General features: G+C 44.0%; 228 protein-coding genes, 2 tRNA genes and 1 pseudogene (1 of these 231 running past the window's edge). 170 read left to right on the top strand and 61 right to left on the bottom strand.

Features of this window, described 5'->3' with window-relative positions:
• A protein-coding gene (bepA, locus tag HKI82_RS09615) for a beta-barrel assembly-enhancing protease (protein ID WP_171137861.1) crosses the window boundary here: on the bottom strand, nucleotides 1-1,174 show its 5' portion. It extends 287 nt beyond the left edge of the window; only the first 1,174 of its 1,461 coding nucleotides appear in the window; it begins with the start codon at nucleotides 1,172-1,174; its stop codon lies beyond the left edge, outside the window.
• Nucleotides 1,175-1,407: 233 nt separating this feature from the next.
• Between bepA and HKI82_RS09610 the strand changes: the two genes are divergently transcribed.
• The 3 genes from HKI82_RS09610 (at nucleotide 1,408) to HKI82_RS09600 (ending at nucleotide 4,774) form a co-directional block, all read left to right on the top strand.
• Nucleotides 1,408-1,653, top strand: a complete 246-nt coding sequence (locus HKI82_RS09610) for a sulfurtransferase TusA family protein (protein ID WP_102940893.1) — start codon at nucleotides 1,408-1,410, stop codon at nucleotides 1,651-1,653.
• Nucleotides 1,637-2,710: an AI-2E family transporter gene (locus HKI82_RS09605; protein ID WP_102940892.1), complete on the top strand. Its 1,074-nt coding sequence runs from the start codon at nucleotides 1,637-1,639 to the stop codon at nucleotides 2,708-2,710. The genes HKI82_RS09610 and HKI82_RS09605 overlap by 17 nt, the downstream gene beginning before the upstream one ends.
• Before the next feature lie 192 nt (nucleotides 2,711-2,902).
• Complete coding sequence (locus HKI82_RS09600) at nucleotides 2,903-4,774, top strand: methyl-accepting chemotaxis protein (RefSeq protein ID WP_171137851.1); 1,872 nt, start codon at nucleotides 2,903-2,905, stop codon at nucleotides 4,772-4,774.
• Between the two features lie 80 nt (nucleotides 4,775-4,854).
• Here HKI82_RS09600 and bcp read toward each other — a convergent pair whose 3' ends face one another.
• Together bcp and HKI82_RS09590 are read right to left on the bottom strand one after the other, a co-directional pair.
• On the bottom strand, nucleotides 4,855-5,328 hold the full coding sequence (gene bcp / locus HKI82_RS09595) for a thioredoxin-dependent thiol peroxidase (protein ID WP_102963087.1): 474 nt from the start codon (nucleotides 5,326-5,328) through the stop codon (nucleotides 4,855-4,857).
• A 9-nt stretch (nucleotides 5,329-5,337) separates the two neighbouring features.
• Entirely contained in the window at nucleotides 5,338-5,880 is a 543-nt protein-coding gene (locus tag HKI82_RS09590) for a glycine cleavage system transcriptional repressor (protein ID WP_102940873.1), read from the bottom strand.
• Nucleotides 5,881-6,319: 439 nt separating this feature from the next.
• Here HKI82_RS09590 and dapA point away from each other — a divergent pair, with 439 nt between their 5' ends.
• Complete coding sequence (gene dapA / locus HKI82_RS09585) at nucleotides 6,320-7,198, top strand: 4-hydroxy-tetrahydrodipicolinate synthase (RefSeq protein ID WP_042484069.1); 879 nt, start codon at nucleotides 6,320-6,322, stop codon at nucleotides 7,196-7,198.
• A 58-nt stretch (nucleotides 7,199-7,256) separates the two neighbouring features.
• Nucleotides 7,257-8,273 (top strand): outer membrane protein assembly factor BamC, encoded by a 1,017-nt coding sequence (bamC, locus tag HKI82_RS09580; RefSeq protein ID WP_102940872.1) that lies wholly within the window; start codon nucleotides 7,257-7,259, stop codon nucleotides 8,271-8,273.
• A gap of 44 nt (nucleotides 8,274-8,317) precedes the next feature.
• Here the strand turns inward: bamC and HKI82_RS09575 are convergent, their stop codons facing one another.
• The 4 genes from HKI82_RS09575 to HKI82_RS09560 are packed head-to-tail and all read right to left on the bottom strand — an operon-like array spanning nucleotide 8,318 to nucleotide 10,743.
• Nucleotides 8,318-8,506 carry a DUF2897 family protein gene (locus HKI82_RS09575; RefSeq protein WP_042484063.1) on the bottom strand — a complete coding sequence of 63 codons (189 nt, stop codon included), beginning with the start codon at nucleotides 8,504-8,506 and terminating at the stop codon, nucleotides 8,318-8,320.
• Between the two features lie 11 nt (nucleotides 8,507-8,517).
• On the bottom strand, nucleotides 8,518-9,195 hold the full coding sequence (locus tag HKI82_RS09570; protein WP_102940871.1) for a M15 family metallopeptidase: 678 nt from the start codon (nucleotides 9,193-9,195) through the stop codon (nucleotides 8,518-8,520).
• A gap of 22 nt (nucleotides 9,196-9,217) precedes the next feature.
• Nucleotides 9,218-10,351, bottom strand: coding sequence for a succinyl-diaminopimelate desuccinylase (gene dapE / locus HKI82_RS09565; RefSeq protein WP_102940870.1), 1,134 nt, complete (start codon nucleotides 10,349-10,351; stop codon nucleotides 9,218-9,220).
• Between the two features lie 44 nt (nucleotides 10,352-10,395).
• On the bottom strand, nucleotides 10,396-10,743 hold the full coding sequence (locus tag HKI82_RS09560; RefSeq protein WP_102940869.1) for an ArsC family reductase: 348 nt from the start codon (nucleotides 10,741-10,743) through the stop codon (nucleotides 10,396-10,398).
• Nucleotides 10,744-10,990: 247 nt separating this feature from the next.
• Here HKI82_RS09560 and HKI82_RS09555 point away from each other — a divergent pair, with 247 nt between their 5' ends.
• Entirely contained in the window at nucleotides 10,991-11,272 is a 282-nt protein-coding gene (locus HKI82_RS09555) for a winged helix-turn-helix domain-containing protein (RefSeq protein WP_042484051.1), read from the top strand.
• 24 nt (nucleotides 11,273-11,296) lie between these two features.
• On the opposite strand, the gene HKI82_RS09550 is transcribed toward HKI82_RS09555, so the two are convergent.
• Entirely contained in the window at nucleotides 11,297-11,644 is a 348-nt protein-coding gene (locus HKI82_RS09550) for a DUF2956 domain-containing protein (protein WP_112404834.1), read from the bottom strand.
• Between the two features lie 289 nt (nucleotides 11,645-11,933).
• Here HKI82_RS09550 and HKI82_RS09545 point away from each other — a divergent pair, with 289 nt between their 5' ends.
• The 27 genes from HKI82_RS09545 to flhB all read left to right on the top strand — a co-directional run bounded on the left by HKI82_RS09545 (nucleotide 11,934) and on the right by flhB (nucleotide 38,494).
• A complete protein-coding gene (locus tag HKI82_RS09545; RefSeq protein ID WP_102940867.1) occupies nucleotides 11,934-12,398 on the top strand; it encodes a DUF2919 domain-containing protein in 465 nt (154 codons plus the stop codon).
• Nucleotides 12,399-12,495: 97 nt separating this feature from the next.
• A complete protein-coding gene (locus HKI82_RS09540; protein WP_102940866.1) occupies nucleotides 12,496-13,401 on the top strand; it encodes a Dyp-type peroxidase in 906 nt (301 codons plus the stop codon).
• Nucleotides 13,402-13,544: 143 nt separating this feature from the next.
• Nucleotides 13,545-14,678 (top strand): flagellin, encoded by a 1,134-nt coding sequence (locus HKI82_RS09535; protein WP_171137850.1) that lies wholly within the window; start codon nucleotides 13,545-13,547, stop codon nucleotides 14,676-14,678.
• 263 nt (nucleotides 14,679-14,941) lie between these two features.
• A complete protein-coding gene (locus HKI82_RS09530; RefSeq protein WP_102940864.1) occupies nucleotides 14,942-16,078 on the top strand; it encodes a flagellin in 1,137 nt (378 codons plus the stop codon).
• A gap of 226 nt (nucleotides 16,079-16,304) precedes the next feature.
• Nucleotides 16,305-17,435 (top strand): flagellin, encoded by a 1,131-nt coding sequence (locus HKI82_RS09525; RefSeq protein WP_102940863.1) that lies wholly within the window; start codon nucleotides 16,305-16,307, stop codon nucleotides 17,433-17,435.
• A 73-nt stretch (nucleotides 17,436-17,508) separates the two neighbouring features.
• Nucleotides 17,509-17,970, top strand: a complete 462-nt coding sequence (gene flaG, locus HKI82_RS09520) for a flagellar protein FlaG (protein ID WP_102940862.1) — start codon at nucleotides 17,509-17,511, stop codon at nucleotides 17,968-17,970.
• Between the two features lie 21 nt (nucleotides 17,971-17,991).
• Complete coding sequence (fliD, locus tag HKI82_RS09515) at nucleotides 17,992-19,980, top strand: flagellar filament capping protein FliD (RefSeq protein WP_102940861.1); 1,989 nt, start codon at nucleotides 17,992-17,994, stop codon at nucleotides 19,978-19,980.
• Nucleotides 19,981-19,984: 4 nt separating this feature from the next.
• Complete coding sequence (gene fliT, locus HKI82_RS09510) at nucleotides 19,985-20,290, top strand: flagellar protein FliT (protein ID WP_102940860.1); 306 nt, start codon at nucleotides 19,985-19,987, stop codon at nucleotides 20,288-20,290.
• 11 nt (nucleotides 20,291-20,301) lie between these two features.
• Nucleotides 20,302-20,712 carry a flagellar export chaperone FliS gene (fliS, locus tag HKI82_RS09505; RefSeq protein ID WP_042484026.1) on the top strand — a complete coding sequence of 137 codons (411 nt, stop codon included), beginning with the start codon at nucleotides 20,302-20,304 and terminating at the stop codon, nucleotides 20,710-20,712.
• A 233-nt stretch (nucleotides 20,713-20,945) separates the two neighbouring features.
• A complete protein-coding gene (locus HKI82_RS09500) occupies nucleotides 20,946-22,409 on the top strand; it encodes a sigma-54 dependent transcriptional regulator (RefSeq protein WP_102940859.1) in 1,464 nt (487 codons plus the stop codon).
• 123 nt (nucleotides 22,410-22,532) lie between these two features.
• Nucleotides 22,533-23,585, top strand: a complete 1,053-nt coding sequence (locus HKI82_RS09495) for a sensor histidine kinase (protein WP_042484020.1) — start codon at nucleotides 22,533-22,535, stop codon at nucleotides 23,583-23,585.
• 2 nt (nucleotides 23,586-23,587) lie between these two features.
• The gene (locus tag HKI82_RS09490) at nucleotides 23,588-24,997 is read left to right on the top strand and encodes a sigma-54-dependent transcriptional regulator (RefSeq protein WP_171137849.1); all 1,410 of its coding nucleotides are present in this window, start codon (nucleotides 23,588-23,590) and stop codon (nucleotides 24,995-24,997) included.
• 87 nt (nucleotides 24,998-25,084) lie between these two features.
• Complete coding sequence (gene fliE / locus HKI82_RS09485; RefSeq protein WP_102940857.1) at nucleotides 25,085-25,396, top strand: flagellar hook-basal body complex protein FliE; 312 nt, start codon at nucleotides 25,085-25,087, stop codon at nucleotides 25,394-25,396.
• 14 nt (nucleotides 25,397-25,410) lie between these two features.
• Complete coding sequence (fliF, locus tag HKI82_RS09480; protein WP_171137848.1) at nucleotides 25,411-27,159, top strand: flagellar basal-body MS-ring/collar protein FliF; 1,749 nt, start codon at nucleotides 25,411-25,413, stop codon at nucleotides 27,157-27,159.
• Nucleotides 27,152-28,204, top strand: coding sequence for a flagellar motor switch protein FliG (gene fliG / locus HKI82_RS09475; protein ID WP_102940855.1), 1,053 nt, complete (start codon nucleotides 27,152-27,154; stop codon nucleotides 28,202-28,204). Before fliF ends, fliG begins: the two co-directional genes overlap by 8 nt.
• A 163-nt stretch (nucleotides 28,205-28,367) precedes the next feature.
• Nucleotides 28,368-29,171, top strand: a complete 804-nt coding sequence (gene fliH, locus HKI82_RS09470; RefSeq protein ID WP_102940854.1) for a flagellar assembly protein FliH — start codon at nucleotides 28,368-28,370, stop codon at nucleotides 29,169-29,171.
• Entirely contained in the window at nucleotides 29,171-30,493 is a 1,323-nt protein-coding gene (fliI, locus tag HKI82_RS09465; RefSeq protein ID WP_171137847.1) for a flagellar protein export ATPase FliI, read from the top strand. The genes fliH and fliI overlap by 1 nt, the downstream gene beginning before the upstream one ends.
• A 7-nt stretch (nucleotides 30,494-30,500) precedes the next feature.
• Entirely contained in the window at nucleotides 30,501-30,947 is a 447-nt protein-coding gene (gene fliJ / locus HKI82_RS09460; protein WP_102940852.1) for a flagellar export protein FliJ, read from the top strand.
• 156 nt (nucleotides 30,948-31,103) lie between these two features.
• A complete protein-coding gene (locus HKI82_RS09455) occupies nucleotides 31,104-32,969 on the top strand; it encodes a flagellar hook-length control protein FliK (protein WP_171137846.1) in 1,866 nt (621 codons plus the stop codon).
• A gap of 43 nt (nucleotides 32,970-33,012) precedes the next feature.
• Nucleotides 33,013-33,507, top strand: coding sequence for a flagellar basal body-associated protein FliL (gene fliL, locus HKI82_RS09450; RefSeq protein ID WP_102940850.1), 495 nt, complete (start codon nucleotides 33,013-33,015; stop codon nucleotides 33,505-33,507).
• A 7-nt stretch (nucleotides 33,508-33,514) separates the two neighbouring features.
• A complete protein-coding gene (fliM, locus tag HKI82_RS09445) occupies nucleotides 33,515-34,576 on the top strand; it encodes a flagellar motor switch protein FliM (protein WP_102940849.1) in 1,062 nt (353 codons plus the stop codon).
• A gap of 17 nt (nucleotides 34,577-34,593) precedes the next feature.
• Nucleotides 34,594-35,004, top strand: a complete 411-nt coding sequence (gene fliN / locus HKI82_RS09440; protein ID WP_102940848.1) for a flagellar motor switch protein FliN — start codon at nucleotides 34,594-34,596, stop codon at nucleotides 35,002-35,004.
• A gap of 4 nt (nucleotides 35,005-35,008) precedes the next feature.
• Entirely contained in the window at nucleotides 35,009-35,398 is a 390-nt protein-coding gene (fliO, locus tag HKI82_RS09435; protein ID WP_102940847.1) for a flagellar biosynthetic protein FliO, read from the top strand.
• Nucleotides 35,376-36,275: a flagellar type III secretion system pore protein FliP gene (gene fliP / locus HKI82_RS09430; RefSeq protein WP_102940846.1), complete on the top strand. Its 900-nt coding sequence runs from the start codon at nucleotides 35,376-35,378 to the stop codon at nucleotides 36,273-36,275. Before fliO ends, fliP begins: the two co-directional genes overlap by 23 nt.
• Nucleotides 36,276-36,287: 12 nt before the next feature.
• Nucleotides 36,288-36,557 (top strand): flagellar biosynthesis protein FliQ, encoded by a 270-nt coding sequence (gene fliQ, locus HKI82_RS09425; protein WP_042483989.1) that lies wholly within the window; start codon nucleotides 36,288-36,290, stop codon nucleotides 36,555-36,557.
• Nucleotides 36,558-36,565: 8 nt separating this feature from the next.
• Entirely contained in the window at nucleotides 36,566-37,348 is a 783-nt protein-coding gene (gene fliR / locus HKI82_RS09420; RefSeq protein ID WP_102940845.1) for a flagellar biosynthetic protein FliR, read from the top strand.
• A gap of 15 nt (nucleotides 37,349-37,363) precedes the next feature.
• Nucleotides 37,364-38,494, top strand: a complete 1,131-nt coding sequence (flhB, locus tag HKI82_RS09415) for a flagellar biosynthesis protein FlhB (RefSeq protein WP_171137845.1) — start codon at nucleotides 37,364-37,366, stop codon at nucleotides 38,492-38,494.
• 150 nt (nucleotides 38,495-38,644) lie between these two features.
• On the opposite strand, the gene smrB is transcribed toward flhB, so the two are convergent.
• Nucleotides 38,645-39,199 carry an endonuclease SmrB gene (smrB, locus tag HKI82_RS09410; protein ID WP_171137844.1) on the bottom strand — a complete coding sequence of 185 codons (555 nt, stop codon included), beginning with the start codon at nucleotides 39,197-39,199 and terminating at the stop codon, nucleotides 38,645-38,647.
• A 63-nt stretch (nucleotides 39,200-39,262) separates the two neighbouring features.
• Between smrB and prmB the strand changes: the two genes are divergently transcribed.
• Both prmB and aroC read left to right on the top strand, forming a co-directional pair.
• A complete protein-coding gene (gene prmB, locus HKI82_RS09405; protein ID WP_102940842.1) occupies nucleotides 39,263-40,195 on the top strand; it encodes a 50S ribosomal protein L3 N(5)-glutamine methyltransferase in 933 nt (310 codons plus the stop codon).
• A gap of 192 nt (nucleotides 40,196-40,387) precedes the next feature.
• Nucleotides 40,388-41,473, top strand: a complete 1,086-nt coding sequence (aroC, locus tag HKI82_RS09400; RefSeq protein WP_102952720.1) for a chorismate synthase — start codon at nucleotides 40,388-40,390, stop codon at nucleotides 41,471-41,473.
• Nucleotides 41,474-41,567: 94 nt separating this feature from the next.
• Here the strand turns inward: aroC and HKI82_RS09395 are convergent, their stop codons facing one another.
• Nucleotides 41,568-42,191: a trimeric intracellular cation channel family protein gene (locus tag HKI82_RS09395; RefSeq protein ID WP_102940840.1), complete on the bottom strand. Its 624-nt coding sequence runs from the start codon at nucleotides 42,189-42,191 to the stop codon at nucleotides 41,568-41,570.
• A gap of 236 nt (nucleotides 42,192-42,427) precedes the next feature.
• Between HKI82_RS09395 and HKI82_RS09390 the strand changes: the two genes are divergently transcribed.
• The 3 genes from HKI82_RS09390 (at nucleotide 42,428) to HKI82_RS09380 (ending at nucleotide 44,016) form a co-directional block, all read left to right on the top strand.
• Nucleotides 42,428-42,958: an elongation factor P hydroxylase gene (locus HKI82_RS09390; RefSeq protein WP_171137843.1), complete on the top strand. Its 531-nt coding sequence runs from the start codon at nucleotides 42,428-42,430 to the stop codon at nucleotides 42,956-42,958.
• Between the two features lie 47 nt (nucleotides 42,959-43,005).
• Nucleotides 43,006-43,269, top strand: a complete 264-nt coding sequence (locus tag HKI82_RS09385) for a YfcL family protein (RefSeq protein WP_042483970.1) — start codon at nucleotides 43,006-43,008, stop codon at nucleotides 43,267-43,269.
• A 219-nt stretch (nucleotides 43,270-43,488) separates the two neighbouring features.
• Nucleotides 43,489-44,016: an NADPH-dependent FMN reductase gene (locus HKI82_RS09380; protein WP_171137842.1), complete on the top strand. Its 528-nt coding sequence runs from the start codon at nucleotides 43,489-43,491 to the stop codon at nucleotides 44,014-44,016.
• Nucleotides 44,017-44,081: 65 nt separating this feature from the next.
• Here HKI82_RS09380 and mnmC read toward each other — a convergent pair whose 3' ends face one another.
• The gene (mnmC, locus tag HKI82_RS09375) at nucleotides 44,082-46,100 is read right to left on the bottom strand and encodes a bifunctional tRNA (5-methylaminomethyl-2-thiouridine)(34)-methyltransferase MnmC2/FAD-dependent 5-carboxymethylaminomethyl-2-thiouridine(34) oxidoreductase MnmC1 (RefSeq protein WP_171137841.1); all 2,019 of its coding nucleotides are present in this window, start codon (nucleotides 46,098-46,100) and stop codon (nucleotides 44,082-44,084) included.
• A 126-nt stretch (nucleotides 46,101-46,226) separates the two neighbouring features.
• Between mnmC and fabB the strand changes: the two genes are divergently transcribed.
• From fabB to HKI82_RS09360, 3 genes are all read left to right on the top strand, one after another.
• Nucleotides 46,227-47,438 carry a beta-ketoacyl-ACP synthase I gene (gene fabB, locus HKI82_RS09370; protein WP_102940836.1) on the top strand — a complete coding sequence of 404 codons (1,212 nt, stop codon included), beginning with the start codon at nucleotides 46,227-46,229 and terminating at the stop codon, nucleotides 47,436-47,438.
• A gap of 295 nt (nucleotides 47,439-47,733) precedes the next feature.
• Nucleotides 47,734-48,879, top strand: a complete 1,146-nt coding sequence (locus tag HKI82_RS09365; RefSeq protein WP_171137840.1) for a 4-phosphoerythronate dehydrogenase — start codon at nucleotides 47,734-47,736, stop codon at nucleotides 48,877-48,879.
• Entirely contained in the window at nucleotides 48,863-49,876 is a 1,014-nt protein-coding gene (locus HKI82_RS09360) for an aspartate-semialdehyde dehydrogenase (protein ID WP_112403866.1), read from the top strand. The genes HKI82_RS09365 and HKI82_RS09360 overlap by 17 nt, the downstream gene beginning before the upstream one ends.
• A gap of 115 nt (nucleotides 49,877-49,991) precedes the next feature.
• Here the strand turns inward: HKI82_RS09360 and fcrX are convergent, their stop codons facing one another.
• Nucleotides 49,992-50,441 (bottom strand): ferric iron uptake transcriptional regulator FcrX, encoded by a 450-nt coding sequence (gene fcrX / locus HKI82_RS09355; RefSeq protein ID WP_042483943.1) that lies wholly within the window; start codon nucleotides 50,439-50,441, stop codon nucleotides 49,992-49,994.
• A 256-nt stretch (nucleotides 50,442-50,697) separates the two neighbouring features.
• On the opposite strand from fcrX, the gene HKI82_RS09350 reads away from it, so the two are divergent.
• The gene (locus HKI82_RS09350) at nucleotides 50,698-51,210 is read left to right on the top strand and encodes a DUF4442 domain-containing protein (protein WP_171137839.1); all 513 of its coding nucleotides are present in this window, start codon (nucleotides 50,698-50,700) and stop codon (nucleotides 51,208-51,210) included.
• 103 nt (nucleotides 51,211-51,313) lie between these two features.
• On the opposite strand, the gene fldA is transcribed toward HKI82_RS09350, so the two are convergent.
• From fldA to HKI82_RS09335, 3 genes are all read right to left on the bottom strand, one after another.
• Entirely contained in the window at nucleotides 51,314-51,841 is a 528-nt protein-coding gene (gene fldA, locus HKI82_RS09345) for a flavodoxin FldA (RefSeq protein WP_042483937.1), read from the bottom strand.
• A 56-nt stretch (nucleotides 51,842-51,897) separates the two neighbouring features.
• Nucleotides 51,898-52,119, bottom strand: a complete 222-nt coding sequence (locus HKI82_RS09340) for a DUF2788 domain-containing protein (RefSeq protein ID WP_039424790.1) — start codon at nucleotides 52,117-52,119, stop codon at nucleotides 51,898-51,900.
• A gap of 116 nt (nucleotides 52,120-52,235) precedes the next feature.
• On the bottom strand, nucleotides 52,236-53,000 hold the full coding sequence (locus HKI82_RS09335; RefSeq protein ID WP_102940832.1) for an alpha/beta fold hydrolase: 765 nt from the start codon (nucleotides 52,998-53,000) through the stop codon (nucleotides 52,236-52,238).
• 92 nt (nucleotides 53,001-53,092) lie between these two features.
• On the opposite strand from HKI82_RS09335, the gene seqA reads away from it, so the two are divergent.
• Nucleotides 53,093-53,662, top strand: coding sequence for a replication initiation negative regulator SeqA (seqA, locus tag HKI82_RS09330; protein WP_102940831.1), 570 nt, complete (start codon nucleotides 53,093-53,095; stop codon nucleotides 53,660-53,662).
• Nucleotides 53,663-53,820: 158 nt separating this feature from the next.
• On the top strand, nucleotides 53,821-55,467 hold the full coding sequence (gene pgm / locus HKI82_RS09325; RefSeq protein ID WP_102940830.1) for a phosphoglucomutase (alpha-D-glucose-1,6-bisphosphate-dependent): 1,647 nt from the start codon (nucleotides 53,821-53,823) through the stop codon (nucleotides 55,465-55,467).
• 73 nt (nucleotides 55,468-55,540) lie between these two features.
• Here pgm and HKI82_RS09320 read toward each other — a convergent pair whose 3' ends face one another.
• Nucleotides 55,541-56,302, bottom strand: coding sequence for a DUF1853 family protein (locus HKI82_RS09320; RefSeq protein WP_102940829.1), 762 nt, complete (start codon nucleotides 56,300-56,302; stop codon nucleotides 55,541-55,543).
• 80 nt (nucleotides 56,303-56,382) lie between these two features.
• Between HKI82_RS09320 and HKI82_RS09315 the strand changes: the two genes are divergently transcribed.
• The gene (locus HKI82_RS09315; protein ID WP_171137838.1) at nucleotides 56,383-57,141 is read left to right on the top strand and encodes a Nif3-like dinuclear metal center hexameric protein; all 759 of its coding nucleotides are present in this window, start codon (nucleotides 56,383-56,385) and stop codon (nucleotides 57,139-57,141) included.
• Between the two features lie 66 nt (nucleotides 57,142-57,207).
• Here the strand turns inward: HKI82_RS09315 and HKI82_RS09310 are convergent, their stop codons facing one another.
• Entirely contained in the window at nucleotides 57,208-58,497 is a 1,290-nt protein-coding gene (locus tag HKI82_RS09310; RefSeq protein WP_102940827.1) for a citrate synthase, read from the bottom strand.
• A 394-nt stretch (nucleotides 58,498-58,891) separates the two neighbouring features.
• Between HKI82_RS09310 and sdhC the strand changes: the two genes are divergently transcribed.
• The 8 genes from sdhC to sucD all read left to right on the top strand — a co-directional run bounded on the left by sdhC (nucleotide 58,892) and on the right by sucD (nucleotide 68,481).
• Nucleotides 58,892-59,284: a succinate dehydrogenase cytochrome b556 subunit gene (gene sdhC, locus HKI82_RS09305; protein WP_042483914.1), complete on the top strand. Its 393-nt coding sequence runs from the start codon at nucleotides 58,892-58,894 to the stop codon at nucleotides 59,282-59,284.
• Nucleotides 59,278-59,622, top strand: coding sequence for a succinate dehydrogenase, hydrophobic membrane anchor protein (gene sdhD / locus HKI82_RS09300; RefSeq protein ID WP_042483912.1), 345 nt, complete (start codon nucleotides 59,278-59,280; stop codon nucleotides 59,620-59,622). The genes sdhC and sdhD overlap by 7 nt, the downstream gene beginning before the upstream one ends.
• On the top strand, nucleotides 59,623-61,389 hold the full coding sequence (sdhA, locus tag HKI82_RS09295) for a succinate dehydrogenase flavoprotein subunit (protein WP_102940826.1): 1,767 nt from the start codon (nucleotides 59,623-59,625) through the stop codon (nucleotides 61,387-61,389). It begins immediately after the preceding gene.
• 14 nt (nucleotides 61,390-61,403) lie between these two features.
• The gene (locus HKI82_RS09290) at nucleotides 61,404-62,114 is read left to right on the top strand and encodes a succinate dehydrogenase iron-sulfur subunit (RefSeq protein ID WP_102940825.1); all 711 of its coding nucleotides are present in this window, start codon (nucleotides 61,404-61,406) and stop codon (nucleotides 62,112-62,114) included.
• Between the two features lie 89 nt (nucleotides 62,115-62,203).
• The gene (gene sucA, locus HKI82_RS09285) at nucleotides 62,204-65,014 is read left to right on the top strand and encodes a 2-oxoglutarate dehydrogenase E1 component (RefSeq protein WP_102940824.1); all 2,811 of its coding nucleotides are present in this window, start codon (nucleotides 62,204-62,206) and stop codon (nucleotides 65,012-65,014) included.
• Between the two features lie 28 nt (nucleotides 65,015-65,042).
• The gene (gene odhB, locus HKI82_RS09280) at nucleotides 65,043-66,251 is read left to right on the top strand and encodes a 2-oxoglutarate dehydrogenase complex dihydrolipoyllysine-residue succinyltransferase (protein WP_102940823.1); all 1,209 of its coding nucleotides are present in this window, start codon (nucleotides 65,043-65,045) and stop codon (nucleotides 66,249-66,251) included.
• Between the two features lie 191 nt (nucleotides 66,252-66,442).
• Entirely contained in the window at nucleotides 66,443-67,609 is a 1,167-nt protein-coding gene (gene sucC / locus HKI82_RS09275; protein ID WP_102940822.1) for an ADP-forming succinate--CoA ligase subunit beta, read from the top strand.
• Nucleotides 67,609-68,481: a succinate--CoA ligase subunit alpha gene (gene sucD / locus HKI82_RS09270; RefSeq protein WP_102940821.1), complete on the top strand. Its 873-nt coding sequence runs from the start codon at nucleotides 67,609-67,611 to the stop codon at nucleotides 68,479-68,481. Before sucC ends, sucD begins: the two co-directional genes overlap by 1 nt.
• A gap of 73 nt (nucleotides 68,482-68,554) precedes the next feature.
• Here sucD and znuB read toward each other — a convergent pair whose 3' ends face one another.
• Together znuB and znuC are read right to left on the bottom strand one after the other, a co-directional pair.
• Nucleotides 68,555-69,337 carry a zinc ABC transporter permease subunit ZnuB gene (gene znuB / locus HKI82_RS09265; RefSeq protein WP_102940913.1) on the bottom strand — a complete coding sequence of 261 codons (783 nt, stop codon included), beginning with the start codon at nucleotides 69,335-69,337 and terminating at the stop codon, nucleotides 68,555-68,557.
• Nucleotides 69,330-70,118, bottom strand: coding sequence for a zinc ABC transporter ATP-binding protein ZnuC (gene znuC, locus HKI82_RS09260; RefSeq protein ID WP_102940820.1), 789 nt, complete (start codon nucleotides 70,116-70,118; stop codon nucleotides 69,330-69,332). Before znuC ends, znuB begins: the two co-directional genes overlap by 8 nt.
• A gap of 80 nt (nucleotides 70,119-70,198) precedes the next feature.
• Here znuC and znuA point away from each other — a divergent pair, with 80 nt between their 5' ends.
• From znuA to HKI82_RS09235, 5 genes are all read left to right on the top strand, one after another.
• Entirely contained in the window at nucleotides 70,199-71,083 is an 885-nt protein-coding gene (gene znuA, locus HKI82_RS09255) for a zinc ABC transporter substrate-binding protein ZnuA (RefSeq protein WP_171137837.1), read from the top strand.
• 212 nt (nucleotides 71,084-71,295) lie between these two features.
• Entirely contained in the window at nucleotides 71,296-74,646 is a 3,351-nt protein-coding gene (locus tag HKI82_RS09250; RefSeq protein ID WP_171137836.1) for a helix-turn-helix domain-containing protein, read from the top strand.
• Nucleotides 74,647-75,380: 734 nt separating this feature from the next.
• On the top strand, nucleotides 75,381-75,608 hold the full coding sequence (locus tag HKI82_RS09245; protein WP_171137835.1) for a FeoA family protein: 228 nt from the start codon (nucleotides 75,381-75,383) through the stop codon (nucleotides 75,606-75,608).
• Entirely contained in the window at nucleotides 75,608-77,881 is a 2,274-nt protein-coding gene (gene feoB / locus HKI82_RS09240; RefSeq protein WP_171137834.1) for a Fe(2+) transporter permease subunit FeoB, read from the top strand. The genes HKI82_RS09245 and feoB overlap by 1 nt, the downstream gene beginning before the upstream one ends.
• Nucleotides 77,878-78,108 carry a FeoC-like transcriptional regulator gene (locus HKI82_RS09235; RefSeq protein WP_171137833.1) on the top strand — a complete coding sequence of 77 codons (231 nt, stop codon included), beginning with the start codon at nucleotides 77,878-77,880 and terminating at the stop codon, nucleotides 78,106-78,108. Before feoB ends, HKI82_RS09235 begins: the two co-directional genes overlap by 4 nt.
• A 103-nt stretch (nucleotides 78,109-78,211) precedes the next feature.
• Here HKI82_RS09235 and HKI82_RS09230 read toward each other — a convergent pair whose 3' ends face one another.
• Together HKI82_RS09230 and argS are read right to left on the bottom strand one after the other, a co-directional pair.
• Nucleotides 78,212-78,640 carry an HIT domain-containing protein gene (locus HKI82_RS09230; protein ID WP_102940815.1) on the bottom strand — a complete coding sequence of 143 codons (429 nt, stop codon included), beginning with the start codon at nucleotides 78,638-78,640 and terminating at the stop codon, nucleotides 78,212-78,214.
• A 202-nt stretch (nucleotides 78,641-78,842) separates the two neighbouring features.
• The gene (gene argS, locus HKI82_RS09225) at nucleotides 78,843-80,576 is read right to left on the bottom strand and encodes an arginine--tRNA ligase (protein WP_171137832.1); all 1,734 of its coding nucleotides are present in this window, start codon (nucleotides 80,574-80,576) and stop codon (nucleotides 78,843-78,845) included.
• Nucleotides 80,577-80,800: 224 nt separating this feature from the next.
• Between argS and HKI82_RS09220 the strand changes: the two genes are divergently transcribed.
• Nucleotides 80,801-81,394: a VOC family protein gene (locus tag HKI82_RS09220; RefSeq protein ID WP_102940813.1), complete on the top strand. Its 594-nt coding sequence runs from the start codon at nucleotides 80,801-80,803 to the stop codon at nucleotides 81,392-81,394.
• A gap of 66 nt (nucleotides 81,395-81,460) precedes the next feature.
• On the opposite strand, the gene HKI82_RS09215 is transcribed toward HKI82_RS09220, so the two are convergent.
• Entirely contained in the window at nucleotides 81,461-84,238 is a 2,778-nt protein-coding gene (locus tag HKI82_RS09215; protein ID WP_171137831.1) for an insulinase family protein, read from the bottom strand.
• 376 nt (nucleotides 84,239-84,614) lie between these two features.
• Between HKI82_RS09215 and sixA the strand changes: the two genes are divergently transcribed.
• The 24 genes and pseudogenes from sixA (at nucleotide 84,615) to HKI82_RS09100 (ending at nucleotide 106,113) form a co-directional block, all read left to right on the top strand.
• A complete protein-coding gene (sixA, locus tag HKI82_RS09210) occupies nucleotides 84,615-85,082 on the top strand; it encodes a phosphohistidine phosphatase SixA (RefSeq protein ID WP_171137830.1) in 468 nt (155 codons plus the stop codon).
• Nucleotides 85,083-85,348: 266 nt separating this feature from the next.
• Nucleotides 85,349-87,445 carry a flagellar biosynthesis protein FlhA gene (gene flhA, locus HKI82_RS09205; protein WP_102940810.1) on the top strand — a complete coding sequence of 699 codons (2,097 nt, stop codon included), beginning with the start codon at nucleotides 85,349-85,351 and terminating at the stop codon, nucleotides 87,443-87,445.
• A 48-nt stretch (nucleotides 87,446-87,493) separates the two neighbouring features.
• Nucleotides 87,494-87,925: pseudogene (locus HKI82_RS20685) on the top strand (flagellar biosynthesis protein FlhF); the annotation flags it as partial.
• Entirely contained in the window at nucleotides 87,902-88,987 is a 1,086-nt protein-coding gene (gene flhF, locus HKI82_RS09200) for a flagellar biosynthesis GTPase FlhF (protein WP_373863243.1), read from the top strand. The pseudogene HKI82_RS20685 and the gene flhF, both read left to right, overlap by 24 nt.
• 13 nt (nucleotides 88,988-89,000) lie before the next feature.
• Nucleotides 89,001-89,888 (top strand): MinD/ParA family protein, encoded by an 888-nt coding sequence (locus tag HKI82_RS09195; protein WP_042483851.1) that lies wholly within the window; start codon nucleotides 89,001-89,003, stop codon nucleotides 89,886-89,888.
• A complete protein-coding gene (locus HKI82_RS09190; RefSeq protein WP_042483847.1) occupies nucleotides 89,881-90,615 on the top strand; it encodes an RNA polymerase sigma factor FliA in 735 nt (244 codons plus the stop codon). Before HKI82_RS09195 ends, HKI82_RS09190 begins: the two co-directional genes overlap by 8 nt.
• 45 nt (nucleotides 90,616-90,660) lie before the next feature.
• Entirely contained in the window at nucleotides 90,661-91,029 is a 369-nt protein-coding gene (gene cheY, locus HKI82_RS09185) for a chemotaxis response regulator CheY (protein ID WP_042483844.1), read from the top strand.
• Between the two features lie 56 nt (nucleotides 91,030-91,085).
• Complete coding sequence (locus HKI82_RS09180; RefSeq protein WP_102940806.1) at nucleotides 91,086-91,811, top strand: protein phosphatase CheZ; 726 nt, start codon at nucleotides 91,086-91,088, stop codon at nucleotides 91,809-91,811.
• Nucleotides 91,812-91,820: 9 nt separating this feature from the next.
• Entirely contained in the window at nucleotides 91,821-94,067 is a 2,247-nt protein-coding gene (locus HKI82_RS09175; RefSeq protein ID WP_171137828.1) for a chemotaxis protein CheA, read from the top strand.
• A gap of 26 nt (nucleotides 94,068-94,093) precedes the next feature.
• Nucleotides 94,094-95,233: a protein-glutamate methylesterase/protein-glutamine glutaminase gene (locus tag HKI82_RS09170; RefSeq protein ID WP_112403884.1), complete on the top strand. Its 1,140-nt coding sequence runs from the start codon at nucleotides 94,094-94,096 to the stop codon at nucleotides 95,231-95,233.
• Between the two features lie 9 nt (nucleotides 95,234-95,242).
• Entirely contained in the window at nucleotides 95,243-96,022 is a 780-nt protein-coding gene (locus tag HKI82_RS09165; RefSeq protein WP_102940803.1) for a ParA family protein, read from the top strand.
• Nucleotides 96,012-97,007 carry a chemotaxis protein CheW gene (locus tag HKI82_RS09160; protein WP_171137827.1) on the top strand — a complete coding sequence of 332 codons (996 nt, stop codon included), beginning with the start codon at nucleotides 96,012-96,014 and terminating at the stop codon, nucleotides 97,005-97,007. Before HKI82_RS09165 ends, HKI82_RS09160 begins: the two co-directional genes overlap by 11 nt.
• A gap of 50 nt (nucleotides 97,008-97,057) precedes the next feature.
• Nucleotides 97,058-97,552, top strand: a complete 495-nt coding sequence (locus HKI82_RS09155) for a chemotaxis protein CheW (RefSeq protein WP_042483825.1) — start codon at nucleotides 97,058-97,060, stop codon at nucleotides 97,550-97,552.
• On the top strand, nucleotides 97,552-98,058 hold the full coding sequence (locus HKI82_RS09150) for a DUF2802 domain-containing protein (protein WP_102940801.1): 507 nt from the start codon (nucleotides 97,552-97,554) through the stop codon (nucleotides 98,056-98,058). Before HKI82_RS09155 ends, HKI82_RS09150 begins: the two co-directional genes overlap by 1 nt.
• Before the next feature lie 210 nt (nucleotides 98,059-98,268).
• Complete coding sequence (ccmA, locus tag HKI82_RS09145) at nucleotides 98,269-98,889, top strand: cytochrome c biogenesis heme-transporting ATPase CcmA (protein WP_171137826.1); 621 nt, start codon at nucleotides 98,269-98,271, stop codon at nucleotides 98,887-98,889.
• Nucleotides 98,889-99,557: a heme exporter protein CcmB gene (ccmB, locus tag HKI82_RS09140; RefSeq protein WP_042483816.1), complete on the top strand. Its 669-nt coding sequence runs from the start codon at nucleotides 98,889-98,891 to the stop codon at nucleotides 99,555-99,557. The genes ccmA and ccmB overlap by 1 nt, the downstream gene beginning before the upstream one ends.
• Nucleotides 99,558-99,646: 89 nt before the next feature.
• On the top strand, nucleotides 99,647-100,393 hold the full coding sequence (locus HKI82_RS09135) for a heme ABC transporter permease (RefSeq protein WP_102940798.1): 747 nt from the start codon (nucleotides 99,647-99,649) through the stop codon (nucleotides 100,391-100,393).
• A 2-nt stretch (nucleotides 100,394-100,395) separates the two neighbouring features.
• On the top strand, nucleotides 100,396-100,602 hold the full coding sequence (ccmD, locus tag HKI82_RS09130; RefSeq protein ID WP_171137825.1) for a heme exporter protein CcmD: 207 nt from the start codon (nucleotides 100,396-100,398) through the stop codon (nucleotides 100,600-100,602).
• Nucleotides 100,599-101,081, top strand: a complete 483-nt coding sequence (gene ccmE / locus HKI82_RS09125) for a cytochrome c maturation protein CcmE (protein WP_042483810.1) — start codon at nucleotides 100,599-100,601, stop codon at nucleotides 101,079-101,081. Before ccmD ends, ccmE begins: the two co-directional genes overlap by 4 nt.
• Nucleotides 101,078-103,033, top strand: coding sequence for a heme lyase CcmF/NrfE family subunit (locus HKI82_RS09120; protein ID WP_171137824.1), 1,956 nt, complete (start codon nucleotides 101,078-101,080; stop codon nucleotides 103,031-103,033). The genes ccmE and HKI82_RS09120 overlap by 4 nt, the downstream gene beginning before the upstream one ends.
• The gene (locus HKI82_RS09115) at nucleotides 103,034-103,588 is read left to right on the top strand and encodes a DsbE family thiol:disulfide interchange protein (RefSeq protein WP_102952749.1); all 555 of its coding nucleotides are present in this window, start codon (nucleotides 103,034-103,036) and stop codon (nucleotides 103,586-103,588) included.
• Nucleotides 103,585-104,061 (top strand): cytochrome c-type biogenesis protein, encoded by a 477-nt coding sequence (locus HKI82_RS09110; protein WP_112403888.1) that lies wholly within the window; start codon nucleotides 103,585-103,587, stop codon nucleotides 104,059-104,061. Before HKI82_RS09115 ends, HKI82_RS09110 begins: the two co-directional genes overlap by 4 nt.
• Entirely contained in the window at nucleotides 104,061-105,278 is a 1,218-nt protein-coding gene (gene ccmI / locus HKI82_RS09105) for a c-type cytochrome biogenesis protein CcmI (RefSeq protein ID WP_171137823.1), read from the top strand. Before HKI82_RS09110 ends, ccmI begins: the two co-directional genes overlap by 1 nt.
• A gap of 76 nt (nucleotides 105,279-105,354) precedes the next feature.
• Nucleotides 105,355-106,113: an MlaA family lipoprotein gene (locus tag HKI82_RS09100; protein WP_171137822.1), complete on the top strand. Its 759-nt coding sequence runs from the start codon at nucleotides 105,355-105,357 to the stop codon at nucleotides 106,111-106,113.
• A gap of 41 nt (nucleotides 106,114-106,154) precedes the next feature.
• On the opposite strand, the gene HKI82_RS09095 is transcribed toward HKI82_RS09100, so the two are convergent.
• The 3 genes from HKI82_RS09095 to sodB form a co-directional block, all read right to left on the bottom strand.
• Nucleotides 106,155-106,823: an SDR family oxidoreductase gene (locus HKI82_RS09095; protein WP_102940791.1), complete on the bottom strand. Its 669-nt coding sequence runs from the start codon at nucleotides 106,821-106,823 to the stop codon at nucleotides 106,155-106,157.
• Between the two features lie 198 nt (nucleotides 106,824-107,021).
• Nucleotides 107,022-107,525, bottom strand: a complete 504-nt coding sequence (locus HKI82_RS09090; RefSeq protein WP_102940790.1) for a VC2046/SO_2500 family protein — start codon at nucleotides 107,523-107,525, stop codon at nucleotides 107,022-107,024.
• Nucleotides 107,526-107,665: 140 nt separating this feature from the next.
• Complete coding sequence (gene sodB / locus HKI82_RS09085) at nucleotides 107,666-108,250, bottom strand: superoxide dismutase [Fe] (RefSeq protein WP_042483784.1); 585 nt, start codon at nucleotides 108,248-108,250, stop codon at nucleotides 107,666-107,668.
• Between the two features lie 361 nt (nucleotides 108,251-108,611).
• Between sodB and HKI82_RS09080 the strand changes: the two genes are divergently transcribed.
• The 3 genes from HKI82_RS09080 (at nucleotide 108,612) to HKI82_RS09070 (ending at nucleotide 111,976) form a co-directional block, all read left to right on the top strand.
• Nucleotides 108,612-108,947, top strand: coding sequence for a Grx4 family monothiol glutaredoxin (locus tag HKI82_RS09080; protein ID WP_102940789.1), 336 nt, complete (start codon nucleotides 108,612-108,614; stop codon nucleotides 108,945-108,947).
• An 88-nt stretch (nucleotides 108,948-109,035) separates the two neighbouring features.
• Nucleotides 109,036-110,985, top strand: a complete 1,950-nt coding sequence (locus tag HKI82_RS09075; protein ID WP_171137821.1) for a DNA topoisomerase III — start codon at nucleotides 109,036-109,038, stop codon at nucleotides 110,983-110,985.
• 70 nt (nucleotides 110,986-111,055) lie between these two features.
• Complete coding sequence (locus tag HKI82_RS09070) at nucleotides 111,056-111,976, top strand: histone deacetylase family protein (protein ID WP_171137820.1); 921 nt, start codon at nucleotides 111,056-111,058, stop codon at nucleotides 111,974-111,976.
• A gap of 62 nt (nucleotides 111,977-112,038) precedes the next feature.
• On the opposite strand, the gene HKI82_RS09065 is transcribed toward HKI82_RS09070, so the two are convergent.
• Complete coding sequence (locus tag HKI82_RS09065; protein WP_171137819.1) at nucleotides 112,039-113,232, bottom strand: amino acid aminotransferase; 1,194 nt, start codon at nucleotides 113,230-113,232, stop codon at nucleotides 112,039-112,041.
• A gap of 454 nt (nucleotides 113,233-113,686) precedes the next feature.
• Between HKI82_RS09065 and HKI82_RS09060 the strand changes: the two genes are divergently transcribed.
• Nucleotides 113,687-115,327: a response regulator gene (locus tag HKI82_RS09060; RefSeq protein WP_171137818.1), complete on the top strand. Its 1,641-nt coding sequence runs from the start codon at nucleotides 113,687-113,689 to the stop codon at nucleotides 115,325-115,327.
• Nucleotides 115,328-115,790: 463 nt separating this feature from the next.
• Here the strand turns inward: HKI82_RS09060 and HKI82_RS09055 are convergent, their stop codons facing one another.
• From HKI82_RS09055 to HKI82_RS09035, 5 genes are all read right to left on the bottom strand, one after another.
• Nucleotides 115,791-116,303 (bottom strand): hypothetical protein, encoded by a 513-nt coding sequence (locus tag HKI82_RS09055; RefSeq protein WP_171137817.1) that lies wholly within the window; start codon nucleotides 116,301-116,303, stop codon nucleotides 115,791-115,793.
• A gap of 32 nt (nucleotides 116,304-116,335) precedes the next feature.
• Nucleotides 116,336-116,989 (bottom strand): hypothetical protein, encoded by a 654-nt coding sequence (locus tag HKI82_RS09050; RefSeq protein WP_171137816.1) that lies wholly within the window; start codon nucleotides 116,987-116,989, stop codon nucleotides 116,336-116,338.
• A 123-nt stretch (nucleotides 116,990-117,112) separates the two neighbouring features.
• Nucleotides 117,113-118,111, bottom strand: a complete 999-nt coding sequence (locus HKI82_RS09045) for a hypothetical protein (protein ID WP_171137815.1) — start codon at nucleotides 118,109-118,111, stop codon at nucleotides 117,113-117,115.
• A 266-nt stretch (nucleotides 118,112-118,377) separates the two neighbouring features.
• Entirely contained in the window at nucleotides 118,378-118,848 is a 471-nt protein-coding gene (locus tag HKI82_RS09040) for a hypothetical protein (RefSeq protein ID WP_171137814.1), read from the bottom strand.
• 320 nt (nucleotides 118,849-119,168) lie between these two features.
• On the bottom strand, nucleotides 119,169-120,275 hold the full coding sequence (locus HKI82_RS09035) for a tyrosine-type recombinase/integrase (protein ID WP_171137813.1): 1,107 nt from the start codon (nucleotides 120,273-120,275) through the stop codon (nucleotides 119,169-119,171).
• 472 nt (nucleotides 120,276-120,747) lie between these two features.
• Between HKI82_RS09035 and HKI82_RS09030 the strand changes: the two genes are divergently transcribed.
• From HKI82_RS09030 to HKI82_RS09015, 4 genes are all read left to right on the top strand, one after another.
• Nucleotides 120,748-121,539, top strand: coding sequence for an OmpH/Skp family outer membrane protein (locus tag HKI82_RS09030; protein ID WP_171137812.1), 792 nt, complete (start codon nucleotides 120,748-120,750; stop codon nucleotides 121,537-121,539).
• 265 nt (nucleotides 121,540-121,804) lie between these two features.
• The gene (locus HKI82_RS09025) at nucleotides 121,805-123,457 is read left to right on the top strand and encodes a hypothetical protein (RefSeq protein WP_171137811.1); all 1,653 of its coding nucleotides are present in this window, start codon (nucleotides 121,805-121,807) and stop codon (nucleotides 123,455-123,457) included.
• Between the two features lie 299 nt (nucleotides 123,458-123,756).
• Nucleotides 123,757-124,020: a hypothetical protein gene (locus HKI82_RS09020; RefSeq protein ID WP_171137810.1), complete on the top strand. Its 264-nt coding sequence runs from the start codon at nucleotides 123,757-123,759 to the stop codon at nucleotides 124,018-124,020.
• Nucleotides 124,021-124,064: 44 nt separating this feature from the next.
• Nucleotides 124,065-124,583, top strand: a complete 519-nt coding sequence (locus tag HKI82_RS09015; RefSeq protein WP_171137809.1) for a DUF3800 domain-containing protein — start codon at nucleotides 124,065-124,067, stop codon at nucleotides 124,581-124,583.
• A 271-nt stretch (nucleotides 124,584-124,854) separates the two neighbouring features.
• On the opposite strand, the gene HKI82_RS09010 is transcribed toward HKI82_RS09015, so the two are convergent.
• The 4 genes from HKI82_RS09010 to HKI82_RS08995 form a co-directional block, all read right to left on the bottom strand.
• Entirely contained in the window at nucleotides 124,855-125,487 is a 633-nt protein-coding gene (locus tag HKI82_RS09010; protein ID WP_171137808.1) for a hypothetical protein, read from the bottom strand.
• 55 nt (nucleotides 125,488-125,542) lie between these two features.
• Nucleotides 125,543-126,292, bottom strand: coding sequence for a hypothetical protein (locus HKI82_RS09005; RefSeq protein WP_171137807.1), 750 nt, complete (start codon nucleotides 126,290-126,292; stop codon nucleotides 125,543-125,545).
• The gene (locus HKI82_RS09000; protein WP_171137806.1) at nucleotides 126,286-127,599 is read right to left on the bottom strand and encodes a tyrosine-type recombinase/integrase; all 1,314 of its coding nucleotides are present in this window, start codon (nucleotides 127,597-127,599) and stop codon (nucleotides 126,286-126,288) included. Before HKI82_RS09000 ends, HKI82_RS09005 begins: the two co-directional genes overlap by 7 nt.
• An 84-nt stretch (nucleotides 127,600-127,683) precedes the next feature.
• A tRNA-Ser gene (locus tag HKI82_RS08995) sits at nucleotides 127,684-127,774 on the bottom strand.
• A 532-nt stretch (nucleotides 127,775-128,306) separates the two neighbouring features.
• Here HKI82_RS08995 and HKI82_RS08990 point away from each other — a divergent pair.
• Nucleotides 128,307-129,230, top strand: coding sequence for an STM4504/CBY_0614 family protein (locus HKI82_RS08990; RefSeq protein WP_171137805.1), 924 nt, complete (start codon nucleotides 128,307-128,309; stop codon nucleotides 129,228-129,230).
• A gap of 41 nt (nucleotides 129,231-129,271) precedes the next feature.
• On the opposite strand, the gene HKI82_RS08985 is transcribed toward HKI82_RS08990, so the two are convergent.
• Nucleotides 129,272-129,832: a glycoside hydrolase family 108 protein gene (locus HKI82_RS08985; protein WP_171137804.1), complete on the bottom strand. Its 561-nt coding sequence runs from the start codon at nucleotides 129,830-129,832 to the stop codon at nucleotides 129,272-129,274.
• A gap of 639 nt (nucleotides 129,833-130,471) precedes the next feature.
• Between HKI82_RS08985 and HKI82_RS08980 the strand changes: the two genes are divergently transcribed.
• Complete coding sequence (locus HKI82_RS08980) at nucleotides 130,472-131,518, top strand: tyrosine-type recombinase/integrase (protein WP_020432452.1); 1,047 nt, start codon at nucleotides 130,472-130,474, stop codon at nucleotides 131,516-131,518.
• Nucleotides 131,515-131,766 (top strand): co-chaperone GroES, encoded by a 252-nt coding sequence (locus tag HKI82_RS08975; protein ID WP_171137803.1) that lies wholly within the window; start codon nucleotides 131,515-131,517, stop codon nucleotides 131,764-131,766. The genes HKI82_RS08980 and HKI82_RS08975 overlap by 4 nt, the downstream gene beginning before the upstream one ends.
• Nucleotides 131,767-131,785: 19 nt before the next feature.
• Here HKI82_RS08975 and HKI82_RS08970 read toward each other — a convergent pair whose 3' ends face one another.
• Nucleotides 131,786-131,938, bottom strand: coding sequence for a hypothetical protein (locus HKI82_RS08970; RefSeq protein ID WP_171137802.1), 153 nt, complete (start codon nucleotides 131,936-131,938; stop codon nucleotides 131,786-131,788).
• A 328-nt stretch (nucleotides 131,939-132,266) separates the two neighbouring features.
• Between HKI82_RS08970 and HKI82_RS08965 the strand changes: the two genes are divergently transcribed.
• The 6 genes from HKI82_RS08965 (at nucleotide 132,267) to HKI82_RS08940 (ending at nucleotide 138,270) form a co-directional block, all read left to right on the top strand.
• Nucleotides 132,267-132,959, top strand: a complete 693-nt coding sequence (locus tag HKI82_RS08965; protein WP_171137801.1) for a hypothetical protein — start codon at nucleotides 132,267-132,269, stop codon at nucleotides 132,957-132,959.
• Nucleotides 132,959-133,924: a hypothetical protein gene (locus HKI82_RS08960; protein ID WP_171137800.1), complete on the top strand. Its 966-nt coding sequence runs from the start codon at nucleotides 132,959-132,961 to the stop codon at nucleotides 133,922-133,924. The genes HKI82_RS08965 and HKI82_RS08960 overlap by 1 nt, the downstream gene beginning before the upstream one ends.
• Nucleotides 133,917-135,515, top strand: a complete 1,599-nt coding sequence (locus tag HKI82_RS08955) for a hypothetical protein (RefSeq protein WP_171137799.1) — start codon at nucleotides 133,917-133,919, stop codon at nucleotides 135,513-135,515. Before HKI82_RS08960 ends, HKI82_RS08955 begins: the two co-directional genes overlap by 8 nt.
• Nucleotides 135,512-136,888 (top strand): hypothetical protein, encoded by a 1,377-nt coding sequence (locus HKI82_RS08950; RefSeq protein ID WP_171137798.1) that lies wholly within the window; start codon nucleotides 135,512-135,514, stop codon nucleotides 136,886-136,888. Before HKI82_RS08955 ends, HKI82_RS08950 begins: the two co-directional genes overlap by 4 nt.
• A gap of 5 nt (nucleotides 136,889-136,893) precedes the next feature.
• Nucleotides 136,894-137,982, top strand: coding sequence for a hypothetical protein (locus tag HKI82_RS08945; RefSeq protein ID WP_171137797.1), 1,089 nt, complete (start codon nucleotides 136,894-136,896; stop codon nucleotides 137,980-137,982).
• A gap of 93 nt (nucleotides 137,983-138,075) precedes the next feature.
• Nucleotides 138,076-138,270, top strand: a complete 195-nt coding sequence (locus HKI82_RS08940) for a hypothetical protein (RefSeq protein ID WP_171137796.1) — start codon at nucleotides 138,076-138,078, stop codon at nucleotides 138,268-138,270.
• A gap of 30 nt (nucleotides 138,271-138,300) precedes the next feature.
• Here the strand turns inward: HKI82_RS08940 and HKI82_RS08935 are convergent, their stop codons facing one another.
• Nucleotides 138,301-139,647, bottom strand: coding sequence for an SNIPE associated domain-containing protein (locus HKI82_RS08935; protein ID WP_171137795.1), 1,347 nt, complete (start codon nucleotides 139,645-139,647; stop codon nucleotides 138,301-138,303).
• A gap of 211 nt (nucleotides 139,648-139,858) precedes the next feature.
• Between HKI82_RS08935 and HKI82_RS08930 the strand changes: the two genes are divergently transcribed.
• From HKI82_RS08930 to HKI82_RS08830, 21 genes are all read left to right on the top strand, one after another.
• The gene (locus HKI82_RS08930; protein WP_171137794.1) at nucleotides 139,859-142,432 is read left to right on the top strand and encodes a hypothetical protein; all 2,574 of its coding nucleotides are present in this window, start codon (nucleotides 139,859-139,861) and stop codon (nucleotides 142,430-142,432) included.
• Between the two features lie 72 nt (nucleotides 142,433-142,504).
• Complete coding sequence (locus HKI82_RS08925) at nucleotides 142,505-143,089, top strand: ABC transporter ATPase (RefSeq protein WP_171137793.1); 585 nt, start codon at nucleotides 142,505-142,507, stop codon at nucleotides 143,087-143,089.
• Between the two features lie 53 nt (nucleotides 143,090-143,142).
• Nucleotides 143,143-143,739 carry a 3TM-type holin gene (locus tag HKI82_RS08920; RefSeq protein ID WP_020432434.1) on the top strand — a complete coding sequence of 199 codons (597 nt, stop codon included), beginning with the start codon at nucleotides 143,143-143,145 and terminating at the stop codon, nucleotides 143,737-143,739.
• Nucleotides 143,729-144,034 (top strand): chromosome partitioning protein ParA, encoded by a 306-nt coding sequence (locus HKI82_RS08915; protein ID WP_171137792.1) that lies wholly within the window; start codon nucleotides 143,729-143,731, stop codon nucleotides 144,032-144,034. Before HKI82_RS08920 ends, HKI82_RS08915 begins: the two co-directional genes overlap by 11 nt.
• A 2-nt stretch (nucleotides 144,035-144,036) precedes the next feature.
• Entirely contained in the window at nucleotides 144,037-144,642 is a 606-nt protein-coding gene (locus tag HKI82_RS08910; RefSeq protein ID WP_171137791.1) for a hypothetical protein, read from the top strand.
• Nucleotides 144,635-145,132: a hypothetical protein gene (locus HKI82_RS08905; protein ID WP_171137790.1), complete on the top strand. Its 498-nt coding sequence runs from the start codon at nucleotides 144,635-144,637 to the stop codon at nucleotides 145,130-145,132. Before HKI82_RS08910 ends, HKI82_RS08905 begins: the two co-directional genes overlap by 8 nt.
• A 9-nt stretch (nucleotides 145,133-145,141) precedes the next feature.
• Nucleotides 145,142-145,681 carry a hypothetical protein gene (locus HKI82_RS08900; RefSeq protein WP_171137789.1) on the top strand — a complete coding sequence of 180 codons (540 nt, stop codon included), beginning with the start codon at nucleotides 145,142-145,144 and terminating at the stop codon, nucleotides 145,679-145,681.
• Nucleotides 145,674-146,309 carry a phage baseplate assembly protein V gene (locus tag HKI82_RS20505; protein ID WP_240956684.1) on the top strand — a complete coding sequence of 212 codons (636 nt, stop codon included), beginning with the start codon at nucleotides 145,674-145,676 and terminating at the stop codon, nucleotides 146,307-146,309. The genes HKI82_RS08900 and HKI82_RS20505 overlap by 8 nt, the downstream gene beginning before the upstream one ends.
• Nucleotides 146,310-146,316: 7 nt before the next feature.
• Nucleotides 146,317-146,664 (top strand): dTDP-glucose pyrophosphorylase, encoded by a 348-nt coding sequence (locus tag HKI82_RS08890; RefSeq protein WP_171137860.1) that lies wholly within the window; start codon nucleotides 146,317-146,319, stop codon nucleotides 146,662-146,664.
• Nucleotides 146,661-147,530 (top strand): baseplate assembly protein, encoded by an 870-nt coding sequence (locus HKI82_RS08885; protein WP_171137788.1) that lies wholly within the window; start codon nucleotides 146,661-146,663, stop codon nucleotides 147,528-147,530. The genes HKI82_RS08890 and HKI82_RS08885 overlap by 4 nt, the downstream gene beginning before the upstream one ends.
• Nucleotides 147,530-148,177 (top strand): phage tail protein I, encoded by a 648-nt coding sequence (locus tag HKI82_RS08880; protein WP_042483718.1) that lies wholly within the window; start codon nucleotides 147,530-147,532, stop codon nucleotides 148,175-148,177. Before HKI82_RS08885 ends, HKI82_RS08880 begins: the two co-directional genes overlap by 1 nt.
• The gene (locus HKI82_RS20500) at nucleotides 148,174-149,310 is read left to right on the top strand and encodes a phage tail-collar fiber domain-containing protein (protein WP_240956683.1); all 1,137 of its coding nucleotides are present in this window, start codon (nucleotides 148,174-148,176) and stop codon (nucleotides 149,308-149,310) included. The genes HKI82_RS08880 and HKI82_RS20500 overlap by 4 nt, the downstream gene beginning before the upstream one ends.
• Nucleotides 149,303-150,043, top strand: coding sequence for a hypothetical protein (locus tag HKI82_RS08870; RefSeq protein WP_171137787.1), 741 nt, complete (start codon nucleotides 149,303-149,305; stop codon nucleotides 150,041-150,043). The genes HKI82_RS20500 and HKI82_RS08870 overlap by 8 nt, the downstream gene beginning before the upstream one ends.
• The gene (locus HKI82_RS08865) at nucleotides 150,036-150,485 is read left to right on the top strand and encodes an enoyl-CoA hydratase (protein ID WP_171137786.1); all 450 of its coding nucleotides are present in this window, start codon (nucleotides 150,036-150,038) and stop codon (nucleotides 150,483-150,485) included. Before HKI82_RS08870 ends, HKI82_RS08865 begins: the two co-directional genes overlap by 8 nt.
• Nucleotides 150,486-150,569: 84 nt before the next feature.
• Nucleotides 150,570-151,730, top strand: a complete 1,161-nt coding sequence (locus HKI82_RS08860) for a phage tail sheath C-terminal domain-containing protein (RefSeq protein WP_158125261.1) — start codon at nucleotides 150,570-150,572, stop codon at nucleotides 151,728-151,730.
• A 9-nt stretch (nucleotides 151,731-151,739) separates the two neighbouring features.
• Complete coding sequence (locus HKI82_RS08855) at nucleotides 151,740-152,252, top strand: phage major tail tube protein (RefSeq protein ID WP_171137785.1); 513 nt, start codon at nucleotides 151,740-151,742, stop codon at nucleotides 152,250-152,252.
• 8 nt (nucleotides 152,253-152,260) lie between these two features.
• The gene (locus tag HKI82_RS08850; protein WP_042483706.1) at nucleotides 152,261-152,617 is read left to right on the top strand and encodes a phage tail assembly protein; all 357 of its coding nucleotides are present in this window, start codon (nucleotides 152,261-152,263) and stop codon (nucleotides 152,615-152,617) included.
• 76 nt (nucleotides 152,618-152,693) lie between these two features.
• Nucleotides 152,694-154,823 carry a phage tail tape measure protein gene (locus tag HKI82_RS08845; protein WP_171137784.1) on the top strand — a complete coding sequence of 710 codons (2,130 nt, stop codon included), beginning with the start codon at nucleotides 152,694-152,696 and terminating at the stop codon, nucleotides 154,821-154,823.
• A 9-nt stretch (nucleotides 154,824-154,832) separates the two neighbouring features.
• Complete coding sequence (locus HKI82_RS08840) at nucleotides 154,833-155,225, top strand: phage tail protein (RefSeq protein WP_020432407.1); 393 nt, start codon at nucleotides 154,833-154,835, stop codon at nucleotides 155,223-155,225.
• 2 nt (nucleotides 155,226-155,227) lie between these two features.
• Complete coding sequence (locus HKI82_RS08835; protein ID WP_020432406.1) at nucleotides 155,228-155,434, top strand: tail protein X; 207 nt, start codon at nucleotides 155,228-155,230, stop codon at nucleotides 155,432-155,434.
• On the top strand, nucleotides 155,425-156,432 hold the full coding sequence (locus tag HKI82_RS08830; RefSeq protein WP_171137783.1) for a contractile injection system protein, VgrG/Pvc8 family: 1,008 nt from the start codon (nucleotides 155,425-155,427) through the stop codon (nucleotides 156,430-156,432). Before HKI82_RS08835 ends, HKI82_RS08830 begins: the two co-directional genes overlap by 10 nt.
• Here HKI82_RS08830 and HKI82_RS08825 read toward each other — a convergent pair.
• Complete coding sequence (locus tag HKI82_RS08825) at nucleotides 156,424-158,073, bottom strand: KAP family P-loop NTPase fold protein (protein WP_171137782.1); 1,650 nt, start codon at nucleotides 158,071-158,073, stop codon at nucleotides 156,424-156,426. The two genes, HKI82_RS08830 and HKI82_RS08825, sit on opposite strands and share 9 nt — an antisense overlap.
• A gap of 351 nt (nucleotides 158,074-158,424) precedes the next feature.
• The gene (locus HKI82_RS08820) at nucleotides 158,425-159,231 is read right to left on the bottom strand and encodes a helix-turn-helix domain-containing protein (protein ID WP_171137781.1); all 807 of its coding nucleotides are present in this window, start codon (nucleotides 159,229-159,231) and stop codon (nucleotides 158,425-158,427) included.
• A 134-nt stretch (nucleotides 159,232-159,365) separates the two neighbouring features.
• On the opposite strand from HKI82_RS08820, the gene HKI82_RS08815 reads away from it, so the two are divergent.
• The 14 genes from HKI82_RS08815 to HKI82_RS20655 all read left to right on the top strand — a co-directional run bounded on the left by HKI82_RS08815 (nucleotide 159,366) and on the right by HKI82_RS20655 (nucleotide 167,814).
• Nucleotides 159,366-159,557 carry a hypothetical protein gene (locus HKI82_RS08815; protein ID WP_042483690.1) on the top strand — a complete coding sequence of 64 codons (192 nt, stop codon included), beginning with the start codon at nucleotides 159,366-159,368 and terminating at the stop codon, nucleotides 159,555-159,557.
• A 303-nt stretch (nucleotides 159,558-159,860) separates the two neighbouring features.
• Nucleotides 159,861-160,343 carry a phage regulatory CII family protein gene (locus HKI82_RS08810; RefSeq protein WP_020432400.1) on the top strand — a complete coding sequence of 161 codons (483 nt, stop codon included), beginning with the start codon at nucleotides 159,861-159,863 and terminating at the stop codon, nucleotides 160,341-160,343.
• A gap of 28 nt (nucleotides 160,344-160,371) precedes the next feature.
• On the top strand, nucleotides 160,372-161,073 hold the full coding sequence (locus tag HKI82_RS08805) for a tyrosine-type recombinase/integrase (protein ID WP_171137780.1): 702 nt from the start codon (nucleotides 160,372-160,374) through the stop codon (nucleotides 161,071-161,073).
• Nucleotides 161,061-161,261, top strand: coding sequence for a hypothetical protein (locus tag HKI82_RS08800; protein ID WP_171137779.1), 201 nt, complete (start codon nucleotides 161,061-161,063; stop codon nucleotides 161,259-161,261). The genes HKI82_RS08805 and HKI82_RS08800 overlap by 13 nt, the downstream gene beginning before the upstream one ends.
• A gap of 22 nt (nucleotides 161,262-161,283) precedes the next feature.
• Nucleotides 161,284-161,586, top strand: coding sequence for a hypothetical protein (locus tag HKI82_RS08795; protein ID WP_081878688.1), 303 nt, complete (start codon nucleotides 161,284-161,286; stop codon nucleotides 161,584-161,586).
• Entirely contained in the window at nucleotides 161,579-161,878 is a 300-nt protein-coding gene (locus HKI82_RS08790; protein ID WP_171137778.1) for a hypothetical protein, read from the top strand. The genes HKI82_RS08795 and HKI82_RS08790 overlap by 8 nt, the downstream gene beginning before the upstream one ends.
• Nucleotides 161,868-162,164: a hypothetical protein gene (locus HKI82_RS20495; RefSeq protein ID WP_390632300.1), complete on the top strand. Its 297-nt coding sequence runs from the start codon at nucleotides 161,868-161,870 to the stop codon at nucleotides 162,162-162,164. Before HKI82_RS08790 ends, HKI82_RS20495 begins: the two co-directional genes overlap by 11 nt.
• The gene (locus HKI82_RS08780; protein ID WP_171137777.1) at nucleotides 162,130-164,889 is read left to right on the top strand and encodes a toprim domain-containing protein; all 2,760 of its coding nucleotides are present in this window, start codon (nucleotides 162,130-162,132) and stop codon (nucleotides 164,887-164,889) included. The genes HKI82_RS20495 and HKI82_RS08780 overlap by 35 nt, the downstream gene beginning before the upstream one ends.
• A 9-nt stretch (nucleotides 164,890-164,898) precedes the next feature.
• Nucleotides 164,899-165,204: a DUF3850 domain-containing protein gene (locus HKI82_RS08775; RefSeq protein WP_171137776.1), complete on the top strand. Its 306-nt coding sequence runs from the start codon at nucleotides 164,899-164,901 to the stop codon at nucleotides 165,202-165,204.
• The gene (locus HKI82_RS08770) at nucleotides 165,201-165,470 is read left to right on the top strand and encodes a hypothetical protein (protein ID WP_020433376.1); all 270 of its coding nucleotides are present in this window, start codon (nucleotides 165,201-165,203) and stop codon (nucleotides 165,468-165,470) included. Before HKI82_RS08775 ends, HKI82_RS08770 begins: the two co-directional genes overlap by 4 nt.
• Nucleotides 165,448-165,693 carry a hypothetical protein gene (locus HKI82_RS08765; protein ID WP_171137775.1) on the top strand — a complete coding sequence of 82 codons (246 nt, stop codon included), beginning with the start codon at nucleotides 165,448-165,450 and terminating at the stop codon, nucleotides 165,691-165,693. Before HKI82_RS08770 ends, HKI82_RS08765 begins: the two co-directional genes overlap by 23 nt.
• Before the next feature lie 33 nt (nucleotides 165,694-165,726).
• Nucleotides 165,727-166,233: a PadR family transcriptional regulator gene (locus tag HKI82_RS08760; protein ID WP_171137774.1), complete on the top strand. Its 507-nt coding sequence runs from the start codon at nucleotides 165,727-165,729 to the stop codon at nucleotides 166,231-166,233.
• 202 nt (nucleotides 166,234-166,435) lie between these two features.
• On the top strand, nucleotides 166,436-166,630 hold the full coding sequence (locus HKI82_RS08755; protein WP_171137773.1) for a DNA-binding protein: 195 nt from the start codon (nucleotides 166,436-166,438) through the stop codon (nucleotides 166,628-166,630).
• 17 nt (nucleotides 166,631-166,647) lie between these two features.
• Nucleotides 166,648-167,814 carry a tyrosine-type recombinase/integrase gene (locus tag HKI82_RS20655; RefSeq protein ID WP_171137772.1) on the top strand — a complete coding sequence of 389 codons (1,167 nt, stop codon included), beginning with the start codon at nucleotides 166,648-166,650 and terminating at the stop codon, nucleotides 167,812-167,814.
• Nucleotides 167,815-167,919: 105 nt separating this feature from the next.
• On the opposite strand, the gene HKI82_RS08745 is transcribed toward HKI82_RS20655, so the two are convergent.
• From HKI82_RS08745 to HKI82_RS08735, 3 genes are all read right to left on the bottom strand, one after another.
• Nucleotides 167,920-167,996: transfer RNA gene (locus HKI82_RS08745), tRNA-Pro, on the bottom strand.
• Between the two features lie 62 nt (nucleotides 167,997-168,058).
• Nucleotides 168,059-169,861 carry a DUF3413 domain-containing protein gene (locus HKI82_RS08740; protein WP_102940784.1) on the bottom strand — a complete coding sequence of 601 codons (1,803 nt, stop codon included), beginning with the start codon at nucleotides 169,859-169,861 and terminating at the stop codon, nucleotides 168,059-168,061.
• A 34-nt stretch (nucleotides 169,862-169,895) separates the two neighbouring features.
• On the bottom strand, nucleotides 169,896-170,111 hold the full coding sequence (locus HKI82_RS08735; protein ID WP_042483648.1) for a YejL family protein: 216 nt from the start codon (nucleotides 170,109-170,111) through the stop codon (nucleotides 169,896-169,898).
• An 84-nt stretch (nucleotides 170,112-170,195) separates the two neighbouring features.
• Between HKI82_RS08735 and yejK the strand changes: the two genes are divergently transcribed.
• From yejK to asd, 3 genes are all read left to right on the top strand, one after another.
• Nucleotides 170,196-171,197 (top strand): nucleoid-associated protein YejK, encoded by a 1,002-nt coding sequence (yejK, locus tag HKI82_RS08730; protein WP_102940783.1) that lies wholly within the window; start codon nucleotides 170,196-170,198, stop codon nucleotides 171,195-171,197.
• Nucleotides 171,198-171,339: 142 nt separating this feature from the next.
• On the top strand, nucleotides 171,340-172,611 hold the full coding sequence (locus tag HKI82_RS08725) for an Hpt domain-containing protein (protein ID WP_102940782.1): 1,272 nt from the start codon (nucleotides 171,340-171,342) through the stop codon (nucleotides 172,609-172,611).
• Between the two features lie 546 nt (nucleotides 172,612-173,157).
• The gene (gene asd / locus HKI82_RS08720) at nucleotides 173,158-174,270 is read left to right on the top strand and encodes an aspartate-semialdehyde dehydrogenase (protein ID WP_171137771.1); all 1,113 of its coding nucleotides are present in this window, start codon (nucleotides 173,158-173,160) and stop codon (nucleotides 174,268-174,270) included.
• A 73-nt stretch (nucleotides 174,271-174,343) separates the two neighbouring features.
• Here asd and HKI82_RS08715 read toward each other — a convergent pair whose 3' ends face one another.
• Nucleotides 174,344-175,201: an ion transporter gene (locus HKI82_RS08715; protein WP_171137770.1), complete on the bottom strand. Its 858-nt coding sequence runs from the start codon at nucleotides 175,199-175,201 to the stop codon at nucleotides 174,344-174,346.
• A gap of 51 nt (nucleotides 175,202-175,252) precedes the next feature.
• Nucleotides 175,253-175,888, bottom strand: coding sequence for a YchE family NAAT transporter (locus tag HKI82_RS08710; RefSeq protein WP_102940779.1), 636 nt, complete (start codon nucleotides 175,886-175,888; stop codon nucleotides 175,253-175,255).
• Between the two features lie 632 nt (nucleotides 175,889-176,520).
• Here HKI82_RS08710 and adhE point away from each other — a divergent pair.
• Complete coding sequence (gene adhE, locus HKI82_RS08705) at nucleotides 176,521-179,214, top strand: bifunctional acetaldehyde-CoA/alcohol dehydrogenase (RefSeq protein WP_112403915.1); 2,694 nt, start codon at nucleotides 176,521-176,523, stop codon at nucleotides 179,212-179,214.
• A 299-nt stretch (nucleotides 179,215-179,513) separates the two neighbouring features.
• Nucleotides 179,514-179,924, top strand: coding sequence for a hypothetical protein (locus HKI82_RS08700; protein WP_171137769.1), 411 nt, complete (start codon nucleotides 179,514-179,516; stop codon nucleotides 179,922-179,924).
• Between the two features lie 44 nt (nucleotides 179,925-179,968).
• On the opposite strand, the gene HKI82_RS08695 is transcribed toward HKI82_RS08700, so the two are convergent.
• The 3 genes from HKI82_RS08695 to rne form a co-directional block, all read right to left on the bottom strand.
• Entirely contained in the window at nucleotides 179,969-180,844 is an 876-nt protein-coding gene (locus tag HKI82_RS08695) for a DMT family transporter (RefSeq protein ID WP_171137768.1), read from the bottom strand.
• 165 nt (nucleotides 180,845-181,009) lie between these two features.
• The gene (locus HKI82_RS08690; RefSeq protein WP_171137767.1) at nucleotides 181,010-182,569 is read right to left on the bottom strand and encodes a SulP family inorganic anion transporter; all 1,560 of its coding nucleotides are present in this window, start codon (nucleotides 182,567-182,569) and stop codon (nucleotides 181,010-181,012) included.
• Nucleotides 182,570-182,826: 257 nt separating this feature from the next.
• The gene (rne, locus tag HKI82_RS08685) at nucleotides 182,827-185,856 is read right to left on the bottom strand and encodes a ribonuclease E (RefSeq protein WP_171137766.1); all 3,030 of its coding nucleotides are present in this window, start codon (nucleotides 185,854-185,856) and stop codon (nucleotides 182,827-182,829) included.
• Between the two features lie 604 nt (nucleotides 185,857-186,460).
• On the opposite strand from rne, the gene rluC reads away from it, so the two are divergent.
• Complete coding sequence (rluC, locus tag HKI82_RS08680; RefSeq protein ID WP_112403919.1) at nucleotides 186,461-187,411, top strand: 23S rRNA pseudouridine(955/2504/2580) synthase RluC; 951 nt, start codon at nucleotides 186,461-186,463, stop codon at nucleotides 187,409-187,411.
• 51 nt (nucleotides 187,412-187,462) lie between these two features.
• Here the strand turns inward: rluC and HKI82_RS08675 are convergent, their stop codons facing one another.
• Entirely contained in the window at nucleotides 187,463-188,044 is a 582-nt protein-coding gene (locus tag HKI82_RS08675; protein WP_102940773.1) for a Maf family protein, read from the bottom strand.
• A 146-nt stretch (nucleotides 188,045-188,190) separates the two neighbouring features.
• Between HKI82_RS08675 and yceD the strand changes: the two genes are divergently transcribed.
• From yceD to HKI82_RS08595, 16 genes are all read left to right on the top strand, one after another.
• Nucleotides 188,191-188,715, top strand: coding sequence for a 23S rRNA accumulation protein YceD (gene yceD, locus HKI82_RS08670; RefSeq protein WP_102940772.1), 525 nt, complete (start codon nucleotides 188,191-188,193; stop codon nucleotides 188,713-188,715).
• A 33-nt stretch (nucleotides 188,716-188,748) separates the two neighbouring features.
• On the top strand, nucleotides 188,749-188,919 hold the full coding sequence (gene rpmF, locus HKI82_RS08665; RefSeq protein WP_000290732.1) for a 50S ribosomal protein L32: 171 nt from the start codon (nucleotides 188,749-188,751) through the stop codon (nucleotides 188,917-188,919).
• Between the two features lie 9 nt (nucleotides 188,920-188,928).
• Nucleotides 188,929-189,954, top strand: a complete 1,026-nt coding sequence (gene plsX / locus HKI82_RS08660) for a phosphate acyltransferase PlsX (protein WP_112403921.1) — start codon at nucleotides 188,929-188,931, stop codon at nucleotides 189,952-189,954.
• A 5-nt stretch (nucleotides 189,955-189,959) separates the two neighbouring features.
• Nucleotides 189,960-190,910 carry a beta-ketoacyl-ACP synthase III gene (locus HKI82_RS08655; RefSeq protein ID WP_171137765.1) on the top strand — a complete coding sequence of 317 codons (951 nt, stop codon included), beginning with the start codon at nucleotides 189,960-189,962 and terminating at the stop codon, nucleotides 190,908-190,910.
• Nucleotides 190,911-191,010: 100 nt separating this feature from the next.
• Nucleotides 191,011-191,934 carry an ACP S-malonyltransferase gene (gene fabD, locus HKI82_RS08650; RefSeq protein WP_042483591.1) on the top strand — a complete coding sequence of 308 codons (924 nt, stop codon included), beginning with the start codon at nucleotides 191,011-191,013 and terminating at the stop codon, nucleotides 191,932-191,934.
• 27 nt (nucleotides 191,935-191,961) lie between these two features.
• Nucleotides 191,962-192,696, top strand: a complete 735-nt coding sequence (gene fabG, locus HKI82_RS08645; protein WP_042484141.1) for a 3-oxoacyl-ACP reductase FabG — start codon at nucleotides 191,962-191,964, stop codon at nucleotides 192,694-192,696.
• A gap of 232 nt (nucleotides 192,697-192,928) precedes the next feature.
• Nucleotides 192,929-193,162 (top strand): acyl carrier protein, encoded by a 234-nt coding sequence (acpP, locus tag HKI82_RS08640; protein WP_014204679.1) that lies wholly within the window; start codon nucleotides 192,929-192,931, stop codon nucleotides 193,160-193,162.
• Nucleotides 193,163-193,252: 90 nt separating this feature from the next.
• Nucleotides 193,253-194,497 (top strand): beta-ketoacyl-ACP synthase II, encoded by a 1,245-nt coding sequence (gene fabF, locus HKI82_RS08635; protein ID WP_102940910.1) that lies wholly within the window; start codon nucleotides 193,253-193,255, stop codon nucleotides 194,495-194,497.
• Nucleotides 194,498-194,576: 79 nt separating this feature from the next.
• Nucleotides 194,577-195,380, top strand: a complete 804-nt coding sequence (gene pabC / locus HKI82_RS08630) for an aminodeoxychorismate lyase (RefSeq protein WP_171137764.1) — start codon at nucleotides 194,577-194,579, stop codon at nucleotides 195,378-195,380.
• Nucleotides 195,377-196,390, top strand: coding sequence for an endolytic transglycosylase MltG (mltG, locus tag HKI82_RS08625; protein ID WP_171137763.1), 1,014 nt, complete (start codon nucleotides 195,377-195,379; stop codon nucleotides 196,388-196,390). The genes pabC and mltG overlap by 4 nt, the downstream gene beginning before the upstream one ends.
• Nucleotides 196,390-197,019, top strand: a complete 630-nt coding sequence (tmk, locus tag HKI82_RS08620) for a dTMP kinase (protein ID WP_102940766.1) — start codon at nucleotides 196,390-196,392, stop codon at nucleotides 197,017-197,019. The genes mltG and tmk overlap by 1 nt, the downstream gene beginning before the upstream one ends.
• Before the next feature lie 8 nt (nucleotides 197,020-197,027).
• A complete protein-coding gene (gene holB / locus HKI82_RS08615; protein ID WP_102940765.1) occupies nucleotides 197,028-197,993 on the top strand; it encodes a DNA polymerase III subunit delta' in 966 nt (321 codons plus the stop codon).
• A complete protein-coding gene (locus HKI82_RS08610) occupies nucleotides 197,984-198,751 on the top strand; it encodes a TatD family hydrolase (RefSeq protein ID WP_171137762.1) in 768 nt (255 codons plus the stop codon). The genes holB and HKI82_RS08610 overlap by 10 nt, the downstream gene beginning before the upstream one ends.
• A 444-nt stretch (nucleotides 198,752-199,195) precedes the next feature.
• Entirely contained in the window at nucleotides 199,196-200,626 is a 1,431-nt protein-coding gene (gene ptsG / locus HKI82_RS08605) for a PTS glucose transporter subunit IIBC (protein ID WP_102940763.1), read from the top strand.
• Between the two features lie 164 nt (nucleotides 200,627-200,790).
• On the top strand, nucleotides 200,791-201,195 hold the full coding sequence (locus HKI82_RS08600; RefSeq protein WP_102940762.1) for a hypothetical protein: 405 nt from the start codon (nucleotides 200,791-200,793) through the stop codon (nucleotides 201,193-201,195).
• A gap of 87 nt (nucleotides 201,196-201,282) precedes the next feature.
• Entirely contained in the window at nucleotides 201,283-202,050 is a 768-nt protein-coding gene (locus tag HKI82_RS08595; RefSeq protein WP_112403925.1) for an SDR family oxidoreductase, read from the top strand.
• A gap of 70 nt (nucleotides 202,051-202,120) precedes the next feature.
• Here HKI82_RS08595 and HKI82_RS08590 read toward each other — a convergent pair whose 3' ends face one another.
• Together HKI82_RS08590 and HKI82_RS08585 are read right to left on the bottom strand one after the other, a co-directional pair.
• Nucleotides 202,121-202,213: a MetS family NSS transporter small subunit gene (locus HKI82_RS08590; protein WP_112403926.1), complete on the bottom strand. Its 93-nt coding sequence runs from the start codon at nucleotides 202,211-202,213 to the stop codon at nucleotides 202,121-202,123.
• Nucleotides 202,213-203,673 (bottom strand): sodium-dependent transporter, encoded by a 1,461-nt coding sequence (locus HKI82_RS08585; protein ID WP_102940760.1) that lies wholly within the window; start codon nucleotides 203,671-203,673, stop codon nucleotides 202,213-202,215. The genes HKI82_RS08590 and HKI82_RS08585 overlap by 1 nt, the downstream gene beginning before the upstream one ends.
• Nucleotides 203,674-204,355: 682 nt before the next feature.
• Here HKI82_RS08585 and cydH point away from each other — a divergent pair.
• Together cydH and HKI82_RS08575 are read left to right on the top strand one after the other, a co-directional pair.
• Nucleotides 204,356-204,445, top strand: coding sequence for a cytochrome bd-I oxidase subunit CydH (gene cydH / locus HKI82_RS08580; RefSeq protein ID WP_171137761.1), 90 nt, complete (start codon nucleotides 204,356-204,358; stop codon nucleotides 204,443-204,445).
• Nucleotides 204,446-204,463: 18 nt separating this feature from the next.
• On the top strand, nucleotides 204,464-205,654 hold the full coding sequence (locus tag HKI82_RS08575) for a patatin-like phospholipase family protein (protein WP_112403927.1): 1,191 nt from the start codon (nucleotides 204,464-204,466) through the stop codon (nucleotides 205,652-205,654).
• A gap of 51 nt (nucleotides 205,655-205,705) precedes the next feature.
• Here HKI82_RS08575 and pyk read toward each other — a convergent pair whose 3' ends face one another.
• Complete coding sequence (pyk, locus tag HKI82_RS08570; RefSeq protein WP_171137760.1) at nucleotides 205,706-207,151, bottom strand: pyruvate kinase; 1,446 nt, start codon at nucleotides 207,149-207,151, stop codon at nucleotides 205,706-205,708.
• Nucleotides 207,152-207,486: 335 nt separating this feature from the next.
• Between pyk and mlc the strand changes: the two genes are divergently transcribed.
• Together mlc and HKI82_RS08560 are read left to right on the top strand one after the other, a co-directional pair.
• Nucleotides 207,487-208,704: a sugar metabolism global transcriptional regulator Mlc gene (mlc, locus tag HKI82_RS08565; protein ID WP_102940756.1), complete on the top strand. Its 1,218-nt coding sequence runs from the start codon at nucleotides 207,487-207,489 to the stop codon at nucleotides 208,702-208,704.
• An 86-nt stretch (nucleotides 208,705-208,790) separates the two neighbouring features.
• A complete protein-coding gene (locus tag HKI82_RS08560; RefSeq protein ID WP_042483549.1) occupies nucleotides 208,791-209,732 on the top strand; it encodes a chemotaxis protein CheV in 942 nt (313 codons plus the stop codon).
• Between the two features lie 77 nt (nucleotides 209,733-209,809).
• Here the strand turns inward: HKI82_RS08560 and HKI82_RS08555 are convergent, their stop codons facing one another.
• From HKI82_RS08555 to HKI82_RS08540, 4 genes are all read right to left on the bottom strand, one after another.
• Entirely contained in the window at nucleotides 209,810-212,881 is a 3,072-nt protein-coding gene (locus tag HKI82_RS08555) for an error-prone DNA polymerase (protein ID WP_171137759.1), read from the bottom strand.
• A gap of 61 nt (nucleotides 212,882-212,942) precedes the next feature.
• Nucleotides 212,943-214,340 carry a Y-family DNA polymerase gene (locus HKI82_RS08550; RefSeq protein ID WP_112404585.1) on the bottom strand — a complete coding sequence of 466 codons (1,398 nt, stop codon included), beginning with the start codon at nucleotides 214,338-214,340 and terminating at the stop codon, nucleotides 212,943-212,945.
• Nucleotides 214,341-214,342: 2 nt separating this feature from the next.
• Nucleotides 214,343-215,029, bottom strand: coding sequence for a translesion DNA synthesis-associated protein ImuA (imuA, locus tag HKI82_RS08545; RefSeq protein WP_102940753.1), 687 nt, complete (start codon nucleotides 215,027-215,029; stop codon nucleotides 214,343-214,345).
• Between the two features lie 128 nt (nucleotides 215,030-215,157).
• A complete protein-coding gene (locus HKI82_RS08540) occupies nucleotides 215,158-215,901 on the bottom strand; it encodes a YciK family oxidoreductase (RefSeq protein ID WP_102940752.1) in 744 nt (247 codons plus the stop codon).
• An 89-nt stretch (nucleotides 215,902-215,990) separates the two neighbouring features.
• Here HKI82_RS08540 and sohB point away from each other — a divergent pair, with 89 nt between their 5' ends.
• Both sohB and HKI82_RS08530 read left to right on the top strand, forming a co-directional pair.
• On the top strand, nucleotides 215,991-217,049 hold the full coding sequence (gene sohB, locus HKI82_RS08535) for a protease SohB (protein ID WP_112404587.1): 1,059 nt from the start codon (nucleotides 215,991-215,993) through the stop codon (nucleotides 217,047-217,049).
• A gap of 287 nt (nucleotides 217,050-217,336) precedes the next feature.
• Nucleotides 217,337-217,756, top strand: coding sequence for a DUF3319 domain-containing protein (locus tag HKI82_RS08530; RefSeq protein ID WP_102940751.1), 420 nt, complete (start codon nucleotides 217,337-217,339; stop codon nucleotides 217,754-217,756).
• A gap of 40 nt (nucleotides 217,757-217,796) precedes the next feature.
• On the opposite strand, the gene rrtA is transcribed toward HKI82_RS08530, so the two are convergent.
• Nucleotides 217,797-218,351, bottom strand: a complete 555-nt coding sequence (gene rrtA, locus HKI82_RS08525; protein ID WP_112404584.1) for a rhombosortase — start codon at nucleotides 218,349-218,351, stop codon at nucleotides 217,797-217,799.
• A 3-nt stretch (nucleotides 218,352-218,354) separates the two neighbouring features.
• On the opposite strand from rrtA, the gene HKI82_RS08520 reads away from it, so the two are divergent.
• Nucleotides 218,355-218,957, top strand: coding sequence for a tRNA-uridine aminocarboxypropyltransferase (locus tag HKI82_RS08520; protein ID WP_112404583.1), 603 nt, complete (start codon nucleotides 218,355-218,357; stop codon nucleotides 218,955-218,957).
• A gap of 7 nt (nucleotides 218,958-218,964) precedes the next feature.
• On the opposite strand, the gene HKI82_RS08515 is transcribed toward HKI82_RS08520, so the two are convergent.
• The 4 genes from HKI82_RS08515 to HKI82_RS08500 form a co-directional block, all read right to left on the bottom strand.
• A complete protein-coding gene (locus HKI82_RS08515; protein ID WP_112404582.1) occupies nucleotides 218,965-220,314 on the bottom strand; it encodes an anti-phage deoxyguanosine triphosphatase in 1,350 nt (449 codons plus the stop codon).
• An 83-nt stretch (nucleotides 220,315-220,397) separates the two neighbouring features.
• Nucleotides 220,398-221,168, bottom strand: a complete 771-nt coding sequence (locus HKI82_RS08510) for a substrate-binding periplasmic protein (protein WP_102940747.1) — start codon at nucleotides 221,166-221,168, stop codon at nucleotides 220,398-220,400.
• Between the two features lie 129 nt (nucleotides 221,169-221,297).
• Nucleotides 221,298-221,882, bottom strand: a complete 585-nt coding sequence (gene yfbR / locus HKI82_RS08505) for a 5'-deoxynucleotidase (RefSeq protein ID WP_112404581.1) — start codon at nucleotides 221,880-221,882, stop codon at nucleotides 221,298-221,300.
• 128 nt (nucleotides 221,883-222,010) lie between these two features.
• Nucleotides 222,011-223,225, bottom strand: coding sequence for a pyridoxal phosphate-dependent aminotransferase (locus tag HKI82_RS08500; RefSeq protein ID WP_102940745.1), 1,215 nt, complete (start codon nucleotides 223,223-223,225; stop codon nucleotides 222,011-222,013).
• Nucleotides 223,226-223,440: 215 nt separating this feature from the next.
• On the opposite strand from HKI82_RS08500, the gene HKI82_RS08495 reads away from it, so the two are divergent.
• The 6 genes from HKI82_RS08495 (at nucleotide 223,441) to menE (ending at nucleotide 230,659) form a co-directional block, all read left to right on the top strand.
• Nucleotides 223,441-224,748: an isochorismate synthase gene (locus tag HKI82_RS08495; RefSeq protein ID WP_171137758.1), complete on the top strand. Its 1,308-nt coding sequence runs from the start codon at nucleotides 223,441-223,443 to the stop codon at nucleotides 224,746-224,748.
• A complete protein-coding gene (gene menD, locus HKI82_RS08490; protein WP_171137757.1) occupies nucleotides 224,745-226,457 on the top strand; it encodes a 2-succinyl-5-enolpyruvyl-6-hydroxy-3-cyclohexene-1-carboxylic-acid synthase in 1,713 nt (570 codons plus the stop codon). Before HKI82_RS08495 ends, menD begins: the two co-directional genes overlap by 4 nt.
• Nucleotides 226,447-227,271: a 2-succinyl-6-hydroxy-2,4-cyclohexadiene-1-carboxylate synthase gene (gene menH, locus HKI82_RS08485; RefSeq protein WP_171137756.1), complete on the top strand. Its 825-nt coding sequence runs from the start codon at nucleotides 226,447-226,449 to the stop codon at nucleotides 227,269-227,271. Before menD ends, menH begins: the two co-directional genes overlap by 11 nt.
• Nucleotides 227,264-228,130 (top strand): 1,4-dihydroxy-2-naphthoyl-CoA synthase, encoded by an 867-nt coding sequence (gene menB / locus HKI82_RS08480; RefSeq protein ID WP_042483502.1) that lies wholly within the window; start codon nucleotides 227,264-227,266, stop codon nucleotides 228,128-228,130. Before menH ends, menB begins: the two co-directional genes overlap by 8 nt.
• A gap of 109 nt (nucleotides 228,131-228,239) precedes the next feature.
• Nucleotides 228,240-229,235, top strand: a complete 996-nt coding sequence (menC, locus tag HKI82_RS08475) for an o-succinylbenzoate synthase (protein ID WP_042483498.1) — start codon at nucleotides 228,240-228,242, stop codon at nucleotides 229,233-229,235.
• Nucleotides 229,232-230,659 (top strand): o-succinylbenzoate--CoA ligase, encoded by a 1,428-nt coding sequence (gene menE / locus HKI82_RS08470; RefSeq protein ID WP_171137755.1) that lies wholly within the window; start codon nucleotides 229,232-229,234, stop codon nucleotides 230,657-230,659. The genes menC and menE overlap by 4 nt, the downstream gene beginning before the upstream one ends.
• The last annotated feature ends 27 nt before the right edge of the window (nucleotides 230,660-230,686 follow it).

The following is a 230,686-nucleotide window of genomic DNA, read 5'->3' as shown; positions in this document are numbered from 1 at the left end:
TCTGTTGTTTGAGTAACACGTTAGCGTAGTTCACCATCAATACCGCATTATTCGGTGTTTGTTTTAACGCGGTTTCTAACAAACTCTGTGCGTCATTGAGACGGTCGGTTGCGATGTAAAGGTCTGTCATTGCATCGAGATAGAAACGATTATTGGCATCTGCTTTTAACAGCTTGTTGAGAATCGCTTCGGCTTTGTCGTGCTGTTTTGTATCGAGATACACCAAAGCTTTGCCATATTCAAAAGAAGCATCAAGAGCGGGTACGGTGGTTTTCTTTTGCGTTCTATTAAACCAATCTAAAGCGGCTTCACCATCAATGCCTGCATAGCGGGCCACAATGCGGGCACGGGTCAAATGATAATCGAGGTCAGGCTTTAGATTAACAGTTGGAAAACTTTGAGCGCGCTCTCGGCTGTCTGTAATACGGTCTTCCGGTAACGGGTGAGTTAAGAGCATCGGTGGCGGCGTGCTTGCGTAGCGATACTCATCCGCTAAGCGACCGAAGAATCGTGGCATTGCTCTTACATCAAAGCCGGCTTTCGCTAAGGTAGAGATACCAAAACGGTCCGCTTCTTTTTCGTTACTGCGGGTGTAGTTAATCTGGCTTTGCATGTTACCCGCTGTAGTAGCGGTAATGGCCGCAATACCAGCTTCCGGCGCTGCGATTGCAAGTAGCAATGAACCTGCTAATGCAGCCATTGTTGCAGGAGAACGACGAGCCTGATCTTCCATGCTGCGTGCAAGATGTCGTTGGGTTACGTGGGCAATTTCGTGAGCAATAACGGAAGCTAATTCACTTTCTGACTGAGCGTGAAGAAACAAGCCAGAGTGAAGTGCGACATAACCACCGAAAAAGGCGAATGCGTTGATATTGCGATCTCGGATCATGAAGAAAGTAAACGGTGTTTTTACATCGTCCGCATTCGCAACTAATTTGTGACCAAGTGTGTCAATGTATTCGTTAATCACAGGGTCATTCACAATAGGTTTGCTGCTTCTTAGCATTCGCATATAAGCGTCACCATAGATTAGCTCTTGGTCTATGGTCAGAGTTGAACCCGCAACGGTACCAATGTCAGGAAGCTCTATATTATTCGCGTAAGACAGCGAAGGCGCACATAACGCCGTTGATATACATAGGCAAACGAATGAACGAGTACGTTTTAACTTCATGTTCTTTGTTGATACTCCAATATCATTTTCCATTAGGACATTGTCCGCTTGAAATGGTTTCCATCGTTCAGTCTTAAGTTGCTATGACTGTTCTGTTATCTGCAACGTATTATGCGTTAATCCGAGATATAAATAACGAATACTTAGTGACTCTACAACTTAGGATATTAAGAGTGGCGCATAGTGGAAAAGCCGATACAATGTCTGTCATATATTAAGGATTGAGCCGAAGAATGGAACCGAATATTCTCGATTTACGTCAACAGCGATGTCCAATGGCATTATTACTTGCTAAACGTCACACTGCCCAGCTTGAAGCTGGTGATTCGGTAACCATCCTCATTAGTGATTCGAGCTCATTCAAAGATATAGAAAGCTATCTGCTTAAGCAGGATTATCTTTGCCAAAGCGTTAAATGTGATGGATATAACTCACTCATAGTTGTAAAGGAGACATCGTTACATGTTCGAAATGGTTAGTCGTTGGTATCAACGGCGTTTCTCTGACCCGCACGCCGTAAGTCTGGTTGCGATTCTTTTCTTCGGTTTCATCACCATCTACTTTTTCGGACATCTGATAGCTCCATTGCTTGTTGCTATTGTTTTGGCTTATTTGCTTGAGTGGCCGGTTGCTCAACTTTGCCGCTGGAAAGTGCCACGCACCTTAGCGGTTATTCTCGTTATCTTGCTTTTTGTCGGTGTGATGTTTTTAGCTTTATTTGGCTTGGTTCCTACCATCTGGGATCAGGTTGCTAACTTAGTAGCAGACATACCGAAGATGTATAACGGTCTGCAAAAGCTGATTGCGACACTACCTGAACGTTATCCAGAACTGGCGAATTTACAGATTGTTGAATCAATTATGAATAACGCCAAGGACAAAGCGATTGGTATGGGTGAGTCTTTAGTAAAAGGTTCTCTGGCTTCGTTAGTCAGCCTTGCTACTTTGGGTGTTTACCTGATTCTAGTACCACTGTTGGTGTTCTTTCTGCTCAAAGATAAACGCGAAATGCTCAAAATGGCGAGTGGCATAATGCCGCGTAACCGTAATCTGGCGAATAAAGTATGGGTGGAAATGAACCAACAAATTTCTAACTATATTCGCGGTAAGGTACTGGAGATCATTATCGTAGGTACGGTGAGTTACGTAACCTTCGCTATTTTAGATTTGCGTTACTCTGTGTTGCTTTCTGTGGCTGTTGGTTTCTCTGTATTAATTCCATACATAGGTGCCGCGGCTGTGACGGTGCCAATTGCGATTGTTGGCTTGTTCCAGTGGGAATTGACCTCGCAGTTCTATTATCTGCTGATTGCTTACGCCATCATTCAAGCTTTGGATGGTAACGTGTTAGTGCCGGTTCTGTTTTCTGAAGCGGTAAACTTACACCCTGTCGCCATCATAGTTGCGGTTTTAGTGTTTGGTGGTTTGTGGGGATTCTGGGGAGTATTTTTTGCAATACCACTCGCTACCTTGGTAAAAGCCGTGTGGAATGCGCTTCCTAGCAGCGAAGAACAGCCTCCAGCCAAAACTGAATAACGAATTCGTTACTCTGAGATTTTATTAAGCCCAAAAGTTGAATATTTTTGGGCTTTTTTACTATTTGAGATTAGTATTAAACATGCGTCGGTTGCAATACATATAACTAATAAAGAAATTGCTTAAGTTCTCATTTTTCTTGTCGATAAATTGATGAACATAACATAACCACAAGTGTGCAATGAGGGACGTATGAGATTTAGTCAAAAGATTGTGGCCGCATCATCGATATTGTTGCTGGTAACGGCATCTTTGCTATCTATTCAGCAGGTAAGCACTGTTCGAAAGGAAGTATCGAATTTAATTGGTGGTAGCATCAAAGGAATGGCCGAAGGAGTTGCCGATACAGTAACTTCTGAAATGGAGAGCAAAAAAGCTTTAGCTCAGTCAACCACAGATATTCTTCAGTTAGATCCCGAAAATCGTGATTATGTGAAAGATGTGTTGGAAACCAATAAACTCAAGAGCAGTTTTCTTGCGGTGGGTTTTGGTTACGATGTTGACGGTAAAGTGGTTGAAAACGATGACGGCTGGGAACCTGACAGCAGTTATGACCCGCGTAAACGCCCTTGGTATGTCGATGCCAAACGAGACGGTAAGTTAACCGTTACTGAGCCTTATGTAGACGTCTCTACAAAGCAAATGATCATATCTATTGCAACACCGGTTTACAATCAAGGTAAGTTCACTGGCGCCATGTTCTATGACCTGAAGCTAAACGGGCTCGCTGAAATGGTGAATAAAATTAACCTATTTGACGCAGGTAAGCTGTTCATTATTACCTCCGATGGTATGACTGTCGCTCACCCAAATGTTGAAAATAACGGTCAAAATATTTCCACCTATTTGCCTAAAATTGATATCAAAGAAGGCTCTCAAAATGTCGATATAGAAGGGAAGAGCTTTCTTCTTAGTTTGACCTATTTGCCGAGTCAAAACTGGTTTGTCGGTGCTCTGATTGATAATGAAAAAGCGTTCGCAACGGTTGATAACCTAAGAAATAGCGCGATTATCTACACCATTATCGGTGTGATTCTAAGTATTATCATTTTGACTGTTCTGATTAAATTCTTGATGCGTCCGCTTAATACGCTTAATCATGCGATTAAAGATGTGGCGTCTGGTCAGGGGGATTTAACTAAGCGTTTAAGCACTGACACGGATAAAGAGTTTGCAGAGTTGGCAGTAGACTTCAATACGTTTACGGAAACACTGCAAAACCAAATCAAGCAATCCAAAGCGATCGGCGAAGAGATCAAACGTGGTGCTGAACAGACCATGGGCAGCGTGCACTCTTCTTCAGAAGCGATGCGCTCTCAGCTCTATGAGCTTGAACAACTTGCTACTGCAATGAATGAAATGGCGGCAACCGCGATGGAAGTGGCCAACAATGCTCAAGGTGCAGCTTCAGCGGCGAAAGATGCAGATGATGCGACTAAAGAAGGTTCGAAAGTGGTGGGGGATACCACGTCTTCCATTGATATGCTTTCTGCCAGAATTGAACAAGCTGTAGAAGAAGTTCAAGGTCTGGAATCTGCAACTGCCAACATTGAAACGATTCTAAAAGTTATCAACGATATTGCAGATCAAACCAACTTACTTGCACTGAACGCTGCCATAGAAGCGGCCCGTGCGGGTGATTCTGGTCGAGGCTTTGCCGTGGTGGCCGATGAGGTTCGAACTCTGGCGCAACGTACACAACAATCGACTACTGAAATTCGCAGTATGATCGAACAGCTTCAATCAGGGGCGAACTCAGTATCTGTCGCTATGCATGAAAGTAAAGCAACGGCTGTGGAAGCGGTGAGCAAAGCTCAGTTAGCGGACGCGGCATTGCAGAAAATTCATGGTGCGATTCAGCATATCAGCGACATGAACATGCAAATCGCTTCAGCCGCAGAAGAGCAGAGCCTTGTTGCTGAGGAAATCAATAACAACACTGTGAAGATTAAAGACTTGTCGACACAGGTTTCAGAGTCGGCTGAAGAAGCCAATATCGCAATGCAAGTTCAGACAGAAAATGTGCGTGAACAAGATGCGATTCTTGGTAAATTCATCGTCTAATCTATCTTGATATATTGAACAAAAAGGCCAGCTTTCGCTGGCCTTTCTTTTATCACAATGTGTTTTCTAAACAGTGCGAGTTAAGCCTGTTTTTCTTTTAGATAGTTCAGAACGACTTCGTGGTGATCTTTGGTTTTGAACTTGTCGAATACGTGTTCAATGATACCGTTTTCGTCAATCAGGAAGCTTATGCGGTGCAAGCCATCATAAACTTTGCCCATAAATTTCTTGGTTCCCCAAACTCCGAACTGTTCAGCAACTTGATGATCTTCATCTGACAATAAGGTGAAGTTAAGGTTGTCGCGGGCGATGAACTTACCAAGGCGAGCAACAGGGTCGATACTCACGCCTAGTACCACTACATTCATGGCTTCAAGCTCAGCATTCACATCACGTAAGCCTTGCGCCTGAACGGTACAACCCGGTGTCATGGCTTTTGGGTAAAAATAAAACAGAATTTTTTTGCCAGCAAAGTCAGATAGGGTAACTTGATTACCATCTTGGTCTAATAGTGAAAACGCCGGAGCTGGCGCGCCTGCTTTTAAAGTGTTCATTGTTCTTCCTTATTGACTGCTTTTTATAAAATTAAGCGAACCTTGTACATCAAGACCGGAGCATAGCGCTTCAAATTCTTCTTGAAGCTGCATCAGGTTATATTCCGAATCTACGTGAGCGGTAATGGCGATATGGAATTGGTCTTTGCTACGCTGAAGCTTATCTTTACTGATGGTTTGTGCACTTAGTGACGCCATACCAATATTACGGTCTGCAAAGAACTGAGTGAACTGTTCCGTTAAACCAAGGCGGTCATCAGATTCCACATAGACTTCAACAATATAATCGTTGGATTGGTGATCATGTGGTGACGTTCGCTTCATGATAGTGATCAAATCTTGTTCTTGCCCGAGCAGTGGCAGCGTTGTCTCTACTCTGGTAATGCTGTTGGCATTGCCGGATAACAGCATGATCAATGTGAATTCCTTTCCAAATAAGGCAATTCGGCTGTCTACGATATTACAGCCTGATTGCGTTACTAATTTCGCAACTTGGTTACAGATACCTGGGCGGTCAGTTCCTACTGCGGTGATCACAAGATGTTGAGTCATATTGATATTTCGCTTTGTTATTTTCTGGCATGTTAGCACAACTTTTCATTAATTAACCCCAATGATGTGGTTACTTTCCTTTGTTAATTAAGGTGACAACTCTGTTATTGCAATTGAGGCGCTTAGGTTACATCGTTATCTATACTTATCAGGCGAAAACACACGCTCTGCCTCTGAGTTGACTGCTCATTTTTGGGATAACCACTCCATAAATTAAGTATAGAGACAAGCACTCGATATAGCGGCTAATTAAATATGACCGACCTCTAACAAGTGGAAGGATTGCTTATATACAATAGCCAATAAGAGATTGAGTGGGGGAAAGCTCCAACATGTGATAAATATTCACTCTTAAGGAGCATTTAGGCATTCTTAGCCTCTTGTGTTTTTCAACTCCCATGCAGTACCATGCAGAAAGCATTTATTTATGGAGATAGACATGTTTTCAGGAAGTATCGTAGCGTTAATTACACCTTTTACCCAAGATGGCGAAGTCGACTTTGTAAGTCTGAAGAAGCTTGTTGACTACCATGTTGACGCTGGTACCGATGCTATCGTTGCCGTAGGCACGACAGGTGAATCATCCACACTGACCATCGAAGAGCATGTCAAAGTTGTAGAGAAGATTGTTGAGTATTCCAATGGCCGTATTCCAGTGATTGCGGGTACTGGAGCAAATGCGACTCACGAATCCATTACCTTCAGTCGACTACTAAACAATACTGGTATCGCTGGCGTTCTAAGTGTGACTCCATACTACAACAAGCCGACACAAGAAGGTTTGTACCAGCATTACAAAGCCATTTCTGAACAGACAGAAGTGCCAATCATTCTGTACAACGTACCTGGTCGTACGGCAGTTGATTTGAAACCTGAGACAGTGGCTCGACTATCAAAGTTAGACAACATTGTTGCGATTAAAGATGCGACAGGTGATTTAAGCCGTGTAGCACTGCATCGTGAGCTTTGTGGGGATGATTTCATTCTGCTTAGCGGTGATGATGCGACAGGTTTAGAGTTTATTAAACTGGGTGGTAAAGGCGTTATTTCAGTAACGAACAACATTGCAGCCGCAGATATGGCGAACATGACGCACCTTGCGCTTGAAGGTAAGTTTGAAGAAGCAGAAGCCATTAACCAACGTTTGATGCCTTTGCATAAAAATTTATTCGTCGAATCAAGCCCGATTCCGGTGAAATGGGCCGCTCACAAACTGGGTTTGATTTCTTTTGGTGATCTACGTCTACCTTTAACACCTCTTTCTGAACAAGCTCAACCAGTTGTTGCCCAAGCAATGACTGAAGCCTGTATTTTTTAAGGCGCTTTCCATACAATGCCGAGGTGTTTTTACACCTCGGTGCATTTTAGGAGTTTCAATGAAGTTTACGCGTCAGCTAGTTATTAGTTCACTAGCTGTTTTGGTTTTAAGTGCTTGTTCAAATTCGACACATCGCCGTCAAGCCAAAGATGATTTTACCTACCTAGAGACGAAAAGCTTCAGCGAGTGGCAGCTACCAGAGGGAGCGACTCCAGAGTTTTACCCGAATTTTGAGATCCCGCAGGGGAACTATCATGGCGGTGTAGGCCAAACCGTTGATATTCGTCCACCGCAACAAGTTCTGGAACTGATCCCCGGTGCTCGAGCAGAACGCCAAAAAGGTGAAGTTTCACTATGGATGGTTCGTAAGGATGAAGTGGATAAAGTTTGGGATACGGTCTTAAAAGTGATCGCTGAGCGCAAAATCAATATCCTCTCTCAAACTCATGACAGAATTGAAACCGATTGGGTTTCTTGGGTCGCAGAAGATGAAGACGTCGAGTTAGGCGCTCGTTACGAAGTGACTCGTGTCGAAGACAATAATCGCTACGGCTTTAAAGTATCACTGATTGATTGGCGTGAAGATGGCAAGCAGATGCCAGTTTCAACCACCAATAAAGAGCGTTACAACGCATTGATGACGAACTTAGTGACGACTCGTTATGATCTTGACGCTCGTGAAGAAGCAGCGAGAAAAGCACAAGAACTGGTCAAACAGATTCCAATTTCAATGGGCGCAGACCGTAGTGGTCTACCTGTGATTATTGCTCGTTCTTCTTACGACGTACTTTGGCCTCGTTTGCCAAACATTCTGCCTCATATGGGCTTTACGATTGAAGAACGTAGTCAGTCTCAAGGTACTGTAAAAGCGAAATATGCGTCACCGGATGATGAGTTCTGGCAAGAGATTGGCGTCAAACCTATTGCGCTAAAATCGGGAACTTACACCTTCCTATTTGGTGATTTGGGTAACCGTACTTCGATCAACGTGACCGATTCATCAGGTAAACCTGTTGAAGAAGCCTTGTTGAAAGATATGGTTCCAGTACTCGCAGCGGTAATTGATAAGAAATAACGCTGAGTACACGCTTGATGAAATAAAGGACGCTTTTGCGTCCTTTATTGTTTGTGCTGGTTGTCGTCTTGGTGTTGTTGCTTATCAAGCTCATTGAGTTTATCTAAATCGCTTTTCTTCTTCTGTTGACCGTATTTCATATTCGCTGTGTATTTCAATGCAGCAATATTACCGATCACCACACTGACGATGACGATTGAGATGACCCACGGGTTAAAAAGAAACTCTATCATGCTGATTGCCGTTAGCGAGTGCTGATGTTAGTGATGTATTGATTGTAGATCTTTGCAAGCCCTTGGCGCACGCACTCTTTACCTAAAATGGGCGCAGAATCCAGTTGTGCAGACAATTGATCTAATGTGAGTTGTTGCAAACACATCTGAGCCGTTTTTTTGTGGCTAATGTGCCATGGCTCAAAAGCGACACCTGAGCTATTTTCCTGATAAGGAAAGAAAAATCCAAACTCAGCTAAATGCGCTTGTAACCAGAGGTAAAAAGGTTGCTGGTGGTCTTGTAAATACTCCCAAGGTTCCAGTTTCAAACCACCTTCACTTGGGATGGTATTCCTGTCAAAGACATCAAAATCGGTTCCCCAGTGATGACGACTTGCACCCGGTAGCGCAGACCAACGTAAAATCGCCGCGATTTTTTGCTCATCACTCAGATTTTGCGACTCAATGATTTGGCTGTTCTCATCAAGGAGCGCAGCTTCGCCTGACATTTTTCGATTCCAGATCGCCAGTTGACGTTCAAAGGAACGAAAACCGCTGGCAATATTGAAGTTAAAACCTTTTTTATCTGCTGCCTCTTTGAGTGACAGCAAATCATCTTTAACATCAGGATGGACGAGAAAATACTTCTGTCCTACCAGCACTTCCGTTAAATGGGATTCAGTTTTACCTGTTAATTGCTCAGCGGTCATTATCACGTGAATCAGTTCTCCATTACGCTAGAAGATTTTCCAGCGTTTTCTGATACATATCGGTCAACAGTTCAAGATCATGGATGCTGACACATTCGTTCACTTTGTGGATGGTGGCATTCACAGGCCCCAACTCCACTACTTGTGCGCCCATTTGAGCAATGAAACGACCATCAGATGTACCACCCGTTGTCAGTAACTGTGGTTCTTGACGATTCACTTCTTTCACCGCTTTAACCACGGCATCAAGCAGTTCACCGGTATCTGTTAAGAATGGCAGACCATTCAGTGTCCAGTGCAGGTCGTAATCCAAACCGTGAGCATCCAAAGTTGAATGAACGCGACGTTTAATCTCGTCAGCGGTTAACTCGGTACTGAAACGCAGGTTGAACTGAACATTAAACTCACCGGGAATAACATTCGATGCACCAGTTCCAGCATGCACGTTTGGAATTTGGAAGCTGGTTGGCGGGAAGTATTCGTTGCCGTCATCCCATTTCATGGTTGCCAGTTCAGCCAGAGCCGGAAGTGACTGATGTACTGGGTTATTTGCTAGGTGTGGGTAAGCCACATGACCTTGTGTGCCTTTGATGGTGATGTCACCAGTAATTGAGCCTCGACGGCCATTTTTTACCACATCGCCCACTTTTAATGTGCTTGAAGGTTCGCCCACAATACACATATCAATCAGTTCGTTACGTTCCATTAAGGTATCAACAACACGGGTTGTGCCATTGATGAACGGGCCTTCTTCGTCAGAGGTAATTAGAAAGCCGATTGAACCTTTGTGGTTCGGGTTTTCAGCAAGAAAGCGTTCAACAGCAACAATCATACAAGCCAGTGAACCTTTCATATCTGCAGCGCCACGCCCATGCAGATGATCGTCGATAATGGTTGGTTCAAATGGTGGAGTATGCCATTGCTCCAGCTTACCGGCTGGAACGACGTCAGTATGCCCTGCGAAGGTAAACAGTGGTGCTTCAGTGCCTTTGCGAGCCCAGAAGTTGGTTGTATCTTCAAACACCATAGATTCGATTTCAAAACCGAGCGCTTTTAAGCGTTGAATCATTAAATCTTGGCAACCTGCGTCAATTGGGGTTACCGATTGGCGGCTGATTAAATCTTTTGCGAGAGCCAAAACAGGGCTATCTGTCATCCTTGAAATCCTTGTTAAAAAAAGAAACGGTTTATTAAGTAAAATTATTGACCAAAAAGAGCCGCGTAGTTCGCAGTGCTGAAGCCGAGTTCTAGTTTGTCATTATGGCGCACAATCGGACGCTTAATCATTGAAGGCTGCTCAACCAACAAAGCGATAGCGTTGGTTTCATTCAACGTGTCTTTCTGCTCTTGGCTAAGTTGACGATAGGTTGTGCCGCGTTTATTTAACACATTTTCCCAACCAAGCGATAGGCAAAACTCTTTCACGAGTTCAGCGTCGATCCCTTGTTTTTTATAATCATGAAACTGGTATTCGACACCTTCTGCTTCAAGCCACTTACGCGCCTTCTTGATTGTGTCGCAGTTAGGGATGCCATACATAATAGTCATTAATACTTTTCCTTTCTCTCCCCACTAGCTGAACCTGCAACCACGAGTGTTACAACGCCAAGCTGGTGGGTATAGGCTGAATTATCGTTGTTTGCCAAATCCTAGCAGGAAGCCAGCCTCGTGACAAAAGGGTTCGTGACGAGAAAATACGCTCTGATTTGCATGGTATTGAAAAGTTATTGATCAAACGCAACACGTTTCGAGGCAAAAAAGAAATAATGAGTCCTGTATTGATTAGGAGGTATCAATGGAATTGAGTCCTGTTTTTGCTAGGCGTCTGTATTTAGCCTTGTTAGTGGAAAGCCTTGAGCGGCCAAATGTGCCTAAACTTATTGAGAAAACGGGATGGCCACGTCGTACTATTCAGGACGTGATTAAAGCGCTTCCGGGAATTGGTATCGAACTCATGTTTGTTCAGGATGGTAGACGTCATAACGATGGTTACTACCAATTATCAGACTGGGGACCATTTGATAGCCAATGGGTTTTTGACCGCAAAAATGACATTGCGGCGAGCTTAGGATTTTAAAGCCAGCTTTGCTGGCTTTTTTCCTTATTGTTGGTTTTGAACAAACCAATACGCAATAAAGCCTGCCCAGCTTAAGCCCAGTAAAATCCAAGGTAAAAAGCTTGATGTGCTTGTTGTTGCGTCGAGTTCATTAAACTCTTCGCTCTCTTGAGTTTCTGCACTGGTTTGCTTTGTCTTTAACGCTTTCTTGCGCGCTCTGTCTGCTTGGCGGCTTTTCTCTTTTTGCTGTTTTTTGTACAGCGCGATGCCTTTCTCTATTCCCTGAGCAATCAACTTGGTCTGTTCTTTTGTTTGTCCCGGTTTTTGAATTGCTCTAGCGACCGCCAATGCGTCTTGTTGAGTTTGTTCCGAAGGAACGATTTTCTTATTCATAAATGCAGAATCTAATCTTGGTAGTGAATAGGGCTAAACCCTATCACGAACTGACATATTTGATGAAGGGCTCTAGATCAACTCTGCCGTTTAATTTCTCTATCTGCCATGGTGTTGTGCTTGATAGTCAACAGGACGTCTTTGATGTTTGGTCAGGAAGGGACTTGAGTCTTTTTCTTACATTCTGTTTATCATATCTACCGCTTCAATCAGAGATTACGTATAGCTATTTGAAACCATTCGGTTAAAGTGGTTGTGTAACAAAAGTAGTAAATTCAGATGGAACACTGTGCGTTATTCAATAGAACAATACGATGCTAACGGCTTTCTTAAGGCTCCTAAATGGTTATGGCTAGGCTGGTTTTTCTTGTCGAAAGCTTGGATTGTATTTGTGATGGCTGGAGCCAGTCGCGACAGTGGGCCGAAAATTCTAGGTTTGATTTATCCTGATCACTCGATGCTGTATTTGGGTTTAGCGATGGGCGTACCGAGTATTGCAATGATGTGGTTGGTCGGGTTAAGGCATCCTGACAGGCGCTGGGCGATATTAAGCGCTAAATGGGGCAGAGAGGTGACGTTGTTAACGACACTTGCACAATTTGTTCAAACCGGATATCACGTTTATCTTCAGAACGGCTCTTTTAACTGGATATCTGCCTTGAGTATGTTGCTTTTATTGTGGTTTGCTCTGTATGTTTATAACAGCCGCAGTGTCAGAGATTGCTTTCAAGTCCCTGTTTTGTATCGCACATGATCGTCGTGAACTCATGATCACGGTCAACATAAAGAAATAGTTTTTAATTACACTCAGTCCATAGCCAATGAGCATAAATGAATAGTGAGGATTTTTTATGTCAATGTCACAGACTGCAATTCTGCCTGAAGCAGGTCCATTTGCACTCTATAGCCTTTTGAAAATTCGTCAAAACCACGCTCATGTTTTACAGCAGCTTCAAGCGTTGCCAGCACATATTGCGGATATTAATGCGAATCAACCGGGGGCAGCTTTAACGGTATCCGTTTCTTTTACTAAAGCTTTTTGGCAAAAGCTTGATGTAGCGATGCCTGAAGAGCTAATCGATTTTCAACCGCTGGGTGAAGGTAAAGTTGTAGCACCTAGTACAGATGTTGATGTACTGATTCACTGCCATTCAACTCGTCACGATTTGCTGTTTTACGTTTTGCGTACATTCTTAGCCGAAACGGCTGAAGATGTGACTGTCGTGGATGAGACTTACGGTTTCCGCTACCTAGATGCTCGTGATATGACAGGATTCATCGATGGAACAGAAAACCCTAAAGATGATAAACGTCAAGAGGTTGCACTGATTCAGAATGGTGAGTTCGCAGGTGGTAGCTATGTATTACTACAACGCTTTGTGCATGATCTTCCTGCTTGGAACCGTTTAAACATCTCTGCTCAAGAAAAAGTAGTTGGCCGTACAAAACCGGATTCAATTGAACTGGATGATGTTCCTGCTGCTTCTCACGTAGGTCGTGTTGATATTAAAGAAGAAGGTAAAGGTTTGAAGATAGTTCGTCACAGCTTACCGTATGGTACCGCTAGTGGTGAACATGGCCTGCTGTTTATCTCTTACTGCCACACTCTGCACAACATGAAAGTGATGTTAGAAAGTATGTATGGTGTAACAGATGGTAAAACAGACCAACTGCTTCGCTTTACTCACGCTGTGACTGGCGCTTACTTCTTTGCGCCTTCTCAAGAGATGCTAGCGAGCCTTACTGTAAAGGCATAGCACGATAAACAGAAAATAATCATATAGATGAAAGCCGGACTGAATGTCCGGCTTTTCGTTTTAAATAAAACTCTTACTAAAGAAAATCTGCACGCCACCGATATAGCTAACAGAATTAACCAGAAGTAGGTGATTGCGTCTGTATGGCGATAACGGTAAACACAAATGTCTCTGCTCTTGTGGCTCAACGCCATTTGAACTCAGCTACAGAAATGCTTAATCAATCTTTAGAACGATTGTCTTCAGGTAAGAAGATTAACAGTGCTAAAGATGATGCGGCAGGTCTGCAAATATCGAATCGCTTAGAAACTCAGATGCGCGGACTAGATGTCGCTGTGCGTAATGCCAATGACGGTGTGTCCATCATGCAAACCGCGGAAGGGGCGATGCAGGAAAGTACCAACTTGCTGCAACGCATGCGAGATTTATCACTTCAGTCAGCTAATGGTTCCAACAGTAAAGCAGAAAGAATTGCTTTGCAGGAAGAAATGGCGGCTTTGAATGATGAATTGAACCGAATTGCTGAAACTACCTCTTTTGGTGGGCGAAAATTGCTCAATGGCACTTTTGGACAATCTTCTTTCCAGATAGGCGCAAGCTCTGGAGAGGCGGTTCAGCTGTCACTGAAGAACATGCGTTCAGACAGTATCGATATGGGCGGATTCAGCTATGTCGGTCGTCGCTCGCTAGATGAACAATGGCAGGTATCAAAAGGCAATAACCAACTGATGATTCAGTATGTGGATGCGAGTGGCAAAGAGTCTTCAATCAATATTCACGCCAAAGAAGGTGATGATGTTGAAGAGCTGGCTACTTACATAAACGGACAAACTGATGAACTATCAGCATCCGTCAATGAAGATGGTCAACTACAGATCTTTATAGCGGGTAAAGAGACTTCCGGAACCTTGTCATTCAGTGGCAGCTTAGCCGAAGAGCTTCAAATGGATCTCAAAGGCTATGAATCTGTGAATGACCTGGATATCCGTTCCGCTGGTGGTGCACAACGTGCTGTGTCGGTGTTAGATACTGCGCTGCAATATGTAGACAGTCACCGTGCTGAGTTGGGCGCATTACAAAACCGTTTTTCGCACGCGATCAACAATCTGGATAACGTGCACGAAAACTTGGCCGCTTCTAATAGTCGTATTAAAGACGCTGACTATGCGAAAGAAACGACGCAAATGATTAAGCAGCAAATTCTTCAACAAGTGAGTACCTCTATTTTGGCTCAAGCTAAGAAACAGCCAAATTTGGCTTTATCTTTACTTGGTTAAAAAAGAAAAACGCGCTTGGTAAAAAGAAAATCAAGGTTTATCGACGCTGAGCTGTAAACCTTTAATAAAAAAATCGACTTTTTAAAACTTTTAATGCTTTCGTCACGTTTAATACACCAAACGAAGTTTTTTTTAAAAAATCGAAAAAATTTTCTAAAGGTTCCTGAATAGGAGCCGTTATAGAAAGTAACTTTGAGAGAACTACTTGGTTTTCCGAGACGTCGGAAACCTGAACTACCGGAAAATCAATTGGAGAAATCACCATGGCAGTGAATGTAAATACAAACGTATCAGCAATGACAGCTCAACGTTACCTAAACGGCGCAACTAGCGCACAACAAACGTCAATGGAGCGTCTATCGTCTGGTTCAAAAATCAACAGCGCAAAAGATGATGCAGCTGGTCTTCAAATCTCTAACCGTTTGAACGTTCAAAGCCGTGGCTTAGACGTAGCAGTGCGCAACGCGAATGATGGTATTTCGATTGCTCAAACTGCTGAAGGTGCGATGAATGAAACGACCAACATTCTGCAACGTATGCGTGACTTGTCACTACAATCAACTAACGGTTCAAACTCTAAGTCTGAGCGCGTAGCGATTCAAGAAGAAGTATCTGCACTTAACGACGAACTAAACCGTATCGCAGAGACAACATCTTTCGGTGGTAACAAGCTACTAAACGGCACATTCGCAACTAAGTCATTCCAAATCGGTGCTGACTCTGGTGAAGCGGTAATGTTAAGCCTAAACAACATGCGCAGCGATAACGCTAAGATGGGTGGTATTAGCTACCAAGCAACTGAAAGTAAAGATAAAAACTGGGGTGTGCAATCAGGTGCAAACGACCTAACCATGTCTTTCACTGACAAAGCTGGTCAAGAGCAAACTATCAGTATCTCAGCAAAAACTGGTGATGATATCGAAGAGCTAGCGACTTACATTAATGGTCAAACTGACCAAGTGAAAGCTTCAGTAAGCGAAGATGGCAAGCTACAAGTATTCGCTGGTACAGATAACGTTCAAGGCCAGGTATCATTTGGTGGCTCACTAGCTGGTGAGTTAGGTATTGGCGGTGAAGGTAAAGCGGTAACAGTTAATGCTATCGACGTAACAACAGTAGGTGGTGCTCAAGAATCTGTTGCTATCATCGACTCAGCGTTGAAATTTGTAGATAGCCACCGTGCAGAACTAGGTGCTTTCCAAAACCGTTTCAACCACGCAATCAGCAACTTAGACAACATTAACGAAAACGTGAATGCTTCTAAGAGCCGTATCAAAGACACTGACTTCGCGAAAGAAACAACTGCACTAACTAAGTCGCAAATTCTTTCTCAAGCATCAAGCACAGTGTTGGCGCAAGCTAAACAAGCTCCAAACGCAGCGCTTAGCCTACTAGGTTAATCCGCTTCCAGATGAAAAAATCCAGCTTCGGCTGGATTTTTTTTTGCGATTAATATATTGATTTGCTTATTAATTCTTCAAATGTTCAATTATTTTGCAAAAAAGTAATATTTTTTCTCTAAAGGTTGTTAATTCTTCGCCGTTACAGAATACGAGAGAAATGAGGTGTGCCGGAGAGAGGTGAGAGACTCGAAGGCACGTCAACAATCTGCCTAAGGAGATCAATATGGCAATAAGTGTGAACACGAATGTCGCGGGGATGACTGCTCAGCGATATTTGAACAATGCAGCGGACGGCACGCAAAAATCTATGGAGCGTTTGTCTTCGGGTTACCGAATTAACAGCGCGAAAGATGATGCAGCAGGTCTACAAATTTCAAACCGTTTAACTTCTCAAAGCCGTGGCTTAGACATGGCGGTGAGAAATGCGAACGATGGTATCTCTATTGCACAAACTGCTGAAGGTGCAATGAATGAAACGACCAACATCCTTCAACGTATGCGTGACCTTTCATTGCAATCTTCTAACGGTTCGAACTCACGTTCTGAGCGTTTAGCGATTCAAGAAGAAGTGTCTGCACTTAATGACGAATTGAACCGTATTGCGGAAACCACATCGTTTGGTGGCAACAAACTACTGAATGGCTCTTTCGGTAATAAATCTTTCCAAATCGGTGCTGACTCAGGTGAAGCTGTTGCTTTATCCATGAGCAACATGCGCTCGGATACCACTGATATGGGTGGTAAAGCTTACCGTGCCCAAGAAGGTAAAGGAGCGGATTGGAAAGTTGGCGAAGCGAAAGATCTAACACTGAACTACACCGACAAACAGGGCGAAGCTCGTGAAGTTACCATTTCTGCAAAAGCAGGTGATGACTTAGAAGAAGTTGCTACTTACATCAACGGCCAAAACGACGACATTAAAGCGTCAGTTGGCGAAGGCGGTAAGCTACAACTTTTCGCAGCAACTCAAAAAGTGCAAGGTGATGTCACAATCGGTGGTGATCTTGGTGCTGAGATTGGCTTTGGTCAAGGCGAAGATCTTACTGTAAAAGATATTGACGTATCAACAGTAGGTGGTTCTCAAGAAGCGATTGCGGTGATCGACGGTGCTCTTAAAGCTGTAGATAGCCAACGTGCTTCACTAGGTGCATTCCAAAACCGTTTTGGTCATGCAATCAGCAACCTAGAGAACATCAATGAGAACGTGAATGCATCTCGTAGCCGTATCAGAGATACGGATTACGCTCGCGAAACCACTGCAATGACGAAGTCGCAAATTCTGCAACAAGCGAGTACGTCTGTGTTGGCTCAAGCGAAGCAGTCACCATCTGCGGCTCTTAGCTTATTGGGTTAACTGATAAAGCTAACTGAGCTTTATAGGTAGCACAGTTGGATAAAGTTACCTCTAAGGTGGAAGGGAGATTGTTATGGAAGTACCATTACACACATCGAACGTCCAGCCTTTCGGCTCACAAAGTGGCATCAAATTTGCTTCAGAAAATGAAAACGTAAGTAACATTTCTACTGCGAAAAGGGAGGAACGACCGGTAGAGCGCTCAGATAAGATTTATGAGCACATCTCACAACGACTGGAGAAGACTAAGCAAGAGTCGGTCGACGCAGCAATTGAACGTTCTCGTGAACGAGAGAAGCTGAATGAAGAACGGCGAGCTAGAATGGTAGAACAAGTTAGCGATTTCGTTAAATCTATCAACAAAGGCTTATCTTTCAGAATTGATGAGGAATCCGGTCGGGACGTAGTAACGGTGTATGAAGCCTCAACGGGTGACATTATCCGCCAAATTCCTGAAGAAGAAATGCTTGAAGTATTACGACGTCTTTCCCGACAACAGGACCATAAATCGGGCTTATTGTCGGCTAAGGTGTAAATATATTTTTGAGGTGGTTGAATGAGTTTAGGCCCAATGGGGATGAACACTGGCTTTGATATAAATTCAATGGTCAGCAAAATTGTTAATTCGGAGCGTGTTCCAAAACAGCAACGAATTGACAACGAGCGCGTTGGTATTGATACCAGTATTAGTGCCTATGGCCGGCTCAGAGAGTCGCTGGATACGATGAAAAATCTGATGGCGAATTTTCGTCAGGAAAAGGCGTTCGCAGTTCGTTCTGTGGACACCTCTGATGAGAGATCCGTCGTCGCGACAGCAACCACTGATGCCATCGCTGGTAAATACTCAGTAGATGTGTTGCAGCTTGCTCAGAGCCATAAAATTGCGTCTGATGTACTTCCTCAAGACGCAAAGTTTGGTCCTGGTAAGCTGCAAATTTCACTTGGCAAGAAAAGCTTCAACATAGAAGTAAAACCCCAATCTAAACTTATCGATATTGTTCGTAGCATCAACGGTGAAAAGAGTAACCCCGGTGTACGAGCTTCGGTAATCAACGACGTTGATGGGCCTCGATTAATCGTTGCGTCGAACCTTTCTGGTGAAGAAAATCGAGTCACCATTGCTGCACAAGCGCAAGCGGGTGATCCTCTCAAGTCTCTTGAATACAAAACGTTAGAAGACCGCGTTAAAGATCTTGAAAAAGCGCGTGCTTCTGCGCAGCAACTGATTGCCCCTTTAACACCAGAGCAGCAAAAGATTGCCGCTAAAGTGGCAGAAAAAATCGGTAATGCCGCCAGAGAAATTGACGAATCGGTTGCCGCTCAAGTTCAGAAAGTAGCAAAAGACAATAATGGCGTTGATGCTGATGGTGCCGAGTTGTCTGATTCGGCCGTTAAAGCGGCAGCCAAAGCAGGAACGGACGTTAATAAGTACTTAAAACCTGAAGAACGTATTCCAGGTTGGACTGAAACAGCTTCGGGTACTTTGCTGGATTCTTATTATGAGCCAGAACCTGAGCTTGATGATAAAGCGATAGATAAATCAAAAGACGTTCCGGGCTGGACAAATACCGCATCAGGAACCTTAGTTGATTCTTACGTGACGCCAAAAGAAGCGCAGGAAAAACTTGAACGTCAATTAGCGCAAGAGAAAGCGGATATCCGAGCTGCCGTACAAAACGGTAATATGACGCCTGAAGAAGCCAAAGCGATTGCGCGTGCAAAACTGACACCAGAAGAACGTGAACTGTTTGAAAAAGTTGAGTCGGTTAATGAGCAACTTAAAGCGGCACAGGCCTCTTTTGATGCTTACACAGGTATGACAGAAGTTCAGGCAGCACAAGACTCTTTAGTTGTGCTAGACGGAGTTGCGAAGTTATCTAGTAAAAACAACGTAATTGAAAACGCGATTGAAGGTGTGGATTTGACCCTAAAAGGTAAAACTGACCGAAATCAGCAGCCTACTGAAATTGATATTGAATACGACCGCAACAGTGTTCGTGAAGACATAGAGCAGTTCGTCAACGCCTATAACCAGTTTTATCAAGTATCTAAAGAGTTATCGGGTGTCGACCCTCGCACGGGGCAAGCAGGACCTTTAGCTGGTGATAGTGTGGTTCGCAGTGCAGACTCCCGACTAAAATCGGTCTTCTCGACTAAAATTGAACAAGCACCAGAAAAGCTTCAAAGCTTGACGGAATTTGGGATCACGACCACTCGTCAAGGGACGATGGAAATCAATTATGATATGCTCGACCGTCAATTAAATAACAATTTCACCAAGCTGGGCGACTTTTTTGGTGGTAATCAGGGCTTTGCGAAAAAAGTCGAAGATGCCATTCAGGGTATGACCGGTGTAACTGGCGTTATTCGCAATCGTGAAAAGACACTCACAGAGCGAAATTACCGTTTAAATGATGACCAAGCAGCACTTGACCGTAGAATGGACAGCTTGGAAAAACGGACTTTTGACAAGTTCTCGGCCATGCAGGATGCCACTGGCAAAATGCAGTCTCAGTTAGCCGGTATGATGAACGCGCTAGGCTAATATGATGGATGAGCAGCTGAAAGAGTTGAGTGATGTCGATAATCAAATTAAAGATTTATTGGCACATGACGATATAAATGTTGAAGAAATTATTCAACTTGTCGATATAAGGGAACAGTTATTGCAGGGATTACTGACTGAAGTGTCAGAAAATCCAGCACTAGGCAAATCCCAATGTTGGCGAGATGCTGTTCGAGATACACAACAACTTGTTGAACTGATGCAGTCAAAAACCCTGTTAATCGGTAAAGATTTACAAAAGTTCCGTCACGGTAATAAATCGGTTCAGCAATACAAAAAGTTTTTATAAAGAGGAAGACTATGCGTGGTTCTTTGCAGGCGTACAAAAAAGTATCAGTGGATAGCCAGCTAAGTGCGGCCTCACCGCATAAGATTGTACAGATGTTAATGGCTGGCGCGATTGAACGTTTGATTCAAGGCAAGGCAGCAATGCTACAAGGCAATATTCCTGTTAAAGGCGAGCGCTTTGGTAAAGCTTTGGACATCATAATCAGCTTACGTAGCTGTTTATCTATGGATGATGGCGGTGAAATCGCACAAAACCTAGATCAGCTATACGAATTTATGATCACGCAAATTGCAGCGGCTAACCATCAGAATGATCCGCAAATAGTGGATGATGTGATCGATATTATTCGTGAAATTAAATCAGCTTGGGATCAAATTCCTGCTGAATACCACAATCTGACATCAAATGAAGTAGGTTTGTAAGTTATCTCTGAAAGTTTTAACAGAGCTCACACCAGCTAATTGCTTGGTTGCCTTATTTTTTTTATCACATAGAATAGAAGCCATTAGATAGCCTAATGGCTTTTTTTGTTGCTGATTTTCACAGATTGACTATCGTATATTTAGCGCTACTTAAAAGACTAATTCAGCCTAATAACGATTCTTATTGTGTAAGTACATCCAACTTTCCAGATTGAAGGCAAATATTCTCACCTATGCAAGGTTTAGCAAAATTGCTTGTGATTGAAGACGATCCGTCTATTCGTCTTAATCTCAGTATCATATTAGAATTTGTAGGAGAGCAGTGTGAGGTAATTGAGTCTTCGCTGGCTGATCAAGTCAATTGGTCGGCAACGTGGACAGGGTGCATTCTTGGATCGTTGAAAGATCATAAACTATCAGAATCATTAGCCTCATCACTTGCAAACGCAAATCACATTCCTCTTTTAATGGCTGATAAGCAGCCGTATTCTTTGGAAGAATTTTCTCAATATGTTGGAGAGTTGGAGTTTCCTCTCAACTACCAGCAACTGAGCGAAGCACTCCGCCACTGCAAAGCATTTTTAGGTCGTCAGGGCATTAATGTTGTCGCGTCTGACCGCAAGAACACTCTATTTCGCAGTTTGGTCGGCCAAAGCAACGGTATCCAAGAAGTTCGCCATCTGATTGAACAAGTTTCTGGAACAGAAGCTAACGTATTGATCTTAGGTGAATCTGGTACAGGTAAAGAGGTTGTCGCAAGAAATATTCACTACCATTCACCACGTCGAAGTGGACCGTTTGTGCCAATTAACTGTGGCGCAATTCCTGCGGATTTATTGGAAAGTGAACTGTTTGGCCATGAAAAAGGCGCTTTTACTGGAGCAATCACTGCTCGTAAAGGTCGTTTTGAACTGGCTGAAGGCGGCACGTTATTCTTAGATGAAATCGGCGATATGCCGATGACCATGCAGGTAAAGTTACTGCGTGTATTGCAGGAGCGTTGCTTTGAAAGGGTTGGTGGCAACACCACAATCAAAGCCAACGTGCGAATTATCGCTGCAACACACCGAAATTTGGAAAGCATGATAGAAGAGCAGCGCTTCCGCGAAGATCTCTACTATCGTCTTAATGTCTTTCCAATTGAAATGCCTTCGCTTAAAGAGCGCAAAGAAGATATACCTCTGCTACTACGCGAGTTAATGACTCGTATGGAAGCTGAAGGTGCTCAGCCTATCTGTTACACACCAAGAGCGATTAACTCTTTGATGGAGCATGATTGGCCGGGTAACGTTCGTGAGCTAGCAAACCTAGTGGAGCGTATGGTTATCCTGTATCCAAACAGTCTGGTGGATGTGAACCATCTCCCTACCAAGTACCGATACAGTGATATTCCTGAGTTTCAGCCTGAACCGAGTCGATTCAGTTCAGTGGAAGAGCAAGAGCGTGACGCTTTAGACAGCATTTTCTCTGAAAACTTCAGTTTGGATTCCTCAGACAGTTTCACTGATGTTGACGTTCCACAGGCATTGCCACCAGAAGGGGTAAACCTCAAGGAACTTCTCGCTGATTTAGAAGTGAGTCTGATCAACCAAGCGTTAGAAGCTCAGGGTGGCGTGGTCGCTCGTGCAGCAGATATGCTGGGTATGCGTAGAACTACCTTGGTTGAGAAGATGCGTAAGTACAATATGCAGCGATAAAAGCCATATTACGAGTGAGTCAATTTATTGTCATTGAATTAACTCATTGAAAAATATATAAAATAGCCTGGCATGCATTTTGCGTGACAGGCTATTGTTGTATTGGAAGGCAGATTCTCGACGATGGTAGACCAAGTGCAAGAGCAGCATTCACATTTAGATTCTTTAGAAGACCAAGTAGAACGTTATAAGCAGGTTCTTGATGTCATGCCAGCAGGCGTAATTTTGTTGGATACTCAAGGGGTTGTGCGAGAGGCTAACCCTGAAGCGCAGCGAATTCTGGACGTTCCTCTTTTGGGCGAGCGCTGGTACGCGATTATTCAGATTGCGTTTGCTCCTCGCGAAGATGACGGTCACGAAATCTCACTGCGCAATGGCCGAAAAGTGCGCTTGGCGATTTCAGCTTCCAATACAGGTCAGCTCATTTTGATCACTGATTTGACAGAAACCCGCTTATTGCAGGCACGGGTAAGTGATTTACAACGATTATCATCTTTAGGGCGAATGGTTGCGTCGTTAGCACATCAGGTGAGAACACCGCTTTCGAGTGCCATGCTCTATGCTTCTAATCTTGGCGCTCCCAATTTACCCACGACAACTCGTGAGCGCTTTCAAAGTAAATTGATGGATCGTTTGTATGATTTGGAAAAGCAAGTCAATGATATGTTGCTGTTTGCTAAAGGCGGCGACAATAAAGTAGTAAAACCATTTTCAATCGCTGATCTGGTTGGGGAGTTTTCTCCAATGGTCGAAACGGCGCTGAAAAACAACCAAATTGATTTTTGTCTCGAAGTGGAAGAGCAAGAGACAATGTTGCTGGGCAATGCCAATGCAATTGCCTCGGCATTAAGTAATTTAGTGATGAATGCGATTCAGATAGCTGGTAAAGAAGCACAAATAGATGTGTTCTTCCGACCAGTGAATGGAGAGCTAAAAATATCCGTTCAAGACAACGGTCCCGGCGTACCACCTGAGTTGCAAAGTAAGATTATGGAACCTTTCTTTACCACTCGCTCGCAGGGAACGGGTTTAGGCCTTGCGGTTGTACAGATGGTTTGTCGAGCACACGATGGACGATTAGAACTGATTTCTGAAGAGGGAGACGGGGCGTGTTTCACCGTTTGTATTCCTTTGCAAAATCACACTGATTCCACTCACACAGAAACTGGAGAATGATGATGGCACAAAGCAAAGTCTTAATCGTTGAAGATGATGAAGGCCTACGCGAAGCCTTGGTAGACACCTTAGCACTGGCTGGTTATGAATGGCTGGAAGCTGACAGTGCTGAAGACGCTTTGGTGAAACTCAAAAATAATTCTGTGGATATTGTGGTTTCGGACGTACAAATGGGCGGTATGGGTGGTCTTGCTCTGCTACGCAACATCAAACAGCACTGGCCTAATTTGCCAGTATTGCTGATGACGGCTTATGCCAACATTGAAGATGCGGTTTCGGCAATGAAAGATGGTGCTATCGACTACATGGCTAAGCCATTTGCGCCAGAAGTATTGTTGAACATGGTAAGCCGATATGCGCCTGTAAAATCAGACGATAATGGTGATGCGGTTGTCGCTGACGAGAAAAGTTTAAAGCTGCTGGTACTGGCTGACAAAGTGGCGAAAACCGACGCTAACGTGATGATTTTAGGTCCTAGCGGTTCTGGTAAAGAAGTGATGTCCCGTTACATTCACAACGCTTCCTTGCGCAAAGATGGTCCTTTTATCGCCATCAACTGTGCAGCGATTCCAGACAATATGTTGGAAGCAACCTTATTCGGTTACGAAAAAGGTGCGTTTACTGGTGCAGTACAAGCGTGTCCGGGTAAATTTGAACAGGCTCAGGGCGGGACTATCTTGCTGGATGAAATCAGTGAGATGGATTTAAACCTTCAGGCCAAGTTATTGCGTGTTCTGCAAGAGCGCGAAGTGGAACGCTTAGGCAGCCGTAAGAGCATCAAACTCGATGTTCGTGTGCTTGCCACAAGTAACCGTGATTTAAAGCAGTACGTGCAAGAAGGTAACTTCCGTGAAGACTTGTATTACCGTTTGAACGTTTTCCCAATCTCTTGGCCAGCTCTGAAAGATCGTAAAGCAGACATCGAACCGCTGGCGAATCACTTAGTGGAACGCAACTGCAAGAAATTGGGTATGCCAGTACCGAGTCTTTCAGCTTCTGCTGTCACTAAGCTCAATGCTTATTCTTGGCCGGGTAACGTGCGCGAGTTAGATAACGTCGTGCAGCGTGCTCTGATCCTGAGTGAAAATGGGCATATCGACCAAGAACATATCTTACTTGAAGGTCTGGATTGGCAGGACGCTTCGAGCCTTCAGAAGTTAGTTGAAGGTGGTGAAGCGGTTGCAACACCAGACATCAAACCTGTTGCTCAGGTCGATGTGGCTAAGATTGCGAACAGCAGTGCCGGCTTAGGCGGTGAGCTACGCGATCAAGAGTTTGCCATTATTATGGAGACCTTGATTGAGTGTAATGGCCGCCGTAAAGAGATGGCGGAAAAGCTGGGTATTAGCCCTCGCACATTGCGCTACAAGCTAGCAAAAATGCGTGATGCAGGTATGGACATTCCGGGTTAAATTAGCCCTATTTCAGAGTGGCACATAAATTGCTGCATTACTGAACAGAGATGAGGTTTAGTCAAAGTTCTGGCTTTTGAGGTAGTAATGAATATAAACGGTTTACAGAGCGAAATGCAGGCGATGATGGTAGAAGCTACCAACTCACGCCCAGCTCCAACAGGACAAAAAATTGGCGCTGATTTTGGTGATATGCTTTCACACGCTATCAATAACGTAAATGGTTTACAGAAAACCTCAAGCGACCTTCAAATGCGCTTTGATCGTGGCGATGAAGATGTCTCTCTTTCTGATGTCATGATCGCCCGCAACAAATCGAGCGTGGCATTTGAAGCCACTATTCAGGTACGCAACAAGCTTGTTGAAGCGTACAAAGAACTGATGAACATGCCAGTTTAATAAAGGTGTGAATTGTGGCCGAGAATAAGCAAACAACCGATCTTACTTTAAGCAATGGCAGCGGTGACCATGCCTTGATGTCGAGCTCCGACTTAGACATGGGTACGCAAAACGTAGACGCTGAAGAAAAAAGCTCATCAAAAATGGACTTCTCTATCGGGGACTTGGACTTACTACGCCAAGTTGTCCTAGTCCTCTCTATCTCTATCTGTGTGGCCTTGATTGTGATGCTGTTTTTCTGGGTGAAAGAACCAGAGATGCGTCCTCTAGGTGCTTACGACACACAAGAACTGATCCCTGTTCTTGATTACCTCGACCAGCAAAAACAAGACTATAAGTTAGACGGCAACACCATCTTGGTTCCGACTTCTGATTACAACAGTCTTAAGTTGAATATGGTTCGTGCTGGTATGAATCAGGAACGTCACGAAGGTGATGAAATTCTGCTGCAAGACATGGGCTTTGGTGTTTCGCAACGCTTGGAGCAAGAGCGTCTGAAACTTAGCCGTGAGCGCCAGCTTGCAAAAGGCATTGAAGAGATGCGCCAAGTAAACAAAGCGCGCGTGCTTCTTGCCCTGCCAAAACAGAGTGTCTTCGTTCGTCAAAACCAAGAAGCGTCTGCGTCGGTATTTTTGACACTGCGTACGGGCACCAATCTTAAACAAGAAGAAGTTGATTCTATTGTTGATATGGTCGCCAGTGCTGTACCGGGAATGAAACCGACCCGCGTCACTGTGACCGATCAGCATGGTCGTCTGCTTAGCTCTGGTTCACAGGATCCGGTAACAGCTGCTCGTCGTAAAGAGCAGGAAGCAGAGCGTAAGAAAGAACAAGACTTACGTGAAAAAATCGATTCAGTGTTAATTCCGATTTTAGGTTTGGGTAACTATACCGCTCAGGTAGACGTTGAACTGGATTTCAGTGCAGTAGAGCAAACTCGCAAACGTTTTGATCCAAATACTCCAGCAACACGCAGTGAATACACTTTAGAAGATTACAACAACGGTAATGTGATTGCCGGTGTACCTGGCGCATTGAGTAATCAACCTCCTGCTGATGCCTCTATTCCACAAGATGTAGCGCAGATGAAAGATGGTTCGCTTATGGGGCAGGGTTCTGTTCACAAAGAAGCGACTCGCAACTTTGAGCTGGATACAACAATTAGCCACGAACGTCGTCAAACTGGCGTGGTTAACCGCCAAACAGTGGCTGTTGCAGTTAAAAACCGAAGCAGCGTCAATCCTGAAACTGGTGAAATCACCTATACCCCAGTGAGTGATAGTGAGTTACAAGCAATTCGTCAGGTATTGGTTGGTGCGGTTGGTTTCAGTGAAAATCGTGGTGACTTGCTGAACGTATTAAGTATGAACTTCGCAGAACCAGAAGTTGAAACTATTGCTGATGTGCCAATCTGGGAACATCCGAACTTCAACGACTGGATTCGCTGGCTCGCAAGTGCTTTGGTTATCATGGTAATTGTACTAGTACTTGTTCGTCCTGCAATGAAGAAATTGCTCAATCCATCTGCGGATGACGATGACCAACTATACGGACCAGATGGTTTACCGATCGGTATTGATGGTGAAACCAGCTTGATTGGTAGTGATATTGAAGGTGGTGAACTGTTTGAGTTTGGCTCTGGCATAGACTTACCGAATTTACATAAAGATGAGGATGTACTGAAAGCAGTACGTGCTCTGGTCGCCAACGAACCTGAGCTTGCAGCTCAAGTAGTGAAGAACTGGGTGGCTAACGATGCCTAATGAAATAATAAAGCAAGACAACCGAGAGCTGACTGAACTAGAAAAAGAAATTGCTGATATTCCCGGTGAAGAGCGTGCAGCAATTTTGCTACTGAGTCTCAACGAGGCGGATGCAGCGGCAATTATTCGTCACCTTGAACCTAAACAGGTTCAGCGTGTAGGTAGTGCGATGGCGCGAGCAAAAGACTTGAGCCAAGGCAAAGTAACTGCCGTACACCGCGCGTTTTTGGAAGATATCCAGAAATACACCAATATCGGTATGGGCAGTGAAGACTTCATGCGTAAAGCGCTGGTTGCTGCACTGGGTGAAGATAAAGCGAACAACTTGGTTGACCAAATCCTGTTGGGCACTGGCTCGAAAGGTCTGGACTCATTGAAATGGATGGATCCTCGTCAGGTGGCGAGCATTATAGTCAACGAACACCCGCAAATTCAGACCATTGTATTGTCTTACTTGGACCCAGATCAGTCAGCAGAAATTCTGGCCCAGTTTGCTGAACGTGACCGCCTAGACTTGATGATGCGTATTGCTAACCTTGAAGAAGTTCAACCTTCAGCACTGGCTGAGTTGAATGAAATTATGGAGAAACAGTTCGCAGGTCAGGCTGGTGCACAAGCAGCGAAGATTGGTGGCCTGAAAGCTGCGGCAGATATCATGAACTACCTCGACAACAATATCGAGGGAGCGCTTATGGATCAGATGCGCGATCAAGACGAAGATTTGGCTACTCAAATTCAAGACCTTATGTTTGTGTTCGAGAACTTGGTCGAAGTCGACGACCAAGGCATTCAGAAATTGCTGCGTGACGTTCCTCAAGACGTTCTACAGAAAGCACTCAAAGGTGCAGACGACACGTTACGAGATAAGATCTTCAAGAACATGTCTAAACGTGCTGCTGAACTGATGAAAGATGACTTGGAGGCAATGCCACCAATCAAAGTTTCTGATGTGGAAACGGCACAGAAAGAGATTCTTGCTATTGCCCGACGTATGGCTGACAACGGTGAGCTGATACTGGGTGGTGGTGCAGACGAGTTCTTATAACCCCGAGTTCTAATTAAAACAATGGTCGTTGAAATACCATTGATTAAAATATCGGTTTTGTAAAAACAGGTCTTCTTAATTTAGGACTGTTGTTCAGACAAGATAACAGCCCATAAGGCCAGCTTAATCAGCCGGCCTTTTTTATCTTTAGATAGGAAATATGATGTCAGGTGAAAGAAAGCGCGGTTTTATCCGCCTCGATTCTGATGAAACGGTTGAACAGGCGAAAAAGTGGGGTCTGCCAGACTACACGTCTGAGACTCATAAAAGAGCAAAGGAAACGGCGCTTAACTATGACCCGAGCTGGATTCCAAGTTTCGATGAACCTGAAACAGAAGAGCCTGTTGTTCTTACTGAAGAAGAAATTGAATTAATCAAACAAGCTGCCTATCAGGAAGGTATTGAACAAGGTAAAGCGGAAGGTTATCAGGAAGGTTTCCAACTGGGCCAAGAAGCGGGCCATAAAGTCGGGCATGAAGAGGGCTTTCAAGCGGGTAGCACGGAAGGATTGGAAGCGGGGCAACAAACTGTCCAAGAGCATGTTCAAATCTTTATGAGCCTTGCAAACCAGTTTGCCCAACCTCTTGAGCTGATGAATGCGCAGGTTGAAAAACAGCTGGTGGACATGGTGCTGTCACTGGTTAAAGAAGTGGTGCACGTAGAAGTGCAGACCAATTCGCAAGTTATCCTCGATACAGTGAAAGCGTCTGTTGAAGCGCTGCCAATTGCTGGTCATGCCATCACGCTGAAATTGCACCCTGAAGACTGTGAAATCATCAAGCAGGCTTATGGAGAAAATGAATTGGATACCCGTAACTGGACACTCGTCAGCGAACCAGCTTTAAGTCGTGGCGATGTTCAAATTGAAGCGGGCGAATCAAGTGTTAATTACCGAATGGAAGACAGAGTTCGCAGTGTATTGCAGAGCTTCTGTGGCACGAACCGACATCAACAGGGCAACGAATAATGCTTCAACTGGCTGATAGACTCTCACAATACAAAGTCCAAGGACTGACAAGTCGCCCGATTGCCTCTGGTAAGTTGGTGAGAGTGGTTGGTTTAACTCTGGAAGCTACGGGGTGTCGTGCTCCAATTGGTAGTCTGTGCAGCGTTGAAACCATGTCTGGTTCAATGGAAGCAGAGGTGGTGGGTTTCTCCGGCGACCGACTGTTTTTAATGCCTAGCGAACAAATTACCGGTGTCCTGCCGGGGGCGAAAGTTACCCCTCTGACGGTAGAAGCGGGTTTACCCGTTGGAATGGAATTACTTGGTCGCGTTATTGACGGTGTGGGAAATCCTCTTGATGGACTCGGCCCGATCTACACCGATAAAAAAGCCTCATTCAATGCCGACCCAATCAACCCATTAGCACGTAAGCCGATCAGTGAGCCACTGGATGTCGGAATCAAAGCGATTAACGGTCTTTTAACGGTCGGAAAAGGTCAGCGTATCGGCCTATTTGCAGGTTCTGGTGTTGGTAAATCGGTGACCTTGGGCATGATGACCCGAGGAACAACCGCGCAAGTTGTGGTGGTAGGGCTCATCGGTGAACGTGGTCGCGAAGTTAAAGAATTTATCGAAGAAATTTTAGGTGTTGATGGCAGACAACGTTCGGTGGTTGTCGCAGCACCCGCGGACTCATCACCGCTGATGCGCTTAAAAGGGTGTCAAACTGCGCTGACTATCGCGGAATACTTCCGTGACCAAGGTCTGGACGTATTGTTGCTCATGGATTCGTTAACCCGTTTTGCTCAAGCTCAACGTGAAATAGCCTTGTCAGTGGGTGAACCACCGGCAACTAAAGGTTATCCGCCTTCTGTGTTTGCTAAATTGCCAGCACTGGTTGAACGAGCGGGTAACGGTGGTCCTCATCAGGGGTCTATCACTGCATTCTTTACGGTTTTAACCGAAGGGGATGATTTACAAGATCCTATTGCCGATGCGTCTCGCGCTATTCTCGATGGTCATATCGTTCTGTCTCGTGAAATGGCCGATGCCGGTCACTATCCGGCGATTGATGTGGAGAAATCGGTCAGTCGTGTTATGCCGCAAATCACCACCGATGAGCACATATTGATGTCGAAAGCGGTACGTCAGATATTGTCGACCTGTCGTAAAAACCAAGATCTTGTTTCAATCGGTGCCTATAAGCCAGGTACAGACACGGCGATAGATAGTGCCTTCACCATGAAGCCAAAGCTGGACGGTTTCTTGCAGCAGACCATGAAAGAGTCAGTACCTTATGACATGTGTATCAGCATGCTTAAGAACGTACTCAGTATAGGGTAACCGCTGAATGGATAATGCTCTGGAATTCCTGCTTGAACAGGCGAAAAGTAAAGAAGATAAAGCGGTAATGGCGCTGAGTAAAGCGCGTCGCGAACTGGAAGACTATTATCAACAGCTTAAGCAGATTGAGCAGTATCGTCTCGATTACTGCCAGCAGCTTGTTTCTCGCGGTCAGGCAGGATTAACCGCCAGTCAGTATGGACACTTGAATCGTTTCTTAACTCAATTAGATGAAACTTTATCTAAGCAGCGTCAAGCAGAGCAGCACTTCAAAACGCAGGTGCAGAACTGTGAATCCTATTGGTTAGATGTCCGTAAGCAGCGCCGTTCTTACGAGTGGTTGATTGAGAAAAAGCAGACTGAATATCAACGCTTACAAGAGAAACGGGATCAGAAAATGATGGACGAGTTTTCGACTATCAACTTCAATCGTCGTCGTACCAACACTCTGTAGAGCTCATTTTTAATCGTTGAGAATATCTTACGATTGGCTCGTTTTTTGCAGTTATGTATACAATTTTAACGCGAACAGATTAGCACCCCTTTGCTGGCGGGCTATTCCCGTCTAGAGCGGCAAAGGTTTGCAGTGATTAATGCGAGTGAGCTGTGTATGAATGTCAATTTAACTCCTTCAGTAGAGACTTCTAAAGTTACCAATGTGACTAAGTCTGCGCCTGCGCAGGATTTAGTCAGTGGTGACAACGGAGAATCAAAAGGCTTTTTGGAAAGACTGGCTTCACTGCTGCTTGGTAAAAGTGATGCACCCGCTTCCAGTGATAGCGCTTCCGAGGCAAAAGAAGTGAAATCCGTAGAAGGCGCTGAAGTGAAAGCAACCAGCACTGATGAGCTTTTAAGCCAAGGTGATGATGAAGTTGCAGTTAAAGTTGAAAACGGTTCTGAGGTTTCCGCTGAGCCAAAGTTAGTTGCGGATGAAGAGAGTGTTGAGGTTCCTGAAAATCTCAAGCGTTTCATTGCTTCTGAAGAGCCTGAACATGCAGAGTTAAAAGCAAAAACAGCGAAAGCGATGGATGACGGCGATAAAATATTAGGCCGATTACAAGAGGCGAATCAGACGCTGGTTAAAAATGATGGCAAGGCTTTGCCACATGAAAAAGAAGCCGAGCTTTCTGAGAAATTTGTGCCATCGGAAAAAATGCAAAGTGGTGCTGATTCAGAACTCGAACCAGAGCTGGTCGCTCAGTTGAATTCGACTCAACCTCAAGCGAAGCCGTTACAGCAAGATCCATCGCAGAAGCATGCTGACAGTGAAGATGAAGTGCTGATTTCGCCAGAAACAAACGCAAAAGAGCTCAAAGCACTCAGTGACAGTGAACAAGCCGCTATCTTGGCTAAACAATCTAAGCTCACAGGGGCAAATGTTGCAAATCAAGATATTATGGTCGCTCAAGACACTAACGTTTCACAAAATGACAACGTTCCACAAAATGCCAACGTTCTACAAAATGCTAATGTTTCACAACAAGTTGTAGACGCTCAGGATCCTTCAGCGTCGCAAGATACTTTGGTTCCAAAAGAAGCGTTAGCATCGGTCGCACCTGCGGCGATTCCTTGGGGGAACAGTAATACTGAAGCTGCAAGTGTAGCTGCAGAGATAAACCATCTCGCTGAAGGTAAGGTTGCGGCGAAATCTGTAGCACATGCAGCAGTATCACAAGCTTTGTCCCAAGGCGTACAGAATCCGCAGGCTATGTTAAGCCAAGCTGATAAAGCAATGATGGCGCAATCTCAAGTGCCTATCCATGCTGAAGCTCAAGTACAGTTGCCGCAAGCTAACGCACAGGCTAATCCAATGTTGGCTGGCGCGATGGCGAATCAGATTGACCCGACGGTGAATCAAGCTGCCCTTAAAGCTGGCTTAGGTGCTAAGGCGTTAAATGCCTTGATGGAAGGAAATAAACACAGCGACGGTGTTGATTCACATTTGGCACAGCAACTTTCAGCTGCAGCGGGACAGCAAGGATTAAACAGTCCTCAAAGTTTACGCAGTGAGCCTCTGCAAGCCGCCCAACAAAACGTACCTTTGCAGTTATCCAGAGGTGATATGGCAGCAGAGCAGATGGCAGAGCGTGTGCAAGTGATGCTATCTAAAAACCTGAAGAACATTGATATTCGCCTTGATCCGCCAGAGCTGGGACGTATGCATATTCGTATGAACATGAATGGCGATGGCGCCACAGTGCATTTTACCGTGGCTAACCAACAAGCTCGCGATGCTCTTGAGCAATCCATGCCAAGACTGCGTGAAATGTTGAATAACCAAGGTGTTCAGTTGGGTGATACATCCGTTCAGCAACAAAGCTCTGGTCAGCAACAGCGTTATGCGGCAAGTGGTGATGGTTCAGGTGGTCAATCTGCGAGCGGTAATAGCCGACAAAGTGAAGAAAATCTTGATACAAACGTCAATCTTGATTTGAATGTGGCTGCAAAGCGTGATGGAATCAGTTATTACGCTTAAACTAAGTAAATCTTAATTAAAAAATAACAACATAGAGAACGTTATGGCTGTTGAAGAACTCCCAGCAGAAGCTCCGAAAGGTAAAAAGAAACTACTGATCATTATTATTGCTGTCGTTGTGTTGTTAGTCGGCGGTGCCGCAGCCTTCTTTCTCATGGGTTCTGACGATTCAAGTCAAGATAGTGATATGAGTGCTAGCCAAACTTCCGCTCAGGTTGAGCCGGTTTCTTATGTAAACATTGCTCAGCCGTTTGTATTTAACGTAACCAGTGATACCCGCAATCGCGTGGTACAGATTAAAGTACAGCTTATGGTCAGAGGCAGCGAGAATGACAATCTTGCTCGTTATCACTCACCCCTGATTGAAAGTACATTGCTTGCAACGTTTGCTTCTGCAACGGTTGAGCAATTGCGAGAAGCAACAGGCCGTATTGAGTTACGTGATAAAGCGACCGATGACATTAAAGCCGTCATGACGAAAGTGGTTGGAAAACCAGTCATTGAACGTGTGTTGTTTACTGATTTTGTAATGCAGTAGGTGAAGTGTGACCGATCTATTAAGCCAAGACGAAATTGATGCGCTACTCCACGGGGTAGATAGCGTTGACGAAGTAGAAGAAAATCTCGACACTGCGGATGAAAGTGCCATCTCGTTCGACTTCTCGTCACAAGATCGTATTGTTCGTGGTCGAATGCCAACACTCGAACTTATCAACGAGCGTTTTGCCCGTCATATGCGGATCAGTTTGTTCAACATGTTGCGAAAAACCGCCGAAGTTTCGATCAACGGCGTGCAAATGATGAAGTTCGGCGAATATCAAAACACCCTTTATGTTCCTACCAGTTTGAACATGGTTCGCTTCCGTCCGCTCAAAGGTACGGCGTTAGTGACCATGGAAGCTCGTCTTGTTTTCATCCTAGTAGAAAACTTCTTTGGTGGTGATGGACGCTATCATGCGCGTATCGAAGGTCGTGAGTTCACGCCGACTGAGCGTCGCGTTACTCAGCTACTGCTTAAAATCGTGTTTGGCGATTACAAAGAAGCTTGGTCTCCGGTGATGGGGGTTGAATTTGAATACTTGGATTCAGAAGTGAACCCAAGTATGGCGAACATTGTCAGCCCGACAGAAGTGATTGTTGTCAGTTCATTCCATATCGAAGTGGATGGCGGTGGCGGTGATTTCCACGTTGTTATGCCCTATTCGATGGTTGAACCTATCCGAGAACTTCTTGATGCGGGTGTTCAGTCAGACAAGATGGAAACCGACGTTCGTTGGAGCTCGGCGCTTCGCGAAGAGATCATGGATGTGCCGGTTAACTTCCGCGTTAACTTATTAGAACAAGATATCGCGCTGCGCGATCTCATGGAGCTTCAAGCAGGGGACATCATCCCAATTAAAATGCCTGAACACGCCATTATGTTTGTTGAAGAATTGCCAACCTACCGCGTCAAAATGGGACGTTCCGGTGAGAAAATGGCAGTTCAGATTTCAGAGAAAATTAGACGTCCTGATGTGGTCAAAACCGACCTCGCATTCCTTGGCAAAGACATAATTGCTGAGATTGATGATGAGGAAGATGAAGACGACGAAGAGTTGATTGATTAAGGAAATAGGTAGCCTAGATGTCAAAAACAGATGATCAAAAGCTTGCAGATGAGTGGGCAGCAGCCCTTGGCGAAGATCCAAATGCGCCAGATATTGATGTTGATGAAATTTTAGCAGCACCTTTGGATGAGTTAAAAGACACCACATCACCAATCACGGATGATGAGCGTCGTAAGCTTGATACCATCATGGACATTCCTGTGACCATCTCAATGGAAGTAGGCCGCTCTAAAATCAGTATCCGTAATCTACTGCAACTTAACCAAGGTTCTGTTGTAGAGCTTGACCGTATTGCTGGTGAGTCATTAGATGTGATGGTTAACGGCACTTTGATTGCTCACGGAGAAGTGGTTGTGGTCAACGATAAGTTCGGTATTCGTTTAACTGACGTTATTAGTCAAACAGAACGTATTAAGAAATTGAGATAACATTATGCGTTATTTCATAATGTTATCTTTGGTTGCCAGCCCTGCGCTGGCAGCTCAAAGCGACCAATTCGATATAGCGACTACATTAGGGTCGCTATTGTTCGTTATAGCCATCATCATTGGTATGGCTTGGTTACTTAAACGAATGCGAGTTCCTGCATTTGGTCAGCAAAAAGGCTTGAGCGTTGTTCGTCAATTACCGATTGGCACCAAAGAGCGTTTGATGATAGTACAAGCGGGAGAGGAGCAATTTCTGATTGGTGTTACATCTCAGTCAGTTCAATTGATCTCTAAATTGGAAACTCCATTGACTCAGGAGGAGCTAGAGTCGGTACCATTTTCTAACACTTTGACTCAGCTACTAAAAAAGAATGATAAAAACACACCTGTTTGATGTGTTGCGCAATCTATGGGCTCGCTTAGCGCTTATTGTCTGGGTGAGCGCTTTGGTATTTACGCCGCTAGCTTACGCGCAACAAGAGCTGGAAACACCGATCCCTTCAACGGCTGCGGGCGCACAGAATGTTACTGTGACTGCGATGCAAAAAGACCAAGGTGCTTCGCGTACTATCGCTATGGGTAGCAGCAGTGGCGGTGCGGGAATTCCCGCTTTTACCATGACCACTAATCCGGATGGCAGCGAAGATTACTCGATAAACTTACAAATTTTAGCCTTAATGACCATGCTGGGCTTTTTGCCTGCCATGGTCATTTTGATGACGTCGTTTACTCGTATCGTGGTAGTGATGTCGATACTTCGTCAGGCGATGGGTTTGCAGCAAACGCCATCAAACCAGGTCATCATTGGTATCGCGATATTTTTGACCTTCTTCATCATGTCTCCGGTAATTAATAAGATTAACGAAGAGGCAGTACAGCCTTATTTGAACGAACAGATGACGGCGAGACAGGCGTTTGATACCGCCCAAATCCCGATGAAGGATTTCATGCTCAAGCAGACTCGCGTGAAAGATTTGGAAACCTTCGTCAACATATCGGGTTCTGATGCGCAAAACCCAGAAGATGTCTCTATGGCGGTATTGATCCCAGCGTTTATCACCTCTGAGCTGAAAACCGCTTTCCAGATTGGCTTTATGCTGTTTTTGCCATTTCTGATTATCGACCTTGTTGTGGCATCGGTACTGATGGCAATGGGTATGATGATGCTTTCACCGATGATCGTATCGCTGCCATTTAAATTGATGTTGTTTGTGTTGGTTGATGGATGGAACTTGATTCTCTCCACACTCGCCGGCAGTTTTGCGTTGTAGCGGGAGAAAAGCATGACACCTGAAATATTTGTTGAACTCTTTCGTGACGCTTTATGGATGGTACTCATTATGGTGTGTGCCATCATCATTCCGAGTCTGCTGGTGGGTCTGGTTGTCGCAATTTTTCAGGCCGCTACTTCAATCAACGAACAGACGCTGAGCTTTTTGCCGCGTTTGATCGTCACACTGCTGGCTTTGATGGCATTTGCCCATTGGATGGTGCAAATGCAGATGGATTTCTTTTATTCCATGATTGAGCGTTTGCCTCAAGTTCTCTACTAGGAGCATACATGGAGTATCCAGCCACCGTCGTCCTTGATTTTATCGCCAATTATTTTTGGCCATATACGCGCATCTCCGCGATGCTGATGGTAATGACGGTAACGGGTGCTCGATTTGTTTCTGCGCGAATTCGTCTCTATTTCGGCTTAGCCTTAACCTTGGCACTTATGCCGGCTATCCCTGCGGTGCCGGAAAATATTCAACTGCTTTCTCTTCAAGGGTTTATGATCACCTTGGAGCAGTTGGTCATTGGTGTCTCTATGGGGATGGTGACGCAGTTTATTATTCAAACCTTCGTTATGCTCGGCCAGATTCTTGGTATGCAATCGAGCTTAGGTTTCGCATCCATGGTGGATCCTGCCAACGGTCAGAATACGCCGTTGCTTGGTCAGCTATTCATGTTTTTAGCCACGATGTTCTTCCTTGCCAGCGATGGTCATTTGAAGATGATTCAATTGCTGGCGTTTAGTTTTAAAAGCCTACCTATTGGTGGTTCGGGGCTGAACAACTTAGATTTTGAGCAGATGGCGCAATGGTTCGGGACTATATTTAAAGTTGCGTTAAGTATGTCGCTGTCGGGGATCATTGCATTGCTGACGGTGAACTTGTCATTTGGTGTTATGACCCGTGCTGCACCGCAGCTGAACATTTTCTCTTTGGGTTTTGCGTTTGCCTTGATGGTCGGCTTGCTGCTTTGTTGGTTTATCATCAGTGGTCTTTACACTCATTATGAACTCTATTGGCTGCAAGGCGAGCAACAGGTTTGCAGCCTCATCCGATTAAATTGTTAGCTTTAGGAGGCTGAGTTGGCAGAATCAGACGGTCAAGAAAGGACCGAAGACGCCACGCCCAGAAGGCTGCAACAGGCCAAAGAAAAAGGTCAGGTTGCGCGTTCGAAGGAGCTGGCTTCTGTATCGGTATTAGTGGTTGGCGCAGTATCTCTGATGTGGTTCGGAGAAGCGTTAGCTGGCGGACTTTTTGCCTCAATGCGACGTTTGTTCAGTTTGAGCCGAGAGGAAATTTTCGATCTCGGAAAGCTGTTTGATATCGCATCATCAGCTCTTGTTAATCTTCTTCTCCCTCTTTTTCTGGTGCTTATTACACTGTTTATTGCTGCTTTTATCGGCGCTGCTGGCGTAGGTGGTGTGAATTTCTCTATGGAAGCGGCAATGCCAAAATTTTCGAAACTGAATCCACTCAGTGGCTTCAAGCGAATGTTTGGTTTGCAAAGTTGGGTTGAGCTGATCAAGTCGATTTTAAAGGTGTCTTTAGTCGCCGGAGTGGCGTTTACCTTAATTGACCGCTCGAAGCACGATCTGTTTCAGCTGAGCCTGGATGTGTTCCCGCAGAATATCTTTCATGCGTTGGATATCTTACTTAACTTCGTCCTGCTGATTAGCTGCTCATTGCTGGTGGTTGTCGCGATTGATATACCTTTCCAGATTTGGCAACACGCTAACCAGTTGAAAATGACCAAGCAAGAAGTGAAAGATGAGTACAAAGATACGGAAGGTAAACCGGAAGTTAAGGGCCGTATCCGAATGCTGCAACGTGAAGCTGCTCAGCGCCGTATGATGGCAGAAGTTCCTCAAGCCGACGTTATCATTACCAACCCGGATCACTTCTCTGTTGCATTGCGATATAAGCAAAATACCGATAGGGCACCTGTGGTGGTCGCTAAAGGTGTTGATCATATGGCTCTGAAAATTCGTGAAGTGGCGAGAGAGCACAACATCATGATTGTTCCGGCTCCGCCATTGGCGCGTGCCTTATACCATACCACTGAGTTAGAACAGGAAATTCCAGACGGCTTGTTCGTAGCGGTGGCTCAGGTTCTGGCGTACATCTTCCAGCTTAAACAATATCGTCGCAAAGGTGGTCAGCGTCCGATACTGCATGAAGAGAAGATGCCAATCCCGCCGGATATGCGTTATTAGCGGGATAACCTCAAAGGGTAAAGCAACACAAAGCGCTCAACATATCCAATACGCTTAAACTAGGGCATTCTTGCCCTAGTATCCTTCTCGCCATAGTATCTTTGTTGCACTTTATCCATTGAGACTCAATGTGATTACTTTTTTGGGTGATTATTTTTCTGGGATAGAAATCAAAACCAGCAGTGCGCCATCGCCACCAAACTCTAGTGGCGCTTGATGGAATGCCATCACGTCAGGGTGCTGTGCCAACCACAACGGCACTTTTTGCTTCAGGATATGTTTACCGATGCCGTGCTGTACACAAGCAGTGTGCACACTCTCTTTCACGCAGTAAGCGATCATAGCGCCAAGCTCACGTTTGGCTTCCTGTTGAGTCATGCCATGCATATCTAAGAACACGTCTGGGACGTAGACACCACGACGCAGTTTTTTCACTTCATATTTAGAAACGTCATCGCGAGCGTAGCGAGTTGGACCTTCTTCGCTGAGTAGCGGTACAAACTCGTCAGAGAAGTAAAAATTACTGTCGCTTGCTTCACGTGAACCTTTGATGATTTCTTTTTGTTTAGCATTTCTGTTTGGCTGCTGGACTATGGTATCCTGCGTTAACTTTTTTACGCCCTTTACTGCATCGCGAAACATTGCAAAATCATCGTCAGCGTCTAAATAATCATTGTCGTTGTAATCGGTGTCTTTTTTGCTCATTAGAATTGGTTATTCAGTTAATCATCAATATTCGCAGTATTGTAGCGCTTTTCGGAGGCAATTTTGGATAAGATTTTTGTAGAAGAAGCCGTTTCGGAACTTCACACCCTTCAGGATATGATTCGTTGGACGGTTAGCCGTTTTAATGCAGCCAATTTATTTTATGGTCATGGAACGGATAATGCGTGGGATGAAGCGGTGCAACTTGTGCTGCCAACCCTATATCTGCCGATCGACGTGCCTCCTCATGCTTTGAACTCTCGCTTAACATCTAGCGAGCGTTTACGTATTGTTGAACGTGTTATTACACGTATTAAAGACCGCACTCCAACCGCTTATTTAACCAATAAAGCGTGGTTCTGTGGGTTAGAGTTTTTTGTTGATGAACGTGTACTTGTACCTCGCTCACCTATCGGTGAACTGATTCAAGCGCAATTCTCACCTTGGCTGGTTGAAGAACCAACTCGCATTATGGATCTGTGTACTGGCAGTGGTTGCATTGCGATTGCTTGTGCGTATGCATTCCCAGAAGCGGAAGTGGACGCGATTGATATTTCGACAGACGCCTTAGCGGTTGCAGAGCAAAACATTCAAGATCATGGTCTTGAACAGCAAGTGTTCCCGATTCGTTCGGATCTGTTCCGTGATTTACCAGAATCACAATACGATATTATCGTTTCTAACCCACCGTATGTGGATCAGGAAGATATGGATAGCTTACCTGCGGAGTTCAAACATGAACCTGCTCTAGGCCTTGCTGCTGGTAGCGATGGCTTGAAACTGGTTCGTCGTATTCTTGCCAATGCACCACGTTACCTGTCAGAAAACGGTATCTTGATTTGTGAAGTGGGCAACTCGATGATTCATATGATGGATCAGTACCCACACATTCCATTCACTTGGTTAGAGTTTGAGAATGGCGGTCACGGTGTGTTTATGCTCACACGTCAGCAACTGCTCGAATGTGCCTCAGATTTCGCACTTTATATCGATTAATTTCGAACTCTCGCAAAGCGCCGACCTTAGTGTCGGCGTTTTCATTTTTGGGCCAACTATTTTTGTCCAATTTGATGTGGTTAAGGGCTTTACATCAAAACGTAATAAAGCCACTATGAATCCACGAAGAATAGCTATCAGTATGTTGGAAGTGGTTCGTTCCTACTTTCAACGCACTAATTTGAGGAAGTAATGGCAGGAAACAGTATCGGACAACATTTCCGAGTAACCACATTCGGAGAAAGTCACGGTATCGCACTTGGATGTATCGTAGACGGATGCCCTCCGGGACTTGAGATTAGCGAGGCGGATTTACAACTCGACCTAGACCGTCGTCGCCCGGGCACATCTCGTTATACCACTCAGCGCCGTGAACCGGATGAAGTGAAAATTCTTTCTGGGGTTTTTGAAGGAAAAACCACAGGAACGTCGATTGGATTACTGATTGAAAATACCGATCAGCGTTCAAAAGACTATTCAGAAATCAAAGATAAGTTCCGCCCAGGACATGCTGACTACACTTACCATCAGAAATACGGCATTCGTGATTATCGTGGCGGTGGTCGCTCGTCTGCTCGTGAAACGGCAATGCGTGTTGCTGCTGGTGGTATTGCGAAGAAATATCTGAAGCAAGAATTTGGTGTTGAAATCCGTGCTTACTTATCACAAATGGGTGATATCTCGATTGATAAAGTGGATTGGAATGAAATCGAAAACAACGCTTTCTTCTGTCCAGATGTCGATAAAGTGGAAGCCTTCGACCAACTGATCCGTGACCTGAAAAAAGAAGGTGATTCTATCGGTGCCAAAATACAGGTGGTTGCAACCAATCTGCCTGTCGGTTTAGGTGAGCCGGTATTTGATCGCTTAGATGCAGACATCGCACATGCGTTGATGAGCATTAACGCGGTGAAAGGTGTCGAAATCGGTGATGGTTTTGACGTGGTCAATCAACGTGGCAGTGAGCACCGTGACCCACTTTCTCCAGAAGGTTTTAAGAGCAACCACGCTGGCGGTATCTTAGGTGGCATTTCTACGGGGCAGGACATTGTCGCGAACATTGCACTTAAACCAACATCGAGCATTACGGTTCCGGGTGACACAATCACTCGTGCTGGTGAGCCAACACAGCTGATTACGAAAGGTCGTCATGACCCATGTGTTGGTATTCGCGCGGTGCCAATTGCTGAAGCTATGCTGGCGATTGTGTTGATGGATCATCTGTTACGTCATCGTGGTCAGAACCACGGTGTAACAACAGAGACACCACACATCTAATCTCGGATTTATGAATGAAAAACGCCCTCACTTGAGGGCGTTTTCTTTTGCATTACGAGTAAAAGCTAAACTGGTTTGGTTTGCTTATTCCAGTTCAGTGAATCGAGTTTTCAGCTTCAAGGTGAAAAGACGGTAAACGCCATTTAAAACGGACCGCAGCCATGCGTAGCAGGTAACCGACCACTAAAGTAATGATGGTGCTGGTCACATCATTCACCCCAAATTTTAATAATGCTAAATAGAGCACTGAGGCGACAAGTGCCACGGAAGCATACAGTTCGTCATGCAACACTAAAGGTTGTTGGCGACAAATCAGATCACGCAGCAAACCGCCAAATACACCAGTTACTAGCGCAGACACCACACAGATAACTTCATGCAGACCCATACCCATTGCCACTTTGGTGCCGATAATACTGAAAACAATCAAACCCAGAGCATCTAAGCGAATAAACAGACCTTTGAGCTTGATCACCCATTTGTAAATACCGGTTGTCACAACGCCCGCAACGCAAGTAATCACGAGAAATTCTGGGTTTTCTACCCAGCCTAGAGGGTAATGGCCCAGCAAAATATCGCGCACGGTTCCGCCACCAATGGCTGTTGCGCTGGCGACTAACATGACACCAAACCAATCCATTTTCTTGCGACCTGCGCTGAGTGCACCAGTCATGGCTTCCGCTGTAATCCCGATAATGTACAAAACGCTGAGCAGCATAGTATTACACCTATAAATGATTGTTGGTTGAGAGTCGTGATGAATCAAGGTCTGAGAAAGGTGCGCAGTGTAGTATCAGATGCGACGGAATACGACCGCTTTTTGGCGTTTTGACCGCAGTTTTACAGATGAATAAAACTAATACATGTATTCCTACACTTTACCTCAGAGCAAAAAGCCGCGAAAATGCAGCTCGTTGTTAACTTCATACGTCGCATACCCAAGAACTTGCTGTTATGTCTCACCAATACACTGATTTGATCGACATCTTTAACCAAACCTTCTTCAGTTCGTTTAACACTAAGCTGGAGTTAGGCGGTGATGAGCCTGTCTATTTACCTGCTGATGACAAGGTGAATTATCACCGAATTATCTTTGCTCGCGGCTTCTATGCTTCTGCTTTGCATGAAATTGCGCACTGGTGTGTGGCTGGCCCTGAACGTCGTTTATTGGAAGATTTTGGTTACTGGTATCATCCCGATGGTCGTTCTGAGCAAGTGCAGGCAGAGTTCGAGAAAGTCGAAATTCGTCCCCAAGCTTATGAGTGGATACTGTCGCGCAGTGCAGGGTTTCCTTTTACGGTAAGTTGTGACAACCTTAGCGGCGATTTTGAACCAGACCGTCTGGCATTCATGGCGAAAGTCCATCAAGAAGTCTTGAGTATTTTGCAACATGGATTACCTGAACGAGTGAAAATGCTTTCTCAGGCATTGCAGTCGTTTTATCAGACACCAGAACTAACGGCTGATCAGTTTGTGATTAAGTAATCCATACGCAACTGCACAGTCTTGATAAAACTAGGTATTCATAGAACATGATTATTGAATTTGAAGAAAAACTTTTAGAGCTGATTGATACACGTATTGCTACGGCATCGGATGATGAACTGTTTGCTGGCGGTTACTTACGTGGGCACATCTCACTATCCGCAGCATCGTGTGAAGAAGAAGGCATTGAAGACATCGCTGAGCTAAAAGTACGTATTGAAAAAAGTTTGGAAGAGGCTCGCTCTGAGTTGACACCAGCAGACCGTATCATTGTGTCTGACTTGTGGAACGAGTTATCGAACCAAGCTTAGTGAAAGTACGAAGAACAAAATACAAAAGATGGCAGCAATTACGCTGCTATTTTTTTATGCGTTGAGTGTTCATTGAGAAGCGTCAATAGGTGAGACGCGAGTTGCGCGAATAACGCGTCATTCAAAATTTTTGAATGACCTAATACAATAATTCGGCTTGTTGGTAAGGTGTTCAAAGATTAATCTAGTTACATCGAAACAGCACACAAGGTTATCATCATGAAAGTTATTGCATTCGGTGCAAGCACCAGCTCAACCTCTATTAACAAAGCATTGGCAACTTATACAGCAAATTTGATTGATGGCGCTGAAGTTCAAGTGCTGGACATCAACAACTACAACGTACCTATGTTCAGCGAAGATCTTGAAAAAGAGATTGGTCAAGCTGAAGGCGCGTTAGGTTTCCTACGTGATTTAGCACAGGCAGATGCATTTGTTATCTCTTTTGCTGAGCACAACGGTCACTACCCAGCGGCATACAAAAACTTGTTTGACTGGGCAACCCGTATCGACCGTGAAGTATTTAAAAACAAACCAGCAGTATACCTAGCAACTTCTCCAGGCCCTGGTGGTGCAACATCAGTATTAGCAGCCGCTTCTGGCTCTGCTGGTTACTTTGGCGGTAATGTGAAAGCGACGGTTTCAGTACCAAGCTTCTACGACAACTTCGATTTGGAAAGTGGTGTCGTTACGAATGAAAGCATTGCGACTCAACTTAAAGAAGCGGTAGCAAAACTGGCTGCTTAATCTTTAAATCGCATTGATAAAAAAGCCTCGCTATTGCGAGGCTTTTTCGTGTTTGCAGAACCGATTCACTTCTCAGTCAACGCTTTGCCTTTGCGCAGCTTTCTTACCCACATTCTGCTTGGATGAAGGGTTTCAAGCACATCGTTAGGCAGAGGCAACGGGTCACCACTCATTTGTGAAGCTAGCAGTTCAGCCATGAGTGGCGCGGAGCTTAAACCGCGAGAGCCCAATCCAATCAATGCATACAACTTGGGGTATTGCTCAATGTTAGGAGCGTTGTACTCACTCATATCACTGAGTTCTGAATATTGCTCTGTTATTGCTTCAAAATTCCCTACGTTACCGACAAACGGAAGGTGATCGCGGCTCACGCAGCGAATGCCTTGGCGAGATTGGTTCTCGCTCACATCGACACTGTTTGGCCATGCTTGCTGAGGTAAGCAGTTTTTGAGGCGCTGAGCATTTTCAACTTGAGCATGTGGATCAAACTCTTGATCTAAGTGCGAACGGTCGTAACTGGCCCCGATACAGTGATGTTGATTGTTCGGGTTACAAGGCGTCATATAACCGTCATAGCAGAGCACTGTTTTTAGTTGCTGTAATTCGTTGTTGGTCGGGATATGACTCACTTGGCCTTTTACTTTACCGAGAGGGACAAACTGTGTTTGCGTCAGGCTATCAAACAGATGCCCAGTGGCGATAACAACCGCTTGGTGGCGAAGTTTTTTCTCTCCACAGGTTAGTTGCCACTGTTTGTCTTCTTCTTGCCAGTCGAGTGAATCAACATGGTGCTGGTAGTAAACCTTTAGCTTACCTTGTTGCTCTAGCTCAGCGATTAAGCCTTGAGTGAACTGAGCAGGCGACAGCCAGCCGCCCATAGGGTAGGAGATACTTTCCACATCTACCGGCAATCCCACCATTTGGTTGGTTTGCTCAATATTATGTTTGGATACTAATTCCGGCGAGAAGTCCGCTTTCAACATGGTGTCCAATTTCTTGGTCGATTTGTCATCCCACATTAGCTGAGTCACGCCACACCAGTCATGGTCAAACGAAACGGTCTTTGCCGCTTGGTCGATAAATTGACGAGCAAATAAAAAAGCTGGAGCAAACACACGAGATACACCAGAGTGTTCACCATTCAACAGCGGATACACTGCGCCCTGACGATTGCCAGATGCGCCTTCCGCAGGGGCTTCATCTTTGCAATACATAGAGACCGAGATACCTCTTGCTGTGAGTGTTTTTGCAAGAGCAGCACTGGCAATACCACCACCAATAATCGCAACGTCATGCAGGTTGTCAGTCGCTTCAACATGGAACCAAGGCTTAACGTTGCTGTATGCTACTTTCTCTTTGAGCTTACCGGCGATCATTTCTCGCTTAGTACCGAAGCCTTTGACTTTCTTCATATCAAAGCCAGCTTCGATTAAACCTCTACGCACGAAACCTGCCGCCGTGAACGTTGCGCAGGTACAATCTTGCTTGCCCAGTTTTGCCATACCATCGAACAGTTCTTGGTTCCACATTTCTGGGTTTTTGCTTGGTGCGAAGCCATCTAAAAACCAAGCATCAACAATGCCTTGCTTGAGAGTTGGCACTTTTGGCATACAGTCTTTAATGTCACCAAACCACAAATCGAGCGTAATAGCGCCATCGGCTAAGACGATGCGGTGGCATTCCGGAACGGCAATCGGATAGAATTCATGGAGTTGTTGTGCGTAATCAGCCAGTTCAGGCCAAGATTCATGCGCTTTAATTAAATCCGCCTTACTTAGCGGGAACTTCTCAAAACTGATGAAATGTAACGATTGTAGTATCGCTTCGGGGTTTTGCTGTCTAAACTTCTCAAACCAATGCCAAACTGCGAGGAAGTTTAATCCAGTACCGAATCCTGTTTCGGCAATGACAAAACGCTTTTGGTCATAATCTTGCCATCTTTGAGGAAGATTATTTTGTGTTAGAAACACATAGCGAGTTTCTTCCAGTCCATTGACGTTGGAAAAATAAACATCATCGAACTGGTCTGAAACCGGCGTTCCGGCATCATTCCAGCCAAGCTGTGCGTTAGTAATGGATGTCATAGTAGGAAAATTCTTTCAAATTCGGCGAAATATTGTCGAGATTGTACGGATTAATGGGAAAGCTGACCACTTTTGAAGTCCATCTTCGTTATCATTTAACGAATTATTGAATAATAGGAATGTCACATGAAACGAGTCGTAATCACCGGTATGGGTATTGTTTCAAGTATCGGTAACAACGTCGAAGAAGTTTTATCGTCTCTTAAAGCTGGCAAATCAGGCATCACAGGCTCTGAGCAATTTAAAGAGCAAGGCCTTCGCTCACAAGTTTGGGGTAACTTGAAGATGAACCCTGCTGACCATATTGATCGCAAACAGATGCGCTTTATGGGTGATGCGGCGGCATTTGCTTACCTATCAATGGAACAAGCAATCGCTGATGCTGGTCTGACTGACGAGCAAGTTTCTAATGATCGCACAGGTATCGTTGCAGGTTCTGGTGGTGCATCATCACTGAACCAAGTGATCGCTGTTGATACTCTACGTGAGAAAGGCGTGAAGCGTATTGGTCCATACATGGTACCGCGCACAATGTCTTCAACGGTTTCTGCATGTTTGGCAACGCCATTCAAAATCCGTGGTGTGAACTACTCAATCAGTTCTGCATGTGCAACTTCGGCACACTGTATTGGTCACGCTATGGAGCTTATCCAACTGGGTAAACAAGACATCGTATTTGCAGGTGGTGGTGAAGAGCTAGATTGGTCATTGACTATGATGTTCGATGCAATGGGCGCACTATCTACTAAATACAATGATTCACCAGACAAAGCGTCTCGTACTTATGACGCAGACCGCGACGGTTTCGTTATCTCTGGTGGCGGCGGTATGGTTGTTATCGAAGAACTTGAGCATGCGCTTGCTCGTGGCGCGAAAATCTACGGCGAGATCGTAGGTTACGGTGCGACTTCTGACGGCTATGACATGGTTGCGCCATCAGGCGAAGGTGCTGTGCGTTGTATGAAGATGGCAATGCAAGGTATCGACAAAGTGGATTACGTTAACACTCACGGTACATCAACACCTGTTGGTGACGTGAAAGAACTTGGTGCTATCCAAGAAGTGTTCGGCGGCAACAGCCCAGCAATTTCTGCAACGAAAGCAATGACAGGTCATGCTCTAGGTGCAGCGGGTGTACACGAAGCGATTTACTCAACTCTAATGCTACACCACGGCTTCATCGCGCCAAGCATTAACATCGATAACCTAGACGAAGCAGCAGCTGGTCTGGATATCGTAAGTGAAATGCGTGAGCAAGAGTTGACAACAGTTATGTCAAACAGCTTTGGATTCGGTGGCACTAACGCCACTCTAGTAATCAAGAAGTACGAAGCTTAAGAGACCAAGGATACCGTAAGGTAATACCAATTGGAGTAATGACTTACTTAGATTGGTATTTTGGTTTCCAGAACCGATCAGTTTGACTGATCAAACAGACGCTGACTTTGTCCCATGGAGAGCGGGACAAGATCCTTTTGTTCTGGATATTGCCCAGTGGCTATCATTGCCACTGGGTATTTTTATTTTTGGGGCTTAAGCCTATTATCCTCGACACCTTCCGCTCTTTTTTGCACAATGCCTGCTATAGAAGGGAAACAGGCCCCTATGGTTAAAATCAGGGTTAAATTCTGCAATGAAAATCTTAATCGATGAAAATATGCCTTACGCTGAAGAGCTATTCAGCCAATTGGGCGAAGTGTTCCTTAAACCCGGTCGTACTCTAACTGCCGACGATTTAGTCGATGTAGATGCGCTGATGATTCGCTCAGTAACTAAAGTTGATGAAGCGTTATTGAGTAAAGCTAATAAACTCCGATTTGTCGGTACGGCAACAGCCGGTATGGACCATGTCGATCAAGCATTACTTGAACAGCGTGATATTTTCTTTACCGCTGCGCCGGGCTGTAACAAGGTTGGCGTTGCTGAATACGTTGTTAGCGTGCTGATGGTTTTATCGCAGCAACATGGCTTTTCAATTTTTGAAAAGACAGTTGGTATTATCGGGGCAGGGCAAGTGGGTACTTACCTCTCTGAATGTTTAACTGGTATGGGTATTAACGTTCTGCTGAACGATCCACCGAAACAGGCAGAAGGAGACACTCGCGAGTTTACACCGCTTGAAGAGTTATTAAGTCAAGCAGATGTCATCACGCTGCATACACCAATCACCACTGATGGTGAATGGCCGACCCATCATCTGATTAATGAACAAGTACTTGAGAGCCTGAGAAGCGATCAAATTCTGATTAACGCTGCTCGTGGTCCAATCGTCGATAATGCAGCGCTGAAAGCTCGTTTGCAAAAGAAAGACGGCTTTATTGCAGCTCTAGACGTGTTTGAGTTTGAACCACAAGTGGATATGGAACTGTTACCACTGTTAGCGTTTGCTACGCCACACGTAGCAGGCTATGGCTTAGAAGGTAAAGCGCGCGGAACAACAATGATTTTTAATAGTTATTGTGAGTACATTGAATCAAGCGCTTTTGCTAACCCTTCAACTTTATTGCCAATCGCACCTATTCCTAAAGTCATACTGGAGCGCGCTTGGGATGAAGCAACATTATTTAATTTGATTCAACTCGTCTACGATGTAAGAAAAGACGATGCGCAGTTCCGTCGTGAAATCGGTCAGCCGGGTGCGTTTGACTTAATGCGTAAGAATTACTGGGACAGACGCGAATACAGCGCGATCACGCTTGTTGGTGATGAGCTGTCCAACTTAGCACCGCTTGAAAAATTAGGTTTTAGAATTGAGGTAACCAATGAGCCAGCAATTTAATGTAGCAATCTTCGGCGCAACAGGCGCAGTCGGTGAAACAATGTTAGAAGTTCTCAAGGAGCGTAAGTTTCCAGTTGATGAACTGTTCTTGTTGGCGAGTGAGCGTAGCGAAGGCAAAACTTACCGTTTTAACGGTAAAACGATTGAAGTTCAGAATGTAGAAAACTTCGATTGGTCCCAAGCACATATTGCGCTGTTCTCGGCAGGTGGTGACCTATCTGCAAAATGGGCACCGATTGCTGCGGATGCCGGTGTGGTGGTTATCGATAATACCTCACAATTCCGTTACGACTACGATGTGCCGCTGGTTGTGCCAGAGGTTAACCCTGAAGCGATTGCTGAGTTCCGCAACCGCAACATCATTGCTAACCCGAACTGTTCAACCATCCAGATGCTGGTGGCATTAAAACCGATTTATGATGCTGTAGGTATCGAGCGCATCAACGTTTCTACCTATCAGTCGGTTTCTGGAGCAGGTAAAGCGGGTATTGATGAGCTTGCAGGTCAAACGGCAAAACTTCTTAATGGTGTACCAGCTGATAACAATGCATTCAGCCAACAAATCGCGTTTAACTGTATTCCGCAAATCGATGTGTTTATGGATAACGGTTACACTAAAGAAGAGATGAAGATGGTGTGGGAAACCCAAAAAATCTTCAACGATCCTTCAATCATGGTTAACCCGACTTGTGTTCGTGTGCCTGTGTTTTACGGCCATGCAGAAGCGGTTCATATTGAAACCAGTTCACCGATTGATGCAAGCCAAGTGATTGAGCTTCTGAAACAAACGGAAGGTGTTCGTGTATTTGAAGGGAATGATTTCCCGACTCAAGTACGTGATGCTGGTGGTATTGATGAGGTGCTGGTTGGCCGTATCCGTAACGACATCAGTCACCACAGCGGTATTAACCTATGGGTTGTTGCTGATAACGTACGTAAAGGCGCAGCAACCAACGCGGTGCAAATTGCAGAAGTATTGGTTCGCGATTATTTCTAAGCGTTGTTAGCTCTGAAAATAGTAAAGGGAGTGTTTAAACACTCCCTTTACTATATAAAAAAGCCGAGTGCAATAATCACTCGGCTTCTTAAATTAGAGATGCAGACAAACGTAATTATTTTTTCAGTTTGTGTGCGTCTGGGTTTTCTTTACAAGTACCATCACCACATTTTCCGTACAAGTACAAGCTGTGGTTGGTTAATTGAACATTGTATTGCTGTGCAATCTCTCTTTGACGCTGCTCAATCACTTCATCAGAAAATTCAATTACTTCACCACAATCTAGACATACAAGGTGGTCGTGATGGTGTTGAGTTGATAATTCAAATACTGACTTGCCGCCTTCAAAATGATGGCGAGTAACGATACCTGCATCATCAAATTGGTTTAGAACTCGGTAAACCGTAGCAAGACCGATCTCTTCGCCAAGATCAATTAGCTTTTTGTAGAGCTCTTCAGCACTAATATGTTGGCACTCAGGCTGTTGTAAAACTTCTAAAATCTTTAGCCTTGGTAGGGTTACCTTAAGACCAGCATCTTTTAGCGCTTGGTTATTGTCTGACATATATCTTCCCGTTGATGATCTGCAGTAAATAACAGAATTCAATGTTGCTCAACATTATAGGTTACTCGCACTGAACAATAAACCACGAAGTTCAGAGGGTTACTAGTGTTTTCTCTTAAAGTCGTGCTATGTCACTGATAAAAGTGATTAGACCAGTTACAATTATTTAACATTATTTCTGCTTTTTATTGGCGCCGTATGCGAGTCCTTTGCGGGTGCAGGCGCAAAGCAATCTAGAGTCTAAGGCACGGATAGCATGAATAGAATACTCTCGAAGCTATATAAACCTAATATTGTGAAGTATGCATTGAATAGTTGGCCTCCGTTTTGGGGAGCCGGCATCAAAATAGAATCGATTAGTGCGGATTTTCGCGAAGCCAAAATGCGTTTGAAACTACGCTGGTGGAACAAAAATGCTAATCGAAGCCAATATGGGGGCAGCATTTTTTCGTTAACCGATCCCGTTTATTCTCTGATGTTAATGGGCATTCTAGGAGAGCAGTATTACGTTTGGGATAAAGAGGCGAGTATCAACTTTATAAAGCCCGGACATTCAGATCTGTTTGCGGAATTTAGGATTACTGACGAGCAATTAAATTCGATTTTAAATATGACCGCGACAGGGGATAAGTGTTTTCCTGAATTCATTATTCACGTCAAGAATGCACGTGGTGAAGTCGTCTCTGAAGTGCACCGTAAATTGTACGTACGTAAGAAACCTAAATATCGCGAAGGCGATGATGAAACCTGTACCGAGTCGGTGAATTAACTCTGAGACTATCAACTTGGGACAAGTTGATTTGCGCATGAGTCATTTTTGATGGATAAAAATAAGCCCCTGCAATGCAAGGGCTTATTTTCAATAGAAACAATTAGTCTTCTAGTTCAGCAAGACACATTTCTTCATAAACTTGTTGTACCCACTTAGTAACGCGCTCTTCTGTCAATTCAGGTTGGCGGTCTTCATCGATACATAAACCTACAAAGTGGTTTTCATCAACAAGAGCTTTAGACGCTTCAAACTCGTAGCCTTCTGTTGACCAGTTACCTACGATAGTTGCACCTTTTGCTTCAACGATGTCACGTACTGTACCCATCGCATCACAGAAGTATTCTGCGTAATCTTCTTGGTCACCACAGCCGAAAATTGCAACCAGCTTAGTAGAGAAGTCAATGGCTTCTAGTTCTGGGAAAAAGTCATCCCAGTCACATTGAGCTTCACCGTAATACCAAGTAGGGATACCTAGAAGTAAAAGATCGAAGTTATCGATGTCCTCTTTGCTGCTTTTCGCAATATCTTGAACATGAACCAGATTTTTACCGAGTTGTTTTTGAATCATCTTTGCAATCGCTTCGGTGTTACCTGTATCGCTACCAAAGAAGATACCTACACTTGCCATAGAGCCTTTACCTTTAAATTGTTATGGGTTGCGGGGAAATCGACGTGTTGGGGGAATTAACCCAAACCAGTGCCTTCCCAACTGAGTTGGATAAGACCTTTTGCGATAAAGCCTGCACAACCTAAAAATAGAACTAACCAAACAATACGACGGCCAAAAACTGGCACATTACCTTGTTTCAATACATCTTTAATCGCCATACCGATTAAGAAAAAGATAGATGCAAAAAGCAAGTCTAGCCCTATAGATTCGAGCATATTCATGTAGTCGTACAGCATGGGTATCCTTTATGCCAATTTGCTTGCGCGCACTATACCACTGTTATTAAGCAAAGTTAATGGATGCAACATTACCGAATTCACACTTAGTTGGCTTAATGGTTATAAATTGCTCTTTAGTCAATAAACTTACGAATGGCGCGTAATACTTCTGCTGGCTTTTCTGCATGTAACCAGTGCCCTGTGTTCGCGATGACATGTGCTTTTGCCTGCTTAAACTGCGCTTGTATTTGAGGTTGATGCTCAGCGGTTAGATAGTCTGAGTTACCACCTTTAATAAACAGGGTTGGTACATCACAAGGGGCAATAGGTTCCCAGCCGATGATATTCCAGTAGTTCTGTTTTATGCTTGGCACATTGAAACGCCAAGTCATGTGATCATCTTGCTTGGTAAGCGATTTGCCCAAGAACTGGCGAACTCCGTCTTCTTCAATGTGCTGGGCTAATAGCTCCATGACTTCACCGCGTGAAGTGGGTTTGTTTTCCAGTACGGAATCTAACCCTGCGATGACTGCATCATGTTTACGCTTGGTGTATTTGACCGGAGACATATCAAGCACCACGAGTTTCTCTAGCCTCGAAGCATCAATATCAGCCAGCTTCATCGCAACTTTGCCACCCATCGAGTGACCAATCACAATCGTTTTTTCAATGTTAAGTGACTCAAGAAGCTGCTTTACATCATTAGCCATCACTGCATAGTCATGTTCGTCACTATGAAAGGATTGACCATGGTTGCGCAGGTCAATACTCAGTACTTGGTGATCGGTTTTTAAATCACGTGCGAGTAAACCTAAATTGTCTAAGTTGCCAAATAAGCCGTGGATCAAAACAACGGTGTGACCCTCACCTTCGAGTTTATAATTTAGAAGTGCTGACATTTTATCTTATTAGTGATTGGTTTAACGTAGAGTCTCGGCAAAGATCTCGCTATAATCCCTCAGAGTTTAAACATTGAGATTGTGAAAAGCGAATGAAAACAATAGAGGTTGATGAGGATCTATACCGCTACATCGCGGGTCAAACCCTTCATATCGGTGAGAGCGCGTCTGATATTTTGCGCCGTCTGTTGGATGTAAATAACAAGAGTACATCTTCTGCAAAGCCAGAAGCTCCTGTTATGGCTGCTGAACCGAAAGGTATCCCTGTTCAACAAGGCATCATTGTAAGTAAAGATGCCGTGCAAGAAACCAAAGTGGATAGCGTAAAAGAAATGCGCACTTTACTGATTTCTGATGAGTTTGCGGGATTAAAGAAAGCAGTCGACCGTTTTATGTTGGTGCTGTCGACACTTTACCGTATTGATTCGGCTAGTTTCTCTGACGCTATGTCAGTTAAAGGCCGTAAACGCGTGTATTTTGCCGATAACGAACAGACCTTATTGGCTAATGGTCAAACAACAAAGCCAAAAGCGATTCCTAACACGCCATTTTGGGTTATCACTAACAACAACACCAGCCGTAAACAGCAGATGGTTGAGCAAGTGATGACGCTGATGAATTTCCCAGCGGACATTATCGAGAAAGTAACCAACGCTATCTAGTACGAACGTTAACTAACAAGAGAACGTTCACTAAAGAGAAAGCGCGATCTAAATCTCGAACTGAAAAACAAAAAAGTCTGATTCAAACCTCATAATGCACAATACAAAGTTCGTATTATGAGGTTTTATTTTGTCTAAATTTTAGAAAGGATGTCATTATGGCTATGCACCCGCGTGCTGGGCAGAAAGCGCAACAAGAAGATTTACATAACATTCCTGCGTTAGTCGCAAACTACTTCCTACTCCAACCTGATCCAAGTAACTCTGCACATAAAGTAGAATTCGGTACTTCAGGTCACCGCGGCACAGCGGATAAATCTACCTTCAACGAAAATCATATTTTGGCGATTGCTCAGGCTGTGGTTGAAGTGCGTGCAGCACAAGGTACAAAAGGTCCTCTATTTGTTGGTAAAGATACCCATGCTCTTTCTGAACCTGCATTCAGCTCTGTCGTTGAAGTTTTGATTGCAAATGGTGTCGAAGTGATTGTGCAAGAGAACAACGGCTACACACCAACTCCGGGTATTTCTCATGCGATCCTGACTTACAACTTAAAGCATGACGCGAAAGCAGACGGTATTGTGATCACACCGTCTCACAACCCACCTCAGGATGGTGGTATCAAATATAACCCGACTCACGGTGGTCCTGCGGAAGGTCAGTTAACCAAAGCGATTGAAGATCGTGCTAACGAGATCATTGCTAACAATATGCAAGACGTAAAACGAGTTGCGATTAGCGAGGCAAAACAATCGCCGCTGTTCAAACAAGTGGATTTGGTGAAGCCTTATATTGATGACTTGGTTAACGTTATCGATATGGAAGCGATTCAAAAAGCGAACCTGAAAATTGGTGTTGATCCATTGGGCGGAAGCGGTATTGATTACTGGCGCCAAATTGGTAAAGCATACAACCTAGATTTGACGCTAGTGAGCGAAGCAATTGACCCAACTTTCCAGTTTATGTCCTTAGATAAAGACGGTGTGGTTCGTATGGACTGTTCATCACCTTATGCGATGGCTGGTTTGCTTGCACTTAAAGATGAGTATGATCTGGCATTTGGTAATGACCCAGATTACGACCGTCATGGTATCGTTACTCCAAAAGGTTTAATGAATCCAAACCATTTCTTAGCAGTATGTATCGATTACCTATACCGCCATCGTGACGGTTGGGGCAAAGAAGTTGCTGTAGGTAAAACACTGGTATCCAGCGCGATTATCGATAAGGTTGTTGCGGATCTTGGTCGTGAACTGTGCGAAGTGCCTGTTGGCTTCAAATGGTTTGTTGATGGCTTATACAACGGCAAATTTGGCTTTGGTGGCGAAGAAAGCGCAGGTGCTTCTTTCCTACGTAAAGATGGCACGCCTTGGTCAACAGATAAAGACGGCATCATCTTGTGCTTATTAGCGGCTGAAATTACCGCGGTAACTGGTAAGAATCCTCAGCAGTATTACGATGAGTTGGCAGCTAAACACGGTGAATCTCGCTACAACCGTATTCAAGCGGTTGCTAATGGTCCACAGAAAGACGTGTTAAGTAAGCTCTCTGCTGAAATGGTGGCTGCGCAAACATTGGCTGGTGACCCAATTACGGCTCGCCTTACTCATGCTCCTGGCAATGGCGCAGCAATCGGTGGTTTGAAAGTAACGACTGATTTTGGCTGGTTCGCGGCTCGTCCTTCTGGTACTGAAGATATCTATAAAATTTACTGTGAAAGCTTCAAAGGCGCTGAGCACTTAGCTCAGATCGAGAAAGAAGCTCAAGAAATCGTAAATCAGGTGTTTAAAGCCGCTGGTTTATAGTTTCTGTTGCGTAAATTAAAAATGAAGAGAGGCGACTAGGTCGCCTCTCTTTTTACATTTGAGATAGTAATAATTAGATGGTTTGCTCTTGCGCTGGCCATGTTTCTGGCAATATGAACCAGAATACGCCCGATTCAGATTGGCAGTGCACAAAACCTTCTTGCGGTGCTGAGTAGCGTTGAGAGGCTTCATTTCTTCCTGTTAGCCACTGAGCTTTATCCAACAGATAGAGTGGCTCTTTAATCAAGTGTGCTTGTGATTGATAACACCAACGGCCTTGTACTTGTTCGTCGTTGATAGAGAATCCTAAACACTCATCTGGAACGGGTTCGGGAGTAAATGGGTTGATGTACAACCTGCCTTGCATCAGAAGGTGCTGCGAAGCGTTCGACCATAGAGGATGCTTTAATGAAAACTGTTCGCTGCTGGAAAGGGGTAACTGATGGTTGAGCATATGAGACAGTTTCAGATCGAGTCTGTCTTCGGCATTCGGGCCATACCAAAGACCTTGATGAAGCAAATAGAATTTTACTGCAACTTCCCAGTGCTCAAATTGTTCGGTTTTGCGGTTTTTTAGAATGAAATCAACAGAACCTAATGTTTTACCTTCATGAACAAGCTGAATTTCTTCCGCAATAGCGCTGTAAGTAGGGGTGGATTTGAAAAGCTCAGAGCACAGGTGTTGATATAAAAATCCAAGTCTCTGATTGCCTTGATATGCTGTCCATTTTCGTTGTACAGGCTTGGAAAACGGTGCCTTGCTTGCAATAGGTGGTGAAGCTTTAAATATCGATGGGGTGTTTGTTACCCAATCAATTAACGGTTTTAAGTCCATATAGTTACCCGAGCATATTTCGACAATTTATTCTGAAATTGTTATAACCTCGTCATACCCATTAAGCAATGGAATTTGAGATGAATAATTTACAGTTTGAAGCGTTATTGAACGCGACTCTCTCTCCGCAATTAATTAAAGATTATTGCCCCAATGGTCTTCAAGTTGAAGGCCGAAAAGAAATCAAAAAAATTGTCACAGGTGTGACGGCATCCAAAGCTCTCATTGAAGAGGCAATAAAGATGAATGCGGATGCGATTTTGGTTCACCACGGCTACTTTTGGAAAGGTGAAAACGAGGCGATTCGTGGCATGAAAGGCGAACGCATACGCCAATTGATAAAGAATGACATCAACTTATTCGCTTATCATTTACCTTTAGATATTCACCCTGAACTGGGCAACAACACTCAGCTTGCTCAGCTATTAGATATTGAAGTTGAAGGTGGACTGGAAGGCCATCTACAATCTGTGGCAATGTTTGGTCGGCTTGAGAAAGAAATGACGGGAGCCGAATTAGCGCAACGTATCGCTACTGTGCTAAATCGCGAGCCATTACATATTGAACCGGAACTGGCGGACAAAAAAATTCTGCAGGTAGGGTGGTGTACTGGTGGTGGTCAGGATTTTATTGAGTTAGCGGCTTCGCAGGGGATGGATGCTTTTATTTCTGGTGAGATTTCCGAAAGAACCACTTATTCGGCGAGAGAGCTCAACATTCACTATTTTGCCGCGGGCCATCATGCAACTGAACGTTACGGCATCAAAGCGTTGGGTGAGTGGTTAGCTGAACAACATGGATTTGATGTAACCTTTATCGATATTGATAATCCAGTCTAGTCGGTAAACGAAATAAAAAGAGCGAGATAATATCTCGCTCTTTTTTTAGTACGTATAAATACGGAGTTATTCGCGCTCGTGTAGAGGCTCGAAGTCACGCATTTTAAGACCAGTATAAAGCTGACGTGGGCGACCGATACGGTTTTGAGGATCGCTGTGCATTTCGTTCCAGTGAGCAATCCAACCGATAGTACGAGACATCGCAAAGATTACTGTGAACATCGATACTGGGATACCAATCGCTTTCAGAATGATACCTGAGTAGAAATCTACGTTCGGGTACAGTTTCTTCTCAATGAAGTACTCATCTGACAGGGCAATACGCTCAAGCTCCATCGCCACATCCAGTAGTGGATCTTTGATGTTAAGCTCTTTAAGCACGTCGTGACATGCTTCACGCATAACCGTAGCACGAGGGTCATAGTTTTTGTAAACACGGTGACCGAAGCCCATTAGGCGGAACGGGTCATCTTTATCCTTAGCACGCTCAACGTATTCAGGAATCTTGTCTACAGAACCGATCTCTTCAAGCATACGTAGACATGCTTCGTTAGCACCACCGTGAGCAGGACCCCAAAGAGATGCGATACCTGCTGCAATACATGCGAACGGGTTAGCACCAGAAGAACCAGCTAGACGCACTGTTGAAGTTGATGCGTTTTGCTCATGGTCTGCGTGAAGGGTAAAGATTTTATCCATCGCGCGAGCAACCACAGGGTTTACGTCATACTCTTCACATGGTGTTGCGAACATCATGTGCAGGAAGTTTTCTGCATAGCCAAGATCATTACGTGGGTAAATGAATGGTTGACCTACAGAGTACTTGTAACACATTGCTGCCAATGTTGGCATTTTAGACAGTAGACGGTATGCCGCGATTTCGCGGTGTTGGTCATTATTGATGTCTAAAGAGTCATGGTAGAAGGCTGCCAGTGCACCAACTACACCACACATAACGGCCATTGGGTGAGCATCACGACGGAAGCCGTGGAAGAAGCTTGCGATTTGCTCATGTACCATTGTGTGACGAGTTACAATTTTCTTGAACTCTTCGTATTTTTCACGAGTAGGGGCTTCACCGTAAAGAAGGATGTAACACACTTCTAAATAGTCGGCGTTATTGGCTAATTGATCGATAGGGTAACCGCGGTGTAGAAGAACACCTTTGTCGCCGTCGATGTAAGTGATTTGAGATTCACAGGATGCAGTGGCAAGAAAACCCGGGTCAAATGTAAAGTAGCCATTCGCTCCAAGTTTGCGAACATCGATTACTTGTGGGCCGATACTCCCGTCCATAATCGGCAGTTCAATTGGCGCTTTACCTTCAATATGAAGGGTCGCTTTCTTATCTGCCATAACAATCTCCTTTGTTTATTATTTAATCCGTCCAGGATGTTTTGTGTGCCTTTTTTTACGTCTGATCCACATCAAAGTCAATTTTCTTCATCTGATGTGTGCACTTTCTTTGATTTTTTATACATATAAAGTTAAAAATCTGTTCTATGTAGCAAAAATTGTTACATCAATTGTATTAGAATGTTGCCAGCCGTATATTGGCGCAGTTAATTTTGGTGGAAACCTTATAAATTCAAGGCTAGAAACAATTAGGATGAGAGGTTTTTATTCTGGTTGTTAACAATTTATTTACAATTTAAGTGCTAGATATAGCGGTTATTTGTTAAGTAGATGTTAAGTTTTATGGCTTTGCCACCAAAAAACATTCATAACTATAAATGCTCAATGGAGCTGAGTGAGCAAGCCCGTGAAAGAAAGAAAGTCAAGACCTGTTAATTTAGATTTACAGACCATTAGCTTTCCGATTAGCGCAATCGCATCAATCCTTCACCGTGTGTCTGGGGTTATTACGTTTGTCGCAGTCGGTATACTGCTTTGGTTACTATCCTTATCATTATCTTCGCCACAAGGCTTCATGGATGCGAGTCATCTTGTAGGTGGTTTTTTTGCCAAGTTTATTCTTTGGGGAATTTTAACCGCTTTGGCCTACCACATTGCTGGTGGTATTCGTCATTTACTGATGGATCTTGGTCATTTCGAGGAGCTTGAATCTGGAGCAATGAGTGCGAAAGTTGCTTTCGGTGCAACAGCCGTTCTATCTGTATTGGCGGGGATCTTGGTATGGTAAAAAACGTTTCTTCATTCGGTCGCAATGGAGTTCATGATTTCTTACTAATTCGCTCTACAGCGATCATCATGACTCTTTATACGATCTACCTTGTGAGTTTCTGCGCTTTCACAGATATCTCATATGCCTCATGGACGTCCTTCTTTGGAGGTACGTTTACAAAAGTCTTCACAATGTTGGCGTTAGTTTCAGTACTTATCCACGGCTGGATTGGCTTATGGCAAGTACTAACTGACTACGTAAAGTGTTCTAAACTTCGTGGCGGTCTTCAATTAGTCGTCATTGCAATTCTGTTTGGATACTTCTTCTCTGGCCTGTTTGTTTTGTGGGGTGCGTAAGTGACTATTCCTGTTCGTGAGTTTGATGCCGTAGTAATCGGCGCTGGTGGTGCTGGCATGCGTGCAGCACTGCAAATTTCTGAGCAAGGCCTATCATGTGCTTTGCTATCTAAAGTATTCCCAACTCGTTCACACACAGTATCTGCTCAAGGTGGTATTACCGTTGCTCTTGGTAACTCTCACAAAGATAACTGGCAGTGGCACATGTACGATACGGTAAAAGGTTCTGATTATATCGGTGACCAAAACGCTATCGAATATATGTGTAAGAACGGTCCTGAATCTGTTATCGAACTTGAGCGCATGGGTCTTCCATTCTCTCGTTTTGAAGATGGTTCAATCTATCAACGTCCGTTTGGTGGTCAATCTAAAGAGTTTGGTGGCGAACAGGCTGCTCGTACAGCTGCTGCAGCTGACCGTACTGGTCACGCGCTACTGCACACTCTTTACCAACAAAACATCAAGCATAAGACTACGATTTTCTCTGAGTGGTACGCACTGGATTTAGTGAAGAACCAAGATGGTGCCATCTTAGGTTGTACTGCTCTATGTATGGAAACCGGTGAGATTTGTTACTTCAAATCGAAAGCAACTATCCTTGCGACCGGTGGTGCAGGCCGTATTTATGCTTCTACTACTAACGCTCACATCAACACGGGTGATGGCGTAGGTATGGCACTACGTGCTGGTGTTCCTATGCAAGACATGGAGATGTGGCAGTTCCACCCAACCGGTATTGCAGGTGCGGGTGTATTGGTAACGGAAGGTTGTCGTGGTGAAGGTGGTTACCTTCTAAATAAAGACGGCGAACGTTTCATGGAACGTTATGCACCAAACGCGAAAGACCTTGCTGGTCGTGACGTTGTTGCTCGTTCAATGATGATTGAAATTCGTGAAGGTCGTGGTTGTGATGGTCCTTGGGGTCCACACATCAAGCTGAAACTGGATCACCTCGGTAGAGACGTTCTTGAATCTCGTCTACCGGGTATCTGTGAACTTTCTCGTACCTTTGCGCACGTTGACCCAGTAAAAGAACCAATTCCAGTTATTCCAACCTGTCACTACATGATGGGTGGTGTACCAACTCAGGTTTCTGGTCAGGCAATTAAGCAAGATGCTTCTGGTAAGGATATGGAAGTTCAAGGCTTGTTTGCTTGTGGTGAGATCGCATCTGTATCTGTTCACGGTGCAAACCGTCTAGGTGGTAACTCACTGCTTGACCTCGTGGTATTCGGCCGTGCAACTGGTCTTCACTTAGGTGAAACTCTTGCGGCGCAAGCAGAAGCACGTCCAGCAACTGAATCGGATATCGAAGCCTCTCTAGCGCGTACTATGCGTTGGGAAAACAGCAAAGGCGGCGAAGACCCATTCCAAATCCGTAAAGACCTACAACGTTGTATGCAAAACAGTTTCTCGGTATTCCGTGAAGGTGATGCAATGGCACAAGGTCTAGAAGAGCTGAAAGTGATTCGCGAGCGTCTGAAAAATGCTCATCTTTCAGACAAGTCTTCTGAGTTCAACACTCAACGTATTGAGTGTCTAGAGCTGGATAACCTTATGGAAACAGCATTCTCAACGGCTGTGGCGGCGAACTACCGTACAGAAAGCCGTGGCGCACATGCTCGCTTCGATTTCCCAGACCGTGATGATGCTAACTGGCTATGTCACTCTATCTACAACCCAGAGACGGAACAGATGAGCAAGCGTGATGTAAACATGACGCCTGTACATCGTGAAGCGTTCCCTCCAAAAATCCGTACATACTAAGGGAGGATTAACCAATGAAATTGAACTTCTCTTTGTATCGTTACAATCCGGATGTAGACAACAAGCCGTATATGAAAGACTATGTGCTTGAGGTTGAAGATGGCTCGGATATGATGGTTCTAGATGCACTAATTTTGCTGAAAGAACAAGATCCTACAATCGCTTTCCGTCGTTCATGTCGTGAAGGTGTTTGTGGTTCCGATGGTTTAAACATGAATGGTAAAAACGGTCTGGCCTGTATCACGCCTTTATCCGCTCTGAAAGGCGGTAAGATTGTGATTCGTCCACTACCTGGTTTGCCAGTTGTTCGTGACTTGATCGTTGATATGACCCAGTTCTATGACAACTACGCAAAAGTAAAACCGTTCCTGATCTCTGAAGGTGATTTACCACCTTCACGTGAAAACTTACAGTCTCCTGAAGAGCGCGCGCATTTAGATGGTTTGTACGAATGTATCATGTGTGCATGTTGTACAACTTCATGTCCTTCGTTCTGGTGGAACCCTGATAAGTTTATTGGTCCTGCAGGTCTTTTAGCTGCTTATCGCTGGTTAATTGATAGCCGTGACACAGCGACAGATGAACGCTTATCTAATCTTGATGATGCATTTAGCGTTTTTCGTTGCCATGGCATCATGAATTGTGTAAGTGTCTGTCCTAAAGGGTTAAATCCGACGAAAGCAATCGGCCACATTAAATCGATGCTGATTAATCGTTCTGTTTAAACAGTCACAAGATTGCAGGCCTTAGGGCCTGCCTTTGTAGCTCGGCGTAGACCGAAGCAAACGTGAAACCTACTAGTTAAGGGAAAATAATGCACAACGGCGTGATGAAGGCATGGCTCGAGTCTTCACACTTGGCTGGCGCCAATGCAACTTATGTAGAAGATATCTACGAACTGTATCTAAGTGATCCCGATCTGGTAAGTGAGGAGTGGAAACGTGTTTTTGATGGCCTGCCTGCGCAGCCTGAAAATGTGGTTGAACAACCGCATTCACGTGTCCGTGATTACTTCCGACGACTCGCTCAAGAGACAAAGCATTACAATGTCCAAGTTAGTGACCCCGAAGTCGATGCAAAACAAGTAAAAGTATTACAGCTTATCAATGCTTACCGTTTCCGCGGGCATGAAGCTGCTAAACTTGACCCCCTAAATTTGTGGAAACGCCCACCAGTGGCGGAATTGGATCCTGCATTCCACAATCTTACCGAAGATGATATGGAAGAAACCTTTAACGTTGGTTCTTTTGCCGTTGGCACAGAAACCATGAAGTTAAAGGATATCTACAAATCTCTAGAACAAACTTATTGTGGTTCTATCGGTGCTGAATACATGCACATGACAGATACTGAGCAAAAGCGTTGGATCCAACAACGTCTGGAATCAGTGGTTGGTCAGCCATCTTTCACTCTTGAAGAGAAAAACACTTTCCTTGATGAATTAACCGCAGCGGAAGGCCTTGAGCGCTACTTAGGCGCAAAATTCCCAGGCGCGAAACGATTCTCACTGGAAGGTGGTGATGCATTAATTCCAATGACTAAAGAACTGATCCGTCATGCTGGTAAGAACGGTATGCGTGAAGTGGTTATTGGTATGGCGCACCGTGGTCGCTTGAATATGCTTGTTAACGTTTTGGGTAAAAAACCTCAAGACTTGTTTGATGAGTTTGCTGGCAAGCACGACGAAACATGGGGTACAGGTGACGTTAAATATCACCAAGGTTTCTCAGCGGATTTCGCAACTCCAGGTGGCGATGTTCACTTAGCACTGGCGTTTAACCCTTCTCACCTTGAGATTGTAAACCCAGTAGTTATGGGCTCTGTACGCGCACGTCAAGATCGTCTAGGCGATGAAGATGGCAGCAAAGTACTTCCTATTACTATTCACGGTGACTCTGCGGTTGCAGGTCAGGGTGTTGTTGCTGAAACATTTAACATGTCACAGGCTCGTGGTTACTGTGTTGGTGGTACGGTTCGTATCGTGGTGAACAACCAAGTTGGTTTCACGACTTCAAACCCTCGCGACACGCGTTCAACTATGTACTGTACTGACATCGCGAAAATGGTTCAGGCGCCAATCTTCCACGTTAACTCTGATGATCCAGAAGCGGTTGCGTTCGTAACACGCATTGCTCTTGATTACCGTAATGAGTTCAAACGTGATGTTGTGATTGACCTTGTTTGTTATCGCCGTCACGGGCACAACGAAGCTGATGAGCCAAATGCAACTCAGCCTTTGATGTACCAAAAAATCAAAAAACACCCAACACCACGTAAGCTATACGCTGATGTGCTGATCGATCGTAAAGAATGCGATATTGAGACAGCCACTCAATTAGTGAATGAATATCGTGATGCATTGGATCGTGGTGAAGTCGTCGTTAAAGAATGGCGACCAATGGCAATGCACTCAGTAGACTGGTCTCCGTACTTGGGTCATGACTGGAATATTGATTGGGATAGCCAAATTGATCTTGAGCGCCTAAAAGAACTTGCTTCACGTACTTGCGCACATCCTGAAAGTCATAAACTTCAAAGTCGTGTAGAGAAAATCTACAACGACCGTAAAGCTATGATTACCGGTGAGAAAATGCTTGACTGGGGTATGGCAGAAACATTGGCTTATGCAACTTTGGTTGATAACGGTAAGCGAATTCGTATCTCTGGTCAGGATTCTGGTCGTGGTACTTTCTTCCACCGTCATTCGGTTCTACACAACCAAACTGACGCGAGCACGTATATTCCTCTAGCGAATATTCATGACAACCAAGGTCCATTCGAAGTTTTGGACTCAGTATTGTCTGAAGAAGCGGTATTGGCGTTTGAATATGGTTATGCGACAGCAGAACCGGGCGGTTTAACGATTTGGGAAGCACAGTTTGGCGACTTCGCGAACGGTGCTCAGGTTGTTATCGACCAGTTCATCTCTTCTGGTGAACAGAAGTGGGCTCGTCTATGTGGTTTGACTATGTTGTTGCCTCACGGCTACGAAGGTCAAGGCCCAGAGCACTCGTCTGCACGTCTAGAACGTTACCTGCAGTTGTGTGCAGAGCAAAACATGCAAGTTATCGTACCGTCTACACCAGCACAGGTGTACCACATGCTGCGTCGTCAGGTTATACGTAAGATGCGTCGTCCGCTCATTGTTATGTCACCAAAATCTCTGCTTCGTCATCCTCTATGTGTGTCAAGCATGGAAGAGCTAGCGCAAGGTACATTCTTGCCAGCTATCGGTGAAATTGATGATTTGAACCCTGCTAACGTTAAACGCGTTGTATTCTGTTCAGGTAAAGTTTACTACGACTTGTTAGAGCAACGTCGTAGCAATGAACAAGATGATGTTGCTATCGTTCGTATTGAGCAGCTTTACCCATTCCCTATGGAAGAAGTACAAGCGGCTATCGAACAATACACTAACGCTGTTGATTATGTATGGTGTCAGGAAGAGCCTCAAAACCAAGGCGCTTGGTACTGTAGTCAACACAATTTCCGTGCGGCGATCCCAGCAGGCGCCGATTTGAAATATGCAGGCCGTCCTGCTTCTGCATCACCAGCAGTAGGCTATATGTCGGTACACTTGAAGCAGCAGAAAGCGTTAGTTGATGACGCTCTGAACATAGCTTAAGAACTAGAAGTAAAAGGAAGACACAGATATGACAATTGAAATTCTGGTTCCAGACTTACCTGAATCAGTAGCGGACGCAACTGTCGCGACATGGCACAAGAAACCGGGCGACATGGTTGCTCGTGACGAAGTCATTGTTGAAATCGAAACTGATAAAGTTGTTTTAGAAGTACCAGCTCCGGAAGAAGGTGTACTAGAAGCGATTCTTGAAGAAGAAGGTGCAACCGTTCTTTCTAAACAACTACTTGCACGCCTAACTCCTGGAGTTGTTGCAGGCGAACCAACTAAAGACTCTGCGGATTCAAGCGAAGCTTCTCCAGACAAACGTCACAAAGCGACGTTGACTGAAGAAACGAACGATGCGCTAAGCCCAGCAGTTCGTCGTCTGCTTGCAGAACACAACCTAGAAGCGAGTGACGTGAAAGGTTCTGGTGTAGGCGGTCGTATTACTCGTGAAGATATCGAAGCGCACCTAGCATCGAACAAAGCAGCACCAGCACCAGTTGCTGAAGCAGCAGCGCCAGCAGCTGTTGCAGCTCGTAGCGAAAAACGCGTACCTATGACTCGCCTTCGTAAACGTATTGCAGAGCGTCTGCTTGAAGCGAAGAACAGCACTGCAATGTTGACGACATTCAACGAAGTCAACATGAAGCCTATTATGGATCTTCGTGCGCAGTATCAAGACCAGTTTGAGAAGCGCCACGGCATTCGTCTTGGTTTTATGTCTTTCTATGTGAAAGCCGTAACAGAAGCTCTAAAACGTTACCCAGAAGTGAATGCTTCATTGGATGGCGACGATATCGTTTACCACAACTTCTTTGATATCAGCATCGCGGTATCAACACCTCGCGGCTTGGTGACGCCAGTGCTTAAAGATGCGGATACTCTTGGCTTTGCTCAAGTGGAAAAAGGTATCAAAGAACTTGCACTTAAAGGTCGTGACGGTAAGTTGACGGTAGAAGAACTAGTGGGCGGTAACTTCACTATCACTAACGGTGGTGTATTTGGCTCGCTAATGTCTACGCCAATCATCAACCCACCACAAGCAGCAATCTTGGGTATGCATAAGATTCAAGATCGCGCGATGGTAGTGGACGGTAAGATTGAAATTTTACCTATGATGTACCTAGCACTATCTTACGATCACCGTTTAATCGATGGCCGTGAGTCAGTAGGCTTCCTAGTAACCGTTAAGGAACTACTAGAAGACCCTGCACGTCTGCTATTAGACATTTAATATCGCTAAAACGTCTAGTTACCCTTGGGTAACTAGACGCCCATAGCGCCCAAGGCTAGACTGCCCAACATCTGGCCTTCATATAAGTTTCAACGACTTATTTGTAAAGCCCTACGAACGCAAACGCAGCCAAGACTGTAGCGTTATGGAAATAATAATTCCTTCAAAGGAAGAACAAACGGAATATCAAAATGAATTTGCATGAATACCAAGCAAAACAGCTGTTTGCAGAATTTGGATTGCCTGTACCCGAAGGTTATGCATGTGATACGCCACAAGAAGCTTTCGAAGCTGCTGGCCGTATCAGTACAGCAAAAAAAGTCGTTAAGTGTCAGGTTCACGCAGGCGGCCGCGGTAAAGCGGGCGGTGTAGAACTTCACGACACTAAAGAAGGCGTTAAAGAGTTCGCTCAAAAGTGGCTAGGTAAAAACCTAGTAACTTACCAAACAGACGCAAACGGTCAGCCTGTTGCTAAGATTCTGGTTGAAGAAGCGTCAAACATCGCAAATGAGCTGTACCTAGGTGCAGTGGTTGACCGTGCTACACGTAAAATTGTGTTCATGGCGTCAACGGAAGGTGGTGTAGAAATTGAAAAAGTTGCTGAAGAGACTCCAGAGTTAATTCACAAAGCCGCAATTGATCCACTTGTAGGCCCACAAGCTTACCAAGGTCGCGAACTTGCGTTCAAACTAGGCCTTACTGGTGACCAAATTAAACAATTCGTTAAGATCTTTATGGGTCTTGGCCAAATGTTCTCTCAGTACGACCTAGCTCTACTAGAGATCAACCCGCTTGTGATTACTGGTGAAGGCAACCTATTGTGCCTAGACGGTAAAATCAACATCGACTCAAACGCTATGTACCGTCAGCCTAAACTGCGTGAAATGCACGATCCTTCACAAGAAGACGAGCGTGAAGCACATGCAGCTCAGTGGGAACTGAACTACGTAGCTCTAGACGGTAACGTTGGCTGTATGGTTAACGGCGCTGGTCTGGCAATGGGTACAATGGACATTGTTAACCTACACGGTGGCAAACCTGCAAACTTCCTAGATGTAGGTGGTGGTGCAACGAAAGAGCGTGTAGCTGAAGCATTCAAGATCATCCTATCTGATGACAATGTAAAAGCCGTTCTAGTAAACATCTTTGGTGGTATAGTACGCTGTGACATGATCGCAGAAGGTATTATTGGAGCAGTGAAAGAAGTTGGCGTAAACGTTCCGGTTGTTGTTCGTCTAGAAGGTACGAACGCGGAACTTGGTCGTGAAGTTCTTGCAAGTTCTGGTCTTGATATCATTGCAGCTGAGTCACTAACTGACGCAGCTCAAAAAGTTGTTGCTGCTGCGGAGGGCAAATAATGTCTGTACTTATTAACAAAGATACTAAAGTGATCTGCCAAGGTTTTACTGGCGGTCAAGGTACTTTCCACTCTGAGCAAGCGATCGCTTACGGCACGCAAATGGTTGGTGGTGTTTCTCCAGGTAAAGGTGGTCAAACTCACCTAGGTCTACCTGTGTTCAACACTGTACGTGAAGCAGTAGAAGCAACAGGCGCTACAGCGACGGTTATCTACGTACCAGCAGCATTCTGTAAAGATGCAATTCTAGAAGCTATTGATGCGGGTATTCAGCTAATCGTAACGATCACTGAAGGCATCCCAACCATCGATATGATCGATGTGAAAGTGAAGCTGGAAGAAACTGGCGTACGTATGATTGGTCCTAACTGTCCGGGTGTTATTACGCCAGACGAATGTAAGATCGGTATCATGCCTGGCCATATTCATAAGAAAGGTAAAGTAGGTATTGTATCTCGTTCTGGTACTCTGACTTATGAAGCGGTTAAACAGACTACTGATGAAGGTTTCGGCCAGTCTACGTGTGTTGGTATCGGTGGTGACCCAATTCCGGGTTCAAACTTTATCGATATTCTAAAACTGTTCCAAGAAGACCCAGAGACTGAAGCAATCGTAATGATTGGTGAAATCGGTGGTACAGCGGAAGAAGACGCAGCAGCGTTCATCAAAGAAAACGTGACTAAGCCTGTTGTTTCTTACATCGCGGGTGTTACTGCTCCTCCAGGTAAACGTATGGGCCACGCGGGCGCAATCATCTCTGGTGGTAAAGGTACAGCGGAAGAAAAATTTGCTGCACTTGAATCTGCTGGCGTGAAAACGGTTAAGAGCCTAGCGGACATCGGTAAAGCTCTGCGCGAAGTTACCGGTTGGTAATTTCATCCTAGATATAGAAAACCCAAGCTCAGGCTTGGGTTTTTTATTGGAAGCTATACGGTAAAAGAAAGAATTAACTTCTTTTTACGATATGGCTAAGCATGAACAATGTGCTTGCGCTGATAACGACTGAAGGTCCAGCTGGTGTGTCAAAGTGCCAAGATAAACTCAGTCCGCACAGAACGCTAATGATGCCTATTAGAGCGGCAAACAGTGCCATTTGTTCTGGTGTTTGGGCCAGTCGTCTTGCGGTCGCAGCCGGAATAATAAGCAGTGAAGTCATGATCAGAGCACCCACAAACTTCATCCCCACAGCAATCACCAAACCTACCAATAGCATGAGTACCAAACGCATCAGGTCAATGTTGATGCCTTCAACTGAAGCAAGTTCCTCATTCACACTGCTTGAAAGCAATGGACGCCAAAACAGATAAAGAATCGCGCCTACAATGATCACTCCGCTCCAGATAAAGATTAGGTCAGAAGGGTTTACTGCAAGCAGATCACCAAATAGATAACTCATCAAATCGATACGAACATTGTCCAGAAAACTAACAGCAATCAGACCGAGCGATAGAGAGCTGTGAGCCAGTATGCCAAGTAATGTATCGGTAGCAACCAACTGCTGCTTTTGCAGCGTTACTAAAATGAAGGCCAATCCTAAACAACAAATAAGCAGCGCAAAGTAAAGGTTGATGTCCAAAAGAAAGCCCAGTGCAAGCCCCATAAGAGAGGCGTGAGCTAAGGTATCGCCAAAGTAGGCCATTTTGCGCCAAACGACAAATGAACCTAATGGTCCTGCAATAATCGCAATACCAATACCAGCAAGAATCGATGGAAGTAGAAATTCAATCATGTTGATGATGACCATGGGAGTGGTGAGAACATGTACCAGCATCGCCTTTTACTGGCTGACCAGAAAGATCATGATGATGGTGCTCATGGTTGTGATGATAAAACGCCAATGTTTCTCGGCTACGGTCACCGAATAAAGCAATATAACTTGGGTGTTTGGTGATGTGTTCCGGTGTGCCAGAACAACATATATGATGATGCAAACAAATCACCTCATCGGTTTTTGCCATTACCAGATGAAGATCATGGGAAACCATAAATACACCGCAGCCGAAACGCTGACGAATAGTATTAATTAAATCGTATAAATCAATTTGGCCTTGCACATCCACACCTTGAGCAGGCTCATCCAATACAAGGATGTCAGGTCTTTGTAGCAAAGCACGAGCAAGCAGAACTCGTTGGTTTTCGCCACCCGAGAGTTTGTGCATGTCATTTTTTGCCAAATGTTCAGCACCAACCAATCGCATCGCTTCGGTGAGTTCCTGACGACTATACTTACCTGCGAGTTTAAGAAAACGCTCTACAGTGAGTGGTAACGTGTCGTTAAGTTTAAGTTTTTGTGGGACGTAGCCAATCTTTACGTTTTTAGCTTTGACGACATTACCTGATGTCGGTGTGTGAAGACCGAGCAGTACTCTAACTAAAGTCGATTTTCCTGCTCCATTTGGTCCGATAAGGGTTGTTATCTTCCCTTTTGAAAGAGCAAGGTTGACGCGATCTAATACTCGGAGTTGGTTGAAATCTACGCAGATATCTTGCAACTCAATAAGCGCTGACATTAATGGAACTCATTTGCAATTGACTGATGTTATAATGTAACATTTATCCAATATTAACGCCACAGGATATACGACATCCCATGTTTTCTAGAATCACTCTTTTATTGAGTCTTATTGTCTTACCGTTTTCAAGTGGGGCAAATACCATTCTGACCAGTATTAAACCTATACAGATGATTACACATGAACTGACACTGGGAGTCACTGAGCCAGAAGTCTTGCTCTCAGCCAATGCGTCACCACACGATTACGCACTTCGCCCTTCGGATGTCAAAACCATTCGCAGCAGTTCGCTGGTTATTTGGTTTGGTAAAGATCTTGAACCTTTTCTGGAGAAAGTTCTCAGCCAACAAGACAACGTCTTAACGCTAAGTGAAATACCTAATTTGAAATTACGTTCTTATGGTGAAGAGGGACACGATCATCAACATGATGGTCATAACCATGGAACCCATGACCCGCACTTTTGGTTGGGCGTAGAGCAGGTAGAGCAGGTGGCAAAGGCGATTACACAAGCTCTTGTTGCTTCAGATGTAACGCATAAAGACATATACAACAAAAATTTGAGCGATTTTATAAACTCATTACATCAAACAGATAAAGACATTGCTGCGAAACTAGACCAAGTAAAGCATAAGCCGTATTACGTTTTTCATGATGCTTATGATTACTTTGAGCAGCATTATGGATTGAACAATATTGGCCATTTTACCGTCAGCCCAGACAGAAAGCCGGGAGCTAAGACGTTAATAGCAATACGTAAAGCACTGGCTGCTAAAGAAGCGAAATGTGTATTCTCCGAGCCTCAGTTTCAACCTGCTGTCATTGAAAGTGTGGTAAGAGGCAGCGATGCTCAAACGGGAGTTCTCGATCCTTTAGGCGTCGATATCCCTGTAGCAAAAGGCAGTTATTTTACGTTTCTCCATTCTATGAGTGACAGTTTCTACAGCTGTCTCGCGAAATAACATTCAGCAACTCATTTATTGCTTAGTGATTTTTACAGATATTCACACTATGAAAGGCGATGTTTCATCGTCTTTCATTTGTGATACACGCTGAGGAAGCAAATTTTATTTCACATCCCCCTTCAACTGTCGCTGTTTTTCTATACAATGCGAGTTCTTTTTTGTCGCGAATTAACTCTCGCAAACCTCTTTAGTCGTAGAAAGGGCTTATTTTGTATCGCATCTTGTGTTTTGTCTTTGCTGTATTTTACTTTGGCGTGTTTTCAGCAAACGCCATCGAAAAGTCTCCTTCTGTGTTTTATCCTCTACCAACTCAAACACAGGGCAAAGTCTACGCGGCCAAGAGTTTATTCGTTGGTGATGCGGGGGGGATTTGGCTGCACGATGTCCATGGAAAAATACGCTTTTTTGACGGACAAACCATCTTGCCGAGGCAAGGTTCCATTCTATCCAACGACTACCAACAACTTGTTTACTTGACCAATGCTTTCTGGACTGTGATTGATGGAAGTCTGAACAAAATATCGACCAATGATGTACGAACCCGTGTCGTAGATCTTCCTGTTGGAACTGTCATCGATAAGATAGGCGTCTCCGGAAAGTCGATTTGGATGGTAAGCAAAGACTATTTCTACACTTACAATACGCAATCGCTTTTACTCGAATCTTACACCCTAAAAACGCTGACCCACTTTGATAAATCAAAGAGGGTAGTGGTTAATGACGCGACATTCGGTATTTCAAAGTGGGTGCTAGCAACAAACTCCGGTGTTTTTCTATCAGAAAATCACAGTTTTGTTCACGTGCCTCGTTCGGGTGATGACTACGTTGAAACTTTATTCTTCTCTGAAAAACGCAGAGAGATGCTTGTTGGAACATTGGATGGCGTGCTGCTGGTGGATTTGAAAAACAAATCTAAAGATCCTCAAAAAATCGCCAAATCGCACGTACTCTCTATCGCTGAAACAGAAAATGAGTATTGGATTGGCACTGAGAATGGATTGTTCGTTCATTCATTGTTGAATCAGAGTACGACAAAACTAAAGAGCAACGTACACAGTGGTTACTCGCTTAAAGGGCATAAGATTTTTTCTCTAGTGAACGACGCACAAGGGGGGATATGGATTGCTTCTGAAAAAGGTGTGTTCTACTACTCTATGTTTGGTCAGAAGTTTAATCGTGTTTTGTCTAAGAAACTGACGAAAAGCGGCTTGAACGCTGATATTAAGAACATCGCTTACCTGCAAGGCGACGACGAGTTCTTGCTCTCGACCTCAACGGGTGTCGCTCGCATTAATTTTAACCAAACGCCGCAACGAGAGCTGCTTTATGAAGGGCAAGTCAATGATTCTGTCTTAATGGGTAACGATCTATGGCTAGCCACTGATGATGGTTTAATCAAATTCGATGTCACGCATTCGAAAGTAGTAAAAGCTCCGCTTCCTCTTTTGCTAAATCATTCCAAAGTGGATCGAATTGAAGTAGATCGCCATGAAGAATTATGGGGTGTGTCAGGTAATAAACTGTGGTCTTACAACACAGTCACCAAAGTGTTCGTGGAATATGGCGAAGATTGGTTAGTGGATGCCTACCTTCCTGCCACGATCACTCAGTTAAAAGCGACTCGGCACAATGGCATCCTGATTGGCACTGAGCATGGTACCTATTCAATCAGAGAGCAGAGGATCACATTCAATAGTGCAAGTAGTGAGTATGGGCAAAACCATTCAGTGATTGAAGACCGAGATGGACATGTTTGGTTCGCGAGCGACTATGGTGTTTACAAACAACAAAGCGATAGTGGCGAACTGCTTCCTATTGTATTAGCCGAAGATAGCATTAGTCCTAAGTGCTTAATGGAGACCCCTCAGGGGATCTGGCTATCCTCTTCTAGAGGGCTAACTCTATATAACTATCAAGGAGCGGTAAAAAAGCATTTTGGTGAGCCATACGGGTTAATTAACAATGAGTTTATTCCAAGTGTTTGCGCTTCGAGCCTAAGCTCGGCTTACCCACAGTTAGTGATTGGTTCTGCGCTAGGTTTGGTGAAAGTTTCTGCAGAAGAGCTGTCCGTCTCAAGTCTGCCTCATTCTCCTGTCATTATTAGCCAGATCAAAATTGACGATAAGCTGTTGTCGGTTGGAAGCCCTTCGGAGTTTAGTGTCGATTACGGTCGCTCATTAAGCCTCACTTTTGGCGCTTTACCCCAAACCGTTAACTTGAGTCTTGAATATAAGTTAACGGAAAGCAGCACATGGCTACCTATCGAAGGTTCGCAACTTACGCTTGATCATCTGCGTCCGGGCAATTATCAACTCCATTTACGCAGTTCTAGCGCAGAGCAACGCAACAAATTAGAAAGCTATTTATCGTTTCAAGTTATAGAGCCTTGGTATCTCTCTATGACGGCTTTCATTGTTTATGTACTGAGCCTTATCTCTTTGTTGATACTGGTTGTTTGGTGGCGCTCTCGCATGATGATGAAAGCAAACCGACTGCTCAAAGAGCAAATAGATTTGAAAACTAGCCAGCTTAGGCACCAAAGTAAAATCGTACTCAGCAACAACTTGCAACTTCGAAAGCAGATTCAGGTTCGCCACGCACTGTTGGAAAACATTTTATTGGCTATAGAACCAAGATTAGAAAAACTAAAATTCGGTGCCCGTGAAGCGAATCAAGAAGAGCTGGAAATACTGGTGGAAGAAGCCAGAATCGAGTTGGAACAGGTTAAGAATGTGCGTTCCGATAGTGAATCGACAATATTAACGCATAACCTGTCTCTGGTTCTGGAATCGGTAGTGAGCAGTTGGAGTGACGAGTTTTCTATTGCTGGAATGATTCTCGATGCGGAAATTCAAAGCAGAAGAAGTTACGTAAAATTGCAGCAGTTTAATCTGGATGTGATTTTTAATGCTTTATTTGCAGAGGCAATGAAACGTTTATTCAAGAATCAAGCGCTCGTTGTTCGTTGCTATGAGGTGAATGGCCGTATTTTGGTCACCATGAGTGATCAAGGTGGAAGCGCTAAAAATGTCGAACAGACGATGACAACCACATCCGGGTTTGCTCTCAATCAGCTAAGCGATCTTGTTGAGCAATCAGGCGGTGAAATGAACGTGTATATGTCTAAGGAACAGAACGTTGTACAACTATCTTGGCCTGCCGCGGATATTGAGCAACTGGAAACTGACTTGGACTCTTACTCAAAGTGTTCAGATGACAACATCTTGGATGATACTGAACGCCTATGGCTCAGCAAGGTAGAACAGCTCGTTGTCGATAATTTTTCTGATGCAGAATTTAGCACCGCCAATGTGGTTAAAGTCTTATTTATGTCTGAACGAAGTTTCCAGAGGCGATTTAAGACGGCCACAGGTAAAACGTTTAAAGAGTATCTTAACGAAGTGCGATTGGAGAAAGCTTGTCAACGCTTGTTAAGTGGAGAAAAGGTATCACAAGCTGCGTATGAGTGTGGCTTCAATGATCCTTCTTACTTTAGTCAACGTTTTAGACATCATTTTGGTTTGTCACCAACACAGTTTATCGATGAACACCAAGATTAATGGTGTTCATCTTTCTTCTTTCATCTTTCTTCTTCCTTTGTAATACCTTCATTTCCTGACCTAAGTCTAAAACTTATCTTGGCCGTAACTTTTTGCGTCCATTAAAAGCTTTTCGAAAGAGATCCAACAGAATTGAACCGAACTTGAGGCAATAAAGTTGAGAGCCGTATTTGCAATCAACGCTATTTCCAGTCGAAGTAGATGGGATCAGGGAGGATTTGTTTCTCTTATCCGTGATTTTGGGTAGTAAGACGTGCTGGGACTAGATTGAGGATCTGCAGATAAAAAAAACCGTGGTATAGCCGGGGGACTATACCACGGGTGCCAAAGACACCTTCGCTTGCTGCCGGAGTGACATAGCATCACTTCTGGAATAAATGTCTTCGAGAATGTGTGAAGACGTGGGTGACTATAATCAAACCGTATTTATACCCTTATAAAATTAACGACAATTTTCTATAAGAAAAACGACAACAAAGTGATTATCGTTTAAATTGTTGTTTTTAAATGTTTTATTTTCCTGTTTTACGAAAGGTAAGAAAAGTCAGCGAGTTTTAATACTTAAATCTACGTTTTGAATTTGACGTTTTTGACGAGATGAAGAAGTCATTGAGTAAGAGTTGTCATTTTAGCAATGTTTGATTTCACGCAATATTTGTTGGGTTGATGGGGCGTATGATTCGTATATCAAATAAAAATGTTTCTCATTAACACTACGATTGGCGAAATGCATTATGAAACTATCTGACTTAAATGATGGCGACCGAGGCACTGTTCTAACATTGAACGGGCTGTCTAATGAGGTTAGGAAAAAGCTTATGGTAATGGGGTTATTACCAAATACAGAAGTGACGCTAATTCGTAGAGCTCCTATGGGCGACCCGATACAGGTTGAAGTAAGAGGCATATCGTTGGCAGTGCGAGAGAGCATTGCATCGTCTATTGAAGTGGAGAAAGCATAATGCAATATCAAGTGCTTACGGTCGGTAACCCTAATAGCGGTAAAACAACTCTGTTTAATGGTCTAACCGGTGCAAAACAGCAGGTGGGAAACTGGGCGGGTGTCACCGTTGAGAAGAAGACCGGTCGTTACTCCCACTCAGGTGATGTCTTTAGACTTACGGACTTGCCGGGTATTTACGCTTTAGACAGTGGTAACGATAGCAATAGTATTGATGAGTCGATTGCTTCTAGAGCAGTATTAACTCATCCAGCGGATCTGATTATTAACGTTGTAGATGTAACTAGCTTAGAACGCAGTCTATATATGACATTACAGCTGCGTGAACTTGGCAGACCGATGGTTGTGGTTCTGAATAAGATGGATGCACTCAAACGCGAGCGTCAACGTATTGATACCAAATTGCTCGCCGAAATGTTGGGTTGCCCTGTATTTACCCTTTCTGCCAATAACAGAGAGCAAGTTCGTCGTTTCAAAGAGAAACTGCATAAACAACTTATTCAAGGTATCGCTCTTAAAGATATTGAGCTCAATTATGGCGAAAATTTTGAAGCGTCAATTCAGCAACTTATACCATTGTTTAAAGAACAAGATGTTGCTGCACGTGCTTTAGCTATTCGTGCTCTTGAAAACGATTTAATGGTCATTAACGGCTTGCCTGAAGCTGACCGCGCAGAGGTCTATAAGCAGCAGAAAGAGTGCGGGCTGGACATAGACTTACATGTGGCAGATACCAAGTACACTTATCTCCATGAACAGTGTAAACAAATTCGCTGTAGTGAAGGTAAGTTGAGCCACAGCTTTACCGAGAAAGCCGATAAAATCATTTTAAACAAATGGATAGGCGTTCCATTCTTCTTCGCTGTGATGTATCTGATGTTTATGTTCTCTATCAACATTGGTAGTGCGTTTATCGACTTCTTTGATATTGGTGTTGGAGCACTGCTGGTTGATGGCGGCCATTTTCTGCTTGATGACCATCTGCCAGTTTGGTTGGTGACGGTTCTGGTGGATGGTATTGGTGGCGGTATCCAAACCGTTGCTACCTTTATCCCTGTTATTGCCTGTTTGTATCTGTTCTTAGCTGTATTAGAAAGTTCAGGCTATATGTCACGTGCAGCATTCGTACTTGATAAGGTGATGCAAAAAATCGGTCTGCCGGGCAAAGCGTTTGTACCTTTGGTACTCGGTTTCGGCTGTAACGTGCCTGCTATTATGGCGACTCGTACTTTAGACCAAGAACGTGAACGTAAGTTAGCTGCGTCTATGGCTCCGTTTATGTCGTGTGGCGCGCGCTTACCTGTGTATGCGCTCTTTGCCGCTGCATTCTTCCCACAAAGTGGTCAAAACATTGTATTTGCGCTTTATCTACTCGGTATTGTTGCAGCGGTGTTTACTGGTTGGGTTCTCAAGAAGACGTTGTATCCTGGCTCAAGCGACAGCTTAGTGATGGAAATGCCTGACTATGAGCTTCCAACACTGCAAAACGTACTGATTAAAACGTGGCAAAAGCTTAATCGCTTCGTGCTTGGTGCAGGTAAAACTATTGTTTTGGTGGTGGCGATTTTAAGCTTCTTGAATTCTGTAGGAACCGATGGTTCTTTTGGTAACCAAGACAGTGAAGCCTCAGTGTTATCGAAGGCTGCTCAGGTTGTGACTCCGGTATTTGCACCGATTGGTGTGAACCAAGATAACTGGCCAGCTACTGTCGGTATCATTACGGGGATATTCGCTAAAGAAGCGGTTGTGGGTACGCTGAACAATCTTTACACCACCGCGGGTGATGAAGAAGGTGCCGAGTTCGATTTAATGGCGAGTTTAGAAGAAGCGGTAATGTCAGTGCCTGAAAACCTAATGGGATTGAGTTTCTCTGACCCATTGGGTATTGAGGTGGGTGACCTTTCTGATAACGAAGCCGTTGCACAAGAGCAAGAGGTGGATTCTTCAATCTTCGGTAACTTGAACTCACATTTCGAAAGCGGCAGCGCAGCATTTGCTTACTTGATTATGATTCTTCTCTACACGCCTTGTGTAGCGGCTATGGGTGCATACGTTCGCGAATTTGGTAAAAAGTACTCTTACTTTATTGCCGCATGGACGATGGGTTTAGCGTATGGCTGTGCGGCGATATTCTATCAAGCGGCAAACCTTGCGAGTCATCCTCTATCAAGTATCAGTTGGATAGTGGCTATTGTTGCCGTCTACTACACCGTGTTCCAAATGCTTAAGAGAGCTGGACGCAAACAGCAAGTTCTTGAGGTTCAAGTGGCATGATTTTGACCGAACTGAAACAGGCGATTGAGGAGCAGGGGAGTATTACACGTAAGGAACTGGCGAAACGATTTTCAGTCAGTGAAGATGGTGTTGATGCCATGCTCGCTATTTGGATTAAGAAAGGTGTTATTTCTCGCCTGATTGATACCAATGCTGCTCAGTATGTGACGCGAGTTCGCTATGTCATCAACAAGCAAGATAGCCTGTCAGTCACGGTCACGATGTAGTGAAAATGATGTCATTGAAATAAGATGTCATTGAAATAAAGAAAAAGCCGCATTAAGCGGCTTTCTCTTTTTATGTATCCAGAACCAGTCGGCAAAAACGCTCTTAAGCGGTGACAAAAATTTTGCTCATTGACAGTAAGCTACGTAGTTTCACTAACATCTCTTCTTGCAGTTCTTCATCTCGAAAAATGCCTTTGGTATTTCCCCAGATTGGTCCAGGCCAAGCAACGTCATCTTCAAAACGAGCAATGTGATGGATATGCAGTTGGGGAACCATGTTACCTAATGCGCCGAGATTCAATTTTGTTGGTTGAAACAGTGCTTCTAACGCTTGGTTTACTGCTTGAGATTCAACAAGAAACTGTTGCTGCTCTTTCATTGGTAAGTGGTGCAGTTCTTTTAGATTCGCTTTTTTAGGTACCAAGATAACCCATGGCACAGCGTCGTCTTTATGGAGTAGAGCAACACAGAGCGGGAAATGGCCAATCACATCGGTATCTTTAGCAAGTTGTGGGTGAAGGTGAAAACTCATATTGGACATCCATGATAAAAACTGCCTCGATTATACCAATGCCAGCAATGAGAAGAACAGAAGATTGCGCAGAGAATCAGCAGCAACAAATAGATTTTAACCGTCTTGGTGCGTGAGTCGCTTGCGCACTCAGGGGAGCGTAAACAAAAAAAGGTTGGCATGTCGCCAACCTTTTTCAATTTGCTTGCATTAACTTGCTGTATTACATGCGTTCTAGAGTATTGATACCTAGCAGTGACAAACCTTGTTTAATGGTTTTCGCAGTTAACGCAGCCAGTTTCAAACGGCTTTGTTTTACTTGTTCATCTTCAGCAACTAGGATTGGGCAAGCCTCGTAGAAGCTAGAGAACTGACCAGCAAGCTCGAACAGGTAGCTACACATGATGTGAGGCTGACCTTCACGAGCAACTGCTTGTACTGCTTCTTCAAATTGAAGCAGTTTGGCGATCAATGCTTTTTCTTTCTCTTCTGTAACTTTGATGTCACCGCTCAGTTCATCCATCGACAAACCAGCTTTAGCAAAGATAGAAGCAACGCGAGTGTAAGCGTACTGCATGTACGGTGCAGTATTGCCTTCAAACGCTAGCATGTTGTCCCAGTCAAACACATAGTCAGTTGTACGGTGTTTAGACAGGTCTGCATACTTCACGGCCGCCATTGCTACAGTAGTTGCAATCTCTGCTTTCTCTTCGCTTGATAGCTCAGGGTTTTTAGATTCGATCAACGTTGCTGCACGCTCTTCTGCTTCATCAAGAAGATCAGCAAGACGAACAGTACCGCCTGCGCGAGTTTTGAATGGACGACCATCTTTACCTAGCATCATGCCGAATGCGTGGTGCTCTAAAGACACTTCTTCAGGGATGTAACCTGCTTTGCGAACAATCGTCCAAGCTTGCATCAAGTGTTGATGTTGACGTGAATCGATAAAGTACAACACACGGTCAGCACCTAGCGTTTCATAACGGTACTTAGCACATGCGATATCTGTTGTGGTGTAAAGGAAACCACCGTCGCGCTTTTGGATGATAACGCCCATTGGCTCACCATCTTTGTTTTTGTATTCGTCTAGGAACACAACTTGAGCACCGTCGTCTTCTTGTGCCAAACCTTTTTCTTTCAGGTCAGCAACGATAGTTGGCAGCATGTCGTTGTACATACTTTCGCCCATAACATCGTTACGAGTAAGAGACACGTTTAGACGATCGTAATTACGCTGGTTTTGAACCATAGTTACGTCAACCAGTTTCTTCCACATATCTAGACAGAACTGGTCGCCACCTTGAAGTTTTACAACGTAGCCACGTGCTTTTACTGCAAACTCTTCATCTTCATCGTAAAGCTTTTTCGATTCGCGGTAGAAACCTTCTAGGTCAGAAAGCTCCATTGATACTTCACCCGATTCCTGTTGGATACGCTCAAGGTTTGCGATAAGCATACCGAACTGAGTACCCCAGTCACCGATGTGGTTAGCACGGATAACTTTATGACCTAAGAATTCAAGAGTACGAACGACAGCATCACCAATGATGGTTGAACGTAGGTGACCTACGTGCATTTCTTTTGCAACGTTTGGCGCTGAGTAGTCTGCAACGATAGTTTGTTGTGCTTCAACAGCCACACCTAGACGCTCATCAGCGAGTGCCGCTTCAGCTTGTGCTGCTAGGAACTCTTCGCTTAGGAAAATGTTGATGAAACCAGGGCCAGCAATTTCGGTTTTGCTTGCGATACCGTCGAGATCGAGAACATCCAAGACTTTTTGTGCGAATTCTCGCGGATTTGTACCTAACTGTTTAGCAACGCCCATTACTCCGTTGGCTTGGTAATCGCCAAACTGTGCCTTTGCAGATTGGCGAACGGCAGCAGGGCTTCCTGCTGGTGCGCCAGCGGCTTCAAGAGCCTGAGATACTTTGTCATTAATCAGTGCTTGAATATTCACTCGGGTGTCCTTCAATTCTGGGAATTGGTTGCGTATGCATAAAAATCACTAAAAGGTTAACAAATACCAAACAGTAGTGAATGCATATCTTGATCTAGTTCATAAATTGGCGCACATAATAGCAATTTTATTAGCGCGCTTATAGGGAAGAAATTGGGAAATTTACTACTTTTCCGCGCGCTTTTGATAGTATCGGTGAAAAATCATTATTTTGGACGCGTAAAATGCTTCAGCCATTGCTAGATGCAGGTCTTCATCCTAATCAGATGAAACAAAACTTAGAAAATTTTATCGAAAAAATACAGCAACTAACGGCTGTATTGCAGATAGATTTATCGGTCTATCAACTTGATCATATTGCCATGCGGATTAACGAGTTGGAGTTGGCAAAATTGGCGCATCAAGCTTGGGCTCAAGAAGGTGAAGTGATTTCGCAAACACAGATTAACGGTCGTCCGATTATTGTTATCGCGTTTAACGAGCCTTTGGTCGCGAACGCTTGGAAAATTGAGTGTTTGGAACTGCCTTATCCTGCAGAAGGTAAAATTTATCCTGAGCAAAGTTGGGAACATGTAGAATTTGTAGTGCCATCAGAAGCGCAAACCGCCGATGACTATCTGGCGCATTTGAAACAGGTGTTTCCTGATCTTGCGTTGAACTGGGACAATCTTGCAGACAAAGGTGTCAAAGTGAAGCTATCCAGTCCCAAGGGCGAAGGTGAGCGATTGAATAACCCGACTGTGGCGTTCAAGTGGCAGGGCGTGTGTATTAAGTTGCATCCCCATTCATTAAAAAACATTGTTGAATCAGAACAGTAACTTCGCCTAAATCACATTAAGTCAAAGTAAGGAGTTGTATTTCGCAACTCCTTTTTTCATTGAAATCTAGCCGATATCGTACGCTTTTGGTCTGAGCTGGAACTCTTCCGTTGAACCAATTTCCAGCCCTAAATGGAGCGGTTCGCAGTCCTGATGAGCATTGCCAAGCGTATGCATAATGAGTCGGTTGGCAGTCCTTGGTTTAAGCGTATTAACCACGAAACGGATCATATCGGATTTGCTCAGTTGTTTGAGCTCTTCAAGTACGATGTCCCGTTGATTGAAGTTCCAATCTTTATTACCGATAGCGACCCATAAGCGTTGTGCTCGTGTTCTTAGGGTTGGATCGGGTGTAGCGATTTGATTCCACAAACCACGTTTACTGCTATGCCATTCGTAATCATTCAGTTCAAGCAGAACCAGATAAAAAGCGTTCAGGAACTCATCAATCGAAAAAATAAGATCGCTTGGTGCTGCATTCGGTGACTGAACGTAAAGTACCAGACCCGGATGACGGTTCATTGGCATATTGCCAGTCCCAACCATGTAGCCCAACTGCTGTTTGGTACGAATTTCATGGAAGAAGGTGGCTGACATCAAGTGATTCGCCAGCGAATAGAGCGCGATGTTGCGTGGTTCTGTATCTTCACACTGATAGTAAACCACCACTGCTGAATCATCTTGGTTGCAGTCCAGTTCACGCTGGAAAGTCCCGCTGTTACCCAACATAACAAGAGGGCGTAGAGACTCTTCGTAAGTTTGGTTTTTTACTCTTAATGCATCTTTGAGCACTTCTGCCATATCGTGCGCGTCTTGTGTTTGCCAGTCACCGTAAACAAACATCTCGATATGTAAGTTGGCAAGAATTAAATCTACGAACTCAGCCAAGTCGTCAACTTCTATTGTTTCTAACGCTTCAAGCAAAGCTGGATACGGCGGATTGTTGGGCTGCAATAGCCCCGTCATATTACTAAACAACTGAGAAATGGGTTTGTCGTGTGCCGCATTACGCCAGTTGCGCAGCATTTGTTGTTTAATGGTGTCAAAGCGTTTAGGGCTGAAACTACGCTCGGCGAATTTAGATAGAATCATTTCCATCAACTGAGGTTGCTTCTGACTGAAACCAGAGATGGATAGCGTTACGCCACCTTGATGGGCATACATGTTGTAACCCATACCGGCAATTTCTGCTTGATAGGTTTCTTTCGCCAGCGAATCTAAAAACATCTCAACACAGAGGCGAGTTTTGACAATGTTTTGCACATTCGCGACGGAGTGCGGACTGTCGATGGCGATGTAAATCACGCCTTTTGGTACGCGAAATTCCGCATCTTGCATGTGCCATAAACGGAAGCCAGGTAAGTCTTGCAATATCTGTGGTTGTGGCTGCGCATCGACAACCGGTTTAGGGTCAAGGTCGTAACAGATAAACGGGTTTTGAGGCGGCAAAGTCAACGGCCACGTCTTGTCATTCGTACGGTAGATGTTCTGTTGTTCTTCGCTAAAAGGTTCGACAGAGTAGGGCGTAAAGTACCAGTTGGCTTCTTTATCGTAATGCTGCCCCTGGGCAATGACAGTTACCCGAAGATTTTCTGGCGACAAATAAGGCAGAAAACTTCTTAGCAACGCCTCATCGTAACCTCTCATCAGGTAGTCGCCATAAATGGTATCTTCAGCGGCGTAATGCTGCATATTGACGACTAAATGGCTGACAATATCCATAGGACGATTTGTTTCTTGGAAGCGGAAAGCCGATTCCAATACCGCGCGTTTCTCAAGGTAACGCCACTCTTCCAAGCCTTGTTCTTCAATCATTCGGATATATTGAAACAGTGCCTGAATGATTTCGTCTGTCTTTTTCAAGCCTTTTGATGTCAGCGTGCAACTGATAGAGAATTCACGATAGTTGCTGCCACTGGCACCACCACCCGCTGAAAGTGACGTAATCCAGCCTTTGTCTTTCAATGCTAACAGTAAGCTGCCTTCGCCTTCATAGCCGATTAAGTGTGCAAAGTAGGACAAAGGTTTGTAAGGATAATGAGCATCCACGTTAGGCATGGGGAAGTTCATTACCAACTTACGAATTTCTTTTAACGGTTCAACGCGAATAGTAATGCCCGTTTGTTCAGGTGTGACAAATGGTTCGCTGATTGATTTTCCGCGTCGCTGTTTGTTTTCAATGGTTGAAAATTTCTCTTTGACCCACTGTTCCATCTCATCGAGGCTTTGTGGACCCATAAGCGTCAGCGTCATGATGTCCGACGAATACTGCTCGGCATGAAACGCAATAATTTCTTCGCGGATCGATTTACCTTCTCTGTCACCTAATGTCTCGATATTGCCGACGGAGAATTTTGCAAACGGATGGCGTGGGTTAACCGTCTCTTTTTGTACCTGATATAAGCGGCGAGAGTCGTCATTGAGCTTTAACTTGTACTCTGAATCGACAGCGTGGCGCTCTTTGTCTAACGCTTCTTCATTGAATAAAGGCGCGGCAAAAAATTGACTAAATCGGTCAAGCGCTTTTTCGAAAGCGCTGGTTGTTACGTCGAAGAAATAACAGGTGTGCTCTGTTCCTGTCCAAGCGTTATTACTGCCACCGTGTTGGCTGATAAAACTTTGAAAATCGCCAACTTTCGGGTACGCCTTTGTTCCCAAAAACAACATGTGCTCTAGATAGTGAGCCATACCTTGGCGATCAATAGGGTCATCAAAATGTCCTACGTTGACCGCAAGTGCAGCAGCAGATTTTTGCGCACTTTCATCTTGGATCAACAGCACCCTCAGCGCGTTTGGCAGAGTGAAGTGTCGATAGCGGTTTGAATCATTAGGACTTATGTGCACAGAGAATCTCCGGAGTAGCACGGGATCTTAAGTATGGCGCTGATACTACTTACCGCAAATACGAGATCGGGTTTTTATGAGCTGGATATTTATAAACGAGAGCGCTTATAAACTTGGAACTTTTATTAACACATTGTCATTTTAGTCTTTTCACTGAGTTTTTAACAGACTGATAGTTTTGAAATTAACCTTAATTTGGGTTCATTAAGAGATAAATACGGTGAGTGAGCCTAGACTCAACGGATATAGATGGCATGAGAGTTGCGTAATATAAAGGACTCACAAATTGCGGCAAAAGTGGTCGCGAAATAGGGTGAAAGGCGATTATAATCGCCGCCAAGCAGCAACAGACTGCATTAAACCTAAGGTAAAAAAGATGAAAATTTTTATTATGCGTCACGGAGAAGCCCAGCATTATGCTGCCAGTGATGCAGAGCGAGCCTTGACGGATAGAGGTCGGAATGAGTCTGTCGCTGTAGCCAGAGCCGGCGTGATTCAGAAGAACATTACCCATATAGACAAAGTCTTTGTGAGCCCTTACTTGCGCGCTCAACAAACTTGGCAAGAGATATCTCAACACTTTTCGGCAGATATGGTTGAAGTGTGTGAAGAGATCACGCCATATGGTCAGTCAGAAGATGTATTTGAGTTCGTTGCTGCTTGTATTGAAGCAGAGCATCTGGAATCAGTATTACTGGTGTCACACTTGCCATTAGTGGGGTATCTGGTTTCTGAGTTTGTACCGGGGATGGTTGCACCTATGTTCCCGACGTCTGGACTGGTTTGCATCGAATATGATGTCGCCGCCCGCAAAGGTGAGTTGGTGTGGAATATCCACCCCTAATCGAACAAGTATGAAGAGGCTGCCGTAAGGCGGCCTTTTTTATCTCTAAACGTTTTTGGTCATCTGCAATCGCTCTCTCTTAGTAAACCGCTATGAATAGCAAGCAGCCATTAATTTGGCGCATTAGCATGGACTGAAAATTGCATCCTCCGGCTAAAATGTTGTCATTTAGAGGCTTTTTGCGAGCTTGGCTTTGTGAAATCAGCAAACTAAATACTGCAAACCGAATTCTTCAATTTTAGTATTAACGAATAGTTTATAGGCCTATGAAGTTTACTCTGCCATTTGCGGATAAGTTACCTTCCATTCCACAGCGCAGCATGCCAGCGATTGGCGCGCCTATTATGGTGCTTGCGACTCTTGGCATGGTTGTTTTACCGATCCCAGCCTTTTTGTTGGACTTGTTCTTTACCTTCAATATAGCGCTGGCGATGGTCGTATTATTGGTGACGGTTTATACCCGTAGACCTCTGGATTTCGCTGCATTCCCGACAGTTCTACTTATTGCAACTTTGCTTCGCTTAGCCTTGAACGTTGCTTCAACCCGTGTGGTTTTGCTGAAAGGTCATGAAGGAGGCAACGCCGCAGGTAACGTTATCGAAGCATTTGGTAGCGTGGTTATCGGTGGTAACTACGCTGTCGGCCTAGTGGTGTTCCTTATCCTGATGATCATCAACTTTATGGTTGTCACCAAAGGTGCGGGTCGTATTTCTGAAGTTAGTGCTCGCTTTACCTTGGATGCTTTACCCGGTAAGCAAATGGCGATCGATGCTGACCTCAATGCGGGTCTAATCGACCAAGAACAAGCAAGAACTCGACGTTTTGAAGTGACCAAAGAAGCCGACTTCTATGGTTCGATGGACGGTGCTTCTAAGTTCGTAAAAGGGGATGCCATCGCTGGTATCCTAATCCTGTTTATTAACATCATCGGTGGTCTGTCTATCGGTATGGCTCAATATGGTTTGGGCTTTGGCGAAGCGATTGAGATCTATACCCTGCTAACCATCGGTGATGGCTTGGTGGCTCAGATCCCATCACTATTATTATCGATTGGCGCTGCGATCATGGTAACGCGTCAAAATACCGATGAAGATATGGGTGAACAGGTAATCTTCCAACTGTTTGATAACCCTAAAGCATTGATGATCACCGCGGCGATACTGGGTGTTATGGGTATCGTACCGGGAATGCCGCATTTCGCTTTTCTACTGCTGGCATCGATCGCGGGTGGTTGTGCGTATTGGATTCAACGCAAACAGAAATCGGCAAAAGAAGAAACAACCAAGCTTCCTGCCACATTGGATGGTGATGCGCCGTCACAGAAAGAACTCTCTTGGGACGATGTACAACCCGTGGACATCATTGGTTTAGAAGTGGGTTATCGTTTAATTCCTTTGGTCGACAGAGATCAAGGCGGAGAACTGCTTGAACGTGTGAAAGGGGTACGTAAGAAGCTATCGCAAGACTTTGGTTTCCTTATTCCTGCCGTACATATCCGTGACAACTTAGAGCTCACACCAAACAGCTACCGTATTACTTTGATGGGCGTTGCTGCTGGCGAAGCTGAAATTCGACCTGACCAAGAACTTGCTATCAACCCAGGGCAAGTGTACGGCATGATTGACGGTGAACGCACTTTCGACCCTGCATTTGGCTTAGAAGCGGTTTGGATTCGAGAAGACCAACGTGAACATGCTCAGGCTTTGGGTTACACCGTTGTGGATTCGTCAACAGTACTGGCGACACATTTGAGCCAATTGCTAACCAACAACGCATCCCAGCTACTTGGTCACGAAGAAGTACAGAACTTACTGGAAATGCTTGGACGTTCAACGCCGAAGCTGGTGGAAGGCTTTGTACCTGATCAGCTATCGTTAGGCGTAGTGGTGAAAGTTCTGCAGAACTTATTGAACGAAGCCATACCAATTCGCGATATCCGAACTATCGTCCAAACGCTTTCTGAATATGCCAGTAAGAGTCAAGAACCTGACATCCTCACCGCAGCTGTGCGTATATCATTGAAGCGCCTAATCGTTCAGGAAATCAATGGAATAGAGCCTGAGCTACCAGTGATTACATTGATACCCGAACTGGAACAAATATTGCATCAAACAATGCAAGCTTCAGGTGGTGAGTCCGCAGGCATTGAGCCGGGGCTTGCTGAAAGGTTACAAATGGCATTAAGCCAAGCAACACAAGAACAAGAATTGAAAGGTGAGCCTGCTGTATTGCTCACTTCAGGTGTTCTCCGCTCGACACTGGCTAAGTTTGTGAAAAATACCATTCCTAACTTGCGTGTCCTTTCGTACCAAGAGATACCTGACGAAAAACAAATTCGAATTGTGCAGGCGGTAGGTAATTAACTGTTGTTAGATAATTAGTTCGCCTCACATTAAAGACGGATATCAGCTTTGAAAATAAAACGATTTTTTGCCAAAGATATGAAAACTGCGCTACTCCAAGTCAAAGAAGAGTTGGGCGTGGATGCGGTGATCATGTCGAATAAAAAAGTCGCTGGTGGTGTCGAAATCGTGGCGGCAGTGGATGGTGAGCCGTCTGCGTCTCCAGCTGTATCACAGCCGAGAACTCAACAACCTTACAGCTCCCAACCTAGATTCAGCAACAGTCAGGTTTCTCAGTCTTTGACAAGGCAGCCTGCTCGACGTGAACTGGAAGATGACCGTGTCAGCTTGCAAGCAAGTGCTGCCGAAGGTCGTTCAATGACGCAACGTTTTGCGAATATGCTCAAGCAGTACAGCAATGGCGCGATGCCCGAGCAAGATACTCGTCGTGCGGACAATGAAGATTCTCTATCTGCTTTGCTACAGCGTCAAAGAGAGAACAGCCATTCAACTCAATCAAGCGCGCCACAATCTAAAGTAAGTCGCTGGGCTGAGGAAGAAGAGACGAATCGCGAGCAGCGTAAACTGCGTTTGGATCCGACTCGCTTTGAACGTCATCACCCTGAAGAAGCAAAAGTTTCTGCACAAGATTTAGAAAATATGCGTGAAGAGATGACGTCAATCCGTCGTCTTTTAGAACATCAAGTTTCAGGCCTAATGTGGCAAGAAGTTGAACGTCGTGAACCATTGCGCGCAATGCTGATTAAACGCCTTGAACGCATGGGAGTATCACTCGATTTAGCTGACCAGTTGGCCTGCTATATCCCCGAAGATACGCCTCCGCCAAAAGCGTGGAAAGCCTTGTTGGGCTTAGTATCAGACCAAATACCCGTAGTGAAACAAGACATATTAAAACGCGGCGGTGTTGTCGCGCTTTTAGGTCCGACTGGAGTGGGTAAAACGACTACAGTGGCTAAGCTTGCTGCTCGTGCAGCGATGGAGTTTGGCTCCGACAATGTTGCACTGGTAACGACAGATACTTACCGAATCGGCGCACACGAACAGCTGTCGATTTACGGAAGAATTATGGGTTGTCCTGTAAGAGTCGCTAAAGATTCCAAAGAGTTAGCCGAAGTAATATATCAGTTGAGAAATCGCCGACTCGTTTTGGTCGATACCGCTGGTATGGGACAACGTGATGTTCGCTTATCCGAACAGCTAGATACCTTGATGCAAGAGAGTGGGGAAGTGATTCACAGCTACCTTGTTCTGCCTGCAACAGCTCAGAGAAAGGTACTGCAGGAAACCATCGAACACTTTAGAAGAATTCCTCTTTCAGGATGCATCATGACTAAGCTCGATGAATGTTTGAGCTTAGGTGAGTTTGTCAGTGTGGTAGTTCAAAACTCACTACCTGTTGCTTACATTGCGAATGGACAACGTGTACCTGAAGACATTGTGCTTGCTCAGCCTAAATACATGGTGGCAAAGGCAAACGAATTACTAGAGAAGTCGACAGAAAATGAACCTCACTATTGGAATAGTGATTCAGAGAGATTCTAGGCGGCGTACAGATATGACGAATAAAATGATATATGACCAAGCAAGCGGCTTACGTCGCTTATCTCAGCCATCGTTAACCAAAGTCATTACCGTGACAGGTGGTAAAGGTGGTGTGGGCAAATCAAACGTAACCTTAGGCATGGCTATTTGTATGGCTCGCGAAGGTAAAAAAGTCATGGTTCTGGATGCAGACCTCGGCCTAGCCAATATCGACGTTATGCTCGGTATTCGTCCTAAGCGTAACCTAGGACACGTGCTTGCTGGCGAGTGTGAGCTAAAAGATGCTATAACTGAAGGACCGCACGGAATTCAGATTATTCCTGCGACTTCAGGTACACAGTCCATGACGGAATTGTCACATGCGCAACATGTAGGCTTAATTCGAGCGTTTGGTACGCTGGAAGATGAGATGGACGTGCTTTTAGTCGATACAGCGGCCGGTATTTCTGATATGGTTGTCAGCTTTGCTCGAGCAGCACAAGATGTTGTGGTTGTTGTGTGTGATGAGCCGACTTCAATCACAGATGCATATGCGTTGATCAAACTTTTAAGCAGAGAACACCAAGTTCGACGATTTAAGATTGTTGCAAACATGGTGAGAAGTTATCGTGAAGGTCGGGAATTATTTGCTAAATTGACATTAGTCACAGAACGCTTCTTGAATGTCAGCCTTGAACTCGTAGCATGTATTCCGCTGGACGATAATGTTCGTCAAGCAGTGAAAAGACAACGCAATGTGGTTGATGCATTTCCGCGTTCTCCGGCCTCTTTAGCGATTAGCTCATTGGCGAATAAAGCAACCACGTGGCCAATACCGAAAACACCAAGTGGCCATTTAGAATTTTTTGTTGAGCGGCTACTTAATCGATCAGAAACAGTAGAGGAACCATTTGGTGAATAAAGCGCTTACCTACAATCAATATGGAGCTTTGAACAGCCAGCAGCTGTTTATCGAGCAATATTCTGTATTGGTTAAGCGTATTGCACATCACTTGATTGGACGCCTGCCGCCCAACGTTTTGATTGACGACTTAATCCAAGCCGGGATGATTGGTCTGCTTGAAGCTCAAAAGAATTACGACGGGAGTAAAGGCGCTAGCTTTGAAACCTATGCAGGAATTCGAATTCGTGGAGCTATGCTCGATGATATTCGACGCGGTGACTGGGTTCCGCGCTCGGTTCATAGACATAACCGAGAAATTAGCCAGGCGATCTCTGAATTAGAAGGAATACTAAATCGAGATCCCAGCGATGCCGAAGTCGCAAAGCACTTAAATATGCCGCTTGACCAGTATCATACGGTGTTAAGTGATATTAATTGCTCGCGAATTGTTGGTATCGAAGACTTAGGTGTTTCGGACGATGCTATTTCCCCACTGGACGATGATGAGGACAACTCGCCATTCCAAGGTGTTGCTGATGAATCGTTCCGTAAAGCATTGGTTGAGTCAATAAAATCACTTCCGGAGCGTGAAGCCTTAGTACTTTCGCTCTATTATGATGAAGAGTTAAACTTGAAAGAAATTGGTGAAGTCATTGGTGTGAGTGAGTCCCGAGTAAGCCAAATACTAAGCCAATCTATGCAACGTCTAAGAACAAAGTTAAGTTCTTGGACACAAAATGACTAAATATCACTGATTTCGAACTCAGTGGAGGCAATTTTGAATAAAAACATGAAGATCCTTATTGTTGATGACTTTTCAACAATGCGCCGTATTGTAAAGAATCTACTTCGTGATTTGGGCTTCAATAATACACAAGAAGCAGATGACGGTTTGACGGCATTGCCAATGCTCAAGAAGGGTGAGTTTGACTTTGTAGTAACAGACTGGAACATGCCTGGTATGCAAGGTATCGATCTGTTGAAGCACATTCGTTCAGATGACCAATTGAAGCATCTTCCTGTTTTGATGATTACTGCAGAAGCGAAACGTGAGCAGATCATCGAAGCCGCTCAAGCTGGCGTTAATGGTTATATCGTGAAGCCTTTTACAGCCGCGACTCTTAAAGAAAAATTGGAAAAAATATTCGAACGTCTATAAACACTTTTGCTAGGACGAAGGTGCTCTATTCATTACGCGTGTAAGGCTATATCAGAATGATTTCATTAGAACAAGCCAAAGAACTCGTTGAATTGCTAGAGAATGGATTGCAAGACGAAGCGAATCTATTTCTAAAGCGAGTTTTTGAGTCTGAACGTAACCCGATGTTTAAAGAGATCGGGGAACTGACCCGAGATCTGCATGATTCACTTAAGCAGTTTCAAATTGACGATCGAATCTCAGAAATTGCTAAGGATGAAATTCCTGATGCAAGGACTCGGTTAACTTACGTAATAGAAAAAACGGAAGTCGCGGCAAACAAAACAATGGATGCTGTAGACCGTTGTATGCCTATTGCTGACAGTTTACATGAAACATTACTGCTCGTTCGTCCTCAATGGAACGAACTTATGCGTGGTCAGATAGAACTCAGTGAATTCAAAGCATTATGTCATCGTGTTGATGACCTATTGTCGCAAGTTGAAGGTGATAGCAGTGAGTTGCGTGGCCAGCTTACTGAAATACTGATGGCGCAAGACTTCCAAGATTTGACCGGTCAAATCATTCGCCGTGTGATTACTTTGGTTAACGAAGTAGAACAACGTTTGGTCGATATTTTGACGGCGTTTGGAAAAGAACAATCAGAACAACAGAAACAAATAGTTAGCGAGAAAAAAGCATCAACTCAAGCTGAAGGACCAATATTGAATCCTCATGAGAGAGAAGACGCTGTCGCATCTCAAGACGAAGTAGACGATTTATTGTCGAGTCTTGGTTTTTAGGGGTAACGTATGAGCTACGATTTAGACGAAGACATTCTTCAAGACTTTTTGGTTGAAGCAGGTGAAATCCTCGAATTGCTTTCTGAGCAGTTAGTAGAGTTAGAAAATGACCCTGAAAACAAAGATCTGCTAAACGCAATCTTCCGCGGCTTCCACACAGTAAAAGGTGGCGCAGGCTTCCTGTCTCTGACAGAGCTGGTCGAAACTTGTCACGGTGCGGAAAACGTGTTCGACATTTTGCGTAACGGCCAACGCAGTGTTACTCCAAGCCTGATGGACACGATGCTTCGTTCACTCGATACAGTGAATGAACAGTTCCGTGCAGTTCAAGATGGCGAACCGCTAACGCCTGCTGATCCGGCACTTCTTGATGAGCTACATAATTTATGTAAGCCAGAATCTGAAGACGCTCCTGCTGCATCACAAGAACCTGTTGTTGAAGACGTGGTGATTGAAGAGCCAGTAGTTGAAGCTCCTGTTCAAAGCCAGCCAGAAGAGACTAAATTGTCGGCTGACTCTATTGACGAAATTACTCAAGACGAATTCGAAAAACTGTTGGACGAGTTGCATGGCAAGGGTAAGAGCCCGGGCGTTGCCGCTAAGTCAGAAGCCGCACCTGCGCAACCTAGTGCGCCGACAAACGCGGATTTAAGCGGTGATATCACCGATGATGAATTCGAAAAACTTCTTGATGAACTTCATGGTAAGGGTAAAAGCCCGACCAACAGCAGTGCTCCGCAAGCACCTGCTCAGCCAGCGGCTCCAAGTAAGCCTGCGCAGCCTGCCGCATCAAGTGCAGCAGGGGCTGAAGGCGACTTAATGACTGACGAAGAGTTTGAAAAACTTCTCGATGAGTTACATGGCGCTGGTAAAGGTCCATCAATTGAAGAGTTGGACATGGCAACACGTCCAGCTGCAGCAAATCCTCAACCAGCAGCGCCGGCGGCAGCAGCAAAAGCGTCTGCTCCAAAAGCTGTAGCACCTAAAGTGGCAGCGGCAGAAAAACCAGCCGTACCTGCGGTGAAACAGCCTGAAGAAAAACGTGAAGTTGCCGCAGCTAAGAAACCTCAGAACCAAGCAGAAGCCACGGTTCGTGTAGATACTTCGACTCTCGATGTGATTATGAACATGGTGGGTGAGTTAGTATTGGTACGTAACCGTCTGTTAAGTCTTGGTCTAAATAGTAACGACGAAGAAATGTCGAAAGCGGTTGCAAACCTTGATGTGGTTACCGCAGATCTGCAAGGCGCTGTAATGAAAACGCGCATGCAGCCGATCAAGAAAGTCTTTGGTCGTTTCCCACGCGTGGTTCGTGACCTAGCGCGTAGCCTAGACAAAGATATCGTGCTGGAAATGCGCGGTGAAGAAACCGATCTCGACAAAAACTTGGTTGAAGCACTTGCGGATCCATTGATTCACTTGGTTCGTAACTCGGTTGACCACGGTATTGAAATGCCGGACGAGCGTGCGAAGTCAGGTAAGTCTCGTACGGGTAAAGTGATTCTTTCTGCATCACAAGAAGGCGACCATATTGAACTGGCTATCGTTGATGATGGCGCCGGTATGGACCCTCAAAAACTACGTTCTATCGCGGTTAAGCGTGGAATGATGGACGAAGATGCAGCCTCTCGCCTGACAGATAAAGAGTGTTTTAACCTTATCTTCATGCCGGGTTTCTCAAGTAAAGAAAAGATCTCTGATATTTCAGGCCGTGGTGTAGGGATGGACGTTGTAAAAACGGCTATCAATACCCTAAACGGTTCAATCGATATCGATTCAGAGCTAGGCAAAGGCACTAAGATCACGATTAAAGTACCGCTTACTCTCGCAATTCTACCAACACTAATGGTTGGTGTTGCTGGGCATCCATTTGCGTTGCCACTGGCAAGCGTTAACGAAATCTTCCATTTAGATTTAGGCAGAACTAACGTTGTTGATGGGCAGTTGACCATCATCGTTCGTGATAAGTCGATTCCGCTTTTCTATCTGCAAAACTGGCTCGCTCCTCAAGCAGGTAAAGTGCAAGCGCGTAAAGGTCATGGGCATGTGGTTATTGTTCAGCTAGGCAGTCAGCGTGTAGGTTTCGTTGTTGATACTTTAATTGGTCAAGAAGAAGTGGTTATCAAACCACTAGACAAGCTACTGCAAGGTACTCCGGGTATGGCTGGTGCAACAATTACCAGTGACGGACATATTGCTTTGATTCTTGATGTTCCAGATCTGCTTAAACGCTATGCATCGGCTTCTCGAGTTTAAGTAAGAGTACAAATTTAAGGAAAACTATGGCGATTAAAGTATTAGTTGTAGATGACTCAAGTTTTTTCCGACGCAGAGTCAGCGAAATAATAAACGCTGAATCACGCCTTGAAGTTATCGATGTCGCAACTAACGGTAAAGAAGCGGTTGAAAAAGCCGAACGTCTAAAGCCAGATGTGATTACTATGGATATTGAGATGCCAGTGATGGACGGTATTACAGCCGTCCGTCAAATCATGGCATCGAATCCGACCCCGATTTTGATGTTTTCTTCGTTAACGCAAGAAGGCGCTAAAGCAACGTTAGATGCGCTAGACGCAGGTGCTTTAGACTTTTTACCTAAGAAGTTTGAAGATATTGCACGTAATCGCGATGAAGCGGTGAGCTTGCTACAGCAACGTGTAATTCAAATTGCAGCGAAAAAGAGCTTCATGCGCCGACCTCTTGGCGGTACAACGCGCTCAGCGACGGCATCGACATCAACTACAACAACCAGCCCATTTGGGCGCGCACAAGCGAATACGACAGCGTCGGCTGCACCTGCAGCAAGACCTTCGTCTCCGATGGCTCGCTTCAAAGCTTCTGGTAAAAGCTATCAGTTAACCGCTATTGGTACCTCCACTGGCGGCCCTGTTGCGTTGCAAAAAATTCTGACTAAACTGCCAGCTAATTATCCTCATCCGATTGTTCTCGTTCAGCATATGCCTGCTACGTTTACCGCAGCCTTTGCTAGCCGATTGAATTCACTATGTAAAATTGAAGTGAAGGAAGCGCAAGATGGTGATCCATTGCGTCCGGGTGTTGCGTATCTGGCACCGGGTGGTAAGCAAATGATGCTTGAAGGCCGCCCAGGCGCTGCGAAAATTCGCATTCTGGATGGTGGTGAACGCATGAACTATAAGCCTTGCGTAGATGTGACTTTTGGCTCAGCAGCCAAAGTTTACAACGACAAAGTGTTGTCCATGATTCTGACCGGTATGGGCGCTGACGGGCGCGAAGGTTCTCGAATGCTGAAGTCTGCGGGTTCAACCATCTGGGCACAGGATGAAGCCAGTTGCGTGGTGTATGGTATGCCACAAGCTGTTGCGAAATCAGGTATTTCATCTGAAGATCTACCACTAGACCGTATTGCAGAAAGAATGCTGGTTGAAGTAGGTCTTGCATAAGGATATTTAATGATTGTTTGGAGCGTTGCAAACCAAAAAGGTGGCGTAGGTAAAACCACAACAACGATTACGTTAGCCGGTTTGTTGAGTAAACAAGGAAAACGCGTCTTGCTGGTGGATACCGATCCACACGCATCGTTAACGACGTATCTGGGTTACGACTCGGATAGCGTTCCAACCAGCTTGTTCGATCTATTTCAATTGAAAGAGTACAACGAACAAAACGTTAAACCTCTGATATTGAAAACAGACGTTGAAGGCATTGACCTTATCCCAGCACATATGTCGCTGGCGACTTTAGACCGTGTTATGGGTAACCGTAGCGGCATGGGGTTAATCCTTAAACGTGCATTAATGGCTTTACGCCAGCGTTATGACTATGTACTGATCGACTGCCCACCAATTTTGGGTGTGATGATGGTTAACGCATTAGCAGCAAGCGATCGAATTCTTATCCCAGTACAGACTGAATTTTTGGCGATGAAAGGGCTAGAGCGTATGGTTCGCACTCTGGCAATTATGCAGAAGTCACGTAGCCGTGAGTTCAAAGTGACGATCGTACCAACCATGTACGACAAACGTACTCGTGCTTCTTTGCAAACCTTGACCCAGCTTAAGAAAGACTACCCAGATCAGGTGTGGTCTTCAGCAGTACCGATTGATACAAAATTTAGAGATGCGAGTTTGAAGCGCTTACCTGCATCCCATTTCGCCGACGGCAGTCGCGGTGTATTTGCCTATAAACAGTTGCTATTGTATTTGGAGAGGCTTGCTATTAATGAGCAGTAGCCATTCACTATCAAGTGAACAAGCATTAGATGATTACTTTACGGCTCTTCTAGAAGAAGAGTTGATAGAAGAGCAGCCTGTTGAAAAGGAGCCGGAACTGGCTCCTAGGGTTCAATCTGTTCCAGAAAAAAGTTATTTGGATGATTCTCTGGATGGTTTACAAGAACTAGAGATGCCCAATCTGGAAGATGTTCAACGTCTGTTAAGCCAGATGGAAGCAAGTAATCCAGTGGCGGAACTCGAACTTGAACAGGTAATGGAGCAGAACACGCTCGACATTCAGGTTGCGACACAGCCAGCTGTACAAGAACCGGTCATTCAAGAAACTATTGTTGAAGAGATTCAAGAGTGGGATGTAGCTACAGACATCACAGAAGTTGAACTAGAAGCTAAAGTTGAAACTCCTGAGGTCGAAGTAACAGAAAGCGAAATCGCAGATATTCAACCTGAAATTGAAGTTGAAGAGCAGGTTGCTGTTGAACTACAAACCCAATCAGGTGCTGCGGGTCTAGGCCATTGGGAAACCCCAATCCGAGAGCAGAACTTCCAAGTTCTATACTTTGATGTGAATGGTGTGACATTTGCGGTTCCATTAGATGAACTCGGTGGCATCCATCGCAAGGCTGAACTTAATCATCTGATCGGTCGCCCTGCTTGGTACTTAGGTTTACAGACTAACCGCGATTCTCAGCTTGATGTTGTTGACACAGCAAAGTGGGTCATGGCAGAAAAGCTGCGTGATGACAGCTACAAAGAAGCGTACCAATATATCGTTATGTTGGGTGAGAGCATGTGGGGTCTGGCGTGTTCTCAGCTGTTGGGAACAGAAACGCTAAGCAGTGAAAAAATTCGCTGGCGAGAGCAGGTCGGTAAACGTCCGTGGCTTGCTGGTATGGTTAAAGAAAAAATGTGTGCTTTGATCCATGTTGAAGCATTGATAGCTATGCTTAATGCAGGGCTTGATGTAAAAGCATTAGATAAATAGCTCTGGATAAAATAATATTTTTGTCGGTAACGACTTAGAGAGGAAAAGGTATGTCTCAAGCTAACGAAGTCGAAGTTAGAAAAGAACACTCGAAGGATGAAGTACTTCAGTGGGTGACGTTCCAACTAGAAGAAGAAACCTATGGCATCAACGTAATGCAAGTGCGTGAGGTACTTCGTTACACTGAAATCGCTCCTGTACCAGGTGCGCCAGACTATGTTCTAGGTATTATTAACTTACGTGGTAACGTAGTAACGGTTATCGACACTCGTTCTCGCTTCGGTTTGATGCCGGGTGAAACCAGTGACAACACTCGTATCATAGTGATCGAATCTGAGCGTCAAGTAATTGGTATCCTAGTGGATAGCGTTGCTGAGGTTGTATACCTACGTTCTTCTGAAATTGATACCACTCCAAGTGTTGGTACTGATGAAAGCTCTAAGTTCATCCAAGGCGTAAGCAACCGTGACGGTAAACTTCTGATCTTGGTTGACCTAAATAAACTGCTTTCTGACGAAGAATGGGATGAAATGGCTCATCTATAATGAATGAGTTGATGTCCTATGCATCTCCGTTTTTAGCGGGTGGTGTTGCACTGTTAGTGATGCTGATTGGTTTGGTGTGGGTAAGCCTGCGCCGAGCCTTGATACGTCAGGGTGACTATTTCAGACAGCAACTTCGAAATGCCGATAAAGAGCAGCAGAAAGTAAGCAAACAAATGCTGGAAGTTCGCTCGGTTGTTGTTGGCCTTGGAAAAACAGTGAATGATCAGCAAGACATCATCAAGCACCTAAACGACAGATTGAAAGAGCTTGAAAATGCCGATACCGATGCACGCCTATACAGTCGGGCAAGCAAAATGGTCAAACTCGGCGCAGATCTTGACGAACTGATCGAAGAGTGTGAATTGCCGAAAGCTGAAGCTGAACTGATGATGTCTTTGCAGAAAAAACTGCAAGGTAAAGAGGCGATTCCGCCATTGACGAGTCATCCAGAAGGTAAAGCACGCGCAGTATCCAATCGGCCTCCAGTACGAAAACAATCTCGTTAGAAATATCCATTAAGCCTAAAAGGAAGCCAATCGCTTCCTTTTTTGTTTTTCGAGATCTTCATTTGTAACTATAAAGTGGTAAAAGAAAAAACAAATCGCTAAAAATTAACAGATTCTTACTTAGTTTCGTGATTCGTAATACCCTTCTTCTATTTTGTCTAAACCGTGGTGTGGTAATATAGCAGCCCCTAATTTGTTATATAGAAGCTCATGCTGGACGTTAACAATCTCACTGCAATTCGCGATGAAAAGGTGCTATTCGAGCATTTATCATTCAATATCGACGCGGGCGAACTCGTCCAGATTGAAGGCCGAAATGGCACAGGTAAAACGACTCTGTTGCGTATTATCACTGGCCTTGCAGACCGTGACGAAGGTGAGATCTACTGGAACAAGGTAAATATCGAAGAAGACAGAGACAGCTACCATGCGGATTTGCTGTTTTTGGGACACCAAACCGGTATTAAGCGTGAGTTAACTGCTTTTGAGAATCTGCATTTTTACCAGTCTGTCCACTCAGCAAAAAATAGCAAAGAAGATATCTATCAAGCGTTAGTGCAGGTTGGGCTCGTAGGGCGTGAAGATGTTCCAGTGGCTAAATTGTCCGCAGGACAGCAGCGACGCGTAGCATTAGCAAGATTATGGCTAAGCGAGCAGAAGTTGTGGATTTTGGATGAACCCCTGACCGCGATAGATAAACAAGGTGTGAAAGTATTGGAAGCTCTGTTTTTAAAACATGCGGAAAATGGTGGCATTGTTATTTTAACCACACACCAAGATATGTTCGCCGACCATGACAAGTTACGCAAAATCAAACTAGGAGACGCCTAATGTTTTCAACCATGGCGATGATCATTCAGCGTGAACTCCTAATTGCATTCCGACGCCAGGCCGATATTTTTAACCCGCTGTGGTTTTTTATCATCGTTATTACATTGTTCCCGCTCAGCATTGGTCCAGAGCCAGGGCTGCTTTCTCGTATTGCTCCGGGCATTGTTTGGGTTGCTGCTCTCCTGTCTGCGTTACTCTCTTTAGAACGTCTGTTCCGTGATGATTTTCAAGACGGTGCCCTTGAGCAGATGATGATTATGCCAGTACCGCTTTCTGTGGTTGCTTTGTCAAAAGTGATCGCTCATTGGTTACTTACTGGCGTGCCTCTGATATTAATAAGCCCATTATTAGCTATTCTGTTGTCGCTGAATTTTGACACTTGGCTTGGTGTGGTAGCCACCCTGTTGCTTGGTACACCAACGCTCAGCTTTATTGGTGCCATCGGCGTGGCATTAACGGTTGGTCTGCAAAAAGGCGGCGTGTTGCTTAGCCTAGTGGTCTTGCCTTTGTATATACCCATTTTAATTTTCGCCACATCAGCGATAGATGCTGCTTCTTTGGGAATGGCCTACAACGGTCAGTTGGCCATCTTAGCGGCAATGTTGGTTGGAGCGATGACGTTAACTCCGTTTGCGATCAGTGCGGCGTTACGAGTAAGTGTTAACTAACGTAAGAACGACTTTTTTATTTAGCCCAAATTTACACAAAAAACTTAACACGAATAAGTTAAGTATTAGAAGCAAAGTGAGGACAAACAATGTGGAAATGGCTCCATCCCTACGCTAAGCCAGAATCTGCGTACCAGTTATGTGGGAAGTTTTTCCCGTGGTTCACTGTTTTAGCTTTTGCCTGCTTGACGGTTGGTACAGTTTGGGGGCTTGCATTCGCTCCATCAGACTACCAGCAAGGTGACAGTTTCAGGCTTATCTATATTCATGTGCCTTCAGCCATTTGGTCTATGGGTGCTTACATGTCTATGGCAATTGCTGCGTTTATCGGCATCGTCTGGCAGGTAAGATTATCCAACATGGCAGCACTAGCCATGGCGCCTATCGGTGCGGTTTATACCTTTATTGCACTTATCACTGGCGCTGTTTGGGGTAAACCCATGTGGGGAGCTTGGTGGGTATGGGATGCTCGCTTAACTTCAGAGTTAATTCTGCTTTTCCTTTATCTTGGTGTTATTGCTCTCTACCACGCATTCGATGATCAAAAAACAGCTGCGAAAGCCGCAGGTATTTTGGCAATTGTGGGTGTGATTAACTTACCTATCATTCATTTCTCTGTGGAGTGGTGGAACACGTTACATCAGGGCGCAACGATCACTAAATTTGAGAAGCCTTCTATCTCCGCCAGTATGTTGTGGCCTCTATTGCTGAATATTTTTGGCTTTGCCTTTTTCTTTGCTGCTTTAACGGTTGCACGCTTAAGAAACGAAATTATCAGTAAAGAGAGTCATCGTCCGTGGGTTATCCAATTAGCCCAAGCAGAGAAAGGAGAATAACCATGCATTTTGAAACTTGGTCAGATTTTTTCGCGATGGGCGGTTACGCCAGCTACGTTTGGGGTGGTTTTGGCATTACCTATTTATCGATGGCCGTTTTGTGGCTTTTGAGTATCAATCGTAGTAAGGCGCTGATGCAAGAAGTCAGAAATAAAATTAAGCGTCAAGAGCGTATCGAAGCGGCGAAACATATGGAGAACACACTGTGAACCCAAGACGTAAAAAGAGGCTCGGTATTGTCCTCGCTATTCTCATTGGTTTAGGCACGACAACAGGTTTGATTCTCTATGCATTAAGCCAAAATATGGACCTGTTCTATACGCCGACAGAGTTGGTTAACGGTAAAGATGGCAAAAAGCCAGAAGTTGGTCAGCGCTTACGTATTGGCGGTATGGTCACGGTGGGGTCAGTAAAGCGCGATCCTAACTCTCTCAAAGTCAGCTTTTTATTGCACGACGTTGGCCCATCGGTCACTGTGGTTTACGAAGGTATTCTTCCCGATCTGTTCCGTGAAGGGCAGGGTATTGTAGCTCAAGGTGTATTAGTGGATGCGACCACCGTTGAAGCTTTTGAAGTGCTCGCAAAGCATGATGAAGAATACATGCCACCTGAAATTGCAGAAGCGATGGAAAAGAACCATGCTCCGCTGACTTACACTCCGGAACAAAAACAAGGAAGTGATCAATGATTGCAGAAATAGGTCACTTTGCCCTGATTATTTCGTTGGGCTTAGCGGTATTGCTAAGCCTATTGCCTCTGGTTGGTGCTTCAAGAAATAACACCTTATTAATGAACTCTGCCCGTCCGCTGGCGTGGGGGATGTTCTCATTTTTGTTATTGTCATTCGGTATTTTGCTTTGGGCATTTTATACCAATGACTTTACGGTTAAATACGTCGCAAGTAACTCGAATAGCTTGCTTCCATGGTATTACCGTTTAACGGCGGTTTGGGGAGCGCACGAAGGTTCGCTTCTGTTATGGGTGTTAATTCAAGCTGCGTGGACTGTTGCGGTTGCAAGTTTTAGCCGTGGTATGCCACAAGAATCTGTGGCGCGCGTACTTGCTGTTATGGGTATGATCTCGGTAGGTTTCCTACTGTTTATCATTGTTACCTCTAACCCGTTCTTACGTACATTGCCTTATTTCCCTATCGACGGGCGTGATTTGAACCCACTGCTGCAAGACCCGGGCCTAATCATTCACCCACCGATGTTATACATGGGGTATGTGGGCTTTTCGGTTGCCTTCTCTTTTGCAATTGCATCACTGATGACAGGACGTCTTGATACCGCTTGGGCTCGTTGGTCTCGTCCTTGGACAACGGCAGCTTGGTTATTCCTGACAATGGGTATCGTTCTTGGCTCATGGTGGGCATATTACGAACTTGGCTGGGGTGGCTGGTGGTTCTGGGATCCAGTAGAAAACGCTTCATTTATGCCTTGGCTGGCGGGTACCGCGTTAATCCACTCGCTTGCTGTTACGGAAAAACGTGGCACGTTTAAGGCTTGGACGGTTCTGCTGGCGATTTCTGCATTTTCACTAAGCCTACTGGGTACATTCCTAGTACGTTCGGGCATTCTGGTTTCTGTGCATGCTTTCGCTTCCGATCCTGCTCGCGGTATGTTCATTTTGGCGTTCCTAGTATTTGTTATCGGCGGCTCTTTACTATTGTTCGCAGTAAAAGGTGCTTCGGTACGAGCGCGAGGAAATTATGAGCTGGTATCACGTGAAAACGCGCTTTTAGCAAATAACGTATTACTGATTACCGCTTTGGTTGTGGTTTTGATTGGTACGCTGTTACCACTGGTTCATAAGCAGTTAGGTCTTGGTTCTGTTTCGATTGGTGCGCCATTCTTTAACAGTTTGTTTAGCTGGTTGATGGTGCCATTCGCTTTATTACTGGGTATTGGTCCACTGGTTCGCTGGAAGCGAGATAACCTCTCTGTTTTAGCCAAACCTATGGCGATTTCCGCTGTTGGGTCTTTGGCACTGGCGGCCGCTTGTGTATTCGCAACCGCAGAGTCGTTTACAGGTCTGGCTTTCATGGGCTGGGTAATGGCGTGGTGGATTATCTTGTTGCATGGCTATGAGATTCATCAACGTGCCACTCACCGTCATACCTTTATGGTTGGTGTGAAGCAGGTTCATCGTAGCCATTGGTCAATGGTACTTGGTCACATTGGTTTAGCGATTTCGATCATCGGTATTGCTATGGTGCAAAATTACAGCATCGAGCGTGATGTGCGTTTGGCACCGGGTGAGCATTTTCAACTGAATGAATACGATTTTTATTTCAAAGGCTTACTGGATCGTGATGGCCCGAACTATGACGGTTATGTCGCTCAGTTTGAAGTCACAAAGAATGGTCAGTACGTTAATACATTGAATGCTGAAAAACGTTTCTACAATACGGCTAAGTCTATGATGACAGAAGCTGCAATCGACCGTGGAATCACTCGCGATCTTTATATCGCAATGGGTGAGCGTCTTGATAACAGCGATGCATGGGCGGTACGTCTGTATTACAAACCGTTTGTACGTTGGATTTGGGCTGGCGGTCTATTGATGTCTATCGGTGGCATTCTTGCAATCAGTGACAAACGTTACCGCTTTAGAAAAGCAGCAGCTAAGGAGGCTTAAATGAACAAGAAGATATTATTTATCCCTCTGGTTATTTTTCTTGGCTTAGTTGCGGTTTTTACCACACAGCTACTCAGAAATGCAGAGGGTGATGACCCAACCAAGTTGGAATCAGTTCTTGTCGGCAAACAAGTACCTGAGTTTCGCCTAGAAGACCTAGCCGAACCCGGTAAGCTTTACGACCAAGCGATATTTCGTGGTGAGCCGCTGCTGCTTAACGTCTGGGCGACTTGGTGCCCAACTTGCTATGCCGAGCACCAGTACTTAAATGAGCTTTCAAAGCAAGATGTGAAAATCATTGGTTTAAACTACAAAGACCAACGTGATAAAGCCGTTCAATGGCTGAATGAATTAGGCAACCCATACCTTATCAGCCTGTTTGATGGCAACGGTATGTTAGGGTTGGATCTGGGTGTTTACGGTGCGCCAGAGACGTTTCTGATTGATGCCAATGGTGTTATTCGTTATCGCCATGTTGGTGATGTCAACCCGACTAACTGGAAACAAACACTGGCTCCGATTTATGAACAGTTATTGCTGGAGGCGAAGAAATGAGAGCTAAGTTATTCGCTTTAGTAGCCGCCGCTTTGCTGTCTTTTTCGGTCATTGCTGCGATTGATGTTTACGATTTCGATACACCAGAGCAAGAAGCGCAGTTTCATGAGTTGAGTAATACTCTGCGTTGCCCTAAATGTCAGAACAACTCTATTGCAGATTCTAACGCTGCGTTGGCTCAGGACTTACGTCAAAAAGTCTACGAGATGACCAAAGAGGGTAAATCTAAAGGTGAGATCGTCGATTACATGATTGCCCGTTACGGCAACTTCGTTACTTACAACCCACCATTAACTGCATCTACCGCTATTTTATGGGTAGCTCCGCTGTCTGTATTAGTGGTTGGTTTCGTTGTTATCGTTTTGCGAACCAAGCGCCGTAAAGCCAGCGCTGAAGCTGCAGAATGGGATGAAAACAAAGAACAACGTTTAAAAGCCTTATTGGAAGAAGATAAAGACGGAGATAAGCAGTAATGACTTTATTTTGGGTGTTAACGCTAATTCTTGTCGCGATTGCGTGTGTCTTTGTCGCTATTCCAATGCTTAAACCAAAAGCAAATAACGATGCTGCATTGCGTGACGATCTCAACAAAGCTTTCTATAAGGATCGACTTGCTGAATTAGCGGTCGAAACCGATGAAGGCCTAGTTGAAGACCAACAAGAGCTGGTGGCAGATCTTAAACAATCGCTGCTGGATGATATTCCAAATGACCAGAACAAGACCGAAGAACGCACGTTATCAACGTCGATGGTGCTTGTGCCTTCGCTTATTCTTGTGGTGGCATTGAGTTACGGTTTGTACGCCGTTTTTGGTAATTACCAGAAAGTTCAGCACTGGCAAGAGATCAGTCAGAACCTTCCGGAACTATCGAAAAAGCTGATGAACCCACAAGGGGTTGAGCTGACCGATAAAGAGATGGAAGACTTAACCTTAGCTCTAAGAACTCGACTTCATTATGAACCGCAAGATTCGACAGGCTGGTTACTGCTGGGTCGTATCGGATTAGCGAATCGCGATATGGAAACCGCGATTGGTGCTATGAAGAAAGCTTACGCAATCGAACCACAAGATGGTGATATTAAGCTAGGTTATGCGCAAGCGCTGATGCTCTCGAATGATCAGATTGACCAGCAAAGTGCCCGCACACTGCTGAATAAAATGTTGAAAGCGGAGTATGTCGATTTACGCGTCTATTCGTTACTGGCATTTGATGCATTTGAACGTCAGGATTACCCAACGGCGATTGAACACTGGCAGTCTATGCAACAAATGATAGGTCCGAATGACGGTCGCTACGAGATGTTGTCACGTAGCATCGCCAGTGCCAAAGCTAAAATGGAACCTGCGGTGCTGGATGAACATGCGGTGTCAGTTTCCATTTCATTAGGCAGCGAAGTGGTACTTCCGAGTCAAGGTGTTGTGATTGTCTCTGTGCATTCAGCAGATGGTGCGCCAATGCCGATTGCCGCAGCGAGATACCCGCTTCGTAATTTCCCGTTCACGGTTATTATGGATGACTCGAACAGCATGATGCAGGGACGTAAGTTATCTGACTTACCGGAACTCATTGTTCGCGTTCGAATCGATTCTGACGGTAATGTAGCTACGCGAGATGGTGATTGGTTTGGGGAAAGCCAAGTCGTTGAGCTGGGAAGCGAGGTAAAGGTTGAAATCAATAAACAGTTTTAATACTGTACCTTTATAAAAAAGCCAAAGGCCAATGTTTTCATTGGCCTTCTGTCGATTGGTTAAGGAAATAATAATAATGATCAGCCGATTAACAAGGATTGTCTTACTGAGCTTGATGGTTGTCATCACTGGGTGTAGTTCTGTTCCTGATGATCAAAGCACGTCAGACCCGCAGGTTAATGATCCTTTTGAAGGATTTAACCGCACAATGTGGGCATTTAACTATGATTATCTAGACCCTTATTTTGTGCGCCCTGTTTCTCTTGCTTATGTGGAATACACGCCAGACCCTGTTCGTCATGGTATTGCTAACTTTCTTTCCAATCTCGATGAACCTTCGAGCATGATCAATAACTTATTGATGGGAAATGGTAAGAAAGCACTCGATCACTTCAATCGCTTCTGGATTAACTCAACTTTTGGTTTGCTTGGTCTGATCGATATCGCTTCCGAAGCTGGGATTACAAAGCATGGCGAAAAGGCTTTTAGTGATGCGATGGGCCATAACGGTGTAGGTAAAGGTCCTTATGTTATGGTACCGGGCTACGGACCTGTTGTGGTTCGTGAAGCCGGTGATGTGGTTGATGGTCTCTATGCTCCGTTGTCTTACTTAAATATTTGGGCATCGGTAGGTAAATGGGCTCTTGAAGGTATGGAAACCCGTGCCGCCTTGGTCAGCCAAGAAGCGCTATTAGAAAATTCTCCGGATTCTTACTCTTTCACTCGCGCGGCTTATCTGCAACGCAGAGACTTCACAGCTGAGGTAGAAACACCTACGGAAGTCGATAATAGTGAAGAAGATTACTTTGATTCCTATATGGAAGAAGGCTTTTAATCGTCTGCGTATCCCTGTTAGTCAACTGACATTAGAGTTAACTAGGCTGACATGACTCGCCCGCTGAAATACTCATTCGCAACAATATATTCCGTGTTGCGAATGAGCTCATCCTGAACTTCTGCCCAGTGACTTTTGTGTTTACTGGCTGAAGGCATAGGAACAACCCCGCCCACTCGAATGTTGAAAGGAACGAGTTCCTTCGCCCAACTTTGTGTAAATCCCGACACCATACAACTGGCATTTTCTATGCCGGAAAAATCGTGGCTGTCATTCAGTGAAATGACATTCACAATAACGCCTTTGATGTGATGATGGCGCATTCGTTCGGTACAAGCCTGACCAAAAGAAAAAAGTGAGGAAGCCATTAACGCCAGTCTTTGAATAAACAGTTCCGTCGGCTTTTCATCGATGAGAGAAGGCATTGGCGAAGAAGGCCAGTTATTGATCAGAACGTCGGGCACCGAGTGGTAACTCGATTCAATACTGTCGAGCATTCTATTGAGACTCTCTTGCGAATAATCTCTAAGGTGATAGCAATCAACGTGACTTGAGAGTTCTTTACAGCGACCAAAGGTTTCATATAAGCCTTGTTTATCGGTATCACATAAAATCACAGTCGCACCTAAACAAGTAAAATGCGTTGCGAGGGTACTACCTAGCTGTGAGCTTGCTGAAGTTATTAAAACAATGGCGCTTTTAATTTCCATAGTGCGCACCTTCTGTTTGGTTTTTAATTATTTCGATTAACTTTTGAACAGTAAGAATGGGTGAAGGATGTGACACTTTGTGTGAATGAACTCAAAGAAAAGGTTTAGTTTCTATTATCAGTGATCATTTTGAGCAGTGTTTCACACTCTAAAGCAATGAGCTGAGAATGTTCGCACTAAATCAGCGCATACAGCGATCTAGGTCTGTGCTCTCAACTGATCATGGCGATAAGCGGTTGTCAGCTTATTGTACAAATCAAATGGCAATGTCTTTGGCGGTGATTTTACTGCTAGATGACGCCTTTCATGTCCGGAAAGATTGAGATAAACATCTTCCGGCAGATCTTGCGTATCCTCGGGCAGATAAGTCAGTACTTCAGGGGTGAGGTAATGACAGAGTTTGGCGCTCGCGAGCCCCCCATGATGGAAGTGTTCTGCTTGCTTGGCGGAAATTGCATAGGAACTTTGATCGTTCCTTAGCGGTTGTGGGGCGGCCAACTCGAAACGTTCGCGCAAGAGTTCGTCAGTGGTCTGAGGTTGCTCTATATGCTCAACAGGTGTGTTGTCACGAACATCATTGGAAAACAGGGCGACAAGCAAAGAAAAGTCGGCGCGTCGTCCTTGATGGACGGCGTGACAAATCCCTGAACCTATGTTCAGTTCATTGATGATTCCCGCTTTATCTAAAGTATGTACTTGCATTTTGCTCTCCGCTTGATGCACTTATAACGGCAACGGACGCAAAATCTTTAGATATTAACTTCACTAAAAAATAAAAAAAGCCTGCAAATCTGCAGGCTTAGCATCGTTTGTTTTTTAATCGCTTGAGCAGCGACTAGAAATTATTTAGCTAGGTTAGCAGCTACGAATTCCCAGTTAACTAGAGCCCAGAAACCGTTCATGTAGTCTGGACGTAGGTTACGGTAATCGATGTAGTACGCGTGTTCCCATAGGTCAACAGTTAGAAGTGGAGTTACACCTTCTTCTGTGATTGGAGTAGCAGCGTTAGAAGTGTTAACGATAGCTAGAGAACCGTCAGCTTTTTTCACTAACCAAGTCCAAGAAGAACCGAAGTTGTTGATTGCTGAATCAGTGAATTTTGCTTTGAATTCTTCGAAAGAACCGAATGCTGCATTGATTGCTTCAGCTACTGCACCTGTTGGTTCGCCACCTGCGTTTGGCGCTAGACAGTGCCAGTAGAAAGTGTGGTTCCAAACTTGTGCTGCGTTGTTGAAAACACCGCCAGTAGAAGTTTTGATGATCTCTTCTAGAGTTTTGCCTTCGAATTCAGTTCCTGGTACTAGGCCGTTAAGCTTAACAACGTAAGTGTTGTGGTGCTTACCGTAGTGGTACTCAAGAGTTTCTGCAGAGATATGTGGTTCTAGTGCGTCTTTTGCGTAAGGAAGAGCTGGTAGTTCAAATGCCATTGCTCGATTCTCCATATAGGTGAAGAGAGAGAACTCTCTCGATTGCTTCCAATGTCGTTTTTTGTTTTCGTCGGTACGACTGACTGCTAGCTATTTTAGCAACTTTTTACTTTATTAAAACCCCAATTCATAATAAAAGTGTTTTATATCAGAACAACAAGTACTAAGGCGTTTTAAACGCAAATGGGTATCCGTTAGAGTTGGTTAAGCTTAGTCCACCAAAATAGTAGGCTAAGCCTCTAATAATTTCGAATGATCTGGAGAGGATGAAGTTTAAAGTCCATACTGATAATGTGCTTTTTATTCTCATTTAATGATTTAGAATGTGGGACATCAAAGACGACCCCATTAAGAGGAAGCAATGGAAACCATCGACAAGATCAAACAGCAAATTGAAGAAAACGCGATCCTTCTTTACATGAAAGGCTCACCTAAGCTGCCAAGCTGTGGTTTCTCTTCTCAAGCTGCACAAGCGCTAATGGCTTGTGGTGAAAAATTTGCGTATGTAGACATCCTACAAAACCCAGACATTCGTGCTGAACTGCCTGTTTATGCTCAATGGCCAACATTCCCACAATTGTGGGTTGAAGGTGAATTGATCGGCGGTTGTGACATTATTTTGGAAATGTTCCAAAAGGGTGAACTTCAACCTCTAATCAAAGAAGCAGCTGCACGTTCTGCAAGCAACGAAGAGTAATACTGTTTAAATTTACAGTTTTTCTTGATTTATTAAGGCCACATTCGATAATGTGGCCTTAATTTTTTCAGCTACCTATAACGAAACTATGAGCCGATTATTCATCGCAGAGAAACCGAGTCTAGGTCGAGCAATTGCGGATGCATTGCCTAAACCACATAAAAAAGATCAGGGTTTTATTCGATGCGCAAACGGTGATGTGGTGACATGGTGTATCGGACACTTGCTTGAGCAAGTGGAGCCAGATGCTTATGACGAACGTTATAAAAAATGGAACCTAGCTGACCTGCCGATTGTACCTGAGCAGTGGCAATTAAGACCGAGAAAAACCGCTAGCAAGCAACTGACTGTCGTAAAAAAACTAATCAAAGAACACAACGAAATTATTCACGCAGGTGACCCAGATAGAGAAGGTCAGTTGCTGGTGGATGAAGTGATTGATTACTGCAAAGTCGCCAGTAATAAAAAAGCGTCAATTCAGCGCCTTCTAATCAGTGACCTTAACTTGCCAGCGGTAAAGCGTGCCCTTTCTAGTATGCGCAGCAACCGTGAATTCATCCCACTTTCTGTTTCTGCATTAGCTCGTTCACGTGCTGACTGGCTTTATGGCATGAACATGTCTCGCGCCTACACTTTGTTGGGACAAAAAGCTGGTTATCAGGGCGTGTTGTCGGTTGGGAGAGTGCAAACACCGATTTTGGGTCTGGTGGTTCGCCGTGACGAAGAGATTGAGAACTTCATTCCACGGGACTATTTTACCCTACACGCCTTAATTCCCTATCAAGACAGTAACGGATCATTTGATATCCGAGCTCGTTGGAAGCCGAGTGAAGCGTGTAAGCCTTGGCAAGATGAAGAGGGCAGAGTGCTTAATCGTAAGCTGGTGGAAAACGTTGCCCAACGTATTGCCGGTCAGCCTGCCAAAGTGGTGGAGTCTGAGCAAAATCAAACTAAGCAATCTGCGCCATTACCTTACTCGCTTTCTGCTTTACAAATAGATGCAGCCAAACGTTATAACATGAGCGCACAGCAGGTTCTTGATACCTGCCAGAGTTTGTATGAAAAACATAAGCTGATTACTTACCCGCGTTCGGATTGTCGCTATCTTCCAAAAGAGCATTTGCTTCAGGCTTCTTCGGTGGTCGATGCTATCGCCAACAATGCCAAGGATCTGGTTTCGGCGGTATCTGGCGCAAATTTATCTCTAAAATCCAAAGCGTGGAATGACGCCAAGGTGGATGCTCACCACGCAATCATCCCGACACCGAAGCAAGCCTCAGTGAATGCGCTCTCCAGCTATGAAATGAAAGTGTACCAACTGATTGCTCGTCAATATCTGATGCAGTTCTATCCGCATGCGGTCTATGCTGAGGCAAAATTGGTGTTTGATATCGCAGGCGGTACTTTCATTGCGTCTGGTCGTCAGCTGGTGTCTGCAGGTTGGAAAGCACTGACGGGTAAGTCAGATGAACAAGACGATGGCGTTGATACCGTGCCACCGTTAGCCGTTGGTACTGAATTGATTTGTAGAGAAGGTGAAATTAAGGATAGAAAAACAGAGCCACCAAAATACTTTACTGAAGCCACCTTGTTACAAGCAATGACAGGTATTGCCCGCTTTGTTGAAGATAAAGAACTGAAAAAGATACTGCGAGAAACCGATGGTTTAGGGACGGAAGCCACACGGGCTGGGATATTAGATACGCTTTTTAAGCGTCAGTTATTAAAGCGAGATGGCAAAATCATTCGTAGTACACCCGCAGGAAGAGGCTTAATTCATGCATTGCCTAGTGAGTCTACTTATCCTGATATGACAGCTCACTGGGAGCACCAACTACAAGCGATGGCTGAACGAGGACAAGCCTATCAACCGTTTATGCAGGCACTGCAACAACGGATTGATCAGTTGATGGCACAAGTAAAAACTGGATCTGTACCCGAATCCTTAAGGTCTCTGCCGGCAGTAGAACGACCTGCCTTTAAGTGCAAAAAGCGTAGTTATGCGAAAGGCAGAACAAAACCGAATGCTACTTCCTAATGCGTGTCTCATTTCATTCTTAAAACTGGCTTGTTAACATGCGCGTATCTGGAGTAATCAAGTAGCAGACATGATCCCACTGGTTTATCACTCTATTTATTCTCAACTGCCTTTACCTGAAGGGCATCGTTATCCCATCAATAAATACCGCTTGTTATATGAAGCCGTTGTTGAGAAGCAACGTCACAATCTACAATGGCAAACAAAATTTCAGTTCATGGAGCCGAAACCTATTACGTTAAGCGAAGTAAAGCAAATTCATGATGCGCAGTATGTTGACGATCTTTGCTCTGGCTCTCTTCCAGCCGCCAAAATGCGCCGTATTGGATTTCCGTGGAGTGAGGCGCTTATTGAAAGGACACTGACCTCTGCGGGTGGAACCTGTTTGACGGCTGAACTGGCTTTGAAATATGGCCGAGCTTTGCACTTAAGCGGCGGCTATCACCATGCACACAAAGAGTTTGGCAGTGGTTTCTGCCTGTTTAATGATTTGGTGCTTGCTGCTCAACACGCGATTGAGCAATTTGACATTGATAAAGTTCTGATCGTCGATAGCGATGTGCACCATGGTGATGGAACCGCAACACTCTGTGCAGAACGAGATGACATTATTACGCTCTCATTCCATTGCGACAAAAATTTCCCTGCTCGTAAGCCAGAATCGAACTTAGATGTCGCACTTCCCAGAGAAACTGGTGATGAAGAGTTTCTTAGTCATTTTAAGTCGGTGGTCGAAATGGCGGTGAATCTCTATCAGCCAGATCTGATTATCTATGATGCTGGAATTGATATTCATCGTGATGACGAACTGGGCTATTTCAACGTTTCAACAGAAGCTATTTACCATCGAGACTGCTTCATGATGCAGATGACTCAAAACAAACAAATACCAATAGCCTGTGTTGTTGGTGGTGGCTACCGAAATGATCATCAAACCTTAGTGCCGATTCATATGCAGTTGTTTGAGGCTGCATTGACAATCGCTCGATAGCTTCCAGAAAGAAAAAAGCCACCGTATGACAGTGGCTTTCCTAAATCATTAACACTCAGTTTTTATAAAGCAGCAAACGCCTTAGCAACTCGTTCAACGTTATGCTCGTTCAGTCCAGCAAGACACATACGACCGCTGTTGATTAGGTAAATCGCATGCTCGTTGCGTAGGGTTTCTACCTGTTGCTGGCTAAAACCAGTGTAGCTGAACATGCCTTTCTGTTTAATCAGGAAGCTGAAGTCTGATTCTGGACGTAGCACTGCTAGTTGGTCGTGTAGCGTTTTACGCATTGTTTCAATACGAGTGCGCATACCTTCCACTTCGCCAAACCACATGTTTTTAAGTGCTTCGGTATTCAATACATTCGATACCACTACAGCACCATGTTTAGCTGGGCTAGAGTAGTTGCGACGCACTGTTGCTTTAAGCTGACCTAAAACGCGAGAGGCTTCCTCGTCATTGCCACAAACCACTGAAAGGCCGCCTACACGCTCACCGTAGAGTGAGAAGGTTTTAGAGAAGGAGTTACTAACAAAACTGACGACGTCTGTTTCCAATGCAATTTTACGGATAACGTAAGCATCTTCACCGATACCTTCGCCGTAGCCTTGGTAAGCCATATCGAAGAAAGGAATCAGTTTATTTTTCTTAACAACCTCAATCACTTGGTCCCACTGCGCATTCGTTAGATCCACACCAGTTGGGTTATGGCAACAAGGGTGTAGCAGGACAATGCTTTGTTCCGGCAGAGAGTCGATAGTAGAAAGCATGCCATCGAAATCAAGCATTTTGGTCTCAGGGTTGAAGTAAGGGTAAGTATTCACTTCGAAGCCAGCACCGGCAAAAATTGCGTGGTGGTTTTCCCAAGTTGGATTGCTAACCCAAACTTTTGAGTCTGGGAAATAATGATGTAGGAAATCAGCCCCAATCATTAATGCCCCTGAGCCGCCTAAAGATTGAATTGTCGCAACACGATTAGCTTCAAGGGCAGGGTGGTCTTCACCAAACACTAATTGTTGTACCGCTGAACGGTATTGCACTAGGCCATCCATTGGAAGGTAAATACAAGGTTGGCTTTCAGCTTGAGCTAGCTGTGCTTGAGATTGAGCGACAGAATCTAGTGTCGGGATTTTGCCGTTTTCATCATAGTAAAGACCAATACTTAGGTTCACTTTTTCAGATCTGTCATCAGCCATAAACTGTTCCATAAGGGACAGAATAGGATCTCCAGCATAAGCGGTTACATGGTTAAGCACAGAAATTCTCCTTAATATATTTGTTACTTGATAACGATCTGAGCGATGGTTGAAACCAACTTTTCGACTTGAGCACCAATCCATATTCAATGGATAGAGAGGTCTTAAGTGTCGAAATACGGATAGCGACACTAACATAATTGTTACATTGACAGCCAATAAAAACCGACGAGAAACAAGTGAAATATAGGGAAAATATGATTAACGCACGCAGGTAGTTCGGCGCGTTAATTGGAAGTAGTGTTTGTTTCCACCTATCGACCAGAAAATATCTAATTTCTGCACTTTGTGGCGATGAGAGACGCTATAGAAATGGGCTGACTGTTTTTTAGTCAGTCTTTGGGAAGTTATGAAAGAGGAAATAATTCTAAGGTTGTAGGTATTTTCCTGTTTTGCAAGACCTTATCTTACGCACAGACTCTGTCTGATACTATGTAGTGTCGGAGGGGTTCAAATGTCTTTAAGCTTCAAAAATTACACCATATTGGTTGCTGATGATTCAAGGTTGGTGACAAGCACTATTACATCGTTGCTCAAAAAGCTTGGCTGCGAGCAAATTCACTGTGCCTATAAACCATTGGATGTGATCGCGAAGTGCAGGCAGAACCAGTTTGACCTGATTATCTGTGATTACAATTTTCAGAGTTTTATCAATGGTTTTCAGCTGCTAGAAGAGCTTAATCACTTAAAACTACTCCCTTCACATACGGCTTTCATGTTCCTTACCGGGGAAAACGACTTACGCGTTGTGCGCTCGATTATTGATGCTGAGCCGGATGACTATCTATTGAAGCCGTTCAAGAATCAGTTCTTCATTGACCGTTTAACCAATGCAATTAAACGCAAACGGGCATTGCTGCCTATTTATGAGCAGCTTATTAAGCACGATTACTACGCTGTAATAGAAGCTTGTAAAGAGTGCTTGGAAACTCGTCCTGAGTACTCCAAATTAATCCGCAAATTCAAGGCTAATGCTTTGGTTCGTTGTAAGGAGTATCACAGTGCACGAACCGAATATGAACAAATGCTCAATGAAGACAACTTCGACTGGATCAAGACAGCATTAGCCAACACCTTCATTGAAACTGATGATGTAAACCGAGCGAGAGAGATTCTAGAAACAGTAAAAAGCAAGGATGATAATCCTTATTATCACGATGAAATGTCGAGTATTGCTGTACTGAATAGCGATCTTCCGCAAGCCATCATGCATCTTAAGCAATCTGCTATGTTGTTAGATTCCGGTGCTGAGCGTGAGTTAGTGATCGCAAACCTATCATTGGCTAACGAGAACTACGATGATGCGGTCACTTACATGACGCGCTACTACGAGAAGAATAAAAATACCTTCAGAGGTAGCGTTTTTACTCAGCTCAACTTAGTACGTAGCTATTTGTATAAAGCGAAAGGCATAAAGAATCTGAGTCTTTTTGAACGCCAGTTACATTCACTTAATCCACTGATTGATGAAGTGAGAAAACGACCTAGCCTTGAACATGTACATCGTTTGATTATTTCACACATCGCTCTGATTCGAGGGGATCTAAAATTAGCGATCAGTGAACTTAAGCCCGTGATCCAACACATCAAAAGTATGCATTTCTATGACATTTACCATCTTGGGTATTTGCTGGAGCAGTGTTCGTACTTTAATGAAGTTAAGCAGATATTGCCCCAGTGCCGCATTGCCATGGACGAAAACCAGCATCCAAGTATTTTACGAAGCCAAACTCATATGCTGTTGAGCTTTGAATCGAGATTGCAGGATGTGATTGAAGAGATAGAGGCGCTTCGCAAGCAAATTTCTGACGCTGTAATAACGCCAGGGGATTCAGAGGCAATGACGCAGTATATTGACCTTTATTTTCGTTTGCACGAGCTGTCACCTAACTCTAGAAAGCTGTGTATGGCCATTGTTAAGTTCATCGCGCAATGTCCTATCGAATATGACGGCAACTATAAGATTTTTGACAAGATAAAAGAGTGTCATGAAGTTATCGTTAAATTGTCTACCGAAGAAGAGCTAGTTGAAGCGAATTATCTAATTCAATACGAAGCCGCTAAGAAAAACATCTCTTTAGTTCTCGCTAATTAGAGCCACATGTTGGCTCTTCTTTTTTGTGCTAAGAAGCTCTCAATAACAATCAATGGTTTTGGAAGGTTGCGATAGGCATGTTGAGTCGTGAATTTGAGAGACTCAGGCAAAAGAAGAATTTAATTGATTAGAAAATAAAAAAGCCTCTGAAATCAGAGGCTTTTTTCTAGAATGTGGCGGAGAGATAGGGATTTGAAAGCTATCGCCATCACTTTAACTTGTTGATATTTAAACAAGTTTTTCTACGACTCAAAAGTCGGTTGAACGAAGTTGTTACACTAGAAATTAGGGTTTAGTTGGTAAAAAGTCAAGCATATATGTCAAAATTCATACAATTTGAGTTAATCACCAGTTCCATCAATGCACTGAGCGAAACTCATAATTGGACAAAAGCTTCTTAGCTAAAATGACTTAGTGGCATCCGTTCAGATAATAAAAAGTATCTTGAAACCTTAGTCGTTTGTTAGGAATTTGGTTGCCAATACGTAGACCGCAATACTCTACCCATTAATTCACAGGTCTTAGTATAATCATCCGAAGCACTTAAATAATAAGCTGTCGCCTCCAATTCATCTTTTGCCAGTAAGCACTTGGTGCAATTGTCTTTCAGGACTTGTACGCTAGCCCTAAGTTCATCATTGGCGACACGTTGAGTTAGAATGGCTGTTTTGGCGTTTAGATCTCTATTTTGAACGTTTAGTTCTTCTGATATTGGACTACCCCATTGCCCTGTATTTTCAAAGTTTATTTTGTCACTTCTATAAATTTGTCCGCAAGACCGAAAGTACACTAATAGTTCAGCTTGAAGCTCAAGAATTGTTTCTCTTTGAAAGTTATTGGCAAATTCTTGTCTTTCATGTTCTTTAGCTTTGTTGCTTAAAACATGAGAGCTCCAACTAGTTATCGCTGTTGTTGCAATACTTGCTAAAGCACCAATAATAGTTCCAATAAAACCCCAAGTAACGGCTTCCATCATTGTTTCCTCGTATATGCAGTATATGCCTAACGTTACCAAAGCTTCTTAGTTAGAAGTTTATAAGTCGGCATTGGCTCTTCAAATGTCGATGCAACAACAGCATCAAGCCGATTCTGTATTGATTGTAACTGCTTTCTAATTACATCATCGTCTTCCCAAGTGTCCCAGAAGACATCCTCGTGCTTTTGCATGCCTTCTAAATGTTTCTTGAATTCATCATCTGACATTTGAACCCTGCCTTGGCGCTGCCAATACTGAGTGGCTAAAAGGCGAGCCGAACTAAAGATACTGTTTACAGTTTTATTCGTATCTTTAAAAATCGCTTCACTATCTTCACCGTAAGTTGCCATGAACTTATACTTTAGAGTTTCAAATTTAATGAAGACTTCTCGTTTCTTTTCATAGCGCTCAAAAACAATATGCCCTCGATTAAGCAGTTCTGTTTCTTCAGGCTTTTCTCGATCACCGACTACTCGACTTTCACCTTCACCAACAGATGCAAATGGACTACGAATAAACGCAATTGCATCCTTAATTTCAAAAAATGCAGCCAAAGTTTCTTCAGCAAGCTCGATTCTTCGCTTTCCAATAAACTCTCTTTTCCACGCTCCAACTCCTGAGACAATAGCCCAACAAGCTGAAATAACAGCTATCGTTTTACCCAATAGGGTTATTACTTCTAACATTATTCTCTAAACTCCAATAGGTAGACTAACGCCGCATTAAGGTGTGAGCGACGTTTGGCTATACTTGAGAGAAGCGAAACTGCCAAGCGTTGCGAATCACTCTTAAATGCTTGTTTGTTGTACTTATAACACCAATGGTTGGACATTCCACTGTTCATTATGTCCCTCTCGATAACAGTCGTATAAGAACAAGTCATTCCTTGTATTTGCTGGTAGAGATATTTTAGGAACATAATATGTTGAGTGGTCACTATCTTTAAGATTAATGTGAAAATGCTGATTCATAAGAGAAGATAGAGCGTTGTTATCATGTAACAGTGAAAAAGGACCAAACTTCGCACAGAACATAGCTATAACCCCTGAAATTGCATCCATTACATTTTCTAACGTTGCTTCGTTAAATGATGCATTTCGGTCATGTTTAGTTTTATTGTATGCGTGATACCAGCTTAAAGATTGAGTAGGTTGCTGCGCATTCCAGTTTGCATAAGGTTGAAAAGCACGTAGCCCATTGTAGTTCTTAAACGTTATTTCAAATTCGTTCAATCCTGCTTTAGGCAACAGTTTTACATAGTCTTGAGTTGTATACATTCGGTTATTTGAAGGTGGAATTCCTGCTTTTTGGAAAATTGAAGTCCACAAATTTTCAACCTCTGTGCAAGCAAGTATCAGTAACTCTCTACTTTTATGTCCATAGGAAGCCAAACCACTTGGACTCGGTTCTACATAGAGGAGAATATCATCAAGTTTTTCGATAAGGACACGTAGCGCCTGCTCTGCTGAACGCTGCTCATATGGATCAATATTTAAGGCTGCTTCAATGTCGTTAGAGTAATAGAGCGAAGGACGCCAAAGACTTTCAACAGTATCACCAATTGGTAAAGATAAGGGTTGAATATTTTGAGCACCAAATACTCTTTGTACCCAATCAACTAAGGTACCGTTTTTTTGCTCAATTACTGTTAAGCCAACAGAAATTACGTTCAAGCCATGGTCTTTACCATACAAATGCACAAAGTGGGTCGCAGTTTCATAAGCATACCCAATTGGCTGAGATAAATGTAAAGGTTCGGCCCATCTCGGCAATGTAGTAATTGTGTTGTTATAAAATATACCGTTCATTATTTCTCCAAAGCTAACAGTACAACTAACAGTATCTTTTAACTAGACACCTTCCATATAAGTGTAGAGAAAAATGCCGAATACAATCACTTATCTCATTGTTTTATTAGATTAAAAATAAATACAAAATTCAAAATGAAGACAGTGTCGGTATAATATCCCATACACAACTGACCACATATTCAGTTATTAGAAAAATAGGTCAAATAATGACAAAAGAAGTATGTCCTAAATCTGAGGCTGGCTGACTTTGGGGCAAAGGTTAGTCATAGTTGAGCTGTGTTTCCACTGAACTCCGAGCGTATTTTTCCTTCAATCGCGCAAGTTACCATGTCAAATGCACTGTCTATACTTTCGGTCTGACGCAAATCTAGAAGATGGTATTCAAAAGGTAGTTCTTCAGACATTTTTGATGCATAAAACTTCCCGAGTTCAAGGCGCCAAGGGTATGAGTTGTATTCCGGTGTATAAACATGGAATAGAACCACTTTTTCGTATGACTTGTATTGATTTAGTAGCCAAAACTTACCAACATTCGTATCGGGGTGAGTTTGTTTGACTTCAACTTCTAAAGCCACAACAACTTTACCGTCAGTTAATAAGCCATCAGCTCGGAACCCGTCAGACGGAAAACCAGGAATAGCTTGATAACCATTGGTGAATTGTAAAATCTCGGAGCCAAAACTTTTCATCCAGCCAGCAAGTCGAGACTCAAATTTTAGCCATTCTGATTTCATAGAACACCTTTTGCTCCCAACACTGCATTGTCACCAACTTGATAGACCATGTATTTCATACTAGAAACATTAGGTCAACTTAGTCAAAGAGTGCTTCATCAAAATGTTATGAAGGACTACTCTAACGCGGTTTGGGGCAGAAGTTTGTCGCGGTTAGTGAGAAAACAACTACTAAGAAAAACTTATGAGTTGAAGCAACTGAGAAGGATTTCTTCCTAGTTGCAGCATGGAATGGGGCAAAGGTTTGTTTGTAGTGGCAGTGGAAATAACTAATAAAAAATGCCCATAGAACAGGGCATTGTACGAGAAAGAAGAAGGAGTTATTGAAGTGCTTTAAGCACCGTTACCAACTCAGGTCTTGTATATAGCTTCTGAACTAGATGAACAAGTTCCTGTGGCAGTTCACTATTTGAACCTTCAGACTCAACATACACATCAGGAAATAAATCTGACATGTGTGCATCACTACGACGAGCAAAATCGGGAGTATCTTCTTTGATCCAGCGGGCGTAATGTTTGGTTACCATCTGGGTACTTGTATGCCCCATCTGCTTAGCTATCCATTCTTTGCTTATGCCCGCGCTTAATGCTTGACTCGCGTATGTATGACGCAGTTGACTTGGTCCGCGATGCCTAATACCTAATGTCTTTAATAGATCTGTAAAGAACGATTTTTGGAACTGTTTAATGTCGATAAATCGTTCATTTTTTAATGTATTGATGAATACAAACTGTACCGACATTTTCTTAAATGTTTTCTTGTCAGCTTGTAGGACGTCAATACTCTCCCTATCACGTTTACCAGTTATTTCATATTGTTTCCGCAGTAGTGAAACGGTGATGTCACTGATTTCAATATCTCTCACGGAACCTTTCGTTTTCGGTATTTTGAAAACTGTATCAACATTAGCGATTCTTACGCGAATGATCTTCTTGTCAAAATCAACATTATCCCAAGTTAGAGCTACCAATTCACAACATCTTAAACCCGTTGTGGCATCTACGAGAGTCATTATTTTTTCACTATCGCGCTCTGTCTTATGATTGATGATTTTAGCAAGTTCTTTTTTTGTGAACGGATCAACTTCTGAGTCAGAAACATCTAATGTACTAAAGCTTTCAAATATATTACTTCCAATGGCTTTATTTTTAAGAGCAATATTAAATACCGATTTAATTACAGATAGATATTCATTAATAGTTTTATTTTTATATTTATCATGCATCATATTTATCCAATTCAATGCATCAAGATAAGTTACATTATAAATATCCATATTCCCGAAATGTTCTTTAAGATATTTACATCTTGATTTATTTGATTTGAAAGTAGATGGCATTTGTTTTTTTATTTCAGATGATAAATATGCATCTATGAAGTAGCCGACCTTGTTTTCACTATATTGTTTGTTTTTAAGGATTTTCACGATTTGTACCTTAGAGAATTCTTCGATTCTCTTCTATTTGTACATATGATAACCACTTCAAACTTATGTTGTCAATATTTTATTTAAATACAATAGCTTATGGTTAACTCAAATTAATCGGCATGTATAATTTAACCAAGAAATCGAGAAAATTCGTAACAATGCCCTTCAGAACAGTATCGTATCCAGTTAACTCAAATTTCATAGCATGTATAATTTAAGTCATTGTAACCAATGGACTTTTTATTAAAAATCGGTTGACATAACAAAATAAGGATGAGTAAGATATATACAAATAATAAAAGTCAATGCAACGTTGACTGTATAAATGGTAATACCAAAATGAAAATAACAATTATTGTAGACATCACATTAAAAACAAAAATAAGTACCTTTTCCCTATTTTCAGATATTTATGTTTCTAACTATCTAACTTACTTCCTTTCTAACTCAGAAAGTAAGGACGTAAGTTATGCGTGATTTAAATAACTTAAAAAAGAAATATTTATCGCAATTAGCTTCAGATGGTATTGGTAATTCAAATAAAGCAAAATCATTTGAGGATTATGCGGCTGGTTATGAATCCGATCCTATACCGTCTTGCGCAAAACAATTGCAAAGCAGAGTTGGTGGTGAGTTTGCCCGAGCGCGAACAGCATTTAATGTCCTCTCAGAAGAATCAGCCCCCGTAGTTATTGAACGACCAAAACCCACATGGTTCTCAACCCTTGAGCAGCAATGCTTCGAAAGTACTCAAAAAGCGTTGGATTATCTATGGAAGCAAACTGACGGTGAGATTCAAGCTTTGGCTCAAAGTCGCAGTAAAATTGCTGAAGGAAATGCTGAGAAGGCACTGCAAGAAACGAAACAGTTACTCGAAGTGATTAATGAACTAGAGGCACTATTATCAACAAAGGATACGGAAGTTTCTGAGAAACATGATGAAATTCAACGATTATTCGAGTATGAAAAAGAGGCTATTAAGTTAAGTACAGAAAATAGAATCTTATCAGAACGTATAGAGGAACTAGAAATAAGGTTAGAAAAGTCAGTAACTGATAATCATCGTGTAGATACACTAAAGTTTGAAAAAGAAATGCTCACTAGAAAAGTTTCCGACTTAGAGAAATATGTGGAAGAATTAAAAGTTATCATAAATTCCATAAATCATCTTTACTCATCATTTAATAAACAACCTTGCTCTGATGCAGAAAAATTAGCGAAAGGTATCGTTGAAAAAATCGATGGTACTGATACCAATTAAATAAAATAAGATCTATATAAATAGGCGGTAAACATGAAACTACTAAAACTCTGTAGAGTTAATCAGAGTGCGTTGCACTCTGATTATTCCTTAATTAATTCACTAGTGTATATTGAGCACGGAATAAGTGGTTTGACGAAAGTCGAACACCTTAGTAACCAGCTACGAACCTATCCCACTTTTTGCAAGCAAAAAGATGGGATAGGTTCTGCTGGTGAGAGACGTATCTCTCAACTCTCTAGCAACCACCGTTCTGGAGGTTGCTATGTCTACTGAATTAAAAACTATACGCCAACTTTATCGTCATCTTAACTATATAAGTTCAAGTAACGATCGTGTGAAGTGTCGAAAGTCTGTATTTCATTCACTGAGAATTAATCCTGATTCTATGCGGGACAAAGCAATATTGGAATGGAACCCTCAACTTACAGATAAAAACCTCATTTACCACAATGACCAGATCATTCCCCTTCATGATTTAGATGATGATAGAAAAATGGATCTACTGCTAGATATCATACCAAGCGTACGTATTCACAATGAGCAAAAGTGGAAAAAGAAAATGTACAAAGCTCGGTGTGCGTTGAAAAAATCGACAGCGACATTAACTAATGAAGGTTATGGAGATGCGGCAGCTTTAATTGAAGTGTTACTTACTGATAAACGCAATTACATATCAGACTTTGACCAGGAGTGGATAGTCCGAGAGTTTGAAGAATGTTCGATGCCACGTAAGCAGCAAAGAGTGAAGCAAATAAAGACGTACATTGAAGCGTTAAATCTATTGAATGATGCAGCCCCTAAGACAGCAACATTCGTGCAAGAAGGGATATTTAAGATTCCTCGGCAATGGGAAGTTGGAACAGATGTTATCTCACTTGAATCGTACATCTTATTTATGAAGAAGTTTTTAACTTCCCATTTTCCTGATTATCCGATCAAAGCTATTTGTGGGCATGATGACGAGCGAGCGGTAAATGAAAATGTTGGTGCGCATGTCCACTACTATTTGTCTGGACGAAATGAAAAAACAGGCTGCTACGACTTACGCAAATCTCAGATTAGAGCAATCAATGAATATCTAAGAAACAACCATCCAGAGGTTGAAACTTTATCTGAAGATGGTGACCTTAAGTACAATGAAACTGGTGCAATGGGTAGCTATTTTCAACAAATGTTCCAAGACTATGTTAATGATCACCTGCTCAACCCAAAAGGATTACAGGCTGAGTTCACAGACGATACAGAGAAAGCACAAGAACGCTATCAGCATATGATCAGAGAGTCGAAACTGCCGAAAAACAAGCGTTCATTCAATTTCTATACGAAGCAGCTAGAAGATCTGGTGAGTCAAGTTGAATTGGTTTCAGCGAATCAAAGTAACATTGTTATGGAGCAGGTCTCACTCGATGAACTGGAGCAGGAGAAGCAGAATAAGATTGCGCATATCAATGAACTCAGGGAAGGGATAAACCTCGGTGAGAAAGCTGTTAAATCCGTACTTTTGCAAATAGAAATTGAAGAAGAGAGATTGACATCAATTAAACAAGATGTGCAAAAGACGATTGAAGATGGCGAACAAGAAACGCTCCTTTTAAAAACAGTTCGTAAGCAGCGCCAGGATGAACAAGCGCAACTAGAGCGGACTCGGAGTCTTCAAAATGAAGTTAATCAGAGGGATCGTGATTTAGTACAACAATTGCTGAGAGAAGCTTTTCTCGCTTCTTATGAGAAAACGCAGAATAGCGCAAAAAGAGATAGCTTAAAGTCATTTATAGGGAAAGTGGTTGATAAGCTTAACAAGGCGCTACCAGAGCCATTGCAGCAACTAATTAGCAGTGTTATCTCTGTTCTTGATGACAATAGTATCAAAGTTAAAAAGAACACAACTGCAAACCAAAATGATATGACTCTGTAAGCCACGAACTCATTTACGACAACTTACATTTGCTACTCAACGTATGACTGCTGACGTTAGCCTTCTTAGCTTTTTATAGATTTTATTGTCAGAAGGTGCATATCCTGTCTGCGCATTATCCCTTTGTTAAGTTATCCACAATTAATTCAACAAAATACAATAAAAAGAACATTTTTTACATTTAACTGTGTATAACTAACATGTTATCCAAGGTAAAGCATCAAAATACACACAAGCCTGTTTACGTGAATATAAGCCAGTAGTATCATAAGTAAAGAACTCGTTTAAAGGGACTTATAATGCAAACAACCCAAAAGACTTTTTTCCTATTTGTTGATGATAGTGGTTCCTCATGCCCAGATAAGAGTCAAGTAACAAGAAGAGATGGTTTGGATGCGTTTGCATTAGGCGGTTTTCTCATTGCCGAAGACGATATTGAACATGTGAAGGAACTACACAAGAAATTCATGATTAGTCAGAATTTAGAATGCCCCAATGGTACTTTTAAACACCATTTACACTCTACAAAAATCCGATGTAAAAAAACCACTTCGAATGGTTAAAGTGTGATGAAAAAGCTAAAGAATTTTACAGCGCCTTGGAGAATATGATTACCGGTCTTCCCATTTTTGCACATGCCTGCGTAGTTGACCGACCTGGTTACCATGAGCGTTACTCAGATGTATACGAAGATAAGTGGCAGCTTTGTAGAAGCGCCTATCAAATATTAATAGAGAGAGCAGTGAAATTTGTACGCTCAATAGGAGGAACCAAGTTAATTGTCCATGTTGAAAAAACCGGACGTAAAGAAGACAAGAAGATCCAAGACTATCACGATGTACTACGAACTCAAGGTATGGAGTTTGATGCTTCGAGAAGCGCTATATATTCTCCAGTGGAGGGAGATGAATTAGCTAGCTTCGTAACGAAAAAAGTCATCTTTCAAACAAAAGAGAGTAGGTTGATGCAACTTGCAGATATTGTCTTATACCCTGTAATAAAGGGGGGATATGACTCAGAATATCCACCATATAACCTTCTAATGGACAATAAGCTCATCGTTGATGCTCATGTTGAAAATGTAAGCACGATGGGAGTTAAATACTATTGCTTTCCGAGGCCATAAAAAGACAAAAAGCCACTCTAAGTGGCTTATGTCCCGCCGTACCAGACGACGCGTGACCCTAATTGGTCTGAAGTAACTATAAGTTAACTAACTAAAAATATCAACATCAAATTAACTGTGTTAGGTTTAGAGCCAACGTCCAAAATAATCTGCGCCATTAATACTGGGCACCAAGTCTAGCGGCTCTTCAGGTTTGTAATTATTCAGCTTTTCTTGTAAGTAAAATTAATCACTGATAAATAACCAAATTTCAGTTACAATCTCTGAAATATCACAAAACCTCACTATCAATCAGCCGTCGAATAACGTCTATATCGTGACTAGACAGTCCGTTAGACGCAGAATGAACCTTGTGGCTAACAAATGGTGATGATAGCCCTAACTGACAAGTATCAAGCACAATATTAATCAACGCATCATCACTAACTGAAAAGCTGATATCCAACTCCTTGAATCCGTCACGTCCCTTAAACGGAACAAAAAATTCGGGATGTAGGTGATGTGGCTGAAAGCCGTTATTCAAGAAAAGTTGTCCCATCTGATCCGTTTCACCAAAAAGCCTATATCTCCACATTGAGTGAGTTTTCAAACGTGATTCTGTTGAGTCTAAAAGTTGAACCATCTGACTTACTGCACTTGGTATAAACTGGATATCAGTAAATTTCCCCGCATGGTACGCATCTACAGCCTCTGATTGGGACTTATCATCGTTCGGGTAGAGAATACCGGAAATACTCGTATAGATTATCGGATGTTGTTCGATTGCCATATCCACAAAATATCGTCCGTCATGCTCAGTCACTGGATTTACAATTTTCCAGCCACATTGCTCTCTGTGCGTAACTAAATGGTCAAACTTTGGTTTGTATGCATGACTGACCGTGATCGTCTTTATTTTCCGCATAATGTCATTCCTTTTAGGGAGGGGCGCAATGTTATGCGCCCATGTTGGAGAACATTTAATGATTTAGTAACGGAAGTATCCGTTGCGAAAAAGTGACAAGTTTTCTTCGGTTCCGGACGGTAGAATGCTCTGGCAAATCATCATTGACACACAAAGCCGGATATTGATGATGCATGAGTTGTGATGCGCAGCATCGTACTTCTATATCAACCGTTCGATTTTGGCTTGTGCAAAGCAAAGAGAGCATTGATGCCGATGAATCATAGCTCCGAAATTGATACTTATCGCTATAAAGCATTACTGCAACATGCGCCGCTTCTTGATTAGTAACTGGTATCCGTGTCTGACGATGATTAGGCAATGGGATCGCCTGAACTCGAAGTCCGTCCGAAAATTGCACGCACAACGAAGATGCGAGCATCACATCGTCGGACATATATGAACGACGGATTTCTCTAGCAAACTTTAGATATAACGAGTAAGGCAAGCTCATCCCCGTTTTTTCATCAATAGGGTTATCTTTAAGAAACTGTGAAAACGAGTAATAATCTATCGCTAATGCTTCTTTTAGACGTTGAATCCCACCAATTTTATTGATCACAGCCTTCGCTGGTGTACCTGCAAAATCACTGATATCAAGATAAGGCACTTGACGGAGAGTACTAATGACGTGACGGAGTACGACTATGTCATGTCTATCAATCCCCAAATAGAACAGAGGCGAAAAGTCATACTCAGGATAATCATAGTACTGGTCGATAGTGTAAATAATCCCTTTAAGGTCATTTAGCGTGATATCTAGCATGACAAACCTCCAATTTGAACTTTGGAAACGATTTGAAATTGCTTCTCTAGCTGTGACTTCTTACCGTATCGACCGAAGGTCATATGTGGATTAACATGACCAACAATTTCCGCAACACGGTGTTCTGGTTCATCTAACTGTTTTAACTCATCAATAAACGTGTGACGCAGGCTGTATGCTGTGGGACGTTGCTTAGCTTTCATCCCTAATCGAGTTTGTAGCTTTCCAAATTGTGTTCGGTACAGTTTCGACCAATCGTTATCCGCTCCTTGAGGAGAGTAATGAAACAAAGGTTGGTTAGTAGCTGATGTTCTAGAACGAACAAAATCTAGGAAACCACGTTCGATCAGATACGGATGGATAGGGACATAGCGAACTGCATGCTGATTTTTAAGATGCTGATGTGGATAGTAATCTGCTATAGAAATATGCGGAATAGCTTCATCGCAATGCACATCATTTGTATAGAGTTGACAAGGTTCCTGAGTTCGAAAGCCACAGAATAGCTGCAAGTAAGAGATCCATTGAAAATCTTCTGATTGGCGCTTGAAATCTTCACTAAGGAAAAAATGGTGAAGTTCAGAAATGCTCCAGCGCTCGCGTTGTTCACTAGCGTGCTTCGTATTTTTAAAACTTGGCTTTAGTGATTGAGCTGGGTTTACAAGAATAAATTCTTTAATCGTGCACCATGATAGAAACTGCTTAGTTGAAGCAAAATAGTCTTTATTGGTTTTAGCTGATCGACCTTCGGAACGCAGGTGATCGATATAACTCAGCATATCGCCTGTTGTTGGCTCAGAAAGCTCTTCTCTATCAAGATAATCGAGGAAATGGCTCACTCGCTGCTGAAGTTGATGAGTCGTTAAAGCGACAACACCTTCTGTAGATTTTGATTGAATAAATTGAGCAAGCCAGCGGCGGAAATGATATGACGGAGAGACGGTTTGCAGGTAAGTACGTTCATCTTGCAGATCAATGTGTCTAGGAAGTTGAATGTCATCTTGAACAGCAGGAAGTGAAGCGTAGTAGCGATTTTGATCTTCTTCACGATAATTGCTACGTAGCGTTTCAACAACAGCATCGATAGAAGTTGAGCAAGTGTAGAAATCCATATCTGAATCTTTAAGCAAATCGATGAACAGGCTCTTTAAGTGAGCGCTCATCTCAAGATTTCTGATAATGGCAAGCTTACGCTCTTTTGTTAAAAGAGAGATGCGCTTTTCAGTGGGATAACCCTTTTTCTGGAGTGCCGAAGGGTAGTTTACGCGAGTATAGTAGACGCTAGAAGTATGCTTGAACAGGTACATATGTGTCACCTTTGTGTATCAGGGACTTTTGTACCGTAGAAAAGAAAAAAGCTGTTGAAAAATCAACAGCTTAGTTCATAAAAGTGGCGGAGAGATAGGGATTTGAACCCTAGGTACGCTATTAACGTACGCCGGTTTTCAAGACCGGTGCTTTCAACCACTCAGCCATCTCTCCGTTGTTGAAGCGCATATTAACGACCTCTTGGAATCTTGTAAAGCCCTTAATTAACTGTTTGCTCTAATAATGTACGTTTTAGTGATATTTTTTTATTCTCGGCATTTTTAACAGATTGAATGTTATGAATAAGTTGAACATTTATTGGGAAAATGAGGAAGAAATCATCGAGAGGGAGTTGGCTTTAACTTTTACGCGATAAAGTTTTATTAGCGTCAACGAAAAAGCCCGTAGCTTATTCAGCTACGGGCTCTAGGTGTATGGTCGGACTGAGAGGATTTGAACCTCCGACCCCCGACACCCCATGACGGTTGTTTTTATTGTTAACTGTATGATTTTTATAAAATAAGTATTGTGTTGGCATGTTTTTTTAGTGCATTTTGGTGCAAGTTCATTCTTTTAAATCAATAAGTTATGGATGAGTTTTGGAACTGCCTCTATGTAACAATTGATATATTGGTCATATGCGCACAGGTGTATTTGAGGTATAAATAGTTAATAAGTGATTAATAACAAGTCATTGGAGAGTTGTGTGGGGATTTTTGAACTTTATTCATCTCGAAACAAACCAAAGTACCCTGAGCTTTATCAGTATACTAAAGCAAGTGATAAATTGAGAAAGCAGTTAGTCCATATAGTAGCTGAGGCTATTGGGATGAATACAGGAAGTCAATGGAGTGGTTATACTGAGTCAGAGAAACTTTATTCTCACATGTTTAATATAATGGCGAAAGAGTATGGAGAGTTTACTCTGTACGGCCATAAAACAGGCACTTTTAAATGGCTTGAACGACACATTCAGGACGCCAGAACGCCGGAGCTTTTTCTCGATATCCTTGAGCTCACTTGTAAATGCATCGATACATGGGTAAGGGACGATTGGCATTCATTTCGAAATTCGGATGGCGTAAGCCAAAGTCCAGACGATGCCTTAGAAGAAATCAATGAGAGAATGAAGCGAGATGGGTTTGGTTTCGAGTATACAAACGGCCAATTAATTCGCGTTGATTCTCAATATGTACATTCAGAGGTTGTTAAACCTGCGCTTCTTATACTGGAAAACTACAAAGGAGCAAGAGACGAATTCTTATCTGCTCATGAACACTATCGGCACAATAGATATGAAGAGTGTTTAGTTGATTGTAATAAAGCTTTTGAAAGCGTTATGAAATCGATTTATACCAAGAGAGGCTGGGAGTTTCAGAAAACGGCGACTGCAAAAAATTTGATTAGAATTGGGCTTGACCAGGAACTAATCCCAAGTTATCTACAAGAACAATTTAATAATTTTGCTGGATTATTAGGTAGTGGTATTCCGACCATTAGGAATAAAGAAGCAGGGCATGGGCAGGGAGAACACTTAAGAGATGTTCCTGAGCAGTTAGTCAAGTATACACTGCATTTAACAGCCACTAATATTGTGTTTCTAGGTGATTGTGATAGCGCGCTAAGCTAGAAAAGTTGAGGCCCTTAATGGGCCTCAACTTTCATCTAAGATTAAATACCAACCCGATTTCTCATCCATCCATAAACGAAGCTTTCGTTGTTTTCCCTGGCTTGAGTGATATCCAAATAACGGCCGCCTTGGCTGCAGTTGAGCGATTTCCACAATACCACTTCACCCTCTTGGCCACGTTTGCTTAAGAACGCCTTCAGAGCAGTGATTGTTGCTGGACCAACTTGGCCATCGATGACCAAATCTTTGTAATAAGACTGCTTGTTGTTGAATACATTTAACCAACGCTGCAGGAATACAGCTGCGGTGTTCTGACCCATGTTAATTCCGGTATCAATAACCTCTTCACCAACAATTGCACTAACTGCGTGTATGTCGTCAAAGTTAACCCGTTGCACGTATTCGTTTAGATAGAGTGAATAGGCTATCTCCGGCGTCAAGTTAGCCATTGAGTCTTTGTAGCCTAAGCGACGAGCCGTAGCTTCTGTTATGCCGTAAGTAGTATCTCCGCCCAGGTCATCAACGTGGTTTGATCTGAATCCTTCCTTTTTCATAGCTTCAAGGATGATTTCATTAATAGTTCTTGGTTTAGGTATACACATAGCGTTCTCCTTTGGTTGCCATGTGCATTCTTATCTTGTTGGAAAACCCTTAAGAGGGCGTTCTTTAAGGTGTCGATACACTAACGTACGTTCTCTTACCCCATATAAAGAACGCCCATCATAAAAAGGCGCTTCGACTTCCTAATTGTTCTGTCCCCCGCACCCCCTTAGAGAATATGGGCGCGCAGACAGGGCTCTGGACATGAAAAATAAGATGGCGGCTTGAGTCTGCTCTGTCAATTCCGATGTCACGCATACTTAGTCAAAACCTGTGAATATATGGAGTATCTTTCTCAATGCCACATTTCTACTGGTTTTGTAATAAATTTACGCCCATGCATTAGTCTATTTTTCCCATGCATTCGCTTTGTTTTTCCATGTATTGGCAAATTGATCAATTTTGCGCTGCTCTTCTTTCTTTTCTTTCTTTATTTAATAAAAAGAGAGAGATAGATAACTAGGAAAAGAGAAATGCGCGCAAATAGGTCCCCATAGATAATTTTTATTGTTCATTTTTTATCCCATATGTTTTTTTAAGCTCCATATGTTTTTCCATGGATTATTTAAAGCCCTCCAAATTGCTGAAAGCCTTGTAAATACTAGCTTCAGTTAGTTCTCACTTAGCGAGCCCACAAGTCCATGGATTTTTCTGCCCCTGCCAAAGAAATGAAAGCTTCATCAACCCAATCGGATCTAATTGATCAATTTCTTACCTGGAAGCAGGAGAATGAGAATTGCAGTGCTAGGACAGTGAGGAAATATCGAGGGTTGCTTAACCAACTGGGGAAGTTTCTGGACGGAAACTTTGCTAACGCTGAGCTTAAAATTTTGGAGCAGTTCTCTGGCGGCTGGTTGCATCGAGCTGGTTATTCAGCAGCATCGAGAAAAGTTGCTGTTGCTGCTATTCGAGGGTTTTATTCTTTTCTTGCTAAACGCCGTATGGTTTCTAAAAACCCGGCTCAAGATTTGGTTTACCCCCGAATGGGACGCAGGCTTCCAAGGTTCATGGGGCTTAAAAGTGCCGAGGCATTATTGTTTCAGCCTGACTTATCGTCATTATCTGGTGTTCGAGATAGTGCTATGTTGGCATTACTCATTGGTTGTGGCTTTCGGGTTGCTGGTTTGTGTGGGTTGAATGAATCACAGTTAATCTGGTATCAGTATGGTGAAGTTGAGCGTTTGGCCATAAGAACATTAGAGAAAGGTGAACGTGAGCGTTTAGTGCCGGTACCACTTGAAGCCATGCTTTTAGTCCAAGCATATCTTGGCCACCAAGACTTAAGAAATGTTGACCGCTTACTCGAGAACGGTGATCAAGTATTGTTTGTTAATTTGCGTAATCGCCACGTTCCTGAATGGGAACATCGAGGCGAGTTGCGTCGTTTATCTACTCGAGCAGTCGATAGAATGATAAAACGATACGCTATTGATGCCGGAGTTCCTGAAGACCAGGCACATGCTCATGCTATTCGCCACCTGTTTGGTACCGAGCTGGCCGAGTCCGATTCCTCTACACTGCAAATCCAAGCGCTAATGGGACATGCTGACCCAAAGACCTCAGAAATTTACACTCATATCTCGATGCGTAAGATGACTAATGTTCTCGATAAAGGAAACCCATTAAGTAAGATGGACACTCCAGTTACGGCATTATTGAACGAATTCAAGAAAGGTAAATTGGTATGAAGCTAAGACCATTGCACGATTGGGTAGTCATTGAGCGTGATAAGCCGGTTGAAGGTTTACTTTGGATTCCGGACATCCCTGTGAACAGAGGTACCGTTACAGCTACAGGGCCAAAAGTTAAAGAGGTTAGTGTTGGCCATCAGGTCCAATTCAATCCTTATTCAGGATTAGAAGTAGCATGTAATGGCCAAACCTGGTTGTTTATTAACGAAGCAGAGATATCGTTCATTAATTGTGGGGGAGTTTAATTACTCCCCGTTAGTTATATCAGCTTGGTTCCACTCCTGAACCGTTGCAATGCTGACATTGAATAGGGTCATAAGGACAACCTTCTTCTTCCCACTCTTGTTGTGTACGTCCAGTCGCTTTACCTACTCCAGACCCACCACATACGTGGCAAACTTCATTTTCTTCATCCATCTGTCTTTCCTTGAAATTGTTGATAGCTTTGCTTAGTTAGTACCAATTCAATCTTAGAATATTTGAGAGCTCTACACAGACTTCCTTACTGCACTTTAACGTCTTAGAACTTATATAACCCGTCTTTAACTTATTTTCTAAACTCAGGTATACTGGATGTTGTCGGACGATTGCGGGAGCCTTGAGAACTCACCTTCGAAACGACCAAACTCTGAAACGTGATATGTATCACTAGCTGCACATACTAACAGAATGCGCAGTTCATCAGCTTACTGTGGTGACCGAGCCTTTGTGTTTACTGGATACAGTTTTCATAAAGGACTAGGTAATGTGCAGTTCAATTCAAAAATATCTAGATGTACTTAAGGATCATCAGGTCACTACTCATGGGGTGGGGGCTCGGCATAAAGATTTACCCCTGCCAATAGAGGGGGGTAGGTACCTAGATAACTACACCAAATTAGAACTTTCATTAAGTGACCGTGAATTAGAAAAAGCATTTAGCTGCTTACCTCTTCCAAGCCATTGGGCTGAAATCCAGAACCATATCGGAGCATTAAAGTTTTTAGAGTTGTGGCGAGGTTTAGAAGAACTCCGGACTGGTCATCGGTTACGCATTCAAATTGGTAAGTTGAAGGACAAACACCTGCAGATGACCACTGATGAGTTTGAGCTTTGGCTTGATGCTCAGCGTTTATCTAAGCCTTGGTTTGAAGTCTACTATTCGACATCTCCGGAACAATACCGCTTTATATGGAAAACTCTTTACGACGTTGCTTTCTACCCGGGAAGACGAACGCTGCGAGTTTACGTCCCTCTTTTTAATACCTGGAATACGCATTTAAAACACATCCTAATGTTCAGCCTTCTTAATGCAGGCGTTCCCAAGTACAAAGTTTCACAACACCTTTTATTTTGGACTGGCCAAACCGCGTCGCAATCACGCATCAACTTAGCTTCAAAGATGATTACTGATTTGGATCCCTCCAATCACAATCAAAAATCAGGCGAAATGGTGTGATGAACGAGCATAAACAGCCAAAGTCCATGATTACATTCAAGTGCGCCTCTTGTGATTACACATTTAAGAGCGAAGCATCACGCATTGAAGAAGAACCAAGCCGAGCGCATCCATATCGATATTTCGCTATTTGCGACAGCTGTCAGCGCGAAGTACAGCAAGTTCCTTGGGAGGTCGGCCAGTTCTGTGCAGTACTGGCAGCGACAGGACCAAGAACAACGGAAGGCAAAGCCAAATCATCAGCAAATTTGCAGGAAGTGAGTAACAGGGGAGTCAGTCGATTCAACGCACTTAAGCACGGCGCCAACGCAAAAACAGCCTTGTTTTTCCCTGCTCGACCTGGCAAATACCCGCAGTGTAAAACCTGCGATGTTGACCATGCCTATTGCGCGACTCAGCCTGCTTGTATTAAACGAACTGAACTGATGATGCAGCACCTAATCGCCTTTCAGTCCAATGACCCAACAAAACTCACTGAGCTGCATGCTATCAACCAGGCGAACTTGGCCGCGATATTTCAGGACATGATGCAAACCATCGTGTCTGATGGTGTAGCTTTGCGTAATCCCGTTTATGACTTCGATAAAGAAGGCGGTTTCCATATAGGACAGTACAAAAATGCTCATGGCGTGACGGAAACCATTGAGGAAGTGAAAGCACACCCATTGCTCAAGCCAATGCTTGAGATGTTAAGCAAAAACAACATGTCGATGGCTGACCTCAACATGACTCCTAAAGTCCAAATTGACCACGGTATCGAGATGGGCAAAACGCTAGAACATGAAGATGAACGTGAATCCGCACTTGAGTATCAACGCAAGATGTCAGAACAGATGGACGGATTACGCGACATGATCTCCCGTTCTAAGCAACGAGTGAGAAGTGACGACATTTTGCTGGAACACAATCAGGAATATTCTGCAGAAGACGCTGATGTCATTGATGGCGAGGTAAATAATGGCTGAACGCGTTACAGCGAAAGAGCGGGTTGAAATCCAGAGTAGGGCTGAAACTGAGATTCTGCGATATGCCGGAAACCACGGCATGTGGCACAAACATGTTCATAACGTAGAGCTTGACCCTGTCCAGTTGCTCAAAATGGAAGAAATGGATACGCACCAAAATACGGTTGATTACAGTTGCCGACGTACTGGTAAAACTGCCGTCAAAGAAATGTACTTTTTGGAGTACAACGCTATCAATGGCGATCAGGAGGGCGGTATTGTTGCGCCTCGTGAAGCCCAGTCATTGGTGAATCTTAGTTATCATTTGGATGCAATTCGCCGCTCTGACATTTTAAACGGATACATCGCGTATAAATCGGGGCGTAAGCAGCTGGCAGACACCTACTACGAATTCGCTAACCGTTCAAAAGCGCGAGCTTACGGCATCATGGCCAACGTCGATGGTGGTGACTTAACCTGGGCATCATTAGAAGAAGTTGATGATATGGATTCTGATCGTCTTTACGGTCGATTCCTATTGATGATGGGCTCCAATCGCCGCTTAGGTGCCAGTAAAACAGCCATCAACAAACCACAAATCCGCATCACTGGAGTATTCAAAGGCGCTGATACTCTCAGCGGGTTGATAGATTCTGGCGAATATAGCTGCCTGCCAACGGTTGATTGCTACCTTGGTATTGAGCTCGGGATTCTGAATGAAGAATTCATCATGTCGATGCGTAAGCAGCTGCCGGAAGATGAATACATTCGTCAGCTGCTGTGCATTAACGTTGCCGCTAAAAACCTGATTTGGGAAAAGTACATTCGTTATGCCATTCAGGTTGGCGTTCGCATTGGTTTGGAACCAGTAGAGCCGGAACCTTACACCGTTTACAAAAAACGTGGCGTACTGTCTTTTGGTTATGACCATACAGGCCACGGTGAAAACCTAGCTTCCTCTCGTTCTTCGCTGATTGTCGAAGAACAAATCGGTAATTTTTCGGTCGTTATCTTCGCTAAAACTTGGCACCCGGGAACGGATGAAAGCGTTATTCGTAAAGATTTGGTCGGATTCTGGCGTTACTTTCGCCCTGATTACGCCATCGGTGACGCCTTTGGTATCGGGCTTATCACGCAGGTTAACGATGATCTATTTGCTGAAGGCTTAACGCAAATCGACCGCAAAAGTATTGGTGGCGGTGAGAGCACGGCAACCACATGGCCAGAATGGGCGTTTTCCCCTTTGCGTTTTGAAGGCATGGCTAAACACCAAATGGCTCAGTCATTACGTAGCGCATACCACAACCGTCAAATGGTGCTTCCTTACGTTGATGATCGGGATACTGACCCAGCATTAGAAGATTACGTCAGCCTGCCAAGGCAGCTCAAAAACATCAAACCATCACCTGTGAAAGCGGGCAGTTACAGCAGTTATCAGATGGTGAAGAAAGCTCTAGGTGATGACTTATTTGACGCGCACATGGCTTCACATTGGGCACTCGTTACTCAAGGCGCTGCGCCAGTACCAAGCATCATCACTATTCACCATAAAACACGCGAACAACTTCTAGGCGCCCCAAGCGCATTCGATCAGCTAAGGAATTTACGATGAGCAAGTTCTCCCAAATTTGGGCCATCTTGAGAAATAGACCTCTTCCTTCCGCGCCTAATACATCAGGTAACCATCATGGAGAGGCAACAACAGAGAAAGGTCATATTGCTGATCCGGAACGTTCGGTGCAGTACCTCTATGACCAAATGCAAATTGACCCTCAATTAAGAGCTGCCATCGTAACTATTCGATATATGGATAAGGTTGATCCAAGGGTGAAGAAAATCCACCGTCGTATAGCTCGTGATGCCACTAAAGGCGGTTTGAAATTGCATTGGATTGGTAAAGAAAGCCCACGAATTAACAAACTATGGCAGCAGTTTGTTTTACGTCTGCAGATAAACAACCGCATGAAGCTAATGAGTGATGCCGCTGGTTTGGCCAAAGAGGGCAACCTTCCTCTGCAATGGATCGTCAATGAATTGCGTCAGGTAACAGGCTCACTGCGTATGCCTACAGAGACCATTATTCCTATCGTTGACCAAACAGGGCGTTTTAAAGATACCAAGAAAGCGTTTCGTCAGGTTCACCCAGTGACTATGCAAGAGCTGTGTACCTTTCCATTGTGGCAGTTGACGGTTAGCCGTTTAGACCCTGATAACTTCGATGATATGGGTTGTATGGGGCGCCCATATATGGACGCTTCCCGCGGTATTTGGCAGAAATTGAATATGACGGAAGAAGACCTCGTTATTCGTCGTCGTACTCGAGCACCGCAGAAGCTAGCTCACTCATTAGATGGCGCTGACCAAAAGGCTCTGGATGAATATCGAGAGCGAGTAGAAGGTGAATCTGGTGAAATTGCTACCGACTTTTACGGTAACAAACTCAGTGTTACCGCGGTTGGTGGTGATGCTAACCTGGAACAAATCGCAGATATCACCTTGCTGATTGATGCTTTCTTCTCTGGTGCTCCAGCGCCAAAAGGTTTGTTTGGTTATGTGGATGACTTAGCTCGTGATGTTCTCGAAGACTTGAAGCGTGATTATTACGAAGAAATAGATTCATTGCAGGACGCATTGGCTTATGCCTATGAAGATGGTTTTAAGCTGCAGTTATTGTTAGCTGGCATTAACCCAGATTCTTATCAGTTCCAGATCCAATTCGCTGAACGTATGACTGACAGCAAAAACCAACGTGCAGATTTGGCTCTTAAATATCAGGCTTTGGGTATGCCGCGTAAACTTGCCTGGGAAGCAGCTGGTGTTGATACTCAACGAGCTGAGGCAATGCGAGAAGAAGAGGCAAACAGCAATGACCCTTATCCAGAGCATAACGAACTGGAAGATGAGGAAGACGGAAAACCGAAAGTTAGCATCACGCCAAACAACCAGCCGAAAGGCGAAAGCGCAACTTCAATCAGTAACGGGTGAATGCAATGGCCGAGAATGAACGTACTCAGGTAAAAGCCACCATTCGTAGAGCGATGCAGGCAGCAGAAAGGGCGACCAATGAACTCGATGCGCAGGCGATGATGGAACTGGCAACTCTGTATCAGTCTGCACTAGTCGAAATTCAATATCTCATTACCAATGCTGCAGATGAACTAGGCATGGTTCGACTTTCCCAGTTACAGGCTCTTACCACTCAGATTGAAGGCATCCTTAATCAGATAAATCTCACTCAATCGAACATGGTTGATGGTTATATCGTTGAAGCGGCCAAGAACGGTGGTAATACGTTTTCAACCACTATCCCTGCAGAGCGAGTTTCGCAGTCTATTGATTCAGCGGCTTTAGCTGTGCGAACTATGAAGCAAAAAGATGGTTTGCAGCTTAGCGATCGTCTCTGGCGTGTTCATCGCAACGCAAAAGAACAGTTAATTCAGGCTGTAGAACGTGCGGTTATTTTGGGCAACTCCGCGGCTGATGCTGCTCAGGAATATCAACGAAGAGCTGAGGCGGTACCTTCTGAGATTTCTCAACAGGCAAACATGGCAAGCAACTCAGCACTCAATAAAAAAATGAAAGATGTCTTGATTGATGATCAAGGCGCACCGTATCACCAAATTAAGCGAGTGATGCGAACTGAAATCAACCGAGCTCATGGCATGGCTTTTCAGAATTCAGCTTTTGAGGATGAGTTTGTTGTTGGTACCAAATTTAAACTTAGCCCTAATCACCCAAGGCGGGATATTTGCGATATGCACGCCAGGGTTAATTTGTATGGCTTGGGAAAAGGTGTTTATCCCAAAGGAAAGAGCCCATGGCCGGCGCATCCAAATACATTGAGTTATGAACAAGTGGTGTTCATCGATGAAATAACAGAAGACGATAGAACTAATACATCAAATCGCATTGATTGGTTAAAAGGGCAGAGCAGAGGCACACAAAAAGCGGTGCTTGGCCATGATAAGAAGGTATCCGCATTACATCGGGATATCCTGTCTCAAAATATGATTGCAACGCCTTGGAAGCATGTAGAACCAGCTTTGAAACGTAACGGTATTGATACTGATAGCCTGTGAATAACTTGCCCCCTGTTTTCCACGTAGATTTCCTTATAATGCTTACGTCAGTCAAAAAGTTAGAGACAATCAGTCAGTTGCTAGGGGATTACAATGAGTGTTGCACCAAATCAAAATCATCAGCTAAACCAAACCACTCAGCTAGTCAGTAAGGTCACTTGTATTTGTGGCCACTGCATTTGTGATAGCGAAGGAATCATCCGTTCTCGATGCGTGAAGCTTCATGAAGGTACAGCATTGTGCCGTTGTAAACGTTGGGTAAAAGTGCCAGTTGTAAAAAAAACCTGAGTTATCAGGCTTTTTTCTTGAAGACGGAAATTAAGCGAACTCCATATCTGGGAATTCGTCCATTTTCTTAGAGTGTGTTTCTTTATGCTCCCGCGTTTTACGAATGGCTTGTGACTCTCGATATTCCTGAGCTTCAGCTGTCTCATAAAATTCTGCTTCAGGATCCACCTTAATTACTTCCTCTCTGATGTCATCAAGAGTAACTGCAAAAAACTCTTTTCTGTTGTTAACAAGATTTAGACGTTGGATATCAAATTTACGGTGCAGCTCATTTTCTAATGCAGGTGCGTTTTCAGAGTAGATCATAGCGTGAACATCGAAAGTAAATGGAACGCTTGCATCACCTAACTCTTTCACTCGGTCCAATGGTTCTAGACGACGCGTCATACCAATTTTGTATACGTTCTCTCCAAATGAGCCTATGTTTGAAATGACATACACATGACCAGCTTTGGTTTGTTCAGCCATAGATTTTGCTCGCTCATTTTTAGCGTGGGCTTCTTCAAGCTCAGCAGCTAATTTTGCTATTTGCTCATTCAACTTATCTAGCTTTTCACCGCTAGCTTTTTGAGCATCAGCCTTGGCTTTATCTAGCATTTTTTGGAACTGTTCTTCTTCTTTTTGAGCTTTCAGCATTTCTTGTTCGAGCTTAGCTTCTTCTCTCATTTGTCGTCTTATTTCAGCCTGCTCTTCTTTTTCAGCTTGTTTTTTCAACTGATATTCATGAGTAGCTCTTAGTTCAAACAGCTTGTATTCAAGGTAGGTCGGTGAAATGTGAATATCATTGGTTTCGTTCAACTTATTAATTGCTTCAAAAGCCTTTTCAATTCGAGCAATCATATTATTTACGTTGTTCCATTTGACGTTTGCTATGGCAGCATCACATTCATTGTTGAAAGCCCGAGCTGTTAACCTTATTCCTCGGTTAATCATTTTTTTACCTTCAGACTTACTGTCACCGACAGTCCAATTGGTATTGCAGTAGATCGCCACTTTGTCTTTAATCATCTGCTTTTGGGTGTCTTTTATTTGCTTGATCTCGTCCTTGAATTTTTCGGAAGTATCAAAATCAAACATAGGTCTGTAAAAACCTTGTTCGATCATATCCAGTTCATCTTCGTATATTGCAAGCTCGGCTGTAAGGTGTTCGTAAAGAGTTCTTTTACTTTTGTAAGATTCGACTAATTCTTTGGTTTCAAGCTGAATTTGTTCTTTTTCTAGGAGTACTGCATCTCTTTCTTTATCAGCGTCGATAACATCTTTAAAGCGAGTTTCAAAAGCCTGATTTTGCTCTTGGAGCTGTTTAGCCTTGCGATATAGTAGAAATAAAGCAATGAGTAGAACGCCAATTATTATAGCTAGCTTAGTTGTTTCCATAGTTCATCCAATTCTAATTTAGTGTCAATGCAATAATACACATATGGGTTTAATGGACAAATTTAGCACTTCCAAAAATGCGCTATAAACCGACAACTTTATGTTTGTAACCCCTCCAAACGGTTAGATGCCCATTCCAAACTGTCCATAAATGGCGACCGAGCCCCTGAACTTTCAGGGGCTTTTTTCGTTTATAGGCAAAGGAAATCTCATGATTAAGTCTCACCTCACGGCTAGTGTTGTACTGGCGCTTTCATCCTCAGCACCCCAAGGTGTGATTCATCTACTTTCTGACGCTGTAAAGGTGGATACCTCAAATAAACGCAGTGTCGTCACCATTACCCGAACCGGAAAATTTTGTGACCCACGTTACGGTGAGTTTGAACTGACCCAGCAGATGTTCGATTCCATGATCAAAAACTTCAACGCTGGAGTTTATGGCCAAGAAATCAATATCGATATTGCACACAAGCCAGAAGATGGCGCTGGGGCGGTGGTAAGACGTTTATTTACCGACCGTGGACGTTTACGAGCAGAGGTGGAGTGGTACGAACTCGGCATCAATAAAGTCACCAAAGACGGTTTCAAATACTTGTCTGCCGAAATACATCCTAATTATGTCAGCAACGAAGCCGGAGAGAACGGCCAGTATCCAGAATTTGGTCCAACGCTCTTAGGGGCAGGTTTGGTCACCCGACCATGCATTAAGAACCTGGACAAAATCGAACTTAGTGAAGCCAGCCTTCACGAATGCCCAACCTATCTTTCCGAGTCTCTAGCTAATAAATTTTCTGAGGAACGTAAAACCATGTGGACCCAACTAATTGCGCTGTTTGAAAAGCAGCTTAAAGGTTTCAAACTGTCGGCTGAGCAACACACGGCGATGGTTAAACTACTTACTGATTCACTGACAGGTATTAGTGAAGAAACTCAAGCAAAAGCACTCAGTGAACAAATCGAAGGCATTGCCAAGCAGCTGTCTGAATCGGGCAGTTCATCTGTGCCGGTGATCAAGCTTACTGGCGGTACGTTAAGCGAAGATGATGTCGTGCGTATTCTTGGCGAACAAGCCACTAAAACAGCCCAAGCTCAAGCCGAGAAAAAGCAAAAGCTTGATGCAAAAGTCAAAATCTTCACTGAAGCGATCGATAAAGCCGAAGGCCTGAGCGATGAAGTGAAAAAAGAGCTTAAAGAAGCACAAGATCTGATTACGGTCGAAATGTCTGATGAGCAAGTCACCAAACTGGCTGAAAACCAAATTGCTCATGGCAACCAAAAAATGGTTTCTATTCAGCTAAGCGAAATGGGCTTTATGGGCTCACCAACTGGTTCAGTGGTTCAAACTCCAGACCAACAACGCGAAAGCTTACAGCTACAAGAACAAATTCACGCTAACTTACGCAACACCAATACTTATGCGTTAGGTCAGTTACACCTTACTGAAGAGAAAAACCTGCCTACGTTCTGTCGTCAGGTACTTGCAGAGTTTGACCGCCAAAACCACCGCCGTATTCATGCTGAGCGTCTAGTTCTGGCGGGGCAAGGTGGCGCTAATGTTATGTCTGATTCTGAATTGCCAGTATCAGTTCAACGTGAAGTCATTCGTGAAGCTCTCTCTGATCTCAATGTTCTGCAGCTGGTGCAAACACTGACAGATTTCAGTGCGTCAGCAACCACTCAAATTCCATACGAAAGCCGTGATGTTTCCGCCATTATGGGTGATGGCATTGTGTTTGAGCACGGTACCATTCCAAAAGTGAAAAACTCACAGCGCATGGATTTGGCTTACGTATTACCAATGAAAGTCGCGTTTGAAGTCTCGAACGAGCTCATGCATTTTTCCAAGTCCTCAGCCATTAACTGGGATGCTTGGGGCCGTAACGTAGCAACAGCTAGCCGCATCATCAAAGAGATGGTTGCACGTCGCATCGTCAATGCGATGCAACGCGTCGCTGACTCGTACTTAGCTGCAGAGGTGAACGGTGAAGTAATCACTGCTCAGCTGCAAGATTCGTATGAATTCAAAACAGCACAGTTCCCAGTAGTAGCGCCGCATCAGCAATACGATTTGCAAGGCAACACCGTGGGTACAACAGAAAACCCAATGGTGCTCACCATCGATGCAACGCAAATTAAGCCATTTGATGGAACAGGCTCTCAGGCCGCAGGCACTTACTACATCGTTACCTCATACAACCTAGGCAAGTTCGTGTTGGTTGATGAATCTGGCGCGTTGAAGTCTGTAACCGCTGGCGCTGCGTCTATCAGCTATAGCTACGCAACAAACATCGTCAAAGTGGACAGTGATATTCCAGATGGCGTAACGCCAGAGAAGCACTACAACAAACTATTGCAGGCGATTGGCCGTCGTAAAGCCATCATGAAAGACGATCGCTTTATCACTCCTGACTTCCTATTGATGTCACACACCTTGAACGATACCTGTACCAACGCTGAGCAGTTCGTCGCATCGATGAAACGCAATGGTACCGACACCAATGCACAAGGTGATCTGGAAATGGTGAAAGCGCTGCCTGCGTATTCAACTAACGCTCCAGCTACGCATCTGGGCGATGAACGTATCATCATGGGCCAAAAAGGTGCGATGGCTTACTCAGTGGTGAAACCATTCACTCTGAGCGACATGCAAGAAGCGCGTGATGCCAATGGTCAATTGAAAGGTGGTAAGGAAGCTTACGGTGAAGAGTACAACGCAATTCACTGTCCTAAACCAATTCGTAACCGCTTTACCAGCGTACTGTTCTATTCAGCGACAGGTCGATAGAGCGAGCCATTGCCCCGTTACTGTAAATGCAGTTTCGGGGCCTTTTTGCTAACCAATTTAAGGTAATTAATCATGTCAATCATGACTGCGTTTACAAACACTACCAAGCAAGCCGTCAATATCGGTGGTCGTACTATTCATCCTGGTGAAACTCGTGAAGTGGATGCGCGCTTTGTTCCTGCTGCAGCTCAGGTAAATCGTGCAATCGTTATTCTCTACATCAACTTCAGCATTACGCCTAAGTACTTTGGTCAAACAGTCGTGCAGCCAAACACGGCAGCACGCTTACCAATTATCCATTTTGAAAATCCAAACAAAGCGGATGCCGGTGCATTCCAGGATAAGATTTTCGAAGAACTCCTAACGAAGAAGATCGACGAAATTAAGCCTTTCTTTTCCGAGTTGACGGATGAAGAACTGGCGCGTTTATCAGAGCTTGAAGCGGCTGACCAAAAACGTAAGGGACTACTCAGCGGTATTGATGAAGAGTTGTCCACACGAAAAGCTGAGCGAGACTTAACGCCTGAAGCTTTCGCCAAAACGCTAGAAGGTAAGGACGAAAGCGACCTGCAAGTTGAACTGCTCGCAGCGGGTGACAATGAAATGAAGCTCAAAGTTATCCAGGAAGCTTTGTCCAAACTTAAAGAGCAACAGTAAACCCGCCAATCATAGCCCGGACTAGCTTCGGGCTTTTTTCTTAAGGAGTCTCTATGTGGGATAAAGTTAAATCACTCATCGCAGATGCAGCGCCTTTGGTTGGTAGCTTGATTGGTGGTCCAGTAGGGGGCGGTGTTGGTGCCTTGGTGGCGAATGCTCTAGGGGTGGAACACACACCGGAAGCGATTGAAGCTGAAATCCGCCGCAATCCTGACGCGTTACTCAAGATCACGGAAATGGAAAGTGAAGAGCGTATCCGGTTACGTGAATTAACTTACCAGCAAGCTGAACTCGAAAGTACAGAGCGCAAACTTGCGCTAACCGAGCAGCATAAAACCATGCAAGCCGAATTGGCGAGCGACGACGCTTATGTTCGTCGTTGGCGCCCAACATTTGGCTATGCCGTTTGCTTAGCTTGGTCATCATTGTTCTTTGGTATTTGTCTGCTCATGATCATTCACCCTGAATACACAGAGCAAGCCTTTACCGGAGCTGCAAAACTCACGGGCTTATTCAGTGTGGCGTTAACCGTTCTCGGGCTGAACATTCACAAACGTTCGCAAGATAAACAAGTCTCCGCAGGTGTGGTGCCAGCAGGCGTGTTAGGGAGTATCGCCTCGACCATTCGCGGAGGTAGTAATGTCAAATAGCCCTGTATCACAAGGCGAGTTCCACTCTTTCCGTGTTGAAATGCGTGATTACATGAAGCAGCAAACCAACCTAATGAGCCAGATGGTTGAACTACAAACCAAGCACTCAAATTTGGAAAACCAGTTTGGGCGCTTAGATCGCGATTTCGACAAATTGGAAGAACGAGTAAGACCTTTAGAGCAAGGGCAGAGTGGTACCAATGAAAAGACCAAGTACAACCGTGATCTTATCTGGATACTGCTAGGCATTCTCGCCAGCGTCTGTACTTTTATGTTTAAAAATCAGGTGGGTTAACCATGCAGCTAGCCACATTAATTGATCAGTTAAAAAAATCTTTGAGTGATAGTGCCGAACTTATAGAAGGCTTCGAACAGCAGGTTATTGATGTTGCTTTATCTGATTTCAGCCGCTATCGACCGCATACTAAGGTTGCGACCTTTTCTCTCATGACAAACCAAATGCTCTATTTGGCACCGAGTGACATGATTCGAGTTCGAACTGTGTTATATGGCCAAAGCCAAAGGGCGAAGCAACCTTGGGAACAAGGGTACCCTCGTAACTTACCGCGCTTGTCTGTGATTGAAAGTGATGAAAACCAGAAGTGGGTGCAACTTTCTCATTACCCGTCTGAATCAGTAGTGATGAGCTGTGGTCGCGACTTCTCATACACCTACTACGGTAGCCGTAAAATTGTTAACGATGCCATTTCTGTAGATGTTCAAGATGAATCTCTGCTGCTTCTTCGCTGCATTGCTGAAGCGGTGAAATACATTGCGGTTCATCAATTGAATAAAACTGTCTCGGTGCGTAATAGTGTTGGTGGTGAAGCTAAGAACGGAACGCCAGCAGCTATTCATGAGCAGCTGATGACACAGTTTGAGCGGCAGGTGAAAGATGCGTGAGCTAAGTGTTGATTTACAAACGTCGATGTTGGATGAAGCTTTAAGGACCGCACCAGACATAATTAATAAGCGTCTCAAAGCTGGCATTAGTACTGCTGGCTCTTTAGTTTCCAAAACTGTTCGAGAAGAAGCCCCAAAAGGTGAAACGACGCTAACTCATTCCATCAAAAGCCAAATGAAAGGTGAACTGCAACGCATGATCACCAGCTCACTGCGTTACAACGCTTTTGTTGTACAGGGAACCGATGCCCAAGGAATGCCACCTGTCCAATCAGTTCTGGATTGGGTTCGAGTCAAACGCATTCAACCCAAACACCCAAAAGCCGATCAACGAGATTTAGCTTTTATGATTGCTCGCTCTATTGCTAAGAACGGCATCCAAGGCAATGACTTCTACGATCGTGCTGCAGAACAAACTCAAGACCAAGTTGCCGACATTCTCAAGCGTTCGGTGAATGACGGTTTGCGAGCTGCAGGTTTTCAACTCTAGGAGAGCAACATGCCACAACCTATGCCCAATGAAATACTGGAAGGCATTAAAAGTGCTTTCGAAACTCGTTATCCAGCTCGCACTGTAACTCGCAACTGGCAAGATAGAAGCGCATATAAAAACGAAGAGTTAAAGCCTGGCATATTAACGCTGGTTTATTCCGGTGAAAGCCCACTTGGGGATGTGTACAACACCAGAATGAACTTCATGGTGATTGGCCGTATTTACTGTGGAAAAGATGCTGACGGTATCGATGTTGAAGATGCAGAACTCAATTTCTTAAAAGAGTGGCGATTGTTTTGTTCCTCGTCGGCCGCAGGCAATATTTCTATCCAGAAAGTGATGACATCGCAGCAACAAGAAAAACCAGATGGTTGGTTTATCTGTGAATGCGTGGCTGGCCCGTATGACTTCGGTGGTGAGATTGATTGGTTGCCAGAAGGACCAGAAGAAGTACCGGCTGAAATTCATGTTGGGCTTTCGCCGGACATTGGCAATGAAGAGAACTATTTTACATTGTCAGATTTGGAGCCAGAAGAGAATGCATGAGTTTACTCAGTCTCAATTGGTGCGGCGAATATCTCAGATGATCCAAATCGGTACCATCGTGGAAGTTCAGGCTAAACCTCTCCGCTATAAAGTTCAGTTCACTACTGACTTAACTACCAGTTGGATTCCATCAGATGTTGGTCATGCCGGTGCGGTGAAAGATTTTGCGCCTCATCAAGCGGGGGAGCTCGTTCTGGTTGTGAAGGAGTTCAATACTCAGGGCGGTGTTATCGTTGCCAGCCTGAACCAGAACTCAAAAGACCAACCGAAAGATGATCTCAATCTGTTCTATCGGGAGTTTCCCGACGGTACTTGGTTGCAGTATGACATGGGCAGTAAAGTTCTGTCTGGTTCGGTAGTTGGCAAAGTCAATCTCGATGCAGCAACAGAAATTCGCTTAGCCGCTCCCAAGCTTATCTTTGATGGCGACATCGAGCATGACGGTAAACAAACCTCTACTGGTGATATCTCGTCATCCGCTGGAAGTATTTCTGCAGCTATGAATGTTTCAGCTGGACAAAATATTTCAGACAGTGTCCGTTCAATGGCAGAAGACCGAGATATTTACAACAACCATGATCATCAACACGGTGACCCAGTCACGGGTAAAGCCAACCAAAAGCAGTAGGTGAATGATGGCAACAGGAATTAATGAAAATACCGGCTTACTGATAACCGATGCGGCAGAACGTAAGCAACGTCTGAATCGTTGCTTTAAAACTCGCAGAGGTTCTTTACCGCTTAACCGTGCCTATGGTTCAAACTTGCCGGACAGAGTGGATAGAAATATCACGCCCGATTTAGCTATCGATATTTATGCCGACGTGGCTGACGCTATCGCTCACCCTCCAAACGGATTCACTGACGAGCTAAAACTAGTGAAAACATGGCTAGAGTACGGAGAAAATCAAGTGACGTTATCTGTGGAAGTTGAGCTACTTTTTGACGGCTCCATAGAAGAGATTTCGGGGTTAAGCTTGTGAACCAGATTGAAATATCACAACTACCGCCACCTGAAATTGTACAGCAGTTGGATGCGTCTATTCCTCGTGACCGCATGTTAGCTCGTTTTGCTGAGCTTATGGATACCAATGTACCTAAAGCGGGGGATCCGCTGTACTTCGCTTTTTCGGCAATGGGGGAAGAAGTTACCCGAGCTCGCCAAGAGTTCCAGGATATTTCATTGGAAAACATGGTGGCTTACGCGACAGGCAACAACTTACAACGCTTAGCCGACTGGCGCCCAGTCGAGAAATTCGATACCGAAACGGATGATGAGTTTCGCCGTCGAGTTCAAATGGCTCCAGAAAGCTTCTCAACAGCAGGTCCGGATGGAGCTTATATTTTCCATGCTTTAGCTGCAGATGAAGATGTTCAGGATGCATACCCTGATAGCCCAGACGGTTTCATCGTCGATTTATACATACTTAGCAGAACGGGTGATGGCACTGCACCACAAGCTTTGCTTGATAAGGTAAACGGCTATGTTAGCAAGGACAACCTAAGACCGTTGAACGATAAGTTGACGGTTAAATCCGCAGTCATTAAACCTTATGTGATTGAAGTTGAGCTTACGTTGCCGAATGGACCAGGTGAAAGTGAAACGATCACCCAAGCAACCAAACGACTACAGAGTTTAGTGACTGAGACACACGTTCTTGGTGGGCAAGTCTCTCTGTCTTTGATTAATGCAGCAGCCCACGTTCAAAGTGAAGGCTCAGATTCCAATGTGAGTTTTCAGCCTGTCATCGATGTCAATATTCTTCAACCTGCAGCTTCAGTGTTGTGCGCAATGACAGAGGCGCCTTACTGCACAGACATCATCGTTACTCAGGCAGGTGCTGTGTAATGGCATCGGTATTCGTTAGCAAGCTGCCTCCATCTGCTTCAAAGATGGAACGAGTCATGGAGCAAGTGTTCTGGGAAGAATTGGCTCTTATTGAACGCGACATTCGCAACTTTTACGACCCATATCAGTGCCGAGTCGATTTACTCCCGTATTTAGCCTGGGAAATGAGCGTTGACTATTGGGATGAGAATTGGAGCGAGCAAACCAAGCGCGATGTTATTGCGGCTTCTAACCCTATTCACACCACAAAAGGGACTCGTTACGCTCTGGATAAAAGCATCGAATCTATTCGAGATGATGGTTTGAGCGTCACAGAATGGTTTGATGACGAAGCGAACTTAGCCCCCGGTTTTTTCCGAGTTAACTTGGAGGCTCGCAATTCCGACATCGATGAAAACACGGTACCGCAAATCTATACGGCAGTTAATAACGCCAAAAATACACGCTCTCACTTAGAGAGTATTTCTATTACCAGTCAAATCCAGAATCCTATCAATATTGGTGTATTGAGCCGAATGGGCTTAGCGATTCGCTCTGGCCCATGGCGAACCGAAAACATTGTTAGCTCAGTAAACGTTGAGCATGTCAGTTTTGTTCGCCTTGGTATGATCATTCGATCTGGCGCATTACCCTTGGAGTTAGAATGAGTATTCCAGAATCTGCGCTGAACTATGGTTCAATTCTCACCTTGCTCGGTGAAAATGCAGAAGTTAACGGGAAGCTGAATAATAAGTCGATTACCTTTACTCATATTGCGATTGGTGATGGTAACGACCAGTATGTTCAACCTTCTCGAACTCAAACGACATTGGTCAATGAAATTACTCGCATCCCAGTTACGGGGATGGAGAAAATTGAACCAGCAGAAGAGGGCGGTATCCCTCAGTTAAAAGTTTGGGCAAAAATTCCAGATAATATCGTTGATGTCGCTGTGCGGGAGTTTGCTGCGATTGCGGTTTATGATGGCAATTCTTACCTCCACGCCGTTGGTAACTCGGTTCGTATTCCAATTCTGTCCGGTGTTAACAATGGCGGAGAAGTGAATGATATCTACATCGAGATGACGTTCGCTGTTACATCACTCGATCCTATTATCATGATTGACCCAACGATCGTGACGGCAACACGTAAATATGTGGATGACAAAGACAAAGCGCACGTTGATGCTCCAGACCCCCACACCCAATACCTAACCCGCGCAGACTTCTTAAAACACATGCTCTTCAAAGGCATGCCAATGTCAGCTGTGGGACCAGACCCAGACCCAGATTTCTGGTTACCCGCTGGTCGTGTCGAACTACTGCGAGCAGATTACCAAACCGTATTCGAAATCGTCAGCGCGTCCGATTTCTTTACAGACCAGGCAACCATTGATGCAGACCCACGCGCCTACGCAGGCCACTGGGGAACGGGCGACGGTGCAACCACCTTCACCACCGACGACTGGGCATTGATGATGAACATCAAAGTCGCAGGTGGTTATGGTGCCGCGGGTTCGACGAAAAAAGATCATATTGAGAATATTACCGGTAAGCTTACAAGTACTTCGGGAAATGAAGGAATGGTATTTAACTCTCCTGGTCAAGTAGCTGCTGTTGGTGCGTTAGCACTTGAAGATACAGTAACATCAACGATCGGTGGAAACCTCAACAATACCGCTTCTAACACGCTGTCATTTGATGCTTCAAAATCTGCACGGACAGATACCTTCACAGATACCATGGGCCTCTTCCTAGACCACTACCGTGTAATCCCGAAAGGAGTATTCAGCTATGCTTAGACATCACTTTAGCTCAGTTTCTGGCGAATACATCAAATCACAAAAACTGGCTCAGAAAGTCGGCTTCACCACTTCAAAGCCATTGCCTGAGATTGAACTGGATGAAAATGAATACTTTGCCATGCTCGATGCTGACGGCAAGGTGCAATACTGGCCTGACGATACAGAATGCTACTGGCAGATAAAAACACGCTTTGAGAAAGTTACCGCATACAGCAAAGAAACCAAAGAATCAAAACAGTTCGACGATAAAACACTGGTGACGGATGACTATACACTCAAACAGCCAGCATCCAGTTACCACACATGGAACGCTGAACAAGGCGACTGGGAACTCACCGCCACCGCAGCGGCTGAGCAACTGGCAGACACATTAAAAGCGTCAAAAGCCAGCATCGACAACACATCGTCGACAATCGCCCAGCAGTGGACACGATTCTCAGAAGAGTATCTGGAGCGTGAGGCGCAGGCGATAGCGTTCAAAGAAGCAGGCTACACAGGCGAGTGTGGTAACTACATCACCATGTACTCAACGCGAGCGAACAAAACCGAGCAGGAAGCAACAGACATCATCCTGCAACAGGCCGACGGTTTACGCGCATTGCAAGAGCAGCTTGCCAGTGAACGTATGCGTAAATACGAGTTAGATGCCTGCGAGACAGTGGAAGCCATCACCGCACTCACAACCGAAATCTGCAACAACCTGAAAGCCATTGGTGATAGCTATGAGTAAAGTCTGCTTAGCGTTCTACAAAGGACGCAAAAAAGTCACCAACGTAAAAACCGCGCTGTTTCGATTTACCGACTGGCTGACACGCACCTCCACCAAAGGCGAGTTCTCCCACGTTGAACTCGTCATACACTATGATGACATGGGTTACGACTGTTACTCATCATCCAGCCGTGACGGTGGAGTACGTTGCAAGCGCATCAATGTCGAGACAGATAACTGGGTACTCGTCCCCATTAATGCCGATGTCCTGCAAATCAAACGCTATTACGATGAAACCAAACATCAAAAGTACGACCTGCTAGGCGCAATAGCCTCAACAATCCCATTCATCCAACTCAAGAACCGACAGTTCTGCAGTGAATGGTGCTTCAACGCAATCAAGCAAGGCAGCAAAGCAGGCTGGCGGTTTAGTCCGAATGATTTGTTTGAGATGTTTAAATAACCCCTCCTTTTCACGTCTTTAACCCATAAACTTAAGAAAACAGTGCCGCTGAAGGTGAGTTTCTAACAACAAAGGAACTACACCATGACCTTTAAACATGGCATCTTTGGAGTAACCGACAACAGTGGTGTGCGACCAATGCAAATGGCCGACACGTCTTTTGCTGTTGTTGTGGGGACCGCTCCAGACGCAGATGCAGAAACTTATCCTCTAAACAAACCCGTTCTTGTGGCAGGTAACATTCACAAAATCGCTAAGCTCGATATGGTGGGTAACAACGCTGGCACTCTGCCGGATGCACTCGAAGCAGTCTACGACCAAAAGCGCTGTGCTATTGCGATTATCCGTGTTGAAGAAGGCGTGGATGCCGCAGCTACCATCCTCAATATCATTGGCGGTGTTGACCCAGTAACGGGGGCAAAGTCAGGCATTGAAGCCATTCTTGATGTGCAATCTATTACGGGTAAACGTCCTCGTTTATTGCATGTGCCTGATTTCTTAAAAGAGCAAGCAGTGCTGACCAAGTTACTACCTATCGCCACTCGATTGCGCTGCAAAGTGTTTGGAGAATGTCCGGGAACCACTTACGAAGAAGCGGTGGCTTATCGTCAGTTGTGGGGTGACAAACGTTTAGAGTTATTCTGGCCACGCATGAAAAATGCGGAAGGTCGTTTGGTTCCGATGAGCTCGTACATGCTCGGTTTGGAAATCCAAAAAGACCAGGACCCGAACTACGGCTACAGCGCCTCAATCTCCAACCTAAAAATCAACGGTACCTTGGGTACTGAAATTCCAATTGATTATGCAGATGGTGATACCAACTGCATGGCGCATTTACTGAATGAAAACCAAATCACCACTGTGATTCTCGATGACGGCTACCGTTCTTGGGGCAACTTGAGCTGTAGTGATGATCCTAAATGGCAGTTCAACTCGCATGTGCGTGTCAACGATATGATCCTAGACATGATCACAACCAGCCTGAAATGGGCGCGTGACCGTAAAATCCTGCGCACTTTTGTAGAAGATGTAACGGATTCCGTGCAGCAAGGTTTGGATGGTGAAACCCGAGCAGGGCATCTATACGGTGCAACCGCTTGGGCCGACCCTGATTTAAACCCGCCGGAATCCATCATTGCGGGTAATTTCTATCTGGATTACGACTTCACTCCTCCTGGTATCGCTCAAAACATCACGGTCACCAGCCACTTCATTAACGATTACGCCGACGTAATCTTCGAGTAAGGAATTCCCATGGAACGCAGACCACCAAAAGTGCTCGCCGATTATGCCTGGTATCAGGACGGCGTTGGCCTACTTGGCTTAGTGTCAAAAGTAAAACTGCCAGCGTTAAACCGTGCAGTTGAAGAATACATAGCTGGCGGTATGGCTGGCTCAATCAAAATCGATATGGCAGCTGTTGAACCAGAAGATATCGAAATCACCATTGCAGAACTGAATGCAGAAACCATTGCTATGTATGGTTTAACCAATGGCTTTGAAAAGCCGTTTGTTTTCCGTTCCGCGCTGCAAGGTCAAAATGGTGTTGAAAGCTTTACCGTTAAAGCAACAGGTCGAGTTTACGGCTTGGATATGGGTGAGATTGAACGTAAAAAACTCTCTGAGATGAACTGCAAAATCACCTGGAACACTTATACCATTCTTTCTAACGGCGTTGAGCTAGTACACATCGATATTCTTGGCGGTATCGAGCGCGTAGGTGGCGTAGACCTGCGCGCTGGTATCAACAAAGCATTGGGTATTTAGGAGTAACCATGTATCAACCAATTAAAATCGCCTTGCAGGTACCACAGAAGCTCGATGGTCAGGAACAAACCGTTTTAACCATGCGACCACCGACAACCAACGATGTCATTCTGGCGCAGAAGAACAGCCGCTTGGCTCATAACGGTGAATTTTATGATGATAACGCAGAGCATGAAGCGCACTTGTTTGCCAACCTGACGAACACGACCCGCGAGTTCATTGGTAGCTTAGCGCAATATGATTACCTGCAACTGCAAAAGGCGTATGACTGTTTTTTGCTGCCGATCCAGCAGTATGTCGCCAAGTCTGCATTGCTATTTCCAAGTTCTGCGGTGGAGTCTCCTTCGAAGAGCTCCGACGATTAACCATAGCGGAGTTATACGACTGGCTCACTGATTGTAAAACAGTGAGCCAGCTGCAAGACGAAAAAGAGGACTAACAATGGCAGACAACAAAGCATCTGTCGGGATTGGTGTAGAAGCTCGGGTTGACAGGTCTGTCTCCCGAGCTTTTGACGATCTAGAGCGCCAGAATCAGCGTCTGGGCAAAAGCAATCAACGACTAAAAAACGAGACCACTAAGCTCGGTAGAGAAAATCAACGCACGGGCAGAACCGTTACTCGTACTGGTAATGGCTTCATCAATGCGGGTAAGAAGGTTCGCAAATACACCCAAGACATTGGTTCCGCAATTAAGAAGAGCGATCTCATGCGGCGCAGTGTCGAAAAGATGGATGAAGGCCTTGATAGCATCGGCAACAAGTGGACTGCACTAGCGACGGGCGCTGCAGGGACAGGTTCAGCCGTTGCGGTTATGGGCTTAGAAGAACGCTATGAACGCTTAGGTATTCAGGCGGGCAAAACCAAAGATGAAATGGCGACGCTGCGAGCCGAGATGTTTGCCACTTCTCAGCAAGCAGATGTTCGTGTAGACCAAAGCGAAATGCTTTCTGCTGTCGAAAAGATTGTAGAGAAGACCGGTGATCTCAAGTTCGCTCAGGACAACATGGCCAACATCGGTCGCGTTATGCAAGCCACTGGTGCTACAGGTGTCGATGTCGGTGAAATGTTCGCAGACATGTCGCAGAAGTTCGGGTTGAAGAATAGCGAAGATGTACTGTCCGCTATCGATACTTTAGTCGTCCAAGGTAAAGCCGGTGCATTCACATTGCAGAACTTAGCTGCTGAAGGTGCTTCTGTATCTGCAGCTTATGCTGCCATGGGAAGAACAGGGCCAAAAGCCGTTCAAGAAATGGGTGCCATGCTGCAGATCTCCCGCATGGGTTCTGGCTCTGCAGCTGAAGCGGCCAGTGCGATGGAATCTGTTCTGGCAGACATCACTTCCAACTATGAAGACATCGAGAAGCTTGGCATCGAAGTCTTTGATGAAGAAGCACTAGCGCGAGGAGAAAAGAAATTCCGCGATCTGCCTTCAATCGTCAAAGAGATCATGGAAGCTACAAACTCCGACATTACCGAATACAGCCAACTGTTTGGTGATGAAGCCATGCGCTTTATGAAAGTGCTCTCTAGTGAGGACGGAAAAGCCTCGTTCGATTCTTTCTTGTCTATCAGTGGCGATGGTACCGCGGTTCTGCAGGATTCTGCTCGAGCAGCTCAAACCGCGAACGCAGCCATGATGACATTGAAAACCGCATGGATGAGCTTCGCCGATGAAAAACTGGCAGAGCCGATCGCAGACCTTGCCGATGCAATCAACAGCATCGAACCTGAAAACCTCAATAAGGCATTAACCGGTGCAACAGCATTAGCGGGAACACTTGGCGCTGTATGGGCAGGGCGCAAAGCTTACAAAATGGGCAAAAGCGTAGTTGATTTTGTACGAGGCCCCAAAGGAGGAGGAGCAAATGTACCAGGCTTACCAAGTGGTGAAGTGTCTAATGTTTATGTCACCAACATGCCGGCAGGCGGCTTTGGCGGAGGAATGGAAGGGGGAAGTGCGCGCAAGCGCGGTAAACCACGAACTCGTTCTATGCCTGGCAGAACGCTCGGTAAGCTTGGAGGTTTAACTCGTAAGTTGCCTTATATCGGCGCAGCTCTGGGAGCTCTCGATATTGGCTCAACACTGATGAATGATTCACTCTCAAGCAAAGAGAAATCTCAGCAGGTAGGTGGAACCGTAGGAAGCATGGGTGGCGCTATGGCTGGCGCGTCTCTTGGAGCTGCAATGGGTTCGTTTGTGCCTGTTATTGGTACCGCTATCGGCGGTATAGCAGGTGCATTAATTGGTGGTATGGGTGGCGATTCACTAGGTAGTTGGATTGGTGGTCTGTTCGGTTCAGATAGATCCAAACCCGGTGACGCAGTGAAAAAAGGTAATGCGCAAAGTGCTCTCCAATTAACTCAAACAGCAAATAGCACGGCAAGAACGCTCAACAGTTCGTCCAATAGCAACGCACCGGCACAGATAAACTTCAACCCTGTTTTCCATGTTCAAGGCAACGCCAGCGATGAACAAATCGATAAGCTAGAGAAGATGGTTGTACGAGTGGCCAAGCAGATGGAAAAACTGAATGTGGGCGGTCGCAATGTACGCTTTGCAGATTCATAAGGAGAACCCATGGCAGATGTAATGATGGCACTGGGTGAATATCGCTTCAGTATCGATACCGCCGCTCTGCAAAGCATTAGTGAAACCTACGCTTGGCGCTGGGCTGATAAGAATTTGGCTGGTCGAAAACCCCGCTCACAATTCATCGGTGGTGACTTGGCCACACTGCGTTTTGAAGGAACCATTTATCCGCATTTCAGAGGTGGCTTAGGGCAAACCGATAAGATGAAAGCGGAAGGAGACAAAGGCAAGCCGCTGCGCATGATTGATGGTTTAGGTCGAGACTGGGGCTTATGGACAATGCGAACGCTGGAAGTGAACAAAACCAAACTCTTCACCAAAGGTGTGGCGCGAAAAATCGAATTCACCATCGAGATCAAAGAGTATCCAGATAAGGAATAGCCATGACCAAGTACATCACAAAAGAAGGTGACCAAATCGATGACATCGCATACCGCTATTACGACGGTATGCCAGGAGCATATGAAGCCGTACTAAAAGCCAACCGAGGGCTTTCGGCATTGCCACATCCATTAGCGGCTGGCGTAGAAATAGAACTGCCTGCTCTCGAGCAACCGGCACAAGAAGAAGAGATCAGCTTATGGGATTGAACAACTACAAGATCGTCGCTAACGGCAAAGACATAACCGCAACTATTCGCGATTTCTTTGTTCGTCTGGTCATCAACGATGCCGCGGGTATCGATAGCGATAGCTTTGAACTGGTACTGGCCGACGATGGCAAAATAGCGTTCCCACGCAATGAAGCCACCATGCAAATCTACACAGGGAAAGATGATAAACACTTGGTGTTCAGGGGCAGTTACACCGTTAACTCAGTAAAACTGCGCAGTCCTGAAAAACAAATTGTGCTCTCTGGCGATGCTGCGAACCTAGGCGGCAGTTTTAAAACTCAACGTGATTACACCTGGCAAACCACTACACTGAAAACGCTGGTTGAAACGGTGGCACAACGTAATGGCTTAGCGCCTTCAGTCTCTAATGAATACGCCACTACCACAATTGAACACTACATTCAGGCAGGCCAAAGCGATGCCGATTTAGTGACAGAACTGGCAACCGAGCATGGCGCCACCATGAAAGTGGCCAATAAAAAACTCGTCTTTTTTCCTCGTGGAGATAACCAAAGCGTAAGCGGTAAAACCTTACCTGCGGTAGCAGTGCATTTAACCGATGAGACGGAAGCAGAAATCACTCTGGAAGGAACAGGAAAGTTTCAGGCGGTAGAAGCGTACTGGCAAGCCGTAGCTGAAGGGCAAAAACAAGCGGTGCGGGTTGGGGAAAATACTGGAAAAGTGAAGAAGCTCAGCAAGGTGTACCCAACACAGGCGGCAGCTAAAGCCGCTGCTCAGTCTGCTTTGTATCGAGAGCAGTGTGGTGATTACAAACTCACCTTAGATGAAATGCCGTTTGTCTCTGGCATACAGGCCGAGCGCAACATTCTGCTTTCCGGACACACCAGAAAAGAGTTCAACACCTACTGGATGTGCCAAAGCGTAAGAGAAGTATTGGATGAGAATGGGCATGTGTTGAGTGGTGAGTTTGTTATCCCCAAACAGGATGTTGGGGATATACCGAGGTTAGTTTGATTGCGTTGAATCGAGCGATGAAGATAGCTCGACTAAAGATTGATATAAACTAATGTTTCTAGATAAAGGCTCTCCTTTAAGAACTTTCAATAGACTAATGCTTCCCCAGATTTTCCCATGACTATACCTTGGTGCAGAACTGGTTGACTCTCTTTTCGACTGCTCAAGATAGTTGGTAATAGTATTAGCTATATTAGGAGGGGAAATTCGTAAAGCTTCGGTTGATAAAGTTAAGAAATCGTGGAAAGAGCACTTGTAGAAACCACTCTGGAATCCATGAGATATGTGAGTGAAGTGTTTATCGTTGGCAATTGGTTCTTTAGGGTCAATAAATAAATACAAGTACTCGTTTCTTAGTTTTAACTGTTTAAATAAACTGTCCGCACTCCGCTCTGTTGAACGTTCATGAAATAATTCTTCGTATAGTAACTCGTTATAAAATGTAACGTATTTTTCTTTTAAGCATAATAGGATAACGAGAAACGGGATATTCAACACAATGTCTTCTCTCATTGAGCTAATGATTGCAATTAGTCGGTGAGTTGTTTGTATTGCTTGTCTCGGGCTTAAATCAAAGCATTCGTAAATGGCTATTATTGTCTGAAATTTTGCTATTTCATCGTTACTTTCAAGATTCGTAGGGGTGTCTATGGTTTTTGGCCATATCTTTATATTGTGGCTAACAAAGTATTCATTGGTAAGTTTATGCATATCGCAATGCGTGTTTAAAAAACTATTAAAAGTCGGTTTTTGTAGTGTGTTCCGACTATTAAAGAACCTCCCCAAATACGTTCTGGCATCAAACCCGTCACCATAAATTGCTTTCACGGCATGCTGAAGTTGTTCGGTATCTGTACCAACTACAAACACTACGCCTGGTATATCGAAAATGTGCTTTATGGTTTCTAGCATTTCTACAGCATAACTTGGTCGGCAGCGGTCGAGTTCGTCAATAAAGATAAATGCGGGATAGTTTTTTTCCTTTAATCCCTTAACAGCTTCAATCCACTGTTCTACAGAAGTTTTAAGACTGGAAATAGCTTCACTTTTCGCATCATGCTCATCTAAAAGGTACTGCACCATTTTAGAAGCTGCTGCTCCCATATCGATTTCTTTGCCTTCCTCGTCAGTTATCTTCTCACCTACGTCACCTTCATCAGAAGCTTCCATTATTGCTACTGGGTCTATGCCCAAATAACGTTTTGCCAATGCGCCAGCAGCGCTTGGTAGGGCAGCTTTAAGTAAGCCGATAGCTTTACGTGGTACTTTAAACTTAGGATCGTCTGTACTTTTACCTGCTTGTTCCCTGAGTTGCTTAATCATAGAAGATATAACGGTCATCAATGGGTCATCTGAATAATCCTGTTTCCAGGCATCAACATACACAACAGGGTAGTGTTGTTTTAAATCGTGATACCAACGTTTGAGGAAGTAAGTTTTACCGGAACCCCATTCAGAGTTAAGGTTGAGAACATAGTTCTTCTTTTGCTCACCTTCGGGTTTAGTTTCATCGAAGCCTTGACCAGCAAGGAAACCAGTTAAGAACTGAGCGTATTTAGCTCGGTCGAGCTTATCTGCAGGGCAGTGTTCACCAAGAACTTCAATATCTTCATCCCACTGCAACTCTATTGTTTGTATCATAGCCAACCTCATTTGATTTATGGATTGAGCATGGCGTTTTTATTCAATTCGTTCAATAACATGATACTGCCTTATTACGATAATGTGTTCTGGCTCATTCAGAATGGTTAGTAATACTCGACATTTTACTGATGGTTGTTATTTGTGATGTCGGTTCAATTCGTGACATTGAATCCACAACCGAAATAATGTCTTGATTTCATATTTCCAGTTAAAGATACTGTATGTGTATACAGTAGTTTTCGGAGTGATGATGGAACAGGTTCGAGATACAGAAAAAGAAACGCCAGAGCAGATGGTACTTGCTCTGGCGTTGGAAAAGTTAGCTTGTATTGCTCGTTCTAAAGAGTTTCAGTCCTTGAGTACATCAAAAGAGGTTTCTATGGCTGAAGATATTTCTTCTTCAGATAAACCAAGCTTCTCCGCTTGACGGTAAACAGCAGTAATAACACGAGCCTTTTGGTCACTATCAAGATTTTGTTTCGTTTCTTTTTCACACTGATCAACCAGCTTCACAACCGAGCGCATTAGTGACACTGATATTGGGGTGCTATGACTCGTCTCTGGTTCATACTCTAGTGATTCTTTTGGAGCGGACTGTATCCAGTTTTCCAAACGGTAATCCGGATGATGAAGAAGTGCATATGTTCCAAGCTCGCCCCGAGCTATTTTTTTCAAAATATTACTAGGTAAGTTTGGAGTTGAGTAAGTATCTCTTTCGTTTTGATGATGGTTCAACATCCAAGCAAGCTTTTCACTTCCCTGCCCAACGAGCACTTCACACAAAGTGTAATCAATCCATTTACCTTTAAACTCATACTGAGCTGGTTGAGTTAGCACTAAGACTGTTTGCTCTGATAAAGAACACACACAGACTTGCCAGTTCTCGTCTGTCAGCATGGTATTCACGTAAACAACAAAGTCTTCTGCACTTTGAAGATAAGTTACGTTAAAGGGCTTCCCTTTACCTGATAGCAGCCAGTTTAGGTTTACGTTCTCTGCTCTGCAGATTGCCTGAAGAAACTCCGGACCAGGGATTCGTCCCCCTGAAAAAATGTGTGAAATTGAGGCGCTAGTAAACCCTAGGCTTTTCCCCCACGGCGTTTGTTTACGGTCATCCAACACATTATTGAGACGTTCCTCAAAAGAAAAGTCCATATATTTACCTTCCTCGGCTTGTAATGCTCCAAAAATGGATCTACTATCTGTTTTGAAAGTTATCAAGATAACTATTTGGATTATTTTGTTAGCGTTTGATTCAATTAGTTAGTTTAACACAAGCAGGAGACACTATGGATATCAAATCAAACCCAAGTGCAAGTTTGATTGCTACTCGTGACTTGCATTTAAGAACTCGTATAGAGCGTTTGGCAACGTTAGATTCGCGCAAGTTGGCACAAATGACTCGTATTCTTTTGACTAAAGCCGTGGGAGACAAAGAAAAGGAATTAGGTTTACCACCAATTGAAGAGGAGGCTGCATAACTTAAACAAGTTTGAATCAAGGTAAGTGTAAACAGTTTTATCTCGTCGGCGTATTTGTAGTTATGGACGAATAATCACAGAGAAACTTATTTATGAAATTTCAAATTGATAGCTCTAAAAAAGAAAAACCGCTTACCAACGGCAATCAGTAAGCGGCCAGAGGTCTGTTAAAACAGTCATCTGTAGGGACTCAGAGCGAGGGTGCAACCTCTATGCTCACGGCTCAAACACCATTTCATCCTTACGTAGATTGTAGCGCAGCCTTCTGAAAAACAAAACGTATTCGTTTATCAGGAGATTACGATGACATCAGTTATTGAAGCGGCTCTTACCTGTGAATTCCCTCAGGTAGTGAATGCCAGCTACAGCACGTTAAAACAATTCAACAACACTGCAGAACTTGAACGTCTGTTGGGTAAGCGCCCGGGCGTTCTTCCTAATGAGATCAACCCAAATCAACATGGCCACAAGTTTGGGCTGTTTGATGCTTTACGCCTAATGAAGCTAACGGGAGACATTCAAATCCTCCGTTCCATCGCTTCCGAACTTGGCTACTCGCTTTATTTCCTCGGTGATTATTCCGGCATTTCTGATGTTGAGCTGCTGAACAGTTATAGCCAATGGCATGCCGAAATCGGCGATGTAAACCGCGCTATTGCTGAAGCATTAGAAGATGGTGATATCGAACAACATGAATTCGAAAGAATTGAACGTGAATTACGTGAAACGTTTACGGCTGCTTTGGCGCTGTTAGAACGTCTTCGTGCACTAGTTGTAGTGAATTAAGTAACGGCGAAGCCAACGGAGGTATGCCATGAATACTTTATCAACTCAAAATCTAAGTTCTTCAATCAATCTGTTTCTGCACTACTTCACTGAGCAGGAAGAGAAAAAGCTATTCAAAACGGTTAAGGAAACACAGGGCATTTATGCGAAGAGGGATTACTACTGGATGCTATTGATGCGTGAAACTGCGATTCGTTTAGGGGTGTTAGCTGGCCCAGATGCAGGTAAAGCACAACGTCACGATTTGCCTATGGTAGGGCTAACGGTTGGTGACGCTGAACGTAGTTTGCAAGAAGGCTATTTGGTTTACGACAGCATGAACGCTAAGAACCTTAAAAAACACCCGATCGCTTTAAACAAGTCCGCAACCAGTGCGTTAAGACACTTACTTAAAATTCATAAAGAAATGAGCGAAGGCATCGATTGGGAAACGCCACGACTAGACCGTCCTCTTTTTCTTAGCCGGAACAATCAGGCGATGAGCCGCCGTTCTTTCCAACACCGTTTTACACAATGGTGCCGACTTGCCGAAGTACCTGCAGGTACACCGCACTGGTTACGCCATTCATGGGCAAAACGCTATCTAGAACGCACAACGTCACCAGATGCGTTGCGTAGAGTTCAAGCGGTGCTTGGACACTCGAACCTTTCTACAACCTCGATCTATACGGCACCTGACCGTGAGTCTCTGGATTCAGCTATGAGAGAGGCAAGCACATGTTTTCGATAGAAAGTTCAGTAAAGCAGCAGTGTGCTGAATCGGTTGTTCGTGGGGATGTTATCAATCTTTTAGGGCATGAATTCTGGGTGGTTGAAAAGTGCGAAGCACAAGGGCCAAACATGATTGTTAAGTGTGTTGGTGAAGATCCTTTAAGTATCAGTAAAGACAGAGTCGTTTCAGTTCGCTCGTATCGATAAGGGGATAAGGATGTACAAGGCTATGGCTAGGTTACAAGAAGCAGCAATGGATATGCGTAGAAAGGCGCTTGCCGCGGCACTACGCAATATCAACTTGCATGTATTTGGTGGAAGAGCGAATTCAAAGCGCTTGGAAGAGTACGTGGCAGAACGGATGAAGTTAAGGCCTATCGATATTCGTCTTTGGTGCTCTGGTGATGGAGTCCCTGAAGCTTATGTCGATGAGTTTTTATCGTTGTTGAATGAGAACTCTGTTTGGCGCAAACATCAGATTCGCCCATCACAGAAGCTTGTCGAAGCTTACATGGAGAAGAGTTATGCCTAACCAAGTAGCGGCGACAAAGCTTTCGCCACCGGAACGAGCTTGTTTGTTCAAACTGGAACAACAGATGGTTCGCCAGCAAGGGTTTATTAATCGTCATGTGTTCATTGATGAACAAGATGCAGTTTTCACTCAGTGGGAGCAAGAAGGCCACATCGAATTGGATGAAAGCGAACTCAAACATTTACCTCAGGAGCAAGTGGAGCAACAGCAACTCACACATAGCTGTCATTTAAGTGAACAGCTTTGGATTGCTTCAGCTTGTCTGCGTCGGATTTATGCGTGTGACTTATAGCTACAGGGGGTGTCAATGCCCCCTCTGGTATTCCACGCCTGTTTTAACCCGACTGGCCGCGCCTTCCGTGGTGTTAACCACATTAGAGCCAGATAAAAAGCAGATGGTGTGGGCGCATATTCAGCAAAACCACCAACCCATTGCCAACCTGTTGAAGTCATCGGAATTTAAACAGGTAAAACAGAATTTAGAACAGTACTTTGGCCCAGTTGCGATTGGGGTAGATTTAAAAGATATCGGAGGCACGCTCTATGGCGTCCGCAGAACAACTAAAACAGATCATTGATTTACACGAGTTGGCTGATCGTTTGGGTATGGAACGTCCAGACCCTACTGGAAACTATAAGGCTCCTAATCGCCCAGACAAACACCCAAGTGTCAGCATTTTTGATGCAGCCCAAGCGGGTTACATGATGTGGAAAGACCATACGTCTGGTGAAAAAGGTTCCTGTATTGATTTGGTTATTTATTGTGGCCAAGCGGTAGATTCCAGCGAGGCTATGCAGTGGCTTCATGCTGAATTCAATATTCCTACTGATAATGCTCCTCAGCAAATTAAGCAGCAAAGTCAGCTTTCTTGGGTTGCAGAGAAGCAGCTGGCTGTTGCATCGGATGCAAAGGCGTATTTGGTTGATCAACGTGGCATTCCGGCTCCTGTCGTTGAGATGCTTATCAAACGTGGTGCTATCGGTTTTAGTGACTGGCATAGCCCGAAAAAGAACCCTGGTGAACTTGGTTACGGTGGCCCTGCAGTGACGTTCCCTAGTCGCTGTTTGTTTACTAACGAAGTGATGGGGATTGATTTACGTTTTATTGATCCGGCTTTGAATGGTGACAACAAAACCAAAGCTATGGGTGAGAAACGCGGTTATCCATACATTCCTGACAAGGTTGCATTAAAGCGCGCAAAAACAGTGATTGTGGTTGAGTCTGCTATCAATGCTATTTCTGCGATCGCAGCTTTTGACCCTGAAGGGAAAGGTAAAGGGTTGTTTACTGCTATTGCAACTCGCGGTTTAGCGGTCGAAGAAATTGATTGGCGCTTTTTAACGGGCAAACGTGTGATTTGTTGCTTCGATAATGATGAACCTATCGCGGACGGACCTAGGAAAGGTCACAGACCAGGGCCAGAAGCCGCTTGGATAGTTCATGAGAAATGTACCGCATTAAACATCCCTTGTTTCCTTGTTGATCATAAAAATGGTAAGTGGGAAGGGCTTAATGACCTTAACGACTTTTTGAAACAGCACGGACCAAAACTCACCAAATATAACCTTATCTACAACTTGGATCAGTGGCTCGTTACTGGGCAAGACGGTGAATTTGAACATGCTAATCACAAGCGTTTACCACTCCCCAATCATGACCAACATCTTTATTGGACTTACCGAGTAAAACCGGACTTTACCAGTTACCTGAAAGTGGTTACCGACGGGGAAAGTGAGCAGAAAATTCCGCAGGACGTTTGTTCTTTCCGCATTGCAGGCTTATCGAAAATTACTATTTCTTCAGCCAGCTCTGCGATGACTGGCGAACCGGATTTACAGCCAACGAAAGTTTACTCTGCAACTATCCAAACGCCAGATTCACCTAATGAACTGACTCGTTTTGTACTTAAGCGCGAGCAATTGTACAACATCGACGTTTGGCGTCGTGTTGGCGGTGGTATTTTCAACCCAGGAAAGTTCACCCGTATGATCTCGATTCTAGAGCGTGCTACTCACATCGGTGAACGTAGCGCTGTGAACTTCGTGGGTTTAGCCTGGCATGATGGCAAAGCCATCTTAAATGAAGGACCTGATTCTTTCTTTACTGACCCAACTCAGCAGTGTCCTTATCACAACCTGCAATTCCCTTCAGGAACACCAGAACAAGGCCGTCGAGTCATTGAGGCTTACCACGCAACTTTCAAAAACAATGCCGCTTTGATGTTATTGGTTTGGGGGTTAGGTGCTCATGCCAAAACGTTCTTAGGATTCTGGCCACACTACATGCTTAACGCTGGTAAAGGGGCGGGTAAATCAACTTTGGTTAAATCATTAGAACGCACTTTGGCGTTTACCATGTTCTCTGGCCAGAGTTTGAAAACCGAGTTCCGTTTGCTGACATCGATATCGCACACCTCTCATCCAGTTGGTTGGGAAGAGCTTTCAGCTCAGGGACAGGGTGTAATCGATAAAGCCGTTGCCATGCTTCAAGAAAGTTACCAATACACCATCACTCGCCGTGGTACCGATATGACCGAGTTCTTGAGTATCGCGCCAGTTCTGCTAGCTGGTGAGGATGTGCCGGTGCAATCACTACTGGGTAAATTGGTCCGTTCAGATCTAACAGGCCGTAAGGGAGACATGATTCCCGATGAATTGCCTCGTTTCCCAGTTAAAGACTGGATCAAATATCTGACTTCATACACTCGTCCGCAAATGAAACGTGCCTACCGAGAATGTGTGGATTACCTCTCTAAGCATTGCATGGCAAAACCAGATGACAACGGTGCTAACCGTATGCGTGATAACTATGCATGCCTAATGCTGACTTGGCGCCTTCTATGTGAATTCACAGGTGTAGCGAGTAACTACGGTGATTTTGTAAAAGACATCGTTACGGAGATGAACACCCATATTCGTGAGACAGAAGCCGAGCGTGAGCCATGGGTTTGGATCATGGAGCTGATTCTAGGCGAAATGGATGCTGGCCACTTCCGCCATCCATACGCATTTGACTGGGTGGAAGGTGAGTTGTGTTTGTTAGTTCGTACTAGCCACATCATGCAACACATCAGCCAAAGCCCAGCATTAAAAGCCAAATTCGATAGTTTGCCAGTGAAGAGCGATCGCATTCTCAAGAAACAATTGAAAGAAGCCAAAGTAGTTTTGAAAGATGGCCATGAGAAATCTATTAACGGCAAACGCATCGCCAACTTTGTCGCTCTGGGTGTTGAGGACTTGCGAGCGTTCGGCCTGTTCCCTGCCGTTCCAGACGACGTTCAAGAGAAAGAAACTAACCAGTAAGGAGGAGGGATGAAAAACCATCAACTCAAAATTAAAACAGAGTACTTAAATTCCATCATTTTGGGCGACAAGACCTTTGAAATTCGCAAGAACGACAGGGATTTCAAAGTAGGTGATCGAGTAACGCTAATCGAAGAAGAAGGTAATCGTTATCTGACTATTCGCATCAAGTACATCACTAACTACGCCCAACAAGATGGCTACATTGTTTTTTCCTTCGATTGGATCAGCGGCGGAAAAGTAATAGGAGAAGACAACAGTATGGCTGTTGATTGGGTACCGATGAGCTTCGCTGAACTGAGGGACTTTAATTGAATAACTACATCGCAGCTTTTCTCAATGACAACGGCGCGCTTTCGGTATGCAAGAAATCTGACGAAGTCATCAAGATGGAGCTTGGTTCGTTTTCAAGCTTTGAGAAGGCTGTTGAATCGGCGTGTGATCTATTGGAAAGCCACATTATCGGTAACGGTGTATTACATCGAGACGCAGGTTTTGGAGGCTTTCTTATTTGTAACGAACAAGAGTTCGAAAAACTAAACAAGGAGGCAGTTGAAAATGCCAAAAACAAAACCGCTTAACCATATTGCAAAACTCATTGCTGAAGTCTACGAAGAAGCTGGTATGGACAAGCCATATATCGAAGGCAAAAAGCACGATATGAGCAACCACGAGAACAAGTATGAAACGTTGGCCAGCGCCATTAATCTCGATACAGGCAATCGTAAACGCTTAGCAGCAAAGCTAGGTATAACATCACTGCACTTAGATGTGACCGTGACAGTTCTCAATCATCACTGTTAATACAAATTGTATAAACCGCAGAAGGTAAAGCATATGTACTTATCTAATTTACAACTCGTCATGATGGCTGAAATCAGCCAGGAACCATCAACTGGCTATGATCTATCGAAGTCATTACTTGATAAGGGTTGGAAAGCATCCCACCAACAGATTTATCGTGATTTAGCCAAACTCAATGAGCAGAGTTTAGTCTCTCTAAGCGAAGTCCCTCAATCGGGTAAACCAGATAAAAAGCTGTATCTGCTTAATGATGCTGGCAAAAGTATGTTGGCGAAAGCGTTAGATATTGAACCATCCGTGCCACGTATCCAAGATGAAGCGCTGGTTCATTTGTTCCTAGCTAATGGTTATTACTTTGAACAACTGGAGTTACAACTAAGGAACGCTATCGCATGTGCAGAAGAACAGCAGCACGGGAATGACACATTATTGAAATTAGTTATTACTCGAGAGATAGAGCGTTTAACTGCAGATCACCGCTGGGTTATTCGAGTTCTTGAAGAAATTGCTCCGGGAGTATTCAACACGCAAGCCGCATAGGTACGCAAAACTATGCTCATGGCTCAAACACAATCTATGGGATTCCATGGATCGCCCCATAGGTTTTCAAAGCCCTCTTGCGGCAACTTGAGGGCTAAGAATTAACCAGAAGTCATTTAACTATCTGAATTAATTAAGTCTGTTCATTTCATCCCATAGGTTCACAGGTTTTTTTGTACGTCCCTGTGGGTGGAGATCTTTTATGTTAGTGAAACTCAGCACTTGGCGAAAAATACGATTTCCAGTAGGAGGAGCGCCAGACGTACGCATCTGTCGTAGGGAAATTGATTTAGGCACGTTGCCAGGAAAGAAAATTGGTCGTTCATACTATGTCGATTTAGACAAAGAAAAGAGCTCTAGCGGTGATCCATTTTTGGATGAATTGCTATCTCATTAACAAGTATTGAGGTGACCGTGCCACGTCCAAGAAGTAGCAAGTATAGAGACCTTCCAGAAGGTCTCTATTTCAAAGGTAAAAAGGGTTATGTGTTACGTCGTATTGATGACAGCTGGAAATCCTTGGGTCATGACAAGAGCAGAGCTATAGCCCTAGCCAGAAGATATAACGCGACATATAGAGTTGACCCAGAAATTGCTCATCCTATCAATTTTGATTTAGTTGCCCCGCATAACCGCAGAGCAGTAGAAAAACTTTCATCTTTCTTTGCCCGCGTTTCTGAACGTTATGCTGAAGACGATAAACCGAACAGAGATACGTTGGCTATGTTCAATAGTCGGCTAGAAAAGTTGAATAGTTTGATTGGTGACCGAGTTGGGATGTCTATCTCTTTAGATGATGTGAACCTAGTTCTTGATACCGTCGCCAAGGATAAGTCGAATAATGTTTTCAATCGTTGGCTCTCTTTTATGGTCAAAGTATTTGATTACGCCGTAGATGAGTCGGTTATGAAAGATAATCCCGCCAAACGTAAGAAGCGCAAGCCGAAAGAAGAAAAGCAGCGTCAGCGCCTTAACTTAGACGAATACAAATCTATTTGGATTCACGCTCCTCAATGGATGCGTATTGCCATGGATTTATCATTGGAAACAACACACGCCGTAAATGAAATCTGCGCAATGAAATATGAAGATATAACTATGCTAGATGAGCCCGTTCTTGAAGATGGGATTGAAGTCTTTGGCTATTTGAAAGTACACCGACAAAAAGTAAAGGCAAAAGAAGCCAGCCGCGTAAGTATCCCAGTGACAAGGTCACTGCTGAAAATCGTAGAAGCAAGTAAAGACAATGTTGAATCACCGTACATAGTTCACCGTATGCCTGTAAAGTGCAGTAACCAAATTAGCCAGTATTGTGACCATATAACTCAAGTGAACAGGAAATATTTGAGTCGTGTTTTTTCCGCGCTACGAGACAAAGCAAAAGTGAAGAAGAATGTGTCTGCTGAATGCAAGCCGACGTTTCATGAGATAAGAGGTCTTAGTATTCACCTCTATGATAAGGCTGGACATGACCCTCAAGCTCGAGCTGCCCACTCAGATTCACGTAGTACCAAAATTTATAAAGAAGGTCATGTCAAATGGGTACAGGTACCAGCCGCTGAACTGGACATTTGGCAATAATATTGGAACCAGTTTTGGAACTGTTTTGGAACCGCCTCATTTTAAGGCGGTTTTTTATAGGCGTAAAAAAGCCCGTAACTCTTTGAATTACGGGCTCTAGGTGTATGGTCGGACTGAGAGGATTTGAACCTCCGACCCCCGACACCCCATGACGGTGCGCTACCAAGCTGCGCTACAGTCCGATTCGCGTAATCTAATCAGTTTTTTTCTGGTCGTCAATACGAAAGTATTTTAACCAACTGATTTAATTATCTTTCGCGTAAAAACGTTGCAGTTCGGTGAACCCCTGCATTAACACAGGTAGAGTCGGGTTCTCTTCTTTTAAGCGTTGATAGTTATCATCGTAAAGTTTGAAGTTACCAAACTTATCTATCACCGTTGTTTGTTCATCAGTAATAAGTGCGAGTTCACGTGAATCGCCAGCAAGAATCCACTTTCTCTTCGCTTCGTTAAACATGTTTCGACCACTGCTGAAATCACTTGGGTTTGAAGATACTCCCAATAGATCCTGCATGATTGTGACAGAGAAATCTAAGTGGCTTGAACGGTGGTTATAGACACCAGCAACTCTTCCTGGCCAATGGACAATCATAGGTACTTGCAGTTGGAAACGGCTGTAGTTGCTATTCGAACCCCAGCTGTTTGTTTTCGTTTCATTAAACTCTGTTCCATGGTTAGAGGTAATAACCACAACCGTGCTGTCTAACAGTTTCAGCTCAGTGAGTTTAGTGAACAGTAAATGAAGTTCGTTATCCGCCAAAGTTACGGAATGGTTGTAGCCAGCACGTAATCGGTCACTGGTTGAACCGTTTGATGCTGCGCTATCGTATTGGTCGAAGTTATCAACGGTAGAAAGTTCTAAGTAGCTAAACCAAGGCTGTTTCTTCTGCTCAACCCAAGTAGACCAGCGAGCGATAGTTTGTTCATCGTTGCTTGTTTCTGGATCAAACGGCGCTTTAGACATTGGTAACTTGCGGAAGATGGTTTCCTGATAGAGAGGATCTTCAAAGTTATCGCCGCTAAAGAGGCCAAACTGGTATTTTTGCGATTCAAGAACATCCAGCATAATTGGTGCAGCTCCTTGAGCTTCAATGCTGCTCGCATAGCTGCTAGGCAAACCGTAGAAAAGACCAAATAAACCAAACGTATCGTTACTTGAACTGTAATGATTGGTGAAGTTGAGGTTCTCAGAAGCAAACTGATAGGTATTAGGCATCAGCTCCGGTGTTAATACGTCAGCGCGCAGGTTATTTACGCTGACCAACAGAATATTGAGGTTGTTGGCTCGGCGACCAAATTTGATTTCTTCAATCGGGTAGTTAACCAAATCAACGGTATTTTGAGTTTCTTCCAGTCTCTTGAGATATTCATCTCGGTCCAATAAACCGTGTTTCTCCATAAACGATTTCGCAGTCATAGGGTATGACAGCGGGAAATTCGATTTTTGGCTCGTAACAGGGCTATAGAAATAAGCGTCAGACCACACATAAATCAGATGGCTTGCGATAAAGCTGACGAAGAAGACCGCGGCAAGAGGGCGGCCAACACGTTTGTGGCTGAGTTTACGCTGTTTACGCCATACCCACTCAGATAAACCAAGTTGCAGTAGGAAAACAAGCGGAAGCACAACGAATAAATGCTGAAGGTCTGTTCTTACTGCGCTGCTTTCATCACTGAATAACAACTCCCAAACCACTGGCGTTAAGTGCAAGTTGATGGTTTGGTAAGCCTGAGTATCTATCAGCAGTACAGTGAGTCCGAATGTTGCGAAACAGACGGACAGAAAACGGAACAATGATCTTGAGGGGATCAAAAACGTTAACGGGAAAAGCGTCAAAAGATAGATAGCAAAGACTAAAAAGCCAAAATGCCCCACCCAAGAAAGCGCAAGATAGAGCTGTCCTAAGAAAGTTTCCGGCCACGGCGATTGTGCTATGTATCTGGTACCAATCAGCATTGCTGCAATGATGTTAAAGAAGGCAAACCAATGCCCCCAACCTACTAGACGTGATACGCGTTCGCCGTATGTGTTTCCGCTATCTACCATGTACTTTTCTATTTATCCGTTTTTATATTTAAATTCAGTCTGCTAACGAAGACATCAATGCTTGAGAAAACTTTTCCGCGATAGCTTTACGTTGCGATGCAGCAACATTTTGATTCAAAACGTTGGTCGCGACATTTCCCGCAATCATCAGGGAAAGTTCAGGAGACGCATTATGTTTATCAAGAACGGCAGCGATTTCGGTCAGGATAGTTTCAACTTTTTCGTCGCTGTATTTCGATGTAATAGGCATAAACACTCTAATGATGATAGTAAAAACGGCTTATGATAACCTACTATGCCTTACAACTGAAACCAGAACGATGATTATTTCACTATGAGTCTGCACCTTTCCAATGTCATTTTGCATCAACTAAGCAAAAATAATAACGACGAGCTAACGGTTAACTTCCGTGCTCAATCTCTTGATAATGATACATCAACAGAAAACCTAGTATCCGAGTTGCATCGCGTTTTTAATGCGAAAGCGGGTAAAGGTTTTGGCTCTTTCAAGTCTGACAGTGATTTTCAAAACTGGTTGCAAGAAATGCGTCAAAGTCAGCGTTCGTTTTACGATTTTTCTCAAATCAGTGCGCAACGTCTCAAAGACGAACTGTCGAAATATCCGTTTGCCGATGAAGGTATCTTGGTGATGGCTGAATATCAGTCACTAGCCACCGAATATCTTTTGATTGGCATTCTTCCTTTGAATCAAAGTTTAAAGGTGACAGAAGGGCTAGACATCAGTGCAACTGATTATCTCGATATCAATAAAATGGATATTGTTGCACGTGTGGATTTATCGAGCTTTGAAACGGATAAGGAGTCGAATCGTTACCTGACGTACATTAAAGGTCGCGTCGGACGTAAAGTTTCAGATTTCTTTTTGGATTTCCTTCAAGCGGAAGTGGGGCTTGATGCGAAAGTGCAAAACAAAGTTCTGATGCAAGCGGTTGAAGATTTTTGTAGTGATTCAAAGCTGGAAAAAAGCGAAGCGATTAACTACAAGAAACAGGTTTACGATTACTGCAATGATCAAATAAAAGCGGGTGAAGAAGTTCAGGTGAAAGAGTTGTCAGGTGAATTACCTCCAGCTCAGGATGGCACCAGCTTTATGGACTATACGCGTGAGCATGGTTACGAACTTGAAGATAGTTTCCCTGGCGATCGTTCAACGATGAGAAAACTGACCAAGTATGTCGGTGCTGGTGGTGGTTTGAACATCAGTTTTGACAGTTTATTAATGGGTGAGCGCGTTTTCTACGATCCGGAAACTGATACGCTGACCATTAAAGGTACTCCACCGAATCTGCGAGATCAGCTAACGCGTAAAAGTTAAGAACTAGTCGTTGTCAGATAGTGTTATCTAGAAAGAGAGCCATATGAGCTCTCTTTTTATTTCGCATTAACGCACCAGTTTTGAGAACCAATCTACGCAAGATGAATGCGGAAGGTATATGATTGTATTTAATCAATATTGAATGCTGGGACAAGGAATGGTTTTAGAGCATCATCAAAGTAAATTTGTCTATAAAGCAATGACCATAATCGGAGTTATTTGGCTGCTTTGCGTGTCGGTTATTTTTGTCCAGTACAGGCAAACGGCCAAGATGAGTGACGATGTTGTCGAATTAGGCAATCACATCATGTCATTTCATAATTCGCTTCATTTTAGATCTCCTTACCGTGTCATTCATACCAATGACATGTCCCTCAATATCCAATTAATTTATTCATTGCGAGTGCAGTTAGAAGCGGATTATGAACACTCCGTATTTCAGCCTGATGTGACTCATCTAATTTATGTTATCGATAAGTTTATCGAAAAAAGCCAACTGTTCTTAAGCTCGGACTTGGATGTGCTCAATATGGCTGAGCAGCTTAAATTGTTTCGCTCGGAATATGAGAATCAACCCGATATCAGGCGTTATTACGTTGACTTAGGTGCTTATCTTTTTGAAGCATTATTTACTGAAGGCGAGCAAAGCCCGGAAATCTATCGCTCTCTAGATAAAATCATGGTCGCCTCACAGTCGATGTCGCCAGATGACAGGCAACATTTACAACTTACTCTGGCAAAGGTTTCCAAACTCTTAAGCGAGTATGCAGAAAGCGGATACCTAGTAAACCGACTGCTACAGCACGAGATTTATCAAGAGTTGCACACCCTTGAAAATGAATATTTTAAGCTATTCGGCTTTATTAATGTTCTGTTGTTGGTTTTAAGTGGTTTACTCATAGCCAGTCTTTTTGTTGTTGTGATGTTTTGCCAAAGGCAATGCAGACGAGTCGTTGAATCGCTCCACAGTGACGAGAATGAGCCCGTTAGTGAGAAAAGTGCCGAAAAAAATAAAGGAAAAAAAGAAGTTTTGACCGATGTTCAGCATTTGCCTGTCGCTGGTACATCTGTTGAGTCCAAGATAGACATACCGCAAATGCTAAGTTCACTTAACGATGATAAGGAATCGGTGAAAATGCTGTTGCGCGTTTTTATTGAAGATCACTATGAAGATGGTGAGAAGCTCCAGAAGCAAATCTCTTCTGATTTAGGTGCTGCAATGAGAACCGCACACAGCTTAAAAGGCGTGGCGGGCACTATTGGTGCGAATGAATTAAGAATCATTGCAATCGATATCGAAGCAAAATTGAAACGCGAAGAAATTCCTACCGATGAAGAAATTCAAGCGTTGACGACATCTTTAGACGAAACGGTTAAAAGTGCTCAGTTTTGGTTGGAGCAAGCCTCTATTTAGCTGTTAATTCTTATTAAATGTTGTTTTTTGTGGGCAACGTTCGAGTTGACTTATTGAGAGTCGATTTTGTGTTGTTTTTGTAGAGTAGTGTTAGATATTTCTGTTTTTAGATGAAATATTTAACTCAACTTTAGTTAAATCCTGATTAATTTGTCGAGTGCTCTACTATTATGAAAGGGTTTTTCGAGGTGATAACATTTTTTGTTTTTAATTCTTTGTTATTTAAGGTTATTTTTCTCTATATCTCTAATTTAAAAGAAAGGTGAGATGGTTTTTTAGTGGTTATTTATCGTTCTTATTCAAAGTTTTATCGTCAATTATCCGGAATATGGGGAACATTTTGTTACTAATATGCCTTTTAAAGCCGCTTAGTTGTGTTAAGTTAGTATACTTATAAGATTTGGTTGTGTAGGGAAGCGAATAGCGTCGTTTCCCTTATCATAAAGCAACAAAATAATCATTTTTATAAGAAACGCTTGAGATTTTTGTCTGAACCACTTATAGATGGTCAATTGTTTTTTCAAGAACACACGGAGAATTAGTGCGATGAGAGTAGGTTTAGTAGGTTGGCGTGGCATGGTTGGTTCGGTACTCATGCAACGTATGGTTGAAGAAGGTGATTTTAATCTAATTGAACCAGTATTCTTCAGTACCTCACAAATTGGTATCCCTGCGCCAAACTTAGGTAAAGACGCTGGCATGCTTCAGGATGCTTTTGATATTGAGAGCCTTAAGCAGCTTGACGCTATCATTACTTGTCAAGGTGGCAGCTACACCGAAAAGGTATATCCAGCATTGCGTCAAGCAGGTTGGAAGGGTTACTGGATCGATGCTGCTTCAACTCTACGTATGGCATCAGACTCTATCATCACGCTAGACCCTGTAAACTTGAAGCAAATTCAACATGGTATCCACGCGGGTACTAACACCTTTGTTGGTGGTAACTGTACTGTTAGTTTGATGCTAATGGGTCTCGGTGGTCTATTTGAAAAAGGTCTGGTTGAATGGACCAGCGCGATGACTTACCAAGCAGCTTCTGGTGCTGGCGCACAGAACATGCGTGAACTTATTTCTCAAATGGGTGTGATTAATGATTCGGTGAGCTCTGAGCTTGCTAACCCATCTAGCTCTATTCTTGATATTGATAAGAAAGTTGCGGAAACCATGCGTTCTTCATCTTTCCCAACCGATCAGTTTGGTGTTCCACTTGCTGGTTCTTTGATCCCTTGGATTGACGTGAAACGCGACAATGGCCAAAGTAAAGAAGAGTGGAAAGCAGGTGTTGAAGCGAACAAGATTCTTGGCACTCAAGACTCTCCAGTTCTGATCGACGGTACTTGTGTTCGAATTGGTGCGATGCGCTGTCACTCTCAGGCACTGACTATCAAATTAAAACAAAGTGTACCTTTAGATGAAATCGAAGAAATCATTGCTTCTCACAACGAGTGGGTAAAAGTGATTCCTAACGAGCGTGACATTACTGCTAAAGAGCTTTCACCAGCGAAAGTAACAGGCACTATGTCTATCCCTGTTGGTCGTCTGCGTAAGATGGCAATGGGTGATGACTTCCTGAATGCGTTCACCGTTGGTGACCAATTGCTTTGGGGTGCTGCTGAGCCTCTACGTCGTACACTGCGTATTATTCTTTCTGAGAAATAATAAAAGTTTCGTATATCTAAAAGCGCCCTAGGGCGCTTTTTTTACATTCTTAGAGGTGAGAAACTTCTACAGTCTAGCTGTCTATTTTTGTAACTGGCACTACTCGCTTATCTGGATCCGCCAGTTCACTTCCACAATGCTTACAAAATAGAGCATCTGATTCATGTCCCGACAGGGAACAATTGGGGCATTTCACTAATGCTCTGTGTGCACTCATCTCTTGATGCAGCTCAGCGGTAATGATGCCGGTTGGTACAGCTAGTATTGAATAACCCAATAACATGGTTAAAGCGGCTAAACCTTTACCTAGCGTTGTCTGTGGCACAACGTCGCCATAGCCGACGGTGGTAATGGTTACTATGGCCCAATAGATACTTTGAGGAATGCTGGTAAAGCCGTTTTCTGGTCCTTCAATGATGTAAATAAAGGAACCCAAGATGGTGACCAGTATTGCTACCGTGCTGAAGAAGATAATAATTTTCCTTCTGGCGCCCAACAACGACCTTAACAACAGATTGGAATCCTGAAGGTATCGAACCAGTTTGAGTATACGAAATATACGCATGACTCTCAGGGCTCGAACGACACCCACTAATGATGCTGAAGGGAACAAGATAACGAGATAGGTAGGCAATATCGCAACAAGGTCGATGATTCCGTAGAAGCTCTTTGCGTATGCGCTGGGTTTAGGTGAACAGTAGAGTCGTGTTAAGTATTCAATGGTGAATAGGGCAGTAAATCCGTATTCAATCAGTTTGAACTCGTCACGCCATTTTGCATCAAAACTTGGGATGGAACTCAGAACCAGTACGATCAAAGAGGTGAAAATTGCGATGATAAGTGCAATGTCGAAAATTTTACCCGCTTTGGTATGAGTACCAAAGATGATGACATAGAGCTGATGTTTTAAATTTTCATTTGAGAAAGACATGATAGAGCGACCTAACGTTTTTATCGCTCTATCATAGCCTTGGGGCAGCGTTTAAGCCAATCCTGGGAACAGGCTACGTAAGCCATTCGTGATAAATTCGATGCCTAACGCACCAAGTATCAAGCCCATGATACGGGTGATCACGTTGATACCTGTCTGGCCTAGCAGTTTCACAATATAAGGTGCTGAACGGAACAGTAACCATGAGCACAATGCGAAGAAAGCGATAGTGACAACAATACCAGTGGTATCCATTAAGCCTGGGTAACGAGAGCCATATACGATGGTCGAACTGATAGCACCAGGGCCTGCCATGAGAGGCATTGCCAGCGGAACCACGCCAATTTGCTCGCGGCTGATGTATTCCGATTTCTCTTGTTTGTTTTGCTTATCTTCACCCAACTTACCACTCATCATCGAAAAGGCGATGCTCATAAGCAGCAAACCACCGGCGACACGGAATGAGTCTAGAGAGATGCTGAACATGTCTAGCAGCATTTGACCGCCCAAAAGTGCAGTGATCAGAATGACAGCTACAGCAATATTCGCAGTGGCAGCGGTCTTGTTTTTCTCTTCTGGTGTCATATGCCCAGTCAGTGAGACAAACACCGGCATGATCCCCACCGGGTTAACTGCGGCAACTAAACCCAGAAAGAACTGGAGAAAAATAGCGATTTCGAACGACATGTCTGGTTCTCTCATTTTTCATAGGATTGAAATTAATTGCGCGTAATCTAAGTCAAACATAGCAAAATCACGAATGAAAAAATTTGCTGATTTTTGCAGCTTACACGTGAGAAAAACTAATTATGGTCGATAATTGAAAATCAGTTGTTTCAAATATGTTTGCATTGTTCGGCGGGTGAGTGGTTTTTTTTAACATATGTCCAGTTTTGATAAAAAAAATCACATCTGCTGGAGAGTCAAAGTGAAATAGATATACTATGAGTAGCACATGAAAACTTGTCTACATGTAGTAATGTTGTACAAAAATGAAACTTTTTTACACGATGTTGTATTTTTTTTAGATTTTTGGTTCGAATGCGGTATTTTTAATCAGTTTATTTTTAGCGATTATTGTCAATAAATACAACTGGTTAGGTGGTTTCTCTGGGGCTTTCTACCCATAAAGGGATAATTAGTTTTTCAGAACTGATCTGAGTCAATTTTTTTCACGTAGTGAAATATTATACTCAGCCATGAAAGCAATTTACTAAGTTCGTTGTTATTAAGTCTCTGAAGTTTTAATAAAAATGCACATACAACATGCTTAATAAAGAGTTTTTAATTTTTAATTTTTTTATTTTAGGAGATCCATTATGCCTGTAACTAATCTGGCTGAACTAGATGCTCTAGTAGCTCGCGTTAAAGCGGCTCAAGCTGAGTTTGCTACTTACTCTCAAGAGCAAGTAGACAAAATCTTCCGTGCAGCATCTCTTGCAGCTAACCAAGCTCGTATCCCTCTAGCGCAACAAGCGGTAGCGGAATCTGGCATGGGTATTGTTGAAGATAAAGTAATCAAAAACCACTTCGCTTCTGAATACATCTACAACAAATACAAAGATGAAAAAACTTGTGGTGTTCTAGAAGAAGACGACAGCATGGGCACAATGACTATCGCAGAGCCTGTGGGCATCATCTGTGGTATCGTCCCAACAACTAACCCAACTTCTACTGCAATCTTCAAATCTTTGATTTCTTTGAAGACTCGTAACGGTATTATTTTCTCACCACACCCACGTGCGAAGAACTCTACAAACGATGCAGCTAAACTGGTTCTAGACGCAGCAGTAGCAGCGGGCGCGCCAAAAGACATCATCGGTTGGATCGATCAACCATCTGTAGAGCTATCTAACGCTCTTATGAAACACGAAGGTATCGCACTTATCCTTGCGACTGGTGGTCCAGGCATGGTTAAAGCGGCTTACTCTTCTGGTAAACCAGCGATCGGTGTAGGTGCAGGTAACGTTCCAGTTGTTATCGATGAAACAGCAGACATCAAACGTGCAGTAGCTTCTGTTCTTATGTCTAAAACTTTCGATAACGGTGTAGTGTGTGCTTCTGAGCAGGCTGTAATCGTTCATAAAGACGTATACGAAGAAGTTAAAGAGCGTTTCGCTTCTCACAAAGCTCACGTACTAAGCAAAGCTGACGCTGACAAAGTACGTAAAACAATCCTAATCGACGGCGCACTAAACGCAAAAATCGTTGGTCAACCTGCTGCAGCTATCGCAGAAATGGCAGGCGTTAAAGTTCCAGCTGACACTAAAGTGCTTATCGGTGAAGGTCTTGGCAAAGTTTCTTACGACGACGAGTTCGCACATGAGAAACTATCTCCATGTCTAGGTATGTTCAAAGCAGACAGCTTCGAAGATGCTGTTGACCAAGCTGTAACAATGGTTGAAATTGGTGGTATCGGTCATACTTCTGGTCTTTACACTAACCAAGACGTAAACGCAGATCGTATTCGTTACTTCGGTGACAAGATGAAGACTGCTCGTATTCTTATCAACATTCCTACTACTCACGGTGGTATCGGTGACCTTTACAACTTCAACGTTGCTCCATCTTTAACGTTAGGTTGTGGTTCATGGGGTGGTAACTCTATCTCTGAGAACGTTGGTCCTAAACACCTAATCAACAAGAAAATTGTTGCTAAGCGAGCTGAAAACATGTTGTGGCACAAACTACCTAAGTCAATCTACTTCCGTCGTGGTAGCCTTCCAATCGCTCTTAGCGACCTAGAAGGTAAAAAACGCGCATTCCTTGTAACTGACCGTTTCCTATTCAACAACGGTTACGCTGATGAAGTAGTTTCACTACTTAAAGCTCAAGGTATGGAAGTTCAAACATTCTTTGATGTAGAAGCAGATCCAACTCTATCTGTAGTAGAGAAAGGTGCAGCTCAAATGGCTAGCTACCAACCAGACGTGATTCTAGCTCTAGGTGGTGGTTCACCGATGGATGCTGCGAAGATCATGTGGGTTATGTACGAGCACCCAGAAACTCACTTCGAAGAACTAGCAATGCGCTTTATGGACATCCGTAAACGTATCTACAAGTTCCCTAAAATGGGTCAAAAAGCTGAGTTGGTATGTATCACTACTACTTCAGGTACTGGTTCAGAAGTTACTCCATTCGCAGTTGTTACTGACGACAAGACTGGTGCTAAATACCCACTAGCTGACTACGAGCTAACTCCTAACATGGCTATCGTTGATGCGAACCTTGTTATGAACATGCCTAAGTCTCTAACAGCGTTTGGTGGTTACGATGCAGTAACTCACGCTCTTGAAGCATACGTATCTGTTCTTGCGAACGAATACTCTGACGGTCAAGCTCTTCAAGCACTTAAGATGCTAAAAGAGTACCTACCATCAAGCTACAAGAATGGTGCAAATGACCCAATCGCACGTGAAAAAGTACACAACGCAGCAACTATCGCTGGTGTAGCATTTGCGAACGCTTTCTTGGGTGTATGTCACTCAATGGCTCACAAGATTGGTGCTGAGTTCCACTTACCACACGGTCTTGCTAACGCACTGCTTATCTCTAACGTTGTACGTTACAACGCGAACGATAACCCAACTAAACAAACTGCATTCTCTCAATACGACCGTCCACAAGCACGTCGTCGTTACGCAGAAGTTGCAGAGCACTTGGGTCTAGTTCAACCAGGCGACCGTACTGCTCAGAAGATTGAACGCCTACTAGCATGGATGGATGAGCTTAAGAAAGATCTTGATATCCCAATGTCTATCCAAGCTGCGGGTGTTAACGAAGCTGACTTCCTAGCGAAAGTTGATGAACTAGCGGTTGACGCGTTTGATGACCAATGTACTGGTGCAAACCCACGTTACCCTCTAATCACTGAGCTTAAAGAAGTACTTATCTCTTCTTACTACGGTAAAGCTTTCGTTGAAGGTGAAACTTTCGAAGGTACTACTGTAATCAAGAAGAAAGCTGACCAAGTAGCTCCAGCTGCTAAAGCAGACAAAAAAGTTAAAGCTTAATTTGAGATAGGTTTTCGCTAGCACGATAACCAAATCAAGAAAACAAAAAGCCCCACTTCGGTGGGGCTTTTTTTGTCTATTCAACAGATATAGGATAATAATCAAATCTGGATCTGACTATATTTGGGTTGTCACATAAGGGCTAATTATCCATTAAAATCCTTATTATCTATAATTTTTATTAATAACGTGAATAATGCATAAAAATCATGTGGATATATATTGTGCATATTATGAATAGTTATTATTCTATGCACGAAAATAATAAAGATAGTAATTATAAATCTAAGGAAAATTGAATGAATAAAAAAGCTGTATTGCAAGTTTTGGGGCTTGCTCTAGTAACTAATTTCATTATTGGCTGCGCTAGTACTTCTGAATCGACATCTACCACTCAAGTTACCAATTCACAGGAAAATATTACGAAAGTAACAGGGAATATACCTGCTGAGAGTAAGTTCGCGAAGGTAAAGGTTGGTATGTCAATGGGGCAGGTCTATGACACCATTGGTCAACCTACGGATACATTGAGTTATATTACAGGTAAATCATTTATCCCATTCTATTTTGGTAGTGATGCAGCGAGAGTTGAAGCTTTATACAAAGGAGAAGGCCGAATAGTCTTTACCGGTGGTACTGGCTTTGGTGCGAGAGTATTTAAAGTTTATAAGGTTACATATAACCCAAGTGAGCCTGGCTACAATATGTAATTTATTAAAAAGAAGGCAATCTGAAGATTGCCTTCTTTTTGGTATTAAGTCCACATGACTAGAATAGCGGCGAGAGCGACAAGAATTAGCCCAAAACCATCTTTGATTCGGACTTTTTGTTTAAGCCAGAGAACAGATATCAACATCGTAAAAAAGATTTCAACCTGCCCTAGAGTTTTCACATAAGGAACCGCTTGCAAAGACATCGCACTGAACCAGCCAATTGAGCCTAGACAACTGGTAAAGCTGGTTAAGAAGACTATTTTAGGTCTGGCGAATAAGGCTTTTAGCGTTTCCACATCTCTGAGGGCTAAATACAAGACTAGAATCAATGTTTGCAGTGAGATGACTAATAACAAAACCCAAGCGGCACCGTAAGGAAAAGGTAATCCTAGAGCGATGCTGGCTTCTCGAACCCATAACGATGTTAACGCGAAAGCACTGCCGCAACTTATCCCCAAAATAACGGTGGAGAAGGATATTTGACGAAAACTGCCTTGAGTACTGAGTAAGAACACACCGATACCGCCTACAAATACCCCGAACCATCCCAATAAAGTCAGGTTAGTGCCGAAGAAAAGCATGCCTAACAATGCGGCAACTAATGCTTCGCTTTTGGCAAGACCAGCTCCTACGGCGTAATTATTAAATTTAAACAGTCTAACCATAAGCGCAGTCGCAACGATTTGCATGGTCGCAGCACCAACAATGTAAGTGATGAAGAGTGAATTAAAGCTGGGTAGAGCAATGGGCTCTATGACATATAAAGCAACTAAGTACAGAGCAGCTATAGGACTTGCCCATAGAAAACGCGCCAAAGTAACACCAGCCGTTTTTACATCACCTGACAAGTGGCTTTGAAAAGCGTTACGCCAAGACTGCATAAAAGCAGCGAATAGAGTGAACAGAATCCATGTCATGATAAGAACATCCAATGGGATAAGAGAAAGTTGTAGAGCCGGTGAGCACCCAAGGCATTCACGGGTATATCACTATGCAATTAATTGGCAGCTATATCAAATGGAGAGATAAGAAAAAGCCTCTCATATGAGAGGCTTAGAAACATTGATTGAAGAAGCTGTCAGTTAGCCTGCAAGCACATCTGTAGCAACTTTATAGCTAGGGTCTTCTTTCACGTTAATTTCGACTAAGCTGCCTGCTTTATGAAGCAAAGCACGACAATCTTGGCTTAAGTGGCGTAAGTGAAGTGTCTTTCCGACAGAAGCGTAGCGCTCCGCCAGAGTTTCAATCGCTTCAATGGCTGAGTGGTCAGCAACACGTGACTGAGCAAAATCGACAATCACATCTTGTGGATCGTTTTGCGCGTCAAATAACTCTAAGAAGTTCGCAGCAGAACCAAAGAAGATAGGGCCATTAACTTTGTAAACTTTAGAACCTTCTTCATTAAGCTGGCTGGTAGCGTAAATATGTTTAGCATGTTCCCAAGCAAACATAAGTGCAGAAGCAATAACACCAACACCGACCGCGATAGCTAAGTCAGTAAACACAGTCACCACCGTTACTAGCACGATGACAAAGAAATCTTGCTTAGGTACACGACGAGCAAGCTTGAATGTTGCCCATTCAAACGTACCGATCACCACCATGAACATCACACCAACCAATGCCGCTAAAGGAATCATTTCAATCAGTGAAGCTGCAAATAGGATAAAGACCAGTAACATCACGGCTGCCACAATGCCTGACAGGCGTCCACGACCACCAGAGTTAATGTTAATCATCGACTGACCGATCATCGCACAACCACCCATAGCGCCAAAGACAGAACAGGTAATGTTTGCAAGACCTTGTCCCATACACTCACGGTTTGACTTACCACGAGTATTGGTCATTTCATCAAGCACTGTCAGTGTTAGTAGTGACTCAATCAAACCTATAGCAGCCAAAATGACAGAATATGGAAGAATGATTTGTAACGTCTCCAGTGTCATAGGGACAACTGGGAAGGCAAACGTTGGCAGTGTACCCGCAAGTGTTGCGCCATCATTACCCGACATCGCGCGCAAGAAGTCGACAACAGTACGCGTTTCTAGTCCAAGCCCTTGAACCAGAAGAGTGACGGTAACAATCGCTGCTAATGAAGATGGAACTGCAGTAGTAATTTTAGGTAGAAAGTGAATGATAGCCATAGTCAAAGCGACTAAACCTAACATCAGGAATAGTTGATCGTTTGGAAGCCATGTGAGCGCACCATTCAAATCGGGTGCTTTGAACTGACCTAACTGTGCTAGGAAGATAACAATAGCTAAGCCATTCACGAAACCGATCATGACAGGGTGAGGAACCATGCGAATGAACTTACCAAGCTTAAATAAACCGGCTGCAATTTGCAGTATTCCCGTAAATAAAATAGCAGCAAACAGATATTGAACGCCGTGGCTTGATACTAAACTGACCATAACAACAGCCATTGCGCCTGTCGCGCCCGAAATCATACCTGGACGACCACCGAAAATAGAAGTCACTAGACCAACTATAAAAGCAGCGTACAAGCCAACCATAGGGTCGACACCGGCTACAAATGCGAATGCAACCGCTTCTGGTACCAGAGCTAAAGCGACAGTAAGACCTGAAAGAACGTCATTTTTTACAGAGTGTTTGGAAAACTGGGGAAATTCAAACATGAGTTGAGTGTTTTTCCTGATAATTAATGGTGAACCGACTTTATCTAAAACGCTCATTGAATCGAAATGGGATGTGCCAAATGAAATGTCATTGGGCAAAAAGGGTATTCAATAGGCTGAACGCGTTAAGCTAAAGATGAAAGGCGGATGCTACAGAATTGTGTGATGAAGTTCAATATTGAACCAATAATCAAGGGCAATGAGTCTGCGGCAGTAATAAAAAAGCCACCCGAAGGTGGCTTTTACGTGGTTTTTAATTAGTAACCTTGAGGTTTCGCCATTGCAGAGCCAGCTTGGTTACGAGCAACTTGGCTACCTGCACCAATAGGTGCGTATCGCTCAGTGCGGAAAGGTGCTGCGTTAACTGCGATTTCTTTCACCTCTTGTGGACCAGAAGCTTTAGTCATTGGTGATGATGCATGACCTTTTGCTGGAGCTGTAACACTCGCTTTCTTCACTGGTTCAACTACTGGTACAGGAATATCAGCCGCTTGCTCTACCACATCTTCCACAACAACTTCAGCTACAGGCGCTTCTGTTGTCGGTTGTTCAATGGTTTCAACTGCTGGGGTTTGTTCCACTTCAGGTTCAGTTACTGGTGCTTGTTCAACAGCAGCTGGTGTAACAACTGTTTCAGCGACAGGTGCTTGTTCAACGACAGGCGTTTGAGCCACTGCTTCTGGAGCTTTCTCAACTGGTGCTTCAGCAACTGCTACTTCACGACGAACAATCACTTTACCCATTGCCATTTCTGGGAATGCGTAGCCACCAAGTACTGGTGTTGATGCAACTGCTTGTTCAATTACCGATTCAACTTGAGGCTGAGCTTTAACTACCGGTTTAGCTAAGTCGTAACGTGGCATTACTTTACCCATAGCCATCTCAGGAGACGCTACACCACCTTTGCGTAGGCGGAATGGGTTAGGGCGACGATCACGACCACGGCGACGACGCTGACCACTTGCTCGCAGGTGGCGAGGTGAACGACGGTTACGACGCTGTTTCTGCTCATCTTGTTGCTCTGCATTGTTATCAGTATCAACATTCGCTTGGGTCAACTCGGCTTTAGGCTCTTGAGTTACAGGTGCTTGAACATCTGCATTCAATGAATTCTCAACGATTTCAGCTTCTTCAGATTGTTGATTGTTCACGCGAACTTGCTTGTTAAGCTTACGGCGTTGACGACGCTCTTTCACTGCAGCCGCTTTGGTTTGTTGAGCTTCGCTCGCTGGCTTCTCAACAACTTCTTGCTGTGCTTCGGCTGCTAGCTGGCGGCCTTCTTGTTGAAGTTTGTTCGACTTCGTTTCATTACGGTCGCGCTTGTTACGGCGCTCTTGCTTAGGCTTACGCTCTTGCTGTTTGCTTTCAGTTGCTGCAAAAGGTTGCTCGCTCTCAACTTTATCGTTCGCCTTATCAGTTGGCTTACGACGATTTCTGTCACGAGAGTTGTTGTTGCGACGTCTATCGTTACGTTCACGACGTTGAGGTTGCTTCTTACGCTCGTTCTCAGCATCGTTCGTTTCTTTAATTTGGCCTTTTTTCTCTTCTTCTGAAGAAGCGAAGATACCAGCTAACGCTTTAAAGAAGCGGCCAATTAGACCTGGTTTTTGTTCTGTAACAACAGCTTCTTTAGGCGCTTCTACTTGTGGTTTTACAACAGGAGCAGGCGCAGATTGAGCTGGTGATGCAAAGCCCTTCAGAGCAGGTTCTTCGATGCGTTTTGGACGGAAATCTTGCTCACCGACTTCTTTGCCTTCTGCTTCTTTTAGCGCTTCAAGCTTTCTTGGGATCAGGTAAGAAAGAATTTCATGCTCTTCACCTTCGCGCACACGAACTACCTCGAAATGAGGTGTTTCCATGTCTGAGTTTGGAACGATAGTAATTCTAACTTCTTGGATACGTTCAATGTGGTTAATTGAACGACGCTTCTCATTCAATAGGTATGAAGCAATCGAAACAGGCACGACAGCCAATACTTGTGCTGTGTTGTCTTTCAATGCTTCTTCTTCGATAAGACGAAGAACCGATAGTGCTAGAGACTCGTTGTCACGCACCACACCCGTGCCCGAACAACGTGGACAAATGTGGTGACTAGCTTCAGCCAGAGAAGGGCTTAGGCGTTGACGAGACATTTCTAGTAGACCAAAGCGAGAAATGCGACCAATTTGTACACGAGCGCGGTCTAGACGAACGGCATCACGTAAGCGGTTTTCTACTTCACGCTGGTGGCGAACTGGAGTCATATCGATAAAGTCGATAACAACTAGACCACCTAAGTCGCGTAGGCGTAATTGACGTGCAATTTCGTCAGCCGCTTCTAGGTTAGTGTTCAGAGCTGTCTCTTCGATATCGCCGCCTTTAGTTGCACGAGCTGAGTTGATATCGATAGAAGTTAGTGCTTCTGTTGGGTCAATAACAATTGAACCACCTGAAGGTAGACGAACTTCGCGTTGGAACGCAGACTCGATTTGGCTCTCGATTTGGAAGTGGCTGAATAGAGGCACTTCGCCTTCGTATTTCTTAACACGGTTTACGAAATCAGGGCGTACCAGACGAATATGGTCAAGAGCACGTTCATAGATAGTGTTGCTATCAATTAAGATTTCACCGATATCACGACGCAAATAGTCACGAATCGCACGTACGATAACGTTACTTTCTTGGTGGATAAGGAATGGTGCAGGGTTCGAATCAGACGCTTGTTTGATTGCAGCCCAGTGGTTCAGTAGAACGTTTAAGTCCCATTCCAACTCTTCACCGTTTTTGCCAACGCCTGCAGTACGGACGATTAGACCCATACCTTGTGGTAATTCTAAAGAGCTCAATGCTGTTTTTAGCTCAGTACGCTCGTCACCTTCGATACGACGGGAGATACCGCCAGCACGAGGGTTGTTAGGCATAAGAACTAAGTAGCTACCAGCTAGAGAGATGAATGTTGTTAGAGCCGCGCCTTTGCTACCACGTTCCTCTTTTTCAACTTGGACGATAACTTCTTGACCTTCTTTAAGCACTTCTTTAATGCTTGGACGGCCTTGATAGGTATAACCTTCTGGGAAGTATTCGCGGGCAATTTCTTTAAGAGGGAGGAAACCGTGTCTTTCAGCGCCGTAATCAACGAAAGCAGCTTCTAGACTTGGTTCAATACGGGTAATACGGCCTTTGTAGATATTCGCTTTTTTAGATTCATGTCCAGGACTTTCGATATCAAGATCGAACAATCGCTGGCCATCAACCAAAGCGACACGCAACTCTTCTTTCTGAGTCGCGTTAATTAGCATTCTTTTCATTTAAAAATCTCGTAATTTTTTCTTTGTTTTGATTATTGTTCTTGTCGCGTTTGGTTCGCTTTCACGGTGCCAGATCCCATGGCTTAATTCATTACAGCCTCCCGGCTGGAGGGATGCTCTGAGGGCACGTCAGTCATCACAAGCATAAGCAGCCTGTGATCCGCATAGAGGCGGATTTACTCATCATGAAAGGCGAAGAGTAGAGCAACAAGAAACCTTAACCTGAAATGTCTTACGCCAATGCAGCACCAAGTTATAGGTTTACTACTCGTTTATTGCTTTAATAAAACGGTAAAAATAGAAACATACCAGTTCAATTATTGCAGGTGTGAACTATAGCAGTGACTGCTAGTCACAGCAATGTGCTTTATTAGAAAGCGCTTAAAAATTTCAAGCCATGTCCAAAAGTGTTTCCTAGTCAGTGTCAAATCTGAACAAAATGGAAGAGAAGTTTGCATTTTATCAATAGCAAACTGTCCAATTTTCGGGCTCAATGAGCAATGTGATGTTTATTTCAACGAGTTATTAAAAAAAAGCATCCGAAAAGCGATTTTTAATCACGAAGAAAATGTGAATTCACGCAGATTCAGTTAGAATAGTTGCCATGAACGAAATCAGAACCCAAGTCCAGTTCATCGACATAGATGAAGATATGGCTGGTCAACGCATCGATAACTTTTTGCGTAACCAATTAAAATCAATTCCTAAAAGCATGGTTTATCGAATCTTGCGAAAGGGTGAAGTGCGCGTAAACAAAAAACGAGTGAAAGCTGAATATAAATTGGAAGCTGGAGACGTAGTTCGTGTGCCACCTGTAACTATCGATGCAAAACCAGAGGAAGCTACGGCCCCAAGTACCAAACTGAACAAAGTTGCGGAACTTGAAGATTGCATTCTCCATGAAGATGACCATGTACTGATCTTGAACAAGCCATCAGGAACTGCTGTGCATGGCGGCAGCGGCCTCAAGTTTGGTGCCATTGAAGCCTTACGTGCGTTGCGTCCGCAAGCTCGTTTTCTGGAGCTGGTACACCGGATTGACCGCGATACATCCGGTATTTTGCTGGTTGCTAAAAAGCGCTCGGCACTTCGTCATCTGCAAGCTCAGTTTCGCGAGAAAACAGTACAGAAATACTATTTTGCTCTGGTGATGGGGGAGTGGGAGAGCAAGTGGAAGGTCGTTAACGCGCCGCTGCTAAAGAACGAAGTGAATAGTATTGTTCGAGTCAATTCAAACGGTAAGCCTTCAGAAACGCGTTTTAAGATCCTTGAAAAGTTTGAACAGGCGACGTTGATTCAAGCGAGCCCAATAACAGGCCGAACTCACCAGATACGCGTTCATACTCAATATATGGGACATCCAATTGCATGGGATGACCGATATGGAGATCGCCGTTTTGATGCATATACTGCCCAATTCGGTATTGACCGTTTGTTCTTACACGCTGCGAACATTCGATTTGTTCATCCAGCGACCGAAGAGCAAATGGAAATTAACGCTCCTCTGGATAGCAAACTTGAGCATGCGCTCACTCAAATGCGCTCAGCCAAATAACAAAAGGCTTGTGATAAACAAGCCTTTTTCAATTTGATAGTTCGATGAAGTTTATAGAACTGTAAAACTTTCGTTTTCGAGCAATTGGATAAGCTTAATAAGTGGAAGACCTACTAATGTATTTGGGTCGTCACCTTCGAGTTTGTCGAATAGGGCAATTCCTAACCCTTCACTTTTAAAACTGCCTGCGCAGTTTAAAGGCATTTCTTTTTCAACATAACGTTCGACCATCTTTTGATTAAGTTGGCGAAAATGCACTGTGAAGGTATCTAGCGTTACCTGACTTTTTTGTGTCTCTGAGTTATATAGCGCTAACCCTGTGTAAAAGGTAATCGCTTTACCACTTTGACTCATCAACTGCTCAATTGCTTTTTGCTTGGTATGCGGTTTACCAACAATTTGTCCGTCAATGACGCAAACTTGATCAGAGCCAACGACTAAACTTGGCGTTTTAACGACACAAGAGCGTGCTTTTTGTTCTGCCAATCTTTGTACTAAAGCTTCAGGCAACTCGTTTGTCTGGGGTGTTTCATCGCAATTGGGCTGTGCGGCAATAAAAGGGATATCGAGCTTTTTCAGCAACTGCTGACGAAAAGGTGAAGTGGAAGCTAAAACTAGTTGGTAATTTTGCATTTTACTTTACAATTATCGTTAAGTTTATGTGCAGCATATAACATTCAATCCTGTTGACCATAATTCTCTCCGTGAAAAGGGAAAAAATTGTATTTTTTACCTTTTTCTTTGACTAAATCTGTTTTGGAAGATAATATTCGCGCCCTATGCAAAAGGTAAAGATACCGCGAACGGTTGATCCGGGCAAAGCGGCTCAAAAACGACTTGATTACGATGGCATCATCCAAATGAGTCTTTTGAAGCGCTTAGAGGAATCAGTCGCTAGCGTAAAACGCGACGCACAAGTCTCATTGTCATTTGGGCTTGATGAACAACAACTCGTAGTTATCTCTGGTAAAGCTAACATCGAAGTTGATTTAGAGTGTCAGCGCTGTAATGAGGTCTTCGCACACGAATGCGAAGTTGAATTCACTTATTCTCCGATTACGGGGAAAAAAAGTGATGAAGAAATTCCCGACGATTACGATTTGGTAGATCTTAATGAGTACGGTGAAGTAGACCTGATTCAGCTAGTTGAAGACGAGTTCATCTTAAGTTTGCCTCAAGTAGCAATGCATGAAGATGCGGATTGCAGCGTTAAATCAGACAATATGGTGTTTGGTGAGATTCCAGAAGAGATTTTGGAAGAAAAACCGAATCCATTCGATGTTTTAAAAAGTTTGAAGAAGTAATTCTTTGAGACCATTAACATAGGAGTAGGGTCAATGGCCGTACAACAAAACCGTAAAACACGTTCACGTCGTGGTATGCGTCGTTCACACGATGCGCTAACTGCAGCTGCACTATCTGTAGACGCGACTTCAGGTGAAACTCACCTACGCCACAACGTAACTGCTGAAGGTTACTACCGTGGTAAAAAGGTTATCAACAAGTAAGGTTGACCTTTGCAAAATTTAACCGTTGCACTTGATGCAATGGGCGGGGATTTCGGTCCTCGCGTAACAGTGCCTGCCGCCGTGCAGGCACTGTCGCATTTCCCAGAGCTAAAAGTGACTCTCATCGGTGATCAAACTGAGATCGCCCAACAACTTTCTTTATTAGGTTACGAACCGAATGCTCGCTTGAGTGTCGTAAATAGTGACCGCGTCATCTCGAATTCAGAAAAACCCTCTTTGGCATTGCGTCACAGTGTTGGCACCTCCATGGGTATGGCTATTGATCTTGTCGCTGACGGTCAAGCTGATGCGTGTGTAAGTGCTGGCAATACCGGTGCATTGATGGCGTTATCCCGTTTTAGGCTTAAACTATTGCCAGGTATTGATCGTCCTGCTTTGGTTTCAGCGTTACCTACCGCATCAGGTGGTAAAACATGGATGCTGGATTTAGGCGCAAATGTTTCTAGTGATGCAGACTCTTTATTTCAATTTGCAGTGATGGGGGCAGCATTAGCTGAGCAACATTTAGGTCGACCTGCTCGTGTAGCGATTTTGAATATCGGTGCGGAAGAGATTAAAGGTAATGATTTAGTTAAACGTTGTGCAGAAATGCTGAGTCAAACACACGCTGTGAATTTTATCGGCTACATTGAAGGGAACCAATTATTAATTGATGCAGCAGATGTTGTCGTATGCGATGGTTTCGTTGGCAATGTTTGTTTGAAAGCCTGTGAAGGAACGGCACAACTTTTTATCGATAGGCTAAAAAATAAGTTTTTAGGCTCATCTATAAAAGGTTGGATTGCGAAAAAGCTGTTTTCTGAACTATTTACTGAGCTAAAAACACTGAACCCCGACCAGTATAACGGTGCAAGTTTGCTAGGATTGCGCGGCATTGTAATAAAAAGTCATGGAAGTGCTGATGTACCCGCTGTCGTTAACGCGATTTCAGAGGCGGTGCATGAAGTTAAACGACAAGTACCCAGCCGTATAAGCGATCGTTTGGAAGCGGTTTTACTCGAGAGGCATTATTAGTCTTCATGTATAGCAAAATTTTAGGTACTGGCAGCTACCTGCCATCTCAGGTGCGTACTAACGCTGATTTAGAGAAAATGGTAGATACTAGTGATGAGTGGATTGTCACTCGTACTGGTATTCGCGAGCGTCGTATTGCAGCTGAAGATGAAACAGTTGCTGATATGGCGTTTTATGCAGCACAAAATGCGATCGAAATGGCGGGCATTGATAAACACGATATCGATCTCATTATCGTCGCGACCACAAGTAGCAGCCATACGTTTCCTTCATCTGCCTGTCAGGTTCAAGGAAAATTGGGTATTAAAGGCTGCCCTGCATTTGACTTAGCAGCAGCGTGTTCTGGCTTTATTTACGCGCTTTCAGTTGCCGATCAGCACATCAAAACTGGCATGTGTAAAAATGCACTGGTTATTGGTGCAGACGCATTGTCAAAAAGCTGTGACCCGACGGATCGCTCAACTATCATTCTATTTGGCGATGCAGCCGGCGCGGTTGTGCTTGGTGCAAGTAAAGAGCCGGGTATTCTTTCAACCCACATCTACTCAGACGGTGAATTCGGTGAATTATTGAGCTTACCTGTGCCTGAGCGTGGCGGTGATGCAGACAAATGGTTGTACATGGCTGGTAATGAAGTCTTTAAAGTGGCGGTGACTCAGTTGTCTAAGCTGGTTAAAGATACGTTAGAAGCAAACAACATGCACAAGTCTGAGTTGGATTGGCTGGTTCCGCATCAAGCGAACTACCGCATTATTTCTGCGACAGCGAAAAAACTCTCTATGTCTCTAGACCAAGTAGTATTAACTTTGGATAAACACGGTAATACTTCGGCGGCAACTGTTCCAACTGCGCTTGATGAAGCGGTTCGTGACGGTCGTATCAAACGTGGTCAAAACTTATTATTAGAAGCTTTTGGTGGCGGTTTCACCTGGGGCTCAGCTTTAGTTAAATTTTAACAACGTTACATTATCACCATTCGGTTTTTGTAATAATTAAACGTTACTATAGTCTTTAAGGCGTTGAAATAACGCCTTAATCATTTTTGAGGAAACAGCAATGAGCAAGTTTGCTATCGTATTTCCAGGTCAAGGTTCTCAAGCTATCGGTATGCTTGCAGAGCTCGCACAGCAGTATGATGTAGTTAACCAAACTTTTGCAGAAGCATCTGATGCATTGGGATATGATCTGTGGGCGTTGGTTCAAAACGGCCCTGTTGAAGATCTAAACCAAACTTTCCGTACACAGCCTGCATTACTTGCAGCGTCTGTTGCAATTTGGCGAGTGTGGCAAGAACTTGGCTTGGAACAGCCATCGGTTCTTGCAGGTCACAGCTTGGGTGAGTATTCAGCATTAGTCTGTGCAGGTGTTATTGACTTCAAACAAGCGATCAGCTTAGTTGAGCTTCGTGGTAAAGCGATGCAAGACGCCGTTCCTGCTGGTACTGGTGCAATGTATGCGATCATCGGTCTTGATGATGAAGCGATTGCTAAAGCTTGTGAAGATGCGGCGCAGGGTGAAGTGGTTTCTCCAGTAAACTTCAACTCGCCAGGCCAAGTTGTGATTGCTGGCCAAAAAGACGCAGTTGAACGCGCTGGTATACTGTGTAAAGAAGCTGGTGCTAAACGTGCGTTGCCTCTACCTGTTTCGGTTCCTTCACATTGCGCATTAATGAAGCCAGCGGCTGAACGTTTAGCTGCAGCATTAGCGGAAATCGAATTCAATGCACCTCAAATCCCAGTAATTAATAATGTGGATGTTGTTGCTGAAACCGATCCTGCGAAAATTAAAGATGCACTTGTTCGTCAGCTATACAGCCCAGTACGCTGGACTGAAGGCGTAGAGAAAATGAGTGAACAGGGCGTTGAGAAATTACTAGAAATGGGTCCAGGTAAAGTTCTGACTGGCCTAACTAAACGTATTGTAAAAACCTTAGACGCAGCAGCAGTGAACGATATTGCTTCACTAGAAGCAGCTAAGTAAATATAGGAACCAAACATGAGTCAATTCATGAGTTTAGAAGGCAAAGTTGCACTAGTTACTGGTGCAAGCCGTGGTATTGGTAAAGCTATCGCTGAACTATTTGTAGAACGTGGTGCCACAGTAATTGGTACTGCAACTAGCGAGAGCGGCGCGCAAGCAATCAGCGCTTATCTTGGCGATAACGGTAAGGGTTTAGCTCTTAACGTTACAGATGCAGAATCTATTGAGACAGTATTGAAAGCAATCAACGATGAGTTTGGTGCAATCGATATTCTAGTGAACAACGCAGGTATCACTCGTGATAACTTGTTGATGCGTATGAAAGACGATGAATGGTCAGATATCTTAGATACTAACCTGACTTCTATCTTCCGTATGTCGAAAGCTGTACTACGTGGCATGATGAAAAAGCGTAATGGCCGCATCATCAACGTAGGTTCTGTAGTCGGTACTATGGGTAACGCTGGACAAGCAAACTATGCAGCAGCAAAAGCAGGCGTGATTGGTTTTACTAAATCAATGGCGCGTGAAGTTGCTTCTCGTGGTGTGACAGTAAACACCGTTGCTCCAGGTTTTATCGAAACAGATATGACAAAAGCACTGAATGATGAGCAACGTGCTGCTACACTTGCACAAGTACCAGCTGGTCGTTTAGGTGATCCACGTGAAATTGCTTCTGCAGTTGCATTTTTGGCTTCACCAGAAGGCGCTTATATTACGGGCGAAACTTTGCACGTAAATGGCGGCATGTATATGGTTTAATGCCATTTTTGTGCTAAGTTGGAAACAGAGTTTTAATTGTGAGCAACTTTGTACATTAATTGATATAAAAATGCGCAACATTTGTGCATGATATATGTCAAAAATGGTGTGAATTTCGGTTAAAATCGCCAATTTTGTGGTTTGACCAGCAAGGACCCCCTTGCAACTTTCCCTAGTTAGAATAAACTACGGAATCATCGCATTAGGCGAAATCTGTAAAGGAAAAGAAAAAATGAGCAACATCGAAGAACGCGTAAAGAAAATCATTGTTGAACAGCTAGGTGTAGACGAAGCAGAAGTTAAAAACGAAGCTTCTTTCGTTGAAGATCTAGGTGCGGATTCTCTAGACACTGTAGAACTAGTTATGGCTCTAGAAGAAGAATTTGACACTGAGATTCCTGATGAAGAAGCAGAGAAAATCACTACTGTTCAAGCTGCGATCGACTACGTAAACAGCGCTCAGTAATGTCTCTTCCCAGGCGGTCATCTGACCGCCTGAGTTTTTCTCAATCATCTTTACCTCTCATAGAATTTTCAATTCCCGGAGAATATGATCGTGTCCAAGCGTCGTGTCGTTGTCACTGGCATGGGTATGTTGTCACCAGTGGGCAACACAGTAGAATCTTCTTGGAAAGCCCTGCTAGCTGGTCAAAGTGGTATTGTTAATATCGAACACTTTGATACAACCAATTTTTCAACTCGTTTCGCAGGTCTAGTTAAAGACTTTAATTGCGAAGATTACATGTCTAAAAAAGAAGCCCGCAAGATGGATTTGTTTATCCAATATGGTATTGCTGCGGGTATTCAAGCATTAGACGATTCTGGTTTATCGATCACTGAAGAAAATGCTCCACGTGTTGGTGTTGCTATTGGTTCAGGTATCGGTGGTCTAGAACTTATTGAAAGTGGCCATTGCTCACTTTTAGAGAAAGGCCCACGTAAAGTTAGCCCATTCTTTGTACCATCAACCATCGTAAACATGATTGCTGGTAACTTATCTATTATGCGTGGTCTACGTGGTCCAAACATCGCTATTTCAACAGCATGTACGACTGGCTTGCACAATATTGGTCATGCAGCTCGTATGATTGCATACGGTGATGCAGAGGCTATGGTTGCTGGTGGTGCAGAAAAAGCATCAACGCCGCTAGGTATGGCTGGTTTCGGTGCCGCAAAAGCGTTGTCGACTCGTAACGATGAACCTCAAAAAGCTTCTCGCCCTTGGGACAAAGACCGTGACGGTTTTGTACTAGGCGATGGTGCAGGCATCATGGTACTTGAAGAGTACGAACATGCTAAAGCTCGTGGCGCTAAAATTTATGCAGAAGTTGTTGGCTTCGGTATGTCTGGTGATGCTTATCACATGACTTCACCAAGCGAAGACGGTTCTGGTGGCGCGCTAGCTATGGAAGCGGCAATGCGTGATGCAGGCCTAACTGGTGTTCAAATCGGTTATGTGAATGCGCACGGTACATCGACTCCTGCTGGTGACGTTGCTGAAGTGAAAGGCATCAAACGTGCTTTAGGCGAAGAAGGTTCGAAACAAGTTCTTATCTCTTCTACTAAGTCAATGACTGGCCACCTATTAGGTGCAGCGGGTTCTGTTGAAGCTATCATCACAGTTATGTCGCTAGTTGATCAAATGGTTCCACCAACAATTAACCTTGAAAACCAAGAAGAAGGTTTAGACGTTGACCTTGTTCCAAACACTGCACGTAAAGTGGAAGGTATGGAATACGCAATGTGTAACTCGTTTGGTTTTGGTGGCACAAACGGATCATTGATCTTTAAACGCGTATAAAGTTCATTGAACTGTACTTGTTTTGAAACGGCTTGATGCTTAGCATTAGGCCGTTTCTTTATTTTCAGGGAGCGGAAATATGTTTTGGATAAATGGTGAGCAGAGTGATCTAGTTTCAGTCAGTGATCGCTCATTTCAATACGGTGATGGATGCTTTACAACTATGTTGGTCAAGCAAGGCAGAATTCAACATTGGCAATATCATCTAGACCGTATGGAAGCGTGCTTGAAAGTCCTAGATATTCCCTTTCCCGATTGGCCGCAAGTTGAACAATGGTTGGAACAAGCTCTTCTTTCCGATGAGAAATCTGGCCTTAAGTTGCATATTACCCGAGGTACAGGTGGGCGAGGTTACAGTCCTGCTCAAACTACGCAACCTAACGTTACGATTAGCAACTTTTCTTTTCCCTCTCACTATGCACAATGGCAAGCCGAAGGTTTACCGCTTGGTATTTGTTCGAAGCGCATGGGCTTAAATCCTATGCTTGCAGGGCACAAACACAACAACCGACTTGAGCAGGTTCTACTCAAAAGTGAAATGGATTTGGCTGGCTATCTCGATGGTTTATGTCTCGATATTCATGGGCATATTGTAGAGACCACCGCCGCCAATGTTTTTTGGGTAAAAGGTGCTACTTTGTATACGCCTTCTCTAAAAAATGCAGGTGTTTCAGGTGTGGCCCGCAGAATTATATTAGAATACGCCCAGCAACTTAATTTGAAAGTGGTGAAAGGTGATTTTGAACTCGATCATCTTGATAATGCCGAAGAAGTATTTATCTCTAACTCACTGTTAGAGATCGCACCTGTGGTCCAAATATCGGAGCGTAAGTACTCTATTGGACAACAGACGCTAAGAATTCAGGAGAAATTTAATTCGTGATTAAAAAGTTATCTTTTCTATTGGTCGTTCTTTTTCTGTGTGTAGCTGGTACCTATTTTTATGTACAAAGTGAAGTAAACAGCTATCTTGCCCAACCGTTAAAAATAGAAGAGCCGCAAATCGTCACTATTCAAAGTGGCACCAGTTTAAATCGTGCGATGTCAATGCTAGTAGAAAAGAACTGGATCGAGACAACGCCTTTTACTTCTCTAATCCACCGCTTGCACCCTGAACTCGCTGGCTTAAAGGCGGGGACTTTCCAGCTCACACCAGATATGACTTTAAACCAAGCGTTGAATCTAGTGATTTCAGGAAAAGAGCATCAGTTTGCTATCACTTTTGTAGAGGGTAGCCGTTTCTCTGAATGGAGAGATATCCTTGCGAACAACCCTTACCTGAAACACACATTAGATGGAGTATCAGAAAAGGAGATTGCTCAAAAGTTAGGGATTGAGCGTGACAAACTGGAAGGCTTGTTTCTTGCGGAAACTTACCATTTTACTCATGGAGCGAGTGACTTAGATATTTTGAAGCGTGCGCATATCAAACTGAATGACATTCTTAATGCTGAGTGGGACAAACGACAAACTGGTTTGCCTCTGAAATCGTCATACGAAGCGCTGATTTTGGCCTCAATCATTGAAAAAGAAACCGCAGTTGAAGATGAGAGAACACAGATCTCATCGGTATTTGTTAATCGACTTAACAAGCGCATGCGGCTCCAAACTGACCCTACTGTGATCTATGGTATGGGTGAAAATTATGACGGGAATATTCGCAAGAAAGATTTGAAAGCGCCTACACCCTATAACACCTATGTGATTTTTGGCCTACCACCAACGCCTATTGCTATGGCTGGCCCTGCTTCAATCAATGCAGCTCTAAACCCAGACCAAAGCAGTTATTTGTACTTTGTTGCCAGTGGTAATGGTGGTCATGTATTTTCTAAGACACTCGCAGAGCATAACCGCGCAGTACGCGCCTATCTAAAACAGATTCGTAACCAATAATGAACTCAAAATTTATCGTAGTAGAAGGCCTAGAAGGGGCTGGTAAAAGTACCGCTATTCAAGCGATTGTAGAAACCTTACATGAATTTGGTGTTGACCAAATTACGCGTACTCGCGAGCCTGGTGGCACTGTACTGGCAGAGAAAATGCGTGAGTTGGTTAAGCAAGAGCACGAAGGTGAAGTTCTGCAAGACATGACTGAACTGCTTTTGATGTATGCCGCTCGCGTTCAGCTAGTTGAGAATGTTATAAAGCCAGCTCTAGAGAAAGGAAGTTGGGTTGTTGGAGATCGCCATGATATGTCTTCTCAGGCGTATCAGGGGGGCGGTCGCCAAATCTCACGTCAAACCATGCAAAGTTTGAAACAAACGACTCTGGGTGACTTCAAGCCTGATTTAACTCTTTATCTTGATATTGATCCTAAAGTCGGTCTTGAGCGCGCTCGCGGACGTGGCGAGCTTGACCGTATTGAGAAAATGGATATCAGTTTTTTTGAGCGCACAAGAGCACGATACCTTGAAATAGCCGGTTCAGACGATTCGGTTATTGTCGTAAACGCAGAGCAAACCATAGACAAAGTGGCACAGGATATTAAGGCTGCGCTACAACAATGGTTGAAGAACGTCTAGGGAGCAATATGCGAGAACTCCATTCTTGGTTACAAAGCAGTTGGGATAACTGGAAGCATCAGCTAGACAATAACAGCTTCGCTTCGGCTACCTTGCTGTCATCTTCTCCCGGTTTAGAAACGTTTCAGTTGGCCGAGCAGTTTGCTCGTTCATTGATGTGTAGCACTTCCAACAGTGAACCTTGTGGTTTTTGTCATGGCTGCGATTTAATGCAATCGGGTACTCACCCAGATTACCATGTCGTAAAGCCGGAGAAGGAAGGGAAGGCGATTACAGTAGAGCAGATACGCCAGTGTAATCGTATTGCTCAGGAGTCCTCCCAGCTCTCAGGTTATCGCCTGTTTGTAATTGAACCTGCCGAGGCAATGAACGAGTCTGCTGCTAACGCTTTATTGAAAACACTCGAAGAGCCGCCAGAGAAGTGCGTGTTTGTTCTCATTGCTTCCAAAGCCAGTGCCTTGTTGCCTACTATTGTGAGTCGATGTCAGCAAGTTACGATTCCCGATCCGCAATCTTCTGTTGTCACTCAGTGGCTACAGAATGAATTGGGTGAGCAGGTTCCGCCTTATGTTGCTCATATTAATGGTGATGCACCAGTACAGACTAAAGCTTTTATTCAGGCCAGTGATTTAGAGGTGTATAAGTCTATTGAAGAGAGCCTGATTGCTGCGGTTCAAGGCAATACGGAAGCTGCGCTCAAATGCGCGAGCAAACTGAATGAGTCACCAGTTGTGCGCTTAACTTGGCTTTGGTACTTACTTACTGATGCTCAAAAAGCTCATTTTGGTGTTGTCCAGCCAAACTTTACTCCCGGTTGTCATACTCTATCGTCAGTATTGAGCTATGTTGTTTTAGAAAAGCAAAGTTCAGAACTTGCCACTTTAATTGAAAAGCTACGCCATTTCACTGGTCTAAACAGCGAGCTTTTAATTATGGATTGGATATTTAAATTTAACGAGGAAACATGTTTGTAGATTCTCACTGCCATCTGGATAAACTGGATTATCAAGATTTACACACGGATATATCGGATGTCGTGAACAAAGCCGCTCAAGCGAATGTAAAACAGCTATTGTCGGTTGGAGTTACGCTTGATTCTTTCCCGGACATGATTGAAATGATCACGCCATTTGAAAATGTCCATGCCTCTTGTGGTGTTCATCCATTAGATGTAGAGAGTGAGTTTGCACTAGATAAGTTCCACGAATATGCGAAACACCCTAAGGTGGTTGCGATAGGTGAAACTGGTTTGGATTATCATTACCAGCCAGAAACAGCAGAGTTGCAGAAATTACGTTTTTCCCAGCAAATCGAAACCGCGGTTGCACTTAATAAGCCGCTGATTATTCATACTCGCAATGCGCGAAAAGACACCTTAGAGATGCTAAAACAAGGTGGAGCAGAGCGTTGTGGTGGCGTGATCCACTGTTTCACTGAAGATCTCGCTTTTGCGGAAGCGGCTATGGATTTGGGTTTTTACATTTCTATCTCAGGGATTGTTACTTTCAGACAAGCAACAGAACTGAAGGAAGTAGTGAAAGCTCTGCCGATAGAACGCTTGCTGATTGAAACGGACTCTCCATATCTTGCTCCCGTTCCACATCGTGGAAAGGAGAATCAACCAGCTTATGTTGTTGAGGTTGCCGCTTACATTGCTCAGTTAAAAGGGTGCTCACTTTCTGAAATCGCTGAAAAAACAACCCAAAACTACCAAGATCTTTTTTTGCGATAGAAATCAACATTTGATTTAAAAAGGAGCGATTGCTCCTTTTTTTATTGAAAAATTTAGATGATCGTAAAAATAATTATGTTGTTTACTAAATCTGTTGATTTTGAGAGGCAAAAACAAACTAATGTAATTTTGTTACATAAAATAACATGGCGACTAATTTTATTTACGCAGTGAAATTATTGGTTTTAACTTTTAAATTCATTAAAAACAAATGGATAGATGTAGTGTAATGCTTTTCAGAGGTCAGATCTGATTGTGATCTGTCTAATACTTTGAAACTTAATTTCGTAACTAAGTAGAAACCATGAGGAGCATCAATATATATTTAGAGGCGGAAAATATAATACATTTTGTGGTTACATTTTCATTGGGTGCTAACATTTAGGCTACGGGGGTGTGCCGTTAGAACCCTAAAATTCTAATAACTTAATCAGGAGCATAAACATGTTTAAAAACGCTTTTGCTAACCTGCAAAAAGTTGGTAAGTCTTTGATGCTACCAGTATCAGTACTACCAGTTGCAGGTATTTTGCTTGGTGTGGGTGCGGCGAACTTTAGCTGGATACCAGAAGTTGTATCACACCTAATGGAACAAGCTGGCGGTTCAGTTTTCGGCCAAATGGCACTTCTTTTCGCAGTTGGTGTATCTCTAGGTTTCACTAACAACGATGGCGTTTCAGGTCTGTCTGCTATCGTTGGTTACGGTATCATGATTGCAACGCTAAACGTAATGGGCGATACAATGGGTGTTGGCCACATCGAAACTGGTGTTTTAGGTGGTATTTTAGCGGGTGGTGTTGCTGCTTGGGCATTCAACCGTTTCTACAAAATTCAACTTCCAGAGTACCTAGGTTTCTTCGCTGGTAAACGCGCAGTGCCAATCATCACAGGTTTCCTATCAATTGGTCTTGGTGTAGTTCTTTCTATCATTTGGCCACCAATTGGTAGCGTGATTGCATCTTTCTCTGATTGGGCAGCAAACCAAAACCCTGTTACTGCATTCGGTATCTACGGTATTGTTGAGCGTTCTCTAATTCCATTCGGTCTACACCACATTTGGAACGTACCATTCTTCTACGAAGCAGGTACTTGTACTAACGCTGCTGGTCAAGTTGCTCACGGTATCATGACTTGTTTCCTTACTGCTGATGACGCTTCTCGCGCAGCGGGTAACGGTTTCGGTCAGCTAGCAGGTGGTTACCTATTCAAGATGTTCGGTCTTCCAGCTGCTGCTATTGCAATTGCACACAGCGCTAAACCTGAAAACCGTGCAAAAGTAATGGGTATCATGGCTTCTGCAGCTCTGACTTCATTCCTAACAGGTATTACTGAACCAATCGAGTTCTCGTTCCTATTCATCGCTCCAGTACTATACGTAATTCACGCAGTACTAGCTGGCGTTGCATACATGCTAACGAACTCTCTAGGTGTTGTTCACGGTCACACATTCTCTAACGGTTTCATCGACTTCGTGGTTCAATCTCCACGTGCTGAAAACATGTTACTGCTTGTTGGCCTAGGTATCGCTTACGCAGTTCTTTACTACGTAGTGTTCACTTTCGTTATTCGCGCTATGGATATTAAAACTCCAGGTCGTGAAGACGAGTCAGAATCTGCATCAGCGACTACTGGTACTGAAATGGCTGGTGAACTTGTTGCTGCATTCGGTGGTAAAGAGAACATCACTAACTTAGACGCATGTATCACTCGTCTACGTGTATCAGTTGCTGATACTGAAATTGTTGACCAAGACAAACTGAAAAAACTTGGTGCAGCAGGCGTAGTTGTAGTATCTGGTGGCGTTCAAGCTATCTTCGGTACTAAGTCTGACAACCTTAAAACAGATATGGATGAGTGGATCCGTAACCACGGTTAATCCTCAGAAATATTTTCCCCTATAGAAAAGGAGACTTCGGTCTCCTTTTTTTGTGCGTGAATTCCTACAAATTCCTGATATTCCCTTACCTGATAATGACACACTCCAATTGCCGCTTGGGTACCGTCTATACTTTTGTATAGCAATGGTATTTGGAATTACATATGAAGAAATTAGGGATTGTCGCCTTACTACTTGGCACTTCATTCGCTGTTCATGCACAACAAAATAAAGGCTTTGAAGTCGGCATGGCAGTTGACCAGCAGCTCAGTGTTGTCTTTGAAATCGACGACCAATATCGCTTCATTCTGGGTAATGATGGCGCAGCGTTTGATTACATTTTTGCGCAGGGGAGTTTTAACAGTCCAGATGTACCTTTTGACTGGTACGTTGGAGGCGGCGCGTGGGCTGAATGGGAAGATGATTTTGGTGCTCGTCTACCGTTAGGTATTAATTGGCAGTTCAACAACCGTTTTAACCTTTATGGTCAGGTACACCCTGAAGTCAATTTTTATGGCGGCCCTGAACTGCAAATCGGAGCGGCATTAGGTCTGACGTACCACTTTTAATCTCAAGACTATTTCGTTCGTTATGTGATTGCCCGCCTTTTCGCTTCTAGGTAGTTAAACGTATCATATAGGCAAACTGTATCAGCCATGCTGGCATGGCTGAATTTAATCCTATTTGAACAAGAGCGTGGATATCTGATGCTGGATGTTAGAAATAAGAACTTTATTGTCACGGGAGCGACATCCGGTATTGGACGTTTGCTGACAAAGCGATTGATTGAGCAGGGCGCCAATGTGGCGTTCTGTGGACGTTCCGAAAGCAAACTCAATGAATTAGTTTCTGAAATTACACCTTGTGATAGCCAAACATTCTCGCAAGCCTTTGACGCGACAAATTTCGAGTTGGTCGATCACTTTGTTGCTAAAGCCAGTGAGAAACTGGGTGGCATTGATGTATTGGTAAATTGCGCTGGTGCGAATACTTCGAGAAGCGCTATCGCAGACTTATCAGTCGATGATCTAATGGGGTTAGTACAACTGAACATGATGTCTCCATTCGTTTTTATGAAGGAAGTTTACAATGTTTCGATGAAGCCTAGAGGGCAGGGCATTGTCATCAACGTTCTGTCAACGGTATGCGGATTTTCCAATGAAGGGATTGGTGCTTATACAGCCTCAAAAGCGGGTATCGATGCCTTAACGAAGGTTTTCCGAAAAGAAGCTAGGGAGCATGGTGTGAAAGTGTGTGCAATTTATCCAGGTGGAGTGGATACTCCTTTCCGAGCAGCAGAACGCCCAGAGTATTTAGACCCTGAGCAGGTGGTGGATGCGATTCTGTTTATGGCGAGTCAAAACGGCATTTCTAGCGTAGATGAATTAGTCATTCGACCTATAGTTGAGAAAAATTATTGCTAGAGGAAGAAGCTCCTCTATCTGTAGCAAATAAAAAACCGGCGCTATGCCGGTTTTTCTTTAGCTGGATGAATTATTTGTTCATCGCTTTCTTGATACAGATAGCTGCGCCACCCCAAGTAATACCAAGACCAATGATCATCATAATAATTGCGCTAGCAGTCATTATTTTGCCTCCTTACGGCTTAATAGGTTAACCAGTACACCAAATACAAGTAGAACGATAATGATTGCCCAACCTAGAGTCAGGTCGTAACCGCCGTAGCCTTCAGTGAACAGTGCAATAAGTTTTGTTGCAATGATGATAGCTAGCATCACTGGAGTGATAAAACGTAAACAGATATCGAACCATACGCCTACGCTGAAATCAGAAATGCTGTTCACGTATTTACGTACGTCAGAGACTTTTAGCAACCATGTCATTAGTGCGATTTCAACGAAACAGCTTGCCATGATACCAACGTTGTTTGCGAAGTGGTCAACTAGGTCAAGTAGCAATAGACCGCCGTTAGTTGCAAACGCCATTGAGATAACTAGACCAGAACCGATAACAACGTTCGCTGCTTTCTTACGGCTCCAGTTTAGCTTGTCGATAACCGCTGATGTTACTGCTTCCATGATTGAAATATGCGAGCTTAAACCTGCTACAACCAATGCTAGGAAGAATATTGGACCTAAGATGTAAGGAATCGGTAGAAGGTTAATAGCCGCTGGAATCGTTACGAATGCTAGACCTACACCTGCAGAAACAACTTCTGTTAGTGGTTTTCCTTGCTCTTGAGCCATATAACCCAACACTGAGAAAATCATGATACCTGCAAGGATTGAGAAACCACAGTTGATCAACACAGTCATAAACGCGTTGTTTGTGATGTCTGATTTTTCTGGCAGGTAGCTTGAATATGCAAGCATGATTGCAAAACCAATACTTAGAGTGAAGAAGATCTGACCATAAGCAGCAGCCCAAACTTTCACGTCCCAAATTTTGCTGAAGTCAGGTTGGAACATGTAGTTCACACCATCAAGCGCACCAGGAAGGAAAATCATACGAGCAATTAGGAACAATACCATGATGAATAGGATCGGCATCATGATCTTAGATGCGCGCTCGATACCCGCTTTTACGCCACCTACGATAGCTGCATAAGTAACTGCCCAAGCAATGAACATAGCGAATGCGATGTTCCATTGGATGTCACCAAGATTGGTTGGTGAGTTGTCGCCTAGCGCCAAGTACTCGCTAAAGAAGAATGCGTTAGTATCTGTGCCCCAGCTTTGAGTAAACGACATACCAAAGTAAGAGATAGCCCAACCAATAACAGCGACATAGTAAACTGCAATAACCGCAGCGATACCGACTTGGAACCAGCCTAACCATTCGAACTTAGAATTGATTTTAGCCAGTGTAGACGGTGCTGAACCACGGTTTTTCTGACCCATACTGAACTCAAGGATCATGAATGGGATACCCGCAGTAAGTAGTGCGAAGATATAAGGAATGAAAAATGCGCCGCCGCCGTTTTCATAAGCCATGTAAGGGAAACGCCAAATGTTTCCAAGACCGATTGCAGAGCCCACTGCAGCTAGGATAAACCCAACTCGGGATCCCCATTGTTCTCGCTTCATGTTTTACTCCTTTACGACACTCTGAGGTCTGAAGCTTCTTTATGGCTATCACTGGCGAACATGGTTACTGTCGATATTTTTTAGCGTTCTATAGAACTGCGCAATATTTTATCTATCGTCCATGAATCGGTGAAAAGTTAGTATTAAATTTTGTTTGCCTTAAGAAAACTCAGAGTTTTGTTCTTTATTATCTGATGTGTGTTTGCGAAATCTGAAATAATCAGCTACGCGTGGTACCGAGACTACAGATTTGTTCTGTTAATAGCAATAGATCATAAATGTTAGTTTTTTGTGTTTCGATAGTTTTATAGGGCGATGAATGTGCCTTATTTTGGTTTAATATATTGCTGTGTTGTTCATGTCTGGCTCAATTGATGCTCATTTTCAGCATTTGCAATTGATATCACTATTAAAAACAGTAGTGTGTATGACTGAAAAATATACAATCACCAGTGAATACCTCCACCTTTCACTCTTTATTTAAAATAAGAAGATAAAGATAGAAACCTTAGCGAATATAGAGCTATTTTGGCTTGTTCTTTGGTTCTCAAGCTTTATCGAACAAGCGATATGGTGATTGAGTTATTGTGAGGGCAATTGCATAATTGTAGCTGAAAAACTGGCAATTCTTGATGGCTTCCTTTACCTATGTTATTAATTTGTTAAGTAAAAGGAGGTCTGTATGGAACATGATCTAAAGTTTGCAGTACTTGCTACTGCCGTTATCTTCGCGGTACTTGTCGGTTTTGGATTGATCGCAATAACACACTAACTGATAAGGGTTCTACTTATGCCTAATGGTGGAACTGTTTCTAATTTAGATAACAAAGTCGATGTGATTCGACTATCCAAATTCATCGGCGGTAAAAACGCTCTGGTTGCTCAAGGTGGTGGTCAGAGAGGAATATTTACTGCCGGTGTATTTGATGCCTTTAATCTCGCCAACTTCGATCCATTCGATGAATTTTACGGTACCTCTGCAGGTGCCTTGAATATCAGCGCGTTTCTCTGCCGCCAACATGGCCTAGGCAAAGCTTTCATTACCGAGCTCACCACTACACCTGAGTTTTTCCACCTTTTCAGTTACATCCGTAAAAAGCAATACATGGATCTAGATTGGGCGTTGGAGAAAATTTGCGGTTTCCCGTTTCAAATGGACATCGACATGGGACGTAGGGCACTAGGCTCGAGAAAAGCAATGGCGGCTGTTACATCTTCATTAACGCTCAGTGATGAGTACTATCCCATGCTAGGCAGTAACTGGAAGGATGTAATGAGAGCGACATGCGCGATTCCTCGTTTGTATCCCAAGCAAGTCGAGTTGAACAATAAGCTCTACATTGATGGAGGAGTGTCTGCTTCGATTCCAGTTCAGGAGGCTTGGCGTCGGGAAGCTCGCTTTATAACAGTGATCAGAACAGAAGAAATCGATTCTGAATCAGATCTGTTAATTCAGAATGAGAAAGCACGGCAGGAAGAAATTAAATGGTTCAGAGATTCCTTTAACAGCATTCAAAATCAGTGGCAAAATCGATTAGGCCAATGGAAGCAAGACTGGAATCGCTTTTTCCAACAGCAGATTGAGCGTTCCAAAGAATTAAAAAGCGAACAGAAACACTTACAAACACTGAATGGTGGGCGTTGGTTATTTGGTGCGGATGATATTTACCGATTGAGCCATTTGCTTGGAGATAAGTTTGATTCAGGGCTAGCAGATATGTTGATGGTGCATTATCAGACTTACTCTTTAACCAGAGAATTTCTCAGCTCACCACCGGATGATGTGTTTATTGTGCAGATTGCTCCAAGTAGTCCTCTGAAATCGACCTCTCTGTTAAGTAACAAAGAAGACCTGTTACACGATTATGAGCTAGGTGTCGAAGCCGGAAATCGTTTTATCAATTTGTTCTTGCAGGCTCGTGAGATTAAAGCAGAACGCATTATTCGTGCAGATTTTAATTCTCTGGAAATTGGCGAATAACTCACTCTACATAATCGAGAGTGAGTTATTACTGGGTAACAAGGGGCGTAGTTAGAATACTGGCAAAATACGCATGCAGTTGGTTGAACCTTCAACTTCCATTACATCACCTTGTGTGATGATAACTAAGTCGCCAAACTCTAGCAGTTTTTTCTCTTTGAGAGATTTCAAAGCAGATTGAGCTGCAGTAAACCCTTCTTCTTGCTTACTATCGAAATAGTACGGAGTGACACCTCTGTATAGCGCACAGCGGTTAAGCGCGCGTTCATTACGTGACATTGCAAAGATAGGGAAGACTGAATTCAAACGAGAAGTCATGAGTGCCGTGCGCCCTGATTCCGTCAGTGTAACCATGGCTTGCACACCTTCCAAATGGTTAGCAGCATAAATGGTCGACATTGCTATGGTTTCTTCTGAGGTAGCAAAAGAACGGTCGATACGATAGTTCTGTTGGTTAGACTCAATGGTTTTTTCCGCACCGATACAGACTTCAGCCATCGCTTTTACCGTTTCAACAGGGTATTTCCCTGCAGCCGTTTCTCCTGACAGCATTACGGCATCGGTACCATCAAGTACGGCATTCGCTACGTCCATGACTTCGGCACGGGTTGGCATTGGATTGGTTACCATTGACTCCATCATTTGCGTAGCGGTAATCACTACGCGGTTGAGTGCTTTTGCGCGATGGATCAGCTTTTTCTGTACACCCACGAGTTCTGGGTCGCCAATTTCGACACCAAGATCGCCGCGAGCAACCATGATCACGTCAGATGCCATGATGATATCGTCAATATTTTCATCGCATGAGACGGTTTCTGCACGCTCTACTTTCGCTACTAACCCCGCTTCCAAGCCTGCATCTCGAGCAAGACGGCGAGCAAAATTCATATCTGCTCCGTTGCGAGGGAATGAAACGGCGAGGTAATCCACTTTAATTTCAGCCGCGAGAAGGATATCGAGTTTGTCTTTCTCGGTCAGTGCATCTGCGGAAAGACCACCGCCTTTTTTGTTGATACCTTTGTTATTCGATAAAGGGCCACCAATTAAGACGGAGGTAAAAATCTTATTGTTTTCAACAGACAATACTTGTAGTTGTACTCTACCGTCATCAAGCAGAAGGATGTCGTCTCTTTTGACATCGTTAGGCAGGGCTTTATAGTCAATACCTACTGAATCTTGATCGCCCATTCCGGGAGCTAGTTCAGCATCAAGGATGAACCGATCACCTTCATTGAGTTGAATTGGTCCATCTTTAAATGTGGATACACGGATTTTAGGGCCCTGTAAATCACCTAAAATCGCCACATGTTTTCCAAGTTTTGCTGCGATTTCACGAACTTTCTGTGCTCTCTGTTTATGGTCATCCGCAGAACCGTGTGAGAAATTCATCCGTACTACGTTTGCCCCTGATTTTATGATTTGTTCTAGTACGTTTTCTTTATCTGTGGATGGGCCGAGTGTGGTAACAATTTTGGTACGTCTTTGACCTGAACTCATGGTGATCTCCTACAGTGATCGGGCAGATAAGGTATCGAGGATTTTTTAAGTATAAACAACACCCAATACTACCTGAGATGAAGGTTATAAAATTGTTACATAAGTCTGAGAATTTTGTAGGAATTTAGCTGCAATGCTCAGTGAAAATAAATAATTTTGCTCTGAAAATAAGTTTTTCAAATACAGATATCGAGCCTGTTCAAACCTGACAATTTGACTGAATACACAAAGTTCCGAGTATATACGTGATGCTGGTCACGGGTATTTACCAAAGCCCTTCACAATTAGTTCGCAAAGTAAAAAAATTGGCAGGTTGTTGTTTTTTGGAGCGTACTATGTACATGGCTCAACCAGGCCATATTGACCACATTAAGCAGGTCAATGCTGGTCGTGTGTATAAATTGATTGACCAGAAAGGTCCGATATCTCGTATCGATCTGTCGAAAGAGAGCGAACTCGCGCCTGCAAGTATTACCAAAATTACTCGCGAGCTTATTGATGCGCACCTAATTCATGAAACAACGGTTCAAGAAGCTATCAGTCGTGGTCGTCCTGCCGTAGGTTTACAGACCAATAATGAAGGTTGGCAATTCCTTTCTATGCGTCTTGGACGAGGATATTTAACCATAGCCCTTCATGAGCTTGGTGGCGAAGTTCTGATCGATACTAAAATCGAAATTCATGAAATTGATCAAGACGATGTGCTTCAGCGTCTTTTATTTGAAGTTGAAGAGTTTTTCCAAACTTATGCTGACCAACTAGACCGTGTAACGAGCATTGCCATCACCTTACCGGGTTTAGTTAACTCGGAAAAAGGTATCGTTTTACAGATGCCTCACTACAATGTGAGTAATCTAGCGTTAGGCCCTGAAATCTACAAAGCCACTGGGCTGCCTGTGTTTATTGCTAACGACACTCGTGCTTGGGCGTTGGCGGAAAAGTTATTTGGCCATTCGCAAGATGTAGATAATTCAATTCTGATTTCAATCCACCATGGTTTAGGTGCTGGTATCATTCTTGATGGTCGAGTACTGCAAGGTCGTAACGGCAATATTGGCGAGTTAGGGCATATTCAAATTGATCGCAATGGTAAGCGTTGCCACTGTGGGAATATTGGTTGTCTTGAAACGGTTGCCAGTTCTCAAGCGATTCGAGAACAAGTGGCAGAACGTATTGCCAATGGTGAAGCTTCAAGTTTAAGTGAAATAGCAGAAATCACGATAGAAGATATCTGTTCAGCGGCTGCAGAAGGAGATCCTCTTGCAGTTGAAGTAATTGAGCAGCTTGGTGCTTATTTAGGTGCGGCGATTGCCATCGTTATAAACCTATTTAACCCAGAAAAAATTCTTATTGGCGGCGTTATCAATCAGGCAAAAAGCGTCTTATATCCGGCAATTCAGCATTGTATCGAACAGCAAAGTCTTCCTGTTTACCATCAGGATTTAAAGTTGGTGGAGTCTCGTTTTTATAAGCAGGCAACGATGCCAGGTGCCGCGCTTATCAAGCAAGCCTTGTATGATGGTTTGCTGCTGATGAAGGTGGTTGAAGGATAATTATCACATTACCTTGAGCACTATCATTTACATTTATCCTTTGTAGCTATACTGTTATTGGGTTTTAATAGTTTGCGGAATTTTCTATGTCAGGTGTTTTAAATTCAGTCGATCAACGTACTAACTTGGTTGGCGAAAACCGCCTTGAGTTATTGCTTTTTAGCTTAAACAGCCGTCAACTGTTTGCTATTAACGTATTTAAAGTTAGAGAAGTGATTAAAGTGCCTCATCTAACTAAAATGCCAGGCTCGCATCGCAATATTACAGGTGTTGCAACACTTCGCGGAGTGCCAGTACCGATTATCGACTTGCGCCAAGCGATTGGTTTCCCACCATCTCGATTAGAAAAGCCAGAGCAAAACCTCATTATTACGGAATACAACCGTACTACTCAGGGTTTTCTCGTTGGCCAAGTTCGCAACATTGTTAACACTGCATGGACAGAGATTGAGCCGCCGCCAAAATCAGCGGGGCGTTCAAACTATTTGACTGCCATTACTCAAATTAAAGAGCAAAACCAAACCAATATCGTTGAAATTATTGACGTTGAGAAAGTGCTTGCAGAGATCATCGAGTACGATGTTTCTATTTCTGAAGAGCTGCTTGACCACAATATTTTGGGTGAAATGGTAGGCCGCAATGTTTTAATCGTGGATGATTCTTCAACTGCACGAAACCAGATTAAAGATACCTTGTCACAACTTGGTCTCAACATCATTGAATGCCGAGATGGTTTGGAAGCTTTGAATTTCCTCAAATCTTTGTGTGATGCGGGTAAAAACATCAATGATGAGCTTCTGATGATGATTACAGATGCTGAAATGCCAGAAATGGACGGCTATCGCTTAACTCATGAAGTTCGCAATGACCCTCGTATGAAAGACCTGTTTATTACTTTGAACACCTCTTTGAGTGGCAGCTTTAACGAAGCGATGGTTCAGAAAGTTGGTTGTAACCGATTCATCTCTAAGTTCCAGCCCGACTTGTTGGTGCAGGTGGCTCAAGAACGACTTCGAGAAGTTTTATAAGAGTAAAAAAAGCGCTGAATATTCAGCGCTTTTTTGTATCTTCAAATACTGCCTCTCAGTATTTAATAGTATCTGGCTTAATGAAAATCTCGAGAGCGACTTTGAAGCAACGTTAAATGTTCGGTGATATCAATCAGTTTTCCCGCGATCACATGCACCACATTCTCTTCTTTTTCGACAATCCCTTTAACCATCAATACTTTTGCGCTTATGTAAGCACTTTTTTGTGCTCTGGCTGTGGCTTGCCAAACAACGGTATTAATATTTCCGGTATCGTCTTCTAGTGTGAAAAACGTTACGCCAGCGGCAGTTCCAGGTGCTTGTCGTCCGGTGACAACTCCTGCAACGGTCACAAGTGATTTATGTGGAAGATTTATCAGGTCTTTATGACGAGTGAATTTGCCCAATAGACCAGCTTTGTCTAATAAGGTGATCGGATGCTGGTTGAGGGACAATCCTAACGACGCATAATCTTCTATCAGATCTTCCATCGCTGTAGGTGAGTGTTGAATTAGGCGTTCATCTTCTTGATAGTGCTCAAATAACGGCAGGTCAGAAAGAGAATCCATGATCGCCCAACGGGTGTCGTAACGGTTATTGGTCAAACGATGCAGGGCATTGGCAGAGGCCAGTGATTCCATATCTTTCTGGTTAATTCCTGCATTTTTTAGCTGGTTAACATGCTGAAATCCGCCAGTAGGGCGAGCGCGTAGCAGTTGCTCGCTTCCTGAGTTGCTTAACCCTTTCACCAGACGCAGACCGAGCTGAATAGCAAAGCCTTGCTGGTGGCGTACGACTTGATGCTCAATAGCGGAATGATTAACGCAAACAGGCAGAACCACAATGCCGTGCCTTTGAGCATCCTGAATCAGTTGTGAAGGACTATAAAACCCCATAGGTAAACTATTGAGCAACGAGGCGTAAAACGCTTCCGGATAATAGTATTTGAGCCATGCAGAACAATATGCCAAAACCGCGAATGATGCCGAATGACTCTCTGGGAAACCGTATTCCCCAAAGCCACAAATTTGATCGTAAATCCGTTCAGCAAACTCCTTCTCATAGCCACGTGCCAGCATGCCATTTATCAATTTAGGTCTGAATTTATCCAGTTCGCCACTTTTCTTCCAAGACGCCATAGCACGGCGAAGCTGATCTGCTTCGCCTCCACTGAAACCTGCTGCAACCATAGCAATTTTAATCACTTGCTCCTGAAAAATAGGCACTCCCATGGTACGGTCTAAAACGTCTTTCACTTCTTGAGATGGGAAAGTGGTTTTTTCAATGCCATTACGCCGCTTAAGAAACGGGTGCACCATATCTCCCTGAATTGGACCTGGGCGAACGATGGCGATCTGTATGACCAAATCATAATAAGTGCGGGGCTTTAAGCGTGGCAGCATACTCATTTGTGCACGCGATTCTATTTGAAACACGCCTACGGTATCTGCGCGCTGTATCATGCCATACACGTTTTCGTCATCTTTTAGGCGAGTGATGTCTGCGATGCTGAGCTTTCGTTGATGGTGATGCTCAATTATGGAAAAGCACTTACGAATAGCAGTTAGCATGCCCAAAGCTAATACATCGACTTTCATTAGCCCCAGACTTTCCAAATCGTTTTTATCCCATTGAATAATCGTTCGCTCAGGCATAGCCGCATTTTCCACAGCAATGAGTTCGTATAACGGACCTGCGGAAATGACAAAACCACCTACATGCTGGGATAGATGGCGTGGAAACGACTGGATCTCGTTCACTAGTTCGATAAACAGCTGCCCTTTATGGGATTGCGGCTGAAGCCCAAGCTCAATGATTTGAGCTTGCCAACCAAGATTTCTGTCTCTGCGATTAATATTCTTAATAAAGAAATCGAGCTGAGTTTCGCTAATGCCTAATGCTTTGCCGACGTCCCGAATGGCGCTTTTTAAACGATAAGTAATAACCGTGGCGGCTAATGCTGCGCGCTCTCTACCGTACTTTTGATACAGGTATTGAATGACTTCTTCACGTCTCTCGTGTTCAAAATCCACATCAATATCTGGCGGCTCTTGGCGTTCTTTACTAATAAATCGTTCAAATAACACCGCGACTTGGCGAGGGTCGACAGCGGTTATCTCTAAGCAGTAACAGACAATAGAGTTAGCGGCAGACCCTCGTCCTTGGTATAGAATGCCTCTACTTTTGGCGAACATAACGATGTCGTGAATGGTAAGAAAGTAGAACGGATAGTTGAGTTCCTCAATCAGAGAGAGTTCTTTATCTATGGTTGCCTGAATATCGTCAGGGACGCCTTCGGGAAAGCGAACAAGCTTGCCTTTTTCAACCAGTTGACGCAGATGTTCCATAGGTTTGACATCATCTGGAATTAATTCACTTGGGTACTCGTATTTCAAATCACTCAGTTTGAAGTGACACAGTTCAGCAATGCGTACACTCTCTTCTAACCATTCACTTGGGAATATTTTGGCGAGCTTTGTTTTACTGCGCAGTGCCCGTTCAGTGTTGCCAATTAGATGAGCCTGAATGTGTTCGACACTCTGGTTGTGCTTGATGGCCGTCAGAATATGTTGCAATGGAAGGCGCGTGGCCGTATGCATCAGAACTCCGCCACATGCAGTAATGGGCAAACTCAGTTGTTGAGCCAGTTCCTGACAGTGCGAAATATAGTGATGGTCGTTCGCGCCAAGATGGCGTTGAACGGCAATCCATAAACGACCTTGATGATATTGCTTCAGCCACTTTCCCCAATAGGCATTGTTGTCTTCCTCGGTTGGAAGCCAGAGAATAAGGCAGTGCTTCGCGGACATTAAATCCCATTCAGATAACTGATAGCTGCCTTTTTCACTGCGCCTGCGGGCATTGGTAATGATTCGGCACAGCTCAGCGTATGCCTGGCGATTTGGGCACAAAAGCACAACTTGGCACTCACCATTGAGCCAAAACATACTGCCGACAATTTGTTTGATACCAAGCTTTCGGTCTTTGATGGCGGTATGAGCTCTCACGACGCCAGCGATTGAACACTCGTCGGTAATCGCGAGAGCACGATAGCGTAGAAAATCTGCGTGCTGAATAAGTTCTTCAGCATGAGAAGCACCCGTCAGAAATGAGAAATTGCTTTGGCAAAATAGTTCAGCATAAGCCATGTCACTACTCTTATAAAAATCGTCTGATCAAAGAGGCACGTTTGCTAAACAAGCCTGCGTTTTAGCTAAACTGGCCATGCAGAAACCATTGTTTATCTTGGTTGCGAAATACCCAAAGCCAGCGGCCTTGTTCGCTGTGGGCAATGAAGTAGTCACGAGTGATGGGCTGGTTGTCCCACCACCCAGTGACTAGTCTTTCAGGCCCATGGATGAGCGATACGATTTCACACAGAGGTTCTGGCTCAGGAAGCAGCAGGCTAGGGCGCAACTCTGGCCTGCGTAATGTATGGGATGTGGGTTTTGTTGCGGCTATGTATTGGCTGCGCTTCTCTGGGCGAGGATCATCACTCAGATTCGGCTTATTGACTTGTGCCTGACCAAGCTTGGCTTGTAGCAGAGTGATCAGTTCCAGTGCTGTCGTCTGACCTTTTTCTCCATCAAAAATGTCCGTCACGCTTTGGTTTATTTCCCCAGAACGAATGACTTTTAACGTCATTGCCAGTACGGGCTGGGAAAGTTGTATTGACTCCAGAGTGAGTTGGCAGAGCTTCGCCCATTTTGCACAAGCATATTCTCCCTGTGCTGAAGTAAAATGCAGACTGTTTTTGATGTTATCTCGCTGAGTCAGTATCAGTTCAAGCTCAAAAGCGACCTGATTTCTCAGTGTTAAAAATTGCTCTAAGCGTTTTAGCAAACGAGATAAAGGCTTTTCTAACCATTGAACATTCTCAATTTCATACAGCAATTCTAAGTGGCTACAAAAGGCTTCTGGTGGGTGATAGAAGTTCACAGGGTGTTTAAACTGCCCCAAGAGCTTGCCTACGTAGTTCACTAAATCGATATCAAACCGTCTTGCCAGATCTTGTATTGGTACGGCAAGGAGGGCTTTGATGTCTCGAATTCCTACTCTGGCGAGTTTTTCTACCTGTTTAAAATCCAGTTCTGTGGCACTGAGTGGGTAATCGTTAATGGCGGCAAGAATCTTGTCTTTATCATCAATGATGATATTTGAAGCGCTTTTTCCAAGCAAAATAGCCGAAAGTGGCGAAAAACCGGAACCATAACAGTAACGAGTTTTACGCAAACGAAGGTGAGCACTCAATGTGTGCCAATAGTTATCCAGCCCTGAATACAGAGACAGCATGTTAGTGACTCTTAGCAATATGCCTTTTGGTGGCAGCAACACGATGTCTGAGGTTACCAGATACAACCATTGCGCTATCTCTTCGATGGTTTGATTTTCAACATTCTCATCATAAGGATGCACTTGTAGATCGCTGCACATAGATGCCGCACTGCCTAGCCCCATCCCAATTGTTATGCCTTGCTTTAATGCACAAGTACTGGCTTGAACAACATGGTTATCACGACCTTCGATGATAACCAGAGGGTATTCATGCTCGGCGTATAAGGTATCCAGTTGTAGTGCTGGAAAATGAAGATAGATCCAAAGTGTCATCGTTAGCCCTGCATACGTTGAGGAAAGGCGATAACTTGTGAAGACGGTGTTGAAGAAGTCAGCGGGATCACCAAGTTTGGCCAGCTCTCATACATAGATAGCTTGAATGCGCTTAAAGGCCATCCACCTTTGCGTTTTGGGACACTAATCTGCAGACCTTGTGGATCGGCTTGTAACGACAAACTGAGTGATACGGGTAGCGAAAATACGCTTTCTTGCGGCGAACGGAAAAGAAATTGCAAACAGTTACCCGTTTCACTGGCAACATTTAAACGACGAACCTGATGGACTTCGAGCTTATCTTGCCAAAGCAATACTTGACTGCATGCGCCACTTTTTAGGCATTGTTCAGCAGCCCACAAGGCTTCCTTGTGGTTTTTGGGCGTTAAAACCAATACGTGTTCAAGGTTTATACCTTCACACTTCAGACTTTCAGCCTGCACTATGCCTGGTGGATTAATAAATACCGTTAATCGCTTATCGTGTTGTTTCAGATAAGGATAGATAAGGCGTAATTCACCAATACCCGACAGAGACTGAATTTCAACCACACCATGAGGAGGAAAACCTCCGGCAAGTTTGTCATCCAGTGTATTGAATCCGGTCGAGTGAGAGCTTTGCTCGTACTTTGTTTCAGAGCCTTGCCATAGCCAGTGTTTGTTCTTGAGGTGTTCTATCAGTTCATACATAATAATTTACCTGTATATTTGTACAGTATATTTTGTTGTTTAGAACATTCAAGAAAAAAGTAAGGTTTATAAACAACAAAGCCTCGCTAAGTGAGCAAGGCTTTGAATCGTTTGATGAAACTCAGTAACTATTTTTTCGGCTGAGCATCAATGCACTGACCATTAACAGCTTTGCCTTCTGGCGCCATCAAATACAGGTATAACGGCATAATGTCTTTTGGTGTTTTCAGTAGTCCAGCATCTTCTGCTGGGAAAGCTTTTGCACGCATACCAGTACGAGTACCACCTGGATTAATCGCATTAACGCGAATATTGCTATCGCTAAGCTCATCTGCGAGTACTTGCATCATGCCTTCTGTTGCAAACTTAGACATTGCATAAGTACCCCAAAACGCGCGACCGGAATGACCAACGGTTGAACTGGTAAAGATAATGCGAGCATCGTCAGATTTATGCAGTAGAGGCAGCAGAGCTTGAGTCATCAGGAACTGTGCTTTGACGTTGACTTGCATTACATCGTCATAAGAGTCTTCGCCGATCTGATCAAATGGGCTTAGTACACCCAAAATGCTGGCGTTGTGTAAAACACCATCCAAACGGCCGAACTGCCCTTCAATGGTATCAACCATATCCAGATAGTTCTGTTTTGTTGCTCCTTTCATATCTAAAGGAACAATAGCAGGCTGAGCATAGCCAGCGGCTTCAATTTCATCGTAGGTTTGTTCTAATTTCTTCACAGTGCGCCCAAGCAAAATCACTGTCGCACCATGTGCCGCATAAGTGATGGCTGCTTGTTTACCAATGCCGTCACCAGCACCTGTAACTAAAATTACTTTATCTTTTAGGGCGTTTGCAGACACTGAATAATCCACGTTACGTATCCTTATTGTTATGATTTACTTTAAGTCATGATGACAAGGTGGTTACAATACACCAATTCGCATTGAAGAGGATGAGTACATTGGAATTTTTGTTGGACTATGGCTTATTTTTAGCCAAGATCGCGACAGTTGTGATAGCGATCATTGTGTTGTTAGTCATTGCTAAATCCGTCGGCGGAAAAGGTGCAGCTAAAGGTGAGTTGGAAGTGACCGACTTAACTAAGCAGAACAGAGAAAACGCTGAACATTTAGAAGCGCACCTACACGATGAATCTTTTTTGAAAGCTCGCCATAAAGCAGAAGCGAAAAGCGAGAAAGAAAAACATAAGCAACGCGAAAAAGCCGTTAAGAAAGCCGCAAAAGCGGGCGAGTTAAAAGAAGAACGTGAACCTCACTTATTTGTTTTAGATTTCCACGGTAGTATTGATGCCAAAGAAGTGTCTTCACTGCGCCAAGAAGTTACCGCGATTCTGGCTGTCGCACAGCAAGGTGACGAAGTGTTGCTACGCCTTGAAACAGGTGGGGGTATGGTTCACGGCTATGGCTTGGCATCTTCACAATTGGATCGTATTAAAGCCGCAGGCTTACCACTGACCATCTCGGTAGATAAAGTGGCAGCAAGCGGTGGCTACATGATGGCCTGTATTGCGGACAAAATTGTTTCAGCACCGTTTGCCATTGTTGGATCTATTGGTGTGGTAGCACAGTTGCCTAACTTCAATAAATTGCTGAAAAAACACAATATTGAATTCGAACAACTGACCGCAGGTGAGTACAAACGTACATTGACTATGTTTGGTGAGAATACGGATAAAGCTCGCGAGAAATTCAAGCAAGAGCTGGAAGAAACGCATGTCTTGTTTAAAGACTTCATCCGCGAGCGCCGCCCAGAGTTAGACCTTGAGAAAGTCGCAACTGGCGAGCACTGGTTTGGTACGCAAGCGAAAGAGTTAGGTTTGGTTGATGAAATTAAAACTTCAGATGACTTGATTGTAGAAGCGTGCAAAGAGAAGACAGTGCTAGCTATTCGCTATGTTCAAAAGAAAAAGCTGACGGATAAACTGGCAGGCGTTGCCGGAGAAGCGGCTGACAGTGTTCTACTAAAGCTGATCAACCGAGGTCAACGACCGATAGTGTAGTTGTTTGAATAAGTCTGAAGACCATTCTGAAAATTACCTAGTTGATAAAAAACCTGCTTCGGCAGGTTTTTTATTGTCTGTCGAAAATTAACGTTATGGAAATGGTTGGTGGAATGTATCAGAAGTCAAAGAATCTCTATACGCTCACAGTTATCGGTGGAATGAAAATGTTAGGGTTTACAGTGCAGTAGATGAAATAGAAACAAGCCGAGATAAAAATGGTCAGGTTTGGCAATGTCGTTTCATTAAGAAAGCGTAGTCACCGACTCTCACATTAGGTAGAAATAATGAATAAGATGAAATCATTTCTGAGTATCTTTACTTCGGCTAAACCCAAATCTAGGAAAGCACATGCCGTTAGAACAGACTTTTATCGAGGTCATTTCATAAAACGCAATGCTGATAGTTCAGAACGCTGGTCTGTGGTATTAGGTGAGAAAATTGCGGTAGGTGAAATAAAATACATTAAAATGACCATCGATCATTGGGCTGATACGGGAACATATGTACCCCCAGAATATTTTGAAAGTAATGATGATCCATCGAATAGGCAAACTTTTGATTACAAAAATTTTAAGATAATTAATGACCTTGGTGGGCAGAATGATTGGTATATCATTTACCGTGGAAAATTAATGAAAGGCTCTAAAGATAAAATAATTCAGGTTATTGATCGGATAGAAGAAAGGGTATCTGTCATTAAATAGTTGGTTATCTATGTAATTAAGGTTTAAATATAGGACGTTTTTACTTCTTTAAGTATTGACGTTTTTTCATTTCGGCGATTGATGCCAGCAGTAAACCACCAAGTAAACCAGCCAGATGCGCTTCTGTTGCGACTCGTGCACCAATCATTTCTTCTGTACTAGCAGAAGCTCCAAATAACTGTTCACTGGCGACTTTTAACATCACCCCAATCACTAATAACCAACTGCTTTTTCGTTCGCCTAATGCTTCCTTTAAAGCATAAAAAGCAAATAAACCATGCAGAGTGCCTGATAAACCCACGTAGTTCACCATGTTGGTAAGTAACAGGCTGATTCCTATCCAAGTGCTGATAAGTAAAGTGAGCAGAGCAAAGTATCGAGGTTTGGGTTGGAATAGGTAGCCAATGACCCACAAGCCCAACAAATTCATCGCCAAATGAGCAAAGTTGGTATGAGTGAAGTTTCCTGTTACGATCCGCCACCATTGACCATTTTCTATCGCATCGGCTTGCCAAGCCACTACGTGGCTGAAAGGCTCAAATTGAAGCCCAAAGCAAACGGCGGTGACTATAGATAACAGCAGGTAAAGATTCACAAAATGTCTCGTTATTGTTCTCAGTGTGGAAAGGCACGTAAAGCGTGTATCTGTGACAACATTGTTGCGCTTGATTCACAGGTCGAGCTTATCATCCTTCAACACCCAACAGAAGAACACCGACCTATGGGAACGGCGCGAATCTTAAGTTTGTCACTGGCCAACAGTCGCCTGTTGATCGGAGAAAACTTTCTCGAACATGGCGAACTAAACCAACTATTAGCAGAGCCGGATGTTGAGCATTTTGTTCTATATCCCAGTGATGTTTCTCTATCGGCAGCGGATGTAGCGTTACCGATTGAGAAAAAAATCCGCATCATTTTACTGGATGGAACATGGAAAAAAGCATTCAAGATGTGGCAGCTAAATACTCAGCTCCACCATCTACCTTGTTTGCATTTGCCAGTAGATTTGAAAGGCAATTATCGTATTCGCAAAGCGCCAAACGAAAATGCGCTGTCAACCGTTGAAGCCGGTTTTTATGTTCTCAGCATGATGCAACCAGAGAAAGATTTTTCGCCTCTTTTAGACGCATTTGAAGCCATGATCGATTATCAAATTCAGCAAATGCCTGCTGGCGTATTTGAGCGTAACTATCGTTCCTAAGTGCGTGCTAATAATGAGTGTGAGCAGAGAATAGCTGCTGATGCAGACGCTGTGCATAGGCATCGGTCATTGCAGAAATATAATCGCAAATAACCCGTAACCCATCGCCTGATGTTTGCTCTGCATTAAGCCATTTTTCCTTGGTGGCGGAAGGAAGCAATCTTTCTGGATCAGCGGCTAAAGCTTCAAACATATCCATAATGATTTGTTGCCCTTTGTACTCAAAACGCTGCACTTCAGGTATTTGAATGACATATTGGCTAACAAAGTGCTTAAGTACTTCCAAAGCGGTTGCCATGTGAGGTTCCAAGTAAGCATTTAGAGCGAGCAGTTCACAGTGGAAAGGCGCATTGACGGGCTGGATGCTAATGCTGGTAAGCAGAGCATTGACTATGCCGCCTATAGCATCCTTGCGCACATGGTGTTTGCCAGAAAAAAGCATATCACTGAGCTTGCCTGTATTCTCGCCAAACCAAGGATCGCCACATTTCTCTAACTGGGCAGCCGCTTCACTCCACTGCTGACGAGTGACCATACCAAGTACAATCGCATCTTCTAAATCGTGAACACCGTAAGCAATGTCATCCGCCAGTTCCATAATGGAGCAATCGAGCGACTTGAAGCGAGTTTTCTGATGTTGGTAGGGAGACTGTATTCCGTCACGCATTTGGCTAATCAGTGCTCTGTCATGAGAATCAAGAGGCTCTAATACCCAGTCAAAAACAAAGCTGTCACAGTTATAAACCCCTTTCGCTGGCGACCAGTCTTTCGCTTTTAACTGACGTTGGTGAGGAACGGATTCCGGTATTTTTTCTGCACGAGTTGCACTCAACAGAGCAGGATATTTCAATAGCCCGAGCAGCGTACGTCGCGCAAGGTTCATTCCGTGATGTTCAGTATAGGGTTCTAAGCAGGTGACAATTCTGAACGTCTGAGCGTTGCCTTCAAAACCACCATGTTCACGCATCATATAATTCAAGGCGACTTCACCACCGTGCCCATAAGGTGGGTGCCCAATATCGTGTGCTAAACAAAGTGAATCAATTAATGTGTCGCTGCCCAATAATTCACTGAATTCGGGTTGTTTCAGTTTGAGTTGGGCGACGATGCCTGTGCCAATTTGCGCGGCTTCCAAAGAGTGAGTCAGGCGAGTGCGATGGAAGTCATTAAGACTGGTACCGTGAACCTGAGTTTTTGCTTGCAGGCGTCGAAACGCGGCGGAGTGGAGTATGCGTGCTCTGTCTCGCTGGAAAGCGCTGCGGTGATCATTACGGCGAATTTTATGTTCGTCGTTCTTACGCTCTTGCCATAGAGCGTTGCATTCGTAGTTTTCCGCGAGGTCGAAAGAGGGTTTCATTCATAACTCCTACAAGGTGTTTGTATAACTTATAGTGACTTAGAGGGTTTCGTCCATAGCTAACGCGAAATTACTTTGGTGCCTTAATTTTCATTAGGAAGATTTGAAACGCCAAGCCGTGCCAGTATGGCGTTGTAAGTACCATCTTCTTTCATGGATAAAAGGCCTTGGTTGAAGGCTTGAGTCAGTTCATCACTTCGAGCGAACTTGCGACTATATGCATTATAGACTTCGTAAGTGCGAAATGGAGTATCGAGGATTTCTAAATGTTCGGAGGAATAGCTTGGTTCTAATGCCGAATTTTGCACGAAGCGAAAATATTCACGAGCCATCAAAGCAAGGTCAACTCTTTCCTTAACCAACAAAGTTAGACTGACCAAATTAGAGTTCGCCGGATATAAATTAAGCCCTTCGGCTTGTGCGTCATCGGCTTGCAGAGTGCCTATCTGAACGGCAATAAGGAGATTTTTATTCTCATTGAGTGGGTTAGGTTTATTCAGTGAGTCTCGCTTTTTTATAAATACCTGTTCACTGGAATAAATACTGAAAGAATAAGAAAGTGTTTTCTCTCTTTCTTGTGCGAAGTATAACCCCAAAACGCCATCGACTAGACCATTTTTTGCACTGCTGAGAGCACGTTTCCAAGGCATAAACGTCAGTTCTAGTGTATATCCTGAGCGCTGAAAAGCTTCTCTGGTTATTGCAGCTAAAAAACCATTTTCGGGTAGATTTTTACCATAGAAGGGCGGCCACTCCATCGCGGATAAACTGACCGTGTTGGCGTAACTGGGCGGGATGAAACATGAAAGAATCAGTGAAGTTAAAATCAATAGGCGCTTGAAGTACCCAAACATAAAGCATCTCCGTTATTAACGGTATGATTATAGTCGATATTTGATGTTTGGCTTTTTCGAGCAGAGTGCCCTATTGGATAAGCATGTTTAAAGAATTCTTCAAACATGCTTTTTGTATCAACACGGTTTCTAGCTAATTTCGTCCAGTGTTAATTCAAAACTAGGGGCGAAAGTGTTTAGAAAATACTCCATTTCTTGCGAATAACGCTCTTTCAACGTTACGTCTAAGCGTTTTTTCGCTAACGCATATTCATGGTTACCGGCACTCAGCTCTTCTAAGCATTTCAGGTAAGCACAGATACAGTCTGCTTGTTTGACGATAGCGGCATCATCCGGATGTGAAGATTCTGAAACTAAGAAGGGAGCGAAGTCTTCATGGAACTCTTCAGGCAACATAGACAGAAGACGTTTCTCTGCAGATGCTTCTATCTTTTTGTATTCTTTAGCGATGTCTGGATTGTAGTACTTGATTGGGGTTGGCAAATCACCAGTTAATACTTCGCTGCTATCGTGGTACATCGCCAAAATGGCTATGCGCTCAGGATTGAGCTTCCCACCAAATTTTTTGTTTTTGATTACCGCTAAAGCATGAGCAACAAAAGCCACTTGCAGGCTGTGTTCTGAGATATTTTCCTTAGAGATTGAACGCATTAATGGCCAGCGTTGAATCAGCTTCATTCGGGCGAGGTGGGCGAAAAAATGACTCTCTTGCATAACATTCCAACTTGTTCAGCATAAAAAACGGGCTCTCTTGAGTGTACAGAAGAGAGCCCGTTAATTCTAATACTCTTACCGTTTGGCATGTCGCTTAAGGGTTCGAATATGATATTTGTAACATCAATTTATTGGCTGTAAGTGCTTAGGAAGCGTTCAAAGCGTCCGATAGCTGTTTCCAAATCTTCAACGTGTGGCAAGGTTACGATACGGAAGTGGTCTGGTTTTGGCCAGTTAAAGCCAGTACCTTGAACCAACAGTACTTTTTCTTGAACTAAGAAATCCAACACCATTTTTTGGTCATCTTTGATGTTGTACATCTTAGTGTCGATTTTCGGGAACAAGTACATCGCACCTTTCGGTTTCACACAAGAAACACCAGGGATCTGGTTGATCATTTCCCACGCTTTATCACGCTGCTCTAACAGGCGACCACCAGGAAGGATGAGCTCATTGATACTTTGATAACCGCCCAGTGCGGTTTGGATAGCATGCTGCATTGGTACGTTGGCGCACAAACGCATTGATGAGAGCATCTCAAGACCAGCGATATAACCCTTAGCATAATGCTTAGGACCAGTCAGGAACATCCAGCCGCTGCGGAAACCACAAACACGGTAAGCTTTAGACAGACCGTTAAATGTCACAACCAGTACATCTTCCGTCAGACTTGCTACTGGAGTATGCGTTGCACCGTCATAAAGCACTTTGTCGTAGATTTCATCTGCGAAAATGATCAATTTATGCTGACGTGCAATTTCAATCACTTCTAACAGAAAATCGCGACTGTAAACCGCACCAGTAGGGTTGTTCGGGTTAATCAGAACAATACCGCGAGTTTTTGGTGTAATTTTCTTTTTAATGTCATCCAGATCTGGGTACCAGTCTGCTTGTTCATCACAGATGTAATGCACCGCAGTACCACCAGAAAGAGAGACAGCAGCGGTCCATAGCGGATAGTCAGGCGCTGGCACTAACATTTCGTCGCCATTATTCAGTAGGGCTTGCATCGCCATTACGATCAGTTCAGATACACCGTTACCTAAGTAAACGTCTTCGACGTCTAGGCTACGGATACCTTTTTTCTGATAGTGCTGAACAACTGCTTTACGAGCGGAATAAATACCTTTTGAATCACAATAGCCTTGCGAAGTCGGCATATTACGGATCACGTCAACCAGGATTTCGTCTGGGGCGTCAAAGCCAAATGGGGCCGGGTTACCGATATTTAGCTTCAGTATTTTATGCCCCTCTTCCTCCATGCGCTTAGCATGTTTGAGTACAGGACCCCTAATGTCGTAGCAGACATTATCGAGTTTTGACGACATCCCGATATTTTGCATTTTTTTATTCCTGAAAATGGTTTAATTTCTTTATTAAACTAACTCAAATAGAAATTTTTTAGAATAAAAATCTGTAAAAAGTCTGCTTTATGGTGAGAGCGTTGAATGCCATTTTGTTGAAGTGATGTAAAAGATAGAGCATAACCTTGATTTAAATAAGTTCTCTCAATAGAGTAGCCAAAGGTATACCAAATCTCCTTAACTACGAGGTTGTTTTGTCTAAATTTTATCAAGCCGTTGCTCAGTTAATTGAGCAAGTAAGTAACGCGAGAGAAAACGATGTTCGTTTTGTCCAAGAGTTGGCAGACAAGCCACCATTCGCGTTTATAGATTGGCTTGAAGCCCAACCTATTTTCCCTAAATTTTACTGGCAATCACGAGACACTCGTGACGAAGTGGTCGCATTAGGGCAGTTATACACCTTTACAGAGCCAGAGCCTGCTTACGCCATTCTGGGCGAAGGCCAGCGAGTATGGGGCGGACGTTCTTTTGATGGACGTACGGAGAAGAACCGTTACTGCATGGCTTCTTTTTTCTTTCTGCCACAGATTGAGTTGATCCGTTTCGACGATAAATGGTCGTTAGCTGCAAATGTGAGCCACGAAAAACACCGCACATTAGCCACGCTCAACAAACTGCTGGTGGACGTTACGCCAATTCGAACGCTGCAAAGCGAGATTGTGCATGTAACACATACACCGGATGAAAACAGTTGGAATCACCTTGTAGAAAAAGTCTTGCATGGTATTGAGCAGAAAGAGTTCAAAAAAGTGGTTCTGGCACGAAAAACAAGCTTGCAGCTAGACAGCGACTTAAGTGCTGCTCAGCTTTTAAAAGCAAGCTATGCGCAGAATCATCACAGCTTCCACTTCCTGTTATCGATTGATACAAAGCACAGTTTCATGGGTTCTACGCCGGAACGTTTGTATTACCGCCAAGGCAGTGAACTACAGACAGAAGCGTTGGCTGGCACAATTGGACGAGGTCACAATGCCAGCCAGGATTTAGAACTGGCAAATTGGCTAACGCAAGATACAAAAAATCTGAATGAAAACCAGTTGGTTGTGGATGACATTGTTGAGCGTTTAGAACCGCATTCTCATCAAGTGTTTGTTGAAGAGGAAGCTCGATTGGTTCGCTTACGCAAAGTCCAACATTTGAAACGCTCTATTCGCGCAGAGCTGAAACAGGGTATTAACGGCATTCAATTGTTGAGTGCGTTGCAGCCGACAGCCGCTGTGGCTGGTTTGCCTCGTAAAGAAGCGTTGGATTTTATCACCCAAAACGAGCCTTTTGCGCGCGGTTGGTACGCAGGTTCTATGGGTTACTTTAGCCATCAAAAAGCCGAGTTTTGTGTCGCGATTCGCAGCGCATTAGTGCTGGAAAAAGAAGTTCAGCTTTTTGCCGGTGCAGGTATTGTTCCCGGCTCGGTTGCAGAACATGAGTGGCAGGAGCTGGATAAGAAAATGTCGACGCTGCTGAGTTTAATCTCAGACAAGCTGCCTTTAGGAGTGGCTTCATGAGCCAAGATCAAGCGGTACTGAACCGAATTTGGTGCAAGGTTATCTTAGAAGAGTTATCGCGATTTGGTGTGACTGAAGTTTGCGTGGCTCCGGGTTCTCGTTCTACACCTTTGACACTTGAAGCTGACACAAACGCAAAGTTAAACCTTCACACTCACTACGATGAACGCGGACTTGGTTTTCTTGCATTAGGTTTAGCGAAAGCAAGCAACAAGCCTGTTGCAGTTATCGTCACATCCGGCACGGCGGTAGCAAATTTACTTCCTGCTATTGCAGAAGCAAAACTAACCGGTGAAAAACTGATAGTACTTACTGCTGACCGCCCTGTTGAACTGGTAGATTGTGGCGCGAACCAAGCAATTGTGCAGCATGACATTTTTTCTTCGCATGTGACAAAAGCGGTTTATCTGCCTAGCCCTGACGTTGGCGTCTCACTTAACTGGTTGTTGACTACTATTGATGATGCTTGTTACCAGCAGGAGCAGGCAGGCAGTGCCATCCATATTAACTGCCCATTCCCTGAACCCTTGTATTCCAATGGTGACGATTCACAGTATCAGGATTACCTCGCTACGATTGGTGAATGGTCTCAATCTGAACAAATTTATTGCCAACGACACTTTAGCATTTCGCAGGTTTCTCTTATTTCTAACGACATATTGAGTAACAAAGGCGTCGTCATTGTTGGCTCGGTGAGTTTAAAAGAGGCGTTGGCGGCGAAGCAGTTCGCCCAAAAACTGGGTTGGCCTCTGCTGTGTGACCCTCAATCAGGTATCAACAGCCAATGGGCACACTTTGATTTATGGCTGCAAAATGCCACAGCAAAAACTCAGCTCAATCAATGTGAGCAGATTATTCAGTTTGGCTCTCGTATCGTCTCCAAGCGTTTAAATCAATGGCTTTCGGAACAAGTGAGCCAAAGAAGTTGCAGATATGGTTATGTTTCCCCTAGTGCGGACAGAAACAATCCCGCGCATCTTCCTCAGCAACATTGGGTCGCTGATATTTCTGACTGGGTTGCTTCTGCCATAGAACAATGGACAGCGCTGACGCCGCTACAATTTGGCTGGGCGGATTCACTAATAGCGTATTCAACGGCCATTTCACAATTGGCGAACTTGCATTTATCTCAACAGCATTTAACCGAAATCGCAGTCGCACTTGAACTGAGTGATGGGGATACAGACGCAGCGTTGTTCTTGGGCAACAGCTTGATTGTGCGCTTAGCGGATATGTTCAGCGTGATAGATCAACGTGACGTGTACTCAAATCGTGGAGCGTCTGGTATTGATGGACTTGTTGCGACAGCGGCTGGCGTACATCGCGCAATTGATAAACCTATGTTGATGATATTGGGTGATACCTCGCTACTTTACGATCTCAACTCGTTGGCGTTAGTGCGCGCAAGTAAACATCCGCTGGTGATCGTTGTCTGCAATAACGATGGTGGCGCGATATTCGATTTGCTTCCGGTACCTGCTGAAAAGCGTAAAGCGCTTTACCAGATGCCACATGGCATGAACTTTAAAGCCGCAGCAGCACAATTTGGTTTGCACTATGCGCAACCTGAGACGCTTCAAGCTTATCACTCTTTGGTGCAGGAACATTTGCAGTCGGGTGAGGGATGTCTGCTGGTGGAGATCATCACGCCACCTCAACAAGCTTCAGCACAAATCAAGCAACTGACCGCTCAGATTCATGCTTTATAGTCACTCTTGCTTTAAGCAAACCATCAAAGAAGGCGAGCCCGTGCTGGTCTTTTTGCATGGTTTGCTGGGCAGTGGCGAAGACTGGCAATCCTCGATTGAACAACTGCCTAACAGCAATTGGATCACCATAGACCTTCCCGGGCATGGTCAAAGTCAAGAGCATACCTGTGCTGATTTTTTTCAGTGCTGCCAACAAATTTCTCACACAATCCTTTCCCAACTAGAACCTAATACACCCATTATTTTGATTGGATACTCATTGGGTGGTCGCATCGCCATGTTAGGGGCTGCGCTTGAACTGTTTTCGAATCTCAACCTTGTTGGATTGGTTATCGAAGGTGGGAATTTTGGTTTACAGAATGAACAAGAGAAAAAAGCGCGCTGGGAAAATGATAGCTATTGGGCGCAGAGATTTCGCATGGAACCGATTGAGCAAGTATTGAACGATTGGTATCGGCAAGCGGTGTTTAGTTCACTAAATGATGAGCAAAGACAAACTCTGATCACAAAGCGTAGTGCTAATCTTGGGAACGAGATAGCAAATATGCTGTTATCGACATCGTTAGCAAATCAACCATACTTACTACCTGCATTGCAGCAACTTTCGTTGCCAGTGCTTTATGTGTGTGGAGCAAACGATGACAAATTTCGTCAACTCGCCGAACAGAGCGGGCTGACTTACAGTCAGATTGAAAGCGCAGGGCACAATGTTCATCAGGAACAACCAAGTGCTTTTGCGAAGACAATTCAGCGATTTATAGACTCACTCCACAAAGAAGTGAGAAGCAACGATATTGGGAATCACCATGGCTAAAACAGTAGGCATTTCAGAAGAAGAACTTTACGCACCAGTGGCGTGGCATGATTGCAGCGGTAGTTTTGAAGATATTCACTACCACAAATCTGAAGATGGTATCGCGAAAATCACCATCGCTCGTCCTCAAGTCCGTAACGCATTCCGCCCTCAAACCGTAAAAGAGATGATCAATGCGTTAGCAGATGCTCGTTACGACGAAGGCGTGGGTGTCATCATCCTTACCGGTTTAGGTGAAGATGCATTCTGCTCTGGTGGCGACCAGAAGATTCGTGGCGACTACGGCGGTTACAAAGACGACACCGGCACTCACCACCTAAACGTGTTGGACTTCCAACGCCAAATTCGTACCTGTCCAAAACCTGTGATCGCATCTGTTGCGGGCTGGGCGGTAGGCGGTGGTCACGTTCTGCACATGATGTGTGATCTTACTATCGCGGCAGAAAATGCGCAGTTCGGTCAAACAGGACCAAAAGTGGGTTCTTTCGATGGCGGCTGGGGTGCCTCTTACATGGCTCGCATCGTGGGTCAGAAAAAAGCACGAGAAATCTGGTTCCTTTGCCGTTTCTATAACGCTCAGGAAGCGTTGGATATGGGCTTAGTCAACACTGTTGTTCCACTGGCTGATCTTGAAAAAGAAACGGTACGTTGGTGCCGTGAAGTGCTGCAACACAGCCCTATGGCGCTTCGTTGTCTGAAAGCAGCACTGAATGCAGACTGTGATGGTCAAGCTGGTCTTCAAGAGCTGGCGGGTAACGCAACCATGTTGTTCTACATGACTGACGAAGGGCAGGAAGGACGTAATGCGTTTAATGAAAAACGTCGTCCGGACTTCAACAAGTTCCCTCGCAACCCTTAATGTTGCAGACGCTTATGGTTAATGGCTGACAGTTTTTAACTATTAGCCGTACGAAATTAGGGTCAGTAGTCTCGTTACACTGACCCATAGTCAAAAAATTAGGTTTTATATGCGCAGTGCAAAACTGTACCGCTATGCATTACCCATGGATAGCGGAGTGATTCTTCGTGAAGAGAAACTGACTGTACGCGAAGGTTTTGTTGTTGAACTTCGTGAAGATGGAAAAGTAGGGCTCGGGGAAATTGCGCCCTTAAAAGGATTCAGTGTCGAAACGCCAGATGAAGCGGGTGCGTTAGCAAAAGAGCAGCTTGAACTTTGGGTTCAAGGGCAATCGCTGAGCTACGATGAGCTGTTTCCATCAGTTGCCTTCGGGTTATCGATGGCGGAATTAGAGTTAGCTGGTGGTTTACCACAAGAGGGTGAGTATAACGCGGCACCGCTTTGTACTGGAGATCCAGACGACCTCATTCCAACGCTGAACAATATGCCAGGCAGAAAAGTGGCGAAAATCAAAGTGGGTTTGTACGAACCTATTCGTGACGGCATGCTGGTGAATCTATTCTTAGAATCTATGCCAGACCTTTATCTCCGCTTGGATGCCAATCGAGCTTGGACAAAAGAAAAAGCCGCGAAATTTGCCCAATATATCGCGCCTTCAAGACGCAGCAGAATTGCTTACCTTGAAGAGCCGTGTATGTCGCCAAGTGACAGTCTGGCTTTTGCTATTGATACCGGTATCGGCATTGCGTGGGATGAAACCCTGCAACATGCGGTTCGCAGTGATGAGTTCAAACTTGAACAATTGGTAGGGGCGAAAACCATTGTTATCAAGCCAACGCTGATAGGTTCTGTCGAGCGTTGTAAAACGTTGATTGAAAAAGCTAAGGCGTTAAAAATTCAGGCAGTGGTCAGTTCAAGTATTGAATCAAGTTTAGGCCTGACTCAGTTAGCTCGTTTGTCTAAATGGCTGATGCCGGAAGAAATTCCGGGGCTAGATACGATAGGGCTGTTTAAGGCTCAGCTTGTTACCTCATGGCCTGATTGCAACATTCCGGTTGCGAATCTCGAAGACCAAGAGCTTATCTGGTCGTCGGAGACAGCATGACCCCTTGGCAACATTATCAACAGTGTCACCCAGATAAGGTGGCACTTTGCTTTTATGACCCACAGGGTAGAGAGCAGCGGTTGACGTGGCAGCAACTTAGCCATCATGTAGACCAATACCAAGCGTCTCTGCTATCAAAGGGAATCAAAGCGGGTGAAGTACTCACCTTAGTGGGAAAGAATCACATACAGATGCTTATGTGGTTTTTGGCTGCCCAACAATCTGGGATAGTGTGCGCTTTTGCGATGCCTCAAACGATTTCTCAGTTGACTGACAAACTAGATACCCTCTACACACCATCTCAAACGGCGTATGTGTGGTTAGCGGATAGCGCTCAATGCCGAGCGGAAGACTTTCAACATATTGAGAGAAAAATAGCCTTCATCGAGTTTGACGATCATCTTTGCTACACTAATTCTGTTTCCCTTCACTCTCATTACAAGGCTGACAACTTAGCCAGCATCATTTTTACGTCAGGTTCCACAGGCAAACCGAAAGCTGTTGCCCATAATCACAGTCAGCATCTTGCCTCGGCGCAGGGGTTACTCGAAGTATTTCGCTTCCAAGCTGATGATACTTGGTTGCTAAGCCTGCCCATGTACCATGTTTCTGGATTAGCGATAGTTTATCGTTGGCTAAGCTCAGGAGCTTGTTTGAAAATCGGTACGGGAGAACTTGTTCAAGATATCCAAAATGTCACTCACGCTTCTTTAGTCCCCACACAATTAAAGCGCTTGTTGGATAGTAAGCAGGTACTCACTCTTAGCCATGTGCTGCTTGGAGGAAGCCATATTCCACACCAGCTTAGCCAGCAGGCAGCGGCATTGGGAATAGAAACCTGGCTTGGTTATGGGATGACGGAAGCCGCCTCGACAGTGACGGCGAAACGAGTTGATGAAACGGCTACGACTGGAAAGGTACTTTCGCAAAGGAAAGTTAAACTGGAAGGCGAACGTATTTATATAGGAGGAAATACGCTTGCTCAGGGGTATTTCTTTCAAGGCTCAATGACCCCGATAGTGGATGAACAAGGGTGGTTTGACAGTAAAGATTTGGGGCAGTGGGTTGGTGATGAATTAGTGATTATTGGTCGTGCTGATAACTTATTTATCTCTGGTGGAGAAAACATTCACTGTGAAGAGATTGAAAGCGTATTGAACCAACATCCAGATATTCAACTTGCGATGGTTGTTCCGGTAACGGATGCAGAGTATGGCGCTCGTCCGGTAGCGGTGATTCGCAGCCAAAAGCAGTTCGAAAAGCCGGATGGCGATGTGTTATGCAGCGGGAAACTTGAAAAATTTAAATGGCCGGTCGCGTATTTTCAGATGCCGGACGAACTGCTAGAAACAGGAATAAAAGTCTCTCGCAAAGGGGTTAAAGATTGGTTGAAGGAAAATCAGAACCAATACATACCGCTATGAACTGCACTTGTGAACTGAAATCGGGAG

Origin of the sequence: Vibrio plantisponsor (genome assembly GCF_013041605.1) — a bacterium.
In the GTDB taxonomy this organism is placed as follows: Bacteria; Pseudomonadota; Gammaproteobacteria; order Enterobacterales; family Vibrionaceae; genus Vibrio; species Vibrio plantisponsor.
The sequence above is the reverse complement of the archived record's forward strand: the minus strand, read 5'-3'. Positions and strand labels throughout refer to the sequence as shown.

Coding starts and splice junctions, on each gene's coding strand:
- HKI82_RS08775 (WP_171137776.1), top strand. CDS start 164,899: ATGAAAAACCATCAACTCAAAATTAAAACAGAGTACTTAAATTCCATC.
- HKI82_RS08795 (WP_081878688.1), top strand. CDS start 161,284: ATGGCTAGGTTACAAGAAGCAGCAATGGATATGCGTAGAAAGGCGCTT.
- yfbR (WP_112404581.1), bottom strand. CDS start 221,882: ATGCAAGAGAGTCATTTTTTCGCCCACCTCGCCCGAATGAAGCTGATT.
- HKI82_RS08820 (WP_171137781.1), bottom strand. CDS start 159,231: ATGGACTTTTCTTTTGAGGAACGTCTCAATAATGTGTTGGATGACCGT.
- HKI82_RS08780 (WP_171137777.1), top strand. CDS start 162,130: ATGGCGTCCGCAGAACAACTAAAACAGATCATTGATTTACACGAGTTG.
- mlc (WP_102940756.1), top strand. CDS start 207,487: ATGTACATGGCTCAACCAGGCCATATTGACCACATTAAGCAGGTCAAT.
- HKI82_RS09175 (WP_171137828.1), top strand. CDS start 91,821: ATGAGCTACGATTTAGACGAAGACATTCTTCAAGACTTTTTGGTTGAA.
- HKI82_RS09525 (WP_102940863.1), top strand. CDS start 16,305: ATGGCAATAAGTGTGAACACGAATGTCGCGGGGATGACTGCTCAGCGA.
- HKI82_RS08830 (WP_171137783.1), top strand. CDS start 155,425: ATGGGATTGAACAACTACAAGATCGTCGCTAACGGCAAAGACATAACC.
- fabB (WP_102940836.1), top strand. CDS start 46,227: ATGAAACGAGTCGTAATCACCGGTATGGGTATTGTTTCAAGTATCGGT.
- adhE (WP_112403915.1), top strand. CDS start 176,521: ATGCCTGTAACTAATCTGGCTGAACTAGATGCTCTAGTAGCTCGCGTT.
- fabD (WP_042483591.1), top strand. CDS start 191,011: ATGAGCAAGTTTGCTATCGTATTTCCAGGTCAAGGTTCTCAAGCTATC.
- rpmF (WP_000290732.1), top strand. CDS start 188,749: ATGGCCGTACAACAAAACCGTAAAACACGTTCACGTCGTGGTATGCGT.
- sixA (WP_171137830.1), top strand. CDS start 84,615: ATGAAAATTTTTATTATGCGTCACGGAGAAGCCCAGCATTATGCTGCC.
- HKI82_RS09335 (WP_102940832.1), bottom strand. CDS start 53,000: ATGTCAGCACTTCTAAATTATAAACTCGAAGGTGAGGGTCACACCGTT.
- HKI82_RS09350 (WP_171137839.1), top strand. CDS start 50,698: ATGAATAGAATACTCTCGAAGCTATATAAACCTAATATTGTGAAGTAT.
- HKI82_RS09230 (WP_102940815.1), bottom strand. CDS start 78,640: ATGAGTTTTCACCTTCACCCACAACTTGCTAAAGATACCGATGTGATT.
- fldA (WP_042483937.1), bottom strand. CDS start 51,841: ATGGCAAGTGTAGGTATCTTCTTTGGTAGCGATACAGGTAACACCGAA.
- HKI82_RS09170 (WP_112403884.1), top strand. CDS start 94,094: ATGGCGATTAAAGTATTAGTTGTAGATGACTCAAGTTTTTTCCGACGC.
- HKI82_RS09610 (WP_102940893.1), top strand. CDS start 1,408: ATGGAACCGAATATTCTCGATTTACGTCAACAGCGATGTCCAATGGCA.
- HKI82_RS09135 (WP_102940798.1), top strand. CDS start 99,647: ATGTGGAAATGGCTCCATCCCTACGCTAAGCCAGAATCTGCGTACCAG.
- HKI82_RS08925 (WP_171137793.1), top strand. CDS start 142,505: ATGTCAATCATGACTGCGTTTACAAACACTACCAAGCAAGCCGTCAAT.
- HKI82_RS09495 (WP_042484020.1), top strand. CDS start 22,533: ATGGTAGACCAAGTGCAAGAGCAGCATTCACATTTAGATTCTTTAGAA.
- asd (WP_171137771.1), top strand. CDS start 173,158: ATGAGAGTAGGTTTAGTAGGTTGGCGTGGCATGGTTGGTTCGGTACTC.
- menC (WP_042483498.1), top strand. CDS start 228,240: ATGCGCAGTGCAAAACTGTACCGCTATGCATTACCCATGGATAGCGGA.
- acpP (WP_014204679.1), top strand. CDS start 192,929: ATGAGCAACATCGAAGAACGCGTAAAGAAAATCATTGTTGAACAGCTA.
- HKI82_RS08760 (WP_171137774.1), top strand. CDS start 165,727: ATGTACTTATCTAATTTACAACTCGTCATGATGGCTGAAATCAGCCAG.
- HKI82_RS08900 (WP_171137789.1), top strand. CDS start 145,142: ATGCCACAACCTATGCCCAATGAAATACTGGAAGGCATTAAAAGTGCT.
- ptsG (WP_102940763.1), top strand. CDS start 199,196: ATGTTTAAAAACGCTTTTGCTAACCTGCAAAAAGTTGGTAAGTCTTTG.
- HKI82_RS08935 (WP_171137795.1), bottom strand. CDS start 139,647: ATGGAAACAACTAAGCTAGCTATAATAATTGGCGTTCTACTCATTGCT.
- seqA (WP_102940831.1), top strand. CDS start 53,093: ATGAAAACAATAGAGGTTGATGAGGATCTATACCGCTACATCGCGGGT.
- HKI82_RS09555 (WP_042484051.1), top strand. CDS start 10,991: ATGGAATTGAGTCCTGTTTTTGCTAGGCGTCTGTATTTAGCCTTGTTA.
- HKI82_RS08965 (WP_171137801.1), top strand. CDS start 132,267: ATGTGCAGTTCAATTCAAAAATATCTAGATGTACTTAAGGATCATCAG.
- HKI82_RS08510 (WP_102940747.1), bottom strand. CDS start 221,168: ATGTTTGGGTACTTCAAGCGCCTATTGATTTTAACTTCACTGATTCTT.
- HKI82_RS09395 (WP_102940840.1), bottom strand. CDS start 42,191: ATGCTGCTCAGCGTTTTGTACATTATCGGGATTACAGCGGAAGCCATG.
- rne (WP_171137766.1), bottom strand. CDS start 185,856: ATGAAAAGAATGCTAATTAACGCGACTCAGAAAGAAGAGTTGCGTGTC.
- menE (WP_171137755.1), top strand. CDS start 229,232: ATGACCCCTTGGCAACATTATCAACAGTGTCACCCAGATAAGGTGGCA.
- HKI82_RS08655 (WP_171137765.1), top strand. CDS start 189,960: ATGTATAGCAAAATTTTAGGTACTGGCAGCTACCTGCCATCTCAGGTG.
- HKI82_RS08970 (WP_171137802.1), bottom strand. CDS start 131,938: ATGGATGAAGAAAATGAAGTTTGCCACGTATGTGGTGGGTCTGGAGTA.
- HKI82_RS08530 (WP_102940751.1), top strand. CDS start 217,337: ATGAATAAGATGAAATCATTTCTGAGTATCTTTACTTCGGCTAAACCC.
- HKI82_RS09535 (WP_171137850.1), top strand. CDS start 13,545: ATGGCGATAACGGTAAACACAAATGTCTCTGCTCTTGTGGCTCAACGC.
- HKI82_RS09360 (WP_112403866.1), top strand. CDS start 48,863: ATGAGCCAGCAATTTAATGTAGCAATCTTCGGCGCAACAGGCGCAGTC.
- znuB (WP_102940913.1), bottom strand. CDS start 69,337: ATGATTGAATTTCTACTTCCATCGATTCTTGCTGGTATTGGTATTGCG.
- aroC (WP_102952720.1), top strand. CDS start 40,388: ATGGCAGGAAACAGTATCGGACAACATTTCCGAGTAACCACATTCGGA.
- HKI82_RS09075 (WP_171137821.1), top strand. CDS start 109,036: ATGAGCCGATTATTCATCGCAGAGAAACCGAGTCTAGGTCGAGCAATT.
- HKI82_RS09100 (WP_171137822.1), top strand. CDS start 105,355: ATGATCAGCCGATTAACAAGGATTGTCTTACTGAGCTTGATGGTTGTC.
- tmk (WP_102940766.1), top strand. CDS start 196,390: ATGAACTCAAAATTTATCGTAGTAGAAGGCCTAGAAGGGGCTGGTAAA.
- menD (WP_171137757.1), top strand. CDS start 224,745: ATGAGCCAAGATCAAGCGGTACTGAACCGAATTTGGTGCAAGGTTATC.
- fliH (WP_102940854.1), top strand. CDS start 28,368: ATGTCAGGTGAAAGAAAGCGCGGTTTTATCCGCCTCGATTCTGATGAA.
- HKI82_RS09115 (WP_102952749.1), top strand. CDS start 103,034: ATGAACAAGAAGATATTATTTATCCCTCTGGTTATTTTTCTTGGCTTA.
- HKI82_RS08825 (WP_171137782.1), bottom strand. CDS start 158,073: ATGATACAAACAATAGAGTTGCAGTGGGATGAAGATATTGAAGTTCTT.
- HKI82_RS09380 (WP_171137842.1), top strand. CDS start 43,489: ATGAAAGTTATTGCATTCGGTGCAAGCACCAGCTCAACCTCTATTAAC.
- HKI82_RS08860 (WP_158125261.1), top strand. CDS start 150,570: ATGACCTTTAAACATGGCATCTTTGGAGTAACCGACAACAGTGGTGTG.
- sucA (WP_102940824.1), top strand. CDS start 62,204: ATGCACAACGGCGTGATGAAGGCATGGCTCGAGTCTTCACACTTGGCT.
- HKI82_RS09050 (WP_171137816.1), bottom strand. CDS start 116,989: ATGTTAGAAGTAATAACCCTATTGGGTAAAACGATAGCTGTTATTTCA.
- HKI82_RS08520 (WP_112404583.1), top strand. CDS start 218,355: ATGTCTCGTTATTGTTCTCAGTGTGGAAAGGCACGTAAAGCGTGTATC.
- HKI82_RS08845 (WP_171137784.1), top strand. CDS start 152,694: ATGGCAGACAACAAAGCATCTGTCGGGATTGGTGTAGAAGCTCGGGTT.
- HKI82_RS09570 (WP_102940871.1), bottom strand. CDS start 9,195: ATGACCGCTGAGCAATTAACAGGTAAAACTGAATCCCATTTAACGGAA.
- fliE (WP_102940857.1), top strand. CDS start 25,085: ATGAATATAAACGGTTTACAGAGCGAAATGCAGGCGATGATGGTAGAA.
- HKI82_RS08980 (WP_020432452.1), top strand. CDS start 130,472: ATGGATTTTTCTGCCCCTGCCAAAGAAATGAAAGCTTCATCAACCCAA.
- HKI82_RS09025 (WP_171137811.1), top strand. CDS start 121,805: ATGTCTACTGAATTAAAAACTATACGCCAACTTTATCGTCATCTTAAC.
- HKI82_RS08595 (WP_112403925.1), top strand. CDS start 201,283: ATGCTGGCATGGCTGAATTTAATCCTATTTGAACAAGAGCGTGGATAT.
- HKI82_RS09120 (WP_171137824.1), top strand. CDS start 101,078: ATGATTGCAGAAATAGGTCACTTTGCCCTGATTATTTCGTTGGGCTTA.
- flhA (WP_102940810.1), top strand. CDS start 85,349: ATGAAGTTTACTCTGCCATTTGCGGATAAGTTACCTTCCATTCCACAG.
- HKI82_RS09530 (WP_102940864.1), top strand. CDS start 14,942: ATGGCAGTGAATGTAAATACAAACGTATCAGCAATGACAGCTCAACGT.
- ccmA (WP_171137826.1), top strand. CDS start 98,269: ATGCTGGACGTTAACAATCTCACTGCAATTCGCGATGAAAAGGTGCTA.
- HKI82_RS08905 (WP_171137790.1), top strand. CDS start 144,635: ATGCGTGAGCTAAGTGTTGATTTACAAACGTCGATGTTGGATGAAGCT.
- HKI82_RS09340 (WP_039424790.1), bottom strand. CDS start 52,119: ATGCTGTACGACTACATGAATATGCTCGAATCTATAGGGCTAGACTTG.
- flaG (WP_102940862.1), top strand. CDS start 17,509: ATGGAAGTACCATTACACACATCGAACGTCCAGCCTTTCGGCTCACAA.
- HKI82_RS09180 (WP_102940806.1), top strand. CDS start 91,086: ATGATTTCATTAGAACAAGCCAAAGAACTCGTTGAATTGCTAGAGAAT.
- HKI82_RS08590 (WP_112403926.1), bottom strand. CDS start 202,213: ATGACTGCTAGCGCAATTATTATGATGATCATTGGTCTTGGTATTACT.
- HKI82_RS09195 (WP_042483851.1), top strand. CDS start 89,001: ATGACGAATAAAATGATATATGACCAAGCAAGCGGCTTACGTCGCTTA.
- sucD (WP_102940821.1), top strand. CDS start 67,609: ATGTCTGTACTTATTAACAAAGATACTAAAGTGATCTGCCAAGGTTTT.
- menB (WP_042483502.1), top strand. CDS start 227,264: ATGGCTAAAACAGTAGGCATTTCAGAAGAAGAACTTTACGCACCAGTG.
- HKI82_RS09605 (WP_102940892.1), top strand. CDS start 1,637: ATGTTCGAAATGGTTAGTCGTTGGTATCAACGGCGTTTCTCTGACCCG.
- HKI82_RS08500 (WP_102940745.1), bottom strand. CDS start 223,225: ATGCAAAATATCGGGATGTCGTCAAAACTCGATAATGTCTGCTACGAC.
- HKI82_RS08930 (WP_171137794.1), top strand. CDS start 139,859: ATGATTAAGTCTCACCTCACGGCTAGTGTTGTACTGGCGCTTTCATCC.
- HKI82_RS09150 (WP_102940801.1), top strand. CDS start 97,552: ATGAATGAGTTGATGTCCTATGCATCTCCGTTTTTAGCGGGTGGTGTT.
- HKI82_RS09045 (WP_171137815.1), bottom strand. CDS start 118,111: ATGAACGGTATATTTTATAACAACACAATTACTACATTGCCGAGATGG.
- sodB (WP_042483784.1), bottom strand. CDS start 108,250: ATGGCATTTGAACTACCAGCTCTTCCTTACGCAAAAGACGCACTAGAA.
- yceD (WP_102940772.1), top strand. CDS start 188,191: ATGCAAAAGGTAAAGATACCGCGAACGGTTGATCCGGGCAAAGCGGCT.
- fcrX (WP_042483943.1), bottom strand. CDS start 50,441: ATGTCAGACAATAACCAAGCGCTAAAAGATGCTGGTCTTAAGGTAACC.
- HKI82_RS09310 (WP_102940827.1), bottom strand. CDS start 58,497: ATGGCAGATAAGAAAGCGACCCTTCATATTGAAGGTAAAGCGCCAATT.
- HKI82_RS08950 (WP_171137798.1), top strand. CDS start 135,512: ATGAGCAAGTTCTCCCAAATTTGGGCCATCTTGAGAAATAGACCTCTT.
- fliD (WP_102940861.1), top strand. CDS start 17,992: ATGAGTTTAGGCCCAATGGGGATGAACACTGGCTTTGATATAAATTCA.
- HKI82_RS09385 (WP_042483970.1), top strand. CDS start 43,006: ATGATTATTGAATTTGAAGAAAAACTTTTAGAGCTGATTGATACACGT.
- HKI82_RS09020 (WP_171137810.1), top strand. CDS start 123,757: ATGCAAACAACCCAAAAGACTTTTTTCCTATTTGTTGATGATAGTGGT.
- HKI82_RS08560 (WP_042483549.1), top strand. CDS start 208,791: ATGTCAGGTGTTTTAAATTCAGTCGATCAACGTACTAACTTGGTTGGC.
- HKI82_RS08515 (WP_112404582.1), bottom strand. CDS start 220,314: ATGAAACCCTCTTTCGACCTCGCGGAAAACTACGAATGCAACGCTCTA.
- fliJ (WP_102940852.1), top strand. CDS start 30,501: ATGGATAATGCTCTGGAATTCCTGCTTGAACAGGCGAAAAGTAAAGAA.
- cydH (WP_171137761.1), top strand. CDS start 204,356: ATGGAACATGATCTAAAGTTTGCAGTACTTGCTACTGCCGTTATCTTC.
- HKI82_RS09600 (WP_171137851.1), top strand. CDS start 2,903: ATGAGATTTAGTCAAAAGATTGTGGCCGCATCATCGATATTGTTGCTG.
- HKI82_RS08840 (WP_020432407.1), top strand. CDS start 154,833: ATGGCAGATGTAATGATGGCACTGGGTGAATATCGCTTCAGTATCGAT.
- cheY (WP_042483844.1), top strand. CDS start 90,661: ATGAAGATCCTTATTGTTGATGACTTTTCAACAATGCGCCGTATTGTA.
- HKI82_RS08610 (WP_171137762.1), top strand. CDS start 197,984: ATGTTTGTAGATTCTCACTGCCATCTGGATAAACTGGATTATCAAGAT.
- HKI82_RS09455 (WP_171137846.1), top strand. CDS start 31,104: ATGAATGTCAATTTAACTCCTTCAGTAGAGACTTCTAAAGTTACCAAT.
- HKI82_RS08940 (WP_171137796.1), top strand. CDS start 138,076: ATGAGTGTTGCACCAAATCAAAATCATCAGCTAAACCAAACCACTCAG.
- HKI82_RS09220 (WP_102940813.1), top strand. CDS start 80,801: ATGCTTCAGCCATTGCTAGATGCAGGTCTTCATCCTAATCAGATGAAA.
- fliS (WP_042484026.1), top strand. CDS start 20,302: ATGCGTGGTTCTTTGCAGGCGTACAAAAAAGTATCAGTGGATAGCCAG.
- mnmC (WP_171137841.1), bottom strand. CDS start 46,100: ATGACATCCATTACTAACGCACAGCTTGGCTGGAATGATGCCGGAACG.
- HKI82_RS09095 (WP_102940791.1), bottom strand. CDS start 106,823: ATGGAAATTAAAAGCGCCATTGTTTTAATAACTTCAGCAAGCTCACAG.
- fliT (WP_102940860.1), top strand. CDS start 19,985: ATGGATGAGCAGCTGAAAGAGTTGAGTGATGTCGATAATCAAATTAAA.
- sdhD (WP_042483912.1), top strand. CDS start 59,278: ATGGTAAAAAACGTTTCTTCATTCGGTCGCAATGGAGTTCATGATTTC.
- pabC (WP_171137764.1), top strand. CDS start 194,577: ATGTTTTGGATAAATGGTGAGCAGAGTGATCTAGTTTCAGTCAGTGAT.
- HKI82_RS20500 (WP_240956683.1), top strand. CDS start 148,174: ATGAGTATTCCAGAATCTGCGCTGAACTATGGTTCAATTCTCACCTTG.
- dapA (WP_042484069.1), top strand. CDS start 6,320: ATGTTTTCAGGAAGTATCGTAGCGTTAATTACACCTTTTACCCAAGAT.
- HKI82_RS08805 (WP_171137780.1), top strand. CDS start 160,372: ATGAATACTTTATCAACTCAAAATCTAAGTTCTTCAATCAATCTGTTT.
- menH (WP_171137756.1), top strand. CDS start 226,447: ATGCTTTATAGTCACTCTTGCTTTAAGCAAACCATCAAAGAAGGCGAG.
- pgm (WP_102940830.1), top strand. CDS start 53,821: ATGGCTATGCACCCGCGTGCTGGGCAGAAAGCGCAACAAGAAGATTTA.
- HKI82_RS09550 (WP_112404834.1), bottom strand. CDS start 11,644: ATGAATAAGAAAATCGTTCCTTCGGAACAAACTCAACAAGACGCATTG.
- ccmB (WP_042483816.1), top strand. CDS start 98,889: ATGTTTTCAACCATGGCGATGATCATTCAGCGTGAACTCCTAATTGCA.
- HKI82_RS08715 (WP_171137770.1), bottom strand. CDS start 175,201: ATGTCTTTCTCAAATGAAAATTTAAAACATCAGCTCTATGTCATCATC.
- HKI82_RS08585 (WP_102940760.1), bottom strand. CDS start 203,673: ATGAAGCGAGAACAATGGGGATCCCGAGTTGGGTTTATCCTAGCTGCA.
- HKI82_RS09320 (WP_102940829.1), bottom strand. CDS start 56,302: ATGGACTTAAAACCGTTAATTGATTGGGTAACAAACACCCCATCGATA.
- HKI82_RS08835 (WP_020432406.1), top strand. CDS start 155,228: ATGACCAAGTACATCACAAAAGAAGGTGACCAAATCGATGACATCGCA.
- HKI82_RS09575 (WP_042484063.1), bottom strand. CDS start 8,506: ATGATAGAGTTTCTTTTTAACCCGTGGGTCATCTCAATCGTCATCGTC.
- HKI82_RS08815 (WP_042483690.1), top strand. CDS start 159,366: ATGGATATCAAATCAAACCCAAGTGCAAGTTTGATTGCTACTCGTGAC.
- HKI82_RS08740 (WP_102940784.1), bottom strand. CDS start 169,861: ATGGTAGATAGCGGAAACACATACGGCGAACGCGTATCACGTCTAGTA.
- fliN (WP_102940848.1), top strand. CDS start 34,594: ATGTCAAAAACAGATGATCAAAAGCTTGCAGATGAGTGGGCAGCAGCC.
- HKI82_RS08810 (WP_020432400.1), top strand. CDS start 159,861: ATGACATCAGTTATTGAAGCGGCTCTTACCTGTGAATTCCCTCAGGTA.
- fliQ (WP_042483989.1), top strand. CDS start 36,288: ATGACACCTGAAATATTTGTTGAACTCTTTCGTGACGCTTTATGGATG.
- HKI82_RS09015 (WP_171137809.1), top strand. CDS start 124,065: ATGATTACCGGTCTTCCCATTTTTGCACATGCCTGCGTAGTTGACCGA.
- fliI (WP_171137847.1), top strand. CDS start 29,171: ATGCTTCAACTGGCTGATAGACTCTCACAATACAAAGTCCAAGGACTG.
- HKI82_RS08555 (WP_171137759.1), bottom strand. CDS start 212,881: ATGGCTTATGCTGAACTATTTTGCCAAAGCAATTTCTCATTTCTGACG.
- HKI82_RS09500 (WP_102940859.1), top strand. CDS start 20,946: ATGCAAGGTTTAGCAAAATTGCTTGTGATTGAAGACGATCCGTCTATT.
- HKI82_RS08755 (WP_171137773.1), top strand. CDS start 166,436: ATGTTAGTGAAACTCAGCACTTGGCGAAAAATACGATTTCCAGTAGGA.
- HKI82_RS08675 (WP_102940773.1), bottom strand. CDS start 188,044: ATGCAAAATTACCAACTAGTTTTAGCTTCCACTTCACCTTTTCGTCAG.
- HKI82_RS08735 (WP_042483648.1), bottom strand. CDS start 170,111: ATGCCTATTACATCGAAATACAGCGACGAAAAAGTTGAAACTATCCTG.
- HKI82_RS09155 (WP_042483825.1), top strand. CDS start 97,058: ATGTCTCAAGCTAACGAAGTCGAAGTTAGAAAAGAACACTCGAAGGAT.
- odhB (WP_102940823.1), top strand. CDS start 65,043: ATGACAATTGAAATTCTGGTTCCAGACTTACCTGAATCAGTAGCGGAC.
- HKI82_RS08960 (WP_171137800.1), top strand. CDS start 132,959: ATGAACGAGCATAAACAGCCAAAGTCCATGATTACATTCAAGTGCGCC.
- HKI82_RS09000 (WP_171137806.1), bottom strand. CDS start 127,599: ATGTACCTGTTCAAGCATACTTCTAGCGTCTACTATACTCGCGTAAAC.
- HKI82_RS08855 (WP_171137785.1), top strand. CDS start 151,740: ATGGAACGCAGACCACCAAAAGTGCTCGCCGATTATGCCTGGTATCAG.
- rluC (WP_112403919.1), top strand. CDS start 186,461: ATGAACGAAATCAGAACCCAAGTCCAGTTCATCGACATAGATGAAGAT.
- HKI82_RS08910 (WP_171137791.1), top strand. CDS start 144,037: ATGCAGCTAGCCACATTAATTGATCAGTTAAAAAAATCTTTGAGTGAT.
- HKI82_RS09590 (WP_102940873.1), bottom strand. CDS start 5,880: ATGACTCAACATCTTGTGATCACCGCAGTAGGAACTGACCGCCCAGGT.
- HKI82_RS09055 (WP_171137817.1), bottom strand. CDS start 116,303: ATGATGGAAGCCGTTACTTGGGGTTTTATTGGAACTATTATTGGTGCT.
- HKI82_RS08700 (WP_171137769.1), top strand. CDS start 179,514: ATGAATAAAAAAGCTGTATTGCAAGTTTTGGGGCTTGCTCTAGTAACT.
- HKI82_RS08725 (WP_102940782.1), top strand. CDS start 171,340: ATGCTGGGACAAGGAATGGTTTTAGAGCATCATCAAAGTAAATTTGTC.
- HKI82_RS09060 (WP_171137818.1), top strand. CDS start 113,687: ATGTCTTTAAGCTTCAAAAATTACACCATATTGGTTGCTGATGATTCA.
- znuA (WP_171137837.1), top strand. CDS start 70,199: ATGTTTTCTAGAATCACTCTTTTATTGAGTCTTATTGTCTTACCGTTT.
- fabG (WP_042484141.1), top strand. CDS start 191,962: ATGAGTTTAGAAGGCAAAGTTGCACTAGTTACTGGTGCAAGCCGTGGT.
- pyk (WP_171137760.1), bottom strand. CDS start 207,151: ATGAGTTCAGGTCAAAGACGTACCAAAATTGTTACCACACTCGGCCCA.
- HKI82_RS08690 (WP_171137767.1), bottom strand. CDS start 182,569: ATGTTTGAATTTCCCCAGTTTTCCAAACACTCTGTAAAAAATGACGTT.
- HKI82_RS08695 (WP_171137768.1), bottom strand. CDS start 180,844: ATGACATGGATTCTGTTCACTCTATTCGCTGCTTTTATGCAGTCTTGG.
- HKI82_RS09315 (WP_171137838.1), top strand. CDS start 56,383: ATGAATAATTTACAGTTTGAAGCGTTATTGAACGCGACTCTCTCTCCG.
- HKI82_RS08800 (WP_171137779.1), top strand. CDS start 161,061: ATGTTTTCGATAGAAAGTTCAGTAAAGCAGCAGTGTGCTGAATCGGTT.
- HKI82_RS08550 (WP_112404585.1), bottom strand. CDS start 214,340: ATGACACTTTGGATCTATCTTCATTTTCCAGCACTACAACTGGATACC.
- HKI82_RS09030 (WP_171137812.1), top strand. CDS start 120,748: ATGCGTGATTTAAATAACTTAAAAAAGAAATATTTATCGCAATTAGCT.
- znuC (WP_102940820.1), bottom strand. CDS start 70,118: ATGTCAGCGCTTATTGAGTTGCAAGATATCTGCGTAGATTTCAACCAA.
- fliR (WP_102940845.1), top strand. CDS start 36,566: ATGGAGTATCCAGCCACCGTCGTCCTTGATTTTATCGCCAATTATTTT.
- HKI82_RS08945 (WP_171137797.1), top strand. CDS start 136,894: ATGGCCGAGAATGAACGTACTCAGGTAAAAGCCACCATTCGTAGAGCG.
- HKI82_RS08600 (WP_102940762.1), top strand. CDS start 200,791: ATGAAGAAATTAGGGATTGTCGCCTTACTACTTGGCACTTCATTCGCT.
- HKI82_RS08710 (WP_102940779.1), bottom strand. CDS start 175,888: ATGTCGTTCGAAATCGCTATTTTTCTCCAGTTCTTTCTGGGTTTAGTT.
- HKI82_RS09165 (WP_102940803.1), top strand. CDS start 95,243: ATGATTGTTTGGAGCGTTGCAAACCAAAAAGGTGGCGTAGGTAAAACC.
- HKI82_RS08850 (WP_042483706.1), top strand. CDS start 152,261: ATGTATCAACCAATTAAAATCGCCTTGCAGGTACCACAGAAGCTCGAT.
- yejK (WP_102940783.1), top strand. CDS start 170,196: ATGAGTCTGCACCTTTCCAATGTCATTTTGCATCAACTAAGCAAAAAT.
- HKI82_RS09040 (WP_171137814.1), bottom strand. CDS start 118,848: ATGAAATCAGAATGGCTAAAATTTGAGTCTCGACTTGCTGGCTGGATG.
- HKI82_RS08870 (WP_171137787.1), top strand. CDS start 149,303: ATGCTTAGACATCACTTTAGCTCAGTTTCTGGCGAATACATCAAATCA.
- dapE (WP_102940870.1), bottom strand. CDS start 10,351: ATGACAGATAGCCCTGTTTTGGCTCTCGCAAAAGATTTAATCAGCCGC.
- HKI82_RS08890 (WP_171137860.1), top strand. CDS start 146,317: ATGGCAACAGGAATTAATGAAAATACCGGCTTACTGATAACCGATGCG.
- HKI82_RS09160 (WP_171137827.1), top strand. CDS start 96,012: ATGAGCAGTAGCCATTCACTATCAAGTGAACAAGCATTAGATGATTAC.
- imuA (WP_102940753.1), bottom strand. CDS start 215,029: ATGTATGAACTGATAGAACACCTCAAGAACAAACACTGGCTATGGCAA.
- HKI82_RS08985 (WP_171137804.1), bottom strand. CDS start 129,832: ATGTGTATACCTAAACCAAGAACTATTAATGAAATCATCCTTGAAGCT.
- fliL (WP_102940850.1), top strand. CDS start 33,013: ATGGCTGTTGAAGAACTCCCAGCAGAAGCTCCGAAAGGTAAAAAGAAA.
- HKI82_RS20505 (WP_240956684.1), top strand. CDS start 145,674: ATGCATGAGTTTACTCAGTCTCAATTGGTGCGGCGAATATCTCAGATG.
- HKI82_RS08790 (WP_171137778.1), top strand. CDS start 161,579: ATGCCTAACCAAGTAGCGGCGACAAAGCTTTCGCCACCGGAACGAGCT.
- HKI82_RS08920 (WP_020432434.1), top strand. CDS start 143,143: ATGTGGGATAAAGTTAAATCACTCATCGCAGATGCAGCGCCTTTGGTT.
- HKI82_RS09540 (WP_102940866.1), top strand. CDS start 12,496: ATGTCAATGTCACAGACTGCAATTCTGCCTGAAGCAGGTCCATTTGCA.
- HKI82_RS09560 (WP_102940869.1), bottom strand. CDS start 10,743: ATGACTATTATGTATGGCATCCCTAACTGCGACACAATCAAGAAGGCG.
- bcp (WP_102963087.1), bottom strand. CDS start 5,328: ATGAACACTTTAAAAGCAGGCGCGCCAGCTCCGGCGTTTTCACTATTA.
- holB (WP_102940765.1), top strand. CDS start 197,028: ATGCGAGAACTCCATTCTTGGTTACAAAGCAGTTGGGATAACTGGAAG.
- ccmI (WP_171137823.1), top strand. CDS start 104,061: ATGACTTTATTTTGGGTGTTAACGCTAATTCTTGTCGCGATTGCGTGT.
- HKI82_RS08975 (WP_171137803.1), top strand. CDS start 131,515: ATGAAGCTAAGACCATTGCACGATTGGGTAGTCATTGAGCGTGATAAG.
- smrB (WP_171137844.1), bottom strand. CDS start 39,199: ATGAGCAAAAAAGACACCGATTACAACGACAATGATTATTTAGACGCT.
- fliG (WP_102940855.1), top strand. CDS start 27,152: ATGCCTAATGAAATAATAAAGCAAGACAACCGAGAGCTGACTGAACTA.
- HKI82_RS08865 (WP_171137786.1), top strand. CDS start 150,036: ATGAGTAAAGTCTGCTTAGCGTTCTACAAAGGACGCAAAAAAGTCACC.
- HKI82_RS08765 (WP_171137775.1), top strand. CDS start 165,448: ATGCCAAAAACAAAACCGCTTAACCATATTGCAAAACTCATTGCTGAA.
- HKI82_RS09245 (WP_171137835.1), top strand. CDS start 75,381: ATGAAACTATCTGACTTAAATGATGGCGACCGAGGCACTGTTCTAACA.
- ccmD (WP_171137825.1), top strand. CDS start 100,396: ATGCATTTTGAAACTTGGTCAGATTTTTTCGCGATGGGCGGTTACGCC.
- feoB (WP_171137834.1), top strand. CDS start 75,608: ATGCAATATCAAGTGCTTACGGTCGGTAACCCTAATAGCGGTAAAACA.
- HKI82_RS09005 (WP_171137807.1), bottom strand. CDS start 126,292: ATGCTAGATATCACGCTAAATGACCTTAAAGGGATTATTTACACTATC.
- HKI82_RS09080 (WP_102940789.1), top strand. CDS start 108,612: ATGGAAACCATCGACAAGATCAAACAGCAAATTGAAGAAAACGCGATC.
- sucC (WP_102940822.1), top strand. CDS start 66,443: ATGAATTTGCATGAATACCAAGCAAAACAGCTGTTTGCAGAATTTGGA.
- HKI82_RS09490 (WP_171137849.1), top strand. CDS start 23,588: ATGGCACAAAGCAAAGTCTTAATCGTTGAAGATGATGAAGGCCTACGC.
- HKI82_RS09010 (WP_171137808.1), bottom strand. CDS start 125,487: ATGCGGAAAATAAAGACGATCACGGTCAGTCATGCATACAAACCAAAG.
- HKI82_RS08880 (WP_042483718.1), top strand. CDS start 147,530: ATGGCATCGGTATTCGTTAGCAAGCTGCCTCCATCTGCTTCAAAGATG.
- HKI82_RS09090 (WP_102940790.1), bottom strand. CDS start 107,525: ATGCAAGTACATACTTTAGATAAAGCGGGAATCATCAATGAACTGAAC.
- HKI82_RS09235 (WP_171137833.1), top strand. CDS start 77,878: ATGATTTTGACCGAACTGAAACAGGCGATTGAGGAGCAGGGGAGTATT.
- fliP (WP_102940846.1), top strand. CDS start 35,376: ATGATAAAAACACACCTGTTTGATGTGTTGCGCAATCTATGGGCTCGC.
- HKI82_RS09365 (WP_171137840.1), top strand. CDS start 47,734: ATGAAAATCTTAATCGATGAAAATATGCCTTACGCTGAAGAGCTATTC.
- HKI82_RS09110 (WP_112403888.1), top strand. CDS start 103,585: ATGAGAGCTAAGTTATTCGCTTTAGTAGCCGCCGCTTTGCTGTCTTTT.
- HKI82_RS08915 (WP_171137792.1), top strand. CDS start 143,729: ATGTCAAATAGCCCTGTATCACAAGGCGAGTTCCACTCTTTCCGTGTT.
- HKI82_RS08575 (WP_112403927.1), top strand. CDS start 204,464: ATGCCTAATGGTGGAACTGTTTCTAATTTAGATAACAAAGTCGATGTG.
- HKI82_RS09390 (WP_171137843.1), top strand. CDS start 42,428: ATGTCTCACCAATACACTGATTTGATCGACATCTTTAACCAAACCTTC.
- fliO (WP_102940847.1), top strand. CDS start 35,009: ATGCGTTATTTCATAATGTTATCTTTGGTTGCCAGCCCTGCGCTGGCA.
- HKI82_RS09290 (WP_102940825.1), top strand. CDS start 61,404: ATGAAATTGAACTTCTCTTTGTATCGTTACAATCCGGATGTAGACAAC.
- HKI82_RS08955 (WP_171137799.1), top strand. CDS start 133,917: ATGGCTGAACGCGTTACAGCGAAAGAGCGGGTTGAAATCCAGAGTAGG.
- bamC (WP_102940872.1), top strand. CDS start 7,257: ATGAAGTTTACGCGTCAGCTAGTTATTAGTTCACTAGCTGTTTTGGTT.
- HKI82_RS09070 (WP_171137820.1), top strand. CDS start 111,056: ATGATCCCACTGGTTTATCACTCTATTTATTCTCAACTGCCTTTACCT.